At 71.6% G+C, this 200299-nt stretch carries 185 protein-coding genes, 3 tRNA genes, 1 pseudogene and 1 riboswitch; of the genes and pseudogenes, 89 read left to right on the top strand and 100 right to left on the bottom strand.

Annotation, left to right across the window (positions count from 1 at the left end):
* Positions 1-116: 116 nt before the first annotated feature.
* Positions 117-527, bottom strand: coding sequence for a hypothetical protein (locus ACEPPI_RS00945; protein ID WP_373913317.1), 411 nt, complete (start codon positions 525-527; stop codon positions 117-119).
* 230 nt (positions 528-757) lie between these two features.
* Here ACEPPI_RS00945 and ACEPPI_RS00940 point away from each other — a divergent pair, with 230 nt between their 5' ends.
* From ACEPPI_RS00940 to ACEPPI_RS00925, 4 genes are all read left to right on the top strand, one after another.
* The gene (locus ACEPPI_RS00940) at positions 758-1585 is read left to right on the top strand and encodes a hypothetical protein (RefSeq protein WP_373913316.1); all 828 of its coding nucleotides are present in this window, start codon (positions 758-760) and stop codon (positions 1583-1585) included.
* A 75-nt stretch (positions 1586-1660) separates the two neighbouring features.
* Positions 1661-3658, top strand: coding sequence for an FUSC family protein (locus ACEPPI_RS00935; RefSeq protein ID WP_373913315.1), 1998 nt, complete (start codon positions 1661-1663; stop codon positions 3656-3658).
* A 96-nt stretch (positions 3659-3754) separates the two neighbouring features.
* Entirely contained in the window at positions 3755-4465 is a 711-nt protein-coding gene (locus ACEPPI_RS00930; protein WP_373913314.1) for a hypothetical protein, read from the top strand.
* The gene (locus ACEPPI_RS00925) at positions 4453-5748 is read left to right on the top strand and encodes a sensor histidine kinase (protein ID WP_373913313.1); all 1296 of its coding nucleotides are present in this window, start codon (positions 4453-4455) and stop codon (positions 5746-5748) included. The genes ACEPPI_RS00930 and ACEPPI_RS00925 overlap by 13 nt, the downstream gene beginning before the upstream one ends.
* A 37-nt stretch (positions 5749-5785) precedes the next feature.
* Here the strand turns inward: ACEPPI_RS00925 and ACEPPI_RS00920 are convergent, their stop codons facing one another.
* Positions 5786-7876, bottom strand: a complete 2091-nt coding sequence (locus ACEPPI_RS00920; RefSeq protein ID WP_373913312.1) for a PhoX family phosphatase — start codon at positions 7874-7876, stop codon at positions 5786-5788.
* A 294-nt stretch (positions 7877-8170) separates the two neighbouring features.
* Here ACEPPI_RS00920 and ACEPPI_RS00915 point away from each other — a divergent pair, with 294 nt between their 5' ends.
* Positions 8171-10144 carry a VWA domain-containing protein gene (locus ACEPPI_RS00915; RefSeq protein ID WP_373913311.1) on the top strand — a complete coding sequence of 658 codons (1974 nt, stop codon included), beginning with the start codon at positions 8171-8173 and terminating at the stop codon, positions 10142-10144.
* Positions 10145-10239: 95 nt separating this feature from the next.
* On the opposite strand, the gene aspS is transcribed toward ACEPPI_RS00915, so the two are convergent.
* Positions 10240-12069: an aspartate--tRNA ligase gene (gene aspS, locus ACEPPI_RS00910; RefSeq protein ID WP_266840161.1), complete on the bottom strand. Its 1830-nt coding sequence runs from the start codon at positions 12067-12069 to the stop codon at positions 10240-10242.
* 170 nt (positions 12070-12239) lie between these two features.
* Between aspS and ACEPPI_RS00905 the strand changes: the two genes are divergently transcribed.
* Positions 12240-14396 (top strand): SpoIIE family protein phosphatase, encoded by a 2157-nt coding sequence (locus ACEPPI_RS00905; RefSeq protein WP_373913310.1) that lies wholly within the window; start codon positions 12240-12242, stop codon positions 14394-14396.
* 33 nt (positions 14397-14429) lie between these two features.
* Positions 14430-15488 (top strand): AI-2E family transporter, encoded by a 1059-nt coding sequence (locus tag ACEPPI_RS00900; RefSeq protein ID WP_373913309.1) that lies wholly within the window; start codon positions 14430-14432, stop codon positions 15486-15488.
* Positions 15489-15659: 171 nt separating this feature from the next.
* Here the strand turns inward: ACEPPI_RS00900 and ACEPPI_RS00895 are convergent, their stop codons facing one another.
* Positions 15660-16631, bottom strand: a complete 972-nt coding sequence (locus tag ACEPPI_RS00895) for a pirin family protein (RefSeq protein WP_373913308.1) — start codon at positions 16629-16631, stop codon at positions 15660-15662.
* A gap of 189 nt (positions 16632-16820) precedes the next feature.
* Here ACEPPI_RS00895 and ACEPPI_RS00890 point away from each other — a divergent pair, with 189 nt between their 5' ends.
* Entirely contained in the window at positions 16821-17267 is a 447-nt protein-coding gene (locus ACEPPI_RS00890; RefSeq protein WP_373913307.1) for a hypothetical protein, read from the top strand.
* Between the two features lie 7 nt (positions 17268-17274).
* Here ACEPPI_RS00890 and ACEPPI_RS00885 read toward each other — a convergent pair whose 3' ends face one another.
* Genes ACEPPI_RS00885 through ACEPPI_RS00875 form a run of 3 tightly spaced genes read right to left on the bottom strand, consistent with a single transcriptional unit; the run spans position 17275 to position 18806 of the window.
* Complete coding sequence (locus tag ACEPPI_RS00885) at positions 17275-17733, bottom strand: SseB family protein (RefSeq protein ID WP_266840166.1); 459 nt, start codon at positions 17731-17733, stop codon at positions 17275-17277.
* 10 nt (positions 17734-17743) lie between these two features.
* Positions 17744-17974 (bottom strand): DUF397 domain-containing protein, encoded by a 231-nt coding sequence (locus ACEPPI_RS00880; protein ID WP_373913306.1) that lies wholly within the window; start codon positions 17972-17974, stop codon positions 17744-17746.
* Entirely contained in the window at positions 17955-18806 is an 852-nt protein-coding gene (locus tag ACEPPI_RS00875; protein WP_373913305.1) for a helix-turn-helix domain-containing protein, read from the bottom strand. The genes ACEPPI_RS00880 and ACEPPI_RS00875 overlap by 20 nt, the downstream gene beginning before the upstream one ends.
* A gap of 118 nt (positions 18807-18924) precedes the next feature.
* Between ACEPPI_RS00875 and ACEPPI_RS00870 the strand changes: the two genes are divergently transcribed.
* Together ACEPPI_RS00870 and ACEPPI_RS00865 are read left to right on the top strand one after the other, a co-directional pair.
* Positions 18925-19134 (top strand): hypothetical protein, encoded by a 210-nt coding sequence (locus ACEPPI_RS00870; RefSeq protein ID WP_373913304.1) that lies wholly within the window; start codon positions 18925-18927, stop codon positions 19132-19134.
* Entirely contained in the window at positions 19131-19493 is a 363-nt protein-coding gene (locus ACEPPI_RS00865; RefSeq protein ID WP_373913303.1) for an ATP-binding protein, read from the top strand. The genes ACEPPI_RS00870 and ACEPPI_RS00865 overlap by 4 nt, the downstream gene beginning before the upstream one ends.
* On the opposite strand, the gene ACEPPI_RS00860 is transcribed toward ACEPPI_RS00865, so the two are convergent.
* Complete coding sequence (locus ACEPPI_RS00860; RefSeq protein WP_373913302.1) at positions 19490-19885, bottom strand: winged helix-turn-helix transcriptional regulator; 396 nt, start codon at positions 19883-19885, stop codon at positions 19490-19492. The two genes, ACEPPI_RS00865 and ACEPPI_RS00860, sit on opposite strands and share 4 nt — an antisense overlap.
* A gap of 87 nt (positions 19886-19972) precedes the next feature.
* Between ACEPPI_RS00860 and ACEPPI_RS00855 the strand changes: the two genes are divergently transcribed.
* The 4 genes from ACEPPI_RS00855 to ACEPPI_RS00840 all read left to right on the top strand — a co-directional run bounded on the left by ACEPPI_RS00855 (position 19973) and on the right by ACEPPI_RS00840 (position 24947).
* A complete protein-coding gene (locus tag ACEPPI_RS00855; protein WP_373913301.1) occupies positions 19973-20617 on the top strand; it encodes an NADPH-dependent F420 reductase in 645 nt (214 codons plus the stop codon).
* Positions 20618-20789: 172 nt separating this feature from the next.
* Complete coding sequence (locus ACEPPI_RS00850; protein ID WP_373913300.1) at positions 20790-22616, top strand: acyl-CoA dehydrogenase; 1827 nt, start codon at positions 20790-20792, stop codon at positions 22614-22616.
* A 203-nt stretch (positions 22617-22819) separates the two neighbouring features.
* Complete coding sequence (locus ACEPPI_RS00845; RefSeq protein WP_373913299.1) at positions 22820-23554, top strand: hypothetical protein; 735 nt, start codon at positions 22820-22822, stop codon at positions 23552-23554.
* Positions 23555-23654: 100 nt separating this feature from the next.
* A complete protein-coding gene (locus ACEPPI_RS00840; protein WP_373913298.1) occupies positions 23655-24947 on the top strand; it encodes a M18 family aminopeptidase in 1293 nt (430 codons plus the stop codon).
* 67 nt (positions 24948-25014) lie between these two features.
* Here ACEPPI_RS00840 and ACEPPI_RS00835 read toward each other — a convergent pair whose 3' ends face one another.
* A complete protein-coding gene (locus ACEPPI_RS00835; protein WP_373913297.1) occupies positions 25015-26856 on the bottom strand; it encodes an NHL domain-containing thioredoxin family protein in 1842 nt (613 codons plus the stop codon).
* 74 nt (positions 26857-26930) lie between these two features.
* Here ACEPPI_RS00835 and ACEPPI_RS00830 point away from each other — a divergent pair, with 74 nt between their 5' ends.
* Positions 26931-27647, top strand: coding sequence for a hypothetical protein (locus ACEPPI_RS00830; RefSeq protein WP_373913296.1), 717 nt, complete (start codon positions 26931-26933; stop codon positions 27645-27647).
* Between the two features lie 5 nt (positions 27648-27652).
* On the opposite strand, the gene ACEPPI_RS00825 is transcribed toward ACEPPI_RS00830, so the two are convergent.
* The 8 genes from ACEPPI_RS00825 to ACEPPI_RS00790 all read right to left on the bottom strand — a co-directional run bounded on the left by ACEPPI_RS00825 (position 27653) and on the right by ACEPPI_RS00790 (position 33825).
* Positions 27653-27883 (bottom strand): hypothetical protein, encoded by a 231-nt coding sequence (locus ACEPPI_RS00825; RefSeq protein ID WP_373913295.1) that lies wholly within the window; start codon positions 27881-27883, stop codon positions 27653-27655.
* A 286-nt stretch (positions 27884-28169) separates the two neighbouring features.
* Positions 28170-29018, bottom strand: a complete 849-nt coding sequence (locus ACEPPI_RS00820; protein WP_373913294.1) for a helix-turn-helix domain-containing protein — start codon at positions 29016-29018, stop codon at positions 28170-28172.
* Positions 29019-29030: 12 nt separating this feature from the next.
* Entirely contained in the window at positions 29031-29489 is a 459-nt protein-coding gene (locus tag ACEPPI_RS00815; RefSeq protein ID WP_373913293.1) for a DUF6879 family protein, read from the bottom strand.
* Positions 29482-29745 (bottom strand): hypothetical protein, encoded by a 264-nt coding sequence (locus ACEPPI_RS00810; protein WP_373913330.1) that lies wholly within the window; start codon positions 29743-29745, stop codon positions 29482-29484. Before ACEPPI_RS00810 ends, ACEPPI_RS00815 begins: the two co-directional genes overlap by 8 nt.
* 341 nt (positions 29746-30086) lie before the next feature.
* Positions 30087-31634: a recombinase family protein gene (locus tag ACEPPI_RS00805; protein ID WP_373913292.1), complete on the bottom strand. Its 1548-nt coding sequence runs from the start codon at positions 31632-31634 to the stop codon at positions 30087-30089.
* Positions 31635-31676: 42 nt separating this feature from the next.
* Positions 31677-31850, bottom strand: a complete 174-nt coding sequence (locus ACEPPI_RS00800; protein ID WP_373913331.1) for a hypothetical protein — start codon at positions 31848-31850, stop codon at positions 31677-31679.
* 57 nt (positions 31851-31907) lie between these two features.
* Positions 31908-32582, bottom strand: a complete 675-nt coding sequence (locus tag ACEPPI_RS00795; RefSeq protein ID WP_373913291.1) for a response regulator — start codon at positions 32580-32582, stop codon at positions 31908-31910.
* 4 nt (positions 32583-32586) lie between these two features.
* Positions 32587-33825 carry a sensor histidine kinase gene (locus ACEPPI_RS00790; RefSeq protein WP_373913329.1) on the bottom strand — a complete coding sequence of 413 codons (1239 nt, stop codon included), beginning with the start codon at positions 33823-33825 and terminating at the stop codon, positions 32587-32589.
* Positions 33826-34009: 184 nt separating this feature from the next.
* Here ACEPPI_RS00790 and ACEPPI_RS00785 point away from each other — a divergent pair, with 184 nt between their 5' ends.
* From ACEPPI_RS00785 to ACEPPI_RS00770, 4 genes are all read left to right on the top strand, one after another.
* Positions 34010-34651 (top strand): hypothetical protein, encoded by a 642-nt coding sequence (locus ACEPPI_RS00785; protein WP_373913290.1) that lies wholly within the window; start codon positions 34010-34012, stop codon positions 34649-34651.
* Between the two features lie 8 nt (positions 34652-34659).
* On the top strand, positions 34660-35196 hold the full coding sequence (locus ACEPPI_RS00780) for a hypothetical protein (protein ID WP_373913289.1): 537 nt from the start codon (positions 34660-34662) through the stop codon (positions 35194-35196).
* Positions 35197-35259: 63 nt separating this feature from the next.
* Positions 35260-35814, top strand: a complete 555-nt coding sequence (locus ACEPPI_RS00775) for a Uma2 family endonuclease (RefSeq protein WP_373913288.1) — start codon at positions 35260-35262, stop codon at positions 35812-35814.
* 145 nt (positions 35815-35959) lie between these two features.
* Positions 35960-37048, top strand: coding sequence for an acyltransferase family protein (locus ACEPPI_RS00770; RefSeq protein ID WP_373913327.1), 1089 nt, complete (start codon positions 35960-35962; stop codon positions 37046-37048).
* Here ACEPPI_RS00770 and ACEPPI_RS00765 read toward each other — a convergent pair.
* Positions 37002-37808 (bottom strand): hypothetical protein, encoded by an 807-nt coding sequence (locus ACEPPI_RS00765; RefSeq protein ID WP_373913287.1) that lies wholly within the window; start codon positions 37806-37808, stop codon positions 37002-37004. The two genes, ACEPPI_RS00770 and ACEPPI_RS00765, sit on opposite strands and share 47 nt — an antisense overlap.
* Positions 37809-37840: 32 nt before the next feature.
* Between ACEPPI_RS00765 and ACEPPI_RS00760 the strand changes: the two genes are divergently transcribed.
* Positions 37841-38347, top strand: a complete 507-nt coding sequence (locus ACEPPI_RS00760; RefSeq protein WP_373913286.1) for an LURP-one-related/scramblase family protein — start codon at positions 37841-37843, stop codon at positions 38345-38347.
* 264 nt (positions 38348-38611) lie between these two features.
* Here ACEPPI_RS00760 and ACEPPI_RS00755 read toward each other — a convergent pair whose 3' ends face one another.
* On the bottom strand, positions 38612-39424 hold the full coding sequence (locus ACEPPI_RS00755) for a carbon-nitrogen family hydrolase (protein WP_373913285.1): 813 nt from the start codon (positions 39422-39424) through the stop codon (positions 38612-38614).
* A gap of 138 nt (positions 39425-39562) precedes the next feature.
* Here ACEPPI_RS00755 and ACEPPI_RS00750 point away from each other — a divergent pair, with 138 nt between their 5' ends.
* Positions 39563-40387 (top strand): maleylpyruvate isomerase family mycothiol-dependent enzyme, encoded by an 825-nt coding sequence (locus tag ACEPPI_RS00750; protein ID WP_373913284.1) that lies wholly within the window; start codon positions 39563-39565, stop codon positions 40385-40387.
* Positions 40388-40409: 22 nt separating this feature from the next.
* Here the strand turns inward: ACEPPI_RS00750 and ACEPPI_RS00745 are convergent, their stop codons facing one another.
* The 6 genes from ACEPPI_RS00745 to ACEPPI_RS00720 form a co-directional block, all read right to left on the bottom strand.
* Entirely contained in the window at positions 40410-41726 is a 1317-nt protein-coding gene (locus ACEPPI_RS00745; RefSeq protein ID WP_373913283.1) for a nitrate/nitrite transporter, read from the bottom strand.
* On the bottom strand, positions 41723-42388 hold the full coding sequence (locus ACEPPI_RS00740; protein WP_373913282.1) for a GntR family transcriptional regulator: 666 nt from the start codon (positions 42386-42388) through the stop codon (positions 41723-41725). Before ACEPPI_RS00740 ends, ACEPPI_RS00745 begins: the two co-directional genes overlap by 4 nt.
* Positions 42389-42470: 82 nt before the next feature.
* Complete coding sequence (locus ACEPPI_RS00735) at positions 42471-42788, bottom strand: hypothetical protein (RefSeq protein ID WP_373913281.1); 318 nt, start codon at positions 42786-42788, stop codon at positions 42471-42473.
* A gap of 12 nt (positions 42789-42800) precedes the next feature.
* Positions 42801-44771 carry a C1 family peptidase gene (locus ACEPPI_RS00730; RefSeq protein WP_373913280.1) on the bottom strand — a complete coding sequence of 657 codons (1971 nt, stop codon included), beginning with the start codon at positions 44769-44771 and terminating at the stop codon, positions 42801-42803.
* A 136-nt stretch (positions 44772-44907) separates the two neighbouring features.
* Positions 44908-46128 (bottom strand): FAD-dependent monooxygenase, encoded by a 1221-nt coding sequence (locus tag ACEPPI_RS00725; protein ID WP_373913279.1) that lies wholly within the window; start codon positions 46126-46128, stop codon positions 44908-44910.
* A gap of 94 nt (positions 46129-46222) precedes the next feature.
* Positions 46223-46495 carry a glutaredoxin domain-containing protein gene (locus ACEPPI_RS00720; protein ID WP_373913278.1) on the bottom strand — a complete coding sequence of 91 codons (273 nt, stop codon included), beginning with the start codon at positions 46493-46495 and terminating at the stop codon, positions 46223-46225.
* Positions 46496-46561: 66 nt separating this feature from the next.
* Here ACEPPI_RS00720 and ACEPPI_RS00715 point away from each other — a divergent pair, with 66 nt between their 5' ends.
* Both ACEPPI_RS00715 and ACEPPI_RS00710 read left to right on the top strand, forming a co-directional pair.
* Positions 46562-47770, top strand: a complete 1209-nt coding sequence (locus tag ACEPPI_RS00715) for a DUF1266 domain-containing protein (protein WP_373913277.1) — start codon at positions 46562-46564, stop codon at positions 47768-47770.
* 74 nt (positions 47771-47844) lie between these two features.
* Entirely contained in the window at positions 47845-48258 is a 414-nt protein-coding gene (locus tag ACEPPI_RS00710) for a PPOX class F420-dependent oxidoreductase (protein WP_373913276.1), read from the top strand.
* Here the strand turns inward: ACEPPI_RS00710 and ACEPPI_RS00705 are convergent.
* Positions 48255-49664: a DHA2 family efflux MFS transporter permease subunit gene (locus ACEPPI_RS00705; RefSeq protein ID WP_373913275.1), complete on the bottom strand. Its 1410-nt coding sequence runs from the start codon at positions 49662-49664 to the stop codon at positions 48255-48257. The genes ACEPPI_RS00710 and ACEPPI_RS00705 overlap by 4 nt on opposite strands.
* A gap of 191 nt (positions 49665-49855) precedes the next feature.
* Here ACEPPI_RS00705 and ACEPPI_RS00700 point away from each other — a divergent pair, with 191 nt between their 5' ends.
* Entirely contained in the window at positions 49856-50545 is a 690-nt protein-coding gene (locus ACEPPI_RS00700; protein ID WP_373913274.1) for a TetR/AcrR family transcriptional regulator C-terminal domain-containing protein, read from the top strand.
* A gap of 90 nt (positions 50546-50635) precedes the next feature.
* On the opposite strand, the gene ACEPPI_RS00695 is transcribed toward ACEPPI_RS00700, so the two are convergent.
* From ACEPPI_RS00695 to pdhA (ACEPPI_RS00675), 5 genes are all read right to left on the bottom strand, one after another.
* Entirely contained in the window at positions 50636-51400 is a 765-nt protein-coding gene (locus ACEPPI_RS00695; protein WP_373913273.1) for a hypothetical protein, read from the bottom strand.
* Between the two features lie 35 nt (positions 51401-51435).
* Positions 51436-52374 carry a GNAT family N-acetyltransferase gene (locus ACEPPI_RS00690; protein ID WP_373913272.1) on the bottom strand — a complete coding sequence of 313 codons (939 nt, stop codon included), beginning with the start codon at positions 52372-52374 and terminating at the stop codon, positions 51436-51438.
* A gap of 129 nt (positions 52375-52503) precedes the next feature.
* A complete protein-coding gene (locus ACEPPI_RS00685) occupies positions 52504-53976 on the bottom strand; it encodes a dihydrolipoamide acetyltransferase family protein (protein ID WP_373913271.1) in 1473 nt (490 codons plus the stop codon).
* 13 nt (positions 53977-53989) lie between these two features.
* Positions 53990-54970, bottom strand: a complete 981-nt coding sequence (locus ACEPPI_RS00680; protein ID WP_373913270.1) for an alpha-ketoacid dehydrogenase subunit beta — start codon at positions 54968-54970, stop codon at positions 53990-53992.
* Between the two features lie 5 nt (positions 54971-54975).
* Complete coding sequence (gene pdhA / locus ACEPPI_RS00675) at positions 54976-56184, bottom strand: pyruvate dehydrogenase (acetyl-transferring) E1 component subunit alpha (RefSeq protein ID WP_373913269.1); 1209 nt, start codon at positions 56182-56184, stop codon at positions 54976-54978.
* 325 nt (positions 56185-56509) lie between these two features.
* Here pdhA (ACEPPI_RS00675) and ACEPPI_RS00670 point away from each other — a divergent pair, with 325 nt between their 5' ends.
* The gene (locus ACEPPI_RS00670; RefSeq protein ID WP_030225053.1) at positions 56510-57169 is read left to right on the top strand and encodes a response regulator transcription factor; all 660 of its coding nucleotides are present in this window, start codon (positions 56510-56512) and stop codon (positions 57167-57169) included.
* A 177-nt stretch (positions 57170-57346) separates the two neighbouring features.
* Positions 57347-57790 (top strand): pyridoxamine 5'-phosphate oxidase family protein, encoded by a 444-nt coding sequence (locus ACEPPI_RS00665; RefSeq protein WP_373913268.1) that lies wholly within the window; start codon positions 57347-57349, stop codon positions 57788-57790.
* 73 nt (positions 57791-57863) lie between these two features.
* Here the strand turns inward: ACEPPI_RS00665 and ACEPPI_RS00660 are convergent, their stop codons facing one another.
* Positions 57864-59474 carry a protein kinase gene (locus ACEPPI_RS00660; protein ID WP_373913267.1) on the bottom strand — a complete coding sequence of 537 codons (1611 nt, stop codon included), beginning with the start codon at positions 59472-59474 and terminating at the stop codon, positions 57864-57866.
* 226 nt (positions 59475-59700) lie between these two features.
* Here ACEPPI_RS00660 and ACEPPI_RS00655 point away from each other — a divergent pair, with 226 nt between their 5' ends.
* The 11 genes from ACEPPI_RS00655 (at position 59701) to ACEPPI_RS00605 (ending at position 72318) form a co-directional block, all read left to right on the top strand.
* Entirely contained in the window at positions 59701-61365 is a 1665-nt protein-coding gene (locus ACEPPI_RS00655; protein WP_373913266.1) for a protein kinase, read from the top strand.
* Between the two features lie 229 nt (positions 61366-61594).
* Positions 61595-61837 (top strand): hypothetical protein, encoded by a 243-nt coding sequence (locus ACEPPI_RS00650; protein ID WP_373913265.1) that lies wholly within the window; start codon positions 61595-61597, stop codon positions 61835-61837.
* Between the two features lie 157 nt (positions 61838-61994).
* On the top strand, positions 61995-62597 hold the full coding sequence (locus tag ACEPPI_RS00645; protein ID WP_373913264.1) for a hypothetical protein: 603 nt from the start codon (positions 61995-61997) through the stop codon (positions 62595-62597).
* 73 nt (positions 62598-62670) lie between these two features.
* Positions 62671-63327, top strand: coding sequence for a PadR family transcriptional regulator (locus tag ACEPPI_RS00640; RefSeq protein ID WP_373913263.1), 657 nt, complete (start codon positions 62671-62673; stop codon positions 63325-63327).
* Between the two features lie 25 nt (positions 63328-63352).
* On the top strand, positions 63353-64144 hold the full coding sequence (locus tag ACEPPI_RS00635; protein ID WP_373913262.1) for an ABC transporter ATP-binding protein: 792 nt from the start codon (positions 63353-63355) through the stop codon (positions 64142-64144).
* Positions 64145-64245: 101 nt separating this feature from the next.
* Entirely contained in the window at positions 64246-67002 is a 2757-nt protein-coding gene (locus ACEPPI_RS00630) for an FtsX-like permease family protein (protein ID WP_373913326.1), read from the top strand.
* Positions 67003-67084: 82 nt separating this feature from the next.
* On the top strand, positions 67085-67624 hold the full coding sequence (locus ACEPPI_RS00625) for a bacterial proteasome activator family protein (protein WP_266840241.1): 540 nt from the start codon (positions 67085-67087) through the stop codon (positions 67622-67624).
* 412 nt (positions 67625-68036) lie between these two features.
* Positions 68037-68912 (top strand): NTP transferase domain-containing protein, encoded by an 876-nt coding sequence (locus ACEPPI_RS00620; RefSeq protein WP_373913261.1) that lies wholly within the window; start codon positions 68037-68039, stop codon positions 68910-68912.
* The gene (locus ACEPPI_RS00615) at positions 68909-70192 is read left to right on the top strand and encodes a molybdopterin molybdotransferase MoeA (RefSeq protein ID WP_373913260.1); all 1284 of its coding nucleotides are present in this window, start codon (positions 68909-68911) and stop codon (positions 70190-70192) included. Before ACEPPI_RS00620 ends, ACEPPI_RS00615 begins: the two co-directional genes overlap by 4 nt.
* A complete protein-coding gene (locus tag ACEPPI_RS00610; RefSeq protein ID WP_373913259.1) occupies positions 70180-71280 on the top strand; it encodes a TrkA family potassium uptake protein in 1101 nt (366 codons plus the stop codon). The genes ACEPPI_RS00615 and ACEPPI_RS00610 overlap by 13 nt, the downstream gene beginning before the upstream one ends.
* A gap of 60 nt (positions 71281-71340) precedes the next feature.
* Complete coding sequence (locus ACEPPI_RS00605) at positions 71341-72318, top strand: NAD(P)H-quinone oxidoreductase (RefSeq protein WP_373913258.1); 978 nt, start codon at positions 71341-71343, stop codon at positions 72316-72318.
* 127 nt (positions 72319-72445) lie between these two features.
* On the opposite strand, the gene ACEPPI_RS00600 is transcribed toward ACEPPI_RS00605, so the two are convergent.
* From ACEPPI_RS00600 to pdhA (ACEPPI_RS00590), 3 genes are read right to left on the bottom strand one after another with little or no spacing between them, the layout of a single operon-like run.
* Complete coding sequence (locus ACEPPI_RS00600) at positions 72446-73741, bottom strand: dihydrolipoamide acetyltransferase family protein (protein WP_373913257.1); 1296 nt, start codon at positions 73739-73741, stop codon at positions 72446-72448.
* A complete protein-coding gene (locus ACEPPI_RS00595; RefSeq protein WP_356216725.1) occupies positions 73741-74748 on the bottom strand; it encodes an alpha-ketoacid dehydrogenase subunit beta in 1008 nt (335 codons plus the stop codon). The genes ACEPPI_RS00600 and ACEPPI_RS00595 overlap by 1 nt, the downstream gene beginning before the upstream one ends.
* Positions 74745-75881 carry a pyruvate dehydrogenase (acetyl-transferring) E1 component subunit alpha gene (gene pdhA, locus ACEPPI_RS00590; protein ID WP_373913325.1) on the bottom strand — a complete coding sequence of 379 codons (1137 nt, stop codon included), beginning with the start codon at positions 75879-75881 and terminating at the stop codon, positions 74745-74747. Before pdhA (ACEPPI_RS00590) ends, ACEPPI_RS00595 begins: the two co-directional genes overlap by 4 nt.
* 177 nt (positions 75882-76058) lie before the next feature.
* Here pdhA (ACEPPI_RS00590) and ACEPPI_RS00585 point away from each other — a divergent pair, with 177 nt between their 5' ends.
* Positions 76059-76640 (top strand): Lrp/AsnC family transcriptional regulator, encoded by a 582-nt coding sequence (locus ACEPPI_RS00585; RefSeq protein ID WP_373913256.1) that lies wholly within the window; start codon positions 76059-76061, stop codon positions 76638-76640.
* A gap of 104 nt (positions 76641-76744) precedes the next feature.
* Here the strand turns inward: ACEPPI_RS00585 and ACEPPI_RS00580 are convergent, their stop codons facing one another.
* A complete protein-coding gene (locus ACEPPI_RS00580) occupies positions 76745-77332 on the bottom strand; it encodes a TetR/AcrR family transcriptional regulator (protein WP_356216719.1) in 588 nt (195 codons plus the stop codon).
* A complete protein-coding gene (locus tag ACEPPI_RS00575) occupies positions 77329-78876 on the bottom strand; it encodes a 3-hydroxyacyl-CoA dehydrogenase (RefSeq protein ID WP_373913255.1) in 1548 nt (515 codons plus the stop codon). The genes ACEPPI_RS00580 and ACEPPI_RS00575 overlap by 4 nt, the downstream gene beginning before the upstream one ends.
* Before the next feature lie 168 nt (positions 78877-79044).
* On the opposite strand from ACEPPI_RS00575, the gene paaN reads away from it, so the two are divergent.
* Positions 79045-80727: a phenylacetic acid degradation protein PaaN gene (gene paaN / locus ACEPPI_RS00570; protein ID WP_373913254.1), complete on the top strand. Its 1683-nt coding sequence runs from the start codon at positions 79045-79047 to the stop codon at positions 80725-80727.
* A gap of 80 nt (positions 80728-80807) precedes the next feature.
* Here the strand turns inward: paaN and ACEPPI_RS00565 are convergent, their stop codons facing one another.
* The 5 genes from ACEPPI_RS00565 to ACEPPI_RS00545 all read right to left on the bottom strand — a co-directional run bounded on the left by ACEPPI_RS00565 (position 80808) and on the right by ACEPPI_RS00545 (position 85084).
* The gene (locus tag ACEPPI_RS00565; RefSeq protein WP_373913253.1) at positions 80808-81560 is read right to left on the bottom strand and encodes a Crp/Fnr family transcriptional regulator; all 753 of its coding nucleotides are present in this window, start codon (positions 81558-81560) and stop codon (positions 80808-80810) included.
* Positions 81557-81847: a hypothetical protein gene (locus ACEPPI_RS00560; RefSeq protein ID WP_373913252.1), complete on the bottom strand. Its 291-nt coding sequence runs from the start codon at positions 81845-81847 to the stop codon at positions 81557-81559. The genes ACEPPI_RS00565 and ACEPPI_RS00560 overlap by 4 nt, the downstream gene beginning before the upstream one ends.
* A 558-nt stretch (positions 81848-82405) precedes the next feature.
* Positions 82406-83176, bottom strand: coding sequence for a TrmH family RNA methyltransferase (locus ACEPPI_RS00555; protein WP_373913251.1), 771 nt, complete (start codon positions 83174-83176; stop codon positions 82406-82408).
* Positions 83177-83186: 10 nt separating this feature from the next.
* Positions 83187-84491, bottom strand: coding sequence for an HTTM domain-containing protein (locus ACEPPI_RS00550; protein WP_373913250.1), 1305 nt, complete (start codon positions 84489-84491; stop codon positions 83187-83189).
* Positions 84476-85084 carry a DUF5819 family protein gene (locus tag ACEPPI_RS00545; protein ID WP_373913249.1) on the bottom strand — a complete coding sequence of 203 codons (609 nt, stop codon included), beginning with the start codon at positions 85082-85084 and terminating at the stop codon, positions 84476-84478. Before ACEPPI_RS00545 ends, ACEPPI_RS00550 begins: the two co-directional genes overlap by 16 nt.
* A gap of 201 nt (positions 85085-85285) precedes the next feature.
* On the opposite strand from ACEPPI_RS00545, the gene paaA reads away from it, so the two are divergent.
* The 6 genes from paaA to ACEPPI_RS00515 all read left to right on the top strand — a co-directional run bounded on the left by paaA (position 85286) and on the right by ACEPPI_RS00515 (position 90198).
* On the top strand, positions 85286-86290 hold the full coding sequence (gene paaA, locus ACEPPI_RS00540) for a 1,2-phenylacetyl-CoA epoxidase subunit PaaA (RefSeq protein ID WP_373913248.1): 1005 nt from the start codon (positions 85286-85288) through the stop codon (positions 86288-86290).
* Complete coding sequence (gene paaB / locus ACEPPI_RS00535; RefSeq protein WP_030225109.1) at positions 86287-86571, top strand: 1,2-phenylacetyl-CoA epoxidase subunit PaaB; 285 nt, start codon at positions 86287-86289, stop codon at positions 86569-86571. The genes paaA and paaB overlap by 4 nt, the downstream gene beginning before the upstream one ends.
* A complete protein-coding gene (gene paaC / locus ACEPPI_RS00530) occupies positions 86568-87299 on the top strand; it encodes a 1,2-phenylacetyl-CoA epoxidase subunit PaaC (RefSeq protein ID WP_373913247.1) in 732 nt (243 codons plus the stop codon). Before paaB ends, paaC begins: the two co-directional genes overlap by 4 nt.
* On the top strand, positions 87293-87796 hold the full coding sequence (paaD, locus tag ACEPPI_RS00525) for a 1,2-phenylacetyl-CoA epoxidase subunit PaaD (protein ID WP_373913246.1): 504 nt from the start codon (positions 87293-87295) through the stop codon (positions 87794-87796). Before paaC ends, paaD begins: the two co-directional genes overlap by 7 nt.
* The gene (locus ACEPPI_RS00520) at positions 87797-88933 is read left to right on the top strand and encodes a 2Fe-2S iron-sulfur cluster-binding protein (RefSeq protein WP_373913245.1); all 1137 of its coding nucleotides are present in this window, start codon (positions 87797-87799) and stop codon (positions 88931-88933) included. It begins immediately after the preceding gene.
* A gap of 125 nt (positions 88934-89058) precedes the next feature.
* On the top strand, positions 89059-90198 hold the full coding sequence (locus ACEPPI_RS00515; protein WP_373913244.1) for an acyl-CoA dehydrogenase family protein: 1140 nt from the start codon (positions 89059-89061) through the stop codon (positions 90196-90198).
* Between the two features lie 4 nt (positions 90199-90202).
* Here ACEPPI_RS00515 and ACEPPI_RS00510 read toward each other — a convergent pair whose 3' ends face one another.
* From ACEPPI_RS00510 to ACEPPI_RS00485, 6 genes are all read right to left on the bottom strand, one after another.
* Positions 90203-90547, bottom strand: a complete 345-nt coding sequence (locus tag ACEPPI_RS00510; protein ID WP_373913243.1) for a rhodanese-like domain-containing protein — start codon at positions 90545-90547, stop codon at positions 90203-90205.
* Between the two features lie 48 nt (positions 90548-90595).
* Positions 90596-91426: a J domain-containing protein gene (locus ACEPPI_RS00505; RefSeq protein ID WP_373913242.1), complete on the bottom strand. Its 831-nt coding sequence runs from the start codon at positions 91424-91426 to the stop codon at positions 90596-90598.
* A gap of 146 nt (positions 91427-91572) precedes the next feature.
* Positions 91573-93045, bottom strand: coding sequence for a DUF2252 domain-containing protein (locus tag ACEPPI_RS00500; protein ID WP_373913241.1), 1473 nt, complete (start codon positions 93043-93045; stop codon positions 91573-91575).
* A gap of 68 nt (positions 93046-93113) precedes the next feature.
* Entirely contained in the window at positions 93114-93773 is a 660-nt protein-coding gene (locus tag ACEPPI_RS00495) for a response regulator (RefSeq protein WP_371677660.1), read from the bottom strand.
* 8 nt (positions 93774-93781) lie between these two features.
* Complete coding sequence (locus tag ACEPPI_RS00490; protein WP_373913240.1) at positions 93782-95476, bottom strand: sensor histidine kinase; 1695 nt, start codon at positions 95474-95476, stop codon at positions 93782-93784.
* 174 nt (positions 95477-95650) lie between these two features.
* A tRNA-Leu gene (locus tag ACEPPI_RS00485) sits at positions 95651-95733 on the bottom strand.
* A 294-nt stretch (positions 95734-96027) separates the two neighbouring features.
* Here ACEPPI_RS00485 and ACEPPI_RS00480 point away from each other — a divergent pair.
* From ACEPPI_RS00480 to pknB, 6 genes are all read left to right on the top strand, one after another.
* On the top strand, positions 96028-96837 hold the full coding sequence (locus ACEPPI_RS00480; protein ID WP_356216673.1) for a DUF3662 and FHA domain-containing protein: 810 nt from the start codon (positions 96028-96030) through the stop codon (positions 96835-96837).
* Positions 96838-96847: 10 nt separating this feature from the next.
* Positions 96848-97345, top strand: a complete 498-nt coding sequence (locus ACEPPI_RS00475) for an FHA domain-containing protein (RefSeq protein ID WP_373913239.1) — start codon at positions 96848-96850, stop codon at positions 97343-97345.
* 147 nt (positions 97346-97492) lie between these two features.
* Positions 97493-98953: a PP2C family serine/threonine-protein phosphatase gene (locus ACEPPI_RS00470; protein ID WP_373913238.1), complete on the top strand. Its 1461-nt coding sequence runs from the start codon at positions 97493-97495 to the stop codon at positions 98951-98953.
* Between the two features lie 31 nt (positions 98954-98984).
* Positions 98985-100409, top strand: coding sequence for an FtsW/RodA/SpoVE family cell cycle protein (locus tag ACEPPI_RS00465; protein ID WP_373913237.1), 1425 nt, complete (start codon positions 98985-98987; stop codon positions 100407-100409).
* Positions 100406-101869: a peptidoglycan D,D-transpeptidase FtsI family protein gene (locus tag ACEPPI_RS00460; RefSeq protein WP_373913236.1), complete on the top strand. Its 1464-nt coding sequence runs from the start codon at positions 100406-100408 to the stop codon at positions 101867-101869. The genes ACEPPI_RS00465 and ACEPPI_RS00460 overlap by 4 nt, the downstream gene beginning before the upstream one ends.
* Before the next feature lie 157 nt (positions 101870-102026).
* Complete coding sequence (pknB, locus tag ACEPPI_RS00455; protein ID WP_373913235.1) at positions 102027-104063, top strand: Stk1 family PASTA domain-containing Ser/Thr kinase; 2037 nt, start codon at positions 102027-102029, stop codon at positions 104061-104063.
* 81 nt (positions 104064-104144) lie between these two features.
* On the opposite strand, the gene ACEPPI_RS00450 is transcribed toward pknB, so the two are convergent.
* The 6 genes and pseudogenes from ACEPPI_RS00450 to ACEPPI_RS00425 all read right to left on the bottom strand — a co-directional run bounded on the left by ACEPPI_RS00450 (position 104145) and on the right by ACEPPI_RS00425 (position 108125).
* Entirely contained in the window at positions 104145-104879 is a 735-nt protein-coding gene (locus ACEPPI_RS00450) for a class E sortase (protein WP_373913234.1), read from the bottom strand.
* A gap of 24 nt (positions 104880-104903) precedes the next feature.
* Positions 104904-105587: pseudogene (locus ACEPPI_RS00445) on the bottom strand (class E sortase); the annotation flags it as partial.
* A 146-nt stretch (positions 105588-105733) separates the two neighbouring features.
* A complete protein-coding gene (locus ACEPPI_RS00440; RefSeq protein ID WP_373913233.1) occupies positions 105734-106372 on the bottom strand; it encodes an aminodeoxychorismate/anthranilate synthase component II in 639 nt (212 codons plus the stop codon).
* The gene (locus ACEPPI_RS00435; protein ID WP_373913232.1) at positions 106369-106545 is read right to left on the bottom strand and encodes a hypothetical protein; all 177 of its coding nucleotides are present in this window, start codon (positions 106543-106545) and stop codon (positions 106369-106371) included. Before ACEPPI_RS00435 ends, ACEPPI_RS00440 begins: the two co-directional genes overlap by 4 nt.
* A gap of 91 nt (positions 106546-106636) precedes the next feature.
* Positions 106637-107380, bottom strand: coding sequence for a class E sortase (locus tag ACEPPI_RS00430; RefSeq protein WP_373913231.1), 744 nt, complete (start codon positions 107378-107380; stop codon positions 106637-106639).
* Positions 107349-108125 carry a DUF881 domain-containing protein gene (locus tag ACEPPI_RS00425; RefSeq protein WP_373913230.1) on the bottom strand — a complete coding sequence of 259 codons (777 nt, stop codon included), beginning with the start codon at positions 108123-108125 and terminating at the stop codon, positions 107349-107351. The genes ACEPPI_RS00430 and ACEPPI_RS00425 overlap by 32 nt, the downstream gene beginning before the upstream one ends.
* Positions 108126-108217: 92 nt before the next feature.
* On the opposite strand from ACEPPI_RS00425, the gene crgA reads away from it, so the two are divergent.
* Positions 108218-108472, top strand: a complete 255-nt coding sequence (gene crgA / locus ACEPPI_RS00420) for a cell division protein CrgA (RefSeq protein WP_030225155.1) — start codon at positions 108218-108220, stop codon at positions 108470-108472.
* A 117-nt stretch (positions 108473-108589) separates the two neighbouring features.
* On the opposite strand, the gene ACEPPI_RS00415 is transcribed toward crgA, so the two are convergent.
* Positions 108590-109465: a rhomboid family intramembrane serine protease gene (locus ACEPPI_RS00415; RefSeq protein ID WP_373913229.1), complete on the bottom strand. Its 876-nt coding sequence runs from the start codon at positions 109463-109465 to the stop codon at positions 108590-108592.
* 162 nt (positions 109466-109627) lie between these two features.
* Positions 109628-110155 carry a peptidylprolyl isomerase gene (locus ACEPPI_RS00410; protein ID WP_356216780.1) on the bottom strand — a complete coding sequence of 176 codons (528 nt, stop codon included), beginning with the start codon at positions 110153-110155 and terminating at the stop codon, positions 109628-109630.
* Between the two features lie 174 nt (positions 110156-110329).
* On the opposite strand from ACEPPI_RS00410, the gene ACEPPI_RS00405 reads away from it, so the two are divergent.
* Positions 110330-111031 (top strand): DUF5324 family protein, encoded by a 702-nt coding sequence (locus ACEPPI_RS00405; RefSeq protein WP_373913228.1) that lies wholly within the window; start codon positions 110330-110332, stop codon positions 111029-111031.
* Between the two features lie 85 nt (positions 111032-111116).
* On the opposite strand, the gene ACEPPI_RS00400 is transcribed toward ACEPPI_RS00405, so the two are convergent.
* Together ACEPPI_RS00400 and ACEPPI_RS00395 are read right to left on the bottom strand one after the other, a co-directional pair.
* Entirely contained in the window at positions 111117-111710 is a 594-nt protein-coding gene (locus ACEPPI_RS00400) for a LysM peptidoglycan-binding domain-containing protein (protein WP_373913227.1), read from the bottom strand.
* Positions 111711-111859: 149 nt separating this feature from the next.
* On the bottom strand, positions 111860-112342 hold the full coding sequence (locus ACEPPI_RS00395; protein ID WP_373913226.1) for a MarR family winged helix-turn-helix transcriptional regulator: 483 nt from the start codon (positions 112340-112342) through the stop codon (positions 111860-111862).
* A 116-nt stretch (positions 112343-112458) separates the two neighbouring features.
* On the opposite strand from ACEPPI_RS00395, the gene ACEPPI_RS00390 reads away from it, so the two are divergent.
* Entirely contained in the window at positions 112459-113913 is a 1455-nt protein-coding gene (locus tag ACEPPI_RS00390) for an MFS transporter (RefSeq protein ID WP_373913225.1), read from the top strand.
* Positions 113914-114436: 523 nt separating this feature from the next.
* Here ACEPPI_RS00390 and ACEPPI_RS00385 read toward each other — a convergent pair.
* Positions 114437-114610, bottom strand: coding sequence for a hypothetical protein (locus tag ACEPPI_RS00385; RefSeq protein ID WP_373913224.1), 174 nt, complete (start codon positions 114608-114610; stop codon positions 114437-114439).
* A gap of 350 nt (positions 114611-114960) precedes the next feature.
* Here ACEPPI_RS00385 and ACEPPI_RS00380 point away from each other — a divergent pair, with 350 nt between their 5' ends.
* The gene (locus tag ACEPPI_RS00380) at positions 114961-115083 is read left to right on the top strand and encodes a hypothetical protein (RefSeq protein ID WP_373913223.1); all 123 of its coding nucleotides are present in this window, start codon (positions 114961-114963) and stop codon (positions 115081-115083) included.
* 386 nt (positions 115084-115469) lie between these two features.
* On the opposite strand, the gene ACEPPI_RS00375 is transcribed toward ACEPPI_RS00380, so the two are convergent.
* A complete protein-coding gene (locus ACEPPI_RS00375; RefSeq protein WP_373913222.1) occupies positions 115470-116897 on the bottom strand; it encodes an ATP-binding protein in 1428 nt (475 codons plus the stop codon).
* A 205-nt stretch (positions 116898-117102) separates the two neighbouring features.
* Positions 117103-117175: transfer RNA gene (locus tag ACEPPI_RS00370), tRNA-Ala, on the bottom strand.
* Between the two features lie 161 nt (positions 117176-117336).
* On the opposite strand from ACEPPI_RS00370, the gene ACEPPI_RS00365 reads away from it, so the two are divergent.
* Positions 117337-117885 carry a DNA-binding protein gene (locus tag ACEPPI_RS00365; protein WP_266840297.1) on the top strand — a complete coding sequence of 183 codons (549 nt, stop codon included), beginning with the start codon at positions 117337-117339 and terminating at the stop codon, positions 117883-117885.
* Between the two features lie 38 nt (positions 117886-117923).
* Positions 117924-119159, top strand: coding sequence for a serine/threonine-protein kinase (locus ACEPPI_RS00360; protein WP_373913221.1), 1236 nt, complete (start codon positions 117924-117926; stop codon positions 119157-119159).
* Here ACEPPI_RS00360 and ACEPPI_RS00355 read toward each other — a convergent pair.
* The 11 genes from ACEPPI_RS00355 to dnaA all read right to left on the bottom strand — a co-directional run bounded on the left by ACEPPI_RS00355 (position 119156) and on the right by dnaA (position 133499).
* Positions 119156-120523, bottom strand: a complete 1368-nt coding sequence (locus tag ACEPPI_RS00355) for a hypothetical protein (RefSeq protein WP_373913220.1) — start codon at positions 120521-120523, stop codon at positions 119156-119158. The genes ACEPPI_RS00360 and ACEPPI_RS00355 overlap by 4 nt on opposite strands.
* A 128-nt stretch (positions 120524-120651) precedes the next feature.
* A complete protein-coding gene (locus tag ACEPPI_RS00350; RefSeq protein WP_208809277.1) occupies positions 120652-120786 on the bottom strand; it encodes a DLW-39 family protein in 135 nt (44 codons plus the stop codon).
* A gap of 145 nt (positions 120787-120931) precedes the next feature.
* Positions 120932-121005, bottom strand: a tRNA-Ile gene (locus ACEPPI_RS00345).
* Positions 121006-121088: 83 nt separating this feature from the next.
* Complete coding sequence (locus tag ACEPPI_RS00340) at positions 121089-121757, bottom strand: DUF3566 domain-containing protein (protein ID WP_373913219.1); 669 nt, start codon at positions 121755-121757, stop codon at positions 121089-121091.
* A 2-nt stretch (positions 121758-121759) separates the two neighbouring features.
* On the bottom strand, positions 121760-124372 hold the full coding sequence (gene gyrA, locus ACEPPI_RS00335) for a DNA gyrase subunit A (RefSeq protein WP_373913218.1): 2613 nt from the start codon (positions 124370-124372) through the stop codon (positions 121760-121762).
* 40 nt (positions 124373-124412) lie between these two features.
* Entirely contained in the window at positions 124413-126434 is a 2022-nt protein-coding gene (gene gyrB / locus ACEPPI_RS00330; protein ID WP_373913324.1) for a DNA topoisomerase (ATP-hydrolyzing) subunit B, read from the bottom strand.
* Positions 126435-126892: 458 nt separating this feature from the next.
* Complete coding sequence (locus ACEPPI_RS00325; protein WP_356216621.1) at positions 126893-127426, bottom strand: DUF721 domain-containing protein; 534 nt, start codon at positions 127424-127426, stop codon at positions 126893-126895.
* The gene (recF, locus tag ACEPPI_RS00320; protein ID WP_373913217.1) at positions 127423-128559 is read right to left on the bottom strand and encodes a DNA replication/repair protein RecF; all 1137 of its coding nucleotides are present in this window, start codon (positions 128557-128559) and stop codon (positions 127423-127425) included. Before recF ends, ACEPPI_RS00325 begins: the two co-directional genes overlap by 4 nt.
* Before the next feature lie 102 nt (positions 128560-128661).
* Positions 128662-129537: a phosphogluconate dehydrogenase (NAD(+)-dependent, decarboxylating) gene (gene gnd, locus ACEPPI_RS00315; RefSeq protein WP_373913216.1), complete on the bottom strand. Its 876-nt coding sequence runs from the start codon at positions 129535-129537 to the stop codon at positions 128662-128664.
* 176 nt (positions 129538-129713) lie between these two features.
* Positions 129714-130844: a DNA polymerase III subunit beta gene (gene dnaN, locus ACEPPI_RS00310; protein WP_030225190.1), complete on the bottom strand. Its 1131-nt coding sequence runs from the start codon at positions 130842-130844 to the stop codon at positions 129714-129716.
* A gap of 876 nt (positions 130845-131720) precedes the next feature.
* Entirely contained in the window at positions 131721-133499 is a 1779-nt protein-coding gene (gene dnaA, locus ACEPPI_RS00305) for a chromosomal replication initiator protein DnaA (protein WP_373913215.1), read from the bottom strand.
* Positions 133500-133900: 401 nt separating this feature from the next.
* Between dnaA and rpmH the strand changes: the two genes are divergently transcribed.
* The 9 genes from rpmH to ACEPPI_RS00260 all read left to right on the top strand — a co-directional run bounded on the left by rpmH (position 133901) and on the right by ACEPPI_RS00260 (position 140358).
* Entirely contained in the window at positions 133901-134038 is a 138-nt protein-coding gene (gene rpmH / locus ACEPPI_RS00300; RefSeq protein WP_018547628.1) for a 50S ribosomal protein L34, read from the top strand.
* A gap of 21 nt (positions 134039-134059) precedes the next feature.
* Positions 134060-134434: a ribonuclease P protein component gene (rnpA, locus tag ACEPPI_RS00295; protein ID WP_373913214.1), complete on the top strand. Its 375-nt coding sequence runs from the start codon at positions 134060-134062 to the stop codon at positions 134432-134434.
* Positions 134431-134712 (top strand): membrane protein insertion efficiency factor YidD, encoded by a 282-nt coding sequence (gene yidD, locus ACEPPI_RS00290; RefSeq protein ID WP_078950077.1) that lies wholly within the window; start codon positions 134431-134433, stop codon positions 134710-134712. The genes rnpA and yidD overlap by 4 nt, the downstream gene beginning before the upstream one ends.
* 3 nt (positions 134713-134715) lie before the next feature.
* Entirely contained in the window at positions 134716-135822 is a 1107-nt protein-coding gene (gene yidC, locus ACEPPI_RS00285) for a membrane protein insertase YidC (RefSeq protein WP_373913213.1), read from the top strand.
* Positions 135823-135837: 15 nt separating this feature from the next.
* The gene (locus ACEPPI_RS00280; protein ID WP_030225194.1) at positions 135838-136350 is read left to right on the top strand and encodes a R3H domain-containing nucleic acid-binding protein; all 513 of its coding nucleotides are present in this window, start codon (positions 135838-135840) and stop codon (positions 136348-136350) included.
* 115 nt (positions 136351-136465) lie between these two features.
* Entirely contained in the window at positions 136466-137182 is a 717-nt protein-coding gene (gene rsmG, locus ACEPPI_RS00275) for a 16S rRNA (guanine(527)-N(7))-methyltransferase RsmG (protein WP_373913212.1), read from the top strand.
* Between the two features lie 243 nt (positions 137183-137425).
* Positions 137426-138553 (top strand): ParA family protein, encoded by a 1128-nt coding sequence (locus tag ACEPPI_RS00270; protein WP_373913211.1) that lies wholly within the window; start codon positions 137426-137428, stop codon positions 138551-138553.
* Positions 138550-139656, top strand: a complete 1107-nt coding sequence (locus ACEPPI_RS00265) for a ParB/RepB/Spo0J family partition protein (protein WP_373913210.1) — start codon at positions 138550-138552, stop codon at positions 139654-139656. The genes ACEPPI_RS00270 and ACEPPI_RS00265 overlap by 4 nt, the downstream gene beginning before the upstream one ends.
* 78 nt (positions 139657-139734) lie before the next feature.
* Entirely contained in the window at positions 139735-140358 is a 624-nt protein-coding gene (locus ACEPPI_RS00260) for a GNAT family N-acetyltransferase (RefSeq protein ID WP_266840317.1), read from the top strand.
* A 90-nt stretch (positions 140359-140448) separates the two neighbouring features.
* Here the strand turns inward: ACEPPI_RS00260 and trxA are convergent, their stop codons facing one another.
* The 7 genes from trxA to ACEPPI_RS00225 all read right to left on the bottom strand — a co-directional run bounded on the left by trxA (position 140449) and on the right by ACEPPI_RS00225 (position 149996).
* Entirely contained in the window at positions 140449-140784 is a 336-nt protein-coding gene (trxA, locus tag ACEPPI_RS00255; RefSeq protein WP_373913209.1) for a thioredoxin, read from the bottom strand.
* A 49-nt stretch (positions 140785-140833) separates the two neighbouring features.
* On the bottom strand, positions 140834-141793 hold the full coding sequence (trxB, locus tag ACEPPI_RS00250) for a thioredoxin-disulfide reductase (RefSeq protein WP_356216595.1): 960 nt from the start codon (positions 141791-141793) through the stop codon (positions 140834-140836).
* A gap of 146 nt (positions 141794-141939) precedes the next feature.
* Positions 141940-142926 carry a hypothetical protein gene (locus ACEPPI_RS00245; protein WP_373913208.1) on the bottom strand — a complete coding sequence of 329 codons (987 nt, stop codon included), beginning with the start codon at positions 142924-142926 and terminating at the stop codon, positions 141940-141942.
* A complete protein-coding gene (gene sigM, locus ACEPPI_RS00240; RefSeq protein ID WP_373913207.1) occupies positions 142923-143633 on the bottom strand; it encodes an RNA polymerase sigma factor SigM in 711 nt (236 codons plus the stop codon). The genes ACEPPI_RS00245 and sigM overlap by 4 nt, the downstream gene beginning before the upstream one ends.
* A 26-nt stretch (positions 143634-143659) precedes the next feature.
* Positions 143660-145381: a protein kinase family protein gene (locus tag ACEPPI_RS00235; RefSeq protein ID WP_373913206.1), complete on the bottom strand. Its 1722-nt coding sequence runs from the start codon at positions 145379-145381 to the stop codon at positions 143660-143662.
* Positions 145382-145507: 126 nt separating this feature from the next.
* Positions 145508-147682, bottom strand: a complete 2175-nt coding sequence (murJ, locus tag ACEPPI_RS00230) for a murein biosynthesis integral membrane protein MurJ (protein ID WP_373913205.1) — start codon at positions 147680-147682, stop codon at positions 145508-145510.
* 46 nt (positions 147683-147728) lie between these two features.
* On the bottom strand, positions 147729-149996 hold the full coding sequence (locus ACEPPI_RS00225; protein WP_373913204.1) for a DUF6049 family protein: 2268 nt from the start codon (positions 149994-149996) through the stop codon (positions 147729-147731).
* 184 nt (positions 149997-150180) lie between these two features.
* Between ACEPPI_RS00225 and ACEPPI_RS00220 the strand changes: the two genes are divergently transcribed.
* A complete protein-coding gene (locus tag ACEPPI_RS00220; RefSeq protein ID WP_373913203.1) occupies positions 150181-151641 on the top strand; it encodes a CCA tRNA nucleotidyltransferase in 1461 nt (486 codons plus the stop codon).
* Positions 151642-151734: 93 nt separating this feature from the next.
* Here the strand turns inward: ACEPPI_RS00220 and ACEPPI_RS00215 are convergent, their stop codons facing one another.
* From ACEPPI_RS00215 to ACEPPI_RS00205, 3 genes are all read right to left on the bottom strand, one after another.
* Positions 151735-153009 carry an MFS transporter gene (locus tag ACEPPI_RS00215; protein WP_373913202.1) on the bottom strand — a complete coding sequence of 425 codons (1275 nt, stop codon included), beginning with the start codon at positions 153007-153009 and terminating at the stop codon, positions 151735-151737.
* A gap of 106 nt (positions 153010-153115) precedes the next feature.
* Entirely contained in the window at positions 153116-154198 is a 1083-nt protein-coding gene (locus tag ACEPPI_RS00210; RefSeq protein WP_267033841.1) for an inositol-3-phosphate synthase, read from the bottom strand.
* 50 nt (positions 154199-154248) lie between these two features.
* Positions 154249-154851 carry a helix-turn-helix transcriptional regulator gene (locus ACEPPI_RS00205; RefSeq protein ID WP_373913201.1) on the bottom strand — a complete coding sequence of 201 codons (603 nt, stop codon included), beginning with the start codon at positions 154849-154851 and terminating at the stop codon, positions 154249-154251.
* A 270-nt stretch (positions 154852-155121) separates the two neighbouring features.
* Here ACEPPI_RS00205 and ACEPPI_RS00200 point away from each other — a divergent pair, with 270 nt between their 5' ends.
* Positions 155122-157713 (top strand): transglycosylase domain-containing protein, encoded by a 2592-nt coding sequence (locus ACEPPI_RS00200; protein ID WP_373913200.1) that lies wholly within the window; start codon positions 155122-155124, stop codon positions 157711-157713.
* Positions 157714-157800: 87 nt separating this feature from the next.
* Complete coding sequence (locus tag ACEPPI_RS00195; RefSeq protein WP_373913199.1) at positions 157801-159285, top strand: glycosyltransferase family 87 protein; 1485 nt, start codon at positions 157801-157803, stop codon at positions 159283-159285.
* 38 nt (positions 159286-159323) lie between these two features.
* On the opposite strand, the gene ACEPPI_RS00190 is transcribed toward ACEPPI_RS00195, so the two are convergent.
* The 3 genes from ACEPPI_RS00190 to ACEPPI_RS00180 all read right to left on the bottom strand — a co-directional run bounded on the left by ACEPPI_RS00190 (position 159324) and on the right by ACEPPI_RS00180 (position 161991).
* The gene (locus tag ACEPPI_RS00190) at positions 159324-160355 is read right to left on the bottom strand and encodes an alanine racemase (RefSeq protein WP_373913198.1); all 1032 of its coding nucleotides are present in this window, start codon (positions 160353-160355) and stop codon (positions 159324-159326) included.
* A 64-nt stretch (positions 160356-160419) separates the two neighbouring features.
* Positions 160420-161538 carry a peptidoglycan bridge formation glycyltransferase FemA/FemB family protein gene (locus tag ACEPPI_RS00185; RefSeq protein ID WP_266840346.1) on the bottom strand — a complete coding sequence of 373 codons (1119 nt, stop codon included), beginning with the start codon at positions 161536-161538 and terminating at the stop codon, positions 160420-160422.
* 132 nt (positions 161539-161670) lie between these two features.
* A complete protein-coding gene (locus tag ACEPPI_RS00180; RefSeq protein WP_373913197.1) occupies positions 161671-161991 on the bottom strand; it encodes a hypothetical protein in 321 nt (106 codons plus the stop codon).
* 252 nt (positions 161992-162243) lie between these two features.
* Here ACEPPI_RS00180 and rpsF point away from each other — a divergent pair, with 252 nt between their 5' ends.
* From rpsF to rplI, 4 genes are all read left to right on the top strand, one after another.
* Positions 162244-162534 (top strand): 30S ribosomal protein S6, encoded by a 291-nt coding sequence (gene rpsF / locus ACEPPI_RS00175; RefSeq protein WP_007265254.1) that lies wholly within the window; start codon positions 162244-162246, stop codon positions 162532-162534.
* Between the two features lie 72 nt (positions 162535-162606).
* Complete coding sequence (locus ACEPPI_RS00170) at positions 162607-163197, top strand: single-stranded DNA-binding protein (RefSeq protein WP_373913196.1); 591 nt, start codon at positions 162607-162609, stop codon at positions 163195-163197.
* A 43-nt stretch (positions 163198-163240) separates the two neighbouring features.
* Entirely contained in the window at positions 163241-163477 is a 237-nt protein-coding gene (gene rpsR / locus ACEPPI_RS00165) for a 30S ribosomal protein S18 (protein ID WP_005315025.1), read from the top strand.
* Positions 163478-163495: 18 nt separating this feature from the next.
* Positions 163496-163942 carry a 50S ribosomal protein L9 gene (gene rplI / locus ACEPPI_RS00160; protein WP_030225238.1) on the top strand — a complete coding sequence of 149 codons (447 nt, stop codon included), beginning with the start codon at positions 163496-163498 and terminating at the stop codon, positions 163940-163942.
* A 177-nt stretch (positions 163943-164119) separates the two neighbouring features.
* On the opposite strand, the gene ACEPPI_RS00155 is transcribed toward rplI, so the two are convergent.
* Positions 164120-165457, bottom strand: a complete 1338-nt coding sequence (locus tag ACEPPI_RS00155) for an MATE family efflux transporter (protein ID WP_373913195.1) — start codon at positions 165455-165457, stop codon at positions 164120-164122.
* Positions 165458-165909: 452 nt separating this feature from the next.
* On the opposite strand from ACEPPI_RS00155, the gene dnaB reads away from it, so the two are divergent.
* Positions 165910-167373, top strand: coding sequence for a replicative DNA helicase (gene dnaB, locus ACEPPI_RS00150; RefSeq protein ID WP_373913323.1), 1464 nt, complete (start codon positions 165910-165912; stop codon positions 167371-167373).
* A gap of 9 nt (positions 167374-167382) precedes the next feature.
* The gene (locus tag ACEPPI_RS00145; RefSeq protein ID WP_373913194.1) at positions 167383-168768 is read left to right on the top strand and encodes a serine hydrolase domain-containing protein; all 1386 of its coding nucleotides are present in this window, start codon (positions 167383-167385) and stop codon (positions 168766-168768) included.
* 5 nt (positions 168769-168773) lie between these two features.
* Here ACEPPI_RS00145 and ACEPPI_RS00140 read toward each other — a convergent pair whose 3' ends face one another.
* Genes ACEPPI_RS00140 through ACEPPI_RS00130 form a run of 3 tightly spaced genes read right to left on the bottom strand, consistent with a single transcriptional unit; the run spans position 168774 to position 171383 of the window.
* On the bottom strand, positions 168774-169949 hold the full coding sequence (locus ACEPPI_RS00140) for a winged helix DNA-binding domain-containing protein (protein WP_373913193.1): 1176 nt from the start codon (positions 169947-169949) through the stop codon (positions 168774-168776).
* A 54-nt stretch (positions 169950-170003) separates the two neighbouring features.
* The gene (locus tag ACEPPI_RS00135; RefSeq protein WP_373913192.1) at positions 170004-170465 is read right to left on the bottom strand and encodes an N-acetyltransferase family protein; all 462 of its coding nucleotides are present in this window, start codon (positions 170463-170465) and stop codon (positions 170004-170006) included.
* An 18-nt stretch (positions 170466-170483) separates the two neighbouring features.
* Entirely contained in the window at positions 170484-171383 is a 900-nt protein-coding gene (locus ACEPPI_RS00130) for a GNAT family N-acetyltransferase (RefSeq protein ID WP_373913191.1), read from the bottom strand.
* Positions 171384-171579: 196 nt separating this feature from the next.
* Here ACEPPI_RS00130 and ACEPPI_RS00125 point away from each other — a divergent pair, with 196 nt between their 5' ends.
* Together ACEPPI_RS00125 and ACEPPI_RS00120 are read left to right on the top strand one after the other, a co-directional pair.
* Positions 171580-172230 carry an HAD family hydrolase gene (locus tag ACEPPI_RS00125; protein ID WP_373913190.1) on the top strand — a complete coding sequence of 217 codons (651 nt, stop codon included), beginning with the start codon at positions 171580-171582 and terminating at the stop codon, positions 172228-172230.
* 141 nt (positions 172231-172371) lie between these two features.
* Positions 172372-173556 carry a globin domain-containing protein gene (locus ACEPPI_RS00120; RefSeq protein WP_373913189.1) on the top strand — a complete coding sequence of 395 codons (1185 nt, stop codon included), beginning with the start codon at positions 172372-172374 and terminating at the stop codon, positions 173554-173556.
* A 51-nt stretch (positions 173557-173607) separates the two neighbouring features.
* Here the strand turns inward: ACEPPI_RS00120 and ACEPPI_RS00115 are convergent, their stop codons facing one another.
* The 5 genes from ACEPPI_RS00115 to ACEPPI_RS00095 all read right to left on the bottom strand — a co-directional run bounded on the left by ACEPPI_RS00115 (position 173608) and on the right by ACEPPI_RS00095 (position 177309).
* On the bottom strand, positions 173608-174087 hold the full coding sequence (locus ACEPPI_RS00115) for an NUDIX hydrolase (RefSeq protein ID WP_266840365.1): 480 nt from the start codon (positions 174085-174087) through the stop codon (positions 173608-173610).
* A gap of 60 nt (positions 174088-174147) precedes the next feature.
* Positions 174148-175044 carry a LysR family transcriptional regulator gene (locus ACEPPI_RS00110; RefSeq protein WP_373913188.1) on the bottom strand — a complete coding sequence of 299 codons (897 nt, stop codon included), beginning with the start codon at positions 175042-175044 and terminating at the stop codon, positions 174148-174150.
* Positions 175045-175220: 176 nt separating this feature from the next.
* Positions 175221-176372, bottom strand: a complete 1152-nt coding sequence (locus ACEPPI_RS00105; protein WP_373913322.1) for a cystathionine gamma-lyase — start codon at positions 176370-176372, stop codon at positions 175221-175223.
* A gap of 35 nt (positions 176373-176407) precedes the next feature.
* Positions 176408-176917, bottom strand: coding sequence for a low molecular weight protein-tyrosine-phosphatase (locus ACEPPI_RS00100; protein ID WP_373913187.1), 510 nt, complete (start codon positions 176915-176917; stop codon positions 176408-176410).
* 11 nt (positions 176918-176928) lie between these two features.
* On the bottom strand, positions 176929-177309 hold the full coding sequence (locus ACEPPI_RS00095; RefSeq protein ID WP_373913186.1) for a phage holin family protein: 381 nt from the start codon (positions 177307-177309) through the stop codon (positions 176929-176931).
* A 93-nt stretch (positions 177310-177402) separates the two neighbouring features.
* Here ACEPPI_RS00095 and ACEPPI_RS00090 point away from each other — a divergent pair, with 93 nt between their 5' ends.
* The 4 genes from ACEPPI_RS00090 (at position 177403) to ACEPPI_RS00075 (ending at position 179708) form a co-directional block, all read left to right on the top strand.
* Positions 177403-177720 carry a cupin domain-containing protein gene (locus ACEPPI_RS00090; RefSeq protein ID WP_030225259.1) on the top strand — a complete coding sequence of 106 codons (318 nt, stop codon included), beginning with the start codon at positions 177403-177405 and terminating at the stop codon, positions 177718-177720.
* 193 nt (positions 177721-177913) lie between these two features.
* Positions 177914-178132: a DUF5326 family protein gene (locus ACEPPI_RS00085; protein WP_373913321.1), complete on the top strand. Its 219-nt coding sequence runs from the start codon at positions 177914-177916 to the stop codon at positions 178130-178132.
* 292 nt (positions 178133-178424) lie between these two features.
* Positions 178425-179162, top strand: coding sequence for an IclR family transcriptional regulator (locus ACEPPI_RS00080; protein WP_373913320.1), 738 nt, complete (start codon positions 178425-178427; stop codon positions 179160-179162).
* A gap of 96 nt (positions 179163-179258) precedes the next feature.
* Positions 179259-179708 carry an SsgA family sporulation/cell division regulator gene (locus ACEPPI_RS00075; RefSeq protein WP_373913185.1) on the top strand — a complete coding sequence of 150 codons (450 nt, stop codon included), beginning with the start codon at positions 179259-179261 and terminating at the stop codon, positions 179706-179708.
* A 12-nt stretch (positions 179709-179720) separates the two neighbouring features.
* Here ACEPPI_RS00075 and ACEPPI_RS00070 read toward each other — a convergent pair whose 3' ends face one another.
* The gene (locus ACEPPI_RS00070) at positions 179721-181121 is read right to left on the bottom strand and encodes a YibE/F family protein (RefSeq protein WP_373913184.1); all 1401 of its coding nucleotides are present in this window, start codon (positions 181119-181121) and stop codon (positions 179721-179723) included.
* Between the two features lie 72 nt (positions 181122-181193).
* A riboswitch (TPP riboswitch) is annotated at positions 181194-181338 on the top strand.
* On the opposite strand from ACEPPI_RS00070, the gene thiC reads away from it, so the two are divergent.
* Both thiC and ACEPPI_RS00060 read left to right on the top strand, forming a co-directional pair.
* Positions 181333-183126 carry a phosphomethylpyrimidine synthase ThiC gene (gene thiC, locus ACEPPI_RS00065; protein ID WP_373913183.1) on the top strand — a complete coding sequence of 598 codons (1794 nt, stop codon included), beginning with the start codon at positions 181333-181335 and terminating at the stop codon, positions 183124-183126. (Overlaps the previous riboswitch by 6 nt.)
* Before the next feature lie 463 nt (positions 183127-183589).
* Positions 183590-184639, top strand: coding sequence for an aldo/keto reductase (locus tag ACEPPI_RS00060; protein ID WP_373913319.1), 1050 nt, complete (start codon positions 183590-183592; stop codon positions 184637-184639).
* 97 nt (positions 184640-184736) lie between these two features.
* Here ACEPPI_RS00060 and ACEPPI_RS00055 read toward each other — a convergent pair whose 3' ends face one another.
* The 3 genes from ACEPPI_RS00055 to ACEPPI_RS00045 all read right to left on the bottom strand — a co-directional run bounded on the left by ACEPPI_RS00055 (position 184737) and on the right by ACEPPI_RS00045 (position 188285).
* A complete protein-coding gene (locus tag ACEPPI_RS00055; protein WP_373913182.1) occupies positions 184737-185549 on the bottom strand; it encodes a hypothetical protein in 813 nt (270 codons plus the stop codon).
* A 148-nt stretch (positions 185550-185697) separates the two neighbouring features.
* Entirely contained in the window at positions 185698-186954 is a 1257-nt protein-coding gene (locus ACEPPI_RS00050; protein WP_373913318.1) for a metallophosphoesterase, read from the bottom strand.
* Between the two features lie 215 nt (positions 186955-187169).
* Positions 187170-188285 (bottom strand): LacI family DNA-binding transcriptional regulator, encoded by a 1116-nt coding sequence (locus ACEPPI_RS00045; RefSeq protein ID WP_030225284.1) that lies wholly within the window; start codon positions 188283-188285, stop codon positions 187170-187172.
* Positions 188286-188647: 362 nt separating this feature from the next.
* On the opposite strand from ACEPPI_RS00045, the gene hisC reads away from it, so the two are divergent.
* Positions 188648-189730, top strand: a complete 1083-nt coding sequence (gene hisC, locus ACEPPI_RS00040) for a histidinol-phosphate transaminase (RefSeq protein WP_373913181.1) — start codon at positions 188648-188650, stop codon at positions 189728-189730.
* Positions 189731-189772: 42 nt separating this feature from the next.
* On the opposite strand, the gene ACEPPI_RS00035 is transcribed toward hisC, so the two are convergent.
* Positions 189773-190141, bottom strand: coding sequence for a cyclophilin-like fold protein (locus tag ACEPPI_RS00035; RefSeq protein WP_373913180.1), 369 nt, complete (start codon positions 190139-190141; stop codon positions 189773-189775).
* 189 nt (positions 190142-190330) lie between these two features.
* Here ACEPPI_RS00035 and ACEPPI_RS00030 point away from each other — a divergent pair, with 189 nt between their 5' ends.
* The 4 genes from ACEPPI_RS00030 (at position 190331) to ACEPPI_RS00015 (ending at position 198250) form a co-directional block, all read left to right on the top strand.
* Positions 190331-191836 (top strand): cytochrome ubiquinol oxidase subunit I, encoded by a 1506-nt coding sequence (locus tag ACEPPI_RS00030; RefSeq protein ID WP_373913179.1) that lies wholly within the window; start codon positions 190331-190333, stop codon positions 191834-191836.
* 18 nt (positions 191837-191854) lie between these two features.
* Complete coding sequence (cydB, locus tag ACEPPI_RS00025; RefSeq protein ID WP_373913178.1) at positions 191855-192856, top strand: cytochrome d ubiquinol oxidase subunit II; 1002 nt, start codon at positions 191855-191857, stop codon at positions 192854-192856.
* An 87-nt stretch (positions 192857-192943) separates the two neighbouring features.
* The gene (gene cydD / locus ACEPPI_RS00020) at positions 192944-196489 is read left to right on the top strand and encodes a thiol reductant ABC exporter subunit CydD (RefSeq protein WP_373913177.1); all 3546 of its coding nucleotides are present in this window, start codon (positions 192944-192946) and stop codon (positions 196487-196489) included.
* A gap of 24 nt (positions 196490-196513) precedes the next feature.
* Positions 196514-198250: a GAF domain-containing sensor histidine kinase gene (locus ACEPPI_RS00015; protein WP_373913176.1), complete on the top strand. Its 1737-nt coding sequence runs from the start codon at positions 196514-196516 to the stop codon at positions 198248-198250.
* Positions 198251-198268: 18 nt separating this feature from the next.
* Here the strand turns inward: ACEPPI_RS00015 and ACEPPI_RS00010 are convergent, their stop codons facing one another.
* Entirely contained in the window at positions 198269-199147 is an 879-nt protein-coding gene (locus ACEPPI_RS00010; protein WP_373913175.1) for a Cof-type HAD-IIB family hydrolase, read from the bottom strand.
* Between the two features lie 128 nt (positions 199148-199275).
* Between ACEPPI_RS00010 and ACEPPI_RS00005 the strand changes: the two genes are divergently transcribed.
* Positions 199276-200178, top strand: a complete 903-nt coding sequence (locus ACEPPI_RS00005) for an LLM class flavin-dependent oxidoreductase (RefSeq protein ID WP_373913174.1) — start codon at positions 199276-199278, stop codon at positions 200176-200178.
* Positions 200179-200299: the final 121 nt, after the last annotated feature.

Raw genomic sequence — 200299 nt, 5'->3', positions numbered from 1 at the left:
CCCCCCCCCCCCCCCCCCCCCCCCCCCCCCCCCCCCCCCCCCCCCCCCCCCCCCCCCCCCCCCCCCCCCCCCCCCCCCCCCCCCCCCCCCCCCCCCCCCCCCCCCCCGGGCTCCGGTCAGTCCTCCCGCGTGTAGTACCGGTAGAAGGCGGCGAGTCCGACGCCCGCGCCGACGACGAGGCCGACGGTGGTGGAGCGGAGCACCGAGGCGTCGGTGAGGCTGTGCAGGTAGCCGGTGGCCACGCCCGCGAAGGCGCCGTAGGCGGTGGCGTGCAGCTCCCGCATCAGACGCGGACCGAACTCGTGGAGGGCGAACATGACGGCGGCGAACAACACGCCGCACAGGATCCCGAAGAAGACGTTGCCCACCGTCACCGGGCCCGTGTCGCGCTCGATCTGGGCCGCCCAGACCCCGTACACGAGGCCGAGCAGCAGCGCACGGATCAGGGCGTTCCTGCTGCTGTGGTCCACGTTCACCGATGTCGTGGGGCGCTGCCTCCGGGACACGGTGGGTGCCGCATGTGCCATGGCGGGGCTCCTCTCTTCCATCATCCAGGGCACACCCGGCGTCCCGGCGCGGCAAGTGGATCACTCGTCCGGGTGGCCCGGTCCCACCCCGCCGGACGCCCGTCGCACCACCCGGACGCCCGCACCGCACGGGGACCGCCGCGGACCCGGCCGCCACCGGCACCGCCGCGTCCACCCGGACGCAGCAACAGGGGTGGCGCCGCCCACCGCCCGGGGCATTCCCTGGTGACGTGCGCACCTACCTGTCGGCGGCCCTCGTCGTGCTCGTGGCCCTCCTCGTGCCCGCGAGCGCGGTCGCCTACTGGGCCGACCGGGAGCTGGGGAACGCCGACCGCTACACCGCCGCCATGGCCCCGCTCGCCGAGGATCCGGCCGTCCGGGGCGTGGTCGTCACCCAGGCCACCCGCGCCCTCTCCGGACAGATCGACGCGGGCCCCTTCCAGGGCGGGGTCGACGCCCTGATCGGCGAGGCCCTGCGCTCCTTCGCCGGGACCCCGGCCTACCGCACGGCCTGGGACGCCGCCAACCGCGCCGCGCACACCGCCTTCCTCGCCGCCCTCGACTCCGGCCGCGGGGACGCCGTCACCATCGACCTCGCGCCGGTGCTCGCCCAGGTCAGGGGGGAACTGATCGCCGACGGGGTGCCCTTCGCCGACCGCATCCCGGAAACCCACCTGACCGTGAAGGTCATGGAGTACGACAACCTCGGCGCGCTCCGGAAGGGGTTCCGCGTGCTCCAGATCGCCGGTGTCTGGCTCCCCCTGCTGACCCTGTGCCTGGCCGTCGCGGCCGTCGCCGTCGCCGTCCACCGCCGGCGCGCCGTCCTGGCCACCGGTCTCGGACTGGCCGCGGGGGCCGTACTGCTGTGGACCGCGGTGGTCCTGTGCCGCCGCCTCACCCTCGACGACCTGCCCGCCGACGTCGACCGGGCCGCCGCCGGAGCGGTGTACGACGCGCTCACCGCGTTCCTGCGGACCACCGCCTGGGTGGTCCTCGCCGTCGGGCTGGCGGCGGCCCTGGCCGCCTGGCTGGCCGGACGGCTGCGCCGCACCCCATAAGCTCGGTACGTACACACCCATACTCCGCAGAACTCCCCAGAAGAACCGATTCGCGAGTGGCGACACGGAAGCGGAATGACCACCGAACGACGCACCGAGCACATACCGTCCGGGCGGCTGCGGCCGAATCCACTGGCGCCCCCCGCCTGGCTGCTCGCCGGACTGCGGCCGAGCCGCGCGCCCGTCCCCTGGGCGGCGGCCGTCCGCGCCGGGATCGCGCTGGCCACCCCGCTCGCCGTCGGCTTCGCCCTGGACGAGCCCGAGTACGGCGCCCTCGTCTCCATGGGCGCCCTCTCCGGGGTCATCGGCGACACCGCCGACGCGTACCGGATGCGGATCCTGAACATCGCCGTCCCGCAGTTCTTCGGAGCCGTCGGCGTCGCCGCCGGCACCCTCGTCTACGGCCACGGCTGGCTCGCCGTCGGCGTCCTCACCCTGATCGCCCTCGTCTCCGGGATGATCTCCTCGATCGGCACCGTCGCCTCCGTGTCCGGACTGCTGCTCCTGCTCAACGCGGTCGTCGGGGCCGGCCTGCCGATGCCCGAACCCTGGTGGACCGCCCCGCTGCTGCTCAGCGCCGGCGGCCTGTTCGTGCTCGCCCTGAGCCTGCTGGGCTGGCCACTGCGCGGCCGGCTGCCCGAACGGACCGCCGTCGCGTCCGCCTACCGGGCCCTCGCCGACAGCCTGGAGGCCGCGGACGGACCCGCGTACGAGGAACGCCGCCACCGGCTCACCCAGGCCCTGAACCACGCCTACGACCTCGTCCTGGGCCGCCGGGCCCGGGTGCACGGCCGCAGCCCCTCGCTGGTGCGGCTGCAAGCCCAGCTGAACGCCCTGATCCCGCTGGTCGAAGCCGCGCCCGCCGTCCACCTGCGCGGCCGGCCCCTGGCGCCCGCGATCCCGGCGACCGTACGGGACCTCGCGCGGGCCGTCGAGGAGGGCCGCCCCGGCGCCCCCGTACCGGACCTGCCGGCCCCGCGGACCCCCTCCGAGCGGGCCCTCGACTCCGCGCTGGCCTACGCCGCGACCACCGTGCGATCCCCCGGACCGGAGCCGTACGACATCGACGACCGGCTCGGCCGGCCCGCCGCCCTGCGGATCAGGGCCCGGCGGGCGGTGCGCGACACGATGCTGTCCGGGGCCTCCTGGCGGTACGGGCTGCGCCTCGCCCTGTGCATCGGGCTCGCGCAGTCCCTCGTCTCCCTGATCGAGGTGGAGCGGTCCTACTGGGTCGCCCTGACCGTCACCTTCGTCCTCAAACCGGACTTCGGCTCCGTCTTCTCCCGCGCCGTGCTGCGCGCCCTGGGCACCGCCGGCGGGCTGGTCCTGTCGGCCGCCGTCCTCGCCGAGGTACCGCGCGGCTGGTGGGACGTACCGGTCATGGCGCTGCTGGCCATGCTGATCCCGGTGTTCTCCACCAAGGGGTACGCCTTCCAGACCGCGGCCATCACCCCGGTGATCCTGCTGCTCTCGGACCTCCTCAACCACCAGGGCTTCGACCTGATCCGGCCGCGCCTGATCGACAGCCTCATCGGCTGCGCCATCGCCCTCGTCGCCGGCTACCTCCTGTGGCCCGAGAGCTGGCACACCCGCATCGGCGACCGGCTCGCCGACGCCGTGGACGACGCGGCCGGCTACGTGGAGCGGGCCTTCGCCCCCTTCGCGGACGACGCCGCCCAGCGGGCCGCCCGGCTGACCCGGCAGAAGGCCCGCCGCCGTATCTACCGGGACCTCTCCGACGTGCGCAGCGAGTTCCAGCGGGCCCTGACCGAACCCCCGCCCACCGGCCCCCGGGCCGCCGCGTGGTGGCCGCTGGTGGTGGCGGTGGAGCGGATCGTGGACGCGACGACGGCGGCCCGGGTCCGGGTCAACCACGGAGCCCCTCCCCCCGGCGCCGAGGAGGTTGCGGCCCTCAGGGACGAGCTGCACGGCCTGGCGCGCGGGGTGCGCAGCAGCGCGACCCTCAAGGAGGTCCGCGTCCGGCCCCTCCCGCCGGAGGCCCGGGACTCCGTCCTCGCCCCGGTCCACCAGGAGGTCGCGGCGGCCCGCGCGATCGCCCAGCCGGACCGTTGACCCCCGGCGGCGGCCCGGCGCGCCTCCCGGACGCCGCGGTCCCCCGAACGGCGCACGGGCCGGGCCCGGACGGGCGCCGCGGGGGAGCATCGGAGCATGCACCGGGTCCCGGCCGTGATGGTCCTCGCCGCCGTCCTGGCGGGCACGGCGGGGTGCGCCGACGTGGAGGGGATCAAGAGCGAGGGCGACCTCGGCACCGTGCACGCCCCGAAGACCCTGTGGAAGGACATCCGCCCCGAGCCGCCCGCCAAGGGGGAGCAGCCGGGCGCGGCCGCCACGGTGCCGGGACTCCCCAGGGCGCCGGCGCTGACGATGCGCGGGGTCGACGCGCTGGCCGTCGTACGCGCCGACATCACCTCCGCCACCGCCGAGGACGGCGGGACGGGCCGCCTCGTCGACCCGCGCGCGGCGCGCCGGCTCGCGCTGTGCACACGGGCCGCGAACGGCGGGCCCGACTGCCCGGTGCGCCCCGGCGTCCTGCACGACCTGACGGGTGACGGCCGCGAGGAGCTGATCACGGCCCTGGACGTGGACGGCCGGCTCAGCGAACTGCGCGTCTACACCGTCCGGGACGACGGCCGGATCGCCCGGATCCTGGCCCGGCGCGGGGTACTGGAGGGCGTCGAGGTGGCCGCCGGGCACCTGGCGATCCGCGAGCCGACCTCGAACCCGAGGTACACCTCGGTCTCCGACTACGTCTGGGACGACGGGACGCGCAGCATGAGCCTGTCGCAGCTCACCCTCGACGAGTGCGCGTCCCTCACGGACGTCCCGCTGCCCGGGACCCGGTCGCGATGCGCGCGCTGAGCAGCCTGCGCTGGAAGATCGCCCTCACCACCACGACGGTGTGCTGCCTGGTCGCCGCCGCGCTGGGGATCCTCGTGCACAACGTGGTCGCCCGGCAGATCGTCGGCGAGGTCCGCAAGGAGGCGGCCCGGGACCTCGACCACGCCCTCGGCCACTACGAGTACGGGACGGCGCACGGCGACGTCAACGCCGCCCTGGACCCGCCCGACCTGCCCGCCCCGCTGCGCGAGCTCGTCGCGCGCGGCCGGACCGGCAGCATGGTCGGCACCCACGGGGGCGAACCCGTCATGTGGGCGGCCGGACCCGCCGACCGCGCAGCCCTCGCGGTCTGGATCCCGTACGGGAACACGCGCGGGCGGCTGCGGCACATCGACACCGCGATCCTGGCCTCCGCGGCGCTCGCGGCCGGGGTCGTGGCACTGGCCGGCCTCTTCCTCGCCGACCGGATCAGCAGACGGCTCGCCACCACGGCCGCCGTGGCCCGCCGGATCAGCGCCGGGGACCTGGACGCCCGGGTGGACTTCCCGGCCGACGGGGGCCGGGACACCGGCGCGGGCGCCGCCCCGGACGCGGACCCGGACGGAAGCCGGCCGCGCCGCTACCGCGACGAGGTACGCGACGTCGCGCACGCCCTGGACACCATGGCGGCCTCGCTCCAGGAACGGCTGGAGGCGGAGAAACGGTTCACGGCGGACGTGGCCCACGAGCTGCGCACCCCGCTGACGGGATCGCTGGCGGCGGCCGCTCTGCTGCCCGAGGGCCGCCCGAAGGAGATGATCAACGACCGGCTCAGGGCCCTGCACCTGCTCACCGAGGACCTGTTGGAGATCTCCCGGCTCGATTCGGGCGTGGAACGGGCCGACCTGTCCTGGGTGGAACTGGGCCGGGCCGTGGAGCGGGCCGTCGCCGGGACCCGGCTGCCCGCCGAGGTCCGGGTGATCCGGGACGCGGCGGTGCTCACCGACCGGAGGCGCCTGGACCGGATCCTGGCCAACCTGCTGGTCAACGCCCACAAGCACGGCCGGCCACCGGTCGAGGTGACGGTGGTGGGGCCGGTCGTGGCGATCCGCGACCACGGTCCGGGCTACCCGGCCGAACTGATCGAGCAGGGCCCGAAGCGCTTCCGGACCGGGGACGGCGGCCGGGGCCACGGGCTGGGCCTGACCATCGTGGTGGGCCAGGCCGCGGTCCTGGAGATCGTCCTGGGGTTCGCCAACGCCCCGGACGGGGGCGCGCTGACGACCCTGCGCCTGCCGGTGGGGCGGCTGCCGGAGGCCGGTTGACCGCGGCGCGGTCGACCGGCCCCGTCCACCGGGCGGATCAGACGCCGATGTTCTTGCCGTCCTTGCGCCAGACCGACACGACCGCCGGGCGGACGATCCTGCCGGGACCGTCGGGCCACACCGACTGCGGCTTCTCGACGGACGCGCCGTCGATCTCGCCCGGGTGCTGCACCGCGACCAGGACGCGCTTGTCCTGGACCAGCGGACCGCAGGTCTCGGCGCCGCGCGGCACGGTCAGGAACTGCTTCAGCTCACCGCGGCGCTCGCCGGCGGTGGCGACGCCGAACAGGCCGTCGTGCGAGCCGAGCTGGTTGCCGTCCGTGGAGATCCACAGGTTGCCGTGCGGGTCGAAGGTCACGTTGTCCGGGCAGGAGATCGGGCTGACCTTGTCCTTCGGGAAGCCGGCGAAGTAGGTCGACGCGTCGTTCGGGTCGCCGGCGACCAGGAACAGGCGCCAGGCGAAGCCGTCGCCCGCCGGGTCGTCGAAGTTCTCGGCGAGCTCCAGGATCTGGCCGTGCTTGTTCAGGTTGCGCGGGTTGGCCTCGTCCGCGCCGGCCTTGCCGGCCTTGCCGCGGTCGGTGTTGTTGGTCAGCACCACGTAGACGCGGCCGGTGCGCGGGCTCGGTTCGATGTCCTCGGGGCGGTCCATCTTGGTGGCGCCGACCTTGTCACCGGCCTGGCGGGTGAAGACGAACACCTCCTCGGCGGTCATGCCCTCGACGTGCGAGACGTTGCCGGAGGCGGAGGCGGTGGCCAGCTTGATCCAGACGCCGGAGCCGTCGAACCGGCCGTCGGCGGGGAGCTTGCCGGAGCCGTCGACCTCGGCGGCCGGGGAGTCGCCGGTCAGCTTGGCGACGTAGAGGGTGCCCTCGTCGAGCAGCGTGAGGTTGTGCTCCTTCGCCGCGCGGCTGTCGCCCGTCTTCATCTGCTTGCTCGACACGAACTTGTAGAAGTAGTCGAAGCGCTCGTCGTCGCCCATGTAGACGACGGGACGGCCGTCCTCGGTCAGCCGGGGCTGGGCGCCCTCGTGCTTGAAGCGGCCCAGCGCGGTGCGCTTGCGCGGGACGGAGTTCGGGTCGTACGGGTCGAGCTCGACGACCCAGCCGAAGCGGTGGGACTCGTTGGGCTCCTGGAGGCAGTCGAAGCGCTTGTCGAACCGCTCCCACTTGCGCTCGGTGGCGCCGGTGCTCACGCCGTACCGCTTGAGGCGGGCCGCCTCGGCCGGGTCGGTGACCTGGCCGGCGTTGGCGAAGTACTGGTTGAAGTTCTCCTCGCCGTGGAGGGTGGTGCCCCACGGGGTGGTGCCGCCCGAGCAGTTGTTCAGCGTGCCGAGGACCTTGGTGCCGGTCGGGTCGACGGAGGTCTTCAGCAGCGCGCTGCCCGCGGCCGGGCCGGTGAGGCGGAACTCGCTGGTGGCGGTGAGCCGGCGGTTGAGCCGGTGGCGGTTCACCGCGGTCAGCTTGCCGGAGCGGTGGTCCTCCTGGACGACGACGACGCCGAGGCCGTGCGCGGCCCACGCGATCTCGACCTGCTCGCGGGTCGGGTTGGCCGGGTCGTAGCCCTTGAACATGAGGTTCTCGTCGGTGTACTCGTGGTTGGCCACGAGCAGCTGCTGGCGCTCGTAGCCGCCGCCGAGCGGGAGCAGGCTCAGGAAGTCGTTGTTGTAACCGAATTGACCGGCCTGGGCGGCTGCGGTCTGCTTATCCGGATTGAACCCCGGGGCGCCCTTGACGATCGGGTCGCCCCAGCGGATGACCACGTTCTGGTCGTGGCCCTCGGGGACGGTCACCCGGTCGTCGGTGTTCGGCGGGACGGCCTTGAAGCGCAGGCCGCGGGCGGCCTCGCCGGAACCGGCCTTGGGGTCGGCGGAGGGAGCCGCCTCGGCGGACTGGCCACCGCCCGCCCCGAGGGTGACGGCGGTGCCGGCGGCGGTGGCGACGGTCACGACCGCCGCGGAGCGCAGCATCGAGCGGCGGGAGTAGGCGCGGGCGATGACGTCGCCGACGTACTCGTTGTCACTGGTGTTGGGCACCTCGTGGAAGCAGGCGTCGCCACAGCGGTAGCGGCAGGTGAGAGCGGAACGGCCGCTACCGTGCGGGTTGCCGATGAGCGGCAGGAGCTTGCGCACGAGGTGTCCTCCGGTGGGTGCACGACGCCGACGACGTGTCGGGACGAATCAGCGGCGACGCTAGGCGCGGGTTGCGCCGATGCGGCGGCGCGGGAGTGAACGCCGAATGAACCCGGCACGGCGGAGGGGCAGTTCGGGTGGAGGCCGCTGTTCCCTGGTTGGCTGGGCGCCACGAAAGGCGCCCCTGCCGAAGTTCCAGCCAAGGGGCCGATAACCTTACGTGTCCACTCTGGGCAGGGATCAACCGCGCAGCACGGACAAATGACGCACGCACTCATGCGAAAGGCCTGGCCCATGGGTATTCGGAGCTTGTTGCGCAAGGTGTTCGGACGGTCGGCCGAGCCGGTTCCGGAGACGTCGGATTCCACTGCTTCGGCGGCGGTGCCCAGCCAGGCGGAACGCAACCCCCTGGACGCGGCCGCCGATCTGGTGGCGGCCTCCTTCGACAACCCCACCGTCCCGCCGCAGTCCGCACCGCGCGACCGCGAGCCGGGCACGTTGCTGACCGCCCCGGCGCAGACGACGGACCCCACGGTCCCGGAGGCCCGGCGCCCTTCGCCTCCGGCGCTTCCCGAAACCCCCTCCCAGGCCGCTCCGGCAAAGCCGGCCCCGGCCGCACCGGCACGGCCCGGCCCGGACCCGGCCGAGGCCGAGCCCGCCGCCGGTGCGGACACCCCCGCGCCGGAGGCCGTGACCGAGGCCCCCGAAGCCGCCGTCACCGCCGAGCCGGAGGCCGAAGCGGCCGGGCCCGAGGCCCTCGCCACCCAGGCGGAGCCCGAGCCCACCCCGGCGCAGCCGGACACCAAGGCCACCGAGGCGGAGGCCGTGACGGCCGAAGCCGAGCCCGCCATCGCCGCCGAGCCGGAAGCCGAAGCCACCGCCACCCCGGCGCAGCCCGAGGCCGCCGAGCCCACCGCGGAGACGCTGCCCGAGGCCCCGGCCGAAGCGGCCGAGCCCGTCGCCGCCGAGCCGGAGCCCGAGGCCGCCCCGGTCGAGGCCGCCACCGCCCCGGCACAGCCGGAGACCGAGACCACCGAGCCGGAGGCCGTGACGGCCAAGGTCGAGGAGGTCGAGGAGGTCGAGGTCACCACGGAGGCCCCGGCCGAAGCGGCCCGGCCCGAGCCCGTCGCCGCCGACGCGGAGCCCGAGGCCACCGGCACCGCCGAGCCGGAGGCCGGAGCGGCCGAGCCGCAGGGCGTCGCCGCCCAGGCGGAGCCCGAGGCCACCCCGGTCGAGGCCCCCACCGCCCCGGCACAGCCGGAGACCGAGGCCACCGAAGCGGAGGCCGTGACGGCCGAAGCCGAGCCCACCGCGGAGACGCTGCCCGAGGCCCCGGCCGAAACGGCCGAGCCGGAAGCCGTCGCCGCCGAGGCGGAGCCCGAGGCCACCCCGGCCCAGCCGGAAGCCGAGGCCACCGAGGCGGAGCCGGAGCCCGCCGCCGCGGAGCCCGAGGCCGAGCCCGTCGCCGCCGACGCGGAGCCCGAGGCCACCGGCACCGCCGAGCCGGAGGCCGGAGCGGCCGAGCCGGAAGCCGTCGCCGAGGCCCCCGCGCCGCAGGCAGAGGCGGAGCCCGAGGCCGGCGAGCCGGAGCCGGAGGCGGAGCCCCAGGGACCCGCCATCGCCGCGGCAGCGGTACGGCGGCGGGCGCCCGAGGTGGCGGCCGCGTACAAGGCCGCCGGCCAGGTGCTGCGCACCAAGGGCAAGGCCGGGGCCCGCGCGAGGGTGTACCTGGTCCTCGACCGCTCCGGTTCCATGCGCGGCTTCTACAAGGACGGCAGCGCCCAGCACCTCGCCGACCACGCCCTGGCCCTGGCCGCGCACCTCGACGAGGAGGCCACCGTCCACACGGTGTTCTTCTCCACCGAGCTCGACGGCACCGCCGAGCTGACCCTCGACGCCCACGACGCCGCCTGGGTCGAGGCCCGCCACGCCGAACTCGGCCGGATGGGCCGCACCAGCTACCACGTGGCCGTGGAAGCCGTCCTGGAGCGCTACCGCAAGGACGGCGGCACCGGCCCCGCCCTGGTCGTCTTCCAGACGGACGGCGCGCCCGACAGCCGTCAGCCCGCCCGGCAGGCGATCGTCGACGCCGCCGCCACCGCCCCCGAGGTCCACTGGCAGTTCGTCGCGTTCGGCGACCACGACAACAAGGCCTTCGACTTCCTGCGCAAGCTGGACGCCGACAACGCCGGCTTCTTCCACGCCGGCCCGGCCCCCGCCGAGCTCGCCCCGGCCGCTCTCCTCAAGGGCCTGCTCCAGCGGTTCTGATCACCGCGGCACGAAGAAGGCGGCGCCCCCTCCCGGTCCGGGAGGGGGCGCCGCCTTCGTACGTGCGGGCCCGGGGGCCTACGGGCCTACCGGCCTCAGCCGCGCGGCGAACCGGCGTCCGGGGCGACCGCGTCGGAGACGGGCCGCTCCGAGGCCGCGGCCTTGGTCTCGACCGGCTTGCGCAGCGCGATGTTCAGCTCGCGCAGGCGGGCCTCCTCCAGCACCGTCGGCGCGCCCATCATCAGGTCCTGGGCGTTGCCGTTCAGCGGGAAGGCGATGGTCTCGCGGATGTTCGGCTCGTCGGCCAGCAGCATCACGATGCGGTCCACGCCCGGGGCGATGCCACCGTGCGGCGGGGCGCCGAGGCGGAACGCGCGCAGCATGCCGGCGAACTCGCGCTCGACGGTCTCGGCCTCGTAACCGGCGATCTCGAAGGCCTTCAGCATGACCTCGGGCTCGTGGTTGCGGATGGCGCCGGACGACAGCTCGATGCCGTTGCAGACGATGTCGTACTGCCAGGCCAGGATGTCGAGCGGGTCCTTCTCCTCCAGGTCCTTCATGCCGCCCTGCGGCATGGAGAACGGGTTGTGGGAGAAGTCGATCTTGCCGGTCTCCTCGTCCTTCTCGTACATCGGGAAGTCGACGATCCAGCAGAAGCGGAAGACGTTCTCCTCGAACTGGCCCGCCCGCTTGGCCGCCTCGACGCGCACGCCCGACATGATCTTGGAGACCTCGTCGAACTCGCCCGCGCCGAAGAACACCGCGTGCCCGGCCGCCAGGCCCAGACGCTCGGTGAGGACCTTGACGTTCTCCTCGGTGAGGAACTTGGCGATCGGGCCGGTCAGCGCGCCGTCCTCGCCCACGCGGACCCAGGCCAGGCCCTTGGCGCCCAGCGAGATCGCGTACTCGCCGAGGCCGTCGAAGAACTTGCGCGGCTGCGCGGCGGTGTCCGGGACGGCGAGCGCGCGCACGTGCTTGCCGGCGAACGCCTTGAACTCCGAGCCCTCGAACACGTCGGTGATGTCGACGAGCTCCAGCTTGGCGCGCAGGTCGGGCTTGTCGTTGCCGTACTTCAGCATCGACTCGCGGAACGGGATCCGCGGGAACGGCGAGGTGACCTCGCGGCCCTTGCCGAACTCCGTGAAGATCTCCGTCATCAGGCGCTCGATCGGCTGGAAGACGTCCTCCTGCTCGACGAACGACATCTCGACGTCGAGCTGGTAGAACTCGCCCGGCGAACGGTCTGCGCGGGCGTCCTCGTCGCGGAAGCAGGGGGCGATCTGGAAGTACCGGTCGAAGCCGGAGATCATCAGCAGCTGCTTGAACTGCTGCGGCGCCTGCGGCAGCGCGTAGAACTTGCCCGGGTTCAGACGGGACGGGACGACGAAGTCACGGGCGCCCTCGGGGGAGGTCGCGGTGAGGATCGGGGTCGCCATCTCGTTGAAGCCGAGGGCCACCATCTTCGAGCGGATCGACGCGATGACGGCCGAGCGCAGCATGATGTTGCGGTGCATGCGCTCGCGGCGCAGGTCGAGGAAGCGGTACTCCAGACGCCGCTCCTCGTTCACCCCGTCGTCGGTGTTGATCGTGAAGGGCAGCGGGGCGGCGGCGCCGAGCACCTCGACCTCGACGGCCTCGATCTCGATCTCGCCGGTCGGCAGCTCCGGGTTGACGTTGTCGGCGCCACGGGAGACGACCTTGCCGTCGACCCGCACGACCGTCTCCTTGGACAGCTTGTCCAGGACGGCGGCGGCGGCGGTGCCGGGGCGGGCGACGAGCTGCGTGATGCCGTAGTGGTCACGCAGATCGATGAAGAGGATGCCGCCCAGGTCTCGACGATTGTGCAGCCAGCCGCTCAGCCGGACGTCGGAGGCGACGTCGGAGGCACGGAGCTCGCCGCACGTGTGGGACCTGTACCGATGCATCAGTCATCCAGTTCTACGCGATACCAGGGTGGATTCAACCGTCCCAAGGTTACCGTCCGGGCGGGGCGCCCGGCGGGCGCGCCCGTGCCGGGGCCCGTACCGCGCCCCTGCCGCGCCCGTACAGGGGGATGAACAGGCGGTCCGACGGGATGACCTGTAAAGATGGCCGGGTGCGCACCGAGGACGTCCTGGCAGCCATCGCGACCGGTCTGTGGCGATGGGACAACGCCTCCGGGACGGTCACCCTCGACGGCGAGGCCGCCCGGCTGCTCGGCCTGCCCGCGGAGCCCGCCGTCCTGCCGGAGGCCGCCGCCCGCTCCCGCTTCCACCCGGTGGACTGGAACGAGATCAACGGCATCGTGAACCTCGCCGTCGCCGAGGGCACCCTCGCCGAGGCCCGGCTGCGGGTCATGGACGAGGACGGGCGCGTTCTGCGCACCGTGCGCAGCCGTTCCAAGCCGCTGCTGAACGTGACGGCCGAGGGCCGCGTCGACTACGAGCTGATCGGCACCATCCAGGAGATCGCCGAACCGCAGCCGGGCACCACCGCGGCGCACACCCCGATCACCGGCGACTGGCGGCGCTCCCGCGAGGCCTTCCTGCTGGACGCGGGCCGGGCGCTGGCCGAGGCCCGCTCCACGGCGGAGGTGCTGCGGGTGGCGGCCTCGCTGTCCATGCCGGGCTTCAACCCGGACGGGCTGGCCGTCTTCGGGGTGGCGGGCGACCGGCTGTCGATCATCGGGCACCACGGGCACGGCGCCGGTGACGAGAGCCCCTTCACCGACATGCCGCTGGACACCGACTACCCGGCCGCGGAGGTCGTCCGGGGCGGCCGGGCGATCTACCTGCCCAGCCCGGAGGACTACCTGCGGCGCTTCCCGGTCACCTGGCCGCTCGCCCGGCGCTTCGGACGCGAATCCTGGGCCTTCCTGCCGCTGATCGTGGCCGGACGGACCATGGGGGCCTGGATGGCCGCCTTCAAGCACCCGGTGTCCTTCTCGCCCGACGAGCGCTCCGTGCTGACGACGGTGGCCCGGATGCTGGCCCAGGCCCTCCAGCGGGCCGGAGTGGCCGAGTCCGAGCGGGAACTCACCACCGGGCTCCAGCGGTCGATGATGCCGCAGCTGGGACCGGAGATCCCCGGCATGACCCTCGCGGCCCGCTACGTCCCCACCGGCGGCGGCCTCCAGGTCGGCGGCGACTGGTACGACGTGATCCCGCTGCCCTCGGGCCGGTTCGCGCTGGTCATCGGCGACGTCCAGGGCCACGACGTACGGGCGGCCGGCCTGATGGGCCAGCTGCGGATCGCCGTGCGCGCCTACGCCTCCGAGGGCCACCGCCCCGACGCGGTCCTCTCGCGGGCCTCCCGCTTCCTGTCCGGGCTCTGCTCCTCCCAGGAGTCGGACCCGGCCGAGGGCCCCGACTACCAGAGCCCGCGCTTCGCGACCTGCCTCTACGTGGAGTGCGACCCCGAGACGGGCCTGCTGGAGGTGGCCCGCGCCGGGCACCCCGACCCGGCGATCCGGATGGCGGACGGCACCGTCCTGATGCGGCCCACCGCGGGCGGCCTGCCGCTCGGGATCATCCCCGACACCGACTACCCCACCACCCGGTTCCCCCTGGAACCCGGCGAGACGATGATGCTCTGCACCGACGGGCTCATCGAGACCGGCGGGCACGACCTGGACACCGGCTGGGCGCGACTGCGGGCCATCCTGGAGTCCGGGACGCACGACACGGAGAGCCTGGAGAAGCTGGCCGACCTGCTGGTGCAGGCCGTGCACGGGCCCTCCTCGCACCACACCACCGGGCCGCTGGCCGACCGCCGCGAGGACGACATAGCCGTGGTGCTGCTGTGCCGCGAGAGCGCGGACTGCGGCTGCGGGACCTCGCTGTCGCACCCGGCGCGCCCCGCCCGGCGCACGGTGCTGACCGTGGCGCAGGCGGAGCCGGAGCGGCTCGCGGGAGCCCGCCGCCAGGTCCGGGAGCTGCTGCACGACTGGACGGACCCCGAGCAGGTCGACGCGGCCGAGCTGATGGTCTCCGAGATGGTGACCAACGTACTGGTCCACACCGACGGCGACGCGCTGCTGGTCGCGGAGGCGGTGGGCGAGCTGGGCGCGCGCCGGCTGCGCGTGGAGGTGGCGGACGCCAGCGACGAGCTGCCGCACATGCGCCACCCCGGGGAGATGGCGTCGAGCGGGCGCGGCGTGCTGCTGATGGAGATGCTCGCCGACACCTGGGGCGTCGACCCGCGCGGCGCGGGCAAGTCGATCTGGTTCGAGCTGTACGAACGCTCCAAACCGGCCGAGGACCAGGCCCGGTAGTTCCCCTCTGAAGGCCGAAAGGCGGACGCGGCGATGGCGACCCCCCTGCTCCCCGCCCCGGTGCGGCGGCTCGCCGCCTGGTGCGCCGTCGTCCTGCTCGCCGTCGGCGTCCTCGCCGTCGCCGTCTGGCTGTGCGTCGTCCTCAAGACCGTCGTCACGCCCGTACTGCTCGCCGTCCTCGGGACCGCCCTGCTCGGGCCGCTGCACCGGCGGCTGGTCCGGATGAGGGTGGGGCGCTCGCTCGCGGCGGCCCTCACCTGCCTCGCCGTCGTCGCGGTCGTCGGCGGTGCCGCGTACGTCGTCGTCCTCGCGCTCGTCGAGACCGGCGCCCAGATCGTCGACGCCCTCCAGCGGGCCGGGCAGGCCCTCGCCGAGCACTTCGGGGCGGTCGGCACCTCGGTGGAGGACCTCGCCAAGAACTCCGAGGGCCTGCTCGCGAAGTTCGGCGGGACCGCCGCCTCCGGGCTGCTCGCCGGGCTCAGCGTGGTCGGCACGACGATCGCGATGGCCGTCCTGGCACTGGTGCTGATCTTCTTCTTCCTGCGCGACTCCGACCGGGCCGCGGACACGCTGCGCTCCCTGGTCCCGAGCCGGTCGGGCGACCTGATGGAGGCGATGGGACGGCGCGCCTTCGAGGCCGTCGAGGGCTTCATGCGCGGCACCACCCTGGTGGCCCTCGTCGACGCCGTGCTGATCGGCGCGGGACTGCTGGTGTTCGGGGTGCCGGGCGCGGTGGGACTGGCGGCGCTGGTGTTCGTCACCGCCTACGTCCCCTACCTCGGAGCCTTCCTCTCCGGCGCCGTGGCCGTCCTCGTGGCCCTCGCCGACCGGGGCTGGGTCATCGCCCTGTGGGTCCTGGGCGTCGTGCTGGCGGTCCAGATGATCGAGGGGTACGTGCTCCAGCCCCTGGTCCAGAGCCGGACGGTACAGATGCACCCCGCGCTGGTGATGCTGGCGATCACGGCCGGGGCGAGCGTCGCCGGCATCCTCGGCATGCTGCTCGCCGTCCCGCTGACGGCGGCCGCCTTCGGCATCGTCTCGGAACTACGGGACCGCTTCCCGGAGCGGAACCCCGAGGCCCCGCTCCCCTGAGGAGCGCCCGGGGGCGCCCGGGGCACCCTTGGGCGAAAGAACAGCGCCTGGGACCCGAAGACGGCCATGCGCATCCTCCGGGAGCCACGCATCGCGGGATACGCCGCCACAAGGACGACCCCCCTGCCCTGTACGGGTAGGGGGGTCGTCCGCATGCGGCATCAGCGAGCGCTACAGGCCGCCCTCGGACATCCCGTGCACGGCCGGGATCGTTCCCAGCCGTCCCTTCTGGAAGTCCTCGAACGCCTGCTGGAGCTCTTCCCGGGTGTTCATGACGAACGGGCCGTAGTGGGCCATCGGCTCACGGATCGGCTGCCCACCCAGGAGAACGACCTCCATGTCCGGCGTGTGGGAGTCCTGCTTCTCGTCCGCGCGGACGGTCAGCGAACCGCCGGCACCGAAGACCGCGGTCTGACCCAGGTGGATCGGACGACGCTCGGCACCCACCGAGCCCTTGCCCGCCAGCACGTACGCCAGCCCGTTGAAGTCCTCCCGCCACGGCAGGGTCACCTCCGCGCCCGGAGCCAGCGTCGCGTGGATCATCGTGATCGGCGTGTGGGTGATGCCCGGACCCTCGTGCCCGTCCAGCTCACCGGCGATCACCCGGAGCAGCGCGCCGCCGTCGGGCGTGGTCAGCAGCTGGACGTTGCCGCCGCGGATGTCCTGGTAGCGCGGCGCCATCATCTTGTCCTTCGCCGGCAGGTTCACCCACAGCTGGAGACCGTGGAAGAGGCCGCCGGACATGACGAGGTGCTCCGGCGGGGCCTCGATGTGGAGTAGACCCGAGCCCGCTGTCATCCACTGCGTGTCACCGTTGGTGATGGTGCCGCCGCCGCCGTTGGAGTCCTGATGGTCGAAGACCCCGTCGATGATGTACGTGACGGTCTCGAAGCCGCGGTGGGGGTGCCACGGGGTCCCCTTCGGCTCGCCGGGCGCGTACTCCACCTCGCCCATCTGGTCCATCATGATGAACGGGTCGAGGTGGCGGTAGTCGATCCCGGCGAACGCGCGGCGCACCGGGAAGCCCTCGCCCTCGAAGCCGCCCGGGGCCGTGGACACGGCCAGTACCTTGCGGGCCGCCGCCGTCTGCGGCACGGCCACGCGCGGAAGGGTCAACGGGTTCTCAACAGTCACTGCGGGCATGGTCAGGACCTCCTTATGCTTCGACTTTAGTTGAAAGTCGAACTTTCTGCCACACCGCACAGAACAGCGCACCCGCCCGGGTCATTCCCGGACGGCTGCGCTGGGGGACGGCAGGGCCCTGACCAGGGAAATCCCGTCAAATGTCGTACGCATGACAACCGAAGGGCCCGTTCCGGGGTCTTCCCCGACATGGAGACCCACCCGACGACCGAGCCCGATCCCGAACCCGCCTCCGAGGCGGAGACCGATCGCCGCCGACGCGTGCCCGCGCCCCTGGCCGCCCTCGGCCGGGCCGCCGGCATCGCCGCCCTGGTCACGGCCATCGGCTACGCCATGTACCGCTGGGCCTCGACCGGCATGCCGCTGTCACCGCTGCCCGGGTCCCCGTGGCCCTACCTCACCGCCTGGGCGGTCCTGACGTTCCTGGCCGGCCTGCTGCTCCAGTGGGCCACCGCGAAGGTCGAATACGACGGCCGCTGGCAGCTCCTCGTCCTGCCGGCCTACGCCGGGATCCGCCTGTCCCTGGCCCACCACCCGGACCCGGCCCTCATCTACGCGTACGGGGCGGCGGCCCTGGCGGCGGGCACGGCAGTCACCGCCCTGTGGCGGCGCAGACTGCGGCGGACCGGCTCCTAGCCGCCTGTCAGCCGTACATCCGGCGCATGGCGAAGTCGACCATCTGCTCGACGGCCTTCGCGTCGAAGACCATCCGGTGGTCGCCCTCCATGTCGAGGACGAAGCCGTAGCCGGTGGGGAGCAGGTCGATCACCTCGGCGCCGGTGATCACGAAGTACTTGGACTCCTTGCCGGCGTACCGGCGGAGCTCCTTGAGCGTGGTGAACATCGGGATGACGGGCTGCTGCGTGTTGTGCAGCGCCAGGAACCCCGGGGTGTCGCCGCGCGGGCAGTAGACCTTCGAGGTGGCGAAGATCTGCTGGAAGTCCTCGGCGGACAGCGAACCGGTGGTGAAGGCCCGTACGGCGTCCGCGAGCGAGGGCGGGGACGGCTCGGGGTACAGCGGCGGAGCCTGCTGCGCGTACCCCTGCGGGGGCTGCTGCGCGTAGCCCTGCTGGGCACCCGGGTTCTGGTCGTAGCCGTACATGACCCGAAGCCTATCGAGGCCGCGGGCCGCCCGGGGCGGTACCGCCCTTTAGGGCGGTGACGAAGGGCCCCCAGGCCGCCGCCGACAGCACGATGACGGGCCCGCCGGTCACTTTGGAGTCCCGCACGGGGACGAGCCCGGCGAGGCCGTCGGCCACCTCGACGCAGTTACCGCCGTCACCATTGCTGTAGCTGCTCTTACGCCAAGTCGCGGCGTCCAACTCAGACCTGGTGCTGGCCATTTCTGTACCCCTCAGCAGCTCGCTCGATCATGGCGATGGACGCCTCCGGCGACAGTGCGGCCGCCCGAAGGCGATCGTATGACGTGCAATACCGCTTCACGAGGGCCGGATCGTCGACGACCTGGCCATGGAAGGGGCCCTCGGTGTAAGCGAGCGGCGGCTCAGTGCCGAACTCCATGAGCGTCAGCGGAACGCCGAGGAACGGCTGAATCGCGGAACTCCACGGCAGGACCTGTGGAACGATCCGGCGACGACGTGCCAGAGCGACGATGCGGTCGAGCTGCTCCGCCATCTCACGCGGCGGCAGCAGCGGCTGCCGCACCAAGCATTCGTGCAGGATCGTCCAGTACTCGGGCCGTTGGGGGTCCTCGAACAGGACCGCCCGCCGCATACGGGCGCGGACTTTCGCGTCCACCTCCTCGGGGAGGTCCAGCGGATGCGTCGAGTGGATCACCGCCCGTGCGTACGCCTCCGTCTGAAGCAGACCGGGGATGAGTGCGTTGCTCCACTCCTCGATGGCCTGCGCCCGCTTCTCCGCCTCCACGATCGATGCGAAGTACTCCGCGTGCGCACCACGCTTCGCGTTGCGCACGTCCTCGCACCCGCGCGAGAAGAAACCGTCGGTCTCCAGGATCTGGTCCACGTGCCGTGCCAGGTCCACCGGCATGCGCCGCTGACCCCGCTCGATCTCGCTCAAGTACGTGGCCCCGTAGAAGCTGCCCTCCACTGCTTGCTGGAGGGTGAGGCCCGCCTTCTCACGCCTCCAGCGCAGCTCCTTGCCGTAGAAGGCCGGAACGCTCTCCGAGCCGTCAATGTCCTTGCGTGCGGCCATCGTCAGGGCCTGCCTTCCACACCTCGCGCCGTGGAGCCGAAACCCTTCCCACGGTACGCGGCGCCGCTCCACCCTGTGAGGGTTTCGTCACACTCCGCACAGGAACGGAAGTCCCCCCATGAGCGACCCCGACGGCGACCGCATCGCGATCACCGCCCTCACCGAACTTCGCGCCGCGCTGGCCTCGCACGGGATCACGCTGCCCTCGCTCGACCTCCACCTGCCCTCCTACGCCGCGAGCGGCACCCGCCCGCCGCTGATCAGCCTCGGGAACTGCAACCCCGCCACCGCCCAGCGGCTCGCGGACGCGCTGGGCGCCGCGCGGTGAGCCTCACCATCCAGTTGCTCGCCGTCCCCCAGGCGGCGCCCCTGCTGCGGCACGCCGTGCGCGAGCACCTCGGGGCGGAATCGGCCGACGCCGAGCTGTGCGTCAGCGAGCTGCTGGCCAACGTGATCGCCCACCTCGGCGAGGGCACCCCCGTCACCCTGAGGGTCACCGGCAGGGCAACCCGTACGCGGGTCGAGCTCACCGACCCCGGCCCGCACGCGTGGCCCGCGCCCCGGCAGGCGGCAGAGACCGACGAGTCCGGGCGGGGCCTGGCCCTGCTGGCCGCCGTGTCACTGCGCTGGGGCGTGCGGCGGGAGCCGGGCGGCAAGACCGTCTGGGCCGAACTCCCCCGCCCCTAGCGGGCCTCGTACCGGTCCTGCGCGTCGAGCACCGCGTCCGCGTACCGCGCGGCCCAGGCGCCCATCCCGCGCATCGGGACCAGCAGGGCCGTGCCGGCCTCCGTCAGGGCGTAGTCCACGCGTGGCGGGGCCTCGGCGTACGGGCGGCGCTCGACCAGGCCGTTGTACTCCAGCCGCCGCAGCGCCTCGTTCAGCACCTTCGGGCTGATCCCGCCGATCCGCGCGACGAGCGCGCGCGGCCGCATCGGGCCGTGCGCGCCGAGCGTGAAGACCACGACGCTGTCCCAGCGCTTGGCCAGCACCTCGAACGCCACCCGCGCCCGGCAGTCGGCCGTGTACGCGAGGTCGGGCAGGTCCGCAGACGGGTCGGTCGGGTCGGTCGGCATGTCCATGCGGTCATCCTGCCCCCGCCGATGGACACCGGACGGTGTGCGTCGGCCTCCGTAGCGTCGGCCACTCGACGAGGAGAGGGGTGGACCGTGCGGATCGGTGTCATGGGTACGGGAGCGATGGCGGCGGCCCTGGGCGGCGCCTGGGTGCGGGCCGGGCACGAGGTGTTCGTGGGCGGCCGGGACGCGGCGGCCGCGGCGGCGCTCGCCGGGCGGATCGGGGCGGCCGGGCACGGGTCGCCGGCCGGGGCGGCGGCGTACGGGGAGGTGGCGCTGCTGGCCGTACCGGCCGGGGCGGCCCCGGACCTGGCCCGGGAGCACGCGGCGGCGCTGGCGGGGCGGACGGTGGTGGACTGCACGAACGCACTGGAACCCGGCCCCGGCGGGGTGATGCTCACGACCGGCGCCGGGGAGAGCGTCGCGGGGCTCATCGCGGCCGCGGCGCCCGGCGCGCACGTGGTGAAGGCCTTCAACCTGGCCCACGTGGACATGTGGGACCGGCCCCCGGTCACCCGGGACGGAGCCGCCCCCGCGGTGCCGTTCTGCGCGGACGACCCGGTGGCGGCGGGGCGGGTCGAGGAGCTGATCACCGGGATGGGGTGGAGCCCGATGCCCGCGGGCGGGCTGGACCGGGCGGGGTACGTGGAGGCCACGGCCGCCTTCGTGATCGGCGTCTGGTGGGCGGGCGGCTCGCCGCGCCTGGCCTTCCCGGAGCCCCCGGCGGCCGCGGCCTGACGCCCCGGCGCCGCCGGGCCGGTGCCCCGGCGGCGCTCCAGCGTCCCCGGCTTGACGCTGGTCACAGTCTTCGGTGAAGGGTTGCGCCTTATTACCGACGGGTAGCATCATGACGTTACCGATTGGTATGTACGAGGAACCTGTCTCCCCGAGCCTTAACGGAGCCGTCGCCATGGGGCACTACAAGTCGAATCTCCGCGACATCGAGTTCAACCTCTTCGAGGTGCTCGGCCGCGACAAGCTGTACGGCACCGGTCCCTTCGAGGAGATGGACACCGAGACCGCCAAGAGCATCCTGGCCGAGCTGACCCGCCTCGCGGAGAACGAGCTGGCCGAGTCCTTCGCGGACGCCGACCGCAACCCGCCGGTCTTCGACCCGGCCACCAACACCGCGCCGGTCCCGGCCACCTTCAAGAAGAGCTACGAAGCCTTCATGGAGTCCGAGTACTGGCGCCTGGGCCTGCCCGAGGAGATCGGCGGCACCACCTCGCCGCGTTCCCTCATCTGGGCGTACGCGGAGCTGCTGCTCGGCTCGAACCCGGCCATCTGGATGTACTCCTCCGGCCCGGCGTTCGCCGGCATCCTCTTCGAAGAGGGCAACGAGGCGCAGAAGAAGGTCGCGCGGATAGCCGTCGAGAAGCGCTGGGGCTCCACCATGGTCCTGACCGAGCCGGACGCCGGCTCGGACGTCGGCGCCGGCCGCACCAAGGCCGTCCAGCAGGAGGACGGCTCCTGGCACATCGAGGGCGTCAAGCGCTTCATCACGTCCGGTGAGCACGACATGGAGGAGAACATCCTCCACTACGTCCTCGCCCGCCCCGAGGGCCACGGTCCGGGCACCAAGGGCCTGTCCCTCTTCCTCGTCCCGAAGTTCCACTTCGACTGGGAGACCGGCGAGCTGGGCGAGCGCAACGGCGTCTACGCGACGAACGTCGAGCACAAGATGGGCCTCAAGGCCTCCAACACGTGCGAGATGACCTTCGGCGACCAGCACCCCGCCAAGGGCTGGCTGATCGGTGACAAGCACGACGGCATCCGCCAGATGTTCATGATCATCGAGTTCGCCCGGATGATGGTCGGCACGAAGGCCATCGCCACCCTCTCCACCGGCTACCTCAACGCGCTGGAGTACGCCAAGGAGCGCGTGCAGGGCCCGGACCTGGCCAACTTCATGGACAAGACCGCGCCCAAGGTCACCATCACGCACCACCCCGACGTGCGCCGCTCGCTCATGACGCAGAAGGCCTACGCCGAGGGCATGCGCGCCCTCGTGCTGTACACCGCCTCCGTCCAGGACGCGATCCAGCTCAAGCAGGCCGCGGGCGAGGACGCCTCCGCCGAGATCGGCCTGAACGACCTGCTCCTGCCGATCGTCAAGGGCTACGGCTCGGAGCGGTCCTACGAGCAGCTCGCCCAGTCGCTGCAGACCTTCGGCGGTTCCGGTTACCTCCAGGAATACCCGATCGAGCAGTACATCCGCGATGCCAAGATCGACACCCTCTACGAGGGCACCACGGCCATCCAGGGCCAGGACTTCTTCTTCCGCAAGATCGTCCGCGACCAGGGTGCCTCGCTGAACGTCCTCTCCGAGACGATCAAGAAGTTCCTCGCCGAGGGCCCCGGCGGCGACGACCTGGCCCCCGCCCGCGACGCCCTCGCCAAGGCCGCCGTGGACCTGGAGGCCATCGTCGGCCAGATGATCGTCGACCTCACCGCCACCGGCGAGGACGTCAAGAACATCTACAAGGTCGGCCAGAACACCACCCGCCTGCTCATGGCGTCCGGTGACGTGGTCGTCGGCTACCTGCTCCTCAAGGGCGCGGCCGTGGCCGCCGAGAAGCTGGCCGGCGCCTCCGCCAAGGACGTGGCCTTCTACACCGGCAAGATCGCCGCCGCGAAGTTCTTCGCCGGCCAGATCCTGCCGGGCGTCTCCGTCCAGCGCGCCCTGGCCGAGACCGTCGACAACTCCCTCATGGAGCTCGACGAGGCCGCCTTCTAGACCACGACCGGCGCCGCCCCGGCGGTCGGCGCACACGGTGGACGCACAGCGGCCGGGCCTTCCCGCACGGGGGCCCGGCCGCTGGCGTACCCGGCAGCCGCACCCCGTACCCGGCCCCCGCGCCCCGGGCCCCGTACCCCGCTCACCACCCCCGCCACCGGCGGCTTTCCCCGTTGTCGGTCGTTCATGGGACGCTCGTAGACATGAGTCCGCAGGAGCAGCACAGCAGCAGGGGGTATTCCGTCCCCACCGGGCGGCCGTACGCCCTCAAGGAGCTCCAGGCCAACGTGGGCGCCCTCGGCGACCGGATCACGGAGCTCTACGACGGCGCGCACCCCGCCGAGTACGACCCCGTCGCCGACGCCCTCTACATCGCCTTCCAGACGGCCGCCGGACTCGCCCCCGCCAAGAGCTACACCGGCTGCCCCGAGCACCCCAACGGCGCCCTCGACCCCGAGGCCCCCGAAGGCTGGGGACGCTGCCTGATCTGCAACGACCGCCGCCGCCTCGGCCGGCGCCTGCAGGGCGGCCGTCAGGCCGGTCCCGCCCCCGCGGGCGAGCAGCGCCGCCTCGGCTACCCCGTGCCCGAGCCCCCGTACACCCTCGACGTGCTCCGCCGGTACCTGCGGACCATCGACGAGCAGCGCTTCCACCTCACCCTCGGCTCCCCCGACCAGGACTTCGTCCGGATCGCCGACGACCTGCACCGCGCCTTCATCGTCGCCCGCGAACTGTCCCGGCCGCGCAACGCCTCCGGCTGCTCCGAACACCCCGGCGCACCCATCGACCCCGATGCCCCTCCCGGCGAGGCCTGTATCTTCTGCGCCGGGCGCAAGAGACGCGCGCAGCGCCCGCCGCAGACCCCCGAGATGCTCCCGCGCATCCGCCGGGGCGAGCGTCGGCAATTGCAGCGCAGATTCGAGCGTCCACCGGGCTGAGAGCGACGGGACGCCGGGGCGACCTGCCCCGACCCCTGCCCCTCCGGCTATCCGCCGCAGTCCGGCCATGGCGAACACGACCGTCGTTAAGGTGAACCACATGAGCTCTCCCGCCCGCTTCGACCGCGGCCACACCGACGACCTGATGACCTTTCTGACGGCCAGTCCGTCGCCGTACCACGCCGTCGCCAACGCGGCCGAGCGGCTGGAAAAGGCAGGCTTCAGGCAGTTGTCGGAGCAGGACGCATGGGACTCGGGCACGGGAGGCCGGTTCGTCCTCCGCGGCGGCGCGCTCATCGCCTGGTACGTGCCCGAGGGCGCGTCCGCGCACACCCCCTTCCGGATCATCGGCGCGCACACCGACTCCCCCAACCTGCGGGTCAAGCCGGTGCCGGACACCGGCTCGCAGGGCTGGCGGCAGGTCGCCGTGGAGATCTACGGGGGCACCCTGCTCAACACCTGGCTGGACCGGGACCTGGGCCTGGCCGGGCGCCTGTCCCTGCGGGACGGCACCGAGCGACTCGTCAACGTGGACCGCGCGCTGCTGCGCGTCCCCCAACTCGCCGTGCACCTCGACCGGTCGGTGAACACCGACGGCCTCAAGCTCGACAAGCAGCGGCACATGCAGCCGATCTGGGGCCTCGGCGACGCCCGCGAGGGCGACCTGATCGCCTTCCTGGAAGAGGAAGAGGGCCTGCCGCAGGGCTCCGTGGCCGGCTGGGACCTGATGGTCCACTCCATCGAGCCGCCCGCCTACCTGGGCCGCGACCGCGAACTGCTCGCCGGGCCCCGCATGGACAACCTGCTGTCGGTGCACGCGGGCATCGCCGCGCTGGCCGCCGTCTCGGCGGGCGGCGCACTGGACCACATCCCGGTGCTGGCGGCGTTCGACCACGAGGAGAACGGCTCGCAGTCCGACACCGGCGCCGACGGCCCCCTGCTGGGCAACGTGCTGGAACGTTCTGTCTTCGCCCGCGGCGGCTCCTACGAGGACCGGGCCCGGGCCTTCGCCGGCACGATCTGCCTCTCCTCCGACACCGGGCACGCCGTGCACCCCAACTACTCGGAGCGCCACGACCCTTCGCACCACCCGCGCGCCAACGGCGGCCCGATCCTGAAGGTCAACGTCAACCAGCGGTACGCGACGGACGGCAGCGGCCGGGCCGTGTTCGCGGCCGCCTGCGAGCGGGCCGGCGTGCCGTGGCAGACGTTCGTCTCCAACAACTCCATGCCGTGCGGCACCACCATCGGCCCGATCACCGCCGCCCGCCACGGCATCCAGACGGTCGACATCGGCGTCGCGATCCTCTCGATGCACTCCGCCCGCGAACTGTGCGGCGCGGACGACCCGTTCCTCCTCGCCAACGCCCTGCTGGCCTTCCTGGAGGGCTGACCGTTCGGCCGACCGGCCGGTGACCGGCGCGCCGTGTGCGCGCCGGTCACCGCCCACCGGTCCGCGCTCAGGCGTCCAGACCGGCGAGGACGAGCGGGAGGCGTACGGCGCCCTCCGCGACCACACGGACGGGGACGCCCCAGTCCTGCTGGTGGACGTGGCAGGCCGGGTACTCGTTGGCGGGGTCGTCGTCGCAGGAGGCTGCCATCGCCGACACGTGCAGGACGCCCTCGCTGACCTCCGGGTCCAGCACGAGGTCACGGAACAGGTCCGTGCCGGGGCCCTCCCCCTCCGCGAGGAGTTCCGGCGGGGTCGAGGAGACCAGCAGCCGGGTGGAGGGACCGTAACGGGTGTCCAGCTTCTGCCCGGCCGGGGCCTGGAAGACCACGTCGAGGCGGAGCGTGCCCGGGGCGACCTCGGTGGCGGCGCGCTGCGTCCGGTGGGCGACCGCGTCGACCCGTACGGCCTCCTCGGGCAGCCGCAGCCGGGTCAGCCGGTGCCGGGCGGACTCCACGACCACGATGTCCTCGCCGACGAGGACGGCGTCGCTGGGCTCGCGCAGGTCGGTGGCGAGGGTCGTCACCTGCCCGGTGGCCGGGTCGAACCGCCGCAGCGCGTGGTTGTACGTGTCGCAGACCGCGACCGAGCCGTCCGGCAGGGCGGTCACCCCGAGCGGGTGCTGGAGCAGGGCCTGGGCGGCGTCGCCGTCGCGGTGGCCGAAGTCGAACAGGCCGGTGCCGACGGCGGACCGGATCGCGTACCCGCCCTCGCCGTCGGGCTCCGCGTACCGCAGGGAGCTGGTCTCGGAGTCGGCGATCCACAGCCGGTCCCCGGCGGCCGACAGCCCGGACGGCTGCGCGAACCAGGCCTCGGCGGCGGGGCCGTCGACGAGCCCCTCGTTGGTGGTACCGGCGGCCACCCGGACCGTGCCCGCCTCGGGGTCCCAGGTCCACAGCTGGTGCACCCCGGCCATGGCGATCCACACCCGGCCCTGCCACCAGGCCACGTCCCAGGGGGAGGACAGGTCCACCTCCAGGGCCGGCCCGGAGGTCGGGGACCCCTGCCACCACTGCCGCCCGGTCCCGGCGACGGTCTCGACGGCGCCCGTGGCGGGGTCGATCACCCGCAGCGCGTGGTTGACGGTGTCGGCGACCACGACCCGGCCGTCGGGCAGCAGCGCGAGCCCCTGCGGCTCGCTGAAGGCGTCCGGCCCGAAGCCCCGCTCCCCGCTGCCGATCCGGCGCACGACGTCCTCGCCGTCCGGGGCCAGCTCCACCAGCTGGTGCCGGGTGGAGTCCGACACGAGCAGGTTCCCGTTCTCCAGCAGCAGCGCCTTGCCGGGGAACCGCAGGTCGGTCGCGACGGGCTCGGGCGCCACGTAGGGCCCGTCACCGCGCCGCAGGGTCCCCTTGGCCTCGTGCTCGGCCTCCAGCTCCTCGACGAGCCGCTCGATGGCGTGCGCGTGCCCCTCGCCGGCGTGCTGCGCGACGACGTACCCCTCGGGGTCGATCACCACGAGCGTGGGCCACGCCCGCACGGCGTACTGCTTCCAGGTGGCGAGCTCGGGGTCGTCGAGCACGGGGTGGTGCACCTGGTACCGCTCGACGGCATCGACGACGGCCGCGTGGTCGGCCTCGTGCACGAACTTCGGCGAGTGCACCCCGATGATCACGACGGTGTCGCGGTGCTTCTCCTCCAGCTCGCGCAGCTCGTCGAGGACGTGCAGGCAGTTGATGCAGCAGAAGGTCCAAAAATCCACAACAACGCACTTACCTCGCAGGTCGGCGAGCGTCAGCCCCTTCCCGCCGGTGTTCAGCCAGCCGCCCTTGCCGATCAGCTCGGGGGCACGGACACGGGCACGCTTGCGGGGTGCGGGCGCAGGGGTGGGCGCCGAAGCAGCATCGTTCATTCTTCAAGCTTGCCATCCTGCTATGAACGTCGGATCACACGCGTACGGCAGGACCCACGACAGGGGAGCGAAGGTTGGCCACGGACGAGGACGAGACGACTGCCGGCGAGACGGCGCGGACGGTGCAGGGGTTCATGGCGCTGCCGGGGCCCGTGGAGGACCGCAGAGAGGTGTTCGCCGGATGCGTGGCGGAGGTCGTCCGGGTCCTCGGGCTCGATGTCGCTCACGAGCCGCAGCCCGGCGATCCACGAACCTGGGTGAACCATGCTCGGACGGCGCTGTACAAGGCCTGCCGCCGGGACCTGATCCTTTCCGAGGAGTCCTTCCAGACGCTGGTCAAGGCAGCCGTCTACGACCCCGACCCGAGCTTCAACCGCCATTTCCTCGAGCCGGCGCTGAACGCGTTCGGGCGCGGGCGGGTCCAGGCCTCGCTGCTCGGATACCTGCGGGCGGGCACGGACCTCGAGCGGGCGGGCGCGGCGAATGCCTGGTACTGGTCCGCTCTACCCCTGCGTATGCCCACCGTACGGGCGGAGCACCCCGCAGCCACCGGTCCGGCGGAGCCCGACGACGCCCCAAGCGTGGGGGCCGAGTGGTACGAAACCGCGCTACGCGAGTTCGTGAGCAACGAGCACCTGGACGTCCGGCGCTGCATCCTGCCGGGCCTGCCGCTCCGGAAGTCGGCCTATCCTCCGGAGCTGCACGACCTGGTGGACGCGGCCGTGGCGATAGCCCGGTCCCATCCGGACGAGTACATCCGCCACCGCGTGGAACACCAGGTCGGTGACTGACACCCTCACTGGGCACGCTCGACCACGGCGACTTCCGAGAACTCCCGCACGAAGATCATGTGACCGGTACGGCCCGTGTGCTCGATACACATATCCGTGCACACGTCCGCGTTCCCGGTCGGCGCGGCAGTCCAGCGGCAGTCCGGGTTCAGGCACCGCGCCGTGGCCGTCGTCTCCGCCGAGGGGTGGCGGTGCATGACGTAGCTGACGTACCGGAGCACGGCTCTCACGGTCATGCCGCCGCCTCGGGGTGCGGGTGGTTCCGCAGCTCCACGTTGCAATCACTGGCCGCGGAATGGTCGCCCTGGTGACGGGCTTCCCGGCGCTGTACGGCCAGGGCGGCGCATACCCCGCATCCAGCCTCCGGCACGGGGTCCGGGTCTGTTCGCAACGGCAGCTCTACCGGGGGTTGCGCATACGTGATCGCCTTCACGGCCCCGCTCCTCGTGTCGTCCGTGTGGCAACCACGCCAGGAACGGTGGAGCTGCAACTCCCAGGAGATTGCATGAGGTTGCACGGTTGTCACCTGAGGGTCTGAATGGCGCTGGTGATCAGTGCGCGGGCCTTCGCCCCATGGACAGCCATCTCGGCCAGTTCGGTGAACGCGTCCGCGTACGCGGCAATCTCGCTCGGCTGGGTCAGCGTGAGGTAGCCGGAGACCAGCTCGACGTTGACCTGCGCCCTGTCGAAGATCCAGAAGCCTTCCACCGGCATCCGGGACCGATCGGTCCGCGTGGGCACCACGCCCAGGCTGACGCTGGGCAGGGAGCCGACCGTGAGGAGGTGGCTGAGCTGTTCCTCCTGCACGTCCGGCCCGCCGAGACCGTTACGCAAGACCGACTCCTCGACCAGGAACGCGAACCGGCGGTCGCCCTCGTAGAGGACGCGCTGACGCTCCATGCGCACGGCGACGGCATCGGCCACGTCATCGACCTCGACCCGTCTCCGCTGAACGGCACGCAAGACGGCTTCCGTGTAGCCGTAGGTCTGGATCAGACCCGGAACGAACCACGAGGAGTAGGAGCGGAACCGGCGGGCTCGCTCGAAGAGCGGCAGACGGGCTTCCTGTGCGTGCCTGAGCCCGGCGCGCTCCATGCGTCGCCAGCCGATCCACATGTCCTCGACGGTCCGCAGCGAGGCGATCAGATCGTCCGTCTGCCCTTCGGCCCCGCACGCGTGGCACCAAGCCCGGATGTCGTCGACGGACGGAGGCGTACGGGCGTTCATGATCCGGGATGACTTGGACGGGTGCCATCCGCAGAGCCGGGCGAGATCGCGCCCGTTCAGGCCGGAGTCCCGGCATAGCTCAGCGAGTCGGTTCGCCAGCGCCTGCCGGGCCTGCTGGGCACTCGAAGAGGGAGAGACAGCCATGGTGGTGACCGGTCAGCGCGGCTTGTACTCCTCGTGCGGGATGGCACGTTGCCAGACGGCCTCGAACGCCGTGGTGCACAGGTGGACCCGCGCAGGATCGTCGGCGTACTCCCGCCCGTCCTCGTCCAACTGCCCCTCTCCGGTGAAGTGGTGGAAGAGGGCTTGGCTGCCGTCGAAGACCCAGAAGTCCGTACCTGGCAACGCCAAGTCCGTCGTCTGCCGGCGGGGCAGCCACCGGACCATCTCACCCGCAGCGAGATTGGTGAAGGTGCAGTCGTACTCATAGCGCACGTAGTCACTGATCGGCTCGGACACGATGCGGACCCGGCGGACCACCACTCCGCGCGCCGTGGCAGCACTCACCGCGTCGTGCCAGCCGCCCCACCACGACGACCGATCAGCCGGGTCCAGCCGTTTGCCCTGCTGCCAGGCAAGGAACTCCGGGTCATCGAGCATGTAGCTGTCACGCAACTTTTCCGGCTTCTCCGTTCTCGTCCGGGCGCGGGATGTACTTCAGCATCACCGCAGGGAGCCTGATGATCGTTTCGTGGTCCGGCACGTCCGTGGAGTGCCCGGGGATCGAGCCGATCTCCTGGCAGGCCTTCACCTCTTCCGACGTTGCCCTGTACGACTGGATCAGCAGGTCACCGGTCTCCTCATCAAGCCAGATGGTCGGGGACTCGTCGGTCGGCGTGTTCGGGACGATGCCGAGGAACCTTAGGTTCACGATCGCTCCACGAACGTGCACGAGCCTCACCCCTGTGACTGACTGGCGCAAGAGGGCGTCAGGACAAGCCCGTTGGTTCAGGATGCGAGTACGACTAAGCCCCCGACAGCCACCCCAGTACGGGCAGCCACCGGGGGCTCAGCACCGTTTCGCACGGCCTACCGGCCCCTTAGCGGGGTCGTTTTCAGGGGCTCAAGGAGGCCCTTACTCAGTGGCTGCAAGGGTCGGCAGTCCAAAAACGGGGCGGCACCCAGGGCACGTTTTCCGAGCTGGGGCCGGGGTCGCTGTAAGGGGTTCGCCAGAGCTTCCGCTACCGACAGCTGGAAGGGTTACCGCGGTGCTCAGGCGGCGCTGTCGGTTCCCAGCTTCGCCCAATGAATCTGGATGCGTTGCTCAGGGATGATCCGCTGTCCGCGCGCTCCCTTGGTCACTTCAACCCTGTCTATGGCGAGTGACAACCGGCCGCGCCGATCTTCGTTCGTCGCCTCGGCCCACGCCTCACGCAGGATGAGGCCGTCAAGCATCGGTGACACGTCCACGGACGGCATGGGGAGCTTGCGGAGATCGGTGCCAAGCCCTTCGATGCGCCCCCTCAGGCGCTCTGCAAGCCGGTTGTAGCGCTCCACGGCTGCGGGGCCGCTGAACTCACCGCGCACGTATCGCGCGTCCTCCAGATCGGCGAGGCGGGCTTCCTCATCCTGGATCTCAGCAGTAAGCGCATCACGTTTCGCGAAGGTCTCCGGGTCCACGCGGTGCACCCAGCGGTCTGCGATCGCGACAAGCAACGGGTCGTCCGGTTCGAGCGCTGGGAGCTTCGTGAGGAACTGTTCCGTCACGTACTGGTCCACCGCTTCAGCCAGCGCCGACGCTCCGATGCACTGGTTGCCCGCGCGGCGAGCCATGCACTGGTAGCTGCCTCCCACGCGGTGCATTCGGCGACCGCAGTCGGGTACCGCGCAGTAGACGAGTCCCGTGAGCAGCGCCGTCCCCTCGGGCTTCGGCCGCCGCTTTCCTGCGTGTACGAACGTCCTGGATTCCAGGGTGCGGATGATCTGTTCACGCTCTCCGACCGTGATGATCCCCTCGCCGATCTCGACGGTGTCCAGAGTCTCGGGATCGCGGTACGGGAAGACCCTGCCCGTGTACTTCCGCTCGCCGTCGTCCGTCTCGACGGTCTCGGTCTCCGGCATCAGGCCGGCGAACGCCGGCGAGCGCAGGAGCTGCATGATGCTCGCCGCGTTCCACTGCCCGCCTCTGGGCGAAAGAATCTCGTACTCGTTGAGAAGTCGGGCGATCTTGACCAGCGACGTTCCGGCGAGCGCTTCATCCGCGATGAGACGGGCGTGGACGGCGTGCTCCGGGTCATGGACGAGCTTCTTGGTCTGCGGGTCGATGAGCAGCCCGTACGGAGGCTGTCCGCCGATCCACTGACCCTTGCTGCGTAGGTAGCGCTTGGCATGGCCGACGCGTGTGCCGAGATTCTTCGACTCGGATCGGGCGAGTTCGGCGAGCATCGCCACGACCATGCGCGCCGAGTCGTTCGAGGTGTCGAGACCGTCCACCACCGAGACGAGACGGCCGCCGGCCTCCTCGATGCCGTCCAGCACCTTGCCGACCTGGCCGATGCCCTTGCGGGACAGGCGGTCCAGCTTCCAGACGATCAGCGTGCCCACGACGCCCGCCGTTACGGCCGCCAGCGCGGCGTCGAAGCCCTTGCGCTCAACGGTCTTGTAGCCGGAGCGCCCTCTGTCTATGTGGACCTTGCGGACGGTCAGTCCGTTGCGTTCGGCCCAGGCACGGCAGTCGGCTTCCTGCCGTTCGATTGCGGTCTTGCCGTCCCGGTCAAGAGACAGGCGGAGGTACAGGTCACAGATCGTGTCTTGGTGCACACACTCAGTGTGACGAAGAGTTCGGTGGTCCGTTGTCGATTTTCAAAAATCGAGGATCAATGTGCGACCTCGGAAGTCGGCGAGCTTCAGGTCCTTCCCGCCGGCGTTGATCCATCCGCCCTTGCCGATCAGCTCGGGGGCACGGACACGGGCACGCTTGCGGGGCGCGGGCGCGGGCGCGGGCGCGGGGGTGGGCGCCGGGGCTGCATCGTTCATGCTTCAGGCTTGCCATCCGCCCGTGAACACGGGATCACGTCGGCACGAAGGCCCTGCTCAGGCCTTCCCCGCCAGGCCGGTCTCCCAGGCCCACGCGGCGATGCCCACCCGGTTGCGCACCGCCAGCTTCGCCTGGATGCTGGCGACGTGGGTCTTGGCGGTGCCCGGCGAGATGAACAGCTCGGCGCCGACCTCGGCGTTGGTCAGTCCGCGTGCGACGAGCAGGGCGACCTCCCGCTCCCGCACGGTCAGGGGGTCGGCGGCGGTGGTCCGCGGCTGCGGAGCGGGCTCCGGAACAGGCTGCGGCGCGGACAGGCTGCGCAGCAGCCGGACCGTGAGCTGCGGACTGATCAGGGTGTCCCCGGCCATCGCCGCCCGTACCCCCTCGATCAGCAGGTTGGGGCCGGACCGCTTCAGCAGGAAGCCGCAGGCGCCGTTGCGCAGTGCGGTGTGCACGTAGTCGTCGAGGTCGAAGGTCGTGACGACGACGACGCGGACGGGGTGCTCGGCGGTCGGGCCCGCCAGCAGCCGGGTCACCTCCAGGCCGTCCAGGCGCGGCATCCGGATGTCGGCGAGTACGACGTCGGGCCGCAGCGTACGGGCGAGCTCGACCGCTTCCGCACCGTCGGCGGCCTCCCCGACGACGGTCATGTCGGGCTGCGAGTCGAGGATGAGCCGGAAGCCGTTGCGTACGTCTTCCTGGTCGTCGGCTATCAGGATGCGGGTGGTCACGGGCTCATGATGCCGTGGTGTGCGCTCCGGTGGCGGGGAGGACGGCGGTCACGCGCCAGCCGTCCCGGTGGGGGCCCGAGGCAAGGGTGCCGCCGGAGGCGCGGACGCGTTCGGCCAGTGCGAGCAGTCCGCCGCCGCCCCTGGCGCCCCTGGCGCCGCGTTCGAGGCGCGGGAGCCCGGGCAGGTGCGAAGGGCGGGCGCGGCCACCGTCGTTGGTGACGCTGACCTCGACGGTCGTACCGTCCGTGCTGAGCGCGACCCGTACACCGGGCGCTCCCGGCGCGTGCCGGCGGACGTTGGTGAGCGCCTCCACCACGATCCGGTGGACCGTGGCGGCCCCTTCGCGGGAGAGGGCTTCGGTGACGCCCGGGGCCAGGTCGAGCCGGGCTCGGACGTCTCCCGTTTCGCTGAACCGGTCTATCACCGCCGCGAGTTGGTCGGTGCCCGGGAGGGCCGTGCGGGCGCCGCCCGCGGCCTCGCCGTCGGTCGGGTCGCCGCTGCCGTCGCTGCCGTCGGTGTTCCGGTCGGTCTCGTGCAGCATCCGGACCGTACGGTCGATCGAGGCCAGTGCCGCGAGTCCGGCCCGCTCGATCCGCTCCAGCGCCTGGATCGCCGCCGCCGGATCGTGCTGGGCCACGAACCGGGCGGCCTGGGCCTGCACGACGATGCCGCTCACGTCGTGGGCGACGAAATCGTGCAGATCGTGGGCGAGTTCGAGCTGCTGGGCGCGGCGCGCGGCGAGGACCGCCTGTCGGCGGCGGTCCTCCATCAGACGGGGGTAGCCGCCTACGACGACCGCGCCGACGACCGGCGCCGACCAGAAGGCGATCATGCCCAGGCACTCGAAGAAGGAGGCGTCCGGTACGAGCGGGACGGTCCATACGGCGACGGCCGCGGCGCCGAGTCCACCGCCCGCCAGGAGCCGCCGCCGGGGCGAGCGGCGCACCGCCGCCGTCAGCAGCAGCAGTACCGCCCCCACGGCCACCAGGTGCCACACCGACCCTTCGGCCGTTCCGCGTCCGGGCCAGGCGAACGTGGCCACCAGGAGCAGTGCGCCGGCGGCGCCGGCGGCGGCCCCGGTCCACTCGTACGACCGCGGCCGGCAGCCGAAGGTGGCGAGGGCGACCGCGACGGCCGCGAGCGCCGGCACCGGCCGTACGCCCAGGAAGAGTGCGGCGACGCAGCAGGCGACGGTCACGACGCCGACGACGGCACGGTCCCGGTCCCGGTGCGCCATGCCCATGATCTTCACGCCCACGACCTTAGGGGCTGCCGGGGCGCGGGGCCTCTGCCGAACGGCATAGAGGGGCCGCCGGGCCCCGAAGCGGATCTCCCCATCGGCCGATGGTCGCGGACCGCCCCGGCGGCGGAGGCTGGTGACACACCGAAGAGCGGCTCAACCAGCCGCCCGAACAGAGGAGTTCGTCATGCTGCGCAGTACCGCCCTCCGTACGTCCCTCGTCGGCATCGCCGCACTGGCCGTCATCGGCGGCCTCACCGCTTCCGCCTCCGCTTCCGCCCCCGCTCCTGCCTCGGACGGGGCGCAGAAGGCGCCGAAGGAGTCGAGCCTCACCGGTTCCGCCAAGATGTTCCGGGCGGACGGCCAGCAGGTCCGCTTCTCCTTCGACGCACACGGCTTCGCACCGGCCGAGCCCGACGAGCCGGGCGCCCCGGCCGGCACCTCGCGCGGCACCTTCCGGTTCAGCCACTACACCGCCGACGGCAAGCAGGGCGCGTACGCCGAAGGCCGTATCGACTGCCTGCTGACCGGCGGTCCGGTCGCGACCGCCACCGGCGTCATCACCCGCTCCGACCTGCCCGACGGCGCGATCGGCAAGCGCGTCGGCTTCACCGTCTACGACGGGAAGGGCGACGGGAGGAAGGACCGGGTCGGCTACAGCTGGGCCGTGGGCAGCATCACCACGATGGAGGTGCCGAAGTGCCTGAGCGCCGCACCGTACGAGACCGTCGAGAGCGGCGACTTCAAGGTCGAGCACGTGCTGCCGCCCAACCCGTCGGGGAACACGGAGAAGGCGGAGAAGACCGGGAACGCGGGGAACGAGGGATGAGAGCGGCCATGGAGCGCGAACCGAGCCGGCGGGTGGTGCGGCTCGCCCGCCTCGCCGCGCTCGCCCCGCTGCCCACGGGGCTGTGGCGGATCGCCGGGGCGTGCGGAGTGCCGCTCGGTTTCTCCGGGGGAGACGCGCTGGCGGACGTCCGGTTCGGCAGCGGGTTCTCGCTCTACATGATCGGCCTGAGCGTGTTCGCCGAGATGCTGGGCTTCCTCGCCCTGGGGCTCGTCCAGCGGTGGGGCGAGGTCGCCCCTGACTGGCTGCCGCTGATCGGCGGCAGGCGCGTCCCGCCGCTCGCCGCCGTGATCCCCGCCGGTCTGGGGGCCGCCGTGCTGACCCTGCTGGGAGTCATGGGGGCCATCGGCTGGAACGACCCGGGGAACATGGGCGCCCCCGGTTCCCCGACCGGTGTGGCGTACTGGGTGATGACCGCCTGCTACCTGCCCCTGGTGGCCTGGGGACCGCTGCTGGCGGTCGTCACCCTCGCCTACCACCGCCGCCGCCGGAGCCCCGCACCCGGCCTCCGCCCCGTCACCGTGTGACACCTGCGAACTGCACCCGCAGGGGTGACGACGTGACCCCGGACCCTGTGGGAGCGTGCACCCATGCTCCCTACGCCGAACCACGACGAGGGCATCGACCCCGAGCGGGCACTGAAGTTTGCCGTGCGCCGGGTTCGCGGTCAGCGCGCGGAGCTGATCGAAGGCGTCATCGGGGACACCTTCCACTGCTGGAACCACGAGCACGTCCGACACTCTCTCCGTACACAGCTCTCGGCCACGGTCGAGGCACTGGACTGCATCACCGGCTCCGGGGACCTCGACCTGCCCGGATCGTTGAACTGGTACGTCCCCGACCTCGCCGTGGCTCCCAAGGACCTGGCGAAGGGCGGCGGATCCCTCCTCCCCGACCAGACCCTGCTGATCGTGGAGATCACCTCCGAGTCCAACGCCGAGACCGACCGCGTCGTCAAGCGCAGGCGGTACGCCGAGTACGGCGCTCCGCTCTACCTGCTGGTCGACCGGCTGGACAAGACCGTCACCCTGTTCTCCGGACCCGGCCGCCTCGGCTACACCGGGGTCGACGGGCCGCACGCCTTCGGGACGCCGGTGCGGCTGCCGGAGCCGTTCGGGATCGAGCTCGACACCGGTGGGCTGTAGATCCGGCCACCCACGGTAAGGTCGCGCTCACGCGTTCGAACCGGAAGTGCGACACGTGCTAGTTTTCCGGGCCGTGGCGACGACAGAGCTGATATCCGGAACCGGCCCCAACGGTCATGCGGCCGAAAGGGAACGGGCCTTGCCCGTGTCCCTTCCCTCGCTCACCGGGCTGCGGTGGACCGCCGCGCTGATGGTGTTCCTCTACCACGTGCACATCGTGGAGTACTTCGGCGGACGCGCCCAGGACCTGGTCACCTTCGCCTTCGGCGCCGGCAACAGCGGGGTGTCGTTCTTCTTCGTCCTCTCCGGCTTCGTCCTCGCCTGGTCCTCCGCCACGGCCCCCACCGGCCGGCGGGTCCTGACGTTCTACCGGCGCCGGTTCGCCCGCGTGTACCCGCTGCACCTGGTCACCGTCGCGTTCGCGCTGGTCATGGCCGTGGTCTTCGCGCCGGACACCCGCCAGGGGCTGGCGCCGCTGGTGGCGAACCTCGGGCTCGTGCAGTCCTGGGTGCTGGAGATCCCCTACTTCCAGGGCCTGAACCCGGTCAGCTGGTCCCTCGCCTGCGAGGCGTTCTTCTACCTCTGCTTCCCGCTGCTGCTCTGGCCGCTGCGTCGCCTCGGCCCGCGCTCCGCGTGGGTGGCCGCCGGGCTCGCGCTCGCCACCGTGGTGGCGGTCCCGACCGTCTGGGACCTCACCGGCGTCGCCGGCGGCACGGTCTGGGCGCAGTACTTCTTCCCGCTCGTGCGGCTCCCCGAGTTCGTCCTCGGCATCGCCGTGGCCGAACTCGTGCGCTCCGGCCGCTGGCGCGGCCCGGGGCTGACGGCCTCCCTCGCCCTGGCCCTGGGCGGCTATTTCCTGAACTACCAGGCCGACTACGCCTTCCGCTCCGTCGCCTGCACCGTCGTCGGCTTCACCTGCCTGATCGCCGCCGCCGCGCAGGCCGACCTGAAGGGCGAGCCCTCGCCCTGGCGGGGCCGGATCAGCGTGAAGCTGGGCGAGGTCTCCTTCGCCTTCTACATGGTCCACATCCTGGTGATCCGGACCGGCGAGCACCTCTTCGGCGGCCATCCGAAGCTGCCCCTGTGGGACGGCGGCCTGCTGGTGCTCGCCATCGCCTTCTCGGTGTCCCTGGCCCTCGCCTGGGCCCTGCACACCTGGGTGGAGGTCCCCGGACGGCGGCTGCTGCTCAGGCGGTGGCGAGGAACGAGTGCAGCGAGCCGGCCAGCGCCGTGACGAAGGCCTCCCGGACCGGTTCCGGGAGCAGCTCCAGCGACAGGTAGGGGTTGAGGTCCTCCAGTTCGACGAGGAGCAGCTCGCCCGAGGGGGCGCGGCAGGCGTCCACGCGCTGGATCCCGTGCGCGAGGGTGTTCCAGTCGATGAAGCGGCGGGCGAACTCCAGGTCGGCGGGGGTGGGCTCGTAGACCGTGAGCTCCCAGCGGCGCTCAGGGTCCGGGGCGTACAGGGCGTACTGGAAGGCGTCGTCGACGAAGTAGAAGGACACCTCGTAGGCGAAGTCGATCCGCGGCTGGATCAGGATCTCCCCGGCCGGTCCGGAGGGCTCCGCGGTGAAGGTGAGGCCGATGGAGTCGGCGCCCTGCTTGGGCTTGACCGCGTACGCGGGGACGCGCGGCAGCAGGTGCAGGTCGGCCGGGTCGTCGATGGTGGGGATCACCGGGTACCCGGCGGCGGTCAGGTCGAGGAGGTACTGCTTCCCGGCCATGTCGCCGCGGCCGGTGAGCGGGTTGTAGACGCGGGTTCCGGTGGCGAGCGCGGTGGCGCGGAAGGCGTCGTAGGCCTGCCGGTAGTGCAGGACCGGGCCGCTGTTGCGGACGATCACGGCGTCGAAGCCGGGCATCAGGGCCGCGGCGTCCAGCGGGTGGCACAGGGCCAGCGGGAAGTGCTCGCGCAGTCGGGCGGTGAGGAATATGTCCTCGTCGCCGTAGCGGCGGCCGCGCGCCGGGTAGGCCAGGTCGGTCACGTAGAGAAGAGGCATGGCGGCAACCTATCGCGGGCAACGATCAGCGCATGAAATACCTCGTACGGGACAAACTGCTGGCCATCGGGGACGACTACTGGATCGAGGACGAGGACGGCCGGCACGCCTTCCTCGTCGACGGGAAGGCGCTGCGCTTCCGCGACACCCTGGAGCTGAAGGACCGCGACGGCCGGATCCTGATCACCCTGCGGGCGAAGCTGTTCTCGCTGCGCGACGCGATGACCCTGGAGCGGGACGAGCTGCGGCTCGCGGTGATCCGCCGCAAGCGGCTCTCCCTGCTGCGCAACCACTTCCTGGTGACCCTGGCCGACGGCACGGAACTCGACGTCAGCGGGCGGATCCTGGACCGCGAGTTCAAGGTCGAGTACGACGGCGAGCTGCTCGCGCTGATCTCCCGCCAGTGGTTGCGGATCCGGGAGACCTACGCCGTCGACGTGGTCCGGGAGGACGCGGACCCGGCGCTGCTCATCGCGGTCGCCGTGTGCGTGATCCGGATGGCCGAAAAGGAGCGGGAGGGCCCGGACCCCGAAGGGTGAGGCGGCCGCTTCGGGGGACGCTCCGGGCCACGGGGGACCACCCGTCACCAGCAGGCGACCCACGCGATCCTGCCGGAGCACGGCGACGACCGCGGGTACGAGCGGCGGCGCCGGCCCCGGAGCCGGAGTGGCTCCAGGGCCTGGCCCTGCGCTGCCCGGCGGCCCTTCCGGTGCGGGTCGGCCAGCCGCGGACGGCCGGGGCGGGAGCGGACGGGGCGGGAGCGGACGGGCCCACCGGTGGCCCGGCCCGGCCGCCGCGCCGGGTCAGGAGCTGCGGTCGGCGGTGGCGCCCGGGGTGCGCAGGCCCAGCATCCGGTCCTTCAGCGCGGGGAACTGCTCCCGGGTCGCGGCGACCTTCTGCGGGTCGAGGTCGACGGTGAGCACGTCCTCGCCCGGTCCCGCCTCGGCCAGGACCTCGCCCCACGGGTCCACCACCAGGCTGTGCCCCGACTGCTCGACGCCCGCGTGGGTGCCGGCCAGCGCGCAGGCGAGTACGTACGACTGGTCCTCGACGGCCCGTGCGCGGTTGAGCAGTGTCCAGTGGGCGCGGCGCCGGGCCGGCCAGCCCGCCGCCACCACCATGGTGGTGGCGCCCGCGTCGACCAAACCCCGGAACAGCTCGGGGAAGCGCAGGTCGTAGCAGGTGGCCAGGCCCAGGGTCTGTTCCGGCAGGGTCACCGTGGTCAGCGAGTCCCCGGGCGACATCAGCACCGCCTCGCCCTGGTCGAAGCCGAAGCGGTGGATCTTGCGGTAGGTCGCGGCGAGCTCGCCCGCCGGGGACAGCACGAGGGCGGTGTTGTAGAGCGAGCCGTCGCCCGCGCGCTCGACGACCGAGCCCGCGTGCAGCCAGACCCCGGCGTCCCGGGCCGCCTTGGACATCGCCTCGTACGTCGGGCCGTCCAGCGGCTCCGCCTCGGTCTCGAACTGCTCGTAGGCGAAGGCCCCGACCGTCCACAGTTCGGGCAGCACCACGAGATCGGAGCCGCTCTGCTCCCGGACGAGTTCGGCGGCCCTCGACCGCCGGGAAGCCACCGACTCCCCCTCATTCACCGCGATTTGGATCAGCGAGGCGCGCACATTACCACCGTCCTGGCCTGTCGGCCGTCAACTCGGGCCTACGATCGTCACACGAAAGCACTGCCGGGGTGCTCATCGGCAGCGTAGTTTTGGGAATAGTCCACAACGCGCCACTGAAACTGCACGCGAGGGGTCCCGTTGACCGTCCATCCCAGCCTTGAGCCCTATGCCGACGCGTGGACGCATTCCATCGAGGCGATATCCGAGCTGGTGCGCCCGCTGCCCGAGTCCGACTGGAACCGGGCGACCCCCTGCCCCGGCTGGTCCGTCCGCGACATCGTGTCCCACGTCATCGGCATCGAGTGCGAGCAGCTCGGGGACCCGCGGCCGATCCACACCCTGCCGCGCGATCTGCGCCACGTGGTGGACGAGTTCACCCGGTACATGGAGGTCCAGGTTGACGTCCGGCGCCACCACACGGCCCCGGAGATGACCTCGGAGCTGGAGTACACCGTCATCCGGCGGCAGCGCCAGCTGCGCAACGAGAAGCGGGATCCGGCCACGATGGTGCGGGGTCCGCTCGGTGACCAGGTGACGCTGGAGTTCGCGCTGCGGCTGCGGGCGTTCGACGTGTGGATCCACGAGCAGGACCTGCGGGCCGCGCTGGGCGTACCCGGCAACTGGGACTCGCCGGGCGCGTACGTGGCGCGGGACCTCCTCCTCGCCGGGCTGGCGAAGGTGGTCGCGAAGGGGGCGGGCGCGCCCCCCAACTCGGCCGTGGTGGTGGACGTGCACGGGGCGCTGGAGTTCATGCGGATCGTACGGGTGGACGCGGCGGGCCGGGCCACCGTGGAGGAGACGCCCTCGCTGGGCCCGGCCGTGACGCTGACCATGGACTGGGAGACCTACGTACGGCTCGCCGCGGGCCGGGTGCGCCCGCGCGCGGTCGCCGACCGGGTGAAGGTGGAGGGCGACGAGGAGCTGGGCGACGCGATCCTGGCGGCCTTCGCGGTGACTCCGTAGCACCGGCGCCTCCCGACGGCCCTCAGGCCGTGGCCGGGGCGGGCGCCGGATCGCCGTGGGAGGCCACCGGGGCGGGAGCCCGGCGGTCCCGTTCGCGGGCCAGGGCCCGGCCGCGCAGGCCCAGGATCCGGGACACGCCGAGGGCCTGGAGGACGAACACCGAGGCGAAGGCGATCCGGTAGTCGTCGCCGGTGGCGTCGAGCAGGACGCCGACCGCCAGCAGGGTGGTCATCGAGGCGAGGAAGCCGCCCATGTTGGTGATCCCGGACGCGGTGCCCTGGCGCTCGGGCGGGTTGGCGGGCCGGGCGAAGTCGAAGCCGATCATCGAGGCGGGCCCGCAGGTGCCGAGCACCACGCACAGGGCGACGAGCAGCCACATCGGCGCCCGGTCCCCCGGGTAGGCGAGGACGGCGCCCCACAGCGTGGCGGTGGTCGCCACGGTGGCCAGGGCCAGCGGGATCCGGGAGGACTGGCGGCGGCCGACGATCTGGCCGTAGAGCAGTCCGAAGCCCATGTTGGAGGCGACCACCAGGGTGAGCAGCCCGCCCGCGGTGGTCCGGGACAGCCCCTGTGCCTCGACGAGGAACGGCATCCCCCACAGCAGCAGGAACACCATCGCCGGGAACTGGGTGGTGAAGTGCACCCACAGCCCGAGCTTCGTGCCGGGCTCCCGCCAGGAGTCGGCGATCTGACGGCGCACGAAGCCGCCGGAGCCGCCCGTGCCCCGGGCCGGGGCGGCCGTCCCGTACCCCTCGGGGTGGTCCCGCAGGAACAGCACCAGCGGCACCAGCACCACGAGCCCGGCGACCGCGCTGCCCGCGAAGGCGGGGACCCAGCCGAGGCCGTGCAGGACGGGTGCCAGCACGAGGGTGGAGACGAGGTTGCCGGCCATCCCCACCAGCCCGGCCAGTTGCGCCATCAGCGGCCCGCGCCGGGCGGGGAACCAGCGGGTGCCCAGGCGCAGGACGGAGATGAAGGTCATGGCGTCGCCGCAGCCGAGCAGGGCGCGCGCGGCCAGCGCCATCCCGTAGGACGGGGACAGCGCGAAGCCGACCTGCCCGGCGGTGAAGAGGACGGCGCCCAGGGTGAGGACCTTCTTGGTGCCGAGCCGGTCCACCATCAGGCCGACGGGTATCTGCATGCCGGCGTAGACCAGCAGCTGGAGGAGGGAGAAGGCCGCCAGCGCGGAGGCGTTGACGTGGAAGCGGTCGGCGGCGTCGAGTCCGGCGACGCCGAGGCTGGTGCGGAAGATGACGGCGACGAAGTAGACGGCGACGCCGATCGACCAGACGGCCACGGCCTTGCGCCCGCCCGGCGGGTCCTGGGGCAGCCCGCTCATCGGCCCGCCCCCCGCACCAGCGCCTCGACCCGCCCGACGTGCCCGCGTACGGCGGCCGCGGCGGTGTCGGCCTCGCCGGCGCGCAGGGCGTCCAGGATCTCGGTGTGCTCGGCGAGGGTCAGCTCCACCCGGTCGGGGTGCGCGTGCAGCAGGGCCACGCCCATCCGCAGCTGGCGGTCGCGGAGCTGGTCGTAGAGCCGCGACAGGATCTGGTTGCCGGCGTGGCGGACGATCTCGGCGTGGAAGCCCCGGTCGGCGGCCATCAGCGCGGGCAGGTCCCCCACGGCGGCGTGCCGGCGCTGCTCCTCGACCAGTTCCGCGAGCCGCTCCAGCAGGGCGGGGGGTGCGGGTACGGCCCGGCGGACGGTGAACTCCTCGACCAGCAGCCGGGTTTCGATGACGTCGGCGATCTCCTGAGCGGAGACCGGCAGCACCAGGGCGCCCTTCTTCGGGTAGAGCTTCAGCAGGCCCTCGGTCTCCAGCCGCAGCAGCGCCTCGCGGACGGGCGTGCGGGAGACGCCGACGGCCTCGGCGAGTTCCCCCTCCGTGAGCAGTACCCCGCCCTCGTAGCGGCGGTCCAGGACGCCCTGCTTGACGTGGCGGTACACGCGGTCGGCGGCGGGCGGCGGCTTCGGGCCGGGTGCGGCCGTGGGGAGGGGCATGAGCACAGGATAGATACATCATGGATGCGCGCGGTCGCACGTCCGCCATCCGGACGGCCCACCGCCCACCGCTCCTCACCGCTCAGCGAGGACCGTGGACCTCGACCTCCAGCAGGAGTTCGTCGTACGGGGCCTCCTGCGGGTACGGCGGCCTGATCTGGGCGAACCGGATCCGGGCCCGCGCCCCGGGCCGGCGGCCCCGGAGCGTGTACGCCCGCTCGACCGCCCCCCCGGGCAGGAGCCCGCGCTCCGCGCCGGGCCCGGCGTCCGCCACCGCGACCGTGACGGCGTCCTCGTCCCCCGTCACCTGCCAGGTCCACACGTAGCCGCGCGCCCCCCGGCCGGGCAGCCGCAGGGTGTACGTCTCGCCCGGCCCGAGCTCGATCCGGCGCACCTCCACCCGCGGCCCCTCTCATGCCGGGCCGATGACCGGCCCCTCGTGCCAGCCGGCACCGTCCCGCCAGTAGTGCTGGAGCAGGCGGTCGGTGCGCAGGACGACCACTTCCAGGTTGAACCCGAAGCTGCCCTGGAGCATCCCGGTGACCGTGAGCACGTCGTGTCCGAAGACGGCGCCGCGGGCCCACGCGGCGCCCGAGGCGTTCCCGCGCCACCAGTGCTCGACGCGGCCGTCCGCGCGGGCCGCGCACAGTTCGTAGTTCCCGGCGGTGTCCTCGTCCGCGGCCCCGTACTGGGCCTCGACCATGCAGGGCGCCGAGGTGATCCCCCCGCCGAAGACCTCGCCGGGGCGCCAGACGAAGCCGTTGGCGTCGTCGCGCCACCACAGCTGCATCGTGCCGTCCGTACGGGCCGCCACCAGGTCCAGGTGGCGGCTGCGGGTCTGCACCAGGGCGGGGCCGTAGTGGGCGATCCCGGAGGCGAAGCGGCCGCCGTCGTTCCAGGTCCAGGGAGCGCCGTTGATCCGCCACCAGTGGTTCAGGCGGCCGTCGGCGGTGCGCACGACCACCTCGAAGTTGCCCGGCGCGCCGTAGTCGCTCTGGATGAACCCGGGCGTCGAGCCGAGCGCCGCGTCCCCGGGGCCGAAGGCGCCGCCGTCGCGCCAGACGCCGACGGACTGCTCGTAGTACCAGTGGCGCAGCCGGCCGCCCGTGGTGACGTGCAGGGACTCCATGTTCCGGTTGTAGGTGGAGCCGGTGAAGGCGGGCTGGCCGCCGGCGTCGCCGGCGAAGGACGCCCCCCGGGACCAGGCGAAGGGCGCGTCGCCCTCGCGCCACCAGTGCTGGAGCCGGCCGCCGCCGCCCGCCGCCGCGGCCATCTCGAAGTTGCGGTGGGCCCGGCCGTTGCCGCTCTCGTAGACGCTGCCCGCGTGCAGGCGGCGCTTGCTCCAGGGGTCGATGTTGGTGCCGCGCAGTCCGCACTTGGCCCAGTAGTCGATGTTGACCTCGCCGTAGGCGATCCGGCCGTACCCGCCGACGTGGTAGCCGGTCCCCCAGGAGTTCTTGAACAGCCAGCAGCCGGCCGCGTCGTCGTAGCCGACGACCAGCACGCAGTGGCCGCCCGCGAGCCGGTCGCTGGTGCGGTGGTAGACGCCGGAGCCGAGCCCGAAGAAGTCGTCGTAGACGTCGAAGCAGGCGGTGAGCGGGCCGACCGTGTCCAGCCACGCCTTCTGCTGCTCCACGTCCCCGAGACGGACGTATTCGGTGATCCGCACGGTCCGGCCCGAACGGTCCCAGCTGGGCGTGTACTCGGCCCGCCAGGCGTCGCGCCGCTCGGCGGGCAGTCCGGGGGGCGGGGGGCTGTAGGGCCAGCAGTCCGGGTCGGCGAGGCCACCGTTGGCGCGGATCCAGTCGAGGGCGGTCTCCGGGTTGCCTCCCTGCCCGCAGGTGGACTTGAGCCCGTCGTGGACGTCCCCCTCGGACCGCTCCGCCCACACGTCGTGCTCGATCCGGGCCATCGACTCGACGAGACCGGCCGCGCCGAAGGCCCAGCAGGACCCGCAGGGGTTCTGGTCCTTCACCTTCGTCAGCCACGGCCAGCCCCAACGGGACCGCCAGTCCACGGCGGTGGGCCGGCCGGCCGTCACGCCCGCCGCCGTCGGCGCGTCCGCGTCCGTTCCGGCGGCGCTGCCCGTGGCGGTGCCCGCGCCGCCGTCCGAGGGGCCGGATGCGGCGCCGTCCGGCAGCAGGCCGTGCGCGGCGCGGCGCCGGGTCAGGTGCGGATTGCCGCTGGGGTGGCCGATCAGGGCCCTCAGGTCCACGGTCCCGGCCTCCGCGGCCGGGGTCAGGTTCACCCCCGGTTCCAGACCGAGCGCGGGGCGCGGCACGGGCTCCCCGTCGGCCAGGTGCTCGCTCACCGACCACCGCGCCCCCCGCGCCACGAGCTGTGCCCGCAGCTCCCCGGCCGTCTGGACAGACTCCCCCGGCATACCGCCCCCAGCTGCAACCGCCCCGTTCCTGAGCCCCGGGAGCGTCTCCCCGTCGCCGGACCGCGTCAAGGGGGTCCGCGCGGTCGCGCGGAGGCACGGGGGTCGTACGGTGCGGGAAGTCCGCCGACGGCTGCGGCTACGGGGCCATCGCCTGCCCCCCGATGCCCGCGGCCCCCGCCAGCTGTGCCCGCCACCACGCCGCCACCTCGTCGCGGCTCATCCGCGCCCACGGCGGCGTGCGCTCCACCTGTGCCCGGCCCAGCCGGCGGGCCAGGGCGACGAGGTCGCGGCCGGCCGGTCCCCGGGCGGCCTGGTAGGCGTCCAGCAGTTCCTCCCAGGAGTCCGCGCGGCGCCACGCGGCGGCGAACGCGGTCGCGTCCTGGAGCGCCTTCGCGGCGCCGCTGGTGTTGTGCGGGCGCACCACGGTGGCCGCGTCACCGGCGAGCAGGAGCCGCCCGGCGGTGGTGCGCGCGGTCTCCAGGTCGTAGATGGGCTGCACGAAGGTGTCCGCCGGGTCGGTCAGCGTGAGCGCCCGGCCCCAGTACGGCGGGAACTCCCGCTCCAGGAGCTCCCGCAGGTGCCCCGACAGTTCCGGGGTCAGCGCGCCCGGCGGGAAGCTGGTCGGGTCGTCGTAGCGCAGGGCGCCGTCCCTCGGCGGCGGGGCGTAGAGCACCCAGTTCACCCGGGGGCCGTCCGGACCGGGGATCCGGTAGATCACGCAGCTCCCGCCCGCGAAGCAGACGGTGGTGACGGCCTCGGGGTGCGGGTCGGCGCCCCCGCCGTCGGGCTCCGGCAGCCGTGCCGCGTCGAAGTTGCCGCGCCAGCACACGTACCCGGCGTAGTGCGGCCGGGACCCGGGGCAGACCGCCTCGCGGACCACCGAGCGGTAGCCGTCCGCCCCGACGGCCAGGTCGTACCGCTCGACGGCACCGTCGGCGGTCCGCACCTCGGCGGCGCCGCCCGCGTCCGCGGCCACGCCCGCCACCGTCACGCCCTGCCGGTAGCGCACCCCGTCGGGGGTGGCCGCGCGCAGCCCGCGCCACAGCAGCCCCCAGTGGTACGAGTGGAAGGGGAAGGGCTGCTCCCAGATCAGCCGGCCGCCCTGCGCGCCGGGCTCCCGCACCACCCACCGGCGCCGCTCCAGCCGGTGCGCGGGGATCCCCGCGGGCAGCGCCCCGGCCGCGGCCAGTTCGGCGGCCCGGTCGTCGTGGACGCAGAGCCCGAGGCCCCGGTCCGCGAGCCGGCCGCGCGTGCGCTCCAGTACGACGACCTCGTCCGCCCCCGCCCGCACGGCCGCGGAGGCGAACGCGCACCCCGCGATGCTCCCGCCGACCACGGCGACCGTTCCACCCTGCATGTTCCGACTCCCGACCTCGTTGGTTGTGTGCGGAGCCCTACCCAGGCGCGCGGGCGCCCACCGGTGCCCGGCGGCCGGGCACCGCCCATGCGGCTCAGCCGGCGAGGGCCTGCCTGATGCGCTTGAGCGACGGGTTCGTCATGACGGACCCGGTGCCCGTCGGGGAGACCACGCGGACCGTGGGCACCGTTTCGTTGCCGTCGTTGACGGAGCGGACGAACGCGGCGGCCTCCGGGTCGCGCCAGATGTTCACCGGCCGGTAGCGGGTTCCGGTCAGGCGGAGCTTGACCCAGAGCTTGATGCAGAACGTGCAGCCGGGCCGCCAGTACACGGTGACGGCCGGGGCCGAGGCAGGTGATGTGTCCATGCCCGAAGCCTGGCACGGCCGGAGCCCCTGGGAAGCCCCCGGAGCTCCCCTATAGGGTCGGGCGGTATGGATGGCTGGACGGCGCCGAGCGCGATCGAGAGAGAGCTGTACGAGGCGAAGTCCCGCGGGGACTGGCCGGCCTTCCTGGACGCCCTCGCCCGCGCCGAGCTGTTCCTCCCCCAGCACCGCGCCGCCGTCGACGCCGATCCGCGGCAGGCCCGTTTCCACCCCGCCCCCGGCGGGACGAGCCTGGCCGTCTACACCCGGGGCATGCTGCCCGCTCCCGACCCGCACACCGTGTACCTGCGCCAGAGCCTCGCCTGGTTCGCGAACGCCTGGGACGACCGGGACCCCGCCTACCTCGCCGTGAACCCCGGCTGCCCCGCCGAGGCCTACCTCACCACCCGCCCCGAGGACCGCGCCCGCTGGCGCGCGCACTGGGACGCCGCCCCCTCGTGGGGCCTGCCCGAAGGCGCCGTGCACGCCCTGCACACCGGCGGGCCGCTGCACGGTCCGGTCGCGCACGGGCTGGCCGTCGGCGCGCACCTCGCCGTCGCCAACGGGGAGTTCTGGAACGCCCTCGCCCAGCACGGCAACGGCTACACCCGCGAGCGCGAGCGGATGCGCAAGTGGTGGGGCGTCACCGACGGCGCGGGCTGGCTGGAGGCCCTGCGGCAGCTGCAGAACGCCGACGCCGTCAGCCCCGTCTGGGAGTACGCGCTGCGCGTGCGCCGCGTCCTCGCCTCCGACTTCGCCGGGCCCGTCGACGTGGAGCACTGGCGGTACGCCGCCGAGACCAGCCTGCGCCGGGGCGCCGAACGCTCCGCCGAGCCGCAGCTCACCCCCGAAGGCGTCACCGTCGTCGAGCCGCGCCCCGCCGCCGAGGTCGAGGGCGAGATCGCCGGGGTGCGCCGGCTCATCGGCCGGATCGCCCGCTACGAGCAGCGCTTCCGGGCCGACGGGCTGCTCCCGCCGGACGGCTGGGTGCGTTCCGTGGAGGGGTGGGACCACGGCCGGGCCTCCCAGATGGCCCGCTGGGGCGTCGCCACCCGCTACGGCACCCTGGAGGACGCCGAGCGGGGCGTGCTCCGCGCCGGCGAGGCGGCCCGCGGGGCCTACCGCTCCTGGTCGGACTTCTCCGCCGGATACTCCCTCGGCCGCTGCCTGCACTTCGACGAGGAGGAGTTCGGGGACTGGTACGCCTCCTCGCTCGCCACCCACCTGACGCTGACCACCGACCCGGCCAGCCCCTGGCTCAACATCCCCTGGCGCTGAGCGACTTCGGGTAGTCCCGGCGCCGCGCGCCGGACCGGCCCCCGGCCGCTCCGGCGCCAACTAGGCTCCCGCGCATGACGATTGCGCTGAACGACGCCGTGCGCCGGCTCCTCGACTCCCCGCACCCGGCCGTGCTCTCCACCATCGACCCCGACGGCAGTCCGCAGAGTTCGGTGGTCTGGGTGACCCGGGACGGCGACGACGTGCTGATCTCCACCGAGCGGGGCCGGCGCAAGGAGCGCAACGCGGCCCGCGACGGGCGCGTCGGCCTGACCGTCTTCGACCTGGCCAACCCGTACCTCTACGCGGAGATCCGCGGCACCGTGACCGTCACCGAGGACACCGGCCGTACGGTCGCCGTCCGCATCGCCGAGGAGTACCTCGGCCCGGGCGCCGGCAAGGAGTACGGGGACACCGGGGACGGCGCGGTACGGGTGGTCCTGCGGCTCACCCCGTCCAAGGTCCTGGGCAACGCGGCGAAGGGCTAACCCCGCCGCCCCGGCAGGCGCAGGGACGGCAGCAGGGACAGCGCGATCAGGCCCGCCGCCACCGCGTACGCGGTGCGGAAGCCGGCCGGGCCGGTGCCCGCCGCGCCCAGGACCACGGACGTCAGGGCCGTCCCGACCGAGGCGCACAGCTGGGAGTTGATGCTGAGGGCCGTGCTCACCGCCGCCATGCGCGCGGCGGGCAGGTCCCGGCCGGCGGTGGTCATCGTCGGCATCAGCACCATCCCGGCGCCGACGCCCATCAGCATCAGCGAGCCCACGACCTGGCCGCCCGGCACCCCCGCCGTGCCGGTCCGCAGGCCGGCGAGCAGCATGCCGAGGGCCGCGACCGCCACCCCCACGGGGATCAGCCGCCGCGGGGCCACCTCGTCGACGCGCCGGGAGGCGATCTGCATGGTCACCCCGACCGCGAGGCCGACGGGCGCCACCAGCAGCCCCGCCGCGCTCGCGCTCAGCCCGCGCACCTGCTGCCAGTACACCGGGGCCAGCAGCATCGAGCCGAAGTAGCCGCAGGTGAACGGGGCGAGCGTGCCGATGGCGGCGGCGAAGGTGCGGTCTCGCAGCAGCCGCAGGTCGAGCAGCGGCTCCGGCACGCGCAGCGCACGCCGCACGAAGGCCGCGACGAGGACGGCGCCTCCCAGCAGGGGCAGCAGCGCCCCGGGGGAGCCGAACCCGCCGCTCCCGCCGCCCCGGGACAGCCCGTACAGGAGCAGTGCGAGGCCCGGGGAGAGGCTCAGCAGTCCGGGGACGTCGAGCCGCGGCGAAGCCGCCGCGCCCAGGGGGGAGTCCGGGCGCAGCAGCCTCGCCGCGAGAAGGAGGGCGGCCGCTCCGACGGGCAGGTTGACGAGGAAGATCCACTGCCAGGAGGCGGCGTCGATCAGCCAGCCGCCCAGCATCGGCCCGGCCACGGGGCCGACGAGCACCGGCAGCCCCAGCAGGGCCATCGCCCGCCCGAGCCGGTCGCGGTCGGCGGCCCGCATCACCATCGTCATGCCGACCGGCATCAGCAGTCCGCCGCCCAGCCCCTGGACGGCGCGGAAGGCGATCAGGCTGCCGACGCTCCACGCGCACGCGGCGAGCAGGGAGCCGAGGGTGAACAGGGACAGGGCCGTGAGGTAGGTGCGCTTGGCGCCGATCCGGCCCGTCGCCCAGGCCGATGCCGGGATGACGGCGGCCAGGGCCAGGGTGTAGGCGGTGGCGGTCCACTGGACGGTCTCCAGCGGGGCCCCGAAGGACTCGGAGAGCCTGTCGAGCGCCACGTTGACGATGGTCATGTCGAGGACGGACATGACGGCGCCGGTGATCACGACGGTGAGGATGCGCCCGAGCTGCCCGGGCGCGGCCCCTAACGCCGCCGGCGATTCCTCGGCGGTGGGTGCGGTCGGCATCGTGCGGTGACCCTCAGACCTCGTACGGGTGGACCGTGCGGGCGGTTTCGGCGGCAGACATGACTGACTGTCCCCCCTCTGGAGAACCGGGCGGTTGGTTTGTGTCTCTGGCCTGCCAGTAAGCTACAACGCACGTGGTAAGAACCACAACGACCGTTGTGGAGAACGGCGCGAGCGGCGATGGAGGAGCGATGGAGGAGGAAGCCCCGGGCGGCGGCCCGGAGGGGACGGCGGACATGCTCCCGCCCCGGAAGCTGGCCAAGCGGATCGCGATCGCGCGCGCCGCCTGCGCGGTGTTCGGCCGCGAGGGGTACGCGCGCGCCTCCGTCGACGCCCTCGCCGCCGCGGCCGGGGTCTCGACGCGGACGCTCTACAACCACTTCCCCGGAGGCAAGTCGGAGCTCTTCCGGGCCGTCGTGACCTGGAGCTCGGGCGAGGTGCGGGACGCCCACGTGGCCACCGTGCGCACCCTGCTGGACCCCGGGCGCCCGCCCCACCCGGACAACCTGGAACGGGACCTGGCCGCCCTGGTCCGGGCGCTGATCGACGTGATGGTGAAGCACCCCGACCACTTCGCGCTCGTGCGCCACATCCACGCCGAGGCCGACCACGTACCGCCCGAGGTGCTGGCGGCCTGGAAGTCCGCGGGCCCCGGCCCGGTCGGGGACGCCCTCGCGGACGCCCTCGCGGGCCTGGAGAAGGCGGGACTGATCGACGTGCACGGCGACGCGGAGCTGGCGGGCGCCCACTTCACGGCGCTGACCTCCAGCTCCGTCGCACAGCTCTCGCACTACGGGGTCCTGCCCCTGTCCGGGGCCCGGACCGACCGCCTCGTCCGGGGCGGCGTCGCGGCCTTCCTCCGCGCCTACCGGTCCCGCTGAGGGCCCGTCACGGCCGCTTCGGATCCCGGGCGCCCGGCCCGGACGGGGTGCTGACCGCGCCGGTGCGCTCCGCGGTGGGCACGAAGGACCTCAGGGCAGCCGGCCGGCGACCTGTGACCAGGCGTCCACCGACGCGGCCAGCGGGTCCCCGGGGGCCAGGTAGGGGCGGGCGGCGCCCGTCCACCGCAGGAGGTTCCTGATCAGCCTCAGGTGCACGATCCGTTCCCGGGGCAGCGCGCGCCAGTCCCGGGCCCGTGCTGCCGCCTCCGCCGGGGTGAGGTCGATCAGCGCGAGCGCCGCCCGGCACAGCGCGGCCGGGTCCCCGCCCGGTCCGGGCCCGAACTCCCGGATCAGGTAGCTCCGTACGAAGGCCAGGTCGATCCCCCGCACCAGATCGGAGGCTCCCTCGGCCCGCGCGCAGCGGTACGCCGCCGCCACCGCCAGCCGGCCCCAGCGCAGCCGCACCGCGTCCGGCAGGGTGTCGTCCCGCATCCCGCCCACCGCGAGGCCGCGCAGGGTCCGCGGCAGGGGCTCGTCCCCCAGCGGGGGCCCGGTGGCCAGCCAGGCCTCCAGTTCCGCCAGGGCGTGCCCGTCGGGCGGTACGGAGGTCAGCACCTGGCCCCGGCTGAGCAGCGCCACCACGGCCCCCGTCAGGCGGACCCGCGCCGTGTGCCCGGCGTCGAAGGAGTCGGCCGGGCGGCCGTGGCGCTCTATGCGGCGCAGCCCGAGCCGCGACGGCCCGGCGGCGTAGACCTGCCCGGACCGGGCGACTCCGCCGAGGCACCGTACGAGGCACACGCCGCCCGTGACGTCGGCCTCCTCGACGGAGTACACCTGCAACTCGGTGATGGGCACCCCGACCCCCCTTCCCGGTGGGGGAGGTTACCGCGTCACACCGCCGCCGGCTCCTCCAGGACGAGGCGGATCTCGGTGACCTCGTAGCCGGCCCGGTCGAAGGCGGCGGCCATCGGGACGTTGACGGTGTCGGTGGTCGCGGTGATCCGCCCCGCGCCGTCGGCGGCGTGGAAGCGGGTGATCTCGCCGAGGACCTCGTCGATGAGGCCCTTGCCGCGCTGCTCCGGGACGATGCCGAGGTAGCCGACGTTGCGGTGGTAGGGGGTCGCGGAGGGGATGGCCATCCCGGCGAGGGTGCCGTCGGGCAGGTGGGCCAGGCGCCACCAGGAGCGCTCGCCGGGGCAGTCGAGGTAGAAGTCGAAGTCGTCCCGGGCGAACTCCTCCTCCGTCATCACCGCCAGTTCCTGCCGGGTGTTCACATCGAGGCTGCCCCGGGAGAGCCGGGCGAAGACGTCGAGGAACTCCTCGTCGGTGCCCTCGCGGAAGACGAGGCGTCCGGTGGGTGCGGCGGTCCCGGCGGCCGGGGTCCACTCGTAGCGCAGGCGCTCGACCTCCTGCGTCAGACCGGCCCGCCGCGCGGCCTCCCGCCGCCAGGCGACCGCCGCGGCCCGCGCCGGGTCGGACCGCCAGTCGCGGGGCAGCGGGATGTTGTAGCCCGGGGCCTTGCCGAAGGCGGCGTGGCCGGCTTCCAGGAGGCCCGCGGCGAGGCCGGCCGGGTCGGCCACGCCCTCGCGGACCTGGAGACAGTCGAGCACGACGGGCCGCCCGCTGTCGGCGCGCCCCCACCACAGGGCGCGGGCGAGCAGCTCCCCGTCCTCGTCCTCGGCCGTCCAGATCCACTCGGCACGGATCCGGTCCGCGGCGAGCTCCTCGCGGATCCGCTCGGCGGTCAGGGCGGCGACGGGGCCGTCGGCCCGGTAGGCGACGGCACGGTCGAGGGCGGTGGGGTCTGCGGTGGCAGCGCGGAGGATCACCCGGCGATGATCACACGTCGAGATGCCTCTGACCAGGCATTTCAGCTGTGAGGAAGCGGAACGCGAGGGGCCGGTACCGCGCACGTGCGTGCATGGTACCGGCCCCTCGGAAGGCGTGCCGCGAAGCCGTTACGACCAGGTGATCAGCCGGCGCGGGTGCTCCAGGACGGCCGCGATGTCGGCCAGGAAGCGGGACCCGAGCTCGCCGTCGATCAGACGGTGGTCGAACGACAGCGCCAGGGTGGTGACCTGACGGGCCTTCACCTTGCCCTTGTGGACCCACGGCTGGAGCTTGATCGCGCCGACCGCAAGGATCGCGGACTCGCCCGGGTTCAGGATGGGCGTACCGGTGTCGACGCCGAAGACGCCCACGTTGGTGATGGTGATGGTGCCGTTCTGCATGTCGGCCGGCGAGGTCTTGCCGTCGCGGGCCGTGGCGACCAGCCCGGACAGGGCCGTCGACAGCTCGCCGAGGGTCTTGGCGTGCGCGTCCTTGATGTTCGGGACGATCAGCCCGCGCGGGGTGGCCGCCGCGATGCCCAGGTTGACGTAGTGCTTGAGCACGATCTCCTGGGCCGCCTCGTCCCAGGACGCGTTGACGTCCGGGTTGCGGCGGATCGCGACGAGCACGGCCTTCGCGATCAGGAGCAGCGGGTTGATCCGCAGACCCTGGAGGTCCGGGTCCTCCTTGAGCTCCTGGACCAGCTTCATCGTCCGGGTCACGTCGAGCGTGATGAACTCGGTGACGTGCGGCGCGGTGAACGCGGAGTTGACCATCGCCTGGGCCGTGACCTTGCGGACGCCCTTGACCGGGATCCGGGTCTCCCGCGCCGAGGCCTCCACGGCCTGCGGTACGGGTACGGGCGCCTCGGCGGCCGGAGCCGCGGCGACGGCCGGAGCCGGGACGACGGCCGCGGGCGCCGGGGCGATCGCGGCGGCAGCGGCGGCGTGCACGTCCTCGCGGGTCACGATGCCGCCGTCCCCGGTGGGGACCACCACGGCCAGGTCGATGCCGAGGTCCTTGGCGAGCTTGCGCACCGGCGGCTTGGCCAGCGGGCGCTCCCCGTCCGGCTGCGCCGGGACGGAGACGGCAGGAGCGGCGGGAGCCGCCGGGGCGACCGGGGCCGCGCTGCCGTTCCGCGCGGCCACGGCGGGCGCCGGTGCGCCGGTGCCGTTGGCCGCGGGCGTGCCGGCGGCCGCCTTGCGCGGGCGGCGCTTGGTGGAGGCCGTGGAGACCCCGTAGCCGACCAGGACCGGCTGGCGCCCCTCGGGGGCCGGCTCCTCCTCGGCGGCGACGGCGGCGGCCGGGGCCGCCTCGGCCGGGGCCACCGCGGCGGCCTCGCCCGCGTCGCCCGCACCCGGAGCCGTCTCGACGGAGATGATGACCTGGCCGACGTCGACCGTCACGCCCTCCTCGAAGAGCAGCGCGTGCACCACCCCGTCGAAGGGGATCGGCAGCTCCACGGCCGCCTTCGCGGTCTCGACCTCGCAGACGACCTGCCCGTCGGTGACGGTGTCACCCGGCTGGACGTACCACTTGAGGATCTCGGCCTCGGTCAGGCCCTCGCCCACGTCGGGCATCTTGAATTCGCGGATCGTCATGGCAGGGCTCTCCTCAGTACGCCAGCGAGCGGTCGACGGCGTCGAGCACCCTGTCCAGGCCCGGCAGGTACTCGTCCTCCAGGCGGGCCGGCGGGTACGGGGCGTGGAACCCGCCCACGCGCAGCACCGGAGCCTCCAGGTGGTAGAAGCACCGCTCCGTGATGCGGGCGGCGATCTCCGCGCCCACGCCCAGGAACACCGGCGCCTCGTGGACGACCACGAGCCGGCGGGTGCGCTCGACCGAGGCCTGCAGTCCGTCGAAGTCGACGGGGGACATCGAGCGCAGGTCGACGACCTCCACCGACTTGCCCTCCTCGGCCGCGGCGGCCGCCGCCTCCATGCAGACCTTCACCATGGGGCCGTAGGCCGCCAGGGTCAGGTCGGTGCCGGAGCGGGTGACGCGTGCCTTGTGCAGCTCGCCGGGGATGGCGTCGACGTCGATCTCGCCCTTGTCCCAGTAGCGGCGCTTCGGCTCGAAGAAGATCACCGGGTCGTCGCTGAGGATCGCCTGCTGGAGCATCCAGTAGGCGTCACTGGCATTGGACGGCGAAACCACCTTCAGGCCCGGGACGTGCGCGAAGAGCGTCTCAGGGGACTCGCTGTGGTGCTCGACCGCGCCGATGCCGCCGGCGTACGGGATGCGGATGACGACCGGCAGCTTGATCTTGCCGAGGGAACGTGCGTGCATCTTCGCGAGCTGCGTGACGATCTGGTCGTACGCGGGGAAGACGAAACCGTCGAACTGGATCTCCACGACCGGCCGGTACCCGCGCAGGGCCAGGCCGATGGCGGTGCCGACGATGCCCGACTCGGCGAGCGGGGTGTCGATGACCCGCTCCTCGCCGAAGTCCTTCTGGAGTCCGTCGGTGATGCGGAAGACACCGCCCAGCTTGCCGACGTCCTCGCCCATGATCAGGACCTTGGGGTCCGTCTCCATGGCTTTGCGCAGCGACTCGTTGAGCGCCTTCGCGATCGTCATCTTCTCGATGGCCATGGTGGTCACTCCCCACCCTCGAAGGACGCGAGGTAGGCGGCGAACTGCGCGCGCTCCTCGTCGACGAGCGCGTGCCCGTCCGCGTAGACGTTCTCGAAGATCGCCATGGTGTCGGGGTCGGGCATGGAGCGCACGACCTCGCGGACACGCTTGCCGAGCGTCTCGCTCTCGGCCTCCAGCTCCTCGAAGAAGGCCTCGTCGGCGCCGCCGGAGGCGAGCAGGTGGGCCTTCAGGCGCAGGATCGGGTCCTTGGACTCCCAGGCCGCCGTCTCCTCGTCCCGCCGGTACTTGGTCGGGTCGTCGGAGGTGGTGTGCGCGCCCATGCGGTACGTGAACGCCTCGACCAGGGTCGGGCCCTCTCCCCGACGGGCCCGCTCCAGGGCCCAGCGGGTGACCGCGAGGCAGGCGAGGACGTCGTTGCCGTCGACGCGGACGCCGGGGAAGCCGAAGCCCTGGGCGCGCTGGTAGAGCGGCACGCGCATCTGGCGCTCGGTCGGCTCGGAGATCGCCCACTGGTTGTTCTGGCAGAAGAACACGACGGGCGAGTTGTACACGGCGGAGAAGTTGAAGGCCTCCATGACGTCGCCCTGGCTGGACGCTCCGTCGCCGAAGTACGCGATGACCGCGGAGTCGGCTCCGTCCTTGGCCACGCCCATGGCGTAACCGGTCGCGTGCAGCGTCTGCGAGCCGATGACGATCGTGTACAGGTGGAAGTTGTTGGTGGTGGGGTCCCAGCCGCCGTGGTTCACACCGCGGAACATGCCGAGCAGGTTCGTCGGGTCGACGCCGCGGCACCAGGCCACGCCGTGCTCGCGGTAGGTCGGGAAGACGTAGTCGTCGTCGCGCAGGGCCCGGCCGGAGCCGATCTGTGCGGCCTCCTGGCCGAGCAGCGAGGCCCACAGGCCCAGCTCGCCCTGGCGCTGGAGAGCGGTCGCCTCACCGTCGAAGCGGCGGGTCAGGACCATGTCGCGGTAGAGCCCGCGCAGGTCCTCGGTGGTGATGTCCGCGACGAAGGGCGCGAACTCCGCGACGTCGGGGTGGTCCCCGGCGTCGACCCGTTCACCTTCGGGCGTCAGCAGCTGTACGAGCTGAGGTTCGGCGTCGTGCGGCTGTGCGGTGGCAGCGGCGGTCTTGCGGGCGCTCGCCGCGCCAGCCGCCCGCTTGGTGCCGCTGCTGCGTCGCGGCTTGCGCGCGGCAGTGCTCTCCACGGTCACGTGTGCTCCTCCGTCGGTCCGGCACCCGGGTTCTCCGGGGACCAGTGCGGCTCACCTGTATCCGTACCCGCGCACGGGGTGGGTGCACGGCACGTACGGGATTCAGGCGTGACAGGTGCCCCGGCGAGTGCCCTGCGCAATGCACGTTACCCAGTGCGTCGCATAACTGCGAAACCCCACTTGACCTGGGATTTTGCTTGGATATCCAAGTAAATCGGCGGCTGCGGGAACAACGACTGGTCACAGCCTTGCAGGGGGCCGGAACAACGGCACGTTATCCCGGGTAACCCCGCCAGGGAAGGGGTGAGTGTGTGAAGATGACTTTGTGCGCGAAGACGGAAAAATCAAGGTATTCCTCCTGGACGACCACGAAGTGGTACGTCGGGGCGTTCATGAGCTCTTGTCGGTAGAAGACGACATCGAGATCGTCGGTGAGGCCGGCACCGCCGCGGACGCGCTCGTGCGCATCCCGGCCACCCGCCCCGACGTGGCCGTTCTCGACGTACGGCTCCCGGACGGGAGCGGGGTCGAGGTCTGCCGCGAGGTGCGCTCCCAGAACGAGGACATCAAGTGCCTGATGCTGACCTCGTTCGCCGATGACGAGGCCCTCTTCGACGCGATCATGGCCGGTGCCTCGGGTTACGTCCTGAAGGCCATCCGCGGGAACGAGCTGCTCAGCGCCGTACGGGACGTGGCGGCCGGCAAGTCTCTGCTGGACCCGGTCGCGACCGCGCGGGTGCTGGAGCGGCTGCGCGACGGCAAGAACGGCAAGGGCGACGACCGCCTCTCGAACCTCACCGAGCAGGAACGCAAGATCCTCGACCTGATCGGCGAGGGCCTGACGAACCGCGTCATCGGGGAGCGGCTGCACCTCGCGGAGAAGACCATCAAGAACTACGTCTCCAGCCTGCTGTCGAAGCTGGGGATGGAGCGCCGTTCCCAGGCCGCCGCGTACGTGGCGCGCCTCCAGGCGGAGAAGCGCTAGCCTCCGGCGGATCTGCGGCCCGGCCCGACCGTCCTTCGAGCGGCGGCGGGCGGCGGCGCTGCGGGCGGCGGCGCTCCGGCGCCACGGGGCGGGCCGTGTCATTCGGGACGAACGTCCCAGATCATCGGGGCTGGATCCTCTTCCCCGACGTCCGGTCGGTGCCGGAGAGTGGTCCCCATGTCACCGGAGGAACTCCACGCCATCGAACTGCTGCACCGTGTGCCCTACGGCCGGGTCGCCACGAGCATGCGCGCGCTGCCCTTCCTCGCCCTGGCCCGCCACATCGTGGTGGACGGCGAGGTCGTGCTGAGAATGCACGCCGGATTCGGCTACCACCAGGCGTGCAACGGCAGTGTCGTCTCGTACGGGGCGGACAACTCCAATTCCCCGGACCCGCACCTTTGGTCGGTGCAGTTCACCGGGACCGCACGGATCGTCGAACCCACCACCGCGGAACTGGAACTATTCGGTCCAGCCCCGCATTTCGCGGACGGCGCGGTGTTCGACCCCGTCTACATGCGTATCGAACCCCAGTTCGTCACCGTGCACACCCTGGCGGGACGTCCGGACGGCCGGAACCGGGGCCCGCTGCCGGACCGGCAGTACCAGCACATGCTCTGATCAGCGCATTCACGTAAAAAGGCCCGGCGGGTGAATTCCCGCCGGGCCTTTTCCCGTACATCCGATCGCGCGGTTACTGCGGTTCGCCGGCCGGGTTGTCGCCGCCACCGGAGGTGGGCGGCACCGTCTTCGGGGGCGTCGTCTGCGGCTTCGTCGGCGGCGTCGTCTGCGGGGCCGTCGGGGACTTCGTGTCCGGCGGCGGGGTGGTGGCGGAGGACGACGTCGGGTTGGTGCTCGGCGTGTTCTTGGTGCGGGTCGGCGTCGGCGCGAACGTCTCCTCGCGCGAACCGCCGGAGTCGGTGCTCGGCGGGTTCGACGGGGTGTCCGGCGTCGAGCTCGGGCTGCTCTGCGTGGTGCCCGGGGAGCTCTGGCTGGTGCCCGGCTTCCCGCCGTCGCCCTTGCCGGTGTTGCCCACGGTCTTCACCGCGTACGCGACACCGCCGGCGATCGCGAGGACCGCGAGCAGCGCGAACACCCACATCTTCCACTTGCCGCCGCGACGGCCGTCGTAGCCGCCGTCGTAGCCGTTGTACCCGCCGTGGCCGTTGCCCGGACCGCCGTGACCGCCGCCGGGGAAGGCCGTGCCGTCGTCGGGGTTGAGCGGGGGCACCATCGGCTGCTGGAACTGCGAGGTCGTGGCGTGCGCGTTGTACTGCGGACGCGGGCCGCCGTTGCCGCCCGCGGGCATGGCCGTGGTGGCCGCGCCGCCCGGCTGGCCGTGCGGGAGCGACATGGTGACGGGGCCGGTGTTCCAGGTGCCGGTGTTCGGCCCCTGGTCCTGGAGCATCTGGAGCGCGTACTGGACGAGCCCCCGCATCTCCTCGGCGCTCTGGAAGCGGTCGTCCGGGTCCTTGGCCAGCGACCGCATGACCAGGCCGTCGAGTTCCTGCGGGATCGAGTGGCCCTCGGGCAGCTGCGACGGCGGCACCGGCGCGTCCTGGACGTGCTGGTAGACCACCGACAGCGGGGTCTCACCGGTGAAGGGGGGCCGCAGCGCGAGGAGTTCGTAGAGCAGACAGCCGGTCGCGTACAGGTCGCTGCGGTGGTCCACGGCCTTGCCGAGGGCCTGTTCCGGCGACAGGTACTGCGGGGTGCCCATGACCATGCCGGTCTGAGTCATCGTCGACTGCGCGCCGTGCAGGGCGCGGGCGATGCCGAAGTCCATCACCTTCACCGCACCGGTGTTGGTGATGATGACGTTGGCGGGCTTGATGTCGCGGTGCACGATGCCGTGCTGGTGCGAGTACGCCAGCGCCTCCAGCACGCCGGAGACGATGATGAGCGCCTGCTCGGGCCCGGGGGCCTCGGCGCTGATCAGCAGGTCCCGGATGGTGCGGCCCTCGACCAGCTCCATCACGATGTAGGGGACGACGTTCGGGCCGACCTGGTCCTCGCCCGAGTCGTACACCGCCACCACCGCGTGGTGGTTCAGTCCGGCGACCGACTGTGCCTCACGCGTGAAGCGGGCCTTGGAGACCGGGTCCTCGGCGAGGTCCGCGCGCAGCAGCTTCACGGCCACGGTGCGGCCCAGCCGCACGTCCTCGGCGGCGAAGACCTCCGCCATGCCGCCGCGGCCCAGTCGGTGGGTGAGACGGTAACGTCCGTCGCCCACCAGGCCGCCGGCGCCCCAGTGCTCAGGACCGTCGGCCATCCCGGCGCCGTTTCCCTCGGGTTCGGGTGCCATCAGTCCTCGCCGTCGTCTCTCTCGTCCGCTCTAGCGGTGGGTCCTCATCGGGTGCTCCGATGAACGCTACAGCCTCCGAACCGGTCACCGTTCGGACACAGACACCCTGTGGCCCCATGGTCACGCAGCGGGCACCGGCTTGACGTGTGCTTGCCCTCCGGCAGACTGGGCGCGACATGCGCTCAGCCAGACGCGTAGGGACACAGCCCGAGGGGAAGCAACAGTCATGAGCCAGGACGGCACACAGGGCCGGTACGCAGGCGGCTCCCTGGCCGGTGGCCGTTACCAGCTAAGGGATTTGCTGGGCGAGGGAGGCATGGCCTCGGTCTACCTCGCGTACGACTCCGCGCTCGACCGCCAGGTCGCCATCAAGACCCTGCACAGCGAACTCGGGCGCGAAGCCTCCTTCCGCGAGCGCTTCCGGCGTGAGGCGCAGGCTGTTGCGAAACTGTCGCACACCAATATCGTCTCGGTCTTCGACACCGGCGAGGGCGAGGTGACGTTCGGCTCCTCCGGCGCCGACGGCACGGTCATGCCGTACATCGTCATGGAGTACGTGGAGGGGCAGCCGCTCGGCTCCGTCCTCGACGCGGACGTCCACCAGTACGGGGCGATGCCGGCCGACAAGGCGCTGCAGGTGACGGCCGACGTACTGGCCGCGCTGGAGACCAGCCACGAGATGGGCCTGGTCCACCGCGACATCAAGCCCGGCAACGTGATGATGACCAAGCGCGGCGTGGTCAAGGTCATGGACTTCGGCATCGCGCGGGCCATGCAGTCGGGGGTCACCTCGATGACGCAGACCGGCATGGTCGTCGGCACCCCGCAGTACCTCTCGCCGGAGCAGGCGCTGGGGCGGGGCGTGGACGCCCGGTCCGACCTGTATTCGGTCGGCATCATGCTGTTCCAGCTGCTGACGGGCCGGATCCCGTTCGAGGCGGACTCCCCGCTGGCGATCGCGTACGCGCACGTCCAGGAGGAGCCGGTCGCTCCGTCGAGCATCAACCGTTCGATCACCCCGGCCATGGACGCCCTGGTGGCGCGGGCCCTGAAGAAGAACCCGAACGAGCGCTTCCCGACGGCCGCGGCCATGCGGGACGAGATCTCGCGGGTCATGTCCGCCGGACAGACCGGGGCTCCGGTCATCGTCCCGGGCGCCGGCCCGGGCGGCAGCGGGGCGGGCGTCGGCTCGGCGGTGTTCCCGCCGGTGGACTCCGGGTTCCAGGCACCGCCGGCGCAGTCGCTCCAGCAGCCGTACCCGGGCGCGCACACCCCGCCGCCGTCCCCGTACGCGCCGACGCCCCCGCCGCAGCAGCACACGCAGGGCGGCTATTCGTACCCGCACACCCCGGCGCCGCAGCAGCAGTACGCCCCGCAGACCCCGCCGCCGTTCACCATCTCCCCCTCCCCGGCGCCCGCCCCGTCGGCCTCCTCGTCGGGCGGCGGGAAGCGGAACACCCCGGTGGTGGTCGGGGCGATCGCGGTGGCCCTGCTGGCCATCGGCGGCCTGATCGCGGTACTGAACTCGGGCGGCGACCAGGGCGACGGCGGCACGGCCGCGCCGGACAAGTCGGCGTCCGCGTCCGCTCCCGCGGCGGCGGGCCACAAGGGGCCGGACACCTCGCGCACGATCGCCCTGGAGAAGTGCAAGAGCCCCACGAAGTCCTACAAGGACGCCTCGAAGGTCGTGGCACCTGACTTCCGCTACAAGAACCTGCGCTCGGTGAAGGAGTGCATCCAGGCCGCGGGCTGGAGGTTCGTCATCCAGAACCGTGACGAGGCGGTCTACGGTCAGGACACCGTCCTGGAGCAGCTGCCGGCGGCGGAGTCGGACGTCGCCAAGGAGGGGACGGAGTTCACCCTGATCGTCTCCACCGGCGACCCGCAGTAGGACACCCCGGGGGCGCCCCACGGGCGTACGCCCCCGCGTGCGCCGGTGCGCCGGTGCGCCGGGACCCCGGTCACGGGAGGGTTCCTCCACCACACGATGGAGGAACCCTTGCCCACCGTCTCCCGTTCCCTGACCGTCTCGGCCGTGGCCGCCGCCGTCGGCGCCCTGCTCGTCGCACCCGCGTCCGCCGCCGCTTCCGTCTGAGCACCGACTGCTCCTCCCCGCGGGCGTGCGCCTCTACACGCTCGACACCGCCGGGCACACCCGCTGCCGGCAGTGGCGCCTGAACGCCAACGGTTCGGGCAGCAGGCAGAGCCGGACCACCTCGCTGGACGACGCCCGGGGCATCTCCCCCGTCGGCGCGGAGGCCGTGGCCTTCGACGACCGCGGCTACCGGCAGCCGTGCGGGTCCGCCTCACCGGCCGATCCCACGGCACCAGGTCCTGTCGCCGAGGCACCGCCGAAGGACTGAGCTCCGCTCCGGGCCACCCTCACGGACGGCCCGGGGTGCCGGTTTTGCCCCATTATGCAAATCTGAGGACGTCATTCCGACGCCTCGATTCCGACGGCTCGGTCCCGCCGCCCCGGCGTCCCCGCGTCCCGGCCGCACGGAAGGGGAGGGACTCCCCGTGACTCGACGCCCGCGCGCGCCGCGCTGGACCGCCGGGGCCCTGCTGGCCGGGGCCGCACTGCTGGCCGCCGCGCCCGCGGGAGCGCCGCCCCCCGCCCGCGCCCCCGCAGCCCTCGCCGCGACGACGGCCGGGGCGAAGACGGCCGGGGCGAAAACAGCCGCCGTGGTGGCCGAAGTACCGGAAGAGGCCTACGAGGAGCTCGCCGGCAGCGCGGCCGGCGTCGGCCGGGAGCACCCCGGCCGGCCCGCCGAGGAGCCCCCCGCCGCCGAGTTCGCCGCGGCCCCCCACGCGGTGCACCCGGCCCGCCCGAGGCCCCAGAACCCGGATCCGGCCGCGCCCGCCCACGTGCCCCCGGGCACCACCCCGGGCACCACCCCGGGCACCACCCCGGGCGCCACCCCGAACCCCGCCCGGAGCCCCGCCCGGAACTCCCCCCGCGAGCCCGTCCCGAACCACCCCTCCGCGGTCACCGCGGTCGGCGCGGAACCCAACGGACGGGCCGCCGACCTGGCCGCACACATGCTGCCGCTCGGCACCGGGCTGGCCCTGATGGGACTGGGCCTCGGATACATGGGCGTGCGGCTGCGCCAGGGGCGCTGACCGGGGCACCGGCCGGGCCGCACGGACCATACCGGGTATACATACTGGGTATGCCACGGTATACATACTCAGTATGTCGATCCGTCACGGGCTTCTCGCCCTACTGGAACGGGGCCCCCGCTACGGGTCCCAGCTGCGTTCCGAATTCGAATCCCGCACCGGCTCCACCTGGCCGCTCAACGTCGGGCAGGTGTACACGACCCTCGGCCGCCTGGAGCGGGACGGGCTCGTCGCCCCCGGCGGCGAGGACACCGCCGGGCACACCCTCTACGCCATCACCGACACCGGCCGCGCCGAACTCCGCGAGTGGTACGAACGCCCGGTCGACCGCACCAACCCGCCCCGCGACGAGCTCTCCATCAAGCTCGCCATGGCCGTGGGCGCCCCCGGCGTGGACATCCGCGCCGTCATCCAGTCCCAACGGCACGCCACCATCAAGGCGATGCAGGACTACACCCGGCTCAAGGCCCAGGCCGTCACCGCCATCGAGAGCGGCCGCTCCGACGAACGCGACGACCTGGCCTGGCTGCTGGTCCTGGAACAGCTCATCTTCCAGACCGAAGCCGAAGCCCGCTGGCTCGACCACTCCGAGTCCCGGCTGGTCCGGCTGGCCGCCCGCGCCGCCGCCGAGCCCGCGCCGCCGGCCGCCCCCGCGGCGCCCCCGGCCACCGGCCCCGCCGCAGACACCACCGCCGTCCGGTCCCGCAGCGCCCGTACCCGGCGCGGCTGAACCACACCCTCCCAGGGGGATCCCTATGCCTGACCAGCACCGTTCCCATGCCATACCCCGGACCGGAGGCCACGCCGCGCCCCGGTCCGCGGACCGGCCCGTACTCCAGCTCGACCGGCTCGTCCGCACCCACGGCAGCGGCGCCACCGAGGTACACGCCCTGCGCGGCATCGACCTGAGCGTCCACGCCGGAGAACTCGTCGCCGTCATGGGGCCTTCCGGCTCCGGGAAGTCGACCCTGCTCACCCTCGCGGGCGGGCTCGACACCCCCACCAGCGGCCACGTCATCGTCGAAGGCGTGGACATCACCACCGCGGGGCGCCGGCAGCTCGCCGCCCTGCGCCGCCGCAGCATCGGCTACGTCTTCCAGGACTACAACCTCATCCCGGCCCTCACCGCCGCCGAGAACGTGGCCCTGCCCCTCGAACTCGACGGCACCTCCGCCCGCAAGGCCCGCGCCGCCGCCCTCGCCGCCCTGGACGAGATCGGCCTGCGCCCCCTCGCCGAACGTTTCCCCGACGAGATGTCCGGCGGCCAGCAGCAGCGCGTCGCCCTCGCCCGCGCCCTGGTCGGCGACCGCCGCCTGGTCCTCGCCGACGAACCCACCGGCGCCCTCGACTCCGAGACCGGCGAATCCGTCCTGGCCCTGCTGCGCTCCCGCTGCGACGCGGGCGCCGCCGGCATCCTCGTCACGCACGAACCCCGGTTCGCCGCCTGGGCCGACCGGGTCGTCTTCCTGCGCGACGGCAGCGTCGTCGACGAAACCCTGCGCAGCCGGGCAGACTCGTTGCTCTCCGGGCGGGCGGCCGGCCTGTGAGTTCCCTGTTCGGATCCTGGTACCACCCCTGGGTCGCTGCCCTGCGCATCGCCCGCCGCGACGCCTGGCGTGCCAAGGGCCGCAGCGTCCTGGTCCTCTCGATGATCGCCCTGCCGATCGTCGGGGTGAGCGCCGCCGACCTCACCCTGCGCAGCTCCGAGCTCACCACCGAGCAGCGGCTGACCCGTCAGATCGGCGCCGCCGACGCCCGGTTCTCCGAGACAGGCCTCGACGGCCCGATCCTCCAGCACCCCGACGGCGAGCACTACGCCCCCGTCGGCGGCTACGACAAGTACCGGCCCGACCCGGAGAAGAAGCAGTCCTCGCTGAAGGCGGCGATCCCGGCCGGCGCCCAGGTCGCCGAGGACGGCAAGGGCAGCATCAAGGTGCACACCGTCCACGGGCTGCTCCAGACCGAGCTGCGCGAACTGGACGTGCACGACCCGCTGACCCACGGCCTGATCACGCTCGACCGCGGCCGGCTGCCGCAAGGGCCCGGCGAGGTCATCGCCACCAACGCCTTCCTGGAGGAGTCCGGGCTGCACGTCGGCTCCGCGGCCACCCCGCGCGGCTCCCCCTCCGCCTACCGCATCGTGGGCGCCTACGAGCTCCCGTCCGAGCTGCGGCGCGCCGAACTCCTGGCCCTCCCCGGGTCCTTGTTCGCCCCGCTGGACCGGGCCCTGCGGGCCGACTCCGGGACCGGGCTCCACACCTACACCTCCTACCTCGTCTCCGTCGGCGGCGAAGGTTTCACGTGGAACACGGTCACGGCGGCCAACGCCAAGGGCGCCCTGGTCAACTCCCGCGCCGTGACCCTGCGCCCGCCCGCCGACTCCCAAGTGCCCCTGTTCAAGCAGGAGCCCAAGGACCGCTACACCCAGGACGGCGACGGGGGCAAGGTCACCGAGCGGGCCGTCCTGGCCACCGTCGTGGCCCTGACCATGCTGGAGATCTGCCTGCTCGCCGGACCCGCCTTCGCGGTCGGCGCCCGGCGCTCGCGCCGCCAGCTCGGCCTGGTCGGCGCCAACGGCGGCGACCGACGGCACATCCGCGCCGTCGTCCTCTCCGGCGGCCTGGTGATCGGCGCCGCCGCGGCCCTCCTCGGCACCGCGATCGGAACGGCTCTGACCCTCGGGCTGCGGCCGGTGCTCGAAGAGCAGATCGGCAGCCGGTTCGGCGGCTTCGGCGTCCGCCCGGCGGAGCTCCTCGGCATCGCCCTGCTCGCCGTGCTGACCGGCCTGCTCTCCGCGATCGCCCCCGCCGTCACCGCCTCCCGGCAGACCGTCCTGGCCTCCCTCACCGGCCGCCGCGGCGTCCGCCGGGCCGGCCGGGTACTGCCCGTCATCGGTCTGCTCGCCATCGCCGGCGGCGTCACGATCGCCCTCTACGGGGCCGAGTACCGGGTCAGCCCCACCTTCGTCTCGGGCGGCAGCGCCCTCGCCGAACTGGGCGTCGTCGCCCTCACCCCGGTGCTGGTCGGGCTCTTCGGGCGGCTGGGCCGGATGCTGCCGCTGTCGCCCCGGCTCGCCCTGCGCGACGCCGTCCGCAACCGGGGGCGTACGGCACCCGCCGTGGCCGCCGTCCTGGCCGCCGTCGCCGGAACCGTGGCCGTCTCCACGTACCAGCACAGCAAGGACGTCCAGGCCCGCCACGAGTACACCGCCGAACTCCCCTCCGGGTCCGGCTACCTGATAGCCAGCGACAACCGCGGCCACAAGGACGTACCGGCCCTGCGCGACACCCTCGCGAAGGACCTGCCGCTGGCCGTACGGGCCGACGCGCAGCGGCTCGTCGCCGGCAACCCGGGCTGCTCCCAGGGCTCCTCGGAACCGGGCTGCGGCCGGGTCGAGGTCATCACCCCGAAGGAACAGCGCTGTCCGCTCAACGAGGCCGAACACGGGCCCGCCTCCTTCCCCCCGGACGAGGCCAAGCGGCTGCGGCAGGACCCGCGCTGCGCGATACCGGAGTTCAACCACCTCCCCCAGACCATCGTCGCCGACGAGAAGCTGATGTCCGTGCTGGCGGTCACCGACCCCGGCTCCGTGACGGCGCTGAAGGACGGCCGGGCCGTGGCCTTCGACCCGCGCATCGTCAAGGACGGCAAGGTCACCCTGCGGATCGTCACCGACCCGGCGGCGGCCGAGGCGGCCCTCGAAAAGCGCGCCGATCCGCCCGGCGAGGACAAGCGGCTGACGGTCCACACGGCCCCGGCCGGAACGAACGCCTGGGGCGTGCACCTGGTGGTCCCGCCCGCCGCCGCCAAGGCGGCCGGCATCGCCACCGCCCCCGTCGGCTCGTACTTCACCCTCGACGGGAAGGCCACCGGCGAGCAGCGGCAGCGGCTCGACGGGGACATCGACCGGTTGGGCGCCGACGCCCAGGTCAGGATCGAGTCGGGTTACCAGGGGCAGAGCACGGTGGGCGTCCTCGCACTCAGCGTCTTCGCGGGCCTGGTCACCATCGGCGCGGCCGGCATCGCGACCGGCCTGGCCCAGGCGGACTCCGAGGCCGACTTGAAGACGCTGGCCGCGGTCGGCGCGGCCCCGCGGGTGCGGCGGACGCTCAGCGGCTTCCAGTGCGGGGTGGTCGCCCTGATGGGCGTGGTGCTCGGCTCCGCGGCGGGCATCCTGCCGGCGGTCGGGCTGCGACTCACCCAGGAGAACGAGCAGCGGCGCCTGGTCGAGCACGGCCTGGCGCTGGGCTACGCCACGGCGCGCGATGCCGAGATCTACGTACCGATCTCGGTGCCGTGGGACACCATCGCCGGACTGCTGGTCCTGGTCCCGCTCGGCGCGGCCCTCCTGGCGGCCCTCGTCACGCGTTCGAACGGCGCACTGGCCCGCCGGGCGGCGGGCTGAGGTTGCGGCCCCCGTACAGGGTGGATCACGCCCGTACGGGGGCACACCGTGTGAGTAAGACGGTGTGCGAGAGAATGACGGCATGGAGATGCCGAGGAGTGAACGGTCGCAGGACAGTCCCCCGCACGTCCTGATCGTGGGACAGGACGGGACGGCGGTCGGCGGCGCCGATGACGAGTCGCGCGAGGTCCCGGTGACGGAGATGGTCGAACAGCCTGCCAAGGTCATGCGGATCGGCAGCATGATCAAACAACTCCTGGAAGAGGTGCGCGCCGCACCCCTCGACGAGGCGAGCCGGGTCCGGCTCAAGGACATCCACGCCGCCTCGGTGAAGGAACTCGAGGACGGCCTCGCCCCGGAGCTGGTCGAGGAACTGGAGCGCCTGTCCCTCCCCTTCACGGAGGAGGCGATCCCGTCCGAGGCGGAACTGCGGATCGCGCAGGCGCAGTTGGTGGGCTGGCTGGAGGGTCTCTTCCACGGGATCCAGACGGCCCTGTTCGCGCAGCAGATGGCGGCGCGGGCCCAGCTGGAGCAGATGCGGCGCGCACTGCCGGCGGGTGCCTCGCACGACGAGGACGAGGACGGCCCCCACGGAGCGATCCGCTCGGGCCCGTACCTGTAACCACCCCCAACGGGGCCGGAACGACTCCCCGTTCCGGCCCCGTCGCCGTTCCCGCCCCGGGGACGCCACCCTGAGCGGGTGCTGGGGCACAGCCCCGAGGGGGTCCGGGGCACAGCCCCAAGCCGGCCCGGGGCGCAGCCCCGAGGGGGTCCGGGGCACAGCCCCGAGGGGGTCCGGGGCGCAGCCCCGACGGGGCCCGGGGCGCAGCCCCGAGGGGGTCCGGGGCACAGCCCCGAGGGGGTCCGGGGCGCAGCCCCGAGGGGGTCCGGGGCGGAGTCCCGGGGAACGGGCGAAGGGTGGGGTGGGGAGTGGCCGCGCAGCGGAACCCCCGGACGCCCCACCGGCCCACCCCGGTTAAGGCCCGGGTAAACGGGCCCCCGCACGGCCCCGACGTCACCCCCATACTCGGGGCATGACCTACGACGCCATCGTCCTGGCCGGCGGCGCCGCCCGGCGGCTCGGCGGGGCCGACAAACCCGCCCTCCCCGTCGGCGGCCGTTCCCTCCTCGACCGCGTCCTGGCCGCCTGCGCGGACGCCACCGCCACCGTCGTCGTCGGCACCCGCAGGCCCACCGCACGCCCCGTCCGCTGGGCCCTGGAGGACCCGCCCGGCGGCGGCCCCGTGGCCGCGCTGGACGCCGGGCTGCGGGCGACCACCGCCGAGCTGGTCCTCGTACTCTCCGCCGACCTGCCCTTCCTCGACCGGGACACCGTCCGGGCCCTGCTCGCCGCCGCGTCCGCCGACCCCGGCGACGGGGCCCTGCTGAGGGACCCCGAGGGCCGCGACCAGCCCCTGGTCGCCGCGTACCGCGCCGAACCGCTGCGCCGCGAGGCGGCCCTGCTCGCCGCCGAGCACGGCCGGCTCGGCGGACTCCCGCTGCGCGTGCTCACCGCCGAGCTGCGGCTGGCCACCGTCACCGCGGCCGAGCCCCTCGCCTCCTTCGACTGCGACACCTGGGAAGACCTGGCGGCGGCCCGTGCCCGGATCAGGGAGCATGGAAGCGTGCTGGAGCAATGGATCATCGCCGCCAAGAACGAACTCGGCATCGACGTCGACGTCGACATCACCACCCTGCTCGACGTCGCACGTGACGCCGCCCACGGCGTCGCCCGCCCCGCCGCCCCGCTGACGACCTTCCTGGTCGGCTACGCGGCCGCGCGCGCGGAGGCCGCGGGCGCCGACCCCGCCCAGGCCGTGGCCGAAGCCTCCCGCAAGGCCGCCGAACTGGCCCTGCGCTGGGCCGCCGAGGCCCAGCCCCCACACCCCGAGGAGACCGGCTCCGGATGACCCGTACCGACGCCGACAACGCCCTGGACGAGGCCCTCGCACTGGTCAGCCGCACCCCCGACGGCGGCGGCCACCGCGCCGCGCCCTGGCAGCGCGCCCGGGAGACCGCCGCCCGGGCCGGTACTGGCGTCCGGGCCCGCACGCACCGGGTCGCCCTCGCGAACGCGCACGGCGAGGTGCTTTCCGCACCCCTCGACGCCCTCGGCGACCTGCCGTCCTTCGACACCTCCGCCATGGACGGCTGGGCCGTCGCCGGGCCCGGCCCCTGGACCATCCGCCCCGGCGAGGGGGTCCTGGCCGGGGCCGAGCCGCCCGCCCCCCTCGCCGACGGCGAGGCCGTTCGGATCGCCACCGGCGCCCGGATCCCCACCGACACCAGCGCCGTCATCCGCAGCGAGCACGCCCGCGAGTCCGGCACCCAGCTGTACTCCGACCGGCCCGTCAGCACCGGACAGGACATCCGCCCGCGCGGCCAGGAATGCCGCTACGGCGACCTGCTGCTGCCCGCGGGCTCCCTCGTCACCCCGGCCGTCCTCGGCCTCGCCGCGGCCGCCGGGTACGACGAACTCCTCACCCGGCCCCGCCCCCGGGTCGAGGTCCTGGTGCTGGGCGACGAGCTCCTCACCGAGGGCCTTCCCCACGACGGCCTGATCCGGGACGCCCTCAGCCCCATGCTCGGGCCGTGGCTGACCCGGCTCGGCGCCGAGGTCATCGGCACGCGCCGGCTCGGCGACGACCCGGACGGGGCCGAGGCCCTGCTCGCCGCGGTCACCGGGTCCACCGCGGACCTGGTCGTCACCACCGGCGGCACCGCCTCGGGCCCCGTCGACCACGTGCACCCCGTCCTGGAGCGCGCCGGGGCCGAGCTGCTCGTCGACGGGGTGGCCGTGCGGCCGGGGCATCCGATGCTGCTGGCCCGCCTGGGCGACCGGGCGGACGGCCGCCACGTCGTCGGGCTGCCCGGCAATCCCCTGGCCGCGGTCTCCGGGCTGCTGACCCTCGCCGAGCCGCTGCTGCGGGCCCTCGCCGGCCGCCGCCAGCGGCCCCGGTACACGGTGTCCATCGAGGGCGACGTACACGGCCACCCGTACGACACCCGGCTGGTGCCGGTCCTGCTGACCGACGAGCACGCCGTACCGCTGCGCTACAACGGCCCGGCGATGCTCCGCGGAGTGGCCGCCGCCGACGCGCTGGCCGTCGTACCGCCACACGGCGTGCGGTCCGGGCAGGACGTGGAGGTCCTCGACCTGCCCTGGGCCTCGGGGGGATGTTTCACGTGAAACTGCACGGCGACGACGCCATGGCCCGGGGCGCCGACGAGAAGCTCGCCGCGCGCCGCATCAAGCTCCCCAAGCGCGTGGTCGAGAAACCGCTGCGGCAGGTCGCGAAACGGCTGCTGATGGCGCTGGCCGTGCTGTTCCTGACGGTCCTGATCGTCTGGCTCGACCGCGGCGGCTACCACGACAACGCCAACGAGGAGGTCGACCTCCTCGACTGCTTCTACTACGCGACCGTGACCCTGTCGACGACGGGCTACGGCGACATCGTCCCGTACAGCGACAGCGCGCGGCTGATCAACATCCTGGTGATCACCCCGCTGCGCGTGCTGTTCCTGATCATCCTGGTCGGCACCACCCTGGAGGTGCTGACGGAACGCACCCGCGAAGAGTGGCGGCTGAGCCGCTGGAGGAAGAACTTGCGCGAGCACACGGTCGTCGTCGGCTTCGGCACCAAGGGCCGCTCGGCCCTGCAGACGCTGCTGGCGACCGGCCTCCAGAAGGAGCAGATCGTCATCGTCGACCCCAGCGCCAAGGTGATCGACACCGCCAACGCGGAGGGGTTCACGGGGGTCGTCGGCGACGCCACCCGCTCCGACGTCCTGCTGCGGGCCGAGGTCCAGAAGGCCCGTCAGATCGTCATCGCCACGCAGCGCGACGACACGGCGGTACTGGTGACGCTGACGGCCCGCCAGCTCAACCGCGGGGCGAAGATCGTGGCGGCGGTCCGCGAAGAGGAGAACGCCCCGCTGCTGAAGCAGTCCGGCGCGGACGCGGTCATCACCAGCGCCAGCGCCGCCGGACGGCTCCTGGGCCTGTCCGTGCTGAGTCCGAGCGCGGGCACCGTGATGGAGGACCTGATCCACCAGGGCAGCGGCCTGGACCTGATCGAACGGCCCGTCCGGAAGGCCGAAGTCGGGCGCGGAGTACGGGAGACGGAGGACCTGGTGGTCAGCGTGCTGCGCGGGCACCGGCTCCTCGCCTACGACGACCCGCACGCGAGCCCGCTCCAGCTGACGGACCGGCTGATCACCATCGTGCGGGCCGCGCCCGCGACGGCCCATCACGTCACGCTCGGCCCGGCGGACTGACCGGGGCGTCGGCGCGGAGCGTACTGGGCGGGGCGCGCCGGGTCGCGTAGATTCCGGGCCATGCATGCGATCACCATCGAGCAGCCCGGCGGTCCCGAGGCCCTCGTCTGGGCCGAGGTACCCGATCCGGTGGCGGGCGAGGGGGAGGTGCTCGTCGAGGTCGCGGCGAGCGCCGTGAACCGCGCCGACGTCCTTCAGCGGCAGGGGTTCTACGATCCTCCGCCCGGCGCCCCGCGCCACCCGGGCCTGGAATGTTCCGGGCGGATCGTCGCCCTGGGGCCGGGGGTGTCCGGCTGGTCGGTGGGCGACGAGGTGTGCGCGCTGCTGTCCGGCGGCGGGTACGCGGAGCGCGTGGCCGTCCCGGTGGGTCAGCTGCTGCCGGTGCCCTCCGGCGTCGACCTGGTGGCGGCCGCCGCGCTGCCCGAGGTCGTCTGCACCGTGTGGTCCAACGTGTTCATGGTCGCCGGGCTGCGTCCCGGCGAGACCCTGCTGGTGCACGGCGGGTCCAGCGGGATCGGCACGATGGCGATCCAGCTGGGCAAGGCCGTCGGGGCGCGGGTGGCGGTCACGGCGGGCGGCAAGGAGAAGCTGGACCGCTGCGCGGAGCTGGGCGCGGACGTCCTGGTCGACTACCGCGAGCAGGACTTCGTGGAGGAGGTGCGGGCCGCGACGGGTGGGGCCGGGGCGGACGTGATCCTGGACATCATGGGCGCGAAGTACCTGGCGCGGAACCTGGACGCGCTGGCCGTGAACGGCCGCCTCGCGATCATCGGGCTCCAGGGCGGGGTGAAGGCCGAGGTGAACCTGGGCGCGCTGCTGGCGAAGCGGGCTGCGATCACGGCGACCTCACTGCGGACCCGGCCGCTGGAGGAGAAGGCTGCCATCGTGGCCGCCGTACGGGAACACGTGTGGCCCCTGATCGCCTCGGGCCGCGTCCGTCCGGTGGTCCACGCGACCTACCCGATGCGGGAGGCCGCCGAGGCCCACCGCGTCCTGGAGTCCAGCACCCACGTGGGCAAACTCCTCCTGACGACCTGACTCCGGCCCGGTCGCCCGGGGCGCCTCCCGGGGCGCCCCGGGAGCCGGGGCGAAGCCCCGGGGAACGGGCGAAGGGCGGGTCGGGGACGGCCCGCGCAGCGGCACCCCCCACCCGCCCTGCCGGCGCCTACAGCCCCCTCAGGAGCACCGCCGGGTTCTCGACGCAGTCGGCCACGTACCGCAGGAACCCGCCCGCCGCGCCGCCGTCGCACACCCGGTGGTCGAACGTCAGGGACAGCTGGACGACCTGACGCACGGCCAGCTCACCCCGGTACACCCACGGCTTCGGGATGATCCGGCCCACTCCGAGCATCGCCGCCTCGGGGTGGTTGATGATCGGCGTGGAGCCGTCGACCCCGAACACCCCGTAGTTGTTCAGGGTGAACGTGCCGCCGGTGAGGTCCGCCGGTGCCAGCTTGCCCGCCCGCGCCAGCTCCGTGAGCCGCGCGAACTCCGCCGACAGGGACTCGGGGCTGCGCGTCTGGGCGTCCCGGACGACCGGGACCATCAGCCCGCGTTCGGTCTGGGCGGCGAAGCCGAGGTGCACGGCCGGGAGCCGGACGATCTCGTTCGCCGCGAGGTCCACCGTGGAGTTCAGCTCGGGGTACTTGGCCAGCGCGGCCGTGCAGATCCGGGCCAGCAGGGCGAGCACCGAGATCTTCGGTCCGTCCACCGCGTTCATCGCGGCCCGCGCCGCCATCAGCTCGGTGGCGTCCGCGTCGACCCAGCAGGTCGCCTCGGGGATCTCGCGCCGGCTGCGCGACAGCTTCTCCGCCACGACGCCGCGCAGCCCCTTGAGGGGGATCCGCTCGCCCTGGGCGGCGACGGCCGCCGCCACGGGAACCGGAACCGCCGCGGGGGCCGCCGGACGCAGCGCCGCCTCCACGTCGGCGCGCAGGATCAGGCCCTCGGGCCCGCTCCCGCGCAGTGCCCGCAGGTCGATGCCGTTGTCCCGGGCCAGCTTGCGCACCAGCGGCGAGATGACGGGCACCGGCCCGGCCGGAGCCGGGGCAGCCGCCGGAACCGCGACGACGGGAGCCGACACGGCGGCGGTGACGGGTCGCACCCGTCGCCGACGCGCTGGGCGCGAATGGTCCGTGCCGTAACCGATCAGGGGCCGGGGCACGTTGCCGGAGCCCTCGGCTTCGGCCTCCGCGGCCCGGGCCGGCTCCGTCACCGACCCCACCGCGACGGTGATCAGCGGAGCCCCCACCGGAAGCTCCGTACCCTCCTCGCCGAAGCGCGCGGTGACCACGCCCCCGTAGGGGCACGGCACCTCGACCATCGCCTTGGCGGTCTCCACCTCGACCACCGGCTGGTCGATCTCGACGACATCGCCCACGGCGACCAGCCAGCGCACGATCTCCGCCTCGGTCAGCCCCTCACCGAGGTCGGGCAGCTTGAACTCCAGTACCTGCGGCATCAGTTCTCCCACTGCAGCCGGGCCACGGCGTCCAGGATGCGGTCCACTCCCGGCAGGTGGTGCTTCTCCAGCATCGGCGGCGGATACGGGATGTCGAAGCCCGTCACCCGCAGCACCGGCGCCTCCAGGTGGTGGAAGCACCGCTCGGTCACCCGCGCGGCGATCTCCGCCCCGGGCCCGCCGAAACCGGCCGCCTCGTGGACCACGACCGCCCGCCCCGTCCGGCGCACGGAGGCCACGACGGTCTCCTCGTCGAAGGGCACCAGCGAGCGCAGGTCGACGACCTCCAGGTCCCAGCCCTCCTCGCGGGCCGCCTCGGCCGCCTCCAGGCAGACCGGCACCGAAGGACCGTAGGTGATCAGGGTCGCGCTCGTGCCCGTCCGCCGGACCAGGGCCTTCCCGATGCCCGGGACCGCCTCCGGGGCCTCCGGCGACCACTGCGCCTTCGACCAGTAGAGCCGCTTGGGCTCCAGGAAGACCACCGGGTCGTCGCTCGCGATGGACGCGCGCAGCAGCCCGTACGCGTCCTCGACGGTCGCCGGGGTCACCACGTGCAGGCCGGGGGTGGCCGTGTAGTACGCCTCGGAGGAGTCGCAGTGGTGCTCCACGCCGCCGATGCCGCCGCCGTACGGCACGCGGATGGTGATCGGCAGCGGCATCGCGCCCCGGGTGCGGTTGCGCATCTTCGCGACGTGCGAGATGAGCTGCTCGAAGGCCGGGTACGCGAACGCGTCGAACTGCATCTCCACGACCGGCCGCAACCCGTACATGGCCATGCCCACCGCCGCGCCGAGGATTCCGGCCTCGGCGAGCGGGGTGTCCGTCACGCGGTCCTCGCCGAACTCCTTCACGAGCCCGTCGGTGATCCGGAAGACCCCGCCGAGCGCGCCGACGTCCTCGCCCATGACGTGGACGGTCGGGTCCTCGGCCATCGCGTCGCGCATGGCCCGGGTCAGCGCCTGGGCCATCGTCGCGGGCTTGACCCCGGGCCGGGTCACCGTGCTCATGCGTCGCCCTCGGCTTCCAGTTCGGCGCGCAGCTGGTCCGCCTGCTCGCGCAGCCGGCCGGTCTGCTCCGCGTAGACGTGTGCGAAGAGGTCCATCGGGTCGAGGACCGGGTCGGCGTTCATTCCCTCGCGGAGGGTCGCCGCCATCGCCTCGGCGGCGTCGCGGGCCTCCTGGATGCCCTGCTCGTCGAGGATCCCGCGGGCGGTCAGCTCGTTCTCCAGCAGCTGCACCGGATCGTGCGCCTTCCAGGCCTCCACCTCGGCGTCCGAGCGGTAGCGGGTCGCGTCGTCGGCGTTCGTGTGGGCCTCCATCCGGTACGTGACGGCCTCGATCAGGGTCGGTCCGCCGCCGGCGCGCGCCCGCTGGACGGCCTCGGTGAGGACCTCGTGGAGGGCGGCGACGTCGTTCCCGTCGACCAGCCGGCCGGGCATCCCGTAGCCCACGGCCTTGTGGGCCAGGGTCGGGGCGGCCGTCTGCTTGGCGAGGGGGACGGATATCGCGAAGCCGTTGTTCTGGACCAGGAAGACCACCGGGGCCTGCCAGACGGCCGCGAAGTTCAGCGCCTCGTGGAAGTCGCCCTCGCTGGTGCCGCCGTCGCCGATCATGGCCAGCGCGACGACCTCGTCCCCGCGCAGGCGGGCGGCGTGCGCCAGGCCCACCGCGTGCGGCAGCTGGGTGGCGAGCGGGGTGCACAGGGGGGCGATCCGGTGCTCGCGCGGGTCGTACCCGGTGTGCCAGTCGCCGCGCAGCAGCGTCAGCGCCTGTACGGGGTCCAGCCCGCGGGCCACGGCCGCGAGGGTGTCCCGGTAGCTCGGGAAGAGCCAGTCCTGCTCCTCCAGGACCAGCGCGGCGGCGATCTCGGCGGCCTCCTGCCCGACGGTGGAGGGGTACACGGCGAGACGGCCCTGCCGGGTCAGTGCGGTGGCCTGCGCGTTGTATCGGCGGCCGCGCACCAGCTCGGCGTAGTACCGGCGCATCAGCTCGGGGTCGAGGCCGGCGGCCGCCTCGGTGCCCAGCACCCGGTAGGGCTCGGGGTCCGGAAGCAGCGGGGCGGCCTCCGTACGGGGCCTCCAGGCGGGCGGCGGGGTGGCACGGTGGGACGCACCGGCACCGGGCAGCTCTTGGACCGTCATGGCGGCGTACACCTCCTCGTGGGAAGCGGGCATGGACGCCTCGGGTGTGAGGCGCCTCACCTACCGATTGTTCGGTCGCCGACGCAATTTGGCTACAGGCGGCTCCAGGCTGTGGACAAACTGGCGGCGGACCCCTGGGATGGGTGCAGGACGTCCAGGAGAGGGAGGCAGTGGCCAATGCCGGATGAACAAATGGCCGGAGCGGGCTCCGCACCGGTCCCGCCGGGGAGCGCTCCGGGGGTCACACCGGTACCGGCTGCCCCGCCGCGTCCCCTCGATCCGATCGACCGGTCGATCATGCGGCTGCTCCAGGCGGACGGCCGTGCGTCGATACGGTCGGTTGCCGAGCAGGTGCACGTCTCCCGGGCCAACGCCTACGCCCGGATCAACCGGCTGATCGACGACGGGGTGATCCGTGGGTTCACAGCCCGTGTGAACCACGAACGCGCAGGTCAGGGCGCTTCCGCATATATCACCCTGAAGATCGTCCAGAACTCCTGGCGGACGGTGCGCGAGCAGCTGCGCGAGCTCCCGGGCGCGGCCCACATCGCCCTGGTCAGCGGGGATTTCGACGTCCTCCTGCTGGTCCACACCCCGGACAACCGGACCCTGCGCGAACTGGTCCTCACCCGCCTCCAGGCCATCCCGGAGGTCCTCTCCACCCGCACCCTGCTGGTCTTCGAGGAAACGGACCTCCTGGACCAGGGCCCGAACCAGCCCACCGCCCCGTCCCCGTCCCCGCCGCTCAGCGAGGACTGAGCGCGGTCGTCACCTCTGCGACGGGCGGCCATACGGGGTCCCCGGGCGGGGTGCGGGCTCATGCGCCGTGCGCTCGCAGCCCGGGAGAGCCGCGCGCATGCGGACTACCGCGCCGTGCGCAGGCCGTCCAGGGCCATGCTGACCACGGCGTCGGCCAGCTGGTCCGGGGTGGTGCCCGGGTGCGGGCGGTACCACTCGACCAGGGAGTTCACCATGCCGAAGAGCAGGCGGGTGGCCAGCCGGATGTCGACGTCCGCGCGCAGGTCGCCGTCGGCCGCGGCGGCCTTGAGGAGTTCGGCCACCTGGTGGTCGAAGTCGCGGCGCCGCTCCAGGGCCCAGCGCTCGGTCCGGGTGTTGCCGCGCACCCGCAGCAGGAGGGTGACGTACGGCAGCTCGGCGACCAGCACCTCGACCGTCCGGCGCGTGACGTACTCGACGCGCGCGACCGCGGAGCCCCGTACCGCCCCGGGCTCCTCCAGGACCGCGAAGAGCCCGTCCAGCGCCCGGCTGACGGCCCGGCGCAGCAGCTCCTCCTTGCCCGCGACGTGGTGGTAGATGGAGGACTTGGAGATGCCCGCGGCCTTGGAGAGATGCTCCATGGAGGTGCCGTCGTAGCCGCGCTCGTTGAAGACCTGGACCGCGACGGTCAGCAGCGTCTCCGGGGTGTACGTGTCCCGCCTCGCGGTGGTCATCCGGTCTCCTCCGCCTCGTCCGCCTCGTCCGCCTCGTCGTCCCCGCCGTCAGCGCCTTCCGCGTATCCGAGCTTGAAAAGGGCCAGCGAGGGCGCGTAGCGGCCGCCCGGACAGCGCTCGTCCAGGTGGTGCAGCAGGTCGTACGCCCAGTCGCGGCCGAGCCGGTCGTGCCATTCGGCCGGGCCCAGCGGGTAGTTGACGCCGAGCCGCATCGCGGTGTCGATGTCCTCGGCGGTGGCCACGCCGCGCGCCAGGGCGTCGGCGGTGAGGTCGATCAGCATCGCGACCGTCCGGGCGACGATCATGCCCGGGACGTCGCCGATGACGGAGACCTGCTTGCCGAGCCGCTGGAAGAGGCCGACCGCCTCGGCGAGGGTCCGCTCGGTGGTGTCCTCGCTGGCGGAGAGCGCGATCCGGGTGGCGCCGCGGTAGTCGAGCGCGAGGTCGAAGTAGACGACGTCGGCGAACTCGACCGCGGTCTTGCCGTCCGCGAGCACCAGCTGGCCCTCCCCGGGCAGCTGGATGTACGGACCCCCGTGGCCGGTGGCCGTCACCGTGATGCCGGCCTCCTCCATGAGCTCCGCGAGCTCCGCCGCCGGACCGAGGTCGCCGACGACCGTGACCTTGTCCGGCGCCTCCTCGGGGCCGGCGGTGTGCGGCGCGGGCACCTCGGCGCCCTCCTCGTACGGGAACCAGCCGTGCCCGGACTTGCGGCCGATGCGGCCCGACTGGACCAGCCGGCGCTGCGCGAGCGAGGGGGTGAACTTGGGGCTCCGGAAGAACGACTCCCAGACGGACCGGGTGACGGCCTCGTTGACGTCCTGGCCGATCAGGTCGGTCAGCTGGAAGGGGCCCATCTTGAAGCCGCCGCTCTCGCGCAGGACGGCGTCGATGGTGGCCGGGTCGGCGCCCTGCTCCTCGTACACCGCGAAGGCCTCGGCGTAGAAGGGGCGGGCGATCCGGTTGACGATGAAGCCGGGGGTGTCGGCGCAGCGGACCGGCGTCTTCCCCCAGCTCAGGACCGTTTCGTACGCGCGGTCGGCAGCGGCCGGCGCGGTCGCGAAACCGCTCACCACCTCGACGAGCGGGAGCAGCGGGGCCGGGTTGAAGAAGTGCAGGCCGAGGAAGCGGCCGGGGTGGGCGAGGCCGGCGGCGAGCTCGGTGACGGAGAGCGAGGAGGTGTTGGTCGCCAGCAGGGCGTCCGGCGCGACCACCGCTTCGACCGAGGCGAAGAGCGCCCGCTTGACGGAGACGTCCTCGACGACCGCCTCGATGACGAGCGCGGCGTCCGCGAGGGCGGCGAGGCCGTCGGCCGCACCGATCCGGCCGATCGCGTCGTCGGCCTCGGCGCGATCCAGGCGGCCCTTGGCGGCCATCCGCTCGACGCGCTCGCGCACGAGGGCGGACCCGGCGGCGGCGAGGTCGTGGTCGATGTCGTGGATCAGCACGCGGTGACCTGCGAGAAGGGCCACCTGGGCGATGCCCTGTCCCATGGTTCCGGCGCCGATGACCGCCACAGTGCCGGACCGCTCGATTGCTGTCATGTCCTGATCCTCCCGCACCGGGTTGTCCACAGGTCCGCCGGGCCCTCTTGTCCCGACCGATCGTTCGGTTACTCTAGCTCCAGTCTGCTCTTCTTCACCCGCCCCCGCATCGATCTCAGCCTGCGAACCAGCCTGATCCTGCCCGGCTCAACGAGGAGTTGGTCCCTGATGGCCGCCGAGCTCACCCTCACCCAGCTGACCGAGAAGCACCGGAACACCCTGGATCAGGCGCTCGCCGCCATCCGAAGCCGTGCCTACTGGTCCCCGCACCCCGAGCACCCCAAGGCCTACGGGGAGACCGCCCCGGCCGACGGCCTCGCCGCCTTCGAGGCCGTCCGCGGCACCCGCTTCGACCTCGGCCAGCCCGGCACCGACGGCTGGACGGGCGGCGAGGTGTCCCCGTACGGCCCGGAACTGGGCGTGGAGTACCCGCACGTCGACCCCGACGTGCTGCTGCCCGCGATGAAGGCCGGCATCGCCGCCTGGCGTGACGCCGGTCCCGAGACCCGTGCCCTGGTCTGCGTCGAGATCCTCGCCCGCATCTCCGCCCGCACCCACGAGTTCGCGCACGCGGTCATGCACACCAGCGGCCAGGCCTTCATGATGGCCTTCCAGGCGGGCGGCCCCCACGCGCAGGACCGCGGCCTGGAGGCCGTCGCCTACGCCTACGAGGAGCAGACCCGCGTCCCGGGGCAGGCCGACTGGTCGAAGCCGCAGGGCAAGCGCGACCCCCTGGAGCTCGGCAAGACCTTCACGGCGGTCCCGCGCGGAGTCGCCCTGATGATCGGCTGCAACACCTTCCCCACCTGGAACGGCTACCCGGGCCTGTTCGCCTCCCTGGCCACCGGCAACGCCGTCCTGGTCAAGCCGCACCCGCGCGCCGTGCTCCCGCTGGCGCTGACGGTGAAGGTGGCCCGCGAGGTCCTCGCCGAGGCCGGCTTCGACCCGAACCTGGTGGCCCTCGCGGTCGAGCGGCCGGGCGAAGGCATCGCCAAGACCCTCGCGGTCCGCCCGGAGATCAAGCTGATCGACTACACCGGGTCCACCGAGTTCGGCGACTGGCTGGAGACCAACGCCCGCCAGGCGCAGGTCTACACGGAGAAGGCGGGCGTCAACACCGTCATCGTCGACTCGACCTCCGACTACAAGGGGATGCTGTCGAACCTGGCCTTCTCGCTCTCCCTCTACAGCGGCCAGATGTGCACCACACCGCAGAACCTGCTGATCCCGCGCGACGGCATCGGGACGGACGCCGGGCACAAGACGTACGACGAGGTCGTCGCCGACCTCGCGGCCTCCGTCGGCGGCCTGCTGGGCGACGACGCCCGCGCCAACGCGCTGCTGGGCGCCCTGGTCAACCCGGACGTCAAGTCCCGACTGGAGGCGGCCGCCGGGCTGGGCGAGGTCGCCCTCGCCTCCCGCGAGGTGGTCAACCCCGAGTTCCCGGACGCGGTCGTCCGCACCCCGGTGATGGTCAAGCTGGACGCCTCCAAGCCCGACCCGGAGGCCGCGTACCTCTCGGAGTGCTTCGGCCCCGTCTCCTTCGCCGTGGCCGTCGACTCCACGGCTGACGCCCTCGACCTGCTGCGCCGCACGGTGCGGGAGAAGGGCGCGATGACGGTGGGCGCGTACACCACCTCCCCGGACACCGAGCGGGCCATCGAGGAGGTCTGCCTGGAGGAGTCGGCGCAGCTGTCCCTCAACCTCACGGGCGGGGTCTACGTCAACCAGACCGCGGCCTTCTCCGACTTCCACGGCTCGGGCGGCAACCCCGCGGCGAACGCGGCCCTCTGTGACGGCGCCTTCGTCTCGAACCGCTTCCGCGTGGTGGAGGTCCGCCGCCAGGCGTAGCCGGCCGACGGCCCCGCGGTCACCGCCCGCGGCCCCGTTCCGGGGCCCGGGTCACGACCCCGGGGCCGGCCGGGGCCGCCTCAGGCGCACTCCGCGGAGCCCGCGGCGGCGGAGGCGGCGGCGGCGGTGGCCGCGCCGGACGCCTCGACCTTCTCCAGGAGCTTCAGGTCGGGGAAGGTGTAGGAGCGGTACGAGGTCCTCACCACCTGCTTGGCGCGCAGGGAGCGCAGCGCGTTCTCGACGGTGGCGCGGGAGAGCATGAGCGCCTGGGCCAGATCCTGCTGGGAGGGCCCCTCGACCCGGTAGCCGTCCTCCGTCATGAAGCCGGACTTGTCCAGCAGCTCCAGGAAGAGCCCGCACAGGCGCTGTTCGGCGGGCCGCGCGAACATCCCGTAGACCCGGTCGCCGGTGCGCAGGCGCTCCGTGATCGCCACGCTCACCGCCCGCATGAGGGTGGGGTGCTTGCCCACCATCGACCGCATCACGTTCATCGGCACGGCCATCGTGACCGTGGTCGTCAGCGCCATGGCGAGGGGCGCCCTGGACGAGGCGAAGACGTCGAGGTCGCCGAGGACGTGGCCCTGGTGCCGGAAGCGCAGCGTCGACGCCTCGTGGTGCACGAGCTCCTCCGACACGATGCCGGTGTCGTTGAGGACGATGTGGACCGAGTCCCCGCCCCGGACCGTCATGCCCCGGATGCGCGCCCCGCGCCCGTACTGGCGGACGCGGGACGCCTGGAAGATCTCCTGACACAGCTCGGTGCTCAGCGATCGGAAGAACGGGTAATCGCCGAAGCCCAGTTCGTGCCGCTTGAAGCGGCGGGCGGGGGTCACAGGACGGTCGTACTCGTACCGGCACCACCCGGCCGCTCCGGCGCCACCGGGGGAGCGACGGGCACCCGGGGGGCGGCGGGCGCGACGGTCGCGTAGGCCTCCGGAGCGGCCGGGCGCGGGGCGGCGGGCTGGAGCGAGGCGAAGACGGGGGGCAGCGAGAGCAGCACGCCGCCGACCGAGCCGATGACGGCGGGAATCCAGCGCGGGGTGGAGGTGAGGCGCCAGACGGCGACCCCGAGGACGGCAGCCACCAGGCCGGTGATCACAACAGCGCTGAGGAGAAGCATATGAGCATCCCTTTTACTTTGCTGATTCAGTTTGATTGGTAGGTGCAGCTTTTTGGCAGGCGCGGGCACGAAGCGCTTGGCGAGAGCGCGGCCCTTGTACTCCGAAGGGAGAATAACGGACGCCACCGGTCATCACGTAACGTCTCCCTATGATCACGGAATCGATCATCCTGTTTGATTCCAGGGCGACTTGCCCCCCAGGTGGGCACACATGTTGTCCGGTCTTCGGACCCTCCCGGTCGCCCGGAGGGCCGCCCGCCGGCCTGTCACCGAGTGCCGGGACGACTTCCTGAATTCCACGGCGCCGTGCACCCGATTCCGGCCATCGGGGTGTCGAAATGCGTACTCGAACGCCGGTACATACCCCAGGTCTGGGGAATTTCCTGGCCGTTACCGCGCCCTCTCCCTAAGGTGAGGGAATCTTCGCCGGGGCCCTGTCGTTAGATACGTCGAGCTGAGTTGAGCCTGGTAGGTGCAGCGCAGCGGTCGGGCGGAGCTTCCGGGGTGGCCCCCCGGACCCGCCCGACGTCACGCACGGGCGCGCTTTCCGGCCACGCGCTACCGGCCCGTAACACCCTGGTGGGGCCCGCCCCAGTGGAAGAGGGTCATGGCCACGCTGGTGGCCAGGTTGTAGCTGGAGACCTGCGGGCGCATCGGCAGGGACACCAGGTGGTCGGCGCGGGCGCGCAACTCCGGCGAGATGCCGTGGCGTTCCGACCCGAAGGCGAGCAGGGCGTCGTCCGGGAGCGTGAGGGAGCGGATGTCCTCGCCCTCCGGGTCGAGCGCGTACAGCGGCCCGGAGGGCAGTTCCTCCAGCTCCATCCGGTCCACGGTGGTGGCGTAGTGCAGTCCCGCCCCGGCCCGGACCACGTTGGGGTGCCACGGGTCGAGGTCGCCGCGGGTCACCACACCGGTGGCGCCGAAACCGGCGGCGAGCCGGACGACCGCCCCGACGTTGCCGAGGTTGCGCGGGTTGTCGAGCAGCACGATCGGAGCCGGGCGGGGGGTCCTGGCGAGCGCGGCCCGTCCGGCGTCCCGGTCGGGGCGCACGGCGAGGGCGGCGACCCCGGTGGGGTGCACGCGGGGGAGCAGCTCCGCCAGCGCGGCGGGCCGCACGAGCCGGGCCACCTCGGGGGCCACGTCGGGAGCCAGGCCGTCGGCGAGCGCCCGTACCGCGGCGGGGTCGTCGGCGACGGCCACCAGCACCTCGGCCCCGAAGCGCAGGGCGTGCTTGAGGGTGTGGAACCCGTCGAGCAGGACCACCCCGTCCCGCCCGACCGCTTCCCGCCACTCCCGGCCGGCCTCACCGAATTCCCGCTGCTCACTCATACCGCCGACCTTACGAGCCCGCGCCGCCCGCCCCGACCGCGCCGTCACGCTCCACCGGTTCCGGCCCCGCCGGCGTCCGGGGCGCGGGGGTCGGGGGACGTGGTCCGGGCACGGCCCGGGGAACGGGCCGGGCGCGGGCGCGGGACCAGCCCCGCACGCCCCTCGCGCCCACCCACACCAGGAACCCCGTCGGCAGGAACACCGCGTCGGCGGCGATCATCGCCAGCGAGAAGAACGGCAGCCCCAGCAGCACCGCGATCCCCGCGTGCTCCAGCATCATCAGCGCCAGCAGCACGTTCTTGACCCGGCGGTTGAACAGCGTGAACGGGAACGCCACCTGCACCGCCACCGTCCCGTACGACAGCAGCATCACCATCACCCCGCTCCCCGCGAGCACGTCCGACAGCTCCGGCCACGGCGCGAAGTAGTCCAGCCGGAGGGGGTAGTACAGCGCGGTCCCGTCCTGCCACCGCGATCCCTGGATCTTGTACCAGCCGGCCGTCGCGTAGATCAGGCACACCTCGGCCATGATGACCAGCATTCCGGCGTTGTGCAGCAGGTTCGCCAGCACGTCGAGGAAGGCCCGCCCCTCGCCGGCCCGCCGCACGGCCCGCTCGGCGGCACCCTCGCCGGGCGCCTCGCCGACCGCCTCGCCGGCCGCCCCTCCCGGGCCTCCTCCCGACCGCTCGTGCCGGTCGGCCACCCACCACAGCGCCGGCCCCGCCCACAGCGCCGCGAAGACCGCGAGCCAGCCGCCGCCCAGGCGTCCGGTCACCGCCCCGTACGCGAGGACCGCGCCCAGCACCCCCCAGAGCACCGGCCCCGCCGCTCCGGCCGAGGCCGAGCCCCGCAGGCGGGCCCGGCGCGCGTCGAGCGACCACACCTGCGCGCAGCGCGTCAGGACCAGGTAGACGGCCATGAGGTGGATGACGTTGTCCCCGCCGTCGCCCATGAACACGCTGCGGTTCTGCAGCGACAGCACGCCGACCATGAAGACGACGGACGTCGCCCGGGTCCGCCAGCCCAGCAGCAGCAGCGCGCTCGCGAGCACGGCGACGGCGTAGACGAGCTCGAACCAGAAGGTGGAGCGCGACCACATCAGCACGGTGAAGGCGTCGTTGGAGGCCACCAGCCGCTCCGCCAACCGCCAGCTCCACGGCCCGTCGGGCCCGTAGAGCTGGTGCCGGTTCGGGAACTCGCACAGGAGGAAGAGCAGCCAGGTCCCGGCGAAACCGATGCGGACCACGGCGCTCTGGTAGGGCCCCAGCGCCTGCCCGGTGACCTTCGCGAGCGCCCGCCTCACACGGTCCACCACGGCAGCTCCCGGTAGTACGTCTGGGTGTCGGTCTTCTCGTCGCTCCAGCTCGGCGCGGGTACGGACCGCGTCGCCGAGCGCAGCTGGACGCGCAGGATCCGGCCGTCGCGGTAGACGGGGACGAGCCGCTCCAGCGCGATGCGCCGCAGGTACTCCTCGGACAGCGCGCCGCGCTCGCCGGTCGGCTTGTCGTCGTCGTCGTGGGAGCCGGTGAAGAAGTCCCAGGCCCGGCGGAGCTCGTTCTGCTCGGTGTGGCTCGGCAGCGGATTGTGCCGGATGGCGGCGCCGTCCTCGGCGGACAGGTCGCGCCAGCCGCTGGTGACGAGCTCGCCGCCCCGGGTGCGGACCTGGGCGCGGACCTCGACGGCGATGTTCTGCTGGAGGGGGTTGGGCGCGAAGAGCTTCCAGTTCTGTTCGAACTCGGGGTAGATCCAGCCGTCGATCAGCGCCGCGTTCCGCTTGCTGACCGTGTTGGACGGGGCGACGTGCAGGAAGACGAGCGCCAGGTGCGTGCAGGCGGCGACGGCCACGGCCGCGAGGGCGAGGGCCGCGAGGACTCGGTACGGGGCGGACAGCCCGGCGATCCCGGGCACCCGGGGCGGCACCTTCCGCGGCTCCGGAGGGGCTCCTTCCACGGGCTCGTGCTCGTTCGAATCCATCCCGCCCCGATCATCCGGCGTCCACAGGGTTGCCCACAGAGGTTGACACCCTACGGGCCGCCGTCTCACCATTGAAGCGGATGAACCGAACGATCGGTCGGTCGGGCGGACGGCACACTCTGACAGGGGGCCGGGATGGTCGCAGTGACCCCGGAAACGGGCACGTCAAGCACAGCGGACGCGCGGTCCGGGGACCTCGCGGATCAGCTGCGGGCGTCCTTCGACGCCGCCGTGGCGGCGGACGAGCGGGTGGAACCGCGCGACTGGATGCCCGACGAGTACCGCGCCTCGCTGGTCCGCCAGATGGCCCAGCACGCCCACTCCGAGATCATCGGCATGCAGCCCGAGGCCAACTGGATCACCCGCGCGCCCTCCCTGCGCCGCAAGGCGATCCTGATGGCCAAGGTGCAGGACGAGGCCGGCCACGGCCTCTACCTCTACAGCGCCGCCGAAACCCTCGGCACCAGCCGCGACGAGCTCCTCGACAAGCTGCACTCGGGGAAGCAGAAGTACTCCTCGATCTTCAACTACCCCACCCTGACCTGGGCGGACGTCGGCGCCATCGGCTGGCTCGTGGACGGCGCGGCGATCACCAACCAGGTGCCGATCTGCCGCTGCTCCTACGGCCCCTACGCCCGCGCGATGGTCCGGATCTGCAAGGAGGAGTCCTTCCACCAGCGCCAGGGGTACGAGCTGCTCCTCGCCCTCTCCCGGGGCACCGAGGCCCAGCACGCCATGGCCCAGGACGCCGTCGACCGCTGGTGGTGGCCCTCGCTCATGATGTTCGGCCCGCCGGACGACGAGTCCGTCCACAGCGCGCAGGCGATGGCCTGGCGGATCAAGCGCCACTCCAACGACGAGCTGCGCCAGCGCTTCGTCGACATCGCCGTCCCCCAGGCCGAGTCTCTGGGCCTGACCCTGCCCGACCCGGACATCAAGTGGAACGAGGAGCGCGGCCACCACGACTTCGGCGCCATCGACTGGGCCGAGTTCTGGGACGTCCTCAAGGGCAACGGCCCCTGCAACGAACAGCGGATCGACCAGCGGCGCACGGCGCACGAGGAAGGCGCCTGGGTCCGCGACGCGGCCACGGCGTACGCCGAGAAGCACACCAGCACCGGACGAGAGGTACAGGCATGACGCAGAACTGGCCCCTGTGGGAGGTGTTCGTGCGCTCGCGCCGCGGCCTCTCGCACACGCACGCGGGCAGCCTGCACGCCCCCGACGCGGAAATGGCCCTGCGCAACGCCCGCGACCTCTACACGCGGCGCGGCGAGGGCATCTCGATCTGGGTCGTGCCCTCCACCGAGATCGTCGCCTCCTCCCCGGACGAGCGGGACCCGTTCTTCGCCCCGTCCGCGGACAAGCCCTACCGGCACCCCACCTTCTACGAGATCCCCGAGGGGGTGCGTCACCTGTGAGCAGCACCGGCACCGAGAGCACCGCCACCGCGGCCGTCCTGGCCCTCGGCGACGACGCGCTGATCCTCTCCCACCGCCTCGGCGAGTGGGCGGGCCACGCCCCCGTCCTGGAGGAGGAGGTCGCGCTCGCCAACATCGCGCTCGACCTGCTCGGGCAGGCCCGCATCCTGCTGTCCATGGCGGGCGACGAGGACGAGCTGGCCTTCCTGCGCGAGGAGCGGTCCTTCCGCAACCTCCAGCTGGTCGAGCAGCCCAACGGCGACTTCGCCCACACCATCGCCCGGCAGCTCTACTTCTCCCTCTACCAGCACGAGCTCTACGCGGAACTCGCCGCCGGGAACGGCCCGTTCGCCCCGCTGGCGGCCAAGGCCGTGAAGGAGACCGCCTACCACCGGGACCACGCCGAGCAGTGGACGCTGCGGCTCGGCGACGGCACCGAGGAGAGCCGGTCCCGGATGCGGGCCGCGCTGGACGCCCTGTGGAAGTTCACCGGGGAGATGTTCCAGCCGGTCGAGGGCCTGGACGTCGACCTGGCCGCCCTGGAGACCCGCTGGCTGGCCGCCCTGGGCTCCGTACTGGACCGGGCCGGCCTGGCCCTGCCCGAGGGGCCCCGTACGGGCGCCTGGGCCGCCGGGGCGGGCCGGCAGGGCCTGCACACCGAACCGTTCGGGCGGCTGCTCGCGGAGATGCAGCACCTGCACCGCAGCCACCCGGGGGCATCATGGTGACCGCCGCCGCACAGACCCGTCTGGAGGCGGAGCTGGCCGAGCTGGCGGGCTCCGTGCCCGATCCGGAGCTGCCGGTGCTCACCCTCGCCGAGCTGGGCGTCATGCGCGGCGTCCGGATGTACGAGGACGGGCACGTGGAGGTCACCCTCACGCCGACCTACACCGGCTGCCCGGCCATCGAGGCCATGTCCGCCGACATCGAGCGGACCCTGACCGGCCGCGGCATACTCGACGTCCGCGTCACGACCGTCCTGTCCCCCGCCTGGTCGACGGACGACATCACGGCCGAGGGGCGCCGCAAGCTGGCCGAGTTCGGCATCGCCCCGCCCCGCCCGCACTCGGCCGGCGGACCGGTGCCGCTCGCCCTGTCGGTCCGCTGCCCGAACTGCGGATCCACCGACACCGAGCTGCTCAGCCGCTTCTCCTCCACCGCGTGCAAGGCGCTGCGCCGCTGCGTGGCCTGCCGCGAACCGTTCGACCACTTCAAGGAGCTGTAGATGGCCGTGTCAGTGCCCCCGGCGTCCGCCGGCAGCGCGCGCCCCGCGCGCCACGGCGCGTTCCACCCGCTGACGGTGGCCGCGGTCGACCGGCTGACGGACGACTCGGTGGCGCTGACCCTGTCCGTCCCCGAGGAGCTGCGCGCCGAGTACCGGCACGCGCCCGGCCAGCACCTCACGCTGCGCCGCACCGCCGGCGAGGGCGCGGAGGTCCGCCGCACGTATTCGATCTGCTCCCCCGCCCCGGCCGCCGACGGCCCGGGCCCGGCGGTGCTGCGGGTGGGCGTGCGGCTGGTGGAGGGCGGCGAGTTCTCCACCTTCGCGCACAAGGAGATCGCCGCCGGGGACGTGCTGGACGTGATGGTCCCGGCCGGACGGTTCACCCTGGACCCGGCCACCGCCCCCGCCGGCGCGCACTACGCGGCGATCGTCGGCGGCAGTGGCATCACCCCGGTCCTCTCGATCGCCGCGACCCTGCTGGCGGCCCGGCCCGACGCCCGCTTCTGCCTGGTGCGCGGCGACCGCACGGCCGCGTCGACGATGTTCCTGGAGGAGGTCGCCGACCTCAAGGACCGCTACCCCGACCGCTTCCAGCTGGTCACCGCGCTCTCCCGGGAGGAGCAGGAAGCCGGCCTGCCCTCCGGCCGCCTCGACGAGGCACGGCTGACGTCCCTGCTGCCGGCACTGCTGCCGGTCTCCGAGGTCACCAGCTGGTACCTGTGCGGGCCGTACGGACTGGTGGAGGGCGCGGAGCGGGCCCTGGGCGCCCTCGGCGTCGTCCGGACGCGGGTGCACGAGGAGGTCTTCCACGTCGAGGACACCGCCCCGGCGGCCGCGGCCCCGACGACCGCGGCGCCCGCCCACGGCCGGGTCACCGCCCGGCTCGACGGCCGCTCCGGCACCTGGCCGGTCCAGGACGGCGAGTCCCTGCTGGACGCCGTGCTGCGGGGCCGCGCGGACGCCCCGTACGCCTGCAAGGGCGGGGTCTGCGGCACCTGCCGGGCCTTCCTCGTCACGGGTGAGGTGCGAATGGACCGCAACTTCGCGCTGGAGGAGGAGGAGACCGAGGCCGGGTTCGTGCTGGCCTGCCAGTCCCACGCGGTCTCCGAGGAAGTGGAGATCGACTTCGACCGCTGACCCTTCCCGCCCCCGCCGCCGGATCCCTCACCGGGCTGTGTTTTTCCCACGCCGTGTTCTATCTTGACGCACCGTCAGATCTGAACGGACACGACCGGGATCCGGTGCGCGCGGGAGGACAGGCAGTGGACTTCACCTTCACCGAGGAACAGCAGGCCGCGGTCGAGGCGGCGAAGGCCGTCTTCGCGGACGTCGCCCCCGACCGCGTGCCCAGCCCCGCGCTCACCCCGGGCGCCGTCGCGGAGGAGTTCGACCGGCCCCTGTGGGCCACGCTGGCCGGCTCCGACCTGCTGGGCCTCGTCCTCGCCGAGGAACACGGCGGGGCCGGGCTGGACGTCATCGCCCTGTGCCTCGTTCTGCGCGAGGCGGGCCGTGTGCTCGCCCGGGTTCCGCTGCTGGAGCACTGCGCCACGGCCATGGCCGTCCAGGCCCACGGCGGCCCCGAACTGGCCGCCCTGCTGGGCGACGCCGGGCGCGGCTCGCTCGTCCTGACCGTCGCCGCCCACGGCCGTACCGGCCACGATCCCGCCGAACTGGCCGTCACCGCCCGCCGCGAGGACGGCACATGGATCCTGGACGGGGTCCAGACCTCCGTCCCGTGGGCCCACAGCGCCGACTGGATCGCGGTGCCCGCCCACGGCGGGGACGGCGAGGCCCTCCTCGCGCTCGTCCCGCGCGTCACCGACGGGCTCACGCTCGCCGACCAGTACTCCACCAGTGGGGAACGCCTCGCCGAACTCACCCTGGACGGGGTCCGGGTCCCCGACGCCCATCTGATCGACGCCCCCGGAGCCTGGGACCGGCTCCACCGGATCCTGGCCACCGGCACCTGCGCCCTCGCCCTGGGACTCGGCGAGAACGTGCTCGCCATGACCGGCCGGTACACGAGCAAGCGCGAACAGTTCGGCTTCCCGGTAGCCACCTTCCAGGCCGTCGCGGTCCAGGCCGCCGACCGCTACATCGACCTGCGCGCCATGGAGGTCACCCTCTGGCAGGCCGCCTGGCGGCTGGACGCGGCGACCGACGGCGCGGGCGGCCCCTTGCCCGCCTCCGGTGACGTCGCCGTCGCCAAGATCTGGGCCTCGGAGGGCGTGCGCCGGGTCGTACAGACCGCGCAACACCTCCACGGCGGCTTCGGCGCCGACACCGACTACGCGCTGCACCGCTACCACGCATGGGCCAAGCAGCTGGAACTCCAGCTGGGCCCGGCCGCCGCGCACGAGGAGGCACTGGGCGACCTGCTGGCCGCCCATCCCCTCGCGTGACGGCCTAGAGCACGAAGGCCGGGTTCCCGCTGTCCGTCACCATCGGGCGCCCCGCGCCATCCCACGCCTGCATCCCGCCGTCGACGTTCACGGCGTCGATCTCCTGGCGCACCAGGTACTGGGTCACCTGTGCGGAGCGCCCGCCGACCCGGCACATCACGTGGACCCGGCGGCCGTCCTCGATGGCCTCGGTCAGCTCGCCGAAGCGGGCGACGAAGTCGCTCATCGGGATGTGCAGCGCACCCTCGACGTGCCCGGCCGCCCATTCGTCGTCCTCACGGACGTCCAGGACAAGGCCTTCGGCCGGCACCGAGGCGGCGTCCACCGAGGGAAGCGGTCCGAGGTTCATAACTGTCGCCTTCTCTCTTCGCGGGTCTCGCCCGCCAACCTATAGGGCCTAGAGGGTCCCGAAGGCCGCCAGCTCCGCCTCGCGTTCGGAGACCTGCGCGAGCAGCTGCTCCGCGATCTCCTCCAGCAGCCGGTCGGGGTCGTCGGGCGCCATGCGCAGCATCGCCCCGATCGCGCTCTCCTCCAGCTCCCCGGCCACCATCGACAGCATTTCCTTGCGCCGCGCCAGCCACTCCAGCCGGGCGTAGAGCTCCTCGCTCTCGCTCGGCCGCGCGGCCTGCGGCGCGGGCCCCGCCGCCCACTCCTCGGCCAGCTCCCGCAGCAGCCCTTCCTCGCCCCGCCCGTACGCGGCGTTCACCCGCACGATGAAGGCGTCCCGGCGGGCCCGCTCCTCCTCGTCCTGGGCCAGGTCCGGGTGCGCCCGGCGGACCAGCTCCCGGTACAGCCGGCGCACCTCCTCCGAGGGCCGCACCCGCTCCGGCGGCCTCACGGACCGGTCGGTCAGCATCGCGGACGCGTCGTCGGAGATCCCGTCCGAGTCCAGCCAGTCGTGGAAGAGCTCCTCCACCCCGGGCATCGGCATGACCAGCGCCCGCGCCTCCCGCGCCAGCCGCAGGTCCTCGGGGTCACCGCTGCGGGCCGCCTTCGCCTCCGCGATCATCGCGTCCAGCTCGTCCAGCCGCGAGTACATCGGGCCGAGCTTCTGGTGGTGGAGCCGGGAGAAGTTCTCGACCTCCACCCGGAAGGTCTCCACGGCGATCTCGAACTCGATCAGCGCCTGCTCGGCGGCCCGCACGGCCCGTTCGAGCCGCGCCTCGGGCCGCTCGTCACCGGAGGCGCCGGGCTCTTCGGGAACTGTCTGCTCGGTCTGCTCGCTCACCCGGCCAGCCTACGGCCAGCGCGGGGCGGCATGTTTCACGTGAAACACAGCTCACGTGAAACACAGCTCACGTGAAACACGACGCACGTGAAACACGACGCACGTGAAACACGACGCACCCGAGCCGACCTCAGACCCTCAGACCCTCAGACCCCGAACTCCGCCGCTATCCGCCCCGCCCTGACCGCCGCCACCAGGTCCGCGTGGTCGGCCTCGCTGCGATCGGCGTAGGCCACCGCGAAGGTGGCGACGGCCTCGTCCAGCTCCTCGTTCTTGCCGCAGTACCCGGCCAGCACCCGCGGATCCGCGCTGTGGGCGTGCGCCCGCGCCAGCAGGGCGCCGGTCATCCGGCCGTAGTCGTCGATCTGGTCGACGGCCAGCGCCGCCGGGTCCACGCTGCCCTTGCGGTTGCGGAACTGGCGGACCTGGAAGGGCCGGCCCTCCACCGTGGTCCAGCCCAGCAGGATGTCGGAGACCACCTGCATCATCTTCTGCCCGGCCACCACCCGGCGGCCCTCGTGCTCCTCCCGCGGCGCGTGGAAGCCCAGCCCCGGCAGGTGCGGCAGCAGCGCCGACGGCCGCGCCTCCTTCACCTGGAGCACCAGCGGCTCACCCCGGTGGTCCTGCAGCAGCACCACGTACGACCGGGTGCCCACGCTCCCGGTGCCCACGACCCGGAACGCCACGTCCTGAACCGCGTACCGGGCCAGCAGCGGCAGCCGGTCCCCCGAGAGGGTCTGCAGGTACGGGCCCAGGGAGGCGGCCACGGCGGCAGCCTCACCGTCGCCGACCCGGCGCAGCACGGGCAGCGCGTCCACGAAGCGGCGGTAGCCGTCCTCCCCGGCCTCGGTCGACTTGGCGGCGAAGCGGGCGGAGGTGTTGTTGCGGGCCTTCTCCGAGACCCGTTCCAGCGTGCCCAGCAGATCGCGGGCATCGGTGTGCGAGACCAGTTCCTCGTCGGCGATGGCGTTCCACGCGTCCAGGGCCGGCAGCTTGGCCAGCAGCCGCACGGTCCGCCGGTAGGCGCCCACCGCGTCCCGGGCGGCCGCCCGGCAGGTGTCCTCGTCCGCTCCGGCCACGCGCCCGGCGAGCACCAGGGAGGCCGCCAGCCGCTTGACGTCCCACTCCCAGGGGCCGAACACCGTCTCGTCGAAGTCGTTGAGGTCCATGACGAGGTGCCCGCGCGCGTCCCCGTAGAGACCGAAGTTGGCCGCGTGCGCGTCGCCGCAGAGCTGCGCGCCCACCCCGGTGACCGGCCCGCCGGACAGGTCGTGGGCCATCAGGCCGGCCGCTCCGCGCAGGAAAGCGAAGGGGTTGGCGGCCATCCGGCCCACGCGTATCGGGGTCAGCTCGGCAACCCGGCCGACGTTGGACTCCTCCACCGCGCGCACCGCGTCGGGGCGCCCGGCGGGAGCCTCGAAGTGCGCGTGGGCCGCCCGCGGCACCCGCGCCCGCAGCGCCTTCCCGGCCTCCTTCTGCGAGCCCGGCAGGGCCCTCGACGCGAAGCCCTCGACGCGGGGTATCCGCCCGCCGCCCCGCCCCGCCGCCGCACCGGCCGCACCACCCGCGTACGCCGCGTTCGCCGCGTCCGCCGTCTGCTGCTTCGGTACCGTCACCATCCGCGCTGCCCCCGCACTGTTCGCGCCCCATCGGCCTCGGTCGCCGATCAAGTCGGCCCGAACGGTACCTAGAGCCCGGCGTCCCTGGCCAGCAGGGCCGCCTGAACCCGGTTCTCGCACTCCAGCTTGGCCAGGATCCGGCTCACGTACGTCTTCACCGTCGCCTCGCTCATGTGCAGCCGACGGCCCGCGTCCGCGTTGGACAGCCCCTCGCCCAGCAGTGCCAGCACACCGCGCTCGCGCTCGCTCAGCCCGGCCACCCGCCGCCGGGCCGCCTCGCCGCGCCCGGCGGCCCGCCCGGTCGCCAGCTGGTCCACGACGTGCCGGGTCGCGCCGGGGGAGAGGTAGGCGTCCCCGGCCGCGGCCGCCCGGACCGCTCCGATCAGCTCGCCCGGCGCCGAGTCCTTCAGCAGGAAGCCCGCACCGCCCTCGCCGAGGGCCCGCAGCACGTTCTCCTTCTCCCCGAAGGTGGTCAGGATCAGCGCCCGCACGCCCGGTGCCGCCCGCCCCAGCTCGCCCAGCGCGGTCAGTCCGTCCATCACGGGCATCTGGATGTCCAGGAGCATCACGTCCGGGGCGTGCGAGCGGGCCAGCTCCACCGCCTCCCGGCCGTTGGCCCCCTCCGCGACGACCTCGATGTCCGGCGCCGAGGTCAGGATCATCCTGATCCCGGCCCGGATCAGCGGCTCGTCGTCAGCGATCACCACTCGGATCACCTTGGCTGTCACCCGCGCTCCTACTGCTTGACCTCGTACGCCTGCTTCTCCACGAGCTTGCCGTCCCGGAAGCAGAAGCGGAAAACGGAGTCGTTGGTCAACCCCGACGAGTCCTCCGTCGACAGCAGGGCCAGGCAGTCCGAGCCCTCCGGCCGCGGCGGCCCCTTGCGGTCCAGCCCCGACGTCAGGACGCTTTCCCCGTCCGGCAGCCGGTCGCGGACGGACTTCTCCACGTCGCCCACGCTGACGGCGTCGTATTCCTCCTTGCTGATCATCGCCTTGTTCACGGTGCCCAGCAGCAGGGTCATCCCGGCACCCAGCACGATGATCAGCAGCACCACCGCCGCGACGGCTATCCCGCAACCCGTCGCGATGCCGCCGGTCCGGCTGCGCGCCGGCACGGCCAGTTCGCGGTCCACCGCCGCCCAGTCCATCGGCGGCGCGGTGCGCCGTGCCGAGGCACGGGCCTGGGAGCGCTGACCGAAGTCGTCGGCCACGTCCTCCTCGGCCACCCCGGCCGGCTCCGTCCCGTACGGCAGCACACCGGCCACCCGGAAACCGCCGCCCTCGGTGGCGCCCGCGTGCACCATGCCGCCGACCAGCCTGGCCCGTTCCCGCAGCCCCGTCAGGCCCTGCCCGCCGGAGATCACCTCGCCGGGCCTGGGGGCGGCCGCCGGACCGTTGGCGATCTCCACGACCAGCGAGTCGTCCTCGTAGCGCAGCTCCACGCTGATCGCCGACCCGGGCGCGTGCTTGTAGGCGTTGGTCAGCGCCTCCTGCACGATCCGGTACGCCGCGTGGTCGCAGGCCGCGACCAGCGGCCGGGGCGCGCCCGCCGTACCGAGCCGTACGTCGGTCCCCGCGGCCCGCGCCGCCTCCACGATGCCCGCGATCCCGGCGACCCCCCGCGCCGCCGGCTGGGCCTCCTCCACCACGTGCGGCGCCTCCACCCCGTCCCGCAGGATCCCGACGACCTCGCGCAGCTCGTGCATCGCCGCGACGGAGGCCTGTCGCAGCACCCCGACGGCCTCGCGCTGGCGGTCGGTCAGCACGGGGTCCACCTCCAGCGCCCCGGTGTGCACCGAGATCAGCGCCAGCTGGTGGCCCAGGCTGTCGTGCATGTCCTGGGCGATCCGCTGGCGCTCGCGCAGCCGGGCCTGCCCGGCCACCATCGTCCGCTCGCGCAGCAGTTGGTCGTTGCGCTCCTGGAGGGCGCTGATCAGCGTCCGGCGCTGGTACCAGTACCGGCTGGCCAAACCGGGCATGACGGTCGCCGCCAGGAACAGCAGGGTGGAGAAGACGACGATCAGCAGCGGCCGCGTCTGGGACCACTGGTCGTACAGGCCGAGGCCGACCTCGGCGAGGAAGGCCAGCACGAAAGCCGTCAGGGCCCGCCCCACACCGACGATCCGCCGGCCCGCCGACCAGCCCAGCACGATCGTCACGAGGAACACACCGGGCAGGAAGGCGCTCGCCGCCGCCCCCAGCACCAGGGTGGCCGCCGGCAGCCTGCGCCGCAGCAGCATCAGCGCCACGATGGTCACGACTCCGAGGACCATCTTCTGGCCGGAGCTGTTGCTGAGTTCGTCGATGCCCAGGCCGAGCAAGGACAGTACGGCGGCGATCGTGAGGTCCCCCGCGAAGGCGCGCCCCGACCAGGGCTCGGCCCCCTTCAGCCACACCCAGCCCGCCCGTACTCCCGCCTTGGCATCCACCCGACCGACCCTAGACACCGATCCACACACCCGTCCGCCGACTTTCGTCGCGTCCCGCCCGACGAAAGTCGGCCGCAGACAGGGGCACGGCCGCAGGCACGGTCCCGACCGCAAGCAGGGGCACAACGAAGAACCCCCGCTCCGGATTTCTCCGAAGCGGGGGTTCTCCCGATGTGGGCGAGGGGGGATTTGAACCCCCACGTCCCGAAGGACACTGGCACCTGAAGCCAGCGCGTCTGCCGTTCCGCCACTCGCCCGAGCAGCTCCCCAGTGGACTTCCCTTTCGGGCCGTTCCCCTGGCGACGAACGAAAGATTAGCACGTCATCCGGGGTGGATTCACATCCCTTTCCCGGACCCCCCTCACCCCGTCCGGGACCGGCCCCTCCCGGAGTCCCCTCCGGGTGCGGGACACTGTCCCTGGAGCGCCCCTACGATCCCTTGTGAGTACCAACACTCCTGTACACGGGACCGGAGGGGAACCAGCCGAATCCGCCACGCGTGGATACGATCAGTAAGCAGTACAGGGCGACAGCGACGGAGGAGGTGCCCCATGGGAGTTCTGAAGCGGTTCGAGCAGCGACTCGAAGGTCTGGTGAACGGCACCTTCGCCAAGGTGTTCAAGTCCGAGGTCCAGCCGGTGGAGATCGCCGGAGCCCTCCAGCGGGAGTGCGACAACAACGCCACCATCTGGAACCGCGAGCGCACCGTCGTGCCCAACGACTTCATCGTGGAGCTCAGCACGGGCGACTACGAGCGTCTGAGCCCGTACTCCGGCCAGCTCGGCGACGAGCTCGCGGGCCTCGTCCGCGACTACGCCAAGCAGCAGCGCTACAGCTTCATGGGCCCCATCAAGGTCCACCTGGAGAAGGCGGACGACCTCGACACCGGTCTGTACCGTGTCCGCAGTCGCACCCTCGCCTCCAGCACCTCCCAGGACGCGCCGCAGGCCCCCCAGGGCCAGCAGCAGGGCGGTTACGGCTACCCGCCGGCCGCCGCCCCGCCCATGCCGTCCGGACCGCCTCCGGGCGGACCGGGCGCTCGCGCCGGCGGGGGTCCCGTACCCCCCGGCGCACCGGGCACCACCCGGCGTTGGATCGAGATCAACGGCACCCGCCACCAGATCTCGCGCCCCACGCTCGTACTCGGCCGCAGCACCGAGGCCGATGTGCGGATCGACGACCCCGGCGTCTCGCGCCGGCACTGTGAGATCCGGACCGGAACACCCCCGACGATCCAGGATCTCGGGTCCACCAACGGCATCGTGGTGGACGGGCAGCACACCACCCGCGCTACGCTCCGCGACGGCTCGCGGATCGTCGTGGGCAGCACCACCATCATTTACCGGCAAGCCGAAGGGTGAAGCGGGGGCAATGTCAGAGCTGACCCTGACGGTCATGCGGTTGGGTTTCCTGGCCGTTCTGTGGCTGTTCGTCATCGTGGCCGTTCAGGTCATCCGCAGTGATCTCTTCGGTACGAGAGTCACGCAGCGCGGCTCCCGCCGCAGCGGCGGGAGCGCCGCGCCGCCGCAGCCTGGGCGGCAGTCCGCGCCGCCGCAGCAGCGCCAGCGCCGCGGTGCGCCGACCAAGCTGGTCGTCTCCGAGGGCACCCTCACCGGAACCACGGTGGCGCTCGCCGGCCAGACGATCACGCTGGGCCGCGCCCACGACTCGACGATCGTGCTGGACGACGACTACGCCTCCAGCCGGCATGCCAGGATCTACCCGGACCGTGACGGCCAGTGGATCGTCGAGGACCTCGGGTCCACGAACGGCACCTATCTCGACCGGACCAGGCTGACCACCCCGACGCCCATTCCGCCGGGCGCCCCGATCCGCATCGGCAAGACCGTCATCGAGCTGCGGAAGTAGTACGAGAATGAGCGAGCGGAGCGAGCGAGCCGCGGCGGTCCGTCCCACCGGGGACCCGGACCCGCGCGCGCTCCCGACCGGAGGGTGGGCAGTGTGGCTCGTCGAGACCGGTTGTACCCCGAGGCATCGTCGACAGGGCAGGTGCGCATGAGTCTGTCCCTGCGGTTCGCCGCCGGATCGCACAAGGGGATGATCCGCGAGGGCAACGAGGACTCCGGCTACGCCGGTCCCCGGCTCCTCGCCGTCGCCGACGGCATGGGCGGCCAGGCGGCCGGCGAGGTCGCCAGCTCCGAGGTCATCTCCTCCCTCGTGCAGCTCGACGACGACGTCCCGGGCTCCGACATCCTCACCGCCCTCGGCAGCGCCGTGCAGCGGGCCAACGACCAGCTGCGCGCCATGGTCGAGGAGGACCCCCAGCTCGAAGGCATGGGCACCACGCTCACCGCCCTGCTGTGGACGGGCCGCCGGCTCGGCCTCGTCCACGTCGGCGACTCCCGCGCCTATCTCCTGCGCGACGGCGTCCTCACCCAGATCACGCAGGACCACACCTGGGTGCAGCGCCTCGTCGACGAGGGCCGGATCACCGAAGAGGAAGCCACCACGCACCCGCAGCGCTCGCTGCTGATGCGGGCGCTCGGCAGCGGCGACGTCGTGGAGCCCGACCTCTCCATCCGCGAGGTCCGGGCGGGCGACCGCTACCTGATCTGTTCCGACGGCCTCTCCGGCGTGGTCTCCCACCAGACCCTGGAAGAGACCCTCGCCGACTACCACGGCCCGCACGAGACCGTGCAGACGCTGATCCAGCTCGCCCTGCGCGGCGGTGGCCCGGACAACATCACCTGCATCGTCGCGGACGTCCTCGACACCGACAGCGGCGACACCCTCGCCGCCCAGCTGAGCGACACCCCTGTCGTCATCGGCGCGGTCGCCGAGAACCAGCACCAGCTCTTCGACGGCAACGCCATGCAGACCCCGGCCGGCCGGGCCTCGGGCCTCGGCCGCCAGGCCCCGCCGCCGGCGGGCGCCTTCGGCCCTCCCGGCAGCGGCGAGGCCCCCGGCTACGGCTACCCCGACCAGGGCCAGGGCGGCGGCGCGTACGGCAGCTTCGGCGAACCCGAGGGCTACGAGGCCGAGGCTCCGTACGAGGACACGTACGACCACCCCCGCAGGCGGCGCAGCAAAGGGCGCAAGTGGACCACGCGCACGCTGATCCTGCTGCTGGTGGCCGGTGTCGTGGGCGGCGGGCTCTACGCCGCGCACCGCTGGACGCAGACCCAGTACTACGTCGGCGTCAAGAGTGACCACGTCGCGCTCTACCGCGGCATCAGCCAGAACCTGGCCTGGATCCACCTCTCGCAGGTGGATACGGATCACCCCGAGATCGAACTGAAGTACCTGCCGTCCTTCAAGCGCAAGCAGGTCGAGGCCACCATCAGCGAAGGCAGCATCGACGGGGCCCGCAAGAAGATCGACGATCTCGGCACCCAGGTGTCCGCCTGCAAGAAGGACGAAGCCCGCCGCGCCGCGGAAGCGCAGAACAACCAGACGCCCGGCCCCAGCCTGACTCCCGCGGAGCAAGCTCTCGTCGGCCAGTGCGAAAAGCAGTAGACATACGCGGGCACAGGGGGCCTGCCACACCATGAGCGTTGTCACCAACACGACCACCATCGGCGCCATCGAGGCGCCGAGCCGGCGGAACACCGAGCTCCTGCTGCTCGCCTTCGCCGTGGTCATCCCGATCTTCGCCTACGCCAACGTGGGCCTGGCGATCCACGGCGAGCTGCCCCCGGGCATGTTCCTCTACGGGCTCGGCTTCGCCGTCCTGGCCGGCATCGGCCACCTCGTCGTACGGCGCTACGCCAAGTACGCCGACCCGCTGCTGCTGCCGATCGCCACCCTGCTCAACGGCCTGGGCGTCGTCCTGATCTGGCGGCTCGACCAGTCCGAGCGGCTGCAGACCCTCGCCAAGCGCAGCTTCGGGGTCTTCACCGAGTCGGCGCCGCGGCAGATGATGTACACGGGGCTGGCCCTCGCCCTGTTCGCGGTCGTGCTGCTGGTCCTCAAGGACCACCGCGTGCTCCAGCGGTTCACGTACATCTCCATGGCGGGCGCGCTGATCCTGCTGATCCTGCCCGTCGTCCCGGGTCTGGGCGCGGACGTCTTCGGCGCCAAGATCTGGATCAGCGTCGGTGGCTTCTCCATCCAGCCCGGCGAGTTCGCGAAGATCGTCATCGCCATCTTCTTCGCCGGCTACCTGATGGTGAAGCGCGACGCCCTGGCCCTGGCCAGCCGCCGTTTCATGGGGCTCTACCTGCCCCGCGGCCGTGACCTGGGCCCGATCCTGATGATCTGGGCGATGAGCCTGCTCGTCCTCGTCTTCGAGAACGACCTCGGCACCTCGCTGCTCTTCTTCGGCATGTTCGTGATCATGCTGTACGTGGCCACCGAGCGCACCAGCTGGATCGTCATCGGCCTGCTGATGTCGGTCGGCGGCGCCGTGGTCGTCGGCACCTTCGCCAGCCACGTCAAGGTGCGCGTCACCGCCTGGCTGGACCCCTTCGCCTGCTACTACACCTCCGGCGCCTGCGAGCAGGTCGGCCAGTCGATCATGAGCTTCGGTTCCGGCGGGGTCCTCGGGACCGGCTGGGGACAGGGCAACTCCGACCTCATCGGCTTCGCCGCCAACTCCGACTTCATCTTCTCCACCGTCGGCGAGGAACTCGGCCTCACCGGCGTCATGGGCTTCCTCCTGCTCTACGGGCTGATCATCGAGCGGGGCGTCCGCACCGCGCTCGCCGCCCGCGACCCCTTCGGCAAGCTCTTCGCCATCGGGCTCTCCGGCGCCTTCAGCCTGCAGATCTTCGTCGTCGCCGGCGGAGTCATGGGCCTCATCCCCCTCACCGGCATGACCATGCCCTTCCTCGCCTCCGGCGGCTCGTCCGTCCTCGCGAACTGGGTCCTCATCGCCATCCTCATCCGGATCAGCGACACCGCACGCCGACCTGCCCCGGCCCCCGCCCCGTCCCCCGACTCCGAGATGACCCAGGTGGTCCGCCCGTCATGAACAAGCCCCTGCGCCGCATCTCGCTGTTCTGCGGGCTGCTCGTCCTCGCCCTGCTGATCCGGACCAACTGGCTGCAGTACGTCCAGGCCGAGGACCTCAGCACCCGCAAGGAGAACCGCCGGGTCCAGATCGCCCAGTACGCCACCGAACGCGGCAACATCATCGTCCAGGGCCAGCCCGTCACCGGCTCCGCCGTGACCGACGGCAGCGACTACAAGTACAAGCGGACGTACCTCGACGGACCCCTGTGGGCGCCCGTCACCGGCTACGCCTCGCAGGCCTTCGGCTCCACGCAGCTGGAGTCGCTCGACGACGGCATCCTCACCGGCAACGACGACCGGCTCTTCTTCGACCGCACCATCGGCATGTTCACCGGCGAGAAGAAGCAGGGCGGCAACGTCGTCACCACCCTGAACGCCGCGGCCCAGAAGGCCGCCTACGAGAAGCTGGGCACCAAGAAGGGCGCCGTCGCCGCGATCGACCCGCGCACCGGCGCCATCCTGGCCCTGGTCAGCACCCCCTCGTACGACCCGTCCACCTTCGCCGGCAACTCCAAGACCGACGGGAAGGCCTGGGTCGCGCTGAAGGACAGCGAGGACAAGAACCTCGTCAACCGCGCCCTGCGCGAGACCTACCCGCCGGGCTCCACCTTCAAGGTGGTCACCGCCGCGGCCGCGCTGGAGAACGGCGTGGTGAGCGACATCAACGCCCCCACGGACACCCCCGAGCCGTACGTCCTGCCGGGCACCAAGACCCCGATGGTCAACCACGCGAGCGGCTGCGAGAAGGCGACGCTGAACTTCGCGCTCCAGGTCTCCTGCAACTCGGTCTTCGCGAACATGGGCGACAAGGTCGGCCGCGACAAGATGGTCGAGACCGCCCAGAAGTTCGGCTTCAACAACGACAAGATCGACATCCCGGTCCGCGCCTTCGCGAGCGTCTACGACAAGACCATGGGCAAGGACGGCAACGCCCAGAGCTCCATCGGCCAGTTCAACACCGCCGCCACCCCGCTCCAGATGGCCATGGTCACCGCGGCCATCGCCAACGACGGCAAGCTGATGAAGCCGTACATGGTCGACCAGCTGACCGCGCCGAACCTCGACACGATCGAGAAGCACGAGCCGCAGGAGATGAGCCGCCCGGTCTCCCCCGCGAACGCGCAGAAGATCCAGCAGATGATGGTCAACGTCGTCGAGCACGGCACCGGCGAGAACGCGAAGATCAAGGGCGTCACCGTCGGCGGCAAGACCGGCACCGCCCAGCACGGCGAGAAGAACGCCAAGCGCCCCTACGCCTGGTTCATCGCCTACGCCGACAACCCCGACGGGACCTCCCCGGTCGCCGTGGCCGTCGTCATCGAGGACAGCGCCGCCGACCGCGAGGACATCAGCGGCGGCGGCCTGGCCGCCCCGGTCGCCAAGGCGGTCATGGAAGCCGTACTGAAGAACAAGGGATGACAAGCGGAGACAGGATCAGAGCGCTCGGTACCGGTCCGATATCAGCCTGTGGTCACGAACCGATCACCGACGATCGGCCGGTAGCCTTGCCGCGAACAGCACACCGCCGGACCGCACACCGGTGCGGTCGGGACTGACGGAGAGGGCTGCAAACGTTATGGAAGAGCCGCGTCGCCTCGGCGGCCGGTACGAGCTGAGCCACGTGCTCGGCCGTGGTGGCATGGCCGAGGTCTACCTCGGTCACGACACCCGGCTCGGCCGTACCGTCGCCGTCAAGACCCTGCGCGCCGACCTCGCCCGCGATCCGTCCTTCCAGGCCCGGTTCCGCCGCGAGGCCCAGTCGGCCGCGTCGCTGAACCACCCGGCGATCGTCGCCGTGTACGACACCGGCGAGGACTACGTCGACAACATCTCCATCCCGTACATCGTGATGGAGTACGTCGACGGCTCGACCCTGCGCGAGCTGCTGCACTCGGGCCGCAAGCTGCTGCCCGAGCGCACCCTCGAAATGTGCATCGGCATCCTGCAGGCGCTGGAGTACTCGCACCGCGCCGGCATCGTGCACCGCGACATCAAGCCCGCCAACGTCATGCTGACCCGCACCGGCCAGGTCAAGGTCATGGACTTCGGCATCGCCCGCGCCATGGGCGACTCCGGCATGACGATGACGCAGACGGCCGCCGTGATCGGCACCGCCCAGTACCTCTCCCCGGAGCAGGCCAAGGGCGAGCAGGTCGACGCGCGCTCCGACCTCTACTCCGCCGGCTGCCTGCTCTACGAGCTGCTCTGCGTCCGGCCGCCGTTCGTCGGCGACTCCCCCGTGGCCGTGGCCTACCAGCACGTCCGCGAGGAGCCCCAGCCCCCGTCGAACTTCGACCCCGAGATCACACCCGTGATGGACGCCATCGTCCTCAAGGCACTGGTCAAGGACCCCGACTACCGCTACCAGTCCGCCGACGAGATGCGGGCCGACATCGAGGCCTGCCTCGAAGGCCAGCCCGTCGCCGCCACCGCCTCCATGGGAGCGGCCGGCTACGGCTACCCCGACCAGGGCGGCTACGGACACCAGGGCCAGGACCAGGCCACCACCGCGCTGCGCTCCCCCGACGCGGGCCAGACCTCGATGCTCCCGCCGATGCCCCCCGGAGGCGACGGCGGATACGGGTACGGGGACCAGGGCCACGGCGGCTACGACCAGGGGCACGGCCGGCGCCAGCAGAAGAAGAGCCGGGCCTCGACGATCCTGCTGGTCCTCGCCGGCGTCCTCGTGCTGGTCGGCGCGATCCTGATCGGCCGGACCCTCTTCGACACCACCGTGGACAACCGCCCCGCCGTGCCCAACCTCGTCGGCCAGACCTTCGACGCGGCGCAGCAGAGCGGCAAGAGCATGGGTCTCACGGTGGAGAAGGAGGCCGAGGAACCCTGCAAGGGACAGCCCAAGGGCAGCGTCTGCTCGCAGAACCCGGCCGCCGACACAAAGGTCGACAAGGGCACCGCGGTCAAGGTCAAGGTGTCCTCGGGTGCGCCCAAGTCGGCGGTCCCCGACGTCCTGCGGCTGAAGTTCGAGGACGCCGAGTCGACGCTCAAGGGCAAAGAGTTCCGGGTCGAGAAGAAGCTCGTCGAGTCCGACGCCGCCACCCCCGGCACCGTGACGGACCAGAACCCCAAGGCCGGCAGCCAGGCCGAACAGGGCTCGGTGATCACCCTCACCGTCGCCAAGGAGGTCGCGAAGGGTCTCGTGCCCGACCTCTCCGGCAAGACGAAGGAGGAGGCCGCCAAGGCCCTCCAGGCCGTGAAGCTCAAGCTGGGCAGCACCACCGAGGTCGACTCCCCCGGAGCCCCGCCGAAGACGGTCGTCCAGCAGCAGTACGCGCCGGGCACGGAGCTGGCGAAGGACACCCCGGTCAACGTCAGCATCTCCAAGGCCGCCGCCGCCACGCCGACGACGGTGCCCGCGCTGACGGGTCAGACGGTGGCCCAGGCCAAGCTGACGCTCCAGGCGAGCAACCTGGTCTTCGGCGCGGTGCTGGCGGGCGCGACCGACGACAACGCGGTGATCATCGACTCCAACCCGCCCGTCGGCACCCAGGTGCCGGGCGGCACCGTGATCAACGTCCGCACCGCCCCGAAGGCCCAGGACGGCAACAACGACGGCGGAGGCTTCTTCGGGGGCCTCACCGGCGGCCGCCGCTAGCGGAGCGCGTGCGAACAGGCCCGGCCCCCGATGGGGGCCGGGCCTGTTCCCGTTTCGCGGAGGGGCTGCGCAGCCCCGCGGTCAGCGCAGCTCCGCCGGCGGCGTGCGCTTCTCGTCCACCTTCTCCGTGCGCACCAGCTCGCCCCAGACGATGTAGCGGTACTTCGAGGTGTAGACCGGGGTGCAGGTCGTCAGCGTGATGTACCGGCCCGGAGCCGTCTTCCCCGATTCCTTCGGGACCGGGTTGATCACGTCCACGTTGTACTTCGAGGTCTGGCGCAGCTCGGCGAAGACCTTGTAGACGTACCAGGTGTCCCGGGTCTCGAAGACGACCGCGTCGCCGTTCTTCACCTTGTCGATGTTGTGGAACTTCGCCCCGTGCCCGTCGCGGTGCGCGGCGAGCGCGAAGTTGCCCTTGTCGTCCCAGGGCAGGGCCGACTTCACCGGATCCGTGTAGTAGCCGGCGACGCCGTCGTTGAGCACGTCGGGGGCGGTGCCCGGCTTGACCAGCACCTCGCCGTTGTTCATCGACGGCACGTGCAGGAAGCCGATGCCGTCCCCGGTGTCGAGGGCGCCCGGCTGCGCGGGCGCGTTCGGGGCCTGCGCGGGGGCCGACTGCCACTGCCGGCGGACCTGGTCGCCCCGGGCCGAGGCCTGCCGGTCCGCGAGGACGTTGGTCCACCACAGCGAGTAGGCCACGAACAGGCCCAGGACCAGGCCCACCGTGATCAGGAGCTCTCCCAGCAGGCTCAGGAACCCTGCGATCACACTGCGATCGGCAGGCGGCGGTGCGGAGCGACGGCGGGCACGAGACACTGCGGGTTCGTCCTTACGGGCTGGTCAGCGGCTGTTCAGCGCGGGCGGAACGCCCTGGCTGCGCGGGCGTTCGTCGATCATCCTGCCCCATACGATCATCCGGTAGGTGCTCGTGAACTCGGGGGTGCAGGTCGTCAGCGTGATGTACCGGCCCGGTGCGGTGAATCCGGCCCCCTCCGGAACCGGCTTGATCACCGAGACGTTCGCCGGGGAGGTCTGCGGGAGCACCGAGGTCATCGCGTACGTGTAGTACGCGTCCCTCGTCTCCACCACGATCGCATCGCCCGGCACGAGCTTGTTGATGTAGCGGAACGGTTCACCGTGGGTGTTGCGGTGGCCGGCGACGGCGAAGTTGCCCTGCTTGTCGGCCGGCATGGCCGTCTTGAGCACGCCCTCGCCGTAGTGGCCGACCATGCCCCGGTCCAGCACCTTCGCCTTGCTGATCCCCTCCGCCACCGGGACCTTGAGGTCCAGCTTGGGGATGTGGAGGATCGCGAAGCCCTGTCCCGGCTCGAAGGCGGCCACCGGCGGCGCCGAGGGCGTCCCCGCTCCCGGTGCCCGCTCCCAGGTCTGCCGCAGCGAGCCGGCGGCCCCGTTGGCCGTCCGTTCGGCGAGCAGGTTGGTGTACCAGAGCTGGTAGGTCACGAACAGCAGCATCACCAGGCCCACCGTGATGAACAGCTCCCCGGCCGCCCGGCTCAGCACCACCACCGGGCCGCCGGAGCGGGGGCGGGCGCGCCGCCGTCCCCGCCCTCCCCGTTTGCGTGCCCGCGCGTGCGAGCGCTTCGCGGCCTCCCGGTCCGCCTTGCGCCGCGCGGCCCGGCCCTGGGCGGGCGCGGACGGCGCGACCGTCGTCACGCGACGGCCTTGCCCACCACCGGGGCCAGCCCCACCGACCGCTCGACCGCTCCGGCGTCTCCGCAGCGTACGAGCCAGTTCGCGAGCATCCGGTGCCCCCACTCGGTCAGTACCGACTCGGGGTGGAACTGCACGCCCTCGACGTCGTGCTCCCGGTGCCGCAGGCCCATGATGATCCCGTCCTCGGTCCGCGCGGTGACCTCCAGCGCGTCCGGCAGGGTCAGCGGTTCGGCGGCCAGCGAGTGGTATCGGGTGGCGGTGAAGGGCGAGGGCAGTCCGGTGAAGACGCCGAGGCCCTCGTGGACCACGGGCGAGGTCTTGCCGTGCAGCAGCTCGGGGGCCCGGCCCACCACGCCGCCGTAGGCGACGGCCATGGACTGCATGCCGAGGCAGACGCCGAAGACCGGGACGCCCGTGTCCGCACAGTGCCGGACCATGTCGACGCAGACGCCCGCCTCCTCCGGCGTGCCCGGCCCCGGCGAGAGCAGCACGCCGTCGAAGCCGTCCTGCGCGTGTGCGAGCTCGACCTCGTCGTTGCGCAGCACCTCGCATTCGGCACCGAGCTGATAGAGGTACTGGACCAGATTGAAGACAAAGCTGTCGTAATTGTCGACAACCAGAATGCGCGCGCTCACGAAGTCGCTCCCGATCCCTCGTCCACCGTCACGTCGTTGAACGGAAGCAGCGGCTCGGCCCACGGGAATACGTACTGGAACAGTACGAAAACCACCGCCAGGATCAGTACGAGAGAGATCAGCGCGCGAACCCACGCGTTGCCCGGCAGGTGCCGCCAGATCCAGCCGTACATTCCGTCTGTTTCCTTCGTCGTCCACGATCGTTCCACGCACCGCGGGGGCGGTACCGCAACAGCCTAAAGGCCAGGACCCCGCCGTTGGGGGTCACCCGGTCAATCCCTCCGCTCCGCCGGGCGCGGCGGGCCCGGTTGCGGTGAGTTCCGCCCAGACGACCAGCCGGTGGCTGTGGCCCCATTCGGGATCGCAGGTGGTCAGCGTCAGGTATTTGCCCGCGGCGGTGAAGGGGGACCGCGCGGGCACCGGGTCGACGACCGCGACCTCGGTGGGCAGGGTGCGCAGCGGTGCGGAGCGGACGGTGTACGTGTACCGGTGGGTGGCGTCGCGGACGATCACTTCGTCCCCCGGACGGAGCTCCGGGACGTCCTTGAAGGGGTCTCCGTAGGTGCGCCGGTGCCCGGCCACGGCGAAGTTGCCGTCCTCCCCGGGCCCGGCCGTGCCCGCGTAGTGGCCGAGGCCCTTCTTCAGCACGCCGGGGTCCGTGCCCTCCAGGACCGGCTTGCTCCAGTCCGGGCCGAAGCGGGGCACGTACATCTCGGCGAAGGCCTGCCCGGCGGGGCGGGGCCGCGGCTTCGCGGCCTGTTGCGGGGGTGCGGGTGCCCCGGAGGGCCGCGGGGCAGGTGCGGCCGCCGGGGCCGCGGCCGCCCAGCGGTCGCGCAGCCGGTCCCGTTCGCCCTCCATGGCCCGGTCGGCCTTGACCCCGGTCCACAGCAGCACGTAGGCCGTGAACAGCACGATCAGCGTCCCGGCCGTCAGGCACACCTCGCTGAACGTCCGTACCACCAGGCGCAGTACGACGTCAGGGCGCGGCGGACTCCAGCGGCTTCGCATAGTGGAGGTCCACTGTGCCGGAGTACCCCGGCAGTGTCAGCCTCTTGTCCTCGTCCACTTTCCAGCCGAGCCCGTAGGCGTTGACGTACAGCTGGTAGTTCTGCAGGGCGGGGGAGGCCGCGAGGGCCTTGCGCAACGCGCCCGGGTCGCCGACGGCCGACACCTTGTACGGGGGCGAGTAGACCCGGCCCTGGAGGATCAGGGTGTTGCCCACGCAACGCACCGCGCTGGTGGAGATCAGCCGCTGGCCCATGACCTCGATGCCCTCGGCGCCGCCCTGCCACAGGGCGTTCACCACGGCCTGGAGGTCCTGCTGGTGGATGACCAGGTCGTTGGGCTGGGGCTCGGGGACGCCCGGGACGCGGGCGGTGGCGTTCGGCGGCGCGTCGTTGAGGGTGACGCTCAGACCCTTGCCGGAGAGCTCCTCGGTGCCCGCGGCGGTGCGCAGGGCGGCCAGCTTGGCGTCCTCGGCCTTGGTGCTGCCGTCGTCGCGTTCGGCGAGGGAGTCCACCCGGTCGCGCGCGAGAGCGGCGGTCTTCTCCAGCTCGGCGTTGTTGGCGCTGCGCTCGTGGATGAGGTCGGACAGCTTCAGGAGCGATGCGTCCGTCCGGATGTTCGTACCCTTGGACGTGTTGAAACTGGTGAAGAAGATCAGGCCTGCCAGGGCGAAGACGGCGGCCGTCAGCAGCCGGGCCACCCAGGTCCGGCGACGGGGACCCGCGGAGGAGTCGTCGGATTTGCTCAACGTACCCTTCTCCTTCAACGCCAGTAGGTCCACTACGCTAACGGACGCCCGGGGCAGGCCAGGTCCCCAGCGCATCGACAGGAGAGCCCCTCGTGCCGAAGTCACGTATCCGCAAGAAGGACGACTACACGCCGCCGCCGGCGAAGCAGGCGCAGACGATCAGGCTGACGAACCGCAGCTGGGTCGCCCCGGTCATGCTGGCGTTCTTCCTCATCGGTCTCGCGTGGATCGTCGTCTTCTACGTGACCGACACCCAGCTGCCCGTCGAGGCCCTGGGCAATTGGAACATCGTGGTCGGTTTCGGATTTATCGCTGCCGGATTCGGCGTCTCCACGCAGTGGAAGTAATGCGCGGATAGCGCCGCGGCGCAAGCTCTCCCCAGGAGTTATCCACAGCGTCATCCACACCTGAGGAAAAGACAGAAGATCTGTGGATAACTCTGTGGAGAGTTGACGCCGGTGTGATCAGGTGAGTTCGGCGGTCCGAACCATGACCAGCACCACGGCCACCAGGAACACTGCCGCGCAGGTACCCACCTGTACCAGTATGCGCTTCCTGCCGGTGGCGGGAGCCAGCATGCCGAGCGCCACCAGTGCGCCGGTCACCAGGCCGCCGATGTGCGCCTGCCAGGACACCGACAGGCTGCCGCCCAGCGGCACGAAGGTGATCAGCAGCATCAGCCCGAGCGTGATCAGGACCGGCCGCATCTCGTAGCGCAGCCGGCGGGCGAGGACCACGGTGGCGCCGAGGAGCCCGCAGATGGCGCCCGAGGCGCCGAGGGTCGGCGTGTTCGGCGCGGTCAGCAGGTAGACCAGGGCGCTGCCGCCCAGCCCCGACAGCAGGTAGAGGGCGAGGTAGCGGGCCCGCCCCAGGGCGGCCTCCAGCGGGCCGCCGATCACCCACAGGGCCAGCATGTTGCTGAAGATGTGCCACCACTCGACGTGCAGGAACACCGAGGTCAGCAGCCGGTGGTACTGACCGGTGGAGATCCCCTCCAGCGGGGCCCCGTAGTACTCGACGTAGCGGCCGAGCAGCTCCAGCCGGACGGCCAGTCCCGGTACGGCGTACGTGGCGAGGAGGACGGCCACGTTGATCCCGATCAGGACCTTGGTGACGAGCTGGGGATCGGCCGCGACCCGGCCGCCCGCGAGGGTGCGCGGGGCGCTCGCCGCGGGGGCGTGTCCGGTGCCGGAACCCCCGCGGACGCATTCCACGCACTGGAAGCCGACCGCGGCGCTCACCCTGCACTCGGGGCAGACCGGGCGGTCGCAGCGGGTGCAGGTGATGCCCGTGTCGCGGTCCGGGTGGCGGTAGCAGCCCGGCAGACGGTCGGTGTCCATCGGTCCCCTCGATCGGCGGCGCGGCCGGCGGGAGGTGCCCCGCCGGTCCGGGTACACAACCAGGACGGACGGGCGGGGCGCAAAGGTTCCCGGGGCCGCGCGGGGGCGCGCCGGCCGACGGGAGGCGGTCAGCGCTTCCCCGCGGTCAGCGCCTTCCCGCGGTCAGCGCTTCTCCACGGTGACCGACTGGATGATCACGTCGTCCAGGGGGCGCTCGGTGCGCGGGTTGGTGGCGCCCGCCGCGATCTTGTCCACGACCTTCTGGCTGGCGGGGTCGGTCACCTCGCCGAAGATGGTGTGCTTGCGGGTCAGCCAGGCGGTGGGCGCGACCGTGATGAAGAACTGCGAGCCGTTGGTGCCCGGCCCGGCGTTGGCCATCGCGAGCAGGTAGGGCTTGGTGAAGGCCAGGTCGGGGTGGAACTCGTCGGCGAAGCGGTAGCCCGGACCGCCGGTGCCGTTGCCGAGCGGGTCGCCGCCCTGGATCATGAAACCGCTGATGACGCGGTGGAAGACGGTGCCGTCGTAGAGCGGAGCGGTGGTCTTCTGGCCGTCGGTGGGACGGGTCCACTCGCGGGCGCCCGTGGCCAGCTCCACGAAGTTGCGGACGGTCTTGGGCGCGAAGTTCTCCAGCAGCTCGATCTCGATGTCGCCGTGGTTGGTCTTCAGGGTGGCGTAGAGCTTCTCGGCCACGGGTCTGCCTTCCATAGTCATCACTGTCGGTCCCGATCCTCCCACGGAGGGCAGCGCGGCACAGAAATCCTCCACCCGTATGCCCTGTCACGCATGCCCGGCGGCGCTATGGCAGGCATGATCCGACAAAGGGTGGAAAGGTGAACTGTGTCCGCCACCGAGGAGGAGGATCCCGTGACACGCAACGACAGCGTGCGCCTGGCCGCCGAGAGCGCCAGGGACACCGTGAGGCACGCGGCGGAAGCGGTGGCGCCGTACGCGGAGACCGCGCGGAACGCCGCCGTGTACTACGCGCAGGAGGCGAACGACCGGCTGGCGCCGAAGGTCTCGTACGCGGCCGGCCAGGCCTCGCTCCACGCGCGCACGGCCTACGACACCCATCTGCATCCCCGCATGGTGGCGGCGCGCGCCCACGTACCGCCCCCCGTCGACCGGGCGGCGGTCCAGGCGCTGGAGCAGACGCGCCGGGCGGCGCGCCAGGCCGCCGACTACACGCAGCCCCGCATCGAGAGCGCCGTGGCGGCGGCCACGCCGGTCGCCGAGGAGGCCGCGGCCCGCTCGACGGCGGCGCTGGCCGCGCTGCGCGGTCAGGTGTCGGCCAAGGAGGTGCACCGGCTGGTCCGGCGCAACGAGCGGCGGGCGCGCTGCCACCGGACGCTGCGCGGGGTCGCGCTCGTCGGCCTCGTGGCGGGCGCCGCCTTCGTGGTGTGGAAGTGGTGGGACCGGCAGTCGAACCCGGACTGGCTCGTGGAGCCCCCGGCGGCCACCGAGGTCTCCCGCGGCACCGACCCGGCCAGCTTCGACGACGAACTGGCGGAGAAGGAGCGCGAGGCCGAGGCGGGCTCGAACGGCTCCGAGGGCGACGAACGGCGCTGACGGCACCCGGCCTGCACGCGGAAGGGGCCCGGATCCACTCCCTGGATCCGGGCCCCTTCCGCGTCCCGCCGCCACGGCCTTCCGGCTACTGGGGGAGGGTGAGCACCATGCCCGGCAGGATCATGTCGGGGTTCGGGCCGACGACGGTCCTGTTCATGGCGTAGAGCTCCCGCCACCGGGCCTCGTTGCCGAGCTCGCGGCGGGCGATCGCGGAGAGCGAGTCGCCCGGCTTCACCGTGTACATGCGCTTCTTGGCGGCCGGCGACGGCTTGGGCGAGACGGGTACCGCCTTGTGCGCGGCCGACGTGGGGCTGGGCATGGCCGGACCGGACGCCGGGGGCGGCGGCGCCGCGGGCGTCCGGGGCGCGGCGGCCAGGGGCGGCCCGGGCGGGCCCGCCAGGGGCGGCTTCGGTGGCACCGGTACCGCCTTGTGCGCGGCCGACGTCGGGCTGGGCATGGCCGAACCGGACACCGCGGGCCTGGGCGGCGCGGCCGCGGCCGTCCGCTCGGCGGCCGCCTTGGTCGCCGCCGCGGCGTCGGTGTACTTGCCGCCCATGCCTCCGGGCGCGGACCCCGCCGCGGCCTGCTGCTCCGTCTGCCCCTTCGCCTGCTCCTTCGCCTTCGCGGCGGCCTCGTGTTCCTTGTTCTTGTCGGACTTCAGGAAGTCGAAGAGTCCCATGTGCGTACGCCTCCGGCGTGGTGGTGCCCCCTGGGCTCGATGCCTCTCCCCACTGTCCGCCATCCGGGGCCGGACGGCCCAGTGACGGGGCCGTCCGGGGGACGTCCGGCGTGTCCCCGGGGCCGCCCGCGCGGGACGCCCCGGGGCGGCTACCGGCGGGCGCGGCGGGCCGGGCGGGGGGTCTCCGAGGGGATCGCGAGGGCGTCCTCGGCGAGCATCCGCAGCGTGCGCAGGAGGGCTTCGCGGGCGGCCGGGGGGAGCGGGGCGAGGGCCTCGGCGTGCACCCGGTCGACGATCCGGGTGCTCTCGACGGCGACCTCGGCGCCCTTCGGGGTCACGGCGATGATCCGGGCCCTGCGGTCGGCGGCGGAGGGCCGCCGCTCGGCCAGGCCGGCCTCCTCCAGGGCGTCGACGGTCACCACCATCGTCGTCTTGTCCATGTCACCGATCTCGGCGAGCTGGATCTGGGTGCGCTCCTCCTCCAGGGCGTGCACGAGGACGCAGTGCATACGGGCCGTCAGCCCGATCTCCCCGAGGGCCGCGGCCATGCGGGTGCGCAGGACGTGACTGGTGTGGTCCAGGAGGAAGGACAGGTCGGGCTCGGTCCGCGCGTTGGGCGCCATGGCGGTCATGACCCCAGCCTAACAATTCGATCCGAGAAATACAGTCTGCAACAAAACCATCTGCTACGGTCACACCAGTCGCCGGATCACGACGACCTGCCGCCTCACCGCGACCGGAGAAACCGATGCCCGCCACGCTCCAGGCCACCGCACCCGCCACACCCGCACCCGCCCCCCGGGCACCCCGGCTCCGCTCCCGCTGGACCGCCCTCGCCGTGCTCTCCACCGGCATGCTCATGACCGTCCTCGACGGCAGCATCGTCACCGTCGCCATGCCGGCCATCCAGAACGACCTCGGCTTCACCCCCGCCGGCCTCAGCTGGGTGGTCAACGCCTACCTGATCGCCTTCGGCAGCCTGCTGCTCCTCGCCGGCCGCCTCGGCGACCTGATCGGCCGCAAGCGGATGTTCCTGGCGGGCACCGCCGTCTTCACGGCCGCCTCGCTCCTCGCCGGCCTCGCCGGATCGCCCGCCCTGCTGATCGCCGCCCGCTTCCTCCAGGGCCTGGGCAGCGCGATGGCCTCCTCCGTCAGCCTCGGGATCCTGATCACCCTCTTCACCGGAACCCGCGACCGCACCCGGGCGATCGCCGTCTTCTCCTTCACCGGAGCCGCCGGGGCCTCCCTGGGCCAGGTGCTGGGCGGGGTCCTCACCGACGCCCTGGACTGGCACTGGATCTTCTTCATCAACCTGCCGATCGGCATGGCCGCCCTGCTCGCCGCCCTCCCCGCGCTCCCCTCCGACCGCGGCCTCGGCCTGCGCGCCGGAGCCGACGCCCTCGGCGCGGTCCTGGTCACCGCCGGGCTGATGACCGGCATCTACGCCGTCGTCACCGTCGAGACGTACGGCTGGACCTCCGCGCACACCCTCGGCCTCGGCGGCCTCTCCCTGGCCCTGCTCACCGCCTTCACCGTGCGCCAGGCCAAGGCCCGCGTCCCCCTGATGCCGCTGCGGATCCTGCGCTCCCGCACCGTGGTCGGCGCGAACCTGGTCCAGATGCTGATGGTGGCCGCGCTGTTCTCCTTCCAGATCCTGCTCGCCCTCTACCTCCAGCGGGTCCAGGGCTACGGAGCCGCGGAGACCGGCCTCGCGATGCTGCCCGCCGCCCTCTCCATCGGCGCGGTCTCGCTCGGCGTCTCGGCCCGCCTGAACGCCCGCTTCGGCGAGCGCGCCGTACTCCTCGCGGGGCTCGGGCTGCTGACGGTCGGCCTCGGCCTGCTGACCCGGCTGCCGGTGCACGCGGACTACGTCGCCGACCTGCTGCCCGTCATGCTGCTGGCCTCCGGCTTCGGCCTGGCCCTGCCGGCGCTCACCGCCCTGGGGATGTCCGGCGCCGACGAGCGGGACGCCGGCCTGGCGTCGGGCCTCTTCAACACCACCCAGCAGATCGGCATGGCCCTCGGGGTCGCCGTCCTGTCCACCCTGGCCGCCTCCCGCACCGGGTCCCTGACCGCGGCCGGCCGCACCCCGGCCGAATCCCTCACGGGCGGCTACCACCTCGCCTTCGCCCTCGGCGCCACCCTCCTGCTGACCGCCGGCGCCGTGACGGCCACCCTCCTCCGCCGCCCCCGCACCCCCTGAGGCCCGTCACGCGAAAGACCCCCTGACCGGCGTTTCCGCTGGTCAGGGGGTCTTTGAATGTGGAGCCTAGGAGATTCGAACCCGTATCAAGACCACGCTGACCTGCGGTTTTGCAGGACATACCGGGCTTTCAATTCCATTCAGCCCTTCTCGATCCCGCTCAACCCTGCCCAATCCCGGGGCCGTGCACACACGTGCGCACGGCCTCCAAGGACGTAGCTGGTGTAACGCAAACGGCTCTGCGACCCAGAGAGCCTATGGCCTCAGAGCACTCGACGGTCAAGGTTTGCGCAAAGTGAGCCCGTGCCGTGCACATGGAGGTTCACCCGCTCCGCGCAGCCGTCATCGCAGAACGCAAAACGGGCTCTCCAAGGAGCCCCGAGGGCTGTGATCCAGTCACCTTGCACCACAAGAGGCAGGCCCGGGCACTAGCTCGGAGCACCCACCTCGCTACCCCGACACCTGAGCACGGAGGTGTGTTGCATCGCCGAGGGGCGGCCACGGCGCGGCCGCCCCTCCACTGCTACCGGCGCTGCTCGTAGATCACCAGGAACGGTGAGACGAATCCCGACGCCTCCAGCGGGGTCACGTCCCCGGCCAGGACCAGCAGGACGCCGGCCGCCAAGGCTCCGCCGTACATCCACGCCCTTGCCAGGTCGGGTCCGCTGTCTTCGACCTGCACCGTGCCATCGCTCATACTGGGTGTGCTCCTGCTCTTCGCTGGACATGGGTATCGGCTTCCACAGCGCCTAGGAACCCTGTGGAAGCCGCGAGGCGGTTGAGACGGCGACACATGTCCGTGCGCTTGCCGCCTCAACCGTCAGTCATCGCTCGATACAAACCCCCAGTTTGGGCCGCGCCAGATGACCTCAATACACAGAGATGCGCAGAGATCGAGAAGGTCCTCGCGCGGCTTGTCCGGGACTAGCAGCACGAGCCGTGGTGTGGGGTTGAGGAAGCGCCGGTAGTCCACCAGGGCCCCGATGGCGGCTCTTACCGCACTGCGGGTGGCATTGCTCCCGCCTGCTGCTGCGCAACCTGCGCGGCGTGACCGCCAACTACCTCGACGCCGGTGTCCGGCGGATCATCTTGGCCGGGGTCGCCGAGAACGCGGCCGAGCGCGCCGGCTACCAGGCTGCGATCGGCATGCCGCTCCGGTCTGCCGCCTAACCGCGGACCTCCCCGCTGTGCACACGCGGCTCAGGCGCCGCGGATGGAGCTGACCCGACGCACGATGAAACCCCAACGGTCAGCCTCGCTAGATTGCCGCGGCAGGTGACCACGTGGCTCTCGAAGCTCTGCTTCGGATCGCACAAGCATCACGGAACGTACACGCAGCAACTGGCCGTACGTGGGGGATGCGGACTGGCCGCTGACACCCCCGCCGGATAGATCTAGGTGGCGTTCACGCTCCACCTCGGCCTGATCTGTGATGTCGCCCCCTCAGTCTGCTCGCTCCTTTTGAGGAGCAGCAGGACCCCGAGTGCTGACGTATCCCAGAGCGCTGGTGCGCTACAGCGTCCCACCCAGGTAGACATTCCTGGACGACACCTGAATCAGTCTGAGCTCCACGCCTGGATCAGGTCCTCGGGCAGTAGATGGTCAATACCTTCGGCAGTGCAGCCGCTGCGGGCAACCGCGAGGAGCGGGGTGTCCTCATCCGCGCCCGGGAGTTGGGCGCGATGGTTGATCAACCGCGCCAAGTCACGGTGATCAAAGGGCTTGTTCTCAAGCCACTTGATCGACCCCACGACAGTGATCTTCTTGGCGATAGGTGCCCGGTCAGCGCCGATGATGTCAATCTCCGGGTCGTTGGTACGCGTCCAGTAGCCGCCGACGGTGTTGGTGCCCTCAGGGAGCCGGTCATCGGCCAGACGCCACAGGCTCTCGCGGACGACCGGTTCGACAGCCCTGCCGCGCCAGGATGTCCAGCCCGCACGGATCGTCTCCAGGACCCGGTCACCACGACCCCGCTCGACAGCCGGGATGCCAGGACCGATGAAGGAGAGCCAGAAGCGCAGGTACGGATCGTCGATCCGGTAGCGGGTCTCGCGGCTGGGCCGCGTCGACAGGGGCAGATCGGCGGCGACCATGCGGCGACCGGTAAGGAGGTCCAGAGAACGCGTCACCGATCCTGGGTTGAGGCCACCCGCAGCCCGGCCGATCAGCGTGAAGGTGCGTTCACCGTGGCCGATGGCGCCGAGTACGGTCCGCGCCTGCGCCTCCGTGGGGAACTCTGCCGCCAGCGTGCGTTCTCCGCTCACCAACAGCGCCGAGGTGGGCCGACGCAGAGCGAGGCCCAGATAATCCCAGAGGCTCGCTCCCTGCGGCCATTCCTCCAGGATCAGCGGAAGCCCGCCACTGACGAGATAGGCGTCGAAGGCGTCCGCCGGCGGCAGGTCCAGCATGCGCGCAACGTCCGCCGGGGTCAGTGGGGGGACGACCATCTCCGTACCGCGCTGGTAGAAAGGTCGGCCGTAGGTGTTGAGCTGCTCCATCATGGCGATGTCGGAGCCGATCAGCACAAGAAGTACCGGCAACTTGGACAGAGTCCGGTCAAAGGCCTTCTGTAGAGCACCTTCGAAACTCGGGTCCTCGCGCACCAAGTAGGGCATCTCGTCCATTACCACGATGCTGGGCGCATCCGTCGGCAGGGCAGAGGCAAGCAGGGCCAGGGCCGCGTCCCAGGTCTGCGGGGCCGCGAAGTCTGCGAAGCGGTCGGCATCGGGGAGGCTGGAAGTAGCGACTTCCGCCGTGAATCCCGCCAGGTCTTCTTCTCTCGAACCGCCAACCGCAGTGAAGAAGAGGTGCGCGATCCCTGCACGTTCCACGAACTCTTCCACCAGCCGGGACTTACCCACGCGCCGCCGCCCCCGGATCAGCACCGCTCGCCCGGGCCGACCACTTCGCCCACCAGTCCGCACTGGCGACAGCAGGTCCTCCAAGAGACCGAGTTCGTTACGACGGCCGATGAACCCGTTCATGGCAACCACCTCCGCTGGACCACATCAGAGACTTGCACCAAAGATAGTTTCATCAATGCAAGCATGATGCCAGCCGCCTGGCCGACGGCCCCGCCCGAGGCCGGGAGATCTGTTACTGGCAGCCAAAATCCCTACGTGCGCACATGTGTGCGCGAAAAAACCCCTCCAAGCCAACGTTTCCGCAGGTCAGAGGGGTTCTATCTTGTGGAGCCTAGGAGATTCGAACTCCTGACATCTGCCTTGCAAAGGCAGCGCTCTACCAACTGAGCTAAGGCCCCGAGCAACCGGACGCGACCGTACCCCTTGAGGCAGCGACCGTTCCGCAGCACAGAGTACCCGGTGTACCCCCGCATCCCGCAAAATGATAGGGACTCCCGCCCCGCGACCACGCTCCGTAAGATGCTCGCGAGGTTCGCACCAGCGAAGGGGAGTAGTCAGAGTGGACGCAGTACAGCAAGAGGCCACGGCCAGAGCCAGGGAACTCCAGCGCAGTTGGTACGGGGAGCCGCTCGGCGCGCTGTTCCGACGGCTCATAGATGACCTCGGCCTGAACCAGGCCCGCCTCGCTGCCGTCCTCGGGCTGTCGGCGCCGATGCTGTCCCAGCTGATGAGCGGGCAGCGCGCCAAGATCGGTAACCCGGCCGTGGTCCAGCGGGTCCAGGCCCTCCAGGACCTCGCCGGACAGGTCGCGGACGGAAGCGTCAGCGCGGCCGAGGCCACCGACCGGATGGACGAGATCAAGAACACCCAGGGAGGCTCCGTCCTCAGCAACAGCGGTCAGACGACGACGGGTTCCGGCGCGCCCACGGTCAAGCGGGTCGTCCGGGAGATCCAGTCGCTGCTGCGATCGGTCTCCGCCGCCGGGGACATCATCGACGCGGCGGATTCCCTCGCACCCAGCCATCCGGAACTGGCAGAGTTCCTCCGGGTCTACGGCGCGGGCCGCACCGCGGAGGCGGTGGCCCACTACGAGGCCCACCAGAACTGACGCGCACGCGTGACGGGGGACGGGGGACGGGCGCAGCGATGGGCGAGGTCTTCGCCGGCCGGTACGAACTGGCCGACCCGATCGGGCGCGGCGGCGCGGGCGCCGTCTGGCGGGCCTGGGACCACCGCCGCCGCCGGTACGTGGCCGCCAAGGTCCTCCTGCACGGCGACGCCCACGCCCTGCTGCGCTTCGTGCGCGAGCAGGCCCTGCGCATCGACCACCCGCACGTGCTGGCCCCGGCCAGCTGGGCGGCGGACGACGACAAGGTCCTGTTCACCATGGACCTCGTCGCCGGCGGCTCCCTCGCCCACCTGATCGGTGACTACGGGGCCCTGCCGCCCCGGTTCGCGTGCGCGCTGCTCGACCAGCTCCTGGCGGGGCTGGCGGCGGTGCACGCGGAGGGCGTCGTACACCGCGACGTCAAACCGGCCAACATCCTGCTGGAGGCCACCGGAACCGGGCGGCCGCACCTGCGGCTGTCCGACTTCGGCATCTCGATGCGCAAGGGCGAGCCGCGGCTCACCGGGACCGATCTGGTCGTCGGCACCCCGGGTTACTTCGCCCCCGAGCAACTGACGGGCGCCGAGCCCGACTTCCCCGTCGACCTCTTCGCGGCGGGACTCGTCGCGCTGTACCTGCTGCAGGGCCGCAAGCCCGATTCCCTCGCGCTGACACGGCAGTTCCCGGCCCAGGGCACCCCCGGTCCTCCCGAGGGCGTCCCCGAGCCCCTGTGGGACGTGATCGCGAACCTCATGCACCCGGACCCCCGGAAGCGGTTCCGGACCGCCACAGGGGCGCGCAAGGCCCTTGCCGAGGCCGCCCAGTTGCTACCGCCGCCCGACCCGGACGAGGATCCGGTGGAGGTGTTCGACCAACTCGGTCCCCTCCCCGCCGGTTTCGGCCCGGGAGGCCCCTCGGACCCCCGCTCCGCCGCCGCCTCCGCGCCCTCCCCGGAGCCCGCTCCCGCGCCCTCCCCGGAGCCCGCTCCCGAGCCCTCCCCGAGGGCCTCGCACGGGCCACCCGCCGCCGGTGCCGCCGCCGGTGCCTTCGGGCCGCCGCCGCCCGGCTCCGGCCCCGAGGAGACGGACGGCTTCCACCTCGCGCCCCCGTCCTCCCCGACGCCCCTGCCCTCCCCCGAGCCCGCGGGGCCGGCACCGGCCCCGGCGCCCGTTCGCCGCCGGATCCCCCCGCCCCCCGCCAGGGCCACCGCCGCGATCCTCTCGGCGGCGCTCCTGTGCTTCGCGGTCGGCGCCTGGGCGCTGACCCGTATCTAGTGCCGTGACCGGAACCAGGCCACCCCGTCCGCCCCCGGTCCCGGCCCCGCTCCGGTGCGCCGGGCCAGCAGGAGCCAGCCGCCGAGCCCGAGCAGCAGCAGCGCGCCCGTCCCGAAGCCGGCGCCCGCCACGGTCCGCATCAGGGAGCGGTCCTCCTCCCGGGCGGCGGCCTCGGGGACGGTGAGCCCCTCCTTCGCGGCGGCCCGCTCGGCGGCGCCGACCCCGAAGCCCGCCGCCGCCAGCCCCTCCCGGTAGGCGGGCTCCGCTGCCCGGATGCCGCCCACGTCCACCCGTAGGGTCAGCGGCACGGACGAGGCGTCCTCGGTGAACTCCCGCACCTTCCCGCCCAGGGTGACGGCGACGTAGTACCAGCCGGCCACCCGCAGCGGCCGGACCTCCGTCCGGTCGGAGAAGCGGTTCGCGTACGCCACCGGCACCGTCCCCGGCAGGGTCACGGCGGCCTGCTGCCCGTCGTAGGGGGTGTCCCCGGAGTCCACGATCCCCCGGTAGGGCGTGTAGAGCGAGACGGTGAGCCCGTCGGAGGCGGAGCCGTACGGCAGGGTCATCCGGGCCTTCGCGATCTCGGCGCCGACCGCCAGCCGCTGCCCCCAGTCCAGCGGGACCCGGTAGAACCGCGTCTGTCCGGGCCTCAGTTCGTCGCGCCACACCCCGGAGCCCAGGGCCCGCGCGTCGTTGAAGCCGGTCCCTCCGGTCCGCGGGACCGGATCCGTGCCCGGCAGGACCGGGGAGGGGGAGGGCACCACCGGGGGCGGGGAGACCGGGGCGCCGCCAGCGGCCGGGGCCGGTTCGCGCAGGACGAGGAGCTCCACCGGCCAGGCCGCCCGGTCGGAGTCCTCCGCCGCCGACCGGGTGACCTTCGCGTAGTACGTCCCCGGGGCCTGGCACTCGGAGTCCTCCTCCAGCCGCCGCTGGCCCGCCGCCGCGAGCGGGACCGGGTCGTTGCCGAAGGAGGCGCGGCCCGGGTTGTACGGGCAGGCGCGGCCGGCGCTGGTCATGACCTCGACCTCGACCCCGTCGGAGTACCCGACCCTGCTCCCGGCGGGCGGGCGCAGCACGGCGGAGACGTACACGGTGGAGGCGCCGTCGAGACCGAGCCGGTACACCCGTTCGCCCGGGGCCACGGTGTCCTCGTAGACCACGCCGGTCTCCAGCAGCGGGGCGTCCGCCGTGGAGGGCCTGCCCTCCACCCGCCGGGCTCCCTCGGCCGCCGAGTAGCTCGGCGGCGGGGCCGGGGAGGGCCCGGCCTCCGCGCGGGCGGCCCCCGGCAGCCAGAACGCCACCAGTGCCGCGGCCAGCACCGGGCGCACGACCGCGCCCGCCCCGCGTCCCCGACGCACGCTCACGTCCACCCCACGCCATCCCGATTTTTACCATTGCAAGCAAAATCGTTGCAGAACGGAATTTCCCGGCACAGAACAGCACGAAGCCCCGGCAGCAGCGGCAGCCGGGGCTTCATGGAATCAAGCGGGTCTCACACGCCGGAACCAGAGGGCACGGAGTCGGTTGCCTCCGTCCACAGGTCCTGCTCGGCGCGGTCCGCCTGGATCTGGCGGTACACGAGGAGCCCGCCGATGGCGGCCAGTGCGACCAGGAGCAGCTTCTTCACCGCGCGACCTCGTCTTTCGTTGACGTAGGGGACTTCTGGCGGCCAACAATACACACCGGCCGATACCGATCGGTTACCTGGCAGCCCCTCACATGGCCCAACGACAAAGACCCCCAGGCCATGGGCCTGGGGGTCTTCGACACTGTGGGGCTAACAGGATTTGAACCTGTGGCCTCATCCTTATCAGGGATGCGCTCTAACCAACTGAGCTATAGCCCCATCCGCGCTGCGCGCTGACTCCTGAAGATTAGCGCACAGACGCGGTCGAGCCAAAATCGCGCTCTACGGGGCGTCCGCGCAGGTCATTCGTCCTCGGCGAGCGTGAGCTCCACGCCGCCCACGAAGCCCGCCGACAGGTTGTAGATGAACGAACCCAGCGTCGCCAGAGCCGTCATCAGCACCACGTCGATCACCGCGATCACCGAGGTGAAGATCAGCACGCGCGGCAGCGACAGGAACGACTGGAGGTCGAACCCGTTGCTCTCGTTGGAACCGGTCGCCTCGCTGATCGTGCCGCCGACGGTCGAGAAGATGCCCATGGCGTCCATGACCATCCACAGCACCGCCGCCGCGACGACGGTGCACACGCCCAGCGCGATCGACAGCAGGAAGCTGACCTTCATCACCGACCACGGGTCGGCCTTGGCCACCCGCAGCCGCGCCTTGCGCGTCCTCGGCGTCGTACGGACGACCGGACCCGTTCCCCGCTGCGCGCCGGGGCCCTTGGGGGCCGCGTAGGCCTGCGGGGGCTGGTACGGCTGTGCGCCCCGCTCCTGGCCCGCGTCGGCCTTCTGCTTGCCGTTCGCCTTCGACTTGACCTTCGCCTGCGGCTGCGCGGCCGGTGCAGGCTCCGGCTCCGGTCCTCGGGTGTCCGTCACCGTTGCCCCCTGTCCCCCCTGGGAGTCCGCGGCGGGGCCACGGGCACCATTCGCTCCAGTCTTGGCCGGTCCGGCGCCCGTGGCTCCACTCACGCTTACTCCTCGTGCTCCCCTGCCGGGGACTCAGTGCCCCCGGCCGCCTCGGCGGCCTGTCCGTCGGCTGCCCCGGCCTCGATCTCTGTCTCGATCTCGTCGACCTCGTCAGCTTCCTGACCGGCCTCGGCGTTCCGAGCGATGCCGACCACGGCATCGCGCTTGCCCAGGTTGATCAGCTGGACGCCCATGGTGTCACGGCCCGTCTCCCTGACTTCGTTGACGCGCGTACGGATCACACCACCGCCGAGCGTGATGGCGAGAATCTCGTCCGTTTCGTCGACCACCAGCGCGCCCACGAGCGAACCGCGGTCTTCCACGATCTTGGCGGCCTTGATGCCCAGACCACCACGGCCCTGGACGCGGTACTCGTCCACGGCCGTCCGCTTGGCGTAGCCGCCGTCGGTCGCGGTGAAGACGAAGGTACCGGGCCGCACGACGCTCATCGACAGCAGCTCGTCGCCCCCGCGGAAGCTCATGCCCTTCACGCCCGACGTGGCACGTCCCATCGGGCGCAGCGCGTCGTCGGTCGCCGTGAAGCGGATCGACTGCGCCTTCTTGCTGATGAGCAGCAGGTCGTCCTCGGCGGACACCAGCTCGGCGCCGATCAGCTCGTCGTCCGCGCCGCTCTCCGTCTCCCGGAGGTTGATCGCGATGACGCCACCCGAACGGGGCGAGTCGTAGTCCTTCAGCGCCGTCTTCTTCACCAGGCCGCCCTTGGTGGCCAGGATCAGGTAGGGCGCGGCCTCGTAGTCGCGGATCGCGAGGATCTGGGCGATCTTCTCGTCCGGCTGGAAGGCCAGCAGGTTCGCCACGTGCTGCCCGCGCGCGTCGCGGCCGGCGTCCGGCAGCTCGTACGCCTTGGACCGGTAGACGCGGCCCTTGTTGGTGAAGAACAGCAGCCAGTGGTGCGTGGTGGAGACGAAGAAGTGGTCGACCAGGTCGTCCTGCTTCAGCTTCGTGCCGCGCACGCCCTTGCCGCCGCGCTTCTGCGAGCGGTAGTCCTCGGTCTTGGTGCGCTTGACGTAGCCGCCGTGCGTGATGGTGACGACGATGTCCTCTTCGGCGATCAGGTCCTCCATGGACATGTCGCCGTCGAAGGGCACCAGCTTGGAACGCCGGTCGTCGCCGAACTTCTCGACGATCGCCGCCAGTTCCTCGCTGACGATCGAACGCTGCTTCGCCGGGGAGGCCAGGATCGCGTTGTACTCGTTGATCTTCGCCTGGAGTTCGTCGTGCTCGGCGACGATCTTCTGCCGCTCCAGGGCCGCCAGGCGGCGCAGCTGCATCTCCAGGATCGCGTTCGCCTGGATCTCGTCGATCTCCAGGAGGCCCATCAGGCCCTCGCGCGCGATCTCGACCGTGTTGCTGCGCCGGATGAGCGCGATGACCTCGTCGATCGCGTCCAGCGCCTTGAGCAGACCGCGCAGGATGTGGGCGCGCTCCTCCGCCTTGCGCAGGCGGAAGCGCGTGCGCCGGACGATGACCTCGATCTGGTGCTGCACCCAGTGACGGATGAACGCGTCGATCGACAGGGTGCGCGGCACCCCGTCCACGAGCGCCAGCATGTTCGCGCCGAAGTTCGTCTGCAGGTCGGTGTGCTTGTAGAGGTTGTTCAGCACGACCTTGGCCACGGCGTCGCGCTTGAGCACGATCACCAGGCGCTGACCCGTCCGGGACGAGGTCTCGTCACGGACGTCGGCGATGCCGCCGATCTTGCCGTCCTTGACCAGGTCGGCAATCTTCTGGGCGAGGTTGTCCGGGTTGGTCTGGTACGGGAGCTCCGTGACCACCAGGCACTGGCGGTTCTGGATCTCCTCGACCTCCACCACCGCGCGCATCGTGATGGAGCCGCGCCCGGTCCGGTACGCCTCTTCGATGCCCTTGCGGCCCACGACCAGCGCGCCCGACGGGAAGTCGGGGCCCTTGATCCGCTCCAGAAGCGCGTCGAGCAGCTCCTCGTGCGAGGCCTCCGGGTGCTCCAGCGCCCACTGCGCGCCCGCCGCGACCTCGCGCAGGTTGTGCGGCGGGATGTTGGTGGCCATGCCGACCGCGATACCGGCGCTGCCGTTGACCAGCAGGTTCGGGAAGCGGGCCGGCAGGACGGTCGGCTCCTGGTTGCGGCCGTCGTAGTTGTCCGTGAAGTCGACGGTCTCCTCGTCGATGTCCCGGAGCATCTCCATGGCCAGCGGCATCAGCTTGCACTCGGTGTAGCGCATCGCGGCCGCCGGGTCGTTGCCCGGGGAGCCGAAGTTGCCGTTGGAGTCCACCAGCGGCATGCGCATCGACCACGGCTGGGCCAGGCGGACCAGGGCGTCGTAGATGGAGCTGTCGCCGTGCGGGTGGTACGTACCCATGACGTCACCGACGACGCGGGCGCACTTGTAGAAGCCCTTCTCGGGCCGGTAGCCGCCGTCGTACATCGCGTACAGCACACGACGGTGGACCGGCTTGAGGCCGTCCCGTACGTCGGGCAGCGCGCGGGAGACGATGACGGACATCGCGTAGTCGAGATAGGAGCGCTGCATCTCGGTTTCGAGCCCGACGGGCTCGATGCGCATGACGGGCTGCTCCTCCGCGGGGTTCTGCGCGGTGGGGGTGGTTTCGTCGGCCATTGCTGGTCAGAAGTCCTTTCAGGCGGTCAGCTGAGCCGACTCAGATGTCGAGGAAGCGAACGTCCTTGGCGTTGCGCTGGATGAAGGAGCGCCGGGCTTCGACGTCCTCACCCATCAGCACCGAGAACAGGTCGTCGGCCTGCGCGGCGTCGTCCAGGGTGACCTGGCCGAGCACGCGGTGGTCCACGTCCATGGTGGTGACGCGCAGCTCCTCGGCGTTCATCTCGCCCAGACCCTTGAAGCGCTGGATCGAGTCTTCCTTGATCCGCTTGCCGTTCTGCTTGCCCAGCTCGACCAGGGCGTCGCGCTCGCGGTCCGAGTACGCGTACTCGAAGTCGTCACGGCCCCACTTGATCTTGTAGAGCGGCGGGCGGGACAGGTAGACGTGCCCGGCCTCGACCAGCGGCCGCATGAAGCGGAAGAGGAAGGTCAGCAGCAGGGTGTTGATGTGCTGGCCGTCGACGTCGGCGTCCGCCATCAGGATGATCTTGTGATAGCGGAGCTTCTCGATGTCGAAGTCCTCGTGCACACCGGTGCCGAAGGCACTGATCAGCGCCTGGACCTCGGTGTTCTGCAGGATCTTGTCGATGCGCGCCTTCTCGACGTTCAGGATCTTGCCGCGGATGGGCAGGATGGCCTGGTACATCGGGTTGCGGCCGGACTTGGCCGAGCCGCCGGCGGAGTCACCCTCGACGATGAAGATCTCGCACTTGATCGGGTCGTTCGACTGGCAGTCGGACAGCTTGCCCGGCAGCGAGGCGCTCTCCAGCAGACCCTTGCGGCGGGTCAGGTCGCGGGCCTTGCGGGCCGCGACGCGGGCCGTGGCCGCCTGGATCGACTTGCGGATGATGTCCGCGGCCTCGACCGGGTTGCGGTCGAACCAGTCGTTCAGGTGCTCGTGGACGACCTTCTGCACGAAGGTCTTGGCCTCCGTGTTGCCCAGCTTGGTCTTCGTCTGGCCCTCGAACTGGGGCTCGCCCAGCTTGACCGAGATGATCGCCGTCAGACCCTCGCGGATGTCCTCGCCGGCGAGGTTGTCGTCCTTCTCGCGGAGCAGCTTCTTGTCCCGCGCGTAGCGGTTGACCAGGCCGGTCAGCGCCGCGCGGAAGCCCTCCTCGTGGGTGCCGCCCTCGTGCGTGTGGATCGTGTTCGCGAAGGAGTAGACCCCCTCCGTGTACTGCGAGTTCCACTGCATCGCGATCTCGACCGAGAGCATGCGCTCCTTGTCCTCGGCCTCGACGTCGATGACGGTCGGGTGGATCAGCTCGCCCTTGCGCGAGTTGAGGTACTTCACGAAGTCGACGATGCCGCCCTCGTAGTGGTACTTGACCGTGCGCGCCTGCGGCTCGGCCGCGTCCGCTTCCGGGTCGTCCGCGCCCGCCGTGGCCTTCGCCGACTCGCGCTCGTCGGTCAGCGTCAGGGTCAGGCCCTTGTTGAGGAAGGCCATCTCCTGGAAGCGCCGCGACAGCGTCTCGAAGGAGTACTCGGTGGTCTCGAAGATGTCGCCGTCGGCCCAGAACGTCACCGACGTGCCGTGCTCGCCGGTTTCCTCGTTCTTGGCCAGCGGGGCCGTCGGCACGCCCAGCTTGTAGTCCTGGGTCCAGCGGTGGCCGTCCGTCTTGACCTCGACCGCGACCTTGGTCGACAGGGCGTTCACGACGGACACACCGACGCCGTGCAGACCGCCGGAGACGGCGTAGCCGCCGCCGCCGAACTTGCCGCCCGCGTGCAGGACGGTCAGCACGACCTCGACGGCCGGCTTCCCCTCGGACGGCACGATGCCGACCGGGATACCGCGGCCGTTGTCGATCACGCGCACCCCGCCGTCGGCGAGGATCGTCACGTCAATGGTGTCCGCGTGCCCGGCCAGCGCCTCGTCGACCGAGTTGTCGACGACCTCGTAGACGAGGTGGTGCAGACCACGCTCACCCGTCGAGCCGATGTACATACCCGGCCGCTTGCGGACCGCGTCCAGGCCCTCGAGGACCTGGATCGCACTGGCGTCGTAATTCTTCTCGTTGGAGTCGCCGGAATCGGCCACGAAGCGCCCTTTCTGGCACAGCGCAGCCCGTACTCCGGGCCAGCATGTGCGCCGGGGGAGCGGCCGCGTCGATCTGCGTTGTCTGCGTTTGTCGCTGTCACCCCGCGAACGGGCGGGATTGTCTCCAGTCTACCGGTACCACTGACATGAATGGGGGTTTGCCGGTACCTGAGTCCGCATGTGCCGCCCTGAACCTCCTCTCTCCGACTCCCCATATTCGGGGTGGGGCTCCAAGAGGCTCACGCGGGCATCCAGCGCTTCGGCCTGTCAACCCGCGGCTACCGTGAGGGACACCGCACCCGGCGGGGCCGGGCCCGGGGGCGCGCGGGCGGGGCGCGGGGACCCGAAGAGGGGGCCCACGCGGGGTGGAAAGGGCCGGAAACCGCCTGGGGGCCGGCGGTCCGGGCCCCAGGGACCGGACCACGGGAGCGGGGGTACGGCAGCGGCGGTACGCACCCGCCCGCGCGGGGCCGGGGCGGTCAGCCCCAGGTGTCCCCGGGCCCGCTGCTGCCGGGGGCGCGCCAGGGGCCGTGGCGCTTGGGGCGGCCGCCGGGACCCTGGACCTTGATCAGCCGGACCGTGCCCTGGCCCAGGTCCGCGTTGAGCCGTGCCACCAGCTGCGGGGCCAGCAGCTTCAGCTGCGCGGCCCAGGCCGAGGAGTCGCACCGTACGAGGAGCTCACGGTCCTCGTAGCGTTCCGGTTCACAGTGCGCGGCGATCTCCGGGCCGACGATCTCCGCCCAGCGCTCCATCACCCCGGCCACCGCGATCGGCATCTCCCAGCCGCGTTCCGTCCGCAGCCGGTCCAGGGCCGCCATCAGCGGCATCGGATCCCGGCCGTCGGCACGGGCGCCGGAGCGCAGGCCCGGCTGCCGGTGGCGCTGGCGCCCGCTCACCGCGTTCCCGCGGGCACGGGCCTGCTCCCGCGCGGCGGCCAGCGCCTGCCGCGCCAGGTCCACCCCGGACGGCTCCGGGGTCCTGGGCTTGTCCTGCCCGCCCTCGCCCGCGCTCACAGCCGGGTCACCTCGCCGCCGGAGACCGAGAACCGGGTGCCGGTCAGCACCCCCGGAACGTCGTCGTCCACCGCCGCCGTCACCAGGACCTGCTCGCCCGGGGCCACCAGTTCCGCGAGCCGCTCGCGACGGCGCGCGTCGAGCTCCGCGAAGACGTCGTCCAGGATCAGCACCGGCTCCGTCCCCTCCGAGCGCAACAGCTCGTACGAGGCCAGGCGCAGCGCCAGTGCGTACGACCAGGACTCGCCGTGGCTGGCGTACCCCTTGGCGGGCAGGTCGCCCAGGCGCAGCAGGACGTCGTCGCGGTGCGGTCCGACGAGGGTGACTCCGCGTTCGATCTCCTGCTTGCGCACCTCGGACAGGGCCGCCAGCAGGACCTCGTAGAGCGCCTCGCGGGTGCGCGCCCCACCGCTGTCGACCGGCTCGCCGGCCGAGGACCGGTAGGCGAGCCCGAGCGGGCCCCCGCCCGGGGCGAGCTGCTCGTAGGCCTTGTCGGCGAGCGGCAGCAGGGTCGCGATCAGGTCGAGGCGCTGGGCGAGCAGTTCGGCGCCCGCGCGGGCCAGGTGCTGGTCCCACACGTCGAGGGTGGAGAGGTCCATGGAACGGCCTCCGTGCCGACGGGCCATCGCCGCCGACTTCAGCAGGGTGTTGCGCTGCTTGAGGACGCGCTCGTAGTCGGAGCGGACGGCCGCCATGCGCGGGGAGCGGGCCGTGACGAGCTCGTCCAGGAAGCGGCGGCGCTCCCCCGGGTCGCCCTTGACCAGGGCCAGGTCCTCGGGGGCGAACAGCACGGTGCGCACGATCCCCAGGACGTCCCGGGGCCTGACCTGCGAGGACCGGTTGATGCGGGCCCGGTTGGCGCGGCCCGGGTTGAGCTCCAGCTCCACGAGCTGCCGGCGTTCGCCCTGGGTGACGGCGGCGCGGACGACGGCCCGGTCCGCGCCCATCCGGACGAGCGGGGCGTCCGAGGAGACCCGGTGGCTGCCCAGGGTCGCCAGGTAGCCGATGGCCTCGACGAGGTTCGTCTTGCCCTGGCCGTTGGGGCCCACGAAAGCCGTGACGCCCGGGGCGAGGGGAACCTCGGCCCGGGCGTACGAGCGGAAGTCGGCCAACGAGAGATGCGAAACGTGCATACGGCGCCGACCTCCCCCGGCTTCCTGCTGCTTGCTCTGTGGTGCTGTGGTGCTGTGGTGCTGTGGTGCTGTCGTTCCGTGGGGCGGTGCCGCCCCGTGGAACTACTTCTTCTCGACCGCGTGGCCGCCGAACTGGTTGCGCAGCGCCGCGATCATCTTCATCTGCGGGGAGTCGTCCTGGCGCGAGGCGAAGCGGGCGAACAGCGAGGCGGTGATCGCCGGCAGCGGCACCGCGTTGTCGATCGCGGCCTCGACGGTCCAGCGGCCCTCGCCGGAGTCCTGCGCGAAGCCGCGCAGCTGCTCCAGGTGCTCGTCCTCGTCCAGCGCGTTGACGGCGAGGTCCAGCAGCCAGGAACGGATGACCGTCCCCTCCTGCCAGGAGCGGAACACCTCGCGGACGTCGGTGACCGAGTCCACCTTCTCCAGGAGCTCCCAGCCCTCGGCGTAGGCCTGCATCATGGCGTACTCGATGCCGTTGTGGACCATCTTCGCGAAGTGGCCCGCGCCGACCTTGCCGGCGTGTACGGCGCCGAAGTCGCCCTCGGGCTTGAGGGCGTCGAAGATCGGCTGGACGGCCGCGACGTGCTTCTCGTCGCCGCCGTACATGAGCGCGTAGCCGTTCTCCAGGCCCCAGACGCCGCCGGAGACACCGCAGTCGACGAAGCCGATGCCCTTGGCCTTCAGCTCCTCGGCGTGCTTCTCGTCGTCGGTCCAGCGCGAGTTGCCGCCGTCGACGACGATGTCGCCGGGCGCGAGCAGCTCCGCGAGCTCGTCGACGGTGGACTGCGTGGCCGCACCGGCGGGGACCATCACCCACACCACGCGGGGGGACTGCAGGCTGTCCACAAGCTCCCGCAGGCTGTGGACATCCGCGAGGTCCGGGTTGCGGTCGTATCCGATGACGGTGTGGCCTGCGCGGCGGATGCGCTCGCGCATGTTGCCGCCCATCTTGCCGAGACCGATGAGACCGAGCTCCATCAGGTGCTTCCTTACGCGTTGTGGCCGTCTTTGGCTGTACCGGGGCTCCCCGGGTTCGGGGGTGGCCCACCGGATCCGAGCCTACGCCGGGCCGTGGTGCGGGGCCCGCTCCGAACGGCGTCGGGCCCGGTCCCGCAGGCTGCGAGACCGGGCCCGACGTCGGTGTGCGGGGGGTGTCAGCCGGACAGGCGCACCGGCATGATCAGGTACTTGTAGGCCTCGTCGGCTTCCGCGTCGACCGCCGGACGGCCGCTGAGCAGCGCGGGCTTGGTGGACGTGGTGAAGCTGAGCTGGGCCGCGGGCGAGTCGATCGCGCTGAGGCCGTCGAGCAGGAAGGTCGGGTTGAAGGCGATGGAGATGTCGTCGCCCTCCAGCTTCGCGTCGACGCGTTCCACAGCCTGTGCATCGTCGCTGGAGCCCGCCTCCAGGATGAGGACGCCCTGCTCGAAGCTGAGCCGGACCGGCGTGTTGCGCTCGGCCACCAGGGCGACGCGCTTGACGGCCTCGACGAAGGGCGCGGTCTCGATCACGGCGATGGAGTTGAACTCCGTCGGGAAGAGGGTGCGGTACTTCGGCAGGTCGCCTTCGAGGAGGCGGGTGGTGGTGCGGCGGCCGGCGCCCTCGAAGCCGATGAGGCCCTCGCCCTGGCCGGAGCCGGAGAGCGCCAGGGTGACGGTGTCGCCGCTGGTGAGGGACTTGGCGGTGTCCAGGAGGGTCTTGGCGGGCACCAGGGCCACGGCCGAGGCGTCCGGGTTCTCCGGCTTCCACAGGAACTCGCGGACCGCGAAGCGGTAGCGGTCGGTGGAGGCCAGGGTGACGCGGTCGCCCTCGATCTCGATGCGGACACCGGTCAGCACGGGCAGCGTGTCGTCGCGGCCGGCGGCGATGGCGACCTGGGCGGCGGCGGAGGCGAAGACCTCACCGGGCACGGTGCCGGTCGCGGTCGGCATCTGGGGCAGCGCCGGGTATTCCTCCACGGGCAGGGTGTGGAGCGTGAACCGGGAGGAGCCGCAGACCACGGTCGCCCGTACACCGTCTGTGGAAATCTCCACCGGGCGGTTGGGGAGGGCGCGGCAGATGTCGGCGAGGAGCCGGCCGGAGACGAGGACGGTGCCGTCCTCCTCGACGTCAGCCTCGACGGAGACGCGGGCCGAGACCTCGTAGTCGAAGCCGGAGAGCGACAGGGTGCCCTCTTCGGCCTTCAGCAGCAGGCCCGCGAGCACGGGCACCGGCGGCCGGGCCGGGAGGCTGCGTGCAGCCCAGGCCACCGCCTCCGCGAGTACGTCGCGTTCCACCCGGATCTTCACCGGAAACCGCCTCCTGCTGTTGCTCGCTCGTCTGCCGGCCTTCGTCGTCGGCTCGTCGATGCCTCGACCGTTGCCGGGGACCAGTCTGACGTACGGCGCCGACAGTCGTCGCGGCTGGCGGTCAAGTCGGGAGCGAGGTGTCGGGACGGCCGATCGACGAGTTGTGCACAGGACCTGCTTGAAAACCGAAACCGGCCTAACTCTCCATGGGGGTAGTAGTAGGGCCTGTGGAAACGGTGGATAAGCCCGTTTTCCCAGGTCAGCCCCCGTTTTTTATCCCCACACCCTGTGGGTGGCACCGGTGGACAACACGGTGTCTCTGTGGAGAACGAAAACTTCTGCACAGGCCGTCCCCAGGTGACCCGCACTACTCCACAGCTGTGTCCCCAGCTTTTCCCCAGCGGTCCACACACCAAACGTCGACATCCGTGTGACGGCTTTCACTCGGGACGGTGACCGGGGGTGCCTCGTTGCCGAACAGTGGACAACGGTGTGGAGAACCCCTCGCGTCCTGTGCACAGGACGCGGGAACCTGTGGGTCGCCGGTGGACAAAGGAGTAGATGACGCTGTGGACGAAATTTCTGTCCACAGGCTGTGGATGGCGCTTGCGCACAATTCCACAGGCGCCTGACCTGGCCTGATGGGCCCTCAACCAGCACTCCTGTGGATGGATTGTGGGCGACGGAAACTGTCCTCAGGCTGTGGACGGAAGAAAGTCGGGGAATCTGTGGATGACTTGCCTCCTGGGGGGCGCATTCGAACAAGGTGGGGGCGCACGGACGAAGAAGGGCGCCCCCGGTTCGATCCGGGAGCGCCCTGTCTGGGGGTTTGCCCGGGGTCGCGGAGTCCCCTGACGCCGCTGCCGGGGGCCGCCGTCAGCCGTTCTTGATGCGGTTGGTGAGCTCCGTGACCTGGTTGTAGATGGAGCGCCGTTCGGCCATGAGAGCGCGGATCTTGCGGTCGGCGTGCATGACGGTCGTGTGGTCGCGGCCGCCGAACTGGGCCCCGATCTTGGGCAGCGACAGGTCCGTGAGCTCCCGGCACAGGTACATGGCGATCTGCCGGGCGGTGACCAGGACGCGGCTGCGCGAGGAGCCGCACAGGTCGTCCACGGTGAGCCCGAAGTAGTCCGCGGTGGCCGCCATGATGTCGGAGGCGGTGATCTCGGGCGCGCTGTCCTCGCCGCCCGGGATCAGGTTCTTGAGGACGTCCTCGGCCAGGCCCAGGTCGACCGGCTGCCGGTTGAGGCTCGCGAAGGCGGTGACCCGGATCAGCGCCCCCTCCAGCTCGCGGATGTTGCGCGAGATGCGGGAGGCGATGAACTCCAGTACCTCCGGCGGGGCGTTGAGCTGCTCCTGGACGGCCTTCTTGCGCAGGATCGCGATACGGGTCTCCAGCTCGGGCGGCTGGACGTCGGTGATCAGGCCCCACTCGAAGCGGTTGCGGAGCCGGTCCTCCAGGGTGACGAGCTGCTTGGGCGGCCGGTCGGAGGACAGCACGATCTGCTTGTTGGCGTTGTGGAGCGTATTGAAGGTGTGGAAGAACTCCTCCTGCGTCGACTCCTTGCTCGCGAGGAACTGGATGTCGTCGACCAGCAGGATGTCCATCTCGCGGTAGCGCTTGCGGAAGGCGTCGCCCTTGCCGTCGCGGATGGAGTTGATGAACTCGTTGGTGAACTCCTCCGAGCTCACGTACCGCACCCGCGTACCGGGGTAGAGGCTGCGCGCGTAGTGCCCGATGGCGTGCAGCAGGTGCGTCTTGCCGAGGCCCGACTCCCCGTAGATGAAGAGGGGGTTGTACGCCTTCGCCGGCGCCTCGGCGACGGCCACCGCGGCCGCGTGCGCGAAGCGGTTGGAGGCGCCGATGACGAAGGTGTCGAAGAGGTACTTGGGGTTCAGCCGGGCGGTCGGCTCCAGCGGGCCGGAGGTGGAACCGCCGGACGGGGCCGGCGGGGGCGCGGGCCGGCCGGGGGCCGGGCGCGGGGCGGGCTGCTCGTACTTCTGCTGCTCGTACTTCTGCTGCTCGTACTTCTGCTGCTCGTACTTCTGCTGTTCGTACTTCTGGGATTCGTACGGGGACTGCTCGTACTTCTGCTGCTCGTAGGAACCCTGGTCGTAGGAGTTCTGCTCGTAGCCGCCGGGCTCCTGCTGCTGGAGGTACCCGGGCTGCGGGGAGGCGTAGGGGTCGCGCTCGGGGAAGCCGCCCAGACGCGGCTGCTGCCAGCCGTAGTCGTCCTGCTGGCCGCCGCGCGGCCAGGCGCCGGGCTCGGGGCGCTGCTGCTGGTACTCCGGGTAGGCCGGGCGGGCGGTGGGGAGCTGGTCCTCGCCGCCGGGGCCGGTGTGTCCGCCGGGGCGCTGGCCGCCGTACGGCTCGTAGCCCTCGCGCTGCCCCGGGGCCGACGGCGCCGGGGGCGCGGGCTCGCCCGCGGAGTCGTCCACCGTGATCGCGATCCGGATGGGCCGGCCGCACTCACGGCTGAGGGCATCGCTGATGAGCGGGGCCAGGCGGCCTTCGAGAACCCGCTTGCCCCATTCGTTGGGGACGGCGAGCAGGGCGGTGTCGGCGACGAGGGCCAGTGGCTGGCATCGTTCCACCCACTGCTTGTCCTTGGGCTCGATGCCCTGCTGACCCTCCCCGAGCAGATTCTCGAGCACGCGTGGCCACACTGCGGCAAGATCGGCGGGTACGTCAGCCACAGAGCACGCTCTCTCACAGGTCCCGGTCCCACGAATGTGTGGTTCTTTGGGACGGTCGGGACAAAAATCCGGGATCAGTCAACGGTAGTCAGGCCGGTGGGTACGGTTCAAGTCGTTGTCCACAGCCTGTGCACAGTGTGGGGCAGGGCGGGCTCGGTTTGACCGGATGGCGTAGCCGCGCGTACCGTAACGAGGTCGAGTTGTCGATGGCTGCTGCCGCCTGCCTACCGATGGGCGAAGATCACTGATCGTGATCGTTTAGCGGTGTCCACTCGGGCGAACACGCGAGTTCCTCGTGGGCGCACGGTGACAGCCAGGCGATGTAACGCCACACACGATTCATTCTCTGGAGCCCCCGAGTGAGCAAGCGCACCTTCCAGCCGAACAACCGCCGTCGTGCCAAGACCCACGGCTTCCGTCTTCGGATGCGTACCCGTGCCGGTCGCGCGATCCTCGCGAACCGCCGCAGCAAGGGCCGCGCCGCCCTCTCCGCGTAACAACACGCAGGTCGTGACGTTGTGCTGTCTCCCGAAAATCGGCTGAGGCGGCGTGAAGACTTCGCGAGCGCGGTACGACGGGGCCGGCGGGCAGGACGCCCGCTCCTCGTCGTCCACCTACGTACCAGCGGTGCAACGGACCCGCACGAGCCGGGGGAGATCGATCCCTCGCCGCGTGCGGGTTTCGTCGTCAGCAAGGCCGTAGGCATAGCGGTCGTCCGCAACCGGGTCAAGCGTCGCCTGCGTCACCTCGTCCGCGACCGGCTGGCCCGGTTGCCCGCAGGTAGCCTGGTGGTGGTGCGGGCCCTGCCCGGAGCGGGTGATGCCGGCGCCGACGAGCTGGCTCGTGACCTGGATGCCGCCTTGGCGCGGCTACTGGGAGGCGTCGCTCGATGAAGTACCCGCTTCTCGCCTTGATCAAGCTGTACCAGTGGACGATCAGTCCGCTGCTCGGGCCGGTGTGCCGCTATTACCCGTCGTGTTCGCACTACGGGTTCACGGCCATCGACCGGCATGGTGCGGTGAAGGGGACGGTTCTGACCGCCTGGCGGATCCTGCGGTGCAATCCGTGGTCCCCGGGTGGTGTGGATCATGTCCCACCCCGGAAACGCCCGCGTTGGCACGAGCAGCTGCGCAGTGCGTTGCGTAGATCTCGCAATGCTCAAGGAGCCTGATTAGTGGACACGATTGCCAGTCTGTTCAGCTTTATCACCACCCCCGTGTCATGGGTCATCGTCCAGTTCCACTCGCTGTACGGGGCGATCTTCGGCCCGGACAGTGGATGGGCCTGGGGCCTGTCCATCGTGTCCCTGGTGGTACTGATCCGTATCTGCCTGATCCCGCTCTTCGTGAAGCAGATCAAGGCGACGCGGGGCATGCAGGCGCTCCAGCCGAAGATGAAGGCGATCCAGGAGCGCTACAAGAACGACAAGCAGCGTCAGTCCGAAGAGATGATGAAGCTGTACAAGGAGACGGGTACCAACCCGCTCTCCTCGTGCCTTCCCATCCTGGCGCAGTCCCCGTTCTTCTTCGCCCTGTACCACGTGCTTTCGGCCATCGCCAACGGTCAGACCATCGGCGTGATCAACCAGTCGCTGCTGGAGAGCGCCCGCCAGGCGCACATCTTCGGCGCCCCGCTGGCCGCGAAGTTCACCGACAGCGCCGAGAAGGTCGCCTCACTGGGCGCCTCGATCACCGACGTGCGCATCGTGACCGCCGTCATGATCATCCTGATGTCGCTGTCGCAGTTCTACACCCAGCGCCAGCTGATGGCGAAGAACGTCGACCTCTCGGTCAAGACTCCGTTCATGCAGCAGCAGAAGATGCTGATGTACATCTTCCCGCTGATCTTCGCGGTGATGGGCATCAACTTCCCCGTCGGTGTCCTCGTCTACTGGCTGACCACGAACGTGTGGACCATGGGTCAGCAGATGTACGTGATCAACCAGAACCCGACGCCGGGCAGCAAGGCGCAGGACGAGTACCTGACCCGTCTCCTGAAGCACGTCTCCACCCACGGGGACGTCAAGGGCCGGAGCAAGAAGAAGATCGTCGCGGCGATCGTGGCCAAGGGCCCGGACCGCAACGACAACGAGCGCAAGTTCATCACCTCGCTGACGAAGCAGGGCATGGCCGCGCAGGCGGACGGCTCCGTGATGAAGAGTTCTGAAGCCACCGCTGATGCGGACGCTGCGAGTGGCGGTCTCGCCACGAAGCGGCAGCAGCCCAAGCGGCAGACGAAGTCGAAGCGACAGACGCCCCCCAGCAAGCCCTCCAAGAAGTAAGAAGGAGTCCCTCCCGTGACGGAAGGCACCACCACCGCCGCCGCTGAGAGTGGCGACACCCTGACCCGCCTGGAGCAGGAGGGTGAGATCGCGGCTGACTACCTTGAGGGTCTGCTGGACATCGCGGACCTGGACGGCGACATCGACATGGACGTCGAGGCCGACCGTGCCGCGGTGTCGATCGTGAGCGACTCCGCCGGCCGCGACCTGCAGAAGCTCGTGGGCCGTGATGGTGAGGTCCTGGAGGCTCTGCAGGAGCTGACCCGCCTCGCCGTGCACCGCGAGACCGGGGACCGCAGCCGGCTGATGCTGGACATCGCCGGTTTCCGGGCCAAGAAGCGCGAGGAGCTCGCGGCGCTGGGTGCCAAGGCCGCCGAAGACGTGAAGTCCTCGGGCGAGCCGCTGAAGCTGGCTCCGATGACCCCCTTCGAGCGCAAGGTCGTCCACGATGCCGTGGCGGCCGCCGGTCTCAAGAGCGAGTCCGAGGGCGAGGAGCCGCAGCGCTTCGTCGTTGTGCTCCCGGCCTGACCGGAACGTTGTGTGTCGGCCCCGTCTGTGTCGCAGACGGGGCCGATGTTTGTAAGCCTGACATGTGAACGGCACGGTATTGGCGTGAGCGGTTCTGTACGGAAGGACGGTCCCCGTGACGGAGGCAGCTGAGCTTCCCCCGGCGCCCGAAGAGGCACGCGCGGTGTTCGGTGAATTTTTCCCGGAAGCTGTGCGGTATGCGGAGCTGCTGGCGGATGCGGGGGTCCAGCGCGGTCTGATCGGGCCGCGTGAGGTTCCCCGCCTGTGGGAGCGGCACCTGCTGAACTGCGCGGTGCTCTCCGAGGTGGTGCCCCAGGGCGTCACCGTGTGCGACGTGGGTTCCGGGGCAGGTCTGCCCGGCATCCCGCTCGCACTGGTCCGGCGGGACCTGAAGATCACCCTGCTGGAGCCCCTGCTGCGCCGTACGAACTTCCTCCAGGAAGCCGTGGAGCTGCTGGGTCTGGACCACGTCACCGTGGTGCGCGGCCGGGCCGAAGAGATGCTCGGCAAGGTTCAGCCGGTGCACGTCGTCACGGCCCGTGCCGTGGCCCCGCTCGACCGGCTGGCCGGCTGGGGTGTTCCCCTGCTGCGTCCGTACGGGGAGATGCTGGCGCTCAAGGGCGACACCGCCGAGGAGGAGCTGGTGGCGGCGAAGGTCGCGCTGAGCAAGCTCGGTGTGGTGAAGACCTCGGTGCTGCAGGTGGGAGAGGGCGTCGTGGACCCCCTGTCCACAGTGGTCCGGGTGGAGGTCGGAGAAAGCCCCGGTGGGGTGAGGTTCGCGGCCAAGCGGGCTAAGGCCGCCCGCGTGGGGCGGGTACGCCGACGCCGTTGATCTTGTCCCTTTCGGGCCGTTGGGTCCTATAGGTCTGGATTTCGGAGTGTCGTAGCGGCCTGAAGACTCCGTCCGGGCATCGTGTTTCACGTGAAACATCGCTCTCTGCTGCACGGAATCATCAGCCGCGGCCGTGCTGCTGCGGCCCCCCGCCCCCGCAAGGGCGCGGGGGGTACGGAGTTGTCCACAACGGTGGATTCATCCACAGGAGTACGGGCCCCGCTGGTTCGCGACCCAGGTGACATGGCAGGCTCTGTTCATCGCGAGCCCACTGCCGAGGAGAGTGACACCGTGCGGTCCGACGCCAACCTTGCGGGGCCGATGGCCGATCCGGTCCCCGGTCCCCGCTCTGAATCGCCGGGCGAGGATGTTTCACGTGAAACGTCCCCGGCTACTGCTGGGGTGGGCCACCTGCCTCCGCCCCTCGTCGACAACGACGACCACGAGGACACCCCCGTCGAACTGGCCGCCCAGCTCGCGGTCGAGACGATCGGTCGGACCGGCGCCGCTCTGCCCCGGCCCGCACGGACCCGGATCATGGTGGTGGCCAACCAGAAGGGCGGCGTGGGCAAGACCACGACGACCGTGAACCTGGCGGCCTCGCTGGCCCTGCACGGTGCCAGGGTCCTGGTGATCGACCTCGACCCGCAGGGCAACGCCTCGACGGCCCTGGGTATCGACCACCACGCGGAAGTGCCCTCCATCTACGACGTGCTCGTGGACAGCCGGCCCCTCCTGGAGGTCGTCCAGCCCGTGGTGGACGTGGAAGGGCTGTTCTGCGCCCCGGCCACGATCGACCTGGCCGGAGCGGAGATCGAGCTGGTGTCCCTGGTGGCCCGCGAAAGCCGCCTCCAGCGGGCCATCCAGGCCTACGAGCAGCCGCTCGACTACATCCTGATCGACTGCCCGCCCTCCCTGGGCCTGCTCACCGTGAACGCCATGGTCGCGGGCGCGGAGGTACTGATCCCGATCCAGTGCGAGTACTACGCACTGGAGGGACTGGGGCAGCTGCTGCGCAACGTCGATCTGGTGCGGGCCCATCTCAACCCGAACCTGCACGTCTCGACGATCCTGCTGACCATGTACGACGGCAGGACGCGGCTCGCTTCCCAGGTGGCCGAGGAGGTGCGCACCCACTTCGGCAAGGAGGTGCTGCGCACCAGTATTCCGAGGTCGGTGCGCATCTCGGAGGCGCCGAGCTACGGACAGACGGTCCTCACGTACGACCCGAGCTCCAGTGGCGCCCTCTCCTATCTGGAGGCGGCGCGGGAGATGGCCCTACGGGGAGCCGGAATCCATTACGACGCCCAGGACGCCCATCCGGGCGCGGGCATGAACAGCACGCAGAGCATGGCGGAGGGGATCCAGTGAGTGAGCGACGTAGGGGTCTGGGACGGGGGCTCGGCGCGCTGATTCCGGCGGCTCCCCAGGAAGCGACGCCCATGGCCGGGGCCGGGTCGACGTCCCCGTCGGCGGTACCGATGCCGGTGTCCGAGCGGGGCATCGCCGCGGCGAAGCTCGCCGTGCTGGCGCAGGAGGCGGCACCCTCAGCGGTCGCCGCCGATGTTTCACGTGAAACATCGGCAGCCGGGGTGCCGGAGCAGGCGAAGGCTGAGGCGGAGGCCGCCCCGGCGGTGGGTGCGACGTTCGCAGAGCTTCCGCTGGACACGATCAAGCCGAACCCGCGTCAGCCGCGTGAGGTCTTCGACGAGGACGCTCTGGCGGAGCTGGTGACCTCCATCCAGGAGGTGGGTCTGCTCCAGCCGGTGGTCGTACGGCAGACGGCCCAGGGCCGGTACGAACTGATCATGGGTGAACGGCGCTGGCGTGCCTGTCGTGAGGCGGGACTGGAGCGGATCCCCGCGATCATCCGGGCCACGGACGACGACAAGCTGCTGCTGGACGCGCTCCTGGAGAACCTCCACCGGGCCCAGCTGAACCCCCTGGAGGAGGCGGCCGCGTACGACCAGCTGCTCCAGGACTTCAAGTGCACGCACGACCAGCTGGCGGACCGGATCGGGCGTTCGCGTCCTCAGGTCTCGAACACCCTGCGTCTACTGAGGCTTTCCGCACCGGTTCAGCGCCGGGTGGCCGCGGGCGTCCTGTCGGCGGGGCACGCCCGGGCGCTGCTGTCGGTGGAGGACTCCGAGCAGCAGGACCGTCTCGCACACCGGATCGTCGCCGAAGGCCTGTCGGTGCGTGCGGTCGAGGAGATCGTGACGCTGATGGGCTCCGAGTCGCCGAGCACGGTGAAGCCGAAGGGCCCGCGCGCGGGAGCCCGGGTCGCTCCGGCGCTCAGTGAGCTGGCGACCCGCCTCTCGGACCGGTTCGAGACCCGGGTGAAGGTGGACCTGGGTCAGAAGAAGGGCAAGATCACCGTCGAGTTCGCTTCGATGGAGGATCTGGAGCGGATCCTGGGCACCCTGGCACCGGGCGAGGGCCGGGTGCTGGAGCAGGGCCCTTCCGGGGAGTAGCCCGTCCGCCTCCGCACCCTGCTCCTTCGGGCGATGTCCACACTCGAAGAAGCAGGGTGCAGTGGTTACGATGCCGTCATGGGTCGTCGGTTGGTACCGCTCACGCTCGACAACCTCCAGGACCTTCCCCGGCGTTGCCGGAGCTGCGTGTTCTGGGAGCTGGATCCCGTCAGCGGGGAAGCCGCCGTGAAGGCGGGTACCCCGGAGCTGGAGAAGGAGGGCTGGATCTCCGCCGTCCTGCTGGACTGGGGGTCCTGCGGCCGGGTGGTCTATGTGGACGAGGTCCCGGTGGGCTTCGTGCTCTATGCGCCGCCGGCCTATGTGCCGCGTGCCGCCTCGTTCCCGACCAGTCCGGTGTCCTCGGACGCGGTCCAGTTGATCACGGCATGGATCATGCCCGGGTACCAGGGCCAGGGCCTGGGGCGGGTGATGGTCCAGACGGTCGCCAAGGACCTGTTGAGGCGGGGCTTCAAGGCCATCGAGGCCTTCGGTGACGCGCGCTGGGAGAGGCCCGCGTGTCTGCTGCCGGCCGACCACCTGCTGGCGGTGGGCTTCAAGACGGTCCGTCCCCATCCGGCCCATCCCCGGTTGCGGTTGGAGCTGCGCACGACGCTGTCGTGGAAGGAAGACGTGGAACTGGCCCTGGACCGGCTGCTCGGTGGCGCTCGGGCGCGGAAGGAACCGGTGCTGCGTCCGCTGTGAGCGGGAGCGGAGGGGCGGGAAGGCTCCGGATACGTGAAACGGGGCCGCCCCTACAGGGGTGGCCCCGTTTCACGTGAAACACGGCAGGGGTCAGACGCTCTTGACCGTGACGAAGTCGGAGAGGTCGCGCAGGATAGCGGCCTTCGGCTTGGCGCCGACGATGGTCTTGACGACCTCGCCGCCCTGGTAGACGTTCAGGGTCGGGATGGACATCACGCCGTAGCGGGCGGCCGTCGCCGGGTTCTGGTCGATGTTGAGCTTGACGATCTCGATCTCTTCGCCGTACTCGGCCGCGATGGCCTCCAGGGACGGCGCGATCTGGCGGCACGGGCCGCACCACTCGGCCCAGAAGTCCACGAGTACGGGCTTGCCGCTGGCCAGGACCTCAGCGTCGAAGTCGGCGTCGGTCACGGTCTTGAGAGCCACAACGGCCTCCTCTTGATACGGGGTGTGGGGTGTGGGGATGAAGCGGAGGTCAGACGGTCGCGGTCGCGTGCTCGGCGTCCGCGAGGGCGGCGAGGAACCGCTCGGCGTCGAGAGCGGCGGAGCAGCCGGTGCCGGCCGCCGTGATCGCCTGACGGTAGGTGTGGTCCACGACGTCGCCGGCACCGAAGACACCGGTGACGTTGGTACGCGTGGAGGGCGCGTCCACCTTGAGGTAACCCTCGTCGTCCAGGTCGAGCTGGCCGGTGAAGAGCTCGGTGCGCGGGTCGTGGCCGACGGCGATGAAGAGGCCGGTCACGGGCAGCTCGGAGGTCTCGCCGGTCTTGGTGTTCCGCAGGGTGAGGCCGGAGAGCTTCTGCTCGCCGTGGATCTCGGCGACCTCGCTGTCCCAGGCGAACGAGATCTTCGGGTCGGCGAAGGCGCGGTCCTGCATGGCCTTGGAGGCACGCAGGCTGTCGCGGCGGTGGACGATGGTGACCGACTTGGCGAAGCGCGAGAGGAAGGTCGCCTCCTCCATCGCGGTGTCGCCGCCGCCGACCACGGCGATGTCCTGGTCCTTGAAGAAGAACCCGTCACAGGTGGCGCACCAGGAGACACCGCGGCCCGAGAGGGTGTCCTCGTTGGGCAGACCGAGCTTGCGGTGCTGGGAACCGGTGGTGACGATGACGGCCTTGGCGCGGTGCACCGTGCCGGCGGTGTCGGTGACGGTCTTGATCTCACCGGTGAGGTCCACGGAGACGATGTCGTCCGGAACGAGCTCGGCACCGAAGCGCTCCGCCTGGCCGCGCATGTTGTCCATGAGGTCCGGGCCCATGATCCCGTCCTGGAAGCCGGGGAAGTTCTCGACCTCGGTGGTGTTCATCAGCGCGCCACCGGCGGTCACGGCGCCTTCGAAGACCAGCGGGTTGAGCGAAGCGCGTGCGGTGTACAGGGCGGCCGTGTAACCGGCCGGCCCGGAGCCGATGATGATCACGTTTCGTACGTCGCTCACGGGTTCTTTCCTCGTCTCTGCGGACTTCTGGGTGCCTACCGGGGGCCGGTGCGGACTCTCACCCCACCCAACGGATCCTACGGCGCGAGCATTCCCCTCAGATCCGCCTCCGGCCGCGAACGTGCCCGGTTCGGCTCCCGAATCCGTCAGTTCCGGGGATAGGTGCTGGTCAGAAGAGGATTTCCGGGGGCCTGCGCCGGATCGTCGGCGCAGCCCGCGGGCACGAGGTAGGCGTCCGCCAGGGACGGGTCATCCGGATGCGGAAGCACGAGGAGATAGACGGGCTTGCCCTCGTAACTGCCCCGCTCGGAGGCGAGCGGGGCCTCGGCACGGCCGGTGGACCGCTGGACGCACGGCGGGACCGACACGGACTCCGGCGAGGCCTGCCGGTCGGAGGGGGCCTGTTGCGGGGAGGTGGTGTCCAGGCCCATGGTCTTGTTGGTCTGGCCCCCGGTCGCCGTGGCGAGGAGCCTCTGGACGTTCCCGCGGAGCCCCTGAGCGGTGTATCCGCCGGTGTCCGCGGACCGGGCGGCGGCGCTGGCCGGGGCGTGGGTGGCGTTGTCGTGGGAGCCGGTGCCGGTGAGGCCGCCGAACAGGTAGACGCCGAGTACGCAGGCGGCGGCCCCCGTCAGGCCCGCGAGGACGGCGATCCGGCGGCGTGCGCGGCGCCGGCCGGGACCGGTTGGGCCGGACGGGTGACCGGAGGGCCGCAGGGCACCGGTCCGGCCGGCCGCGGGTGTCGGTGTTTCACGTGAAACATCGCCACGTGCGTCCGTACCGGCCTCGACCTCGACCTCGACCTCGGCTTCGGCTTCGACGTCGGCTCGGGGTTCGGGGGCGGATGCGGGAGTGGCGGCGCGGGAGGCCGTGGCATCCAGGAGCGCCTCGGCCGCCAGCGCGGCGTCGATGCGTCCGGCGACGGCGGAGGGCATCCGGGACGGCCCCGGGAGGGTGCCGAGGAGGGAGCGGATCTCGTCGAGGGAGGCGCGGACGTCCGCGCACAGGGAGCAGTCACCGAGGTGCCGGCGCACTTCGGCGGTCCGGGACGGGGAGAGCAGCCCTTCGGTCAGGTCGGAGATCTCGGAGACCTCCGGGTGCCGGATCGTGCCGGCAGTGCCGGTCGTCGGGGTCACGGTCGTCCACCTCCGCCCTTCACAACGTCTGGGTCCGGATCCCTCGGCCCGGAGTCCCTGGAGTCTGCCGCAGGTGGGACGGGTGTCCCCGGCGTCCGGTTCCTTCCCCGCTCGGTGGCGGTGTTATCCCCGGCATTCGTGCGCAGATGAGTGAGCATCGGGAGGAGTTTCGCCCGGCCCCGCGCGCACCGGCTCTTCACGGTGCCGGAGGGCACGCCGAGGACCCGGGCGGCCTCCGCGACGGGGTATCCCTGCATGTCGACGAGGACGAGCGCGGCCCGCTGATCGGCCGGGAGGGTGCCGAGGGCGGCCAGGAGCTGGCGGTGGAGGTCCTGGCGCTCCGCGGGGGCCTCGGCGGACTCGTGGGGCTCCAGGAGGCGCTCCAGCCGGTCCGTGTCGTCGAGCGGCGAGGTACGGCGGGAGGCGGCCTTGCGCGCACGGTCGAGGCAGGCGTTGACGGTGATCCGGTGCAGCCAGGTGGTCACGGCCGAGTCGCCGCGGAAGGTGTGGGCGGCCCGGTAGGCGGAGACGAGCGCGTCCTGGACGGCGTCGGCGGCCTCCTCCCGGTCGCCGAGGGTGCGCAGCGCGACGGCCCACAGCCGGTCGCGGTGGCGGCGTACGAGCTCACCGAAGGCGTGGGGGTCACCGTCGACGTGCAACGCCAGGAGTTCCTGGTCGCTGCGGTCGCCGGTCGCGGCTTCGTCCAACGGTGAGCCCCCTCCCCTGGCGTGCGTCAGCCCTTGAACTTCACGTCCGTGATGCCCTGCTTGAAGCCGGCGTTGCTGAAGTTGTCGTAGGGCGCGTACGGCATTGCGGTGATCCACAGGAGCACGTAACGCGTCTTGACCGGGTGCTCGGTGGTCAGGTTGACCGTGGTGTCGCTGGTCTTGGTGCCCGCGATCTTCTTCATGTCGCCGACCGACTTCTTCGGGTGCATGGAGTCGGTCGCGTACAGCGCCAGCGTGGTGTGGTCCCCCTCGAACCTCAGCCCTATCGAGGCGGCACTGACCTCCTGCTCGGAACCGAGGTCGTAGATGATCCCGACACCGGGCTTGATCTTGACATCGGGGCCGTCGACGAAGCTCTTGGTGCGCCAGTACGTCGAGGAGTCCCCGTCGAGGGTCTTGGAGACTCCGTCCTCGTTCTGCGGGGTGCCGTCCGGGTAGTACTCCGCAGCTCCCTTGACCGAGAGCGGGACGGGGTCCTTCTTCTCCGGGCTGTCGTCCGACTTCTGCTGCTGGGTGTGCGTGGTCTCGCCGGTGCCCTGCTTCCCATGGCCCAGGAGCGCGTCCGCGAGCTGCCAACTGCCCAGGCCGAGGGCGGCGATCAGGAGGGCGGCGACGCTCCACTTGAGGGCGCGGCCGGTGCGGCTCTGCAGCGGGGCCGGCGGGGGCACGGGCACGGAGATCGGCGCCGTGGGCATGCCGACGGGGGCCGGGCGACCGTAGCTGCCCTGCTGGTAGGTGGTGTGCTGGTACTCCGGAGGGGCCGTGAAGGCGGGCTCGGGCGGCCGGATGCGGGGCATCGCGGCGACGGCCTTGGAGAGCTCCTCCGGCGTGGTGCAGGCGGGCTCCTGACGGGACGCGGTGGCGCCGTCGTTGGCGAGGGCGCGCATGGCGAGCTCGCCGAGACCCCGGTGGACACCGGCCCGGACCTGGTCGGGCGCGAGCAGGCCGACGCCCTTGGGCAGGCCGCGCAGGCCGTACGCGTCGTCCTCGTAGGGCCAGCGCTGGGTGAGGGCGGCGTACAGCAGTGCGCCGATGGCCTCGGTGTCGGCCCGCTGCGGGGTCTCGCTGGTGATGCCGCGCAGGGCGGCGTTCACGGCGAGGCCGCGGATGCGGTACTGACCGGTGGAGGTGCGCAGTATCGCGCTGGGCGTCAGGCGCAGGTGGGCCAGGCCCTCGCGATGGGCGGCGGCCATGGCCTGGGAGACCTGGCTGACCAGCTGGTAGGCGTCGTGGGGCTCCAGCGGGCCGGCCGCGAGGAGGGCGGTGAGCTCGGTTGCGTCGGGCAGCCACTCGTGGACGACGTAGACGAGGTCGTTCTCCTCCACGGCGTCGAGGACCTGGACGAACCGGGGGTCGCCGAGCAGGGCGGAGGAGCGGGCGGCGGCGAGTACCGTGCGGGCCCGCGGGTGGTCGGCTGGGAGCAGGTGGACGCCCACCGCGCGGCGGAGCTTCTCGTCCATCGCCCGCCAGCTGCTGAATCCGTCCAGACGGGTGACGCACTCCTCCAGCCGGTAGCGCCTCGCCAGCTTGTGGCCGCTGTGGAGTTCGGGTGCGGCCGTGGGGGCCGTACTTCTGCGTTCGCCGTCCTTCTCGGGCATGGATCCGTCCGCGGCTCGTCCGTTCTGGGTGTCCACCCCGTCGGCCGTGGCCTTGACCGCGTGTGCGGTCAGCGGCTCTTCGCCGCTGTTGTCGGCCACGTCGACGGCAGCCGTGCTACGTTCCGCCACCGTCGTCCCTGCCTCCCCATCCGTTGCGCGCTGTCGGCCAGTCTGCGAAGCCATGCCAATTGTGCCCACAGTCCGGCGCTCTGCACGACACGCGATCGGGGTCCGGTCCGTCAACGGGTCTTCGCATCAGCGGCCCAGTCGTCCGCGGACCATTCCGACCATGGAGTTGAGCTCTTCGATCCTCATCCGCTTCGCGGCGATCAGGAAGACCGCGCCGAGCGCGATGCCGCCGCCGATCAGTGAAACGAGGGAACCGGCGGCTCCGCTGCCCAGCCAGTGGGTGATGCCGTAGGCGACGCCGCCCGCCACCGCGGCGGCCGGCACGCAGGCGCCGATCAGCCGGGTGTAGGTCCGCATCACGTGGGCGCCGTCGAGGTCGCCGCCGAGGCGGGTCTTGAGGCGCCGCCAGGCGACGCCGACGCCGACCGCATAACCGAGGCCGTACGCAGCGGCCATGCCCACGACCGCCCAGCGGGCCGGGAGGAGGAAGAAAGCGAGCGCGGAGACACCGGCGTTGACAGCCGCGACGATGACGGTGTTGTAGAAGGGGGTCCGGGTGTCCTCGTAGGCGTAGAAGCCGCGCAGGACGACGTACTGGACGGAGTAGGGGATCAGGCCGAGGCCGAAGGCCATCAGGATGTATCCGATGTTGACGGCGTCCTTGCCGGCGCTGGCGTACAGCAGCGTGGACATCGGTACGCCGAGGGCCAGGAAGGCGAAGGCACAGGGCACGATCGCGACGGCCGAGGTGCGCAGCCCGTACGAGATGTCGTCGCGGACGGCGGCCGCGTCCCCGTCGTGCGCGGAGCGGGAGATGCGCGGCAGAACCGCCGTCATGACGGAGACGGTGATGATGGCCTGCGGCATCTGCCACAGCAACAGCGCATAGTTGTAAGCGGTGATGCCGGTTCCGCCGTGTCCCTGCGAGAAGGCAACGTCGCCCGCCCAGGTTCCGAGCTGGGTGACGACCACGAGCCCGAGCTGGTTGGCGAGGACGAAGAAGAATGTCCACTTCGCCAGACCAGCGGCCTTGCCCAGTCCGTGGCCCCTCCAGTCGAACCGCAGACGGGGCTTGAAGCCGGCGTCGCGCAGGTAGGGGAGCATGGCCAGGGACTGGACGACGAGACCGAGCAGGGTGCCGATGCCCAGCAGGCGAACGCCCTCCGGGGTGATGGTCTTCTCCGAGACACCAGTGATGGTGGAGCCGCCGAAGGCCCAGATGAAGGCGCCGAAGGTGGCGATGACGATGATGTTATTGAGGACCGGGGTCCACATCATCGCGCCGAACCGGCCGCGGGCGTTGAGGATCTGACCGAGCACCACATGGACGCCCATGAAGAACATCGTGGGCAGGCAGTAGTGGGCGAAGGCGACTGCGACGTCGAGCCGTTGCGGATCGTCAGCGATCTTCTGCGACATCATGCCGATGAACAGCGGTGCGGCCAGCACGCAGACAGTGGTGACCGCACCCAGCAGCACCACGACGAGGGTCAGCAGTCGGTTGGCGTAAGCCTCTCCGCCGTCGTCGTCGTTCTTCATGGCACGCACGAGCTGCGGGATGAAGACGGCGTTGAGGGCGCCGCCGCCGACAAGCACGTAGATCATCGTCGGCAAGGTGTTGGCGACCTGGTAGCTGTCGTTGAGCGCGGAGACGCCAATCGCGCCGGCGATCACGAGTGTCCGGGCGAAGCCGGTGATGCGCGAGACGATCGTGCCGGCCGCCATGAGGGCGCTCGACTTGAGCAGGCTGGAGGCCCGCCCGGCGGGCTTGGTCGGCGCGGGGGCCGCGACGGGCGCCTCCTGGACCGGGGTGCCCGGGGCGGCCTGCTGGTCGCGGTAGAGGTGGGTGAAGGCGTCGGCCTCCGGCCGCTCCTCGGCGGCCTCGGTCACGAGCGAGTCCACCCCGACGAACTGCGTCGTCGTCGCGTGGTCGCCGTACGGCAGGTGGCGCGAGGGGCCGTCGGGCTCGGGCGGCGGGGTCTGGGCCCACACGCGCGGGTCGGGGCCGTGCGAGGGGGCCTGCGGGGCCGCGTAGAGCGGACCCGGCTCCTGGTAGGTGCCCGGCGGCGGCGGGGGGTGCGAGGCCCGGTCGTAGAGGACCTCGGCGACGGGATCCTGGGCCGACAGGTCCTGCCCCCGGTAGGGGTCGTAGTCGTAGGCGTCCTGGACATACGGGTCGTGGTCCGGCGCGGGCGCGGGCGCGGGAACCTGCCCGGGCACCGGAGCGCCCGGAGCAGTGCCCTGGGGGGGCGTCGGCCCACCAGTGCCCTGCGCGCGGTCACCGTCGTACGGCGCGTTCATCGCAACCCCACCTCATCGTCCCCAGGCCGACCGGCCACGGCATCGCTCAACGGTCCACTGTCTCACTGGTCCCGGACCCCTCGGTGCTTTGCGGTCCGGTGTCCGTGGACACGTCACTCGGCTGCGTGCTCTCCTCGGCAACCGCCCGCGCGGCGACGCGCTTGCGGCTGGCGTACATCTTGATGCCCGCCAGGACCAGGAGGAGCACACCGCCCGCGATGACGAGCATGACGGTGGGGGTGACCTCGGTGGCGTCGACGGTGAACCTGCGTTCCTTGCCGTACGGCACGCCGTCCTTGGTGAAGAGCCGTGCGGTGACCTCGACCGGGCCGCTCGCCGTGGCGTTGGCGGTGAACTTTACCGTCTGGCTGTGGCCCCCCTGGACGGAGACCTCCTGCTCGTCCTCACCACCGTCGCCGATGGTCAGACGGGTGGGATTCGCGGACTTCACCCGCAGTACGAGGTTGTGGACATCCTGGACGAGGCTGTTCTGGACGCTGACCGGGATGGTCGCGCTGTGCCCGGACAGGGTGGCGTCCGACTTGGGGACGACCTTGACCTTGTCCGTGAGCCCGATCAGGTAGTCCTGGACCTGGTCCCGGTAGACGCGGCCCTCGTCCGGGCGGCCGCGCCAGGAGGTCGACATCTCCCGGTTGGTGGTGTTTCCGAAGGGGATCTCGACGCGGTCCGGCGCGGTGAGGATGACCTTGAAGTGGTCGAGGGTGTTCTGCGTCGTACGGATCTGCTCGAACGCCGACACCGGCAGTTCCTGCTTGCTCAGTGCCTCGGGGTACTGGCCCGCACCGGGGACCTGGGTCGCGGCCCCGGGGTCGGGCTTCGCCGCGGCGGCCGCCTCCAGGTCGGAGGGCTGGGTCCAGCGGGCAGCCTGGAGACCGCGCAGGGCGGTCGCCATCGACTCCACCTGGCTGGCGGTGGGCCTGCGCGGGGGCGCGACCACGTAGCTGCGGGGCTCTTCGCCGCTCTGCAGGTTGAGGGCGAGGCTCTGGGCGAGGAACTGCTGGACGGCCAGCGTGGAGTTCCCGGCGCGGGCCATGTCGCCGTCGAAGGCGGTGGACAGGTCGGCGTCGGCGACGACGGCGGTGGTGCCCGCGCCGATCGGGCGGGCGGCGCTCGGGGTGTAGCCGAGGGTTCCCGTCTCCTGGAGGCTGTCGCTGCGGGTCAGGACGTTGTGCGCGCCGGCCGAGGTGGCGACGTTGACGATCGACGGGTCGATGGCACCGTCCACGGGCCAGGAGAAGTCGGTGGACGGTGTGACGTGGAGCACCGTCTCGACGGCCTGCTTCGCCTTGTCGGTGGCGGGCCGCAACTGGCCCAGGGTGCCGGAGACGTCCTTGCCGCGGTGGGCGAGCGAGGCGATGTCAGGGTCGGCGAAGGGCAGAGCGACGACCTTCTTGCCCTGTACGGCGGTCTCCAGGGAGCTCAGCCACTGCTCGGCCAGCGCCTTGTTCCTGCCCTGCACGGGCTTGCCGTCGGGGTCGGGGCTGCGGACCCGGTACCCCTTGGCCATGGCGTCGACGGTGGTCAGCAGGTCGGGGTCGATGACCCAGGTGACCGGCAGGTCCTTGCCGAGCGAGACCATCCGCTCCAGGCGGCCGCCGGGCCGCAGCTCGTCGGCGAGGGAGTCGTCGAGGAAGACGGGGGTCTGCACCTCGTCCGAGCCGGTCTCGGCGCTGACGTGCGTGGTGGAGATCAGCGGCCACACGTACGTGAGGGAGGACCGCTTCGCGGCGGGGTCCGGCTGCCAGGGGAGGAAGGTCCGCTGGATGCCCAGGACCTGCTCGTGCGGACGGCTGTCGGTCGTCCCGGACACGGAGACGCCGAGCTGGTACACGCCGTCCGCGCCCAGGTCGAGCTTGTTGACCGGGACCTTGATCGTGAACTGCTGGTCGACCTTCGACGGCAGGGAGTCGATCTTCACGGCGAAAGCGGAATCGATCTCGCCCGGGTCCACCCCGGGCCGGAAACCCTTCCGGTCGGCCACCTCGCCGATGGACGAGCGGTCGCCGAGCCTGGGGCCGACCCGCAGTCCGACGTGGGCACCCTTGATCGTCTCGCGGCCGTTGTTGACCACGCTGCCCTGGATGGTGAGCGTGTCGCTCTTGACGGGAGCGCTGGGGGAGACCTCGGTCAGCTGGACGTCGACAGGGCCGTCGGCGGCCTGCGCCGGCGGGGCCGGGGCGTAGATCAGGGCGGCCAGCACCGGCGTCCCGGTCAGCAGGACGACCGCCCGCCGCAGCCACCGGCGCCGGGCAGGGGCGGGAGCTGCCCCTTGGATGTCTGCCGCCTCGGCCACGCGCTCGCCCGTCCCTCGAAGTGTCAGTGGTCGTCGTTTCTGCGTCCACGAATGGTAACGAGGTGCGCTGTGCGCGAGTGCCGCGGCTTGCTCCACATGATCGCCACGGCCCGGGGGCAGCTGAACGGGGGGCGCCGGGAAACGAGGGAGCCCCTGCCGGGCGGGCCACGTACCCTTTTCTGTTGTGCCGAACGCCAATGAAGACAACCCCAGTGCCCTGAGTCAGGTGCAGCGCCGCGCGGTCAGCGAACTGCTGCGGGTCGCCCCCGTCGCCGACGAGCTCGGCCGCCGTTTCCAGGAGGCGGGCTTCCGTCTCGCCCTGGTCGGCGGGTCCGTCCGTGACGCGCTGCTCGGGCGTCTCGGCAACGATCTCGACTTCACCACCGACGCCCGTCCCCAAGACGTTCTGAAGATCGTCCGGCCGTGGGCCGACTCGGTATGGGACGTAGGCATCGCCTTCGGCACCGTCGGCGCGCAGAAGGACGGTTTCCAGATCGAGGTGACCACGTACCGCTCCGAGGCGTACGACCGCACCTCGCGCAAGCCCGAGGTCTCCTACGGCGACTCCATCGAGCAGGACCTGGTCCGGCGCGACTTCACCGTCAACGCCATGGCCCTGGCCCTGCCGGAGCAGCGGTTCGTCGACCCGCACGGAGGCCTGGAGGACCTGGCCGCCGGCGTGCTGCGGACCCCGGGCACCCCGGAGGAGTCCTTCTCCGACGATCCGCTGCGCATGCTGCGCGCGGCCCGGTTCGCCGCGCAGCTGGACTTCGAGGTGGCCGCCGAGGTGGTGGCCGCCATGCGCGAGATGTCCGACCGGATCGAGATCGTCTCGGCGGAACGGGTGCAGGGTGAGCTGAACAAGCTGCTGCTGTCCGCGAACCCCCGCAAGGGCCTGGGCCTGCTCGTGGACACCGGCCTCGCGGACCGGGTACTCCCGGAGCTGCCCGCGCTGCGGCTGGAGCGTGACGAGCACCACCGGCACAAGGACGTCTACGACCACTCGCTGATCGTGCTGGAGCAGGCGATCGCGCTGGAGGAGGACGGTCCGGACCTCGTGCTGCGGCTGGCGGCCCTGCTGCACGACATCGGCAAGCCCCGGACCCGCCGCTTCGAGAGCGACGGCCGTGTCTCCTTCCACCACCACGAGGTGGTGGGCGCGAAGATGACCAAGAAGCGCATGGCCGCGCTGAAGTACTCCAACGACATGGTCAAGGACGTGTCCCGGCTGGTGGAGCTGCACCTGCGCTTCCACGGCTACGGGGACGGGGAGTGGACGGACTCGGCGGTGCGGCGCTACGTGCGCGACGCGGGCCCGCTGCTGGACCGGCTGCACAAGCTGACCCGGTCGGACTGCACCACGCGCAACAAGCGCAAGGCCAACGCGCTGTCCCGGACCTACGACGGCCTGGAGGAGCGGATCGCGCAGCTCCAGGAGCAGGAGCAGCTCGACGCGATCCGCCCGGACCTGGACGGCAACGAGATCCAGCGGGTGCTGGAGATCAGCCCGGGGCCGGTGGTGGGCAAGGCGTACGCGTTCCTGCTGGAGCTGCGGCTGGAGAACGGCCCGATGGGCCACGACGCCGCCGTGGTGGCCCTCAAGGAGTGGTGGGCCGCCCAGGCGGACCGGGCTGCCCAGGGCTGATGTGCGGTTCGCCACCCGGGGACGTTTCCCGCGGTGGCCGTCGCCGATGTTTCACGTGAAAAATTGGCGACGGCTCGGTCCGGGTGTCCGGGTTCATGTTTCACGTGAAACACGAACCCGGCGCCGGAGCAGCAGCGCGGTGAGGGCGTAGAGGACGGACACGCTCACGACCAGGACGGCGGAGCGGCCGTCGGCCGGGAGCATCAGGGCGGCCACGGCGGCCGCGCCGACGAAGGCCACGTTGACCAGGACGTCGTAGACGGAGAAGACCCGCCCGCGGAAGTCGTCCTCCACCTGGGACTGGACGACCGTGTCGGTGGAGATCTTGACCCCCTGGGTGGCCAGGCCGAGGACGAACGCGGCGACGAGCATCGGCCCGGTGGCGAAGGCCAGCCCGAGGGCGGGGACCAGGACGGCCGCCCCGGCGGCGCACACGGCCATCCATCTGCGGGTGCCCAGCCGGCCGACGAACCAGGGGGTGACGACGGCGGCGGCGAAGAAGCCCGCGCCGGAGAACCCGATGGCCATGCCCAGCAGGGCCAGGCCGTCGGCCTCGTTGTCCGACCAGGCGTAGCGGCAGAGCATGAGCAGCATCACGAACAGGGCCCCGTAGCAGAACCGCATCAGGGTGATCGCGGTGAGCGCTTGGGCGGCCTCGCGCCGGGCGGCAAGGTGCCGGAGCCCGTCGACCATGCCCCGCGCCGTGAGGGCGACCCCCTCGACGACCGAGGGATGGACGCTGCCCGGAGGATGGTCGGGTCCGAGGAGGCCGATGGCCAGCCTCAGGGCGGCCAGGCCCGCGCACAGGTAGAGGGCGGCGCCGAGGAGGACGACGAGGGCGTTCGAGTCGGAGACGAGGAGCCGTACGAGGAAGGCGAGCCCGCCGCCGGCGGTCGCCGCCAGGGTCCCGGCGGTGGGAGAGAGGGCGTTCGCGGTGACCAGCTGGCCGGGGCCGACGACCCTGGGCAGGGAGGCGGAGAGGCCGGCCAGGACGAAGCGGTTGACGGCGGTCACCGACAGAGCCGAGGCGTAGAACAGCCAGTCGGGTGCGTGGACCACGATCAGCAGGCCGGTCACGCAGGCGAGGAGGGCCCGCAGCAGGTTGCCGTAGAGGAACACCTGCCGACGGCGCCACCGGTCCAGCAGCACGCCGGCGAAGGGGCCGATCACGGAGTAGGGCAGCAGCAGTACGGCCATGGCCGAGGCGATGGCCGCGGGTGAGGTCTGCTTCTCCGGGGAGAAGACCACATAGGTGGCGAGCGCCACCTGGAAGACCCCGTCGGCGGCCTGGGAGAGCAGCCGTACGGCCAGCAGGTTGCGGAAGTCCCTCAGGCGCAGGAGTACGCGCAGATCACCTACGACAGCCATGAGGGCAAGGGTCACACACGCCGAGGGTCCCCGGACACATTTGCCCGGGGACCCTCGGCGGAAGAGCAGTCGAAGACCAGATGTCCGTCAGGACCCTGGGGTTCGGCTAGCGCTCGACCTCGCCCTTGATGAACTTCTCGACGTTCGCGTAGGCCTCGTCGTCGAAGTACTGCACCGGCGGGGACTTCATGAAGTAGCTGGAGGCCGACAGGATGGGGCCACCGATGCCACGGTCCTTGGCGATCTTCGCGGCGCGCAGGGCGTCGATGATGACACCGGCGGAGTTCGGGGAGTCCCACACCTCGAGCTTGTACTCGAGGTTCAGCGGGACGTCGCCGAAGGCACGGCCTTCGAGGCGGACGTAGGCCCACTTGCGGTCGTCGAGCCACGCGACGTAGTCGGACGGACCGATGTGGACGTTCTTCTCGCCGAGCTCACGGTCGGGGATCTGCGAGGTGACGGCCTGCGTCTTGGAGATCTTCTTCGACTCCAGGCGGTCGCGCTCCAGCATGTTCTTGAAGTCCATGTTGCCGCCGACGTTGAGCTGCATGGTGCGCTCAAGACGGACACCGCGGTCCTCGAACAGCTTGGCCATCACGCGGTGCGTGATGGTGGCGCCGACCTGCGACTTGATGTCGTCGCCGACGATCGGGACACCGGCCTCGGTGAACTTGTCCGCCCACTCCTTGGTGCCGGCGATGAAGACCGGGAGGGCGTTGACGAAGGCGACCTTGGCGTCGATGGCGCACTGGGCGTAGAACTTCGCCGCGGCCTCGGAACCGACGGGGAGGTAGCAGATCAGGACGTCGACCTGACGGTCCTTGAGGATCTGGACCACGTCGACCGGAGCCTCGGCGGACTCCTCGATGGTCAGGCGGTAGTACTTGCCCAGGCCGTCCAGGGTGTGGCCGCGCTGCACGGTCACGCCCGCGTTCGGGACGTCGCAGATCTTGATGGTGTTGTTCTCGCTGGCGCCGATGGCGTCCGAGAGGTCGAGGCCGACCTTCTTCGCGTCGACGTCGAACGCGGCGACGAACTCGATGTCACGCACGTGGTAGTCGCCGAACTGGACGTGCATCAGACCGGGGACCTTGGCCGCCGGGTCGGCGTCCTTGTAGTACTCGACGCCCTGCACCAGCGAGGCGGCGCAGTTGCCCACGCCGACGATGGCTACGCGAACCGAACCCATTCCGGTTGCTCCCTGTTTGTTCTCGGAACGAGGCCTGCGAGATGCAGGCCTCACTTTGCAGTTTCGTCGGGCGGACCGGGTCGCATCCGATCCCGTCCCGCCCGCTCGCTCTCGATGAGCTCGTTCAGCCAGCGCACTTCACGCTCCACGGATTCCATTCCGTGGCGCTGCAGCTCAAGCGTGTAGTCGTCGAGGCGCTCCCGTGTCCGGGCGAGGGAGGCGCGCATCTTCTCCAGGCGCTCCTCCAGCCGGCTGCGGCGGCCCTCCAGCACGCGCATCCGCACTTCTCGTTCGGTCTGGCCGAAGAAGGCGAAGCGGGCGGCGAAGGACTCGTCCTCCCAGGTGTCCGGGCCGGTGTGGGAGAGAAGCTCTTCGAAGTGCTGCTTACCCGCGGCCGTCAACCGATAGACGATCTTGGCGCGGCGCCCTGCGAGTGAAGCGGCGACGGCGTCTTCCGGGGCGCTGCCCGGCTCCTCGATCAACCAGCCGTTGGCGACCAGCGTCTTGAGGCAGGGATAGAGAGTCCCGTAGCTGAACGCCCTGAAGACCCCCAGCGAGGTGTTGAGCCGCTTGCGCAGCTCGTACCCGTGCATGGGGGATTCGCGAAGCAGGCCGAGCACGGCGAATTCGAGGATGCCTGAGCGCCTGCTCATCCGCCTGCTCCTCTCCGCCTCTGAGTTTATGCCGAGCTGATGTATCGGCTCGATACATCCAGACGATAGAACGGGCCGCCTCCGGCGACAAGTGGTGACGTAGTGACCGGCGTCACATCACCAATTCGTACGACGCAGGTTGCCTGATTTGGGGTGAACTTCGGCACTGGTTGGGTTTTGACCGTGCGTAGTCTGTGCGGCAAGACACCGGGGGAACCGGAATCACCTGCCGCTTCCAGGCCACTCGCCTGCCCGAGGAGTAGTCGTTCGATGAGCGAGCACCGCCGCAAACCACCGCAGCCCCAAGGTGGCGGCCGCGCCGCCCCCCGCCGTGCTGCCCAGCCGCACCCCGGACGGGGCTCCGGCCCCGGGCGGAACGTGCCCACCGCTTCGTCCGTCGGCCCGGCCGCCGGACAGAACCCGCCCGGCAGCCGGTCCGACGCCCGCCGGGCCACCCAGCGAGGAGCCGCCGGCCGCGGCCGCGCAGGTGGCAAGGGGGGCAAGGGCGGCGGGCTCATCAACTACCCGCGGGCCGGGAAGGAGGGCTGGAAGCGTTTCGTGCCCTCCTGGAAGCTGGTCGGGGGCACGGCACTCGGCTTCTTCGCGGTCATCGTGGCCGGCGCCGGCATCGGCATCGCCAGCGTGGGCACGCCCGACCCGAACAAGGCGGCCCAGGCGCAGAACAACGTCTTCGAGTGGGCCGACGGCACTCAGATGGTCGCGACGGGCGGCTCCACGAACCGCCAGATCGTGCCGATCGACCAGATTCCCGTGTCGATGCGGAATGCCGTGATCGCCGCGGAGAACCAGTCCTTCGAGACGGACAAGGGCGTCGACCCGATGGGCATCGCCCGTGCCGTGGTCAACATGGCCACCGGCGGTTCCACCCAGGGCGGCTCGACGATCACCCAGCAGTACGTGAAGAACATGTACCTGGACTCCGAGCAGACCCTGAAGCGCAAGGTCACCGAGCTCTTCATCGCGATCAAGCTGGGTGTGTCCAAGCCGAAGAACGACGTCCTCGCCGGCTACCTGAACACCGCGTACTACGGCCGGGACGCCTACGGCATCCAGGCCGCCGCGCGGGCCTACTTCGGCAAGGACGCCAAGGACCTCAACCCGTCCGAGAGCGCCTTCCTCGCCTCCATGCTCAAGGGCCCCAACCTCTACAACCCGGACGGCGGCGTCGGCTCCGCGGCGACCCCCGAGGCCAACGAGAAGCGGGCCCGCGGCCGCTGGGCCTGGGTCCTCGACCGGGAGGTCGCGGTCGGGCGGATGGAACAGTCCGAGCGGGACAAGTACAAGGACTTCCCCGAGCGCGTCGACCTGGCGCAGGGCCGCGGCCTGACCGGCCAGATCGGCTACCTCGTCGACGTCGCCAAGTCGTACGTCATGAAGACCGGCGACATCAGCGCCGAGAAGATGGCCCTCGGCGGCTACACGATCCGCACCACCTTCGAGAAGCCCCGGGTGAACGCGCTGGTCAAGGCGGTGGAGGACACCCGCAACGACTTCCTCGACGAGAAGGCCCGCCCCGAGTACGACACGTTCGTGCAGTTCGGCGCCGCCTCGGTCGACGTGAAGTCCGGCGCGATCGTCGCCCTGTACGGCGGTCCCGGCTTCGACCAGAAGCACTTCACCAACAACGCCAACACCTCCGGCGTCCCGGTCGGCTCGACCTGGAAGCCGTACGTGCTGGCCGCGGCCCTGGAGTACGGCACCCAGAACTCCAAGGGTTCGGGCATCTCGATCGACAGCAAGTACAACGCCGACGACCTCACGGTTATCAACAACCGCGAGGGCAAGCCGCTCCTCGACAAGGACGGCAAGCCGTTCCGGCAGAAGAACGAGAGCCCCGAGGCCCACGGCTACGTGACCCTCAACGAGGCGATGCGGCAGTCGATCAACGTGCCGTTCGCCCAGCTCGTCTTCGACGTCGGCCACAGCAAGGTCCGCTCCGTCGCGAAGTCCACCGGCATCCTGGAGGAGTCGATGGACGACAACGACAACGCCTCCTTCGCCCTGGGCACCTCGACCCCCAGCGCCATCCGGATGGCCGACTCGTACGCCACCTTCGCCGCGTCCGGCACGCACCGCGAGCCCTACTCGGTGCAGACGGTCCAGAAGGACGGCAAGACCCTGCCCGGCTTCGGGCCTCCCAAGGAGGCCCGAGCCATGGACGACGCGGTCGCGAACAACATCACCAAGGTGCTCCAGAACGTCGTCGAGAACGGCACCGGCACCAAGGCGAAGAAGCTCGGCCGGCCCGCCGCCGGCAAGACCGGTACCACCGACCAGAACAAGTCGGCCTGGTTCGTCGGCTACACCCCGCAGCTGTCGACCTCGGTGACGCTCTTCCGCAACGACCCGAACGCCAAGGGCAAGGACCGCAAGCTGCTGTCCATGAACCACGTGGGCGGTGTCGACTCCATCCACGGTGGTGACATCCCGGCCGTGATCTGGACCGAGTACATGCGCGAGGCCCTCAAGGGCACCCCGTCCAAGGACTTCCCGGAGGCCGAGGACATCGGCGTCGTCGCGGACGCGGCCGGCGCCCCGACGCCCACGCCGGCGGCGGTCCCCTCGCCCTCGACCTCACCCTCGACCTCGGCGTCGCCCTCGCCGTCGATGGTCTCCCCGTCCCCGTCCGACGGCGGCAAGCCGTCCTGCAAGCCGTGGAAGCTCTACTGCGACCCGCAGACGGCCGCCGGCACGGGCAACGGCGGGAACGGCAACGGTGGCAACGCCGGCGGCCTCCCCGCCGGCGGCACCACCGGACAGCCCACGACGCCCCCCACCGGCCGGCCCGGCCGGCCCGGCGGAGTGACCAACTGGGGCGCCACCATCGGTGGCGGAGGCTGATCCCGCACCCGCCTTCACCCGGGAGGGCCGTCGCACCCCGTGCGGCGGCCCTCCCGCGCGTCCGGCCCGGTACGGCAGGATGAGCGCATGACCAAGGTGCACGAGGACCGTCCCGTACTGCCCACCCAGCAGGACGAGGTCGCCGCCGCCGGCAGCGAGCTCATCGGCGGTCCCATCGGCCGCCGCGCACGGATCGGCGGCCACTGGCTGGGACCGGTCCGCGTGGTGGTCCTCGTCGTCATCGGCATGTTCGCGCTCGGCATGGCGCAGAAGCTGCCCTGCTACGACTGGGCGTGGTTCCGGGGAGCGGGCTCGCAGTACACGCACGCCTGCTACTCCGACATCCCGCACCTGTACTCGGCCCGCGGCTTCGCCGACGGCCTCGTGCCCTACTTCGACCGCTTCCCCGACGTCGCGGTCGACCCGAAGTACGGCGGCATGCAGTACCTGGAGTACCCGGTGCTCACCGGTGCCTTCATGCAGGTCGCCGCGTGGCTGACGCCCTCGTCGGGAGCCGTCCAGCACCGCGAGCAGATGTACTGGATGGTCAACGCCGGCATGCTGATGGCCTGCGCGGCGGTGATCGCCGTCTGCGTCGCCCGCACCCACCGACGCCGCCCCTGGGACGCCCTGCTCGTCGCCCTGGCCCCGGCGCTCGCCCTCAACGCGACCGTCAACTGGGACCTGCCGGCCGTCGCCCTGGCCGCCGTCGCGATGCTGATGTGGTCGCGCAGCCGTCCGCTGCTCGCCGGTGTCCTCATCGGCCTCGCGACCGCGGCCAAGCTCTATCCGGTACTGCTGCTCGGGGCGCTGTTCGTACTGTGCTGGCGCGCCGGGAAGTGGCGCGCCTTCGGAGCCACCGTCCTGGGCGCGGCCGTCTCCTGGCTCGTGGTGAACGGCCCCGTCATGTACTTCGCCTGGGACGGCTGGAAGCGGTTCTACGTCTTCAGCCAGGAACGGCCCATCGACTTCGGCTCCGTGTGGCTGCTGATCTCCCAGCGCACCGGAAACCCGCTGGAGGGGGCCAACACCTACGCGACCGGGCTGACCCTGCTGCTGTGCCTGGCGATCGGGCTGCTCACCCTGACGGCCCCCAGGCGGCCCCGCTTCGCCCAGCTGGCCTTCCTGGTCGTCGCGGCCTTCGTCCTGGCCAACAAGGTCTACTCGCCGCAGTACGTGCTGTGGCTGATCCCGCTCGCCGCGCTGGCCCGGCCGCGCTGGCGGGACTTCCTGATCTGGCAGGCCGGCGAGATCGTCTACTTCCTCGGGATCTGGTTCTACCTCGCCTACACGACCAGCGGGGACAAGCACCAGGGCCTGCCGGTGGAGGGGTACCAGCTGGCGATCGTCGCCCACCTGCTGGCCACGCTCTACCTGTGCGCCGTCGTCGTACGGGACATCCTGCTGCCCGAGCGGGACGTCGTACGGCGCGACGGCTCGGACGACCCCTCCGGAGGCGTCCTGGACGGCGCCGAGGACGCGTTCGTGCTCTCGGACAGGGCGAAGGCGCCGCAGTACGCGGCGCCTTCCGAGGGACAGCGGGTCGACTGGGGAACGGACCCCGGGCACTGAGCGGTCCGGCCGCACCGGCCGGACCGTCCGGTGCAGGATCAGGCGTCGATCGCCCGGTCGAACTGCGTGGTGGTGTGCCGCAGGTGCGCCACCAGCTCGTCGCCGACCTTCGGCTCGGTCGCGTCCGAGGGCACGAACAGGATCGACACCTGCATGTGCGGGGGCTCGGCGAACCAGCGCTGCTTGCCCGCCCACACGAAGGGCGAAAGGTTCCGGTTGACGGTGGCCAGGCCGGCCCGGGCGACGCCCTTGGCGCGCGGCATCATCCCGTGCAGGGCCTTGGGGGCCTCCAGGCCCACCCCGTGCGAGGTGCCGCCCGCGACCACGACCAGCCAGCCGTCGGAGGCGGCCTTCTGCTGCCGGTATCCGAACCGGTCGCCCTTGGCCACCCGCGTGACGTCCAGGACCGCCCCGCGGTACTGGGTCGCCTCGTGGTCGCCCAGCCACAGCCGGGTGCCGATCCGGGCCCGGAAGCGGGTCTGCGGGAACTGCTGCTGGAGCCGCCCCAGCTCCTCGGCCCGCAGGTGGCTGACGAACATGGTGTGCAGCGGCAGCCGGGCCGCGCGCAGCCGGTCCATCCAGCCGATGACCTCCTCGACGGCGTCCGAGCCGTCAGGGCGGTCCAGGGGCAGGTGCAGGGCGAAGCCCTCCAGCCGGACGTCCTCGATCGCCGACTGCAGCAGGCCCAGGTCCTGCTCGGAGATGCCGTGGCGGCGCATCGAGCTCATGCACTCGATGACCACGCGGGCGCCGACCAGACCGCGGACCCCGTCCACAGAGGAGACCGAACGGATGACCCGGTCCGGCAGCGGAACGGGCTCCTCACCCCGCCGGAACGGGGTGAGGACGAGCAGGTCGCTACTGAAGTGGTCCTTGATGCTGGCGGCCTCGTACGTCGTTCCGACGGCCAGGATGTCGGCGCCCATGCGGGTCGCCTCCTCGCACAGCCGCTCGTGGCCGAAGCCGTAGCCGTTGCCCTTGCAGACGGGGATCAGCCCGGGGAACTGATCGGTGATCTGCTTCTGGTGCGCACGCCAGCGCGCGGTGTCGACGTAGAGCGTGAGCGCCATGCCCGTCCGGAGCCTCTCTGGAAAGCTGCGTGGTGCAGCGGTGCGGTGTGTGGATGCGGCGGGGTCAGCGGCGCGACATGTAGATGTCGAGCGCCTTGTGCAGCATCTTGTTGAGCGGGAAGTCCCACTCGCCGACGTACTCGACGGCCTCGCCGCCCGTGCCGACCTTGAACTGGATCAGGCCGAACAGGTGGTCGTTCTCGTCCAGCGTGTCGCTGATGCCGCGCAGGTCGTAGATGCTCGCGCCGAGCGCGTACGAGTCGCGCAGCATGCGCCACTGCATCGCGTTCGAGGGGCGGACCTCGCGCTTGTGGTTGGCGGAGGCGCCGTACGAGTACCAGACGTGCTGACCGACGGTGAGCATCGTGGCGGCGGCCAGCGGCTCCCCCTCGTGCTTGGCGATGTACAGCCGCATCCGGTTGGGGTCCTCGGAGTTGAGGGCCGTCCACTGGCGCTGGAAGTAACTGAGCGGGCGCGGACGGAACTTGTCGCGCTCGGCGGTGATCTCGTAGAGGTACTGCCAGGTCGGCAGGTCCTCGTAGCCGCCCTGGACGACCTCGACGCCGGCCTTCTCGGCCTTCTTGATGTTGCGGCGCCACAGCTGGTTGAAGCCCTTGAGGACATCGTCCAGCGAACGGTTCGCCAGCGGCACCTGGAAGACGTAGCGGGGCTGGACGTCACCGAAGCCGGCGCCGCCGTCCTCGGCCTGCTGCCAGCCCATGCGGCGCAGCTTGTCGGACACCTCGAAGGCGCGGGGCTCGATGACCGAGGCCTCCACGTCACGCAGGCGCTTGACGTCCGGGTCCTGGATTCCGGCCTTGATGGCGGCGGAGTTCCAACGGCGGATGACGACCGGCGGGCCCATCTTCACCGTGAAGGCGCCCTGGTTCTTCAGGTGCGCCAGCATCGGCTGGAGCCATTCCTCCAGATTCGGTGCGTACCAGTTGATGACCGGGCCCTCGGGGAGGTACGCGAGGTACCGCTTCACCTTGGGCAGCTGGCGGTACAACACCAGCGCGGCACCGACGAGTTCACCGGACTTGTCGAACCATCCGAGGTTCTCCGAGCGCCACTCGTTCTTGACGTCGGCCCATGCCGGGACCTGGCAGTGGCTAGCCGAGGGCAGGCTCTGGAGGTAGGCCAGATGCTGCTCTCGGCTGATGGTGCTCAGGGACAGGCTCATGCGGGGTGTCTCCTCCGGCGGCTTCGCTGGCTATGGCGCGAAGCCTACTGCGACAGGGGCGCCACCCATCTGGGGGACGGGCCGTAGCCCGGGCCGGCGTGTGGCCGGCGCCCCGTCGCGGAGGTCCCCCGGTCAGCCGATCCAGCCGCCGAAGAGGCCCCCGTGGGCCATGCCGAGGAAGAAGCCGATGGCAGACGCGCCAAGGCCGATGATCAGTGCGAAGCGCTCGCGTGTCGTGGCGGAGATGAACTGTCCGTACAGCCCGGTCACGATCCCGACCAGCCCGGTCCAGGAGGTGAGCAGGTGCAGATTGTGGAAGAACGCAGTGACGAACGCCACGGCGCCGAGGACCAGGGTGACCGCCACCAGGGTGTCCTGGAGCGGGTGGGGCTTGCCGTCGGTCGAGAAGAGGGAGATCGGCTGGGAGGACTGGCGTCGCATTGCCTGTGCCATCGGAAGGCACCTCCTGGCTGCAGCAGAGCGGTGCTGCGGGGCCGCCCCCGGCGGCGCCGGAGGGCATAGCACCGAGCACACCCGGTGCTTACAGATTGTGGCCCTCTCCTGCCGGATTTCAACCGGAAGGAGTCGACGGGGTAGTCTGTACGGTCTGCGCGGTGTCTGCTCTCGGACACCGTGCGGCACGCATCACGACCCTCCTGCCACGGAACGACCGTGGCCGCTGAGTCCAAAGGAGGTGGGTTCCACATGCGTCACTACGAAGTGATGGTCATCCTCGACCCCGATCTGGAGGAGCGCGCTGTCGCCCCCCTGATCGAGAACTTCCTCTCCGTCGTCCGTGAGGGCAACGGAAAGGTCGAGAAGGTCGACACCTGGGGCCGTCGTCGTCTCGCTTACGAGATCAAGAAGAAGCCCGAGGGCATCTACTCGGTCCTCGACCTGCAGGCCGAGCCTGCGGTCGTCAAGGAGCTCGACCGCCAGATGAACCTGAACGAGTCGGTTCTCCGGACCAAGGTCCTTCGCCCCGAGACCCACTGAACTTCGGTTCAGCGGTAATCGGGACCGAGTAGCACAGCAGCCCAGCAGCAATCCCCGCCGAGAGGTTCATCCATGGCAGGCGAGACCGTCATCACGGTCGTCGGCAATCTCGTCGACGACCCCGAGCTGCGTTTCACCCCCTCGGGTGCGGCGGTCGCGAAGTTCCGTGTCGCGTCCACCCCCCGCACCTTCGACCGTCAGACCAACGAGTGGAAGGACGGCGAGAGCCTGTTCCTGACCTGCTCGGTGTGGCGGCAGGCGGCCGAGAACGTCGCCGAGTCCCTTCAGCGGGGCATGCGCGTCATCGTGCAGGGCCGGCTGAGGCAGCGGTCGTACGAGGACCGTGAGGGTGTCAAGCGCACGGTCTACGAGCTGGACGTCGAGGAAGTCGGCCCCAGCCTGAAGAACGCCACGGCCAAGGTCGCCAAGACCACCGGTCGCGGTGGCCAGGGTGGATACGGCGGCGGCGGTCAGCAGCAGGGTGGCGGCGGCTGGGGCGGAGCCCCCAGCGGTGGCGCCCCGCAGGGCGGCGGAGCTCCCTCCGACGACCCGTGGGCGTCCAGCGCGCCGGCCGGTGGCCAGCCGCAGGGCGGCGGCGGGGGCGGCTGGGGCGGAAGCTCCGGCGGCTCCGGCGGTGGCTACTCGGACGAGCCGCCCTTCTAAGGGCAGCTCCATCCCCACTTCTTGATCACACAGGAGAGACACAATGGCGAAGCCGCCTGTGCGCAAGCCTAAGAAGAAGGTCTGCGCATTCTGCAAGGACAAGACCGCGTACGTGGACTACAAGGACACGAACATGCTGCGGAAGTTCATTTCCGACCGCGGCAAGATCCGTGCCCGCCGCGTTACCGGCAACTGCACGCAGCACCAGCGTGACGTCGCCACGGCCGTGAAGAACAGCCGTGAGATGGCGCTGCTGCCCTACACGTCCACCGCGCGATAAGGAAAGGGTGACCGACTAATGAAGATCATCCTTACCCACGAGGTTTCTGGCCTCGGTGCCGCCGGCGATGTCGTCGACGTCAAGGACGGTTACGCTCGCAACTACCTGGTCCCGCGGAACTTCGCGATTCGCTGGACCAAGGGTGGCGAGAAGGACGTGGCGCAGATCCGCCGCGCCCGCAAGATCCACGAGATCGCGACCATCGAGCAGGCCAACGAGGTCAAGGCCAAGCTCGAGGGCGTGAAGGTCCGTCTGGCCACCCGCGCGGGTGACGCCGGCCGTCTCTTCGGTTCCGTCACCCCGGCCGACATCGCCACGGCGATCGAGGCGTCCGGTGGCCCGAAGGTCGACAAGCGTCGCGTGGAGCTGGGCTCCCCGATCAAGACCCTCGGTTCGTACCAGGTCTCCGTGCGTCTGCACGCCGAGGTCGTCGCGAACGTGGGCGTCGAGGTCGTCGCCGCCTGAGGCAGCGAATGAAGGGCCGCACCCTCCGGGGTGCGGCCCTTCGTCATGTCCGGGTGGCTCCATGGCGGTGTTTCACGTGAAACGAGCCGCCCCCTGGTCGTGTTTCACGTGAAACACGACCAGGGGGCGGCTGGGCGTCGGCGTCAGGACCGGTCCCCGGGACGGAGTGCCCTCCGGTCAGCGGGTGGCTCCGGTGACCAGCCACCGGCCGGAGCGGGCGCGCAGCTGGAGGGTGACCATCCGGACCAGCATCATCAGGGTCATGGCCCACCAGAGGGCGGTCAGACCCCCACCGAGGGCCGGGACGAGCAGGGCGGCCGGCGCGAAGACGGCGAGGGTCAGCAGCATCGCCCCGGCGAGGTAGCGGCCGTCGCCGGCGCCCATCAGCACCCCGTCGAGGACGAAGACGATCCCGCAGACCGGCTGGGCCAGCGCCACGACGAGCAGGCCGGGCAGCAGGGCGTCCTCGACCGCGGGGTCGCCGGTGAAGAGCGGGATGAACACCGGGCGGGCCAGGACGACCAGCAGGCCCAGGACGAGGCCCGCAACGATGCCCCACTGGACCATGCGGCGGCACACGGCCTTGGCGCCCGCGCTGTCCCCGGCACCCAGGTAGCGGCCGATGATGGCCTGCCCGGCGATCGCGATGGCGTCCAGGGCGAAGGCGAGCAGGCTCCACAGGGACAGCAGGATCTGGTGGGCGGCGATGTCGGCGTCCCCCAGCCGCGCCGCCACGGCAGTCGCGATCATCAGGATGGCGCGCAGGGACAGGGTGCGGACGAGCAGCGGCACGCCCGCCTGGGCACCGGCGCGGATGCCGGCCGCGTCGGGGCGCAGGGAGGCCCGGTGTCGGCGGGCGCCCCGGACGACCACGATGAGGTACGCGGCGGCCATGGCCCACTGGGCGGCGACGGTGCCCCATGCGGAGCCGGCGATGCCGAGGCCCGCGCCGTAGACCAGGGCCACGTTCAGGGCTCCGTTGAGGGCGAAACCGCCGATCGCCACGTAGAGGGGCGTACGGGTGTCCTGGAGGCCGCGTATGACACCGGTGGCGGCCAGCACCACGAGCATGGCGGGGATACCGAGCGCGGATATGCGCAGATACGTTTCTGCGTACGGGGCGACGGTGTCCGAGGCACCGAAGAGCGAGACGAGCCAGGGCGCGCCGGGCAGGACCGCGGCGACGACGGCCCCGCCGAGCAGCAGGGCGAGCCAGATGCCGTCCATGCCCTGTCGGATGGCGGCCTGGAGGTCGCCCGCGCCGACCCTGCGGGCCACGGCCGCGGTGGTGGCGTAGGCGAGGAAGACGAAGACGCTCACCGCGGTGGTGAGCAGTGCGGCCGCGATGCCGAGGCCGGCCAGCTGGGGGGTGCCGAGGTGTCCCACGATGGCGCTGTCGGCCATCACGAAGAGGGGTTCGGCGACGAGCGCTCCGAAGGCCGGGACGGCGAGGGCGAGGATCTCGCGGTCGTGCCGTCTCGGGGCAGCCTTCTCGGCGGCGGGGGCCTGTGTCATGCGCTCAATCTAATCTTCCACAGGTAATAGATGCAAGGGTCTTTGGATCCTTACCAACGCGCTGACTTGGGCGTTCTTCCCGCCCCGTTGGAGGCGATCTTGAGACAGTGGCCAAGAATTTTCTTCCCCACAGCCCGCAGGAGGAGAAACTGCAGGTCAGGTGGGGTGGTGGGGTGGGTCAGGTGATTTTGTCCACAGCGCCGTCCCCCGGTCCGTGCACAGCTTCGGGTGAGTTACCCACAGCATTGGCTCCGTCGTCCACATCTCATCCACACAGCCTGTGGATAACAAGATTGGCTGACGTCGCCCGCGGCCCTACCGTTGTGCGTTGCCCGACGCGCCGAACGCCGATCCGGGTGTCCCAAATGTCAGAGCCGTGTCGTAGAAAGAGTGACACGGCGAGGTCCGCGTTGCGGACGGGAGGAGGTGGCCCGGTGAGCATGCCCGAGCCCATGGACGACCCCTGGGCCGACAGCGGTCCCAGTGACCGTCTGCCCGCCCGTACGCGCCGTAACGCCGAGGGCCGCGGCCGCGGGGACGAACAGCAGGACCGGGGCCGCGAGGGCGGCTCCTGGGACGGCGGCGGAAGCGGCTTCGAGCGCGTCCCTCCGCAGGACCTCGACGCCGAGCAGTCGGTGCTCGGCGGCATGCTGCTCTCCAAGGACGCGATCGCCGACGTGGTCGAGGTCCTCAAGGGCCACGACTTCTACCGTCCTTCGCACGAGACGATCTACCAGGCCATCCTCGACCTGTACGCCAAGGGCGAGCCGGCCGACCCCATCACGGTCGGCGCGGAGCTCACCCGGCGCGGAGAGATCAGCAAGGTCGGCGGAGCCTCCTACCTGCACACCCTGGTGCAGTCCGTGCCGACCGCGGCGAACGCCGAGTACTACGCGGAGATCGTCCACGAACGGGCCGTCCTGCGCCGCCTGGTCGCGGCCGGTACGAAGATCACGCAGATGGGCTACGCGGCGGACGGCGACGTCGACGAGATCGTCAACAGCGCCCAGGCCGAGATCTACGCCGTCACCGAGCAGCGGACCTCCGAGGACTACCTCCCGCTCGGCGACATCATGGAGGGCGCGCTCGACGAGATCGAGGCGATCGGCTCGCGCTCCGGCCAGATGTCCGGGGTGCCCACGGGCTTCACCGACCTCGACTCCCTGACCAACGGCCTGCACCCGGGCCAGATGATCGTCATCGCCGCACGTCCCGCCATGGGCAAGTCGACGCTCGCGCTGGACTTCGCGCGGGCCTGCTCCATCAAGAGCAACCTGCCGAGCGTCATCTTCTCCCTCGAAATGGGCCGCAACGAGATCGCGATGCGCCTGCTCTCGGCCGAGGCCCGCGTGGCGCTGCACCACATGCGCTCGGGCACCATGACCGACGACGACTGGACGCGGCTCGCCCGGCGGATGCCCGACGTCTCGGCCGCCCCGCTGTACATCGACGACTCGCCCAACCTGTCGATGATGGAGATCCGCGCCAAGTGCCGTCGGCTCAAGCAGCGCAACGACCTCTCCCTCGTCGTCATCGACTACCTCCAGCTGATGCAGTCGGGCGGCTCGCGCCGACCCGAGAGCCGCCAGCAGGAGGTCTCGGACATGTCCCGAAACCTCAAGTTGCTGGCCAAGGAGCTGGAGGTGCCGGTGATCGCGCTGTCCCAGCTGAACCGTGGTCCCGAACAGCGCACCGACAAGAAGCCGATGGTCTCCGACCTGCGTGAATCGGGTTCCATCGAGCAGGACGCCGACATGGTGATCCTGCTGCACCGCGAGGACGCGTACGAGAAGGAATCCCCGCGCGCGGGCGAGGCGGACCTGATCGTGGCCAAACACCGTAACGGCCCGACGGCCACCATCACGGTGGCCTTCCAAGGTCATTATTCGCGGTTCGTGGACATGGCCAACACGTAGCATCCGGCCATGGACGCCCTTGCTGAAGATCTGGAACTGCTCCCCTCCACCCGGCGCGCGCTGAGGTACCGGCTCGCCGTCGCGCAGAGCGAGGGCCGCTCACCGTCCCTGGTGGCGGCCGTCTCGCGCGGTGGGGAGGTGGTCTGGGAGGGCTCCCGGACCTCGGTCGAGGGCCACGGCCCGGACGGGGACGTGCAGTACCGGATCGGGTCGATCACCAAGACCTTCACGGCCGTTCTGGTGATGCGGCTGCGTGACGAGGGCCTGCTGGACCTTTCGGACCCGCTGGGCCGGCACCTGCCCGGGACCGGCGCCGACGAGGTGACCGTGGCCCAACTGCTCGCCCACACCGGCGGACTGGCGGCCGAGACGCCGGGCCAGTGGTGGGAGCGTTCTTCCGCCGCACTGCGGCCGGGGCTGGCCGAGGTGCTCGGCGAGGAGCCCTTCAAGCACGCCCCCGGACGCGCCTTCCACTACTCGAACCCCGGCTACACGCTGCTGGGTTCCCTCGTCGAGGCGCTCCGCGGGAAGCCGTGGGAGCAGGTGCTGCGCGCCGAGGTGCTGGAGCCGTTGGGGCTGGACCGGACGAGCGGCGAACCGCGCGCCCCGCACGCGGGCGGCTGGGCGGTGCATCCGTGGGCGGACCTGATGATGCCCGAGCCCGCGGAGGACCTCGGGGTGATGGCCGCGGCCGGGCAGCTGTGGTCCACGACCGGGGACCTCACGCGGTTCGCCGCCTTCCTGCTGCGGGGTGACGAGCGGGTGCTGAGCGCGGAGAGCGTACGGGAGATGCGCGCCGCGGCCGCTCCCGCCGCCCCCGGCAGCACCGATGCCGGCTACGGGCTGGGCCTGCAGCTCAACGTCTGCGACGGGCGCCGGCTCGTCGGCCACGGCGGTTCCCTGCCGGGATTCGTGGCGGGGCTGTGGCTGAGCGAGGAGGAGGACCTGACGGCGGTCGTCCTGGCCAACTGCACCTCGGGGGTGCCCGCTTCGACGGTGGCCACGGACCTGATCGCAATCGTGGCGGAGGCGGAGCCGCGCTTCCCCGAGCCGTGGCGGCCGTTCCGGGAGGACGACCGGGTGCCGCTGGAGCTGACCGGAATCTGGTACTGGGGCACCGCGGCGCACATGCTGCGGCTGTGCGCGGACGGCTCGCTGGAGCTGGGCCCGGCCGGCGTGACCGGCCGCTCGGCCCGGTTCCGCGGCGAACCGGACGGCAGTTGGACGGGCCTGACGGGCTATTACGCGGGGGAGACCCTGCGTGCCGTCCGGCGGGACGACGGTACGCCGGGCCACCTCGACCTCGGGTCGTTCGTGTTCACGCGAGAGCCCTACGATCCCGAGGCCCCGGTGCCCGGCGGGGTGGACCCGCAGGGCTGGCGCGGCATCGGCTGACGGGGTCAGGCGGTGAGTTCGCGCTCCAGCGGGGTGCGGAACCGCGGGGTGACGCGGGCGTCGCCCACCCACGCGGCGAGCCGGGCGGCCTCGGCCGTGATCGCCTCCGCGGCCTCCCGCCCGGGGTCGGCCAGCAGCCGCCAGACGATCTCCCCGTCCGCCCGCTGGGCCCAGCCGCCGACGATCTCCCCGTTCCACCACACGGTCGGGCCGATGTTGCCCGCGTAGTCGAACAGAGCGGGACGGTGGGCGGGGTCGAGGTGGAAGCTCCGGTCGGCCCAGCCCATGCCGCTGGGGTCGAGACCGGGCAGGAATGCGACCCAGGCCTCCGGCGCGGGCTCGGCCGCGGTGTCTCCGGGGAGGACGAGCGCCGTGCCCCCGTCGTCCAGGCGGACCTGCTCGGGGGCCATGGTGGCCAGGGCCTTGCGGACGTCGGTGAGGGTCCAGCCGGTCCACCACTTGAGGTCGGCCTCGGTGGCCGGCCCGTAGGCGTGCAGCCAGCGGCGGGCGAGTTCGGCACGGGCCTCGGCGGCGGGCAGGGCGGGCCAGGGCCGGGAGTGCACCCAGCGGAACTGGCTGGAGGTCCAGGATCCGCGGGGCCGGTCCCGGCGGATCCGGCCGTCGGCGGCCAGCACGCGGATCACCCGGGTGGCGACCCCGGTCTCGGTCTCGTACTTCTTGCCCCGGTTGATGGTGATCTTCTGCCGGAGGGCGGGGACGGCGGCGGAGAGCTGGCTGCCGGTCGAGGGCCCCAGGGTGTCCAGGGCGTCGAGGGCGGCGGTCTCGGTCCTGGCCAGCCAGTCGGCGTCGAGGCCCTGGCCGTCCTCGGCGAGGTGCTTGAGGAGGTTCCGGCGTTCCTTCGCAGCGATGCTCCGGGCGCAGGACGCGTCCACGTAGGGGGCGAGTTCGGTGGAGACGGCGAAGAGGGTGTTCCTCATGCTGAGCAGCCGGACGAGACTGACGTCCTCGTACAGGGCCGCCTCGATCGCGGAGGGTCCGCCTTCGGTGAGGCGGGCGCGGGCGGAGAGGTGGACGGTGGCGGCGTCGGTGGCGTGCAGGGCGACGACGGCGTCCGCCGCCTGGCCCGGGGTGGCGGCACGGGCCGAAGGAGCCAGTCGATGCCGCCGGCCCAGCCGGTGGCGACGTTCCGCGGTGCTGACGAGGGGGAGGCCGGTGCTCATCCTCCCGATCGTAGGCCGGGCCGCCGACAACGGCCCGGCCTTTGCCGGAGCCGGTCAGAGCTGGAGTTTGAACCCCAGGTGGGAGGCCGTGAAGCCGAGCCGCTCGTAGAACCGGTGCGCATCGGTGCGCGTCACGTCCGAGGTGAGCTGGACGAGTTGGCAGTCCTCCTGCCGTGACCGCTCGACGGCCCATTCGACGAACCGGGTGCCGAGGCCGCTGCCGCGCTCGTCCGTGTGGACCCGCACCCCTTCGATGACGGAGCGCGTGGCGCCCTTGCGGGACAGGCCGGGGACGATCGTCAGCTGGAGGGTGCCCACGACGCGCTCGCCGCGGACGGCGACGACGATGTGCTGGTTGGGGTCGTCGGCCAGCCGCTTGAGGGCCGCGACGTAGGGGGTCAGATCTTCCGGGGATTCCCGGGTGGCGCCCAGCGGGTCGTCGGCGAGCATGGCGACGATGGCGGGCAGGTCCTCCTCGGTGGCGGATCGGATCGTCAGTTCGGGGTCTTCGGTCATGGTGGAAGCCTTTCTCTGTCAGCCCGCGGCGACGGTGAGGGGGGCCCAGCGGCGGGTCCAGTCACCGGGGAGGCCGGAGATGTTCCGGGTCATGACGGCGTTGAAGGCCAGGGACTCCAGACCGCGCTCCTTGAGCCAGGCGAGGAGTTCCTCGTGGCGTACGTCGACGTCCGTGCGCAGGGGCCGTTCGGTGGTGGCCGCCAGCGCGGTGACCAGGGCCCGGGCGGTGGCGGTGTCGCGGGCGATCAGCGGGCCGATGACATGGGTGTCCATGTTGGGCCAGAGGGCGGCGTAGCCGATGAGGCCGCCGGAGCCGTCCTCGGCGACGAGCACCTTGTCGGCGAAGGCGGGCAGCCGCGCGATCATGTGGGTCCGGTCGGTGCCGAACACCTCGGTGTCCAGGCGGACGATCGGTGCGAGGTCCTCGGCCGTCGCGGGCCTGACGGGGACGGCGGCGTGATCGCCGGCTTCGGGCCGGAAGGGTCCCCGGACCATCTCCGCCCGTCCGGTGGTGTCGAAGCCGAGCTCCTCGTAGAGCGGGCGACCGTTGGGGGTGGCGTGCAGGGTGAGCGGGACACCGGCGAGGTCGTCGTCGCACACGTGGGCCATCAGCCGGCGCCCGAGGCCCTTGCGGGCGTACCGGTCGGCGACGAGCACCATTCCGATCGCGGCGAGGTCCGGCTTGGCCGGGGTGTCTCCGTAGCGGGTGACGACACAGGCGGCGGCGAGTCCGCGGCCGTCGGGGGCGTCGATGCCGTAGCCGTTGCCGGCGGCGAGGAGCAGCCCCCATTTGTGGTCTTCGCGGGGCCAGCCGCGGTCCTCGGACAGGTCGGCGCAATGACGGAGGTCGTTCGGGGTGAGCGCACGGATGGGCAGGTCGGTGAGGAGTCGTGGTGTCACCGGCCCAGAGTGGATCATCGACTCGGGGGGAGTCCAGGGGATTCAGGAGACGGGTGGGCCGATGTTTCACGTGAAACAGGGCCGATGTTTCACGTGGAACCGGGGTCTGTTTCACGTGAAACATTCGCCCGCGTCGTCGGCAGGATCTGCTTTTCGCAGCGGGTGACCCCCGGCGGTGGCCGGTGCGGGAACCGAACGGCTAGCCTCGACGACCATGACGGTGCTTCACCTTTTCGATCTCGACGGAACACTGATGTACGGATCGGCCGCACCGGTCGAGATCTCCCGCCAGCTCGGGAGGTCGGCCGAGATCGCCGAGCTGGAGCGGGCCTTCGGGGCGCGCGAGATCGGTCCACAGGAGTTCTCGGTGGCCGCCCATGCCCTGTGGGCGGATCTGACACCCGCCCACGTCCGCGCGGCCTTCGACGGATCCCCGTGGCTCTCGGGGATCCGGGAGCTCTGGCAGGAGATCACGGAACGCGGTGACCTCTGCGCGGTGATCTCCCTGTCACCCTCGTTCTTCGTCGAACTGCTGCTGGAGTGGGGCGCGCACGCCGCCCATGGATCGGTCTTCCCGGAAGTGCCCTTCACCCGGCCCGTCGACGTGACGGGGATCCTGACCCCCGAAGCCAAGGTGGACGTCGCCGACCGGCTCTGCGAGCGGTTCGGGGTGACCCGGGCCGATTGCGTCGCCTACGGGGACTCCATGACCGACGCGGTCCTCTTCGAAGCGGTCCCGCGGTCGGTGGCGGTGAACGCAAGGCCCCACCTGGCCCGCCGGGCGACCCACGTCTACGAGGGCAGGGACCTGCGCGAGGCGTACCGGCTCCTCGGGACGACGCGCCCCGGAGGCGATGCATCTTAAGGGGAAAGGTGGCCCGGAGCGGGGTTTTCCCCATTCCTCCGCCGCGCTCTCGGCCGACTGGCACGCTGTGAAACCCGGAACCACGGATTCGAGGCCGTGGCGCGTGCAGACCCGACCGAGATGCTCGAAGCGAGGCACCGCATGGACGCTGCGCCCACCAGATCGGCAAGACCAACGGGCCGGATACCTTCGGGCGGCGGGGCGATCGAGCCCTCCCCGGACGCCGTGCTCATCCGCCGGACCCTCACCGAGATCGCACCCGTCGCAGACAGGGTGACCTCGTACTTCTACGCCCTGGTGTTCACGGGGCACCCGGAAGTCCGGGGCATGTTCCCCGCGGCCATGGACGTACAGCGCGACCGGCTGCTGAAGGCACTGCTGACCGCCGCCGAACACATCGACGACCCGGCGGTGCTGGCTCCCTACCTGCGTCGGCTCGGCACCGGGCACCGCAAGTACGGCACGATGGCCGCCCACTACCCGGCGGTGGGAGAGGCACTGATCGGGGCACTGGCCCGGTACGCGGAACGCACATGGGGGCCGGAGACCCAGGCGGCGTGGGTGCGCGCCTACACCGCCATCTCACAGACCATGATCGATGCTGCGGCCGAGGACGAGACCAAGGCGCCCGCCTGGTGGCACGCGGAGGTGGTTTCGCACGAGCTGCGCACCTCCGACATCGCGGTGCTGACCGTCCGCCCCGACCAGCCGTACCCCTTCCTCGCGGGCCAGTACACGAGCCTGGAGACCCCGTGGTGGCCGCGGGTGTGGCGGCACTACTCCTTCGCCTCCGCCCCGCGAGCCGACGGGCTGCTGTCCTTCCACGTCAAAGCCGTACCGGCGGGCTGGGTCTCCAACGCCCTGGTCCGCCACGCCCAGCCGGGCGACGTCCTGCGGCTGGGGCCGCCGGCCGGGTCGATGGTGGTGGACCACAGCACCGACAACGGGATGCTGTGCCTGGGCGGGGGAACCGGCATCGCCCCGATCAAGGCCCTCATCGAGGACGTGGCCGGGCACGGTGAGCGGCGCCCGATGGAGGTCTTCTTCGGGGCGCGCAGCGACCACGACCTCTACGACAAGGACACCCTGCTGGGCCTCCAGCGCTCCCACCCGTGGCTGTCGGTGCGCCCGGTGATCGGCCCGGGGCTGGCGGGCCAGCTCCCGCAGGCCATCCGCGAACACGGGCCGTGGAGCTCGTACGACGCCTTCATCTCGGGACCGCCCGCGATGATCCGCAGTGGTGTGGACGCCCTCAAGCGGATCGGTATCCCCGGTGAGCGGATCCGCCACGACGCGGTCGAGGAGCTGGCGGACGTGGCCGGCTGAAACCGGCGCGGCCCCTGCCCGCCCGCTCCCCTTCCCGCTTCCCCGGTGGGCTCAGCCCAGGTCGGGGGCGTGCATGGCACGGACCCCTTCGATATTGCCGTCGAGGTAGTGGCGCAGCGAGAGCGGCACCAGGTGCACCGCGGCGATGCCGACCCGGCTGAACGGCACGCGGACGATCTCGTACTCGCCCTCGGGCTCGTCGATCTCGGGGCCGTGCCGTTGGCCGGGGTCCATCGATTCCAGATGGCAGACGAAGAAGTGCTGCACCTTCACGCCGGTCACCCCGCCGGAGGCGATGTGCTCGACGGTGTCGACGAAACAGGGCACCACATCAGTGATCTTGGCTCCGAGTTCTTCGTGGAGCTCTCGGTGGAGGGCGTCGACGACGGTGGCGTCCGAGGACTCCACTCCCCCGCCCGGCGTGAGCCAGTACGGGTCGACGCCGGGCTTGGTGCGCTTGATGAGGATCAGGTCGTCACCGTCGAGCAGGATCGCGCGGGCGGTGCGTTTGACCACGGGACGTTCGGTCATGGGAGAAGAGTGGCCCGGTACCGGGCTCCTGAAACGCGCCACGGTCCGAATCCCGGCGGCTCACCATTGCGCGGCCGCGCGCAGCAGGCGGTCGTGGGCGCGCGCGAGATGGGCGAGCGCCAGGCTGCCGGCCCGTACGACGAGGAACCAGGTCCGCAGGGGCGGCACAGCCGGTTCCAGCAGCGCCACGATCTCACCGCGGTCGAGGGCGTCCTGGCACAGGTAGCGGGGCAGGACGGCGAGACCGGCGCCGGCCCGGACGCATTCCAGTACGGCTCGCAGATCGGGTACGACGACGGTGGCGGCGCACTCGGGGACGGAGTCGAAGACGGCGGCCCAGTAGCGGGTGACCAGCGGCAGGCTCTCGTGGACCTCGACGACCGGGATCCCGTCGAGGGCGACGGGTCCCGTGTCGTGCAGTTCGGCCCGCTCGACGAGGGCGGCCCAGTAGGGCGCCGCGACCAGGACCTGTTCCTCGTCGCACAGGGCGTTCGCGGTGAACAGCGTGCCGCGCGGGCGGGTGGGGGTGACGACCAGGTCGTGCTGCCCGGCGGCCAGCCCGTCGAGGGTCTCCCGCGCGTCGGGGGCGAGGGCGGTGCGCAGGCTCTGCCCCTGCCCCACCAGGGGAGCGAGGGCCGGGAGCACCCGCAGGCACAGGAACTCGGGTGGACCGGCCACGTGGAGGGTGCGCGAGGTGCCGGTGGCCTCCCGTTCGATCTCGGTGATCCGCAGCAGGGCGTCGAGGTGCGGGGCCGCCTTGTGGGCCAGTTCGTCACCGACGGCGGTGGGCGTGACGCCGCGGGCCCGGCGGTGGAAGAGCGGTCGGCCCAGCTGGCGTTCGAGGGTGCGGATCTGTGAGGTGACGGCGGGCTGGGACAGCCCGAGGAGCGTGGCGGCCCGGGTGAACGAGCCGGCACGGTGCACGGCGACGAAGGTGCGCAGCAGGGCCAGGTCCATGTCGGCCCCTCTCGGTGGGGGCCTTCAACTATAAATATGCCGATAGGCCCCTGTCGCTACCGTGATTGGACTCTGACGCTGAGTCAACTAGCCTTGGTGGCGTGGTTCTTCTGCTAGGGAACCCGGGCGGTCCGAGCCACCAGGGGGGAGGCTCGGACCGCTTTTCCCCGGCCCGGTCAGGCCCCGGAACCCGCGGAATCAAGGGCCCGGACCACATCGGCGACCAGGTCACCGCGATCCTCGGCGCCCGCTGAGAAGCGGATGAAGCCCTCGGGTACGGCGTCCCCGCCCCAGCGTCCGCGCCGCTCCGCGGTGGACCGCACTCCGCCGAAACTCGTGGCGTCCTCCACCAGGCGCAGGGCGCTCATGAAGCGTTCCGCGTACGCACGGTCGGGCAGGGTGAAGGAGACGACCGAGCCGAAGCCGCTCATCTGCCGGACGGCCGTCTTGTGCGAGGGGTCCGCCGGGAGCCCCGGGTAGCGCAGCCCGGTCACCTCGGAACGGTCGGCCAGCGCCTCGGCGACCGCCAGGGCGTTGCCCCATTGGCGCTCGGCCCGCAACTGGATGGTGGCCAGGGAGCGGTGGGCCAGCCAGGCCTCCATGGGGCCCGGGATCGCGCCGACGACCTTGCGCCAGCGTCGGATGCCCGCGGCCAGTGCGGGGTCACGGCAGACGACGTAGCCCAGGAGCAGGTCGCCGTGGCCGGTGAGGCCCTTGGTGCCGCTGGCGACGGAGAAGTCCGCGCCGAGTTCCAGGGGACGCTGGCCGAGGGGGGTCGCCAGGGTGTTGTCGACGGCGACCAGGGTGCCGCCGGCGTGGGCGGCCGCCACGAGCCGGCGGACGTCGCACACGTCGAGCCCGGGGTTGGAGGGGGTCTCGATCCACAGCAGCCGGGCGCCGTCGAGGGCGGCGAGCTGCGCGTCCCCGGCGGTCGGGGCGGTGCGCACGTGGATCCCGTACTCCTGGAGCTGCTCCCGGACCAGGGGGAGGGCCTGGTAGCCGTCGTCGGGCAGGACGACGGTGTCGCCGGTGCGGGCCTGGGAGAGCAGGACGGCGGAGACGGCGGCCATGCCGGAGGCGAAGACGACGGTGTCCACGCCGTCATGACCGGGGGCCTCCAGTTCGCCGATGGCCCGTTCCAGCAGGGTCCACGTGGGGTTGGTGTCGCGGCCGTAGGTGTACGGGCCGCTCACCTCGCCGGGGAGGTGGAAGTGCGCGGCGAAGACGGGCCCGGGGAGGGTGGGTTCGTTCTTGACGGGCTCGGGCAGCCCGGCGCGCACGGCGCGGGTGGCGTCCGCGTACCGCCCGGCGTCGGCGTCGGCGTCGATGTCGCGGGGGCGGTCCGCGCCGGTGGGGTGGGTGTTCACGGGGTGGTCTCCTTCACGGCCGCGCGTACGGCGGCCAGCAGGCCCGGACTCGCGGCCTCGACCAGTTCCAGGCACTCCTCGAAGCCGTCGAGGGAGCCGTAGTAGGGGTCCGGTACGTCGAGCGCGTCCGCCGCGCCGTCCCGTGCGGACGGGGCCGCGGGATCGTACGAGCGCAGCAGCCGGACCTTGGCGGCGGCCTCCGGGGTGGGCGCGAGGGCGCGGAGGTCGCGCAGGTGGCCGGTGTCGAGGACGATGACCAGGTCGACGCGGTCGAACCAGGAGGCCCGGAACTGCCGTGCCCGGTGGTCCTGTTCGTACCCGGCGGCTTCGAGTACCGCAACGGTGCGCGGATCGGCGCCGTCGCCCTCGTGCCAGCCTCCGGTGCCGGCGCTGTCCACCTCGACGAGGGCGTCGAGTCCGGCGTCGGCGATGTGGGAGCGGAAGACCGACTCGGCCATGGGGGACCGGCATATGTTGCCGGTGCAGACGAAGCAGACGCGGTACATGGGCGGCCCGGTCAGTTGTTGTCGGGCAGGGCCAGGTTCACGGCCCAGGAGACGACGGAGATGATCAGCCCGCCGACGACGGCGGTCCAGAAGCCGTCGACGTGGAAGCTGAGGTCGAGCAGGTCTGCCAGCCAGGAGGTCAGCAGCAGCATCAGCGCGTTCACGACGAGGGTGAACAGGCCCAGCGTGAGGACGAACAGCGGGAACGAGAGCAGCTTCACGACGGGCTTGACGATCAGGTTGACCAGGCCGAAGACCAGGGCGACCAGGATCAGCGAGAGCGTGCGGCGCGCCAGGGAACTGCCGTCGTCGAGGGTGATCCCGGCGAGCAGCCAGACGGCCACCGCCAGGGCCGCCGCATTGGCCAGCGTCTTGACTACGAAATTCGTCATGTGTCTGATCGTGGCAGAGAAGAACCGGGTGGGACATCGTCAGATCAGCGGATCCCACGGCACCACCGAGCAAGGGCAAGGGGCACAGCAACGATGAAGGCCTTCAGGCTGGACGAGCTCGAAGCGGAGCGGGCCGCCAACGACGGCGCGTACCTCCAGTTCCTGCGGGAGCGCAACATGTCGGTCGGGCTGTACGCCCTCGACGCCGGCCAGAGCGATCCGCAGCAGCCGCACCGGCAGGACGAGGTCTACTTCGTGGTCAGCGGGAGGGCCTCGATCACGGTCGGGGAGGAGACCACGACGGTCGCGAACGGCAGCGTCGTCTACGTACCGGCCGGGGTTCCGCACAAGTTCCACCACATCACCGAGCCGTTGAAGGTGATGGTGGTCTTCTCCCCGCCGGAGGGCTGACGGGGCCGGCCCGGCGGGCTCAGGGGCCCGGACCGGCGGGCTGACCGGACCGGCGGCTGAGGGTCGCGGGCCCGGTCCCCCTAGGGGGCGGATCAGGGGGTTCCGAGGGCTCGCGGGCCCCCACGCCGCACCGTGCGCTCCTAGCATCGGAGCAGGAAGTCACGGACGAGGAAGAGGTAGGGACATGGACGGCATCCGAGCGGCATTCGCGGGCATGCCCTGGTGGGTCAAGTGGGTCGCGGTACCGCTGCTGGCGATCTTCGTCTTCGGCGGGGTGATCACCACCATCATCGGCACGCTGATCTCCTTCGTCTTCAAGGCGCTGCTCTTCGCGGCCCTCGTCGGTGGCCTGATCTTCGTGGTCAAGAAGTTCACGGGCAGCGGTTCGAAGTCCTCCGCGGGCGACTGGTAGGACGCACCACCCGGGAGCGGTACCACGATTGACCCAGGCGGGGGAACGGTACCGGGCAAACCGCCCACTCGCCGGTAACCGGTGGTTAGAGTGACAATCCGTGCTGTTTCCTGGGCACGGGCAGCCCGTACCCCTGCTCCGAAGAGGCGGTCACGTCGAGCGGCCGCCGGCGACAACCCCAGGAGCCACGGTGCACGCGGGGGCGACCCCCGCAGGGCGGGCTCCCCCGAGGTCCGCCGCCACGCCTGGGGGGTGAGCTTTGGCTTCGGTTCACAACGTCGGTGTGCCGACCCTGATCGGTTCGGTGCAGCGGGCGCTGAGGCTGCTGGAAGCGGCGGGATCCCATCGCGAGGGAGCCCCGGCGAAGCAACTGGCGCGGGAAGCCGGGCTGCCGCTCCCCACGGCGTACCACCTGTTGCGCACCCTCACCCACGAGGGCTATCTGCGGCGGGAGGGCGGTGTGTTCGTCCTCGGCGCCGCGGCCGGCAGGCTGGCGGGCGGTGGACTTCAGCAGAAACGTCGCAGCATGATCCTCGACTCGCTCTCGCACTTCCGCGACGTGGTCGGGGCCCCCGTCTACTTCGCGGTCTACCGCGAGGGTGAGATCGAAGTCGTGGGCGTATCGGACACCCCCGCCCGCCCGGCCTGCGAAGAGTGGGCGGACTTCCGTGAGACCGGCCACGCGCACGCCATCGGGCAGTGCCTGCTCGGCCAACTCGACGAGAAGACGCGCAGGGAGTACTACGACCGTCATCCGGTCGAGAGCATCACGCCCTACACGGTGCGGGACATGAGCGCTCTGGAGGAACGGATCGGCTCCCTGGAGCGGATGCAGCCCGTGACCGAGCGGCAGGAGTACTCCCTGGACACGGTGTGCGCGGCCATTCCGATCACCGCCGGCGACACCGCCGCGACCATGGCGATTTCTCTCCCCCTGCACCAGCAGGACCGGTTGCTCTATGCGGTCGATCGACTACGGAGTGAAGTAGGCGCGCTGTTGAGCACCCTCTCGTTCTCTATCAGTATCTGAAAACTCACTCCTTGTGATCTGCAATCGCTTACACCACTCTTGTCAAGAGGGCCCTGGGGGACATTCCTGGCCACTTCCACTACAGCGGGGTAGGCAATGCGAGAGTCGGTACAGGCAGAGGTCATGATGAGCTTCCTCGTTTCCGAGGAGCTCGCGTTCCGGATCCCGGTGGAACTCGGATACGAGGCTCGCGACCCCTACGCGGTGCGCCTGACCTTCCACCTTCCCGGAGACGCCCCCGTGACCTGGGCGTTCGGCCGGGAACTGCTTCTCGACGGCATCAACAAGCCGTGCGGTGACGGCGATGTGCACATCGCCCCCACCCACCCGGAGGAGCTGTCCGACGTCCACATCCGCCTCCAGGTGGGCTGTGACCGGGCCCTGTTCCGCGCGAGTGCGGCGCCGCTCGTCGCTTTCCTCGACCGCACGGACCGGCTGGTTCCGCTCGGTCAGGAGCGCAACCTCGGTGACTTCGAGGAGAGCCTCGACGAGGAGCTCGGCAAGATCCTCGCCGAGGCGCGCCAGAACGAGCAGAACGCGGGCTGACCCGGCGTTCCCTCAGCGCTTGCGCCGACGCCCCCGGCCGCCGCGGGTGGGCTGCGGGACCACCGCGGCGGCCGGCGAGCCCGTCCGGTCGGCGGAAACCACCAGGGCGGCGAGCGCGGTGGTGACGGGGACGGAGGCCACGAGCCCGATGGAGCCCACGAGGGTGCGGATGATCTCCTCCGCGACCAGCTCGCTGTTGGCCACCGACCCCATGCTGCTGTTCGCGATCGAGAACAGCAGTAGCAGGGGCAGTGCGGCGCCCGCGTAGGCCAGCACCAGGGTGTTGACGACCGAGGCGATGTGGTCGCGGCCGATCCGGATGGCCGCCCGGTACAGGCCGCGCGGGCCCATTCCCGGGTCGGCCTGGTGGAGTTCCCAGACCGCCGAGGTCTGCGTCACGGTCACGTCGTCGAGGACGCCGAGCGAGCCGATGATCACACCCGCGAGCAGCAAACCACTCATGTCGATGTGCGGGTAGAGGCCGTGGATCAGCCCGGTGTTGTCGTCCGTGTTGCCGCTCAGGAAGGCCCAGTCGATGAAGAGCGAGCCCAGCAGCCCGATCAGCAGCAGCGAGGCGAGGGTGCCGAGGACGGCGACCGAGGTCCTGGCCGTCAGGCCGTGGCACATGTAGAGGGCGATCAGCATGATCGCGCTGGCTCCGATGACGGCGACGAGCAGGGGGTTCGAGCCCTGGAGGATCGCCGGCAGGATGAACAGCGTCAGGATCGCGAAGCTCACCACCAGGGCGACGAGCGCGAACACCCCGCGCATCCGCCCGACCACCACGACCGCGAGCGCGAAGATCCCGGCCAGCAGGGCCAGGGGCAGCTTGCGGTTCACGTCGACGACGGAGTACTGGAGGTCCCGCGGCGCGTCCGGGGCGTACGCGACCACCACCTCCTGGCCCTTCGCCAACTGCCGCGGGGCGCCCGGCTGGACGATCTCGAAGAACGCCCGGCCCTTGTCCGGTCCGTCGGCGACCTCGACCGTCGCCTTCTTGCACTCCCCGGTCTGCGCGGCCTGCGCCTCGCGGCCCTCCGGGGTGGAGGTGTCGCCGGTGGGCGGCACCTGGGAGGCGTTCACTGATTTGCAGTCGACCTTTGCCAAGGCGACGACCGTGCCCTGTTGGGTCTGGCGGTCGAAGCCCACTCCGGTGCGCTGGTGGGCGGGGGCCCCGCCCGGCCAGAGCACGGCCATGCCGACGAAGACGGTTGCGGCGAAGGGGATCAGCACGGCGGCGATCACCTTGCGCAGGTGCTTGGAAACCGGAGCCGCCGGCCCGTGGCCATGGCTGTGACCGTGGCCGTGGCCGCCGTGGGAGGCGCCGGTCGCATGTCCGTGGGAGGCATGTTCGTGACCGGTGTGGCCGTGGGGGTCCGTGGGCGTGGTGGGGGGCTGCGGCGAGGACGTCACCGGCAGATCATCGCAAGAGATGAGGGGGCCCACTGTTCAGCACGCCACAGATGACGCTAGCGTGGGGGCTACTTTGCACAACGCGGGAGCTCGGAGCACCGGGCTGAGAGGGCGCTGATCACCGTACGCGCATGAGAATGCGTACGGGAAGAGGCTGCGTCGACCGCCGAACCTGTTACCGGGTAATGCCGGCGTAGGGAGATCAGGTCTCATGACCATTCAGGACGCACGCACGCCTGCCGTCAGCCAGGACGCCGACGGCCAGACCGAGCGCCAGCCCGGCTGGCACAAGGGATACCTGGCGGGCTCCCGCCCGGACATCCGGGTGCCGGTCCGCCAGGTCCACCTCACCAACGGCAAGGACGTCACGCTCTACGACACGTCCGGGCCGTACACCGACCCGCAGATCGAGACCGACGTGCGCCGGGGCCTCCCGCCCCTGCGTGAGAACTGGATCATCGGCCGCGGCGACACCGAGGAGTACGCGGGACGTCCCGTGCGCCCCGAGGACGACGGCATCAAGCACACCTCGCCGCGCGGCGGACTCAAGAACCTCGACGCCGTCTTCCCGGGCCGTCCCCGCCAGCCCCGCCGCGGCCGTGGCGGCGCCGCCGTCACCCAGCTCGCGTACGCCCGCCGGGGCGAGATCACCCCGGAGATGGAGTACGTCGCGATCCGCGAGAACGTCTCCCCCGAGGTCGTCCGCGAAGAGATCGCCGCAGGTCGTGCGGTGCTTCCGGCCAACGTGAACCACCCGGAGATCGAGCCGATGATCATCGGCAAGCGGTTCCTGGTGAAGGTCAACGCCAACATCGGCAACTCCGCGGTCACCTCCTCCATCGAGGAGGAGGTCGACAAGATGACCTGGGCGACCAAGTGGGGCGCCGACACGGTCATGGACCTCTCGACCGGCCGCAACATCCACACCACGCGCGAGTGGGTCCTGCGCAACTCCCCCGTCCCGATCGGGACCGTGCCGCTCTACCAGGCGCTGGAGAAGGTCGACGGCCGTGCCGAGGACCTGACCTGGGAGATCTACAAGGACACGGTCATCGAGCAGGCCGAGCAGGGCGTCGACTACATGACGGTCCACGCCGGCGTGCTGCTGCCCTACGTGCCGCTGACCGCCCGTCGCAAGACCGGCATCGTCTCGCGCGGTGGCTCGATCATGGCCGCGTGGTGCCTGGCGCACCACAAGGAGAACTTCCTCTACACGAACTTCGAGGAGCTCTGCGAGATCCTCGCGGCGTACGACGTCACGTACTCGCTGGGCGACGGTCTGCGCCCCGGCTCGATCGCGGACGCCAACGACGCGGCGCAGTTCGCAGAGCTGAAGACGCTGGGCGAGCTGAACACGATCGCCAAGCGGCACAACGTGCAGACCATGATCGAGGGCCCGGGCCACGTCCCGATGCACAAGATCAAGGAGAACATCGACCTCCAGCAGGAGATCTGCGAGGAGGCGCCGTTCTACACGCTCGGCCCGCTGACCACGGACGTCGCGCCCGCCTACGACCACATCACCTCGGGCATCGGCGCCGCGATGATCGCCTGGTGGGGCACCGCGATGCTCTGCTACGTCACGCCCAAGGAGCACCTGGGCCTGCCGAACCGGGACGACGTGAAGACCGGCGTGATCACCTACAAGATCGCCGCTCACGCCGCTGACCTGGCCAAGGGCCACCCGGGCGCCCAGGAATGGGACGACGCCCTGTCGGACGCGCGGTTCGAGTTCCGCTGGGAGGACCAGTTCAACCTGGCCCTCGACCCGGACACGGCCCGCGAGTTCCACGACGAGACCCTTCCGGCCGAGCCCGCGAAGACCGCGCACTTCTGCTCGATGTGCGGTCCGAAGTTCTGCTCGATGAAGATCAGCAGAAGCATCACTGAGCAGTTCGGTGGCGACGACTCGGCCACGGACGAGGAAATCCAGGCGGGGATGCTCAGCAAGTCGGCGGAGTTCGCGGCCACAGGTAACCGGCTGTACCTCCCGCTGGCCGACTGAGCCCGACGAACCAAACCGGCCCGCGACCTCATGGGGGGAGTCGCGGGCCGGTGTTCGTCGTCGTGAGTGGATGTCGAACGGTTTCGGGACGCGCTGTACGGCTGACCGGCAAGTGCAAGACGCGAGTCTGTACGCCCCTTTCCCGTACGGCGCGGCCATACAGGAAGCGGCAACAGCACCGAAGAAGAGCAAGCGTAAGAAGGTGCTCTCGCTACTTGACGCGCTCGCACAGCAGTTGGACAACGAGAAGTTCGTTCTCTGTCTGACGCCGAAGAAGTAATCAGCGGTACCGTCAGAACTGCTCCATCGTAAGGCGGTTGCACCCGGAGTACGTCCGGAAGGGCCGGGGCGCGACCGCCGGCGTCCGGGAGCAGGACGTGTCCGGAAAACACGGACTTGATTGACCGGCCGGGAGCTCTTGCCCTGGAGTGCGCTCCAGCTCCTAGAGTGCGGGCGCATGACCATGCGATACCGAAATCTGGGCGGGACCGGCATCGAGGTGAGCGCGCACTGCCTCGGAACGATGATGTTCGGGGCAGTGGGGAACCCTGATCACGAGGAGTGCGGGCGGATCATCCATGCCGCGCTCGACCTGGGCATCAACTTCGTCGACACCGCGGACATGTACTCCGCCGGAGAGTCCGAGGTGATCGTCGGCAAGGCGCTCAAGGGGCGGCGCGACGACGTCGTGCTCGCCACGAAGGTCCACTTCCAGATGGGAGAGGGACGCAACCGCAGCGGTAATTCGCGGCGTTGGATCGTCCGGGCCGTGGAGGACAGTCTGCGGCGGCTGGACACCGACTGGATCGACCTCTACCAGGTGCACCGCCCGGACCACACGACCGATGTCGAGGAGACGCTGTCAGCCCTCGGCGACCTCGTCACGGCGGGGAAGATCCGCTCCTTCGGGTGTTCGACCTTCCCCGCCGAGGAGCTGGTCGAGGCCCATCACGTCGCCGAGCGGCGGGCGCTGCACCGCTTCCGGACCGAGCAGCCGCCGTATTCGATCCTGGCGCGGGGGATCGAGGCCGACGTCCTGCCGGTCGCCCGCCGCTACGGGATGGGCGTGCTGACCTGGAGTCCGCTGGCCTCGGGCTTCCTGAGCGGGAAGCAACGGCTCGGCCGGCCCGTCGACCTGACCTCGGGGCGGGCGGCGCTGAACCCGGCGCGCTTCGATCCGGCGATTCCCGGCAACGTCGCCAAGCTGGAGGCCGTGGAGCAGCTCGTCGCGCTGGCCGAGGAGACCGGCTGCACCCTGCCGGAGCTGGCGGTCGCCTTCCCCGTCGCGCACCCCGCGGTCACCTCGGTGATCATCGGCCCGCGGACCATGGAACAGATGGAGTCCCTGGTCAAGGGGGCCGGTCTGGTGCTCGACGACGCGGTGCTGGACCGGATCGACGAGATCGTCGCACCGGGCGTGAACCTCTACCACCCGGACGGTGTCTGGCGCGCTCCGGCCCTGACGGACGCCTCTCAGCGGCGACGGGCGCTGCACGACCGGGCCGCGGGGTAGCCGGGCGCGCCCGCCGTCGGACACCCGTTGCCGGGCACCTGGCATCCGGCGCGTGGTTTCACGTGAAACATCGGCGGGTGCGGTCCCCGGAGCCGGTCTACTCCGGCTCGTGCTCGGGGCCGCCGAAGTCGGGGCTGGTGAAGTCCGGCGGCGTGTAGCCGGGCCGGGGGCCCTGTGAGCGTGGTCCCGGGCTGGTGAAGTCGGGCCGGGTGTATCCGAGATTGGGGATGCGCCCGGCCCCCGGCGTGCGGGGCACGGGGTAGCCGGTCCCGGCACTGGGGTCGGCGAGCGCGTCGCGCAGGAAGGGCATGATGCCCCGCTCCAGCAGTGCGTTGCGCCAGGCCTCGCGGGCCCGGGAGAGCTCGTCGGGTATCGGCACGGCCTCCTCGGCCGCCACCTCCGTCGAGCTGTTGCGTATCGCCGTCACGAGGAGCCCGATGACCGCGAAGAGCAGGGCGGCCACGGTCAGCCCGCCGAAGAGCCAGCCCGCCGTCAACATCGTCCTGGCGAAGGCCGGTTCGGGATCGATCATCTTCAGGCTGTAGCCCACCAGCAGGAAGATCAGCATGGCGGTGCCCGCCAGGACGGGCGCGAGGACGGCGATCACGGCGCTCGCGCCGGCCCCGTCCCCCTGGTCGGTGTCGTCCTCGATGCTGCTCACGGAGGCGGTCAGGGCCTCTTCGCGCAGTTCCTCGCGGATCTTGACGTAGTGGTCGTACTCGGCGGCGGCGGCCGCGGTGAGCAGCGCGCTGGCGCTCAGCGCCATCGTGCGCAACTGTTCGGCGTTCAGACGTTCGCCGAGAGTGGCGAGTTCGGGCCGTTCGTCCGCCGTGCGCAGCGCCTCGTCGAGGAGCCGGTCGAACTCGGGTCGGTCTTCGGTCAGCAGGTGCGGAGCGCTGGTCATGTGCATCCCCCTGTGCTCCGTACAAGCCGGTATGCCCGCGTAGACCCGGGCGCCGGCACAAACGGAGGAGAGCCTGCTACGGATAGAGCGATGGTAGAGCGCCCCTGCCACGCGGTGACAGGGGCTTTGCTGAAATACCCCGCTCCGAGAACGCTCAGTCGCTCAGAGGTAGTTGAACGACGAGCAGCTTGCCCTCCATGGTCACGCCGCCGTCCATCGCGATGGCCAGGCCGTCCGCGTACACGTGCGGCCCGTCGACGGCCTCCGGTCCGTGGGACTCGTCGCCGTCCTCGGTGCCCACCTCGCCGAGCAGGTAGGGGATCGGGCTGTGGCCGTGGACGACGCGTCCGCCGCCGTAGGTGCCGAGGAGTTCCCGTACGGCTCCGGGGCCGGTCTCCTCGTCGCGGAAGGCGAAGCGCTTGGTGAACTTCCTGAAGAGGTCCCACGTGATGTCTGCGTCATGGCGGTTGAGCAGTTCGTGGATGGTGTCGTTGACGTCCTCGATGGAGTCGCCGTAGTCGAGGTAGGCGGTGGTGTCGGAGTGCAGCAGCAGGTGTCCGTCCGCCAGGGTGGCCGCGTCGAGCCGGGACATCCACTGGAGGTGCACGTCCTCCAGCCGGTCCATGTCGGTGCGCTGGCCGCCGTTGAGGAGCCAGGCGGCCTGGAAGGTGGCGGTGCCCGCGCCGGAGTGGATCGGGGTGTCGCCGAACCGCTTGGCGCCGATGAGCAGGAGTTCGTGGTTGCCCATCAGGGCCTTGCAGTAGCCGCCGGCGGCGGCGGCCTCGGCGGACAGCCGCATGACGAGGTCGATGACGCCGATGCCGTCGGGGCCGCGGTCGGTGAAGTCGCCGAGGAACCAGAGCCGGGCGTTCCCGGCGGACCAGTGGTGGTCGGCGTCGATCAGGTCCTGGGCCCGGAGTTCCGTGACGAGCTCGTCGAGGTAGCCGTGGACGTCGCCGACGACGTACAGGGGACCGGGACCGGCGGCCGGGGCGTCCTGGGGGACGTAGTGGACCTGGACGGTGTCACCGGGCCCGCCGGAGACGGCGCCGCGCCCGATGACGGGCAGGTCGCGCCGCGTGGGCGTGTAGCCGTCGTCCGCGGCGTCCGCGTCGGGGAACTCCGCGTGGGCGGAGGGCCGCTGGTGCGGGACGGCCTGCGTCTCGGGGTAGGCGACGGGGCCGACCGCCGGGGGCCCTGCGGGCTCCGGAGGGTACCCGGGCCGTGGGTCCGCGGGCGTGCCTTCGGCGTAGTACGCGGGGTACTCGCCGTAGACCGGGTTTTCGCCGGGCAGTCCGGCGGACACGGCGTACGGTGCGGGTTCGGAGACCGGCACCCGGAAGTCCCGCAGCGTGTCCGTCCGCATCGCGGGTCCCTGACCGGCCCCCTGAGTCATCGACCCCTCCACCACCGTCGCGCTGCCGTACACCTGCGGACCCTCCTGCCTCCTGGGCGGAGGGTCCGTGATGTCGTGCGCCCATCATAGGAATGCGGCTCGCGCTCTGTGACGCACCAGGGGTGGTGAATCCTGTCCGGAGCCGATCCTTCCTGCTGTTTTCTCCCTATATGGGTGTTGCGGAATCCTCGGCGGGGCCGTCGGCCACGTCGTTGGGGTGGGTGTGGCGGTCAGTCCTGGGCCGGTGAACGGGGCGGGCTGACGGTGGTGCGGGGTGTCCTGCGCTGCGAGGAGGTGCGGATGATCAGCTCGGTCGGGACGACCTGTTCCACGGGGCGTCCGGTGTCGACCCCCTCGATCGCGTCGATCAGCAACTGCACGACGGCGGTGCCGATCCGGCGGGGTTTGAGGGAGAGGGTTGTGATGGGCGGTTCGGTGTTGGCGTAGACGGTGGACTCGCTGCAGCACACGAGGAGCAGGTCCTCGGGCACGCGCAGGCCGTAGCGCCGGGCGGCGGCGAGGAGGTCGGTTCCGTTGGGGTCGAACAGCCCGTAGACGGCGTCCGGCCGGTCGGGCCGGGCGAGGAGGCGGTCGGCGGCTACGGCGCCGGCGCACGGGTCGTGGGCAGGGTAGGACTCGTAGACGGGATCCTGGCCGACGCGTTCGCACCAGTTCAGGTAGGCGGTCGTGGAGAGCCGGGTGTAGGTGTCGGTGGTGGTGCCGGTCAGCAGCCCGATGCGGCGGGCGCCGGCGGCGGCGAGGTGGTCGAGCAGGCCCAGGACGGCGGCCTCGTGGTCGTTGTCGACCCACGCGGTGACGGGGAGGGTACCTGCGGGGCGGCCGTCGGAGACCACGGGAAGGCCCTGGCGGACCAGCTCGCTGACGACCGGGTCGTGGTCGGAGGGGTCGATCACGACGGTGCCGTCGAGGGCCACGTTGGACCAGACGTCGTGTCGTGAGGTGGCGGGGAGGATGACGAGGGCGTAGCCACGGGCCAGCGCGGCGGAGGTGGCGGCCCGTGCCATCTCGGCGAAGTACGCGAATTCGGTGAAGGTGAAAGGTTCATCCCCGTACGTGGTCACGGTCAGGCCGATGAGGCCGGACTTGCCGGTACGGAGGGTTCGGGCCGCCGCGGAAGGGCGGTAGCCCAGCCGGTCGGCGACCTCGCGGACGTGGCGGCGGGTGGCGTCCGGCAGCCGCCCCTTGCCATTGAGCGCGTCGGAGACGGTTGTGATGGAGACGCCCGCCGCGGCGGCCACGTCTCGGATGCCGGCCCGGCCCTGTCGGCCGCCGACCCGCCGGGTGCTCTCGGTCCGGCTCACCTGATGCTTCCCTGCTGCTGTCATGGCGAGCCGATATTAGGGCTCTGAGGGGTGGGCGGTCCGGGTGCATATGCACGCGTTGACAGGCACGTTTCTGCATGGTTCGCCACCCTCAATGACCTTGGAATTGAAGGTTTTTGGTGGCTCAAGGTGATGGTGAGGCTTGTCGGCGGGTAGGAGCATGCCAAAACGGAGCTGCTTCCGGCCGCTCTCAACTCACCTGCACGAGGGACGCGCGCCACGGCGCGGGCCACCGGCGCGCGCATATATGCGCGCGCTCCCCCAGTGTTCCTGGCGCCCGCCATTCTCGGATCGGCGGAATCCTCATAAGGTGAGCAGTATTGAGTCGACGGAGAGGTCGGCGGGACGGTCGAGGAGGACCTGCGGTGAGCGAGAAGAGCCCGAAGCTGCGCGCCGAGCTGGACGGCATTCCCACCTACAAGCCCGGCAAGCCCGCGGCCGGGGGCGGGGCCGTCGCGTTCAAGCTGTCCTCGAACGAGAACCCGTATCCGCCCCTGCCGGGGGTGCTGGAGAGCGCGGTCGCCGCCGCGGGCCGGTTCAACCGCTACCCCGACATGGCGTGCACCGGTCTGGTGAACGAGCTGGCGGAGCGCTTCGGGGTGCCGGTCGAGCACATCGCCACGGGCACCGGCTCCGTGGGCGTGGCCCAGTCGCTGATCCAGTCGACGGCCGGCCCCGGCGACGAGGTCATCTACGCCTGGCGGTCCTTCGAGGCGTACCCGATCATCACGCAGATCTCGGGCGCGACGTCCGTACAGGTCCCGCTGACCGACGGCGACGTGCACGACCTGGACGCGATGGCCGCGGCGATCACCGACCGGACCCGGCTGATTTTCGTCTGCAACCCCAACAACCCCACCGGTACCGCGGTGCGCCGTGCCGAGCTGGAGCGGTTCCTGGACCGGGTTCCCTCGGACGTCCTGGTGGTGCTGGACGAGGCGTACCGCGAGTTCGTGCGCGACACCGATGTTCCGGACGGCATCGAGCTCTACCGCGACCGCCCCAACGTCGCCGTGCTGCGCACGTTCTCCAAGGCGTACGGCCTCGCCGGGCTGCGCGTCGGCTTCGCGGTGGCGCACGAGCCGGTGGCCGCCGCGCTGCGCAAGACGGCGGTGCCCTTCGGCGTGAGCCAGCTCGCGCAGGACGCGGCCGTGGCCTCGCTGCGGGCGGAGGACGAGCTGATGGGCCGGGTCGGGTCTCTGGTGGGCGAGCGCGCGCGGGTTCACGCCACGCTGCTGGCCCAGGGCTGGACGGTCGTCCCGGACACGCAGGCCAACTTCGTGTGGATGCGGCTGGGGGAGCGGACGACGGAGTTCGCGGCGGCCTGCGAGAAGGCCGGTGTGGTGGTCCGGCCCTTCGCGGGCGAGGGCCTGCGGGTCACGATCGGTGAGACCGAGGCGAACGACCTCTTCCTGCACACGGCGGCGGCGTTCTTCAAGGAGCTGTAAGGAACGGCGGGAGCGGTGGGGGACCTCGGGGAGCCGGGGTCCTCAGACCAGTTCCACGCGGATGGGGTCGCCGTCGCGGATGGTGGCCAGGAGGCGGGGGTCGCCGTCGAACGAGCCGAGCACGTTGCAGGGGCTCGCCAGGCGGCTCTCGTCTCCGCGCGATATGGGCGTGGGGCCGTAAGGGAGCGCGAGTGCGTCGCCCTCGGTCCAGAACGCGACCGTGCCGGGCTCGACGACCTGCCGGGCGTCGTCCTCCAGGGCCACGGAGACGCCGGTGTCGAAGTAGACCTCTTCGCCCCAGGTGTTCGCGGAGGCCGAAATCGGCAGGGCCGCGGCCAGCGCCTTGCTGGTCGGGGTGTCGTCGAGGGTGGCGGTGAGCAGGCCCGCAGGCCATGAGATTCGAATCTGCATGGCCACATTCAACAATCTGTTGAATTTTCTGGCTAGAGGGACCCCGGCTGAAAGCCGTCGAAACGGGTGCGCCATAATGCTTGTGAATGTGAACGCGTTCACAAGCGTGTCCTGCTTCCTCCCGTTATAGGAGGAACCCGCCAGGCAGACTGCCCGCTGTGACCACGGCGACGACAAGGAGAAGACGACGTGGACCTAGCTTTGGCGCCTGAAACATTGGCGCGCTGGCAGTTCGGCATCACCACCGTCTACCACTTCCTCTTCGTTCCGCTCACGATCTCGCTGGCCGCGCTCACCGCCGGCCTGCAGACCGCCTGGGTGCGCACGGAGAAGGAGAAGTACCTCAGGGCCACGAAGTTCTGGGGCAAGCTTTTCTTGATCAATATCGCGATGGGTGTCGTCACCGGCATCGTCCAGGAGTTCCAGTTCGGCATGAACTGGTCCGACTACTCGCGATTCGTCGGCGACATCTTCGGCGCGCCGCTGGCCTTCGAGGCGCTGATCGCCTTCTTCTTCGAGTCGACCTTCATCGGCTTGTGGATCTTCGGCTGGGACAAGCTGCCGAAGAAGATCCACCTGGCCTGCATCTGGATGGTCTCCATCGGCACGGTCCTGTCCGCCTACTTCATCCTGGCGGCCAATTCCTGGATGCAGCACCCGGTCGGGTACCGCATCAACGAGGAGCGGGGCCGGGCGGAGCTCACGGACTTCTGGAAGGTCCTCACGCAGGACACCGCGCTCACCCAGTTCTTTCACACCATCACGGCCGCCTTCCTGGTCGGTGGCGCGTTCATGGTCGGCATCGCCGCCTTCCATCTCGCGCGCAAGAAGCACATCCCCGTGATGCGCAGCTCGCTGAGGCTCGGCCTGGTCGTCATGATCATCGCTGGTCTCGGCACGGCCATCAGCGGCGACATGCTCGGCAAGGTCATGTTCAAGCAGCAGCCCATGAAGATGGCAGCCGCCGAAGCCCTCTGGGACGGCGAGGCCCCCGCCCCCTTCTCCGTCTTCGCCTACGGCGACGTCGAGAAGGGCCACAACAAGGTGGCCATAGAGATCCCGGGCCTGCTGTCCTTCCTCGCCAACAACGACTTCACCTCCTTCGTCCCGGGCATCAACGACGTCAACAAGTCCGAGCAGGAGAAGTACGGCCCCGGCGACTACCGGCCCAACATCCCCGTCGCCTACTGGAGCTTCCGCTGGATGATCGGCTTCGGCATGGCCTCCCTCGGGATCGGCATGCTGGGGCTGTGGCTGACCCGCAAGCGCTTCCTGCTGCCGCAGGCCCTGCGCACCGGTGAGGACGAGGTGCCCCATCTCGTCCTCTTCAAGAAGGCGCTCAGCCCCCGGTGGGCCCGGATGTACTGGCTCGTCGCGCTCTGGACCATGTGCTTCCCGCTCATCGCCAACTCCTGGGGCTGGATCTTCACCGAGATGGGCCGGCAGCCCTGGGTGGTCTACGGCGTCCTGCGCACCCGTGACGCGGTCTCGCCGGGCGTTTCCCAGGGCGAGGTGCTCACCTCGATGATCGGCTTCACCCTGCTCTACGCCGTGCTCGCGGTGATCGAGGTCAGGCTCCTCGTGAAATACGTCAAGGCCGGTCCCCCGGAACTCACCGAGGACGACCTCAACCCGCCCACCAGGATCGGCGGGGACGACAAGAACCCCGACCGGCCGATGGCCTTCTCGTACTGAGGCTGAGGAGACCACACCATGGAACTTCACGACGTCTGGTTCGTACTGATCGCCGTCCTGTGGACCGGCTACTTCTTCCTGGAGGGCTTCGACTTCGGAATCGGTGTCCTGACCAAGCTGCTCGCACGCGACCGCAAGGAGCGGCGGGTCCTGATCAACACGATCGGACCCGTCTGGGACGGCAACGAGGTCTGGCTGCTCACGGCGGGCGGCGCCACCTTCGCCGCCTTCCCGGAGTGGTACGCCACCCTCTTCTCCGGCTTCTACCTGCCCCTGCTGCTCATCCTGATCTGCCTCATCATCCGGGGTGTCTCCTTCGAGTACCGCCACAAGCGGCCCGAGGAAAGGTGGCAGACCAACTGGGAACACGCGATCTTCTGGACCTCGCTGATCCCCGCGTTCCTGTGGGGCGTGGCCTTCGCCAACATGGTGCGCGGAGTGAAGATCGACCAGGACATGGAGTACGTCGGCAGCCTCTTCGACCTGCTCAACGTCTACTCGATCCTCGGCGGTCTGGTCACCCTCACCCTCTTCACCTTCCACGGAGCGGTCTTCGCCTCGCTGAAGACCCTCGGGGACATCCGGGACCGCTCGCGTGCGCTGGCGACCCGGCTGGGCGTGGTGACGGCCGTGCTGGCCCTCGTCTTCCTGACCTGGACCCAGGTCTCGCGCGGTGACGGCTGGAGCCTGATCGCCATGGCCGTCGCCGTGGTGGCGCTGGTCGCGGCCCTCGGCTGCAACCTGGCCGGCCGGGAGGGCTGGTCGTTCGCCCTGTCGGGGATCACCATCGCGGCGGCCGTCGCGATGCTCTTCCTGGCGCTGTTCCCGAACGTCATGCCGTCCTCGCTGAACGACGCCTGGAGCCTCACGGTCACCAACGCCTCGTCCACCCCGTACACGCTGAAGATCATGACTTGGTGCGCGGGCATCACCGCCCCGCTCGTCATGCTCTACCAGGGCTGGACCTACTGGGTGTTCCGCAAGCGCATCGGTACGCAGCACATCGCCGACGCGCACTGACCCCGCGCCCGGTTCCCGGGCCGCCCGTATCCGACGGACGGCTCGGGGGACCGGTTCCTGCCTGACCCTGCCGAGGGGATGTTTCACGTGAAACCGATCGACCCGCGCCTGCTGCGGTACGCCCGCTCCACCCGCCTCTTCCTCGGGGCGGTGGTCGCCCTGGGGCTCGCCGGGGCCGGGCTGGTGGTCGGTCAGGCGATGCTCATCGCCGAGATCGTGGTCGGCGCCTTCGAGGAGGGGCTCGACGGAGGGGCGCTGCGGACGCCCCTGCTGCTGCTCGCGGCGGTGGCGCTGGGACGCGGGCTGGTCGCCTGGCTCACGGAGCTCGCCGCGCACCGGGCCAGTGCGGCGGTCAAGTCGGAGCTGCGGGGCCGGCTGCTGGAACGGGCCGCGGACCTCGGGCCGGGGCGGCTCGACGGTCACCGGACGGGTTCGCTGGTGGCGCTGGCCACCCGGGGCGTGGACGCGCTCGACGACTACTTCTCCCGCTACCTGCCCCAGCTGGGGCTCGCGGTGGTGGTCCCGGTGGCGGTCCTCGCCCGGATCGTCACCGAGGACTGGGTGTCGGCGGCCATCATCGTGGTCACCCTGCCGCTGATCCCGCTGTTCATGATCCTGATCGGTATGGCCACGCAGAGCCGGATGGACCGCCAGTGGCGGCTGCTGTCCCGGCTCTCGGGGCACTTCCTGGACGTCGTGTCGGGGCTCCCGACGCTCAAGGTCTTCGGCCGGGCCAAGGCGCAGGCCGAGTCGATCCGCTCGATCACCGACGACTACCGCCGGGCCACGATGCGCACGCTGCGCATCGCCTTCCTCTCCTCGTTCGCGCTGGAGCTGCTCGCCACGCTTTCGGTCGCGCTGGTCGCGGTCACCATCGGCATGCGGCTCGTGCACGGGGAGCTCGACCTGTACACCGGTCTGGTGATCCTGATCCTGGCGCCGGAGGCGTACCTGCCGCTGCGGCAGGTCGGGGCGCAGTACCACGCGGCCGCCGAGGGGCTGGCCGCCGCGGAGCAGATCTTCGAGGTGCTGGAGACCCCCGCCCCCGCGCCGGGCGGCGGGGCGCCGGTGCCCGCCGACGGACTGCGGATCGAGTTCGACGCGGTCGAGGTCCGCTACGAGGGGCGGAGCGCGAGCTCGCCCGGACCGGTGTCGTTCGCCGTCGCGCCGGGCGAGTGCGTGGCCCTCACCGGGCCCAGCGGGGCGGGCAAGTCCACCCTGCTCCATGTGCTGTTGGGCTTCGTGACGCCGACCGGCGGGCGGGTCCGGATCGGGGACGCGGACCTGGGCGCGCTCTCCCTGGAGCAGTGGCGGGAGCGGGTGGCCTGGGTGCCGCAGCGCCCGCACCTGTTCGCGGGGACGATCGCCGAGAACGTACGGCTGGCCCGCCCCGGGGCGTCCGACGAGGCCGTCGAGGCCGCGCTGCGCGACGCCGGGGCGTGGGAGTTCGTGTCGGCCCTGCCGGGCGGGGCGCGGACCCCGCTCGGTGAGGGCGGGGTGGGCCTGTCCGCCGGCCAGCGCCAGCGACTGGCCCTGGCCCGGGCGTTCCTCGCGGACCGGCCGGTGCTGCTGCTGGACGAACCGACGGCCGCCCTGGACGGTGGGACCGAGGCCGCCGTGGTGGAGGCCGTACGCCGTCTCGCGGTCGGCCGGACCGTGTTGCTGGTGGTGCACCGGCCGGCGTTGCTGGCCGTGGCCGACCGGGTGGTGCGGGTGGGCGAGGGAGCTCCGGTCCTGCCCGCGGACCGGGTCCCGGCGGTCGTGAGCGCCCCGCGGGGTCCGGTGGCGGCCGATCCCGGGGAGTGGATCCTGGGTGCGGCGTCCGAGGGGGACGCGGTCGCCGGGGGTGGCGACACCGGCGGCGGTGACCCGCTGCGCCGGGTGCGGGCGGTGGCGTCGGCGTGGCAGGGCCGCTTCCGGCGAGGGCTGCTGCTGGGTGCGCTGGCCGTCGGCTGCAGCGTCGGCCTGATGGCCGTGTCCGGGTGGCTGATCTCCCGGGCCTCGCAGCAGCCGCCGGTGATGTACCTGATGGTGGCCGTCACGGCAACGCGTGCCTTCGGTATCGGGCGGGCCGTCTTCCGCTACGCCGAGCGGCTCGTGTCGCACGACGCCGTGCTGCGGATGCTCGCGGATCTGCGGGTCGCGGTGTACCGCCGGCTGGAGCGGATCGCGCCCGCCGGACTGCGGGAGCAGCGACGCGGGGACCTGCTGTCGCGGCTGGTCGCGGACGCCGACGCCCTGCAGGACTACTGGCTGCGCTGGCTGCTGCCGGTCGGCACCGCGGTACTGGTCGGCACCGGGTCGGTGGCGTTCACCGCCTGGCTGCTGCCCGAGGCCGGGGCCGTGCTCGCGGTCGGGCTGTTCCTGGCCGGCGTGGTGGTGCCGCTGGTCAGCGGGGCCTGCTCGCGGGCCGCGGAGCGGCGGCTGGCACCCGCGCGGGGCGAGCTCGCCACCCGGGTGGCCGACCTGCTGACCGGGACCGCCGAGCTCACCGTCGCCGGAGCCCTGGCCGACCGGAAGGGGCGGGCGCGGGAGAGTGACGGCGTGTTGACCCGGATCGCCTCCCGCGGGGCCGCCGCCACCGGACTCGGCAGCGGGCTGTCAGCGCTGGTGTGCGGGCTCACGGTGGTGTGCGCGGCCCTCGCGGGCGCGGGGGCCGTCGCCTCGGGACGGCTGTCCGCAGTGGCCATGGCGGTGGTGGTGCTCACCCCGCTCGCCGCCTTCGAGGCGGTCAGCGGGCTGCCGCTGGCGGTCCAGTACCGCCAGCGGGTGCGCCGTAGCGCGGAGCGGGTCTACGAGGTCATCGACGCGCCCGTGCCGGTCACGGAGCCCGCGGAGCCGGCCGAGCCGGCTGCCTCGCCCTTCCCGCTGCGGCTGACCGGGCTGGCCGCCCGTCACCCGGGCCAGGAGCGGGACGCGCTGCACGGGCTGGACCTGACCCTGGAAGCGGGGCGGCGCATCGCGGTCGTCGGGCCCTCGGGCTCGGGCAAGACCACCCTGGCCCAGCTCCTGCTGCGGTTCCTGGACCAGCGCGAGGGCGGGTACACCCTGGGCGGTGTCGACGCGCGCACCCTGGACGGCGACGACGTACGCCGCTTCGTGGGCCTGTGCGCCCAGGACGCGCACCTCTTCGACAGCTCGGTCCGCGAGAACCTGCGCCTGGCCCGGACCGGGGCGAGCGAGGAGGAACTGCGCGAGGCCCTCGCCGCGGCCCGGCTGCTGGAGTGGGCGGACGGGCTGCCGGACGGGCTGGACACCCTGGTCGGCGAGCACGGGGAGCGGATCTCCGGGGGACAGCGCCAGCGGCTGGCCCTGGCGCGGGCGCTGCTGGCGGACTTCCCGGTGCTGGTGCTGGACGAGCCGGCCGAACACCTGGACCTGGCGACCGCGGACGCCCTGACGTCGGATCTGCTGGCGGCGACCGAGGGCCGGACCACTGTGCTGATCACGCACCGGCTGGCCGGGCTGGAGGCGGTGGACGAGGTCCTCGTTCTCGACCGGGGAACAGTCGTCCAGCGGGGTGCCTACGCCGAGCTGGCGGCGGTCGAGGGTCCGCTGCGCGGGCTCCTGGAACGGGAACGGGAGGCGGACGGGGCGCTGGCCGAGTTTCACCTTGCTGACTTTCCCTCCTAAACGGGACTAACTACTCTCAAGGGCATGTCAGCGCAGGAGTCTCAGGAACCACCGGACCCGACACGGGGAACGCCGGACCCGTTGGAGGCCGCCACCCGGGCCACCCGGAGTCTGCAGGGGCTGTCCACCGAGCTGACCGCCCGGGTCCCCCAACTCCTGGAGGCCATGCGCTCGGTCGGTACCGGGCTCGAACTGCACTCCACGCTCGACCGCATCTGTGAGACGGCCGCCGAGCTCGCCGACGCCCGCTACGCGGCGATCGGCGTCGTCGACGTCGAGGGCCGTGGTCTTTCGGACTTCGTCACCTACGGCGTCAGCGCCGAGCTGGCGCGGACGATCGGGAACCGTCCGGACGGGCAGCGGGGGCTGCTCGGTGCGCTGATCTCCCACCCGGACACGGTGCGCCTCGCCGATCTGACGAAGGATCCGAGGTCGGCGGGGTTCCCCGCACACCACCCGCCCATGAAGACCTTCCTCGGGGTGCCCATCCGGGTCCAGGGCGAGATCTTCGGCAACCTCTACCTCGCCGAGAAGAACGGCGGCGGCGAGTTCACCGACTACGACGTCCACATGGTCCGGGTGCTGGCCACCGAGGCGGGCATCGCCATCGGCAACGCCCGGCTGTACGAGGCCGCCACCCAGCGCGAGCGGTGGATCGACGGGTCGGTGGCCGTCACCACCGCCCTGCTGTCGGGCGGGGACGCGGACGACGCCCTCGCGGTGGTGGCCGAACAGGCCCGCCGACTGGCCGACTCCGCCGCGGGGATCGTGATGCTGCCCGCGGAGGAGGGCGGGATGGAGATCGTGGCCGTCTCCGCCGAGAACCCGGCCACCTCGCTCGGCGTGGTCATCCCGGCGGAGAGCCCGGTGGTGGACAGGCTGCTGCGCGGTGAGCCCGTGTTCGTGGAGGACGCCGCCGGCGACCCGCGCATGATCAGTCGGTTCACCAGCCAGTACGGGCCCTGCATGATGCTCCCCCTGCACAGCGGTGGCCGGGTCCTGGGCGCCCTGGTCACCCCCAGGGCCCGCGGCAAGAGACCGTTCACCGAGGCCGAACGGACCCTGGCCACGCAGTTCGCCTCGCAGGCCGCGCTCGCGCTGATGATGGCCGAGGCGCAGCGCGACCGGGAGCGGCTCGCGGTGTTCGAGGACCGCGACCGGATCGCCCGCGACCTGCACGATCTGGTCATCCAGCGGTTGTTCGCCACGGGGATGATGCTGGAGGGGGCCCAGCGGCGGTCCATCGTTCCGGAGGTCCGTGACGGGGTGGGCAAGGCCGTGGACGAGCTGGACGTGACGATCCAGGAGATCCGGACCGCGATCTTCGCGCTCCAGCAGGGTCCGGCGGAGGCCCCCTCAGGGCTGCGCACCCGGGTACTGAGGGAGATCAACATGGCTGCCGTGCCGCTGGGCTTCAAGCCGGCGCACCGGTTCCTGGGCCCGATCGACGCGGTCGTCGGCGAACTGGTCGGCAAGAACCTGATCGCGGCCCTGCGCGAGGCCCTGTCGAACGCCTTCCGGCACGCGGAGGCCTCCCGCATCGAGGTGGTGCTCGATTCCACCGTCACCCTGGACGACGGCCGGCCCGGAGTGCGCCTGGAGGTCGCGGACGACGGGGTGGGCATCGCGGAGGGCGGACGGCGCAGCGGCCTGCGCAACCTGCGCCGCAGGGCCGAGTCGCTGGGGGGCACCAGCTTCTACGGGCCCGGCATCGGCGAGGACGGCGGCGGGACGACCCTGGTGTGGGAGGCCCCGCTCTAGTGCTGTGGCCGGAAAGGTTTACCCCGCGGAGCGTTCGGCGAGGATGCGTTCGATGACGACGGCGACCCCGTCCTCGTTGTTGGCGACCGTACGGCCCGACGCGGCCGCGATCACGTCCGGATGGGCGTTGCCCATCGCGTACGAGGTGCCTGCCCAGCGGAGCATCTCCACGTCGTTCGGCATGTCGCCGAACGCGACCACCTCGGCGGGCGAGATACCGCGCTCGGCGCAGCACCGGGCCAGGGTACTGGCCTTGGACACGCCGAGCCCGCTGATCTCCAGCAGGGCGGTCGGGCTGGAGCGGGTGATCGAGGCGTAGGCGCCGGCGGCCGAGCGGGCCAGGGCGAGGAACTCGTCCGGTGCCAGTTCGGCGTGGTGGGCGAGCAGCTTCAGCACGGGCGCCGCCGTGTCCTCGGGCTCCTCGTGCAGCAGCTTCTCGGCGGTGGCGACCGTGGCGCCCGGGCACTCGAAGAACGGCGGATAGGCCGGCTCGTAGTTGATGCCGGTGGTCCGCTCGACCGCGAAGGAGGTATCGGGGGCGGCCTTCCGCAGGGCTTGCACGACCGTCAGTGCGGTGGCCCGGGGCAGCTCCCTGACCTGCACGAACTCCCGGTCGGCGTGGAGATCGACGACGGCCGCGCCGTTCGCGCAGATCGCCAGGCCGTGGCCGTGGACGTGATCGCTGACCACGTCCATCCAGCGGGCCGGGCGGCCGGTGACGAAGAAGACCTCGATCCCGGCCTCCTCGGCGGCGGCGAGCGCGGCGACGGTGCGGTGCGAGACGGATTTGTCGTCGCGCAGCAGGGTTCCGTCGAGGTCGGTGGCGATGAGCCGGGTCACGGGGGTTGGCCCGTCCGGGCGCTGGGGAGCCGAGGTCACCGCTCCATCTTCGCCCATGGTCCCCGGCGCCCAGGCCAGATGGTGCGCAGATGTTTCACGTGAAACACGGCGGCGGGGACCTGGAGTGGCGGGGCGCGTGGTGCGGAATGTGCGGTTGGTGTGGAGGCGCCCGTAGGCTCGAACGCATGAGTCTGCGTCTGAGCACTGTCATCCTCCCGGTCCGTCCTTGGCACGAGGGCGGGCGTGACCAGTGGGAGCGGGCCGAGCGGCTCGGGTTCCGCACCGCTTACACCTATGACCACCTGACCTGGCGGACCTTCCGCGACGGCCCCTGGTACGCGGCCGTACCCACCCTGACCGCTGCCGCCGCCGTCACCGACCGGCTCCGGCTGGGCACGCTGGTGACCTCGCCGAACTTCCGGCACCCGGTGACCCTGGCCAAGGACCTGATGACGCTGGACGACGTCTCGGGCGGGCGCATCACGCTCGGCATCGGAGCGGGCGGCAACGGCTTCGACGCGGTGGCGCTGGGCCAGGAGGAGTGGAGCCCGCGCGAGCGGGCGGACCGCTTCGCCGAATTCGTGCCGCTGCTCGACCGGCTGCTGACGGAGAGCTCCCTGACCCACCACGGCACCTTCTACTCGGCCGTGGAGGCCCGCGCCATCCCCGGCTGCGTGCAGCGCCCGCGGCTGCCGTTCGCCGTGGCCGCGACCGGCCCGCGCGGGGTGAAGCTCGCCGCGAGCCACGGCCAGGCCTGGGTGACGGCCGGTGACCCGAAGGTCTTCGAGGGGACGCCCGAGCAGTCGCTGGAGGCCCTGCGCGGCCAGGTCGGCAAGCTGGAGAAGGCCCTGGCGGAGATCGGGCGCGAGTCCGACACCATCGAGAAGGTCCTGCTGACCGGCTTCACGCCGGAGCGCGGCACCATGCTGGAGTCGGTGGACGCGTTCGTCGACTTCGCGGGCCGTCACCGCGAGCTGGGCTTCACCGAGATCGTCATCCACGCCCCGATCCCGGACTCCGACTTCGCGGCCGACGAGGCCGTCTTCGAGCGGATCGCCACCGAGGCCCTCGCCCAGCTCGACGCCTGACGAGACCCTGCGGCCCGGGGGGGGGGGGGGGGGGGGGGGGGGGGGGGGGGGGGGGGGGGGGGGGGGGGGGGGGGGGGGGGGGGGGGGGGGGGGGGGGGGGGGGGGGGGGGGGGGGGGGGGG

The organism is Streptomyces sp. AB3(2024) (assembly GCF_041862025.1).
GTDB lineage: Bacteria > Actinomycetota > Actinomycetes > Streptomycetales > Streptomycetaceae > Streptomyces.
This window is presented reverse-complemented; position numbering and strand designations above follow the sequence as displayed.

Bases quoted from the DNA above. Each gene is read 5' to 3' on its own strand.
- ACEPPI_RS00480 (WP_356216673.1), top strand. From the start codon at position 96,028: ATGGGAGTTCTGAAGCGGTTCGAGCAGCGACTCGAAGGTCTGGTGAAC.
- ACEPPI_RS00115 (WP_266840365.1), bottom strand. From the start codon at position 174,087: ATGACCGAACGTCCCGTGGTCAAACGCACCGCCCGCGCGATCCTGCTC.
- ACEPPI_RS00725 (WP_373913279.1), bottom strand. From the start codon at position 46,128: ATGCAGGGTGGAACGGTCGCCGTGGTCGGCGGGAGCATCGCGGGGTGC.
- ACEPPI_RS00010 (WP_373913175.1), bottom strand. From the start codon at position 199,147: ATGGGCGAAGATGGAGCGGTGACCTCGGCTCCCCAGCGCCCGGACGGG.
- ACEPPI_RS00155 (WP_373913195.1), bottom strand. From the start codon at position 165,457: ATGACACAGGCCCCCGCCGCCGAGAAGGCTGCCCCGAGACGGCACGAC.
- ACEPPI_RS00660 (WP_373913267.1), bottom strand. From the start codon at position 59,474: ATGGCACCCGAACCCGAGGGAAACGGCGCCGGGATGGCCGACGGTCCT.
- ACEPPI_RS00930 (WP_373913314.1), top strand. From the start codon at position 3,755: ATGCACCGGGTCCCGGCCGTGATGGTCCTCGCCGCCGTCCTGGCGGGC.
- ACEPPI_RS00780 (WP_373913289.1), top strand. From the start codon at position 34,660: ATGGAGCGCGAACCGAGCCGGCGGGTGGTGCGGCTCGCCCGCCTCGCC.
- ACEPPI_RS00075 (WP_373913185.1), top strand. From the start codon at position 179,259: ATGCGAGAGTCGGTACAGGCAGAGGTCATGATGAGCTTCCTCGTTTCC.
- ACEPPI_RS00715 (WP_373913277.1), top strand. From the start codon at position 46,562: ATGGATGGCTGGACGGCGCCGAGCGCGATCGAGAGAGAGCTGTACGAG.
- ACEPPI_RS00520 (WP_373913245.1), top strand. From the start codon at position 87,797: ATGGCCGTGTCAGTGCCCCCGGCGTCCGCCGGCAGCGCGCGCCCCGCG.
- ACEPPI_RS00215 (WP_373913202.1), bottom strand. From the start codon at position 153,009: ATGGCTGTCGTAGGTGATCTGCGCGTACTCCTGCGCCTGAGGGACTTC.
- murJ (WP_373913205.1), bottom strand. From the start codon at position 147,682: ATGAACGCGCCGTACGACGGTGACCGCGCGCAGGGCACTGGTGGGCCG.
- ACEPPI_RS00840 (WP_373913298.1), top strand. From the start codon at position 23,655: ATGAGCTCTCCCGCCCGCTTCGACCGCGGCCACACCGACGACCTGATG.
- ACEPPI_RS00775 (WP_373913288.1), top strand. From the start codon at position 35,260: ATGCTCCCTACGCCGAACCACGACGAGGGCATCGACCCCGAGCGGGCA.
- ACEPPI_RS00820 (WP_373913294.1), bottom strand. From the start codon at position 29,018: ATGGCTGTCTCTCCCTCTTCGAGTGCCCAGCAGGCCCGGCAGGCGCTG.
- ACEPPI_RS00765 (WP_373913287.1), bottom strand. From the start codon at position 37,808: ATGCCTCTTCTCTACGTGACCGACCTGGCCTACCCGGCGCGCGGCCGC.
- rpsR (WP_005315025.1), top strand. From the start codon at position 163,241: ATGGCGAAGCCGCCTGTGCGCAAGCCTAAGAAGAAGGTCTGCGCATTC.
- ACEPPI_RS00730 (WP_373913280.1), bottom strand. From the start codon at position 44,771: ATGCCGGGGGAGTCTGTCCAGACGGCCGGGGAGCTGCGGGCACAGCTC.
- ACEPPI_RS00395 (WP_373913226.1), bottom strand. From the start codon at position 112,342: ATGACCGCCATGGCGCCCAACGCGCGGACCGAGCCCGACCTGTCCTTC.
- ACEPPI_RS00385 (WP_373913224.1), bottom strand. From the start codon at position 114,610: ATGAGCGATGGCACGGTGCAGGTCGAAGACAGCGGACCCGACCTGGCA.
- ACEPPI_RS00470 (WP_373913238.1), top strand. From the start codon at position 97,493: ATGAGTCTGTCCCTGCGGTTCGCCGCCGGATCGCACAAGGGGATGATC.
- ACEPPI_RS00790 (WP_373913329.1), bottom strand. From the start codon at position 33,825: ATGGGCATGGCGCACCGGGACCGGGACCGTGCCGTCGTCGGCGTCGTG.
- ACEPPI_RS00850 (WP_373913300.1), top strand. From the start codon at position 20,790: ATGGGGCACTACAAGTCGAATCTCCGCGACATCGAGTTCAACCTCTTC.
- ACEPPI_RS00710 (WP_373913276.1), top strand. From the start codon at position 47,845: ATGACGATTGCGCTGAACGACGCCGTGCGCCGGCTCCTCGACTCCCCG.
- ACEPPI_RS00915 (WP_373913311.1), top strand. From the start codon at position 8,171: ATGGGTATTCGGAGCTTGTTGCGCAAGGTGTTCGGACGGTCGGCCGAG.
- pknB (WP_373913235.1), top strand. From the start codon at position 102,027: ATGGAAGAGCCGCGTCGCCTCGGCGGCCGGTACGAGCTGAGCCACGTG.
- ACEPPI_RS00090 (WP_030225259.1), top strand. From the start codon at position 177,403: ATGAAGGCCTTCAGGCTGGACGAGCTCGAAGCGGAGCGGGCCGCCAAC.
- ACEPPI_RS00700 (WP_373913274.1), top strand. From the start codon at position 49,856: ATGGAGGAGGAAGCCCCGGGCGGCGGCCCGGAGGGGACGGCGGACATG.
- ACEPPI_RS00890 (WP_373913307.1), top strand. From the start codon at position 16,821: ATGGAGACCCACCCGACGACCGAGCCCGATCCCGAACCCGCCTCCGAG.
- ACEPPI_RS00900 (WP_373913309.1), top strand. From the start codon at position 14,430: ATGGCGACCCCCCTGCTCCCCGCCCCGGTGCGGCGGCTCGCCGCCTGG.
- ACEPPI_RS00125 (WP_373913190.1), top strand. From the start codon at position 171,580: ATGACGGTGCTTCACCTTTTCGATCTCGACGGAACACTGATGTACGGA.
- ACEPPI_RS00835 (WP_373913297.1), bottom strand. From the start codon at position 26,856: ATGAACGATGCTGCTTCGGCGCCCACCCCTGCGCCCGCACCCCGCAAG.
- ACEPPI_RS00205 (WP_373913201.1), bottom strand. From the start codon at position 154,851: ATGAGCAGGCGCTCAGGCATCCTCGAATTCGCCGTGCTCGGCCTGCTT.
- ACEPPI_RS00875 (WP_373913305.1), bottom strand. From the start codon at position 18,806: ATGGCCGCACGCAAGGACATTGACGGCTCGGAGAGCGTTCCGGCCTTC.
- ACEPPI_RS00895 (WP_373913308.1), bottom strand. From the start codon at position 16,631: ATGCCCGCAGTGACTGTTGAGAACCCGTTGACCCTTCCGCGCGTGGCC.
- ACEPPI_RS00190 (WP_373913198.1), bottom strand. From the start codon at position 160,355: ATGGCGCTCACGCTCTACGTCGACACCGCGCGCTGGCGTGCGCACCAG.
- ACEPPI_RS00045 (WP_030225284.1), bottom strand. From the start codon at position 188,285: ATGACAGCAGCAGGGAAGCATCAGGTGAGCCGGACCGAGAGCACCCGG.
- ACEPPI_RS00120 (WP_373913189.1), top strand. From the start codon at position 172,372: ATGGACGCTGCGCCCACCAGATCGGCAAGACCAACGGGCCGGATACCT.
- ACEPPI_RS00825 (WP_373913295.1), bottom strand. From the start codon at position 27,883: ATGACCGTGAGAGCCGTGCTCCGGTACGTCAGCTACGTCATGCACCGC.
- ACEPPI_RS00625 (WP_266840241.1), top strand. From the start codon at position 67,085: ATGGAGATGCCGAGGAGTGAACGGTCGCAGGACAGTCCCCCGCACGTC.
- ACEPPI_RS00130 (WP_373913191.1), bottom strand. From the start codon at position 171,383: ATGATCCACTCTGGGCCGGTGACACCACGACTCCTCACCGACCTGCCC.
- ACEPPI_RS00720 (WP_373913278.1), bottom strand. From the start codon at position 46,495: ATGGACACATCACCTGCCTCGGCCCCGGCCGTCACCGTGTACTGGCGG.
- ACEPPI_RS00680 (WP_373913270.1), bottom strand. From the start codon at position 54,970: ATGGCCATCGAGAAGATGACGATCGCGAAGGCGCTCAACGAGTCGCTG.
- ACEPPI_RS00800 (WP_373913331.1), bottom strand. From the start codon at position 31,850: ATGAACGATGCAGCCCCGGCGCCCACCCCCGCGCCCGCGCCCGCGCCC.
- rplI (WP_030225238.1), top strand. From the start codon at position 163,496: ATGAAGATCATCCTTACCCACGAGGTTTCTGGCCTCGGTGCCGCCGGC.
- ACEPPI_RS00180 (WP_373913197.1), bottom strand. From the start codon at position 161,991: ATGGCACAGGCAATGCGACGCCAGTCCTCCCAGCCGATCTCCCTCTTC.
- ACEPPI_RS00260 (WP_266840317.1), top strand. From the start codon at position 139,735: ATGGGTCGTCGGTTGGTACCGCTCACGCTCGACAACCTCCAGGACCTT.
- ACEPPI_RS00760 (WP_373913286.1), top strand. From the start codon at position 37,841: ATGAAATACCTCGTACGGGACAAACTGCTGGCCATCGGGGACGACTAC.
- ACEPPI_RS00740 (WP_373913282.1), bottom strand. From the start codon at position 42,388: ATGCCCCTCCCCACGGCCGCACCCGGCCCGAAGCCGCCGCCCGCCGCC.
- ACEPPI_RS00200 (WP_373913200.1), top strand. From the start codon at position 155,122: ATGAGCGAGCACCGCCGCAAACCACCGCAGCCCCAAGGTGGCGGCCGC.
- ACEPPI_RS00945 (WP_373913317.1), bottom strand. From the start codon at position 527: ATGGCACATGCGGCACCCACCGTGTCCCGGAGGCAGCGCCCCACGACA.
- ACEPPI_RS00415 (WP_373913229.1), bottom strand. From the start codon at position 109,465: ATGGACACCGACCGTCTGCCGGGCTGCTACCGCCACCCGGACCGCGAC.
- thiC (WP_373913183.1), top strand. From the start codon at position 181,333: ATGACCATTCAGGACGCACGCACGCCTGCCGTCAGCCAGGACGCCGAC.
- ACEPPI_RS00600 (WP_373913257.1), bottom strand. From the start codon at position 73,741: ATGCCGCAGGTACTGGAGTTCAAGCTGCCCGACCTCGGTGAGGGGCTG.
- ACEPPI_RS00785 (WP_373913290.1), top strand. From the start codon at position 34,010: ATGCTGCGCAGTACCGCCCTCCGTACGTCCCTCGTCGGCATCGCCGCA.
- ACEPPI_RS00110 (WP_373913188.1), bottom strand. From the start codon at position 175,044: ATGGACCTGGCCCTGCTGCGCACCTTCGTCGCCGTGCACCGTGCCGGC.
- ACEPPI_RS00135 (WP_373913192.1), bottom strand. From the start codon at position 170,465: ATGACCGAAGACCCCGAACTGACGATCCGATCCGCCACCGAGGAGGAC.
- ACEPPI_RS00270 (WP_373913211.1), top strand. From the start codon at position 137,426: ATGGCAGGCTCTGTTCATCGCGAGCCCACTGCCGAGGAGAGTGACACC.
- ACEPPI_RS00390 (WP_373913225.1), top strand. From the start codon at position 112,459: ATGCCCGCCACGCTCCAGGCCACCGCACCCGCCACACCCGCACCCGCC.
- ACEPPI_RS00585 (WP_373913256.1), top strand. From the start codon at position 76,059: ATGCCGGATGAACAAATGGCCGGAGCGGGCTCCGCACCGGTCCCGCCG.
- ACEPPI_RS00145 (WP_373913194.1), top strand. From the start codon at position 167,383: ATGGACGCCCTTGCTGAAGATCTGGAACTGCTCCCCTCCACCCGGCGC.
- ACEPPI_RS00435 (WP_373913232.1), bottom strand. From the start codon at position 106,545: ATGTACGGCTGGATCTGGCGGCACCTGCCGGGCAACGCGTGGGTTCGC.
- ACEPPI_RS00100 (WP_373913187.1), bottom strand. From the start codon at position 176,917: ATGTACCGCGTCTGCTTCGTCTGCACCGGCAACATATGCCGGTCCCCC.
- ACEPPI_RS00575 (WP_373913255.1), bottom strand. From the start codon at position 78,876: ATGACAGCAATCGAGCGGTCCGGCACTGTGGCGGTCATCGGCGCCGGA.
- ACEPPI_RS00170 (WP_373913196.1), top strand. From the start codon at position 162,607: ATGGCAGGCGAGACCGTCATCACGGTCGTCGGCAATCTCGTCGACGAC.
- ACEPPI_RS00595 (WP_356216725.1), bottom strand. From the start codon at position 74,748: ATGAGCACGGTGACCCGGCCCGGGGTCAAGCCCGCGACGATGGCCCAG.
- ACEPPI_RS00885 (WP_266840166.1), bottom strand. From the start codon at position 17,733: ATGTACGGCTACGACCAGAACCCGGGTGCCCAGCAGGGCTACGCGCAG.
- ACEPPI_RS00060 (WP_373913319.1), top strand. From the start codon at position 183,590: ATGCGATACCGAAATCTGGGCGGGACCGGCATCGAGGTGAGCGCGCAC.
- ACEPPI_RS00640 (WP_373913263.1), top strand. From the start codon at position 62,671: ATGTCGATCCGTCACGGGCTTCTCGCCCTACTGGAACGGGGCCCCCGC.
- ACEPPI_RS00845 (WP_373913299.1), top strand. From the start codon at position 22,820: ATGAGTCCGCAGGAGCAGCACAGCAGCAGGGGGTATTCCGTCCCCACC.
- ACEPPI_RS00745 (WP_373913283.1), bottom strand. From the start codon at position 41,726: ATGAGCGGGCTGCCCCAGGACCCGCCGGGCGGGCGCAAGGCCGTGGCC.
- yidD (WP_078950077.1), top strand. From the start codon at position 134,431: ATGAAGTACCCGCTTCTCGCCTTGATCAAGCTGTACCAGTGGACGATC.
- ACEPPI_RS00620 (WP_373913261.1), top strand. From the start codon at position 68,037: ATGACCTACGACGCCATCGTCCTGGCCGGCGGCGCCGCCCGGCGGCTC.
- ACEPPI_RS00655 (WP_373913266.1), top strand. From the start codon at position 59,701: ATGAGCCAGGACGGCACACAGGGCCGGTACGCAGGCGGCTCCCTGGCC.
- ACEPPI_RS00035 (WP_373913180.1), bottom strand. From the start codon at position 190,141: ATGCAGATTCGAATCTCATGGCCTGCGGGCCTGCTCACCGCCACCCTC.
- ACEPPI_RS00195 (WP_373913199.1), top strand. From the start codon at position 157,801: ATGACCAAGGTGCACGAGGACCGTCCCGTACTGCCCACCCAGCAGGAC.
- ACEPPI_RS00475 (WP_373913239.1), top strand. From the start codon at position 96,848: ATGTCAGAGCTGACCCTGACGGTCATGCGGTTGGGTTTCCTGGCCGTT.
- ACEPPI_RS00375 (WP_373913222.1), bottom strand. From the start codon at position 116,897: ATGAACGGGTTCATCGGCCGTCGTAACGAACTCGGTCTCTTGGAGGAC.
- pdhA (WP_373913325.1), bottom strand. From the start codon at position 75,881: ATGACGGTCCAAGAGCTGCCCGGTGCCGGTGCGTCCCACCGTGCCACC.
- ACEPPI_RS00005 (WP_373913174.1), top strand. From the start codon at position 199,276: ATGAGTCTGCGTCTGAGCACTGTCATCCTCCCGGTCCGTCCTTGGCAC.
- ACEPPI_RS00630 (WP_373913326.1), top strand. From the start codon at position 64,246: ATGATCGCCCTGCCGATCGTCGGGGTGAGCGCCGCCGACCTCACCCTG.
- ACEPPI_RS00580 (WP_356216719.1), bottom strand. From the start codon at position 77,332: ATGACCACCGCGAGGCGGGACACGTACACCCCGGAGACGCTGCTGACC.
- ACEPPI_RS00880 (WP_373913306.1), bottom strand. From the start codon at position 17,974: ATGGCCAGCACCAGGTCTGAGTTGGACGCCGCGACTTGGCGTAAGAGC.
- ACEPPI_RS00015 (WP_373913176.1), top strand. From the start codon at position 196,514: ATGTCAGCGCAGGAGTCTCAGGAACCACCGGACCCGACACGGGGAACG.
- gnd (WP_373913216.1), bottom strand. From the start codon at position 129,537: ATGGAGCTCGGTCTCATCGGTCTCGGCAAGATGGGCGGCAACATGCGC.
- ACEPPI_RS00925 (WP_373913313.1), top strand. From the start codon at position 4,453: ATGCGCGCGCTGAGCAGCCTGCGCTGGAAGATCGCCCTCACCACCACG.
- ACEPPI_RS00185 (WP_266840346.1), bottom strand. From the start codon at position 161,538: ATGAGCCTGTCCCTGAGCACCATCAGCCGAGAGCAGCATCTGGCCTAC.
- ACEPPI_RS00055 (WP_373913182.1), bottom strand. From the start codon at position 185,549: ATGCACATGACCAGCGCTCCGCACCTGCTGACCGAAGACCGACCCGAG.
- ACEPPI_RS00605 (WP_373913258.1), top strand. From the start codon at position 71,341: ATGCATGCGATCACCATCGAGCAGCCCGGCGGTCCCGAGGCCCTCGTC.
- ACEPPI_RS00400 (WP_373913227.1), bottom strand. From the start codon at position 111,710: ATGGGACTCTTCGACTTCCTGAAGTCCGACAAGAACAAGGAACACGAG.
- gyrA (WP_373913218.1), bottom strand. From the start codon at position 124,372: ATGGCCGACGAAACCACCCCCACCGCGCAGAACCCCGCGGAGGAGCAG.
- paaA (WP_373913248.1), top strand. From the start codon at position 85,286: ATGGTCGCAGTGACCCCGGAAACGGGCACGTCAAGCACAGCGGACGCG.
- ACEPPI_RS00140 (WP_373913193.1), bottom strand. From the start codon at position 169,949: ATGAGCACCGGCCTCCCCCTCGTCAGCACCGCGGAACGTCGCCACCGG.
- ACEPPI_RS00465 (WP_373913237.1), top strand. From the start codon at position 98,985: ATGAGCGTTGTCACCAACACGACCACCATCGGCGCCATCGAGGCGCCG.
- ACEPPI_RS00555 (WP_373913251.1), bottom strand. From the start codon at position 83,176: ATGAGTGAGCAGCGGGAATTCGGTGAGGCCGGCCGGGAGTGGCGGGAA.
- ACEPPI_RS00500 (WP_373913241.1), bottom strand. From the start codon at position 93,045: ATGGTGACGGTACCGAAGCAGCAGACGGCGGACGCGGCGAACGCGGCG.
- ACEPPI_RS00635 (WP_373913262.1), top strand. From the start codon at position 63,353: ATGCCTGACCAGCACCGTTCCCATGCCATACCCCGGACCGGAGGCCAC.
- recF (WP_373913217.1), bottom strand. From the start codon at position 128,559: ATGCACGTTTCGCATCTCTCGTTGGCCGACTTCCGCTCGTACGCCCGG.
- rpsF (WP_007265254.1), top strand. From the start codon at position 162,244: ATGCGTCACTACGAAGTGATGGTCATCCTCGACCCCGATCTGGAGGAG.
- ACEPPI_RS00210 (WP_267033841.1), bottom strand. From the start codon at position 154,198: ATGGGTTCGGTTCGCGTAGCCATCGTCGGCGTGGGCAACTGCGCCGCC.
- ACEPPI_RS00860 (WP_373913302.1), bottom strand. From the start codon at position 19,885: ATGGACATGCCGACCGACCCGACCGACCCGTCTGCGGACCTGCCCGAC.
- dnaB (WP_373913323.1), top strand. From the start codon at position 165,910: ATGGACGACCCCTGGGCCGACAGCGGTCCCAGTGACCGTCTGCCCGCC.
- ACEPPI_RS00460 (WP_373913236.1), top strand. From the start codon at position 100,406: ATGAACAAGCCCCTGCGCCGCATCTCGCTGTTCTGCGGGCTGCTCGTC.
- ACEPPI_RS00560 (WP_373913252.1), bottom strand. From the start codon at position 81,847: ATGCTTCTCCTCAGCGCTGTTGTGATCACCGGCCTGGTGGCTGCCGTC.
- paaD (WP_373913246.1), top strand. From the start codon at position 87,293: ATGGTGACCGCCGCCGCACAGACCCGTCTGGAGGCGGAGCTGGCCGAG.
- ACEPPI_RS00430 (WP_373913231.1), bottom strand. From the start codon at position 107,380: ATGCGAAGCCGCTGGAGTCCGCCGCGCCCTGACGTCGTACTGCGCCTG.
- ACEPPI_RS00665 (WP_373913268.1), top strand. From the start codon at position 57,347: ATGTCACCGGAGGAACTCCACGCCATCGAACTGCTGCACCGTGTGCCC.
- cydB (WP_373913178.1), top strand. From the start codon at position 191,855: ATGGAACTTCACGACGTCTGGTTCGTACTGATCGCCGTCCTGTGGACC.
- ACEPPI_RS00095 (WP_373913186.1), bottom strand. From the start codon at position 177,309: ATGACGAATTTCGTAGTCAAGACGCTGGCCAATGCGGCGGCCCTGGCG.
- ACEPPI_RS00610 (WP_373913259.1), top strand. From the start codon at position 70,180: ATGTTTCACGTGAAACTGCACGGCGACGACGCCATGGCCCGGGGCGCC.
- ACEPPI_RS00360 (WP_373913221.1), top strand. From the start codon at position 117,924: ATGGGCGAGGTCTTCGCCGGCCGGTACGAACTGGCCGACCCGATCGGG.
- aspS (WP_266840161.1), bottom strand. From the start codon at position 12,069: ATGCATCGGTACAGGTCCCACACGTGCGGCGAGCTCCGTGCCTCCGAC.
- ACEPPI_RS00510 (WP_373913243.1), bottom strand. From the start codon at position 90,547: ATGAACCTCGGACCGCTTCCCTCGGTGGACGCCGCCTCGGTGCCGGCC.
- paaN (WP_373913254.1), top strand. From the start codon at position 79,045: ATGGCCGCCGAGCTCACCCTCACCCAGCTGACCGAGAAGCACCGGAAC.
- paaB (WP_030225109.1), top strand. From the start codon at position 86,287: ATGACGCAGAACTGGCCCCTGTGGGAGGTGTTCGTGCGCTCGCGCCGC.
- ACEPPI_RS00870 (WP_373913304.1), top strand. From the start codon at position 18,925: ATGAGCGACCCCGACGGCGACCGCATCGCGATCACCGCCCTCACCGAA.
- ACEPPI_RS00705 (WP_373913275.1), bottom strand. From the start codon at position 49,664: ATGCCGACCGCACCCACCGCCGAGGAATCGCCGGCGGCGTTAGGGGCC.
- ACEPPI_RS00685 (WP_373913271.1), bottom strand. From the start codon at position 53,976: ATGACGATCCGCGAATTCAAGATGCCCGACGTGGGCGAGGGCCTGACC.
- ACEPPI_RS00615 (WP_373913260.1), top strand. From the start codon at position 68,909: ATGACCCGTACCGACGCCGACAACGCCCTGGACGAGGCCCTCGCACTG.
- ACEPPI_RS00935 (WP_373913315.1), top strand. From the start codon at position 1,661: ATGACCACCGAACGACGCACCGAGCACATACCGTCCGGGCGGCTGCGG.